This window comes from Vibrio hannami (assembly GCF_029589055.1).
In the GTDB taxonomy this organism is placed as follows: Bacteria; Pseudomonadota; Gammaproteobacteria; order Enterobacterales; family Vibrionaceae; genus Vibrio; species Vibrio hannami.
Genome location: NZ_JARQZP010000003.1, coordinates 1,498,123 through 1,728,808, shown reverse-complemented (window position 1 = coordinate 1,728,808; position 230,686 = coordinate 1,498,123). Strand labels below are relative to the sequence as shown.

Here is a 230,686-nt window from a genome sequence, read left to right as displayed (position 1 = left end):
CATCCCTGACGTACCTACTCTGAAAGAGCAAGGTGTTGACGTTCAAAGTGGTACATGGCGTGGTATCGGAGCTCCGAAGAACACTCCAGATGCAGTTATCGAAACTCTGGGCAAAGCGTTCGACGAAGCGATGGCTACAACAGAGTTCAAAGAGTTCATGCAGAAAGGTGCGATGACTATCCACCCAATGAATGCTGAAGAGTTCACTAACTTTGTGAAGCAAGATACTAAAACGCTTGGTGAGCTAATCAACAACTAAGTTTTACTGTTCCACTCTTCATAAAGGGGGCAATACGCCCCCTTTATGAAATAATTTTATTCAGGCAATTATATGAAAGAGCGCAATATATTATTTCCTGTGCTTATGGTAATAATCAGCATTCTTGCTCTTATTTCAATAAGCCAGTTTGACAACCCTAGGTTTCAGGATGCCAGCGTAGACGCTAAATTCTTCCCTACGGTTGTTTCATGCATCATTATTGTTATTTCCGTACTACTTGCAGTACAAAGCAGACTGAAAAAAGAGTCCGATAACATCACACCGATCTTTTCCAGGCTTTCTATTTTTGGTGTTGGTTTCCTTTTGGCCTACGCCGTACTTATTAGCTTTATCGGCTACTTGCCAGCTTCTCTTATCGCATTTACTGCATACCTTGCTGTATTCAAAATTAAGAAGCCTTCTTACTACGCCATTGCCTGGACATTTGTCGTCGGCATTTACTACCTGTTCAGTGAAGTATTTATTATTTCGCTTCCTACTGGCTCGCTATTTTAAGGTGGATTTATGTTAGAACATTTAATCGCCGGCCTTTCGACTACATTTAGTTTTGCCGTTCTACCGGTTCTCTTCTTTGGTGTTTTGGGCGGCATAATTCTCGGCGCACTGCCGGGATTAACAGCTACTATGGGGGTAGCGATACTTCTTCCATTTACCTTTGGCATGGATTCAACGCCAGCACTGGTAATGCTGATCGGTGTATACATCGGTGGTATTTACGGTGGCTCTATCGCCGCGATACTGCTAAAAACGCCCGGCACGCCTGCTTCAGCTGCGACCGTTCTTGATGGATACTCGCTATCGAAAAAAGGGCAAGCTGCACGAGCTTTAAGTATCTCTGCCGTTGCATCTTTTGTGGGCGGTACAATCAGTACAATTGTTTTAATCGCAGTTGCTCCACTGCTAGCTAACTTCGCACTAAGATTTAATGCGCCAGAATATTTTGCCCTTGCTCTTTTTGGCCTGACTATTATCGCCAGTGTTTCAGCGCAAAACATTCTTAAAGGACTTCTTGCTGGTGCGATTGGTCTATTGATTTCTACCGTTGGCCTAGACCCTATCAGTAGTGTGCCACGATTCACTTACGGCATTATGGATCTCTACAGTGGGGTTAACGTAATCCCTGTTCTGATCGGTTTATTTGCTCTGTCTGAATCCCTGAATCAAATTGAAAAAGTGCTGTCTGGTAAAAAAGTGGTCATGCCAAAGTTTGACCATAGCCTGATGAGCAAAAAGGACCTCAAAGAGATGCTTCCAACCGCAGTTAAGAGTGGTTTAATGGGTACCTCTATCGGTTCTGTTCCTGGTGCTGGTGCGGATATCTCGGCTTTTGTTTGTTACAACGAAGCAAAGCGCTCTTCAAAGAACCCGGATGAGTTTGGTAAAGGCTCTGTTCGTGGCCTGAGTGCTGCAGAAGCTGGTAACAACGGTGTAACTGGTGGGGCTTTGGTTCCTCTTCTTACTCTTGGTGTTCCGGGTGACGCAGTAGCAGCCGTACTTCTTGGTGCTTTGATTGTGCAAGGCCTGACTCCGGGACCTCTTCTGTTTACCCAGAGCCCTGATGTGGTATACGGCGTATTCAGCTCCATGCTTGTTGGTAACATCATCATGTTGATTATTGGCCTTATAGGTATCCGCTTCTTCTGTCGAATCATTGAAGTACCAAAAATCCTGATGATCCCAATCATCATCTTCCTGTCGATTATTGGTGCTTACGCTATCAACAACTCGCTATTTGATGTTGGTGTTGCAATCTCGTTTGGCGTTCTTGGTTTTGCGCTTAGTAAGATGGATATTCCTTCCTCTCCTATTCTGCTCGCCATCATTCTTGGTCCAATGGCAGAAACCAACCTGCGTAAAGCTTTGCTGATGTACGACAACAGCTGGTCTTTCCTATACGAGAGACCAATTGCGCTTGCGTTTATCTTGTTAGCTGTGTTCTCTGTCTACTCAACGATGAAGATGAAGAAAAAGTTAGGACCACAACCTGATACTGAACAGACAAACTAGATAACTCCGTTAGGGCGACATTGATACCCTCCAATGTCGCCCTCTTTTTTTAGGAAGACCAATGAAGATTGCCATCGGTAGCGACCATTCCGGATTTACTCTCAAGCAATACATCTATGAACATCTAGGATCTCAGAGACACAATGTCTTTGATACTGGAACCAATGATCAAGCCAGAACCCATTCGGCGCTGTACGCAACTGCGGTATGTTCTATGGTCAACACAGGTGAAGCTGACCTCGGAATTCTGATTTGTGGTACAGGCGTTGGGATGTCGATCTGTGCCAATAAGATAAATGGGATTCGCGCGGTACTAGGGGCGGATATTTACACTGTAAAACAGTCAAAAGAGCACAATAACACCAATGTATTAACCCTCGGAGCGTTAACCACCAGTCCAGAGAAAGCAGTTGAGTTGGTAGAGATCTGGCTTAACTCATCCTTTGATGAAACAGATATCAGAAAATATCGGCTTCAATTGATTGAAGAGATAGAGAAAAAGCAGCGCTAGATTAAAGTTAGGTGAGCATATTAGCTCGTAAACAGATAGATCAGAGTCATTGTCAGCGCGGCAATTGTCAGTGTTTTCACTCCGCTAATAAACCATGTTTCTCCGGAAACCCGGCCAAGAAACACACCAAACATAAATATAATTAGGATAGCGACAAGCACGGCCACCTGTAAGGGTGGAAGAAATAAATCCACTCCCTGATTGGCTAGCCATAATGGCGAGATGATCAGCAGCGAAATAATAAGTGGAGCAGAGCCGTTGACTAGCGCGATAAAAATAGGCACCCAGCGCGCTGCTTCAGCGTGAGCACCTTCATCCAGCTTAGTGAGCATTGCGTCCTGAAGGTTACTTAGAGCCAAACGAAGCTCTGCCTGTTCACTCACATACGCGCTACTGGTGCCACTTACCGCTAACGCGATGGTTGCCCCCATACAGGCGTTAATTATCACGTCTAGATTCGCGGGAGAACTGAACAGGAAGCCAATGATGATCCCTAGCATGGTAAGTGCGCCATCGAAACCGTTGACCACAAAGTATCGCCGCATAATCCCTTGGGAATTGGTGATCTGCAGATAGAAGCTGATATGATGAATAGGTTTCAGCAATTTAACTCCTTCGATATCGGTCACTTACCAAAGAGAATTAATCACGGACACTGTTTTTTTCATTTTGCACTTCGACTACATCTACACTGTGCAACGAACTGCTCATTTGCGTGATCATTGCCTGGATCGCATCGAAATCAAGGTCGTAACCTTCTATCGATACTTCAACGGTTTCAGTATCCTGGTCGACTTCAAGTACAGATAACCTCACGGAGTAATCTTCACCAACCTCTGCAAGTCTGGTACAGAATTCCAGAGCAGAAGGCTGATGGGGTTTAAGCACATCCAAAACTAAATGTTTAACTAACACCATGTTACATCCCCTTGTTTATCTGTATCCGAAGCCTACATATAAGCGAGAACCTAATTATAAGTATAGTGGAGTCACGTCTATTTAAGTGCCCACTTAGCAACGATCTCTTCTGCGCGTTTAAGCAGTTCAGCGCTCGCTGATGATTGTAGGAATGCTGCATTGTCCTGAACTTGCTCTACCGTATGAGCACCGGCAATAACTGGCCCCACTTCTTCCTGAGCAACCAGCCAATGAATAGCAAGATGAGCTAACGGCACACCCGCCTCTTTCGCCAGCATTTTTAACTCTTCAGTACAGTTAAAGTAAGGTTCGAAGTTTTCTCCGTTTAGCTTAGGATTATTAAAGCGATCGTCATTTTCATCCCAATTTCCCGAACGCTTAAATGTACCTGTCAGTAGCCCCTGCATAAGTGGAGAGTATGGCAGGTATTTCATATCGAACTCTTTACAGAAAGGCAGAGCCTCATCGCGGGCACGGTATTGCAATGGAATGTTGTGGTAATGGTCTGGATTCTGTTCAAGTAGATTGTACAAACCCTGGAAGGTAGCAACTTCGACCCCTTTCATCATCTCACGTGTCATTTCCAGAGAGTAATTCGATACACCAACATGACGAATTTTGCCTTGCTGCTTCAGCTCGGCTAACGCTTCCGCTGTTTCTGAAATTGGAGTATTTGGATCAGGCCAGTGAATTTGGTACAAATCGATATAGTCAGTCTGTAGGCGAGATAGCGAATCTTCAACTTCTTTGAAAATACTTTCTCTACTCGCGTCGTTACGTGTCTTTTTACGCTCATCCTGAGACCAGGGAAGGCCAAACTTTGTCGCGATAATGATTTCTTCTCGCTTTTCCCCTTTCAAAGCTTGACCCAATACCGTTTCAGCATGGCCTTTACCATATACTGGAGCCACATCGAAGAAGTTAATACCAGATTCGATAGCGGCTTTGATTGCACGCTCAGACTCTTTGTCTGAAATATTGTTCCAGGTGCCACCGATAGCCCAACAACCAAAGCCAACCGCAGATGCGTTAAGATTTTTTATTTGTTTGTATTTCATTATGTCATTTCCGTTTTTCTTTAACTTTAAAACAGACACAACATCCCCACTACTCAGCCATTTACATAGTTTGCCATAAGTCACATACTGCTCTATAGCGACCAGTTAAACGCTGTTTGTTGTTCAGATAGAGTCCACAATCTGGTGGTCACATCTTTATCCAAAACAAATGGCTCCAGCTTACATTCACCAACTGGGCCACCAAAGTTCATCATTCCTGTCGGGCCATAGTAAGCGCGTTCTTCAAGGTTATCTTCTGTTGCGCACATAACTTCCGGGTAAGCACCTTTTTCTGCCGTTTGAGCAAGCCCTATTTTCACCATAATTGACCAGGTCAATCGCGTTGCCAAGCTGGCACTTTCGCGGATGAGTGATGTATTTGATGCCCCCGGGTGACAAACAAAGACTTTGACGTTTTGATTGGCTGCTTTGATTTTATCCTGCAACTCATAGGCAAACATCATTTGAGCAAGTTTGCTTTGGCTGTATACCTTGTTTGGATGGTAGTTTTTGTCCCAGTTCATGTCGTCAAATTGCATGGTTCTTAGCCCCATTTTGTGCCCCTCACTCGAGACAACCACAATACGTCCTTTTGATTGTTCAAGGCGCTCGAACAGCAAACTGCACAACAAGAAATGGCCATAATGATTAACACCCAACTGGCTTTCAAATCCATCTACCGTGAACTCTTGTTTAGCTACCTGAGCGATGGCGCCATTACACATAAGTGCATCAATTTGGGGAACCTTTTCCAATACTTCTCTAGCGGCTTTACGTATAGAAGCAAGTTCAGCGAGATCCATCTGTACAAAACTAACATTTGCCTGATTTCCGAACTCTGCTTTCAGTTTTGCGATAGCCGTTTCTGATTTACCCGGATTGCGATTCAGCATCACTACCTTAGCGCCTTTGGACAACAGAATACGTGTAGCCTGAAACCCAGCACCAGTATTGGCTCCTGTAATAACATAGGTTTTACCAACCAATGAATCGATATGATCCGGTGTCCAGCCATCGGGGCCAAATTGATTTTTACTGTTCATCGCATAATTTCCTGAGATTTAGAGCACTTCGTTGTGAATAAATATAACTCTCAGACTCGCCCATAAATAGGCGAAATAATCTCTAAAACATGCCTATTTGTATCACCAAATTGAACTTCGTATCTTTTGATGCTACGTTTGCTGTATGTATCATCCAACTTTTGGGTCTGTATGAGCAAAGAACTAATAAAGCAGCTTATTGAGAGCAGAGTCAGTACAGACGGCATGGTCGAGACTGGAATCAAAGGCGTGAAACTCTTCCGGGAAACCCGGTCAATCCGATGCACACCTGCGGTATACGAACCCTGTGTCGTAGCCATAGTCAGCGGCGCAAAAGAGGCAATACTCGATGGAAAAAGATACGTCTATGACAGCAGCCAATATATGTGCTGCTCTATGTCGATGCCCGTTGAAGCTGGAGCGCCTACAGCAACCCCCGAGGATCCTTTGCTAGGCGTGTATGTCTCTTTAGATACAAAAGTGATGACTGAACTTGCTATTGAGATGGAGAGTACCGTAGGTGCGATTCACAAACCTCAAAGTGGCCCTCTCCCACCAGGATTTGCTCTCTCAGAGTGGGACGACACATTCACAGACGCACTTTTTCGACTGTTGAAGTTAGGCGATAACCTTGCTGATACCTCAGTTCTTGGCGATGGTCGGCTTCGTGAGCTTTATTACTCTGTCTTAAAAGGCAAAGCAGGTAACTCTGCAAGACGGGCATTTGGTGTAGGCAATGAAATTGCCAGAGCCATCGACTATTTGTCTTCCAATCTGCATAAAACCGTCACCATCGAAGATATGGCCTCACAAGTGGGCATGAGCCGGGCAGTGCTTCATCGCAAGTTCAAGCAAGCGACGATGATGTCACCTATTCAGTTTGTAAAGTCTATGCGCCTGAACACCGCAGCTATGAAGCTTGCCGGTGGAATGAACGTAAGTACAGCAGCGTTGGAGGTCGGCTACGAAAGCTCATCTCAATTTAGTCGAGAATTCAAGCGGATGTATGGTCAATCACCCAAACAATGGACTCAATCCATGCCTCTGTCTGAAGGAGAGATAACTAAACTGACCGACCAGTTCTATTATTAGAGATACAAATAGGCATGTTTTAAAGAGGATACGGCATGTTCAGTATTTAACCAGATAGATATAGTTGTCTACCAAATAACAATACCTGTTTATACCACTATGTCTGCTAAAACATTAATACTATCGCTGGGAGCCTTCATGCTTGTTCCAACCCCATTAAACGCTAATGATTTAAACCCGAGTTCGCGTACTGCGGATGAGGTTGTAAAGGATTTGGAAGGAAATACATATCAGACAGTAAAAATCGGCAAACAGGTATGGCTTGCAGAAAATCTCCGGAGTACAAAGTTTCAGGACGGTTCAAAGATCAACTCTGCGTTTATTCCGGATGATAAAGAAGAAAACCTCTTAAAATACGGCAGACTGTACGACTGGCACGATGTTTCAGATGAAAGAAACATTTGCCCCGAAGGATGGAGGGTAGCAACCGATGAAGATTGGAAAGAGCTAGAACGCTCCATCGGTATGTCGGAAGAAGAACTGCATCAAAAAGGCTGGCGTGGCGGTGACCAGGATTTAGGAGTTCAACTTAAAGAAGCGCAATCCAATGGTCTGTTTAAGAAATTCGATCCGTCACAAATAAACAAGCACAATTTCTACGCAAGACCGGCTGGCGTGAAATGGAACGGTTTCTACATCACTCAGGGCGCATACACCGAGTTTTGGACCAGCAGTAGCGCGACGGATAAGAGTGCCATTATCAGAACACTGGCGTACTCCTGGTGGAATGCACACAAAGGCGAGATTCGACGCGCCACCAGCTCGAAGGATTATATGTTCTCGGTTAGGTGTGTGAAGATTTAGGCTGGACAAAAGATTATTCAACAAGGAAGGTAACCAATAGATAAACGAACCATGGTCTACAATTGTTAGTAATATCAGCATTTGGTACTGCACCATGTTAAGACAATTATTGGTTCGTTCTTTACTCCTACTACAATTCCCTTTAGTTAGCCATGCATCTAATGAGTTACATGTATCGCTTCTGCTAATTAATGCTACTCAGAGGAATGCCTACCACGATGCTATTGATGATTTTTCCCGTAAAAATCCTGATATTGAGGTATTCGTAAAAGATTTTGAATCGGAGTACTACAAGGCAAACGTTAAAAGCTGGCTAGTATCTGAACGGCATAGCGACGTAATGTATTGGTTTAGTGGTCAGCGACTTAAGGAGTTTATTTCTAAAGGGTGGGTCAAAGAATTAGACTCATTATGGGAAGGCTCGGGGTGGAGTAATCAGTTCACGTTGGGTGCTGAATCAAGTGTCACTTTCGCCGGACGCAAGTACGCCTTACCTGTTCATTATTATCCTTGGGCAATTTATTACAAAAAGTCTCTCTTTCAACGATTGAGCATTGACCCGCCTACGAGCTGGAAAACATTCTTGGAAGCATGCGAAAAACTTCAACAAAACAATATCACGCCATTGATTCTGGGAGCAAATACAAATGGACGCTTTCAATCTGGTTCGAGTATCTTAACTTAAGGTTAAATGGATTGAAGTTCCACCAAGAGCTACTGAGCGGCACTGCTAGTTATAAAGATCCACGTGTTATCAACGTTTTCGAACATTGGCGGATATTGGTTGATAAGGGTTATTTTCTAGATGGTCATGAACATTTAACCTGGAGGGATGTTGTTCCATATCTATACCGAGATAAAGGAGGGATGACCCTGCTAGGTAGCTTTTGGACATCTGATATTCCATCTTCATTCTACGATGATATTGGTATGGTTAGCTTTCCTGTCATTGACAGTCAAATTCCTGTATATGAACAGGCACCGACAGATGTATTTATGATCCCAAGTAATGTGAGAAATGAATCTGGTGCTCAAAGGTTTTTACAATATTTGGCACTGCCCGAGGTTCAGACGAAGTTAAGCAACGCCTTTGGCATGTTGGCTCCTAACCCGATTAATGTAGATTCGGATGATCATCTATTAAATAAGAGCTATCAGATCTTAGACGAAGCAGCTGGGCTTTCTCAATTTTATGATCGCGATAACCCTGAGCCTATTTCTACTGAAGGTATGAATGAGTTTGCGAGGTTTGTTGACGATCCAAACCAATTATCAGAAGTTTTAGATGAGCTTGAAAGGCTGCGGGCTATTAGTTTTAAATAGCATTCACTATAAAAATATCAGCTGCATTAATCATACAATATTAGTATATTCCCACCAGCCCTTTTTAAAGCCGAGGGTTACCTAGCAACTGACGTTTTAGTGGATGAATTGTTCACAACTTATATAGCCAACTGTTTGAATAACAGTTGGCTTTTTTTTAACTAGCACACTTTCTTTTCGTCTTAACGGTGTACATCGCGTTATCAGCTTTTACGAGCAATGCTTCCACATCAGTATCGTGATCAGGATAAATACTATAGCCAATGCTAACACCTACATGGAGGTTCTCACCTGCGATATCAAAGCCAGGCTCCATCGCCAGGTTTATCTTATTGGTAGTCGCGTGTATGTCATCTTCACTTTGAACACAAGCCAGCAAAACAACAAACTCATCACCACCGTAACGAGCCACGATATCACTTTGCCTTAAAACACCTGATATCCTGTTTGCTACTGATATCAGAATCTGATCACCGGCGCGGTGACCAAACCTGTCGTTCACGGGCTTAAAGTTGTTCAGATCAATAAACAATACTCCAAACCGACACGCAGTCTTATCTGCTAAATCTGCAGCTAACTTGAGCTTCTCGATAAGCATTCTTCGGTTGGGTAGCCCAGTCAGACTATCATGATTTGCTAGCCTTAATATCTCCTGATTCTCTTCTTCTAACTGGATGCTCTTCACACGGTAGGTTTCGGCTAGCTTCTGGTTCTTTTCTAGCTCATTCTCAAAAGCTAGGCTTTGCAATCTAAGCTCCGTTTGGTTTAGGTTATACGCTTTCTCTGACTCGATATACATTTTGAGGTAAGAGAGCGCAGCTTCGTATTTTTTTGACTGCTCATAAAGCTCACTTAACTTCTTGTAGGCCCTGATTTTGAATGTACCAATATCATTTTTTTCAGATATGGATTTAACCTGGAAAAAAAAACCATGAGCACTATCATTTTGCTTCATTGTCATCGCAAGGCAGCCAAGTTCATATGCATGTTCAGCCTGGATTTTTTTGTTTCCCAACTCTGTGGAGATAGTCAATCCTTTAGAAAAGGAAGATTCTGCTTTATCGAAAGAACCTCTCGATTTGTGAAGAAGCCCTTCTGTAACCAGTAATTCTGAGAAAAAATGAAGATCATTCTTTTTCTCAGCAGTTTCTATTGCTCGCATAAGCTGTAACTCAGCTCGATCCAAGTCGCCATGTTCTATGTGATAAAGGGAGAGGCATTTTGAAGCGGTATAGTAACCAGTATCATTGAGTTGAGGGATTTTGAGCGCTTCTGTAAAAAAGTCATAGGCAAGTTCTATTCTGCCCATACCTTCATAAAGAAGGCCCAAGTTGGCCAAAACAGAAGCTTCTCTTTCTTTTTCACCTCTCTCTCGAGACTTCTCAAGAGAAGCTGTAAAGTATGGGAGCGCATTGTCAAAGTTCCCCATGTCCAGATGAAGAACACCCAGGCTGTTTACTGCTCGAAGATAACCATACTCATCGCCAATACTCAGGTACTGTGCCGGTAAGTTATTCAAATAATTAAATGCATCTTTGAACTCACAACGCCAAAGGTGATACCAGGCGATATTAAAGTCGGCATCCAGTTCACCTTTTTTATAGGCACCATTGATCGCAAGCGTACGAGCTTCTTTCGCTAACTCTAATGCTGCTTGCATATTCTGAGCTAGAAGACTGAAAAACTCGTCGCTTTTCTTATCTACTTGCAACTGTATATTGTTAAAATCATCTCTACCTGAACGTTTCACAAATATACGCACCAACACGAAAATTATCGACTCACAATATCTTAAAATCGCTATTTAGCGCAATCAGAAGCAAGTATTATATTCTTTAAAGTTCGATATCAAACAACGCCATAAGTTATTTGGTAAACAACTCCGCAGGAATTTTCAGAATCGCTTTTTTCACATCCACATCTTTCTCTACAGAGCAAAGCGGGCGGTGAATCTGGTTTGGATAGAACAATGCAAAATCACCCGGGTTAAGGAACACGTACTGCTCGTTTTTAACTTCTTCTAAAAACATTACATCGTTTTCTAGCTCTGCGATTTCAGCTATCTCGCCACTTAAAACGTTTGAATAACCTAGCTTCTCTTCACCTTCCAGCAAAATCTGGATATCAACATAGTGCTTATGAATCTCAGGTTTTCTTACTTCAGCAGCTTCTGTTCTGCCATTAACTACCATTGCGAATACGCCATCTTCGCCGAACTCATATTTGCCATCAGGCTTTTTAGATGATTCTAGTGCGAATGCGATCCATTGGGAGATACGCTCGTCTGCAAAAGGGATAAGGTTTAGTTGCTCAACATTTCCAAATAACATGTGGGTTCCTTTTTATTTCTGTTTTAATAAATAGACAAATAAAAAGGGCTCCGAACCTATGCCCGAAGCCCCTGAAATTACTCGTTTACCATCACCCGATTAAAGTTCGATAGTAACGGTTTCGCCATCAACGCTTAGTAGCAGCGTGTTGCCTTCGATCTTGTGAGACACTTCAACCTGCTCACCTTCGTTCTTATTAGGAACTAGCAACGTCAGGATGTTGTGTTCTTTTTTCGCACCAAACTCAACTTCTACGTGACGGTGGATCTCTAGATCCTTATACTCGTATGGGTCAACTTCACCGAAGCCTTCAACGTTCTTCACAGACAGGATGTTGTCTTGAGACTCGTTGATGAATTGAACGCTTAGGTTCGCTTTCTCACCACGGATTGCGAAAGATTTCTCAGCCACTTCGTTAGCGAAAGTAGTGTGCATTAGCCAGGTCATGTCTTTCTCTTCAGAAAGCGTTGCCTTGTCTTGCATTACGAATACTTTGCCCTGAACGAACCAGATCTTACGTTTGTAAGACTCGATTTCTGGTACGAAGTACTTGTAAGAAGCCGTTGCATCACCTTCAACCATCTTCACGTCAGACTCAGTGTCGTAGTCAGAGATTGTGCCGCCCGCTTCGATACAGTAGCGATCCTGGTGGTTCTCGTAGCCAGTGTTCTTGTTCTCGCCGTACTGACCTTTGCCACCGAATAGAGGCAGGTTCTTTGAGAACGTTTGACGACGCCACTTAGTGTGCATGTCTACACCGAAGCCACCGTAGTAGCCAGTGATTGCCGCTAGTGTTTCACCAAATGCGTGTAGCGTAAATGCGTTCTGGTCACCGTGTGAGTGAGAGATAGAACCAAATGGTGAACACTTAAATACCATATGGATGTGGTTATCACGCTCAGTCATCTTGTTGTGGAACGCCGCCCAACCAGTGATTGGGAACACTTTCAGTAGAGGGTCGTTCGACGGAGCTTGCTCTTCTGGTGCATCCCAAAGGATGTTGAAGCGAAGATCGTCGTAGCCGAAGTCCCACCAGCCGAAGTTGTAGAATTTAGTGTGCGCTTCAGTATCACGACCTTTTAGCTGGTTGTAGTACCAAACGTACTCAGGCTTCTGGTTAACACCTGCGTAGTGCTTGATGTTGTAAGCCAGTTTAAGACCTGGGAAGTCACCGATTGAAGACTGGTCACAGAAGCTCGCACGCTTAGAGTGAACAGGCATACAGTACAGTGGGAAATCACCCGTGTTTTCGTAGAAAGTCTTGTTGAACATGTCTACGCCACAGTACGCTTTCAACAGGTCGAATGCTTCGCCCAGGAATGCTGTTTGGGTATTCCAGTAGTCAGGGCCTTCAGCCCAACCGCCGTCTTCACCGCCCCATGGTGGGTAGTGTACTGCGTAATATTCTAGTGCGTATGCAATGTACTCACCTGCTTTCGGGTGGTCATGGTATAACGCAATACAAGTAGGAATGATTGCAGAAGAGATAGAACGAACACCGTGGCTGTTTAGTGGGTTGTTCAGTAGATCAACCGTTACTTTCAGGTGGTGCATGATCTCGTCCAGACGCTCAATTAGTGCATCTTGAACTTGCTGGCGCTCTTCATCTGTGAAGTAAGCGTGTAGCCAATCGTAACCCCAGGCCATTGCAGCGATTACACGGAATGCGGCTTCATCGTTGTAACCACGGGAAGTTACACCTTCTGGATCGTAAGTAGAAAGCTGTAGCGTCCAGGCTTTTGCCTTTGCAATTAGCTCTTCGTCTTCTTTAACGATACCAGCGATTGCAAGGTTACGCGTTGCGTTAAGAGCCATCTGGCAATCAACGTACATTTGACGCCAGTAAGGGCGCCATAGAGAAGCTTTACCTACCGTCTCTTCTGGGTATGGTTGTGGTTCTGCGTATGGTTCAACATCCAAAAACTTCTTAGTCGAGTTATTGAAGAAATCATCGAACATGCAGTGTGATTCGTCAGCCTTAACCGCCGCTTTAAACGCTTCTAGATCAGCAGCCTGAACAAGCAAACGAGGACGTGCTTCACTCAAGTTGTCTAGGAATGAAAGGTCGAAGTCACGCTTCTGTAGTTCGATTGGTAGTAGATCTACCAGGTTGCCTGCTGAAGTGTCATTTTCCAGCTTCATCTTCCTGATGGCATCAAGAGATTTTTGGTTGCTCATGATAACTCTCTTCTTCTTTACAAAGGATTTCTTTCTTAATGCTATTATAATACAAATAATGACATCTTATCTATGAACTCTGTCAAAAAAGCCAGCAGGAATCTCCCTGCTGGCTTTAACTAGAATCCATTCAATTTTAATTCGCTTTATTACGCGTGCTCAGCCTTGCATTCGGTTAGCTGCTCTTTGAAAAGGCCTCTTTCGACGCCAATTTTTTTGTCTGCCACAAGAAGCAGAGATATAGCGGAAATGTTAGCTATGATAATAGAACCAAAGATTACGTTAACCGCCATCTCTGTTGTCGGGATAAGAAAAGCGCATAGCACCATCAAGAAACTTAGGATCATTAATCCTTCAAGGATAAAAAGTGTACCCTTTTTAAGACTAGCTGTTTGTGTATTCATAATTTTCCTCACATCATTAACGTTGGTTACGTTATCAAATAACTTTTATCTCTTCATTTAATAATACAATTATACAAGTAGGTTGAATTCAGAAATGTGAGATGGATCGTCTCCCAAAATTACTGACATAAGCCTGACAATTCAGAGTGCAGCAATCTATTTTTCACACAAATAATAAAGCCTCTTTCAAGGGTAGAGAAAGAGGCTTTGGAGTAGTACTAGATATATATCTATTAGAAGCTGTAAGTAATACCTACACGGCTTCGTAGCTGACGGTTATCATCACCACTTGAAGAGACGTTACCGAACTCAACATATGGACGCCAAGCCCAGTCAGCTTCTTTATAGCCGATCTTCAGGTTGTAATCCCAACCATGGTCTGTACTGCTATTTTCGTACCAGTCACCAAGGAAATTCGTTAGGTTGTCTTCATAGTTTGCTTCGAAACCAAACTGGAAGTTATCCCAGTTGTAGTCTAGGTTAGCAGTAAACTTCGAGCGATCGATGTCATCTTTACCAGAATCACTGTTAAAATTACGGAACTCATGACGGTAACGAAGTTTCGCGGTAATGCCGCTGTCAAATTTGTACTGAGCACGAATCTGTGGCTTGTAGGTAACAGAGTCACCACCAAAGGTTACCGGCATACTAGGGATAAGTGTAAACTGTTCATTGATATTAAAACGGTAACCGTACTCAAATTCATTGTCACCAGCTTCCCACTCGGAGAAAGGCTTGCCTTTTTGTTTCGCTTCTACACCAAAGTAGTGGTTACCCACACTACTGCCGATTTTTACACGACTCGCATAGTCTTCTGTGTCATGTTTGTATTCTTGACGGAAGTCTAAAGATGCAGCAGAAACGCTGCTTGCTGCTACAGCTACAAGAGCTGCCAGGATTGTTTTTTTCATCATATTCTATGTTCGCATTTAAATTTATATTGATTTATAGCCAGGCTCTATTTCTGGCCTGTTTGACAATAACGCCAACCATCGTTGTCATACAATAATAATAAATTGATTAAGGATCTGATTCTGTGAACAAGATCGAAATGTACTTTTCCTGACATAACTCTGACATTAACAAATTAAATCTACATCAAATCAATACGTTATGTAATTTCAAAAAATAGTAGCAAAGGGAGATGCACACCTTCTTGTATGACTTATAAACATTACCAGTGTGAGTCCAGTTGGTAGAAAGTTGACTGTGTAGTCTTCACAAGCACATGCAGCCACTACAACCGTTATACACATGTCTTTTTTCATATGATTGGTTTTTTTGAGGCAAAAAAAAGCAAGCAGTCTCCTGCTTGCTTTTTATCAGATTTTTAGAATATTAAGATGTGCTTTCAGCTGTTTCTGCGTCAGAAGCGCCTTCAATACTCTTGTCAACAGCTTTCATTAGTAGCAGACCTACACCACCAACAATTGCACCACAAAGAATGAAGATGAAGCGACCAAACATTGGGTTAGGTAGCAGACACATCAGGGCAATACCAAGGCCAGCAACCGCAATCAATTTACCAAGCATTTGACGCTGTTTGTTGTCCAACTTCTTCTGAGCAATAGACTCCGCTACAAGTGGAGTGTCCAGGTTCTCGAAGAACTTATCTACGTTCTTCTGACGCTCTTCAGAAAGAGGCTTGTAGAACAGTGTAGACAGTAGGAAGAAACCACCCGTTAGAGAGATATGACCAATCAGACCAATCGCTACTTTAATGTCAGACCATTCACGACCTGTTAGCTCGTTCAGACCAAACCAGGATTCAACCATATCCGCATTGATAACGAAACCTACGACATAAGATACACCCGCACCAACTACTAGCGTACCCCAACCAGCCCAGTCTGGAGTCTTCTTGATGAAGAAACCAAGGAATGCAGGAATGGTCATTGGGAAGCCGATTAGAGCACCAACGTACATCATGGTATCGAACAGGCTCAGACCTTTTAACGAGTTGATGAACATCGCAACAAGGATGATTAGTACACCAAATACAGTCGAAGTAATCTTAGATACGAATACTAGTTCTTTCTCAGAAGCTTCGTGCTTACGGATTATCGGCTCGTAGAAGTTCTTAACGAATATACCTGAGTTACGGTTAAGACCTGAGTCCATAGAAGACATTGTTGCTGCAAACATCGCCGCTACTAGCAAGCCAACCATACCTGCTGGCATGTACTCTTGTACAAAGTACAAGTAAGCGAAGTCTGCTGCTTTCTTACCAGACTCTGGGTACGCTGCAAACAGATCCACACCTTGACCAGCTACGTACCAAGAAGGCATGAACCAAATCATTGGACCTAATGTCATCAAGAAGCAAGCAAGAAGCGCTGCTTTCTTCGCGTTCTTAGAGTCTTTAGCCGCAAGGTAACGGTAAGAGTTAAGCATGTTGTTAGTAATAGAGAACTGCTTAACAAAGATAAAGAATGCCCAAATACCGAAAATGCTTAGGTAGTTAAGGTTGTTACCAGAAACAAACGACGCGCCATCTTGTACAGGGAAGTTGTTAACGATTTCTCCAACACCACCACCTTGAACGATAGCAAACACCGCACAAGTTACCGTTACCGCCATGATGATAACCATCTGCATAAAGTCAGATGCAATTACCGCCCATGAACCACCCGTTACTGACATGCCCAGTACTACAAGCCCGGTCACTATAATCGTGGTGTTCATATCAAAACCAAAGATACCTGAAGCAATGATTGCCAAAGCGTTTAGCCATACACCCGCAGATACAATAGAGTTTGGCATGCTCGACCAGGTAAATACCTGCTCGTTCGTAGAACCAAAACGCATACGGATTGCTTCAATTACGGTAACAACACGCAGCTGACGGAACTTAGGAGCGAAATACGCATAGTTCATGAAGTAACCGAATGCGTTAGCAAGGAAGATTACCGCTACCGCGAAACCATCGTTATAGGCTTTACCAGCGGCACCTGTGAACGTCCACGCTGAAAACTGTGTCATAAAGGCTGTTGCGCCAACCATCCACCAAAGCATGCTACCGCCGCCTCGGAAGTAGTCACTGGTTGTATTTGTAAATGTGCGGAACATCCATCCTATCGCTATTAGGAATAGGAAGTAGACCAGCACTATAAGTGTATTTAGATCCATTATCTTAACCTTTTCGTCAAACAAACTATTTGTGTCGAAGTTAACTATACATCTCAATATGCACATTTGTAGTACAATATGCCAATTGCGTGATTAAGATCTACTAAATGAAATCAATTCGTCATACAAATATGATGCGTGTGATGTTTTTACCATTCCCCATACTAACAGTGCCAGCATTCATTCACAAGCCAAATGAAACATAGAAATGTACATCTTGTTAACACGTGCAACCAGCTGAATTGCTTTGATGAAATAACGATCAAACAAAAATATCGGTACATCAATCAAGGTTATTATAATACAATTAATGATATACGCGGAGGTGTCCTTGTTTTCTACAAATTCTTTCTTTAAGCGCAATCTATCTATTGCCTGGCCTCTGGCCATTAACGCACTTTTAATGCAATCCATGTTAATGATAGACACTTTTCTGGTTTCACCGCTGGGAGAAGAATCTGTTGCTGCAATGGGGATAGCATCTGCTATCGTCGCATTTTTTCTGGGGATTCAAATGGCATTGGCCAACGGTACGCAAATGATCCTGAGCCGTGCCTACGGCTCAGGCAACACGAATGCCGTTAGTAACAATTTTTTCGGCGGGTTAACCATCAGCCTTACATCGGCTTCTGTGTTCTGGCTTTTTTTGGTGATGGCTGACAATTATGTAATTTCTTACCTAACTGATTCCGCTACTTTGCATTCAAAGGTTCACGAGTACTTAAATATCTCTGTCTACCTGATCGTTTTCACGGCAATAACTCAAACCATTACTGCACTGTTTAACGGTTTTGCCAAAACTAGAATCCCACTTAAGGGTTACCTGATTGAGTTGCCACTAAACTGCGTTGTTTCTTACTTTTATATCTATATCTTGAATATGGGAGTAAGTGGTGCGGCCTTGGGTAGTCTCACCGCCATTATTGTCCGAACTCTATATCTGACTTTTTGTCTTAAAAAAGACAAAGGCATCACCTTAACGTTGCCAGAAAATCAAACTGCTTTCAGGAAATCTATCCGAAAGCACTTCTCAGAGATCTTTCCTTTTGCAGCTAATATCACCATCCTGGCTATCGGGATAACTGCTTATCAGTTAATGTTTTCACAGCTAAGCATAAACGAGTATGTAGCGATTACGCTGCTATTCCCGTGGATTAAGGTCGGAACACAGATGATTGTCGCCTGGTCACATGGAGCCGCTATTCTGATTAGCCAGGACATCGGCTCTGGCCGAGTGGATAGATTAGAAGGAAATGTAAACAAGAGTATTGATGTTGCTGTCATAATCTCAGTTTTTGCGTGTGTGTTATTCTTAGTACTTCACTTTGCTTTCCCTCATATATATTCCAACCTAGCGTCAGAAACTTATACCGCAATCGCTGTAATAGCGCCTCTTTATATCTTCTTGCCGTTAGTTAGAGGCTATAACACTGTACATGGAAACATCCTTCGTGCCGTGGGTAAAACCAAAGATGTCTTCAAAATCAACTTCATTGGGCAGTGGGTGATTTCTTTACCTCTACTGGCTATGATTATTTTCTATTTTGATGGCTCAATCTTCTGGGCTTTTGCGATACAACCGTTCGAGGAATGTATTAAGGCACTACCATTTCGCCACTTAGCTCGTAAAACAGTAAAAGAGTTTGGCGAAGAACAAGCGAATGCTCTCAACTATTAGCTGCGAAGCTATCCGATAAGGCGGTAGAAGGAAATTATGCTAGAAGGGATCTGCTAGAAGGGAACAACGATCCCGGTTTATCCCGGCTAAAGTTCGATGGTAATTATAAAAGGATGAGGTAACTGATCGTGTGATGGGTATTATTTTGAGAAAGGAAAACCTTACTACAGCGTGCCCCCACAGCAAAACGCCATAGTAAGGTTAAAATCGAAATTACTTCTTAAGATCAGCGAAGTAATCGAAGATTACTGGTACGTCGTTTTGACCCATACCAGCATCAACAGCAGCTTGTAGGCTCTGAGAAGTACCTTGCGCAATTAGAGACTCAGTACCTAGCTCTTCACAAAGTGCAAGGAAGTAACCAAGGTCTTTGTTTGCGTTTGCAACAGAGAAACCTAGCTTCTCTTCACCGTCTACAGCGTAGAACTTACAGAACTGCATAAACGGAGAGTTAGAAGGACCAGCAGACATGATGTCAAATAGTTGCTGACCATCAACACCAGCTTGCTTAGCTACCGCGAATGCCTGAGACATAGTCGCAACAGTTGTCATACCCATGAAGTTGTTCACTAGCTTAGTTACGTGACCTGAACCTAGAGCACCCAGGTGGAATACGTTTTCGCCCTGCTCGTCTAGTACAGGTTTAACTTTGTTGAAAGTTTCGATGTCACCAGCAGCCATGATGTTTAATAGACCATCTTTAGCGTGTGCCGGAGTACGACCTAGAGGCGCATCGATCATACCAGCGCCTTTCTCTGCCAGAGCTGCACCAATCTTCTTAGTAGAAGCAGGGATAGAAGTACCGAAGTCGATTAGTGTAGCGCCATCTTTGATACCCGCAAGGATACCTTCTTCACCGTATACTATCTTCTCAACAACTTCTGAAGTTGTTAGACATAGCATTACGATGTCTGAGTTTTCTGCTAGCTCTTTTGCTGTAGCAGGAGCTTTTGCACCACGTTCAACGCATTTTGCAACTGCATCAGCGTTTAGGTCCATTACGTTTAGCTCGTAGCCACGGTTTTGAAGGTTCTCAACCATGTTGCCACCCATAAGGCCAAGGCCGATGAAACCAATTACTGGTTTAGTCATTGTAAAATCCTCTAACGTCATATTGTATTACTATATGCCGGGTAGAATATACTTATATGCCTGATAACGCAATCCGGAAGAGAGATCTATTTACTGTGAAGTTCAAGTAATGTGATCAATCACTGAAATCCTCTCATATATAGGACGACACACTGAATGCATCGCGATAAAAAGCCGAGCCTAATATTTTAGGCTCGGCTTTTCACAGTAGTACTTTGGTATCAAAGCTTACGTTTAACTTCACAGTTTGCAACTCTAATTGTAGTACAATTACTCAGGTGCATATGCAGGCTAATCAACTAACTCCCGATATATACTTTCTCATTATTTGCTTCTCTTGCTCAGAAACGAACGACGCTTCCACAGCATTGAGACTCAGCTGCGTCAACTCTTCATCGGATATATCAAAAGCTTCAGCCACTGCCAGAAAATTATCGACCATATAACCACCGAAATAGGCAGGATCATCAGAATTTATCGTGACACACAGACCTTTTCTCAGTAACCCGACAATATTGTGTTGCTTCATATCTTCAAATACTTTGAGTTTAGTATTAGAAAGAGGACAAACGGTAAGAGGAACACGCTCCTCAGCTAATCGCTGCACGAGATTCTCGTCCTCAACACAACGAACACCATGATCAATTCTATCTACCCCTAGAATATCCAGCGCATCAACAATGTTTTGTGCCGGACCCTCTTCCCCTGCATGGGCCACCAGCTTAAATCCAGCCTCTTGTGCTTTTTTAAACACTCGCGCAAACTTTTCCGGTGGGTTCCCCTGTTCAGAAGAATCCAAACCAATGCCAATAATCTTATCTTTGAACAGTATCGCTTGCTCCAACGTTTCAAAAGCTTGTTCTTCACTCAGGTGGCGAAGAAAACACATAATCAACCGGCTGGTTATCCCTAATTCAGCTTTTGCTTTCTCTAGTGCTTTGTATATGCCACCACATGCTATGTCAAAGCTGATATCACGTTCTGTATGGGTTTGCGGATCAAAGAAAATCTCTGTATGGATAACATTATCTTCTTTGCATCGAAGAAGGTAAGCCCAGGTCAGGTCAAAGAAATCCTGTTCATGAATTAGAACATTCGCCCCCTGATAGTAGATGTCTAAAAATGACTGTAGATTTGTAAACTGGTAAGCATCCCTAACTTCTTCTGGTGTTTTGAACGGGATTTCTATTTGGTTTCTTGATGCTAGCTCAAACATCAGTTCAGGCTCTAAACTCCCTTCTATGTGAAGGTGAAGTTCCACTTTAGGAAGTTGGCGTATGAAGTTAACTTTCTCGGGTGTGATCGCTCGCATTGTACAAGTCCTTTATTGTTATGATTATTAAAGCGTAATTTAACAATAGAACTTGTACAAATTATTAAATATTGAAAGCGGCAAATAGATAATCATTGACTGATATCGTGTGCTAATGAGTAAAAGGAGTACAACCGGCGTTCCTCATTCAAAAAATAGCGTTCGATCTGTACCAATAATAGCTCTGCGCAGGCAACTGCGTCTGTCAGAGCATCATGAGCAGAGTATTCTGGTAATCCGTATCGGTTTCTTACTGAACCAAGCCGATAATCAGTCACTGCAGCTGCACCTCTTAGCCGTGCAAAGCTTTTTTCTATTGCCAATGTATCTAACCAGACAATAGGCAATGACGGCAGTTGGTATTTCTCCTGAACGAATTTATCCAGGAAGGCTTTCTCCACCACGCAGCCATGCGCTACCACAACTTTGCCCTGCATATGATGCAACAACAGGGACAACGCATCATCTAAAGAGATCCCGGATTTGAGCTGATCTGGCGTAATATGGTTAATGACCACCGATTCATCATTAATTCCCGTAGCATCGCTTATATACAAATGCTGACAAGATTCAAGATCGATCATTAAATCGTTGACCTCAACCCAGCCAATACTCAGAATCTGATCCTGATCTGAATCTAACCCCGTTGTTTCAATATCAAGTACCAGCAGTGAAGCTGATTCCAGAGTGATATCTCTGTCGGAAAAATCATAACTAAGGCACTGTTGTATCTGAGGAGGCAGATTGCGCTTTAAATAACTATTCTTATGCCTTAGTAAGCGAGACAACGGATGAAAATACTTGATCATAAGTCCCCTTAAACACCAGAAAAACGGAGCTTGACAGCATCCTGAAGGTTATCGATGATTCTGAACGCATCTTTCAGGTGTTTTCTCTCGAAGCTGCCAAAATGATTCGGCTGAATATCGTTATTTGGCTCTTCACCATTTTTAAGTGCCCATAGCTGATGCTTCAATCTAAGCTGGGATATAAACTGATAGGTTCCAATGATATCTTTATAATACTCGTCGCTTATCAAGCCCTTCTCATTCGCCTTCTTAAAGCGATCTTCTGTCCCATTTTCAGAGAGCTCTTTGCTAGCAAGGCCGTAGATTCGAGCGAGATCAATGATTGGGTTTAGAGCGTGCCTTTTAACATTTAGTGTTTTCTTATCCTTACCGCTTTTTTCCAACACAATATTATTGAATATGCTTAGAGGAGCGCTGACAGAGGTCGCTTCACGAACAAGTATGCCAAGAAATTCCCTGCTCTCTTCTATGTAGTGACGCATCGTTTCCTGAAGTTCTTTAACATACTGCTGGTTGCCATAAACAGTACGAATCTCCAGAAATACAGTGATATTAAGAAGCCTTTCATACTCGGGGTTACAGAACCATTTCTTGTAATACTGCTTCCAGGTCGAAATAGGTTGGCACCACTTATCTACTGCAGCCATATAATTGCCGGTACAAAGTGGGTAGCCACACGTATGCAAAGCATTAACGACATAGGCACCAAAATGGCGGAAATATATCCTGTCACTCGCAGTAGCATCGTCCGATAGAATCAATGCGTTGTCCTGATCAGACAGCAAATGCACTTCGTTTCTGGCATGAGAACCCGCCACCATCCAGGTGAACTCACATGGAGGAGCCCCAAACTTATCGATTGCTATCTCTAATATGCGCTTTGTGTAGGCATCATAGATAAGGCTCATTACCTTACCGATATTATCTATAGCAACTTTACCTTCCACCAGCGCTTCAAATATAGCCTGGCGCTCTAACGCGAGTTGTGCCAAACCCTCGATGCTTCTAGCGTAATTGATTTTTTCGATAAGGAAGATAGCCTGAATACGGTTGTTTCTGACTAAGTGCGTTGTCGTAATTAAGCCTTTAACAACGCCATCTTCAACAACAGGAATGTTTCGGATGTTGTTTTGCATCATCAAAGATGCCGCCTGCAACACCAGATCATCGGGTTTCACCGTCAATGGATTCGGTGTCATCACCGTAGCAATTGGGCTATCAGTATCAACATCCTTTGCTATGACCCTTTTGGTCATATCTTTGTCTGTCATCAGACCGACAATTTGATCATCTTCCATGATCACCGCACAGGAAGAGCGTTGCATCATGCTCATTTCCAGAGCTACCTGCTTGATCGACATGCTGGATTCAACAACGGCGACCCTATCCGATGCTACTTCAGATACTTTTTTAACAAACAATCCTTTTTCTTTGTCAGACCAAACTACATCAAGTGCTGACTGTATTCTCTTTTGTGCCTGTGAAGCGAAGTGTTCGGCGTACTCTGGATGTTCCTCCATCAACCTGGTAATGGCTGAATGCGGGATCTGATAAAGGATTGAGTTTTCTATTGCAACCGCTCGGTATTTTTTTCTCAGATAGATCTTCGATCGACCCTATAAACGAAAAGCCAAAGATGTCCTCAGGGCCAAGCCTTGCGCGTAGCACGCCATCTGGTTTTCTTTGTTCGATGGCACCGGTTCGAATAACATAGAGAAACTTATCCTCCTGCTCACATGGATCAATTATGGATCCAGATGCTTTGTAAGATATTTTAATGGTTCTGGATAGCTCTCTAAGCAGTGGCTGAGGCAGTTTATCGAAAGGATCGATTGAAGAAATGAACTGGATAATGTTGGGTAATAAAGTTTCGGACATATTTTTCCCCTAAAAAAACCAATGCCTTAGCATTGGTTTTATTCATTTAGCTATCGCTAAAACTACGTACGCTGATAAAGCAAACTATTAAGCAACTTCTTCCGGTAGTCGGTGCTTAGTTGCCTGAAGATGGCAAGCAGACGCATCACGAGCTTTATCCGCATCGCCAGCCATAATCGCGTTATAGATATCCTGATGCTCTTTAATACAGGTACTTCCCTCTTCCGAAGAGTAGCGAATAAAATTAACGAACATAGAAGTCAGAATATTACCGAATGGTAAGTAAAAGTCGTTACCTGTTGCAGAGAAGATTAATCTGTGGAATTTGATGTCAATTTTTGTCCATGCATCAGAGTCAAACTCTTCTGCGTTAGCCACTTCAGCCATCTGCTGGAAAACACTAGACAGTTCCATCCTTTGTTCAGCAGTGGCATTTCGCGCAGCCAATGCACAAGCTTCCGGCTCAATCGCTCTTCTTAAACCTAGGAATCGAATACAAAACTCATCGATATCCATCAAACCTTCCATCCACTCAATCAACTGAGAATCAAGGAAGTTCCAGTTAGCGCGTTCAACAACCTTTGTACCAATCTTAGGGCGAGATTCCAGAAGCCCCTTAGAGGTAAGAAGTTTAACCGCTTCACGCAGCGCTGTACGGCTGACGCCAAACTGCTCGCATAATGCCATCTCACCAGGAATGACACTACCCTCGGGTAGATCACCTGACAATATACTTCTGGCTATCTCTCTCGCTACCTGCACATGCAGGCTACGTTTCGATCCAGAAATCGCTCCGAAACTATTCAATGTATCGCTCCTACTATAATCATTATTATAAATATACTCTATTTGCCGGAAACTATCTTATTTCATAGTAACAATAATACAAGTGGTAGCTCCGCAAACGGTATAAATTAAATCTATTATCTAACCAAAGACTTTTTTGGAACGGCTACAGTACTTAAGAAAGTGTGAATCCCGCCCCAAAAGACATTAATGTCGGAACACTAACATAATATTGTAATATTTTTTGCGTTTTTACTCACACTTTCATTCTTCGGACAGATTCTCTAAAATCCCGCCAAATTTCATTTCTGACAGGTAGTAAAGTGAATAAGAACATAGCAACTAACCTCATTGCGTTGGCAGTACTCGCCATTGGTTACCAAACTTCTAACAACATCGTTTTGTATGCAGGACTCTTTGCGTTTTCAGGCGCAGTAACAAACTCACTAGCAATTCACATGCTATTCGAAAAAGTACCAGGACTATATGGCTCCGGTGTAATTCCTGCCCGCTTTGAAGAGTTCAAGGCGGCGATTAAGAACCTGATGATGAATCAGTTCTTTACCAACGAGAACATTGACAAGTTTCTGAGCAATGAAATGTCTGGCAGTGTGAAGTTAGAACTCGAACCAGTTATCAGCAAAATCGACTTTGAGCCAACATTCGACTCATTGGTTGAGGTTATTGCAAACTCATCTTTCGGTGGAATGCTAGCCATGTTTGGTGGAACAGACGCACTCCAGCCTCTAAAAGAACCATTTGTTCAAAAGATGAAGGAGTCTGTGGTTGAGATCAGCCAGAGCGGTAATGTTAAAGAGGCACTAAAAGAGCAGATGGAACAACCTCAGATGATGGGTGAAATTCAGGAAAATATCGAAAATATTATCGACCAACGCCTCAATGAACTTACTCCCAAGCTGGTTAAGCAAATGGTTCAGGATATGATCAAACAGCATCTTGGTTGGCTTATTGTGTGGGGCGGCGTATTTGGTGGCTTGATTGGCGTGGTTTCAGCTTTGATTTCTCAGTAGCTCTAGCATAGTAACAAAAAGCAGCACCGTTATACTCAAGTGACCTCAAGATACAGAACTCAGATCTACATCTTGAGGTTACTTGAGTATATGAGTGTTTAATCACACACCTCGCTATAGATTCCACTAAACTGTTCTTTACGCTTACGATGCTGAAGGAACAACAATGAAGCTTAGGAACCTTGGATTAGTCGCAGGTATATGCCTGGTAACGAGTGCTGCTTTTGCCAGTGATAACACCGCTAATAAATATAGTAATTTCACCCCAGAACAACTTCTAAACCTACCGCACGAGGAACTAAACTCAGAAGTTCCGACAAATTACACGCAGGCGGCACAGCTCGCTACCTCCCCATTTGGTGAAATCACATTTACCATGAACCTGAACACTCTTATGTATCCGGCTACAACGGATTTACAAGCCGCTGTAAAACAGTTTCAGATGGATTTAGATACAGAACCAACAGGGGTACTAACGATATCTGAAATAGAAACTTTGGGTTACAGAGCTTCTATGCAAAAACTGAGTCGTGTATTCTTCCCGAGCGAATTTTCCAGTAGTAAAAGTGATGTCTCTGCCCATATCAAGGGAACGGTAATGCTCCAGAATGATACTATTGCCTGGCCGGTTAATTATACGGAAATCAACTGCTACAAAGCCCAGAACTTCTGTTCACTTGGACAGATTTACCTTGTAATTCCAGACGAAGATTCATATTCCCAAAACTATCAGGTGGGCAAGTCAAAACCTGATTTCTTCACAATTACCGAATGGAAAGAGAATCAAATTATTGCAATTCCCGATTCAGGGGATAACTCAGATGATTGCGTGGCTGTAACTCTGGAACTGAATTTCAGCACACAAGAGTTTTATCTTCTGACTAAAAATGGGAATGGAGAGTGTGCACCGACCTTTGAAAAGCCGCAGATAGCTCAGGTTGTAGATGGCACTGCTATATATGATGCTGAGTTTACTAAGGTGAGTGACAAAGCCTTTAGTTTTCTATCCAGCCAATTTCAGGAAACCGTTAATAACATTGTAAAGGAGAGTAACTAACCCGCGGAACTAAAACGTAGGGTTCAAACGGTTATCGTTAATAAGTGTTACTTATTAACGATATAAAATACAATTATTACCATTTATAAACCAACTCAATAAAATTACCTGAGAAATTTCAGAAAAGGGAATGACTGAAAAACCAATATATTCAATCACTTTCAGGTAATAGACATGAACAAAAAAACTCTTTTAGCGCTAGCAATTGCAAGTTCTGTTGCTCTTGCTGGCTGCTCTTCATCTAACGATGCTGGTGGAAGCGACCATGATAATGACCACGTTGTTGACCGCCCGGTACCAGACCTGCCAGTAGACCGCCCTGAACCAGTAGACCCTGATTATGGATTCACTCCTGAAGATAGTGTTCCTGATCGCCCAGAACCGGATTTCGGTGATACACCTGACTGGGGGAATGTAATAGGCGACATCCATGTAGATGCTGACGGAGTGATCAGGTTTGAAGGTAATGAGTACCAAATCGTTGGTTATAGCGATATGGACCGTGAGTTCACTATCGTCAACTCTGATGGTGAAACTCTCTATGCCCGTATGCTTGATGACGGACGAGTTGGTGTAATCTATAACGGTCAAACCTTCTTTTTTAACGGTACTCGTTTTGCATTTACACCAGATTATGACTTCGGCGTAGGCACGGATCTAGATTACATTTCAAAAGATGATATCACCAATATCCTAAACCTACAGAAAGAACAAATTAAGCTCCTTAACCAGGATGAGTTGGTTGGAGAGTATCTAAAGTATGCATCAGGGATCCACTATAACCAGGAAAAAATGGAACAGGCTGCATACGATGTCGTGAGCCATTATCTCCTGTCTGACGATCAACTTGATGATCAGCATAAGCTTGGTCTGCTAGCGTTCTCGTTCAACGGAAACGTATCAATTGCGCACTCCATCGTCGTAGATGCGCTTAAGCACATTGATAACACTGCTACTGAAGCAGAGAAACAGAAGTTACTGAACTACGTTAATGGTCAGCTAAATACTAGTCACGAATCTGTGCAGCAACTTTACGAAGGTGTGCTACAAACATGGCCGAGATCTGCTTGACCGTATGGGAGTAGATGGAAAAGAAGGAAACCGCTATACCCTCGCCCTAATCAGGAACATTCAGCGTCATGGCTGGAATCATGTAAAAGGCAAGCTTGAAGAGCATATCCAGAACAACCCTCGCCCAATGATGATGAACACACCTCAACACAATGTTGATCAAAATCGTGTTCGCAGCACTATCCGCAACCGCGTGTCTCAATAATCACTAAATCATAGGCTCGGTTAGCCGAGCCCCTTTTCCAAATGAAAAAATTACTTATTTCTATACTAGGGCTATTGCCAGCTTTCGCTAATGCTGGACTAAGCTTCAGCTACTCAGAAGAAGTGATTGAGTTGGGATACTCTGTAGATATTAAGGATAATTCGTACCTGTATGTAGGTGCAGACACTTCGAACTGGTTTGCGGTCGGATATGGTTATTCACACCTGTTCGAGTCTTATACCAGAGTTGCTGGATATTACGAATTTGCACAGTGGGACAACATACTGCTTGGAGATTTTGGTGTAAAAACTAAAAGCAATCTGCTCGATTTATCTATATCGCAGTTTTTTATGAACTCAAGCGTCAAGCTTGGGGGAAAGTATGAGCTTATTGATGACAGTGGTTGGGAGTTTGAAGCCGGAGATAAGCGTTCCATCTATACCGGATATAGTTACTACTTCGATAAATGGTATTTGAGCTCAACTTATACTCATTCACTAAGAACGTTTAGTGACGAGCTTTGGGGGGATAGTGACAGCGACTTCCGCTCTAATGAGGTTGAACTAACGGTTGGTGTTGGAAATATCTGGAAAATGTCCCCTTATCTAAAAACGACAGCGTATAAGTCTCAAGGGCAAGAAACACATTATAGCTGGAGTTTAGGTGGTAGTTTTACGTGGTAATCAACTAAAAGTAATTGCCAGCAAAAGTACCAAGACTAGGTGGTTGGCATCACCAGCTCAAACGCATTTTCTGCTACCACTTCTCCGTTGATCTGCAACTCAACTTTATGTACACCCGGGTAATAAACACGAGTCGTAATAGGCTTGATGGTGTGTTTCTTTTTGAAAGAGAGAGTTTTGCCAGGTTTAAGATCAACGACTTTCCACTTAAAGACTTTCTCCGAAGTGGTGCCATTGGCTTTTTGATGATGAACGATATAGTCAACCATCAGAGGCTGAGTGTTACCTGAATCAGAGGTAATGCTCGCTGTTAACTCAATGGCACCACCAAAAATAAGCTGAGTATCAGATAGCATCAGAGTACAAGAAGATAGCTCTGCGCCATCGTAACCAAGTGCTTTTAACGCGCCTTTATGACCCGATTTAATCAACGTACGACAGGCATGACGAACTAGCTTTTGCCTTTCTTTACTAGCCTTAACCAACCAGTTTTCGGCTATCTCTGTCACCAGTTCGGGATGATCTTTGCTGATATCATTCAGGTTATTGGCAACTGAGCGGCGAACATACTCGCTCGGATCGTCTTTTAATTTTTCGAGAATTGGCAATATCGGCAGAGGATCCTGAACAAACTTTTGGAGTTTCATTCCCCAGGGTAGTCTTGGCCTTGTACCCTCACTGGCTAACCTGCGAACATGTTCGTTTTCATCATTCGCCCAATCATGCACATATGTAAGGGTTTCTTGCGTCTGCTCATCCAGAAACGGACGAATAGCAAACTCGGAGCTAAAGCGTTTAGTCATCTCTTTTAAGAGCTGCATCGAAAGGCCAAACTGCTCTTTACCGTTACGAGCAACATAATCTGCAAGTGGCATAATGACCCAGCCAGCCAACCCCTCTTTTGTGATTCCGCTTTCTATCGCGCTATCATCGAGCTCTTTTCCCAGTGACTCTAACAATATACTTCCTGACTGCTTAAAATCATTGGGAAGAAATACTTTCAGCTGAGTACATATCAAATCGCTACGCTGCTTTAGCTCAAGGGACTCAAGACTAGCATTAACAGTATTGATAAATCCCTTTTTATCGAAGCTGCGATCAACACGATGCAAACGATTAGCCATATCGCAAACTAGTTTAGGGTTGAGTACATTTTTAAAAGGTTCTGCCATCGATCGTTACCTGCAACTTCGATTTTACACTGTAAACCAAGAACTGGAGTTTAAGCTAGATTTGTTCCGGATTAATACCAAAGCTGGTTTTGTGCTCCTGTATCACCACTTCGCTTCGGGTTTGAATCACGCCGGGTAAACTGCCAAGCTTTACCGACATAAACGCTTGATACGCTTTCATATCCTTAACCCTGACTTTGATCATGGCATCAAAGTCACCTGATAGTGAGTAACACTCTTCTATTTCCGGCATTAAATCGACTTCTTTTGCAAACTTATCAAAAACAGAAAAGCTGGATTGATCAAGGCGGATATGGATAAAAACCTGTACATCCAGCCCGAGTTTCTCTGCATTGAGTTCTGCGTGATACCCCTTGATAAAGCCTTCTTTTTCTAGGCGCTTAACTCTGTCTGAACATGGGGATGTGGTGAGGTGAACTTGCTTAGCAAGCTCTACCATTGAAATTCTTCCTTTGGAATGTAGGACTCTTAATATTTCCAGATCTGTCCTGTCTAGTGTACCTGCCATAAATCGCGCTATATCCGTATATCGTACAGCAAACTTACGCGACAGAATGGAGCTTGTAAACAGCATTAGCACTCTAAATATGTTGCCCCTGAAAAAGCAACTCCTGCGGCTTTATACCTGAAATTAGCTGATTTGTACGCCGATATGGTTAGATTGAGTCATAGCCGTGTCTGAAGAATCAACCATAAAGTTTTGACAGTTACATGTTCGGCAATAGTGTTGGGGTTCCATTTTGTAGTAGTGCTTACCTGTGACTATCTGTCCAAAAAAATCAGTGCATTTTTTTGTAAAGGAGACAGTCTCTTCTACGTTGCGGCGCATAACAGATTTGTGATGAGTTATCTGTTTGCACGTCTGGCAATATAGCTCAGGCATTTTTGGGAACCTCGTCAATAATTCTGGGTAAAAAGTTAAAGAATGAGCCTGATAATAATGTAAATAATCCATGCGTTTGCGTGCATTGAGCAAAAAAGAGACAAGAAAACGAAAAAAAATCAGAAAACTTAATCTTCATCACAAAAAATAAGCCCCTGGTCAAACCAGAGGCTTAGTGATTACTTTATCGTCAAAACTAACTGTTTTTATTACTCAAGTTCTACAAGCTTGCGCTCAAACTCTTCGTGCTGATCCAAAACCTCTTTTTCTGGAGAACCAGAAACAAGGCTTACTGCTACGATTGCGATAGTAGAGAAGATAATACCCGGTACAATCTCGTACACATCGAACCAGCCGCCTGACAATTGCTTCCAGATAACGATAGTTACACCACCAACCAGAATACCCGCAAGCGCACCATTACGATTCATTTTAGGCCAGTACAAGCTCAGTATCATTGCAGGACCAAACGCCGCACCAAAGCCAGCCCAGGCGTAAGATACAAGTCCCAGTACCGAGCTTTCAGGGTTTGCAGCCAGTACCGCAGCAATAACAGATAGCACAACTACACCAATACGACCTACTTGAACAACCTGCTCAGAAGAAGCCTCTTTGTTGATCAACTGCTTGTAGAAATCTTCTGCCAGCGCAGATGAAGAAACCAGTAGCTGAGAATCCGCTGTACTCATAATAGCCGCCAGGATCGCAGCCAGAAGAATACCGGCGATAACCGGGTGGAACATGGCATTAACCAGAACCATAAAGATCTTCTCACCATCCGCTAAACCTTCAGAAGCACCATTGGTGATGTATACCAGGCCAACAACACCCACCAACATCGCACCTAGCATACTGATACCCGACCAAATAACAGCGATACGACGGGCAGTTGTCAGATCTTTATTAGTACGTGATGCCTTGAAACGAGCAAGGATATGAGGCTGACCAAAGTAACCAAGCCCCCATGCAGCAAGAGATATAATGGCGATTGCAGAAAGAGGCTCACCTTTTGAATCATTCCATAGAGTTAATAGCTCTGGATTAATGGTTTCAAGATCGGTAACCAACTGACCAAATCCGCCTTCCATCGCGGCAATTGGCACAATCAGTAGCGCTGCCGCCATCAACAGACCCTGAACAAGGTCAGTCCAGGAAACCGCTAAGAATCCACCGAATAGGGTATAAGATACAACACACACTGTACCGATAATCAACGCAGTGGTGTAATCAAGCCCAAATACTGTTTCAAACAATTTACCACCTGCTACTAAACCAGAGCTGGTATAGAACAGGAAGAAAAGGAGAATGAAAAAGGCTGAAATTGTCTGAATCAGTTTAGAGTTATCGGCAAAGCGACGAGACAGGAACTCAGGCACAGTCAGAGCATTCGTCGTGATACTGTAAGTTCTTAAACGTTTCGCACTCAATGCCCAGTTTGCCCACGTACCCAATAATAGGCCACCAGCTAACCAAAACGCTTCGATACCCGCAGCATATGCGTAACCCGGAAGCCCAAGAAGAAGCCAACCACTCATATCAGATGCGCCAGCGGAAAGCGCTGCCGGCCATGGCCCTAAAGATCGGCCACCCAAAAAGTAATCACTTGAGCTGGACGTTCTTTTGTAAGCAACGTAACCAATCACAAGCATCATAATCAAATAAGCAACAAAGGTTGCTGTAATAGCAAAGCTATTTACACTCATTAAAATTTTCCTCTATTTTTTATTCTTCCGTGCCCCCTCAAACCGAGGGGGAGAGCAAGAAAAGGTGAGATAAATGCACCGGTAGAATTAGTTTCCGCCTAACTCCAGCAACGATGCGTTACCGCCCACCGCGGTAATATTGATGGTGCGAGTTCGCTCTGTAACAAAGCGAAGCACCAGATTAGGATCCTGAGACATTTGTAGCGCTTCAGGATCCGTTTCAGACACAAGCGCCACGATGGCACCTGAACGAGTCGCAAGCTGCTTATTAACTTCCTGTTCAGCTTGCTTATTTCCCACCAATGCTGCAGCTCTGATATCCATTTGCAGCAGGCGCTTATAGCTATCATATGGACATAGCTGGATCAGATTGGCAGGTAATTTAGATGCATCGATAGCAGTGCTGAAAGAACGATTAAGCTCATCACTGTCGCTGCATAGAATGACACTATTCCCGGCACTTAATATTGCACCTAATAGAGCTCCGATAGTTTGAAAGACAGCTTTCTGGTTTTGAGAGTCAGCAGACTCCACAATCAATAGTGCAACTCCACGGCCAGAAAGATAAAGCTCGTTAGTTTCACCTGTAGGTCCGGGCATCAGGCTCACTTCAGCACAACGAGGCAGAGCGTGTGCCAACTGATAGCGAAACCCTTGATTGGTATTCTCTGGTAGCATTTCGGCGAATGCATATAAGTGCTCGCTGACAAAATCTGACTCAGAAAGATTCCAGGTTTTACCCGCGATCACCGCATCAGAAAAACACGTGACTAAATGACTCATAACACCTCTCCTTGCGCGTAAACCGTTTTGGTAAATCGGAATAAATAATTCGGGCCGCCCGCTTTTGGACCGGTACCGGATAGCCCTTGACCACCAAATGGCTGCACGCCAACAACAGCACCAACCTGATCCCGGTTGATATAGCAGTTACCCACCTGAGCGGTTTTTTCAATCCAGCGGTAAGTTGTCTCATTCCGGCTGTGCACACCCATCGTCAGGCCAAATCCCGTGTTATTGATGTCTTCAATCACCTTAGAGAGATTCTTAGCCTTGTAACGAACGATATGCAGAATTGGCCCGAACTGTTCTTCTGTCAGGCAAGAGATATCATCGATTTCAATTGCAGTAGGCTCGACAAAATCACCCTGAGAGCACTCATCTCCAAGAGATAGCTGTTTAACCAGCTTCTGACTCTTCGTCATCGCATTGATATGGGCCAGTAGCTTCTGTTTCGCGGCTTTATCTATCACCGGGCCAACATCCGTTTTATGCAAGTAAGGAGTACCAACACTCAGCTCTTCCATAGCACCCTGGATCAGTGTAATAACTCGATCTGCAATATCTTCCTGCACAAACAGAACACGCAGCGCTGAACATCTCTGCCCTGCAGAAGCAAAAGCAGAGCGAAGTACATCTCTCACAACCTGTTCAGGCAATGCTGTACTATCAACGATCATCGCATTCTGCCCGCCAGTCTCAGCGATTAACGGAACAGGTTCGTTTTCTCTCTCAGCGAGCGTTGCGTTGATCTTTTGCGCAGTGCCTGTCGAGCCAGTAAAAGCAACACCTGCGACACTAGGATGAGAAGTCAGCGCCGCACCAATATCAACCCCTTTACCAGGTAGTAGTTGCGCAACCCCATCCGGGAATCCCGCTTTCTTGATTAGCTCAAATGCTTTTGCTGCAATCAGACAAGTTTGCTCTGCTGGTTTAGCAATCACGGTATTTCCGGCTATTAATGCAGCAGAGATCTGCCCCAAAAAAATAGCCAGCGGGAAGTTCCAGGGGCTAATACAGACAAAGACCCCTCGTCCCTTTTGACTGACACTTAATACTTGATCATTCAGACCAGAGACGGTTTGGGGCGTAAATACATGATCCTGTTTTGCGTAAAAGCGGCAAAAATCGATCGCCTCCCGTACTTCATCGATACTGTCATGTATGGTTTTTCCGGCTTCGTGGTGACATAAAGCCACTAGTTCTGCCAGATTCTCCTGCAGAAGATCCGCGAGGTTATTTAGACAAACCGCTCTTTCAGCAACTGGGATCCGGTTCCAGGCTGTAAATTTATTCTCTGCAATCGCAAATGCTTCGGAAACATGATCAAGGGTGGCGTAACCCACTCTTCCGACCGTTTTACTCCGATCATACGGAGCAGTGATCACTTCAGAAGCATCTTCATCCTTGATCATCGTTCCGGAAATGGCAGTTCCGTTGATCACCGGACTAGCGAACCAGGTGCTATTTAAGTAAGCGTTCACTTCCTTTTCAAAAGGCTCTAGTTCACTATCTATATCAACATTAACTCCAGCAGAGTTCAGGCGTTCAGAGAAGATAGCAGGTGGTAAAGGAATCTTATCGTTGTGCAACGTATCCATCGAAAGCAGCGCATCGACCGGATGTTGAGTTAAAGACTCAATTGGGCATCGGGCATCGACTAAACGATGAACAAACGAACTGTTGGCCCCATTTTCTAACAGCCTTCTAACCAGATAAGGCAATAGATCTTTATGGTTTCCAACTGGTGCATAGATACGCACATCGCAACGGTAGGCCTCACGGACATGGTTGTATAGCGACTCACCCATACCATGCAGGCGCTGGAATTCGAATTCATTATGAGCAGCCATTACCGAAATGGCAGTAACCGTTTGAGCATTGTGACTGGCAAATTGAGGATAGATATTACCCCTTACATGCTCACTAAGAAGGAATCTTGCACATGCTAAATAAGAAACATCTGTCGCCTCTTTGCGGGTAAATACCGAGTATCTTTCGTAACCAGACTGCTGAGCCCATTTTATTTCACTATCCCAGTAAGCGCCTTTCACCAGACGCACGGGGATTAAATCGCCCTGCTCTTTTGCCAGTGTTGTAAGCCATGTAAGAACTGGTAATGCTCGCTTGGAATAAGTTTGTACAACAAGGCCAAACTTACCCCATCCTTTTGATGTTTCACTACGATACAGCTTTTCGAATAATCTTAGCGATAGCTCAAGCCTGTCCATCTCTTCGGCATCGATGGTAATAGCAACATCTAACTCTCGAGCCTTTTTAATCAGGTTCTGTATTGTGCCATAGAGCTCTGTCATCACTCGCTCTTCGCAGGCTACTTCATAACGCGGATGCAGAGCAGAAAGCTTAATAGAAACAGAAGCACTTGATTGAAGCGAAGAAGCTCCAATCGACTCAATAGCAGACAGGTAATCACGGAAGTATTTATCCGCATCGGCTGTCGTTAATGCCGCTTCTCCTAGCATATCGTAAGAGTGTCTATAGCCGCTCTCGGTATTTTTTTTACCGTTATCCTGCGCTTCTTTAATGGTTCTGCCCAGTACAAACTGGTGGCCCATGATCTTCATTGCCTGATGCATCGCCTGACGAATCACCGGCTCAGACATCTTATTTACCAGCCTATTAACGGCTTTTGCAGGAGACTGGTTTTTCTCATCCGCCAGACCGACAACTTTACCGGTAAGCATCAGCCCCCAGGTGGAAGCATTAACAAAAACCGAATCAGAGTTCTGTAGGTGAGACTTCCAGTCTGCGACACTTAACTTATCCCTGATTAATGCATCTGCAGTATGGCTATCTGGTATTCTCATCAGGGCTTCAGCCAGACACATAAGCAAGATGCCTTCCTGGGTATCAAGGCTGTATTCGAGCAACAGCGCGTCTATCATCTGAATAGAGTTTTTGTCTGCCCGAATAGTTTCAATAAGCGATGCAGTTTTTTGTTCTATTACCTTTTTCTCAGTATCCGTTGGTGTTGCCAGGGGTAATAATTCTTCAAGCCAACTTGTTTCATCCACCATATACAATGGCGAGATCAACGCCCAAAGTTGTTGAAGCGGTTGCTCCGTAAACTCTGGATTCAACACGTTAGTCGCTTTAAACATGTGATCTCCTTATTCACCTTCATCTTTGAAGGATTGTGTACATGGTGAGCAGTGTATTTTGCTGATGTCGACAATAGTTGTCAAAAACTCCGCAATTTTTGTCAAAAAGCCGTTTTTATAACAATATATAAACAATCTCACAAACTTATATAAACCATTTTGGTGCATTTTTCCGGACAAATGCGTTATGTAAATGCAGCAAAGTGACATTTGGCCTCAGCATCAGAGAAATAAGCTCCGTTACGGAAGCATGATCAAGAGAACTGTTTTTTGTATTGAGAGGGAGATAAACCCGTTAAACGGGAAAAAGTGTGGGTAAATGCACTTTGATTAGAGAAGCCACTAAGCTCTGCAATATGAGCGAGATTAAACGCACCCTGTTCTATCAGGGATTTGGCAAGATCGACTCTTTTATTTAACACATACTGGTGTGGTGTCATTCCAGTTTGTTGCTTAAACAACAGATGAAACTGACTTTCTCCTAAAAAAACACTACCCGCCAATTGGGTAACGGATATTTTTCGGCTGAGGTGGCTTTCAATATATTGATCAATCACATCCATATCCAGCCGTTGTGGCATTACAGAAAGCTGTAGCCCAGACGTATGTCTGCAAATCAACGCCATCACCGTATCATTACAGGCTCGGCTTAGTATCTGATCCTCTGGACTAGCTTGCATTTCCAGTACCAGCATATGAATAAGTTGCCGGATCTGGGAATCCAACTGGAAGTAGATATCAGAGCGTGACAGCTCATTGATACGTTCTAGAAAAGAAGCGTGGATGTCGAGCCTGGAATGTAAATTGAGAACCAGAATGTCTGACCTTCCAACAACGCCGCCGAAAGCATGATCAAGGCCAGCGGTAACGACACACCCTTGTCCCGGGCCTATATAGTTACCTACTCCGCTTACATCAAACTCTGCTTTACCGTTTAAACCAATCACCACCTGAGCATAGTCGTGATCATGACAATCCATATAGGAGGGTAATGTCACTATCTCAGCAGGTTTGGGAAGTGGTATCTCGATATCTTTCATGCACTAACTATAGCAGGCCTGTTTTCTGGTCAAATACTCAAGTACTCTCAAGTCGCGCTAGTGTACTTCCCTGCCTTTAGCGTAGTCAAAGATTAGCTAAAATATGCAGGTATCTTTGCGATTGGCATTACCGGAACAATGATCAAGTGCACATTAATTACGGTCAATGCTTGCTCAATTTTTTATATAGACAAAGATAACGTTGAATAACTATTGTAAATAGCTCAAAAAATGAGATATTTTTTTATATCTGTAAGACAAAGGTGTTATGCTCTTGTCGTTATGAAAAAATAGAGTGATGGCTGTATTAGTATGGACTATTTATACGGTTATCAAATAAGCTCACGGGAATATTCCTCCATGGATTAACGGAGGGATTGATGTTTTGAAATGTAATTTGTAATTGCAGGAACCTATGATCACACGCCGTATCCCAGCGCTCCTACTCGCGCTAACACCTTTTTGGTCAGCGGTATCAATTGCAGCAGATGATGTACAGCAAGTAGATCCTGTTGTCGCTATTGACGGTAAACTAGACCAAAAGAAAGCAGACATAGACGCTGTTAACAAAGAGTTTGAAGAAGAGTCAACAAATCTGAAGCGCCTGAAAAACGAAGGGGACACCCTTAAGCGTGAAGGCTCAGATCTGCAGGCAAAAAGAAATCGAAGTAAATCCGCTCTGGATAAGCAATATTCTCGTCTTCTGGATGATCCTGATACCGACTTAACCAGTTTCCAGAAAGAGTACCAGCAAGCCTGGGCTTCAGTGAAAGAAAATCAATCTCTGTTGCTAAACAACAGCCAGGAAATCACTGAAAGTGAAATGCGCCTTTCTCAGATCAAACAGAAAAAAGCACGCTTCACTAATGAGTATGAAAACCTGAAAGAATCTCGAATCGAGGCTCGTGTTAAACGTCTGGCTGCTGAACTGCGTGAAAGTGATGTTCTTGAAACAAGCTACACAACAACTTGTTCGACAACAATGACACTTGGTGAGTGTGCGAATCAGGGCAAATACCTGACTAAGCAAAAAGCCGTTAAGACATTCAAAGCGAAGCTGCTTGATAGCCTTACTGAATCTAACGTTGCGAAGCAAAATCTGGATGGTGTTCAACTAAACATCCACGTTCAGGAAAGCCAGCTTATCAAGAGCGGGTTCTCTGGCAACAACTCTTACGCGACTCAGATGCAAGCTCAGTTGCAGGCAAAACCTGAAGCGACAGCAGCATGTAAACTGCTAAACGTTGAATCACGTTACTGCTTGAAGGGTCAATCTAAGAGCTCTTCAAACAAAGATAAGCAGTGGGCAAACGTAACGGTTCGTTCTGATCAGTACAACGATTCTGTAACCATCAACGGTGTAAAATATGGCAGCACTCCGGTCGAGCTAGTTTTACCAGCAGGCAGACACCAGGTAACTGTGTCGAAAGAAGGTTATGAGACATATAACCGTGTGATTACAATTAATGGCAACGACACGGTATGGGTGAAGCTACTACCAAGTAAAAAGAGTTAACCCATGATTATTTAAGGTAAAAATCGTTTGAATATATGCCTTAACTCACAATCCTGATCTTAAAACACCATTTTGTCTATTATCAATTAACGATAATTTCTGACAAAATGGTGTTTTCGTATAGAATGGTCAGATTGCCCGATTAATCAATTAAGTAGTATTAAAACGATGCGACAAGGTTTACATGGATTACTGTTGGCGCTTTCGCCCTGTTTATTCACTGCAGGTGCATTAGCCGCAGAAGAACCAACGACAGTGGTGAGCATAGAAAGTGCGCTATTTTCTAAGCAAACAGAGATGGATGAATCATCTAAAAAGGTATCCGCTAAGAAAGCGGAAATCAGAGCTGCCCAGGACGAGCAGTCACTTTTGGAGAAACAAGCCGCTCATCTGGATAAGAAGCTAGAAGAAACAAAAACTGCATTAGATAGAGACTATGGCCGCCTAGTCGATGAGCCTCTATTCGACCTTCGCCCCAGTCAGGGCGCTTATCAGGACGCTTGGGCAAGCGTTAAACAGAATCAACAAGAACGTCTTACCAAAGAGCAAGAGATTCAAGAGTTCTATGCTGAGTTGAGCTTAATTGAAGCTGAGCAGAAAAAACTTAAATCCGATGTAGAAGCTCTGGAAGAAGACCGGGTTCGAGCGAGAGTTGAACGACTTCGCTCAGAACTAAAACCTCAGATGACCCTTCCAGTTAGCTTTACCAATGTATGTAGCGAAGACATGACATTAGCCGCATGTAATGAGCAAACTAAGAACCTTGGCCTGCAAAAAGCGGTGAACCAGTTCCAGAACAAGCTTGTTGAAGAGACAACAGAATCCAAAATTGTTAATCGAAACCTTTCTTCTACCACTCTTAACATTCATGTTGTCGGGCAAAAGATGACAAAATCTGGCTTCTACGACGGCTTGCGTTACCGAACCATTATGGACGTTAGCATGGAAGCAAGGCCTGCTAAGAACGTGCCATGTAAGCTACTTAACGTGGAATCTAAATACTGTTTTGATCAGGGCGAGGCTCCATCAGACAGCTTACAGCAGAAAGAAGTTCAGTGGGTAACTCTAACAGTACGTTCAAACCAGTATCAGGATAATGTTGCTATTGATGGTGTGAATTACGGCAATACCCCTGTGGATATCATGCTGCCTGTAGGCTCTCATATGATCACAGTAGAGAAAGAGGGCTATCGTTCTTTCCATCAGGAACTAAAGATCAACTCAGATCATAACCTTCGAGCAGTTCTAAGAGAGAAAGAAAACCTCCCTCATTCTGGACGGATTTTCGCAGATGCTCTGGCAAACAAAATGAAAGCGCCGGAAATGGTGGTGATTGGTTCTGGCCAGTACTTGATTGGTGAAAATGGTTCAACTCAGGTAAACATCAACAAAGCATTTGCACTTTCTTCAACGCCTATTACCGTCGGTCAGTTTGAACGTTTTGTTAACGCAACAAACTATCAAACCGATGCAGAGCTTAAGAAGATTTGCATTACCGTTGAAGACTCGCAAATTATACCAATTACAGACAGCTACTGGAGAAACCCTGGATTTAAGCAATCGGCAGACTCTCCAGCAGTATGTATCAGTCAGGCTGATGCTCATGCATATGCCCGATGGCTAACCCGACAAACCGGCTATAAATATCGCCTACCAAGCGAAACGGAGTGGGAAGTTGCTGCAAGAGCAGGTACCAAAACAGCCTACTGGTGGGGTAACTCATTTGGCGCAGGTCAGGCCAACACTGGTTGGGGCGGCACTAAGTGGTCTAACGTCAGCACATCTCCGGTAAGAACATTCGCCCCTAATAGCTTCGGTCTGTACGACATGGTTGGTAACGTTTGGGAATGGATCGACGATAAGCGTGGTGTAACTAAAGGTGGCGCATGGAGCTTCTCTCCAAACCAGGCTTCTGCGCATAGCCGACTATTTGTAGCTCCAAATACTTCTGCAAACTATGTTGGTTTTAGAATCCTAAGGGAGCTATAAAATCAGCTAATGAACAAATAGAAACGCACTGCCTAAGTTATATAGTAAGCAGTGCGTTTTTTGTTTTAAGGCGCTAAGCGATCAACAGACCACTTTTCGTCAGACTCTTTGGTATATACGAATCTGTCGTGAAGTCGGTGCTCGCCACCCTGCCAGAACTCAATCGCCTCAGGACGCACCCGGAAACCACCCCAGAACGTCGGTACAGGGATTTCCCCCTTAGCAAACTTCTGCTTTAGCTCAAGAAACTTACCTTCCAGCATTCCTCTGGTGGAGATACGGCTACTCTGCTTACTCGCCCATGCCGCCAGCTGGCTCTCTTTAGGACGTGAAGTAAAGTACTTAATATTCTCTGCAGCAGATAGCTTTTCAGCCACACCGTTTATATGCACCTGGCGTTCAATTGAGTGCCACGGAAAATGAAGACTGATGTTTGGGTTCTCCCCCAACTCTATGGCTTTACGGCTGCCAAGGTTGGTATAAAAAACAAAACCCTGATGATCGACGTTTTTAAGCAGGACAATTCTCTGTGACGGCTGCCCTTGTGCGTTTACAGTTGCCACAGTCATTGCTGTCGGATCAGGCAAATTGGCATCTACAGCCTGTTTTAGCCAGGCATTAAATTGCTCAATCGGATCTTCATTTAAGTCTTTCCGGCGAAGCCCACCACGGGTGTATTCCCGTCGAATATCAGCAAGTTCCATGTTCTGCTCCTCAAAATTTTTGTTGATTGTGCGCTGATATCCGGATGAAAACAAGGCGTTATATGGAAACAGTCACCACGCATGTATAACTAACTGAGAAATTTAGTAAATTTTTTGGTACCTTAACATTTGCAAAATCTAAGAATAAAATGGACACCATTGCCGCATCGAATGATTGGGATGATTGATGAGCAAAAGAAAGTATCAGAAACTTGATGAAGCAGAGTTGGATTATTTAGACGATAAAACCGCCGCTCTGCTCCTCAAAACACCAAAGAACGCCCGTATTTTATTATGGGTAATGGTGTTATTTTTTGCCTTTGCTGTCGGTTGGGCTTCCTGGGCTCAGATAGATAAGGTTACCGTAGGCGAAGGAAAAATTATTCCATCATCACAGCTTCAGGTGGTACAAAACCTGGAAGGCGGCCTTGTTAAGCAGATTCTTGTACGTGAAGGTCAGGAAGTGGAAGAAGGCCAGCAACTTATTCTGATCGACGATACCCGCTTCCGTTCTGATTTCAGAGAGCGCGCACAACAGGTTCTGAACCTGACAGCCAGCGTACTTCAGCTATCAGCTTCTATCACCAGTGTCGTGATTAACGAAGATGTAGCGGACCGTGAGTGGCAAAACAGCGTTCAGCTCAATTTCAATAAGTTAGCTTTCCCGCCTCAGTTTGAAGAATCCAATCCTAAGCTTGTTCTGCGCCAGAAAGCGGAATACCGACAAGACCTTGAAAACTTAGACAATCAGCTTTCAGTACTCGATCAGCAAGTAAAACAGAAACAACAGGATCTGGTAGAGCTTAGAGCCAGAGCTGAAAACCTGAGACAAAGTTATAACTTTGCTCGAAGAGAGTTAGAAATCACCGAACCACTAGCGCTTGAAGGTGTGGTTCCTAAGATTGAGCTACTAAAACTCGAAAGACAAGTTAATGATACTCGTCGCGAGATGACATCAACAGAGCTGAAAATTCCTACTCTGGCTTCCGCTATCAAAGAAGCAAAATTAAGCCGCATTGATGCAGCACTTAAGTTCCGTTCAGAGCAACAAGAAAAGCTTAATCAGGCTCAGGATCAACTCTCTGCATTGACCGAATCGACAGTCGGCCTGGAAGACAGAGTTAACCGAACCATTGTTCTTTCTCCGGTTAAAGGAACCATCAAAAAACTGCATATCAATACCGTTGGCGGTGTTATTCAGCCAGGTATGGATATCGTTGAAATAGTACCCTCAGAAGATACATTGCTGGTGGAAGCGCAAATCGCTCCAAAAGATATCGCCTTTCTTCGGCCGGGCTTACCCGCTATTGTAAAGTTCAGTGCTTATGATTTTACCCGATATGGCGGCATGGATGGTCAGCTGGAACATATTAGTGCCGATACCATTCAGGATGAAGAAGGGAACAGTTTCTATCTGGTACGAGTCAGAACAGATCAAACCAAATTCGGTGGTAACGAAGAACTCCCTATCATTCCGGGGATGACCGCTTCAGTGGATATCATTACCGGAAAAAGAACCGTACTGGATTACATACTAAAACCAATTATATCTGCTCAGAAAACAGCATTAAGGGAATAAAGAACGACAATGTTAAAGCCTGTTAAGACAGCAAAGCATAAGTTTAAGCGTTGGTTAATACCTGCGCTGCTGTCTGTTACCTCCCTTACTGCGACCGCACTAAATCCGGAAGAACAGCGCTGGGTTGAAGCGGTAACTCTTACGTATGGAGAAAGAGCGGGCAAACGAGTGGAAACCTGGCGTTCAAAATTATCTCACCTCAGTGATGAGGCGGAGAAAATTAAGCTAAGAGAAGTAAACAAGTTTTTTAACCAGCTCTATTTTGTGAATGACATCGATCTCTGGGGAAAGAATGACTACTGGGCTACCCCATTAGAGTTTCTGGGAGCCAACGCCGGGGACTGTGAAGACTTTACCATAGCGAAGTACTTCTCACTGCTTGAACTTGGCGTATCAGATACAAAATTGAGGCTGGTCTACGTAAAGGCGCTGGAACTGAACCAGTTCCACATGGTTCTCGCCTACTACGAAAAACCGAGCTCAGTCCCGGTGATTTTAGACAATATCAATCCCGTTATTAAACCAGCGACACAGCGAAGAGATTTATTACCGATATACAGCTTTAACGGTAAAAACCTGTGGCTGATGAAAGAGAAGGCAAGCGGTACACTGGCAGGAAAATCTTCCCGCCTTAGCCTTTGGAACGAATTACGCTCCCGCAGAGATGCGGTCAAGCTAAATAAACCAATAAGAAACTATGGTGAGTAAGCACAATGACACTATATAGACAACTCGTCACTGGTATGTTGGCAGTTTTTATCATACTCATTGGCGCCGTATTTGCTATCGAGTTCAACACCACTCGGAACTTTTTAGTTCAGCAACAGCGCTCTGAAATGAACAACACCATCAATACAGTGGGGCTTGCTTTGGCACCCTACCTTGAACAGGACGACAGAGTCGCCGTTGAGTCTGTAATTAACGCTCTGTTCGATGGTAGCTCATACTCTGTGGTAAAACTGAGCTTTCTTGACTCGAATGAAGAGATCATCCGAAGTTATAAAGTCGTCGCTCATGGTGTCCCTGATTGGTTTATCAACCTAAACCTGCTGGAAAAACTCCATGACCGCCGCGTTGTCACCAGCGGCTGGTTACAACTAGCCGAAGTTGAAATTATCAGCCATCCTGGTGACGCTTATGAACAGCTCTGGAAAGCGATGGTTAAGCTATCAACTGCCTTTTTCGCCATTTTTATTATTGGCTTACTCGCTATTGCTTTCCTTCTTAGCAGGGCTCTTCAACCGTTGCGTCAAATTACTGAGAAAATGAAAGAGATCGCTGAGAATAAATTCGGCAAACCTCTTGATAGACCTGTGACCAAAGATCTTGTTGCTGTGGTCGATGGTATCAACGTTATGTCTCAGCAGGTAGAGAAGAGCTTCAAAGCTCAGGCTCGTGAAGCGCAGCAACTACGAGAGCGAGCGTATATGGATCCTGTGTCGCAGTTAGGCAACCGCTCATTCTTTATGGCTCAACTGAATCAGTGGTTAACGGAGTCAACCAAAGGCGGTATTGCCCTGCTTCAGGCACAATTCATCAAAGAAACTTATGATGAATCAGGCTACGAAGCGGGTGACAACCTAGTTCGGGAGCTCGCTGACAACTTAAAACTAACAACATCTCTGGATACCGTTACTATCGCCCGTATTAAAACCGATGAATTTGCCTTTATTCTACCGGGGCTAAACGAAGACGAACTGAAAGAAGTAGGCACAAATATCGTAAGCAGCGTAAGAAACGTTAAGCCGGATCCTACTGGCATGAGCCCAGAGAATGCGTTCCTTGGCCTGGTCTACAACGAGTCAACAAAAGCAACAACGGATGTTCTTGCACAGGTTGATAATGCCGTGACTAAAGCTCGCTCAGAACCAGAACTTGAATTTGGTTTGATCACAGAAAAATCTCAACAACTGGCGCTTGGTAAGCAGCAATGGCGCTCACTTGTTGAAGAAGCTCTGGTTAATAACGCGGTACAATTTAAATTCCAGACTGCTGAAACCAAAGACAAGTCTATGTTCCACAAAGAAGTGTTCTCTGCCATAGAGATGAACGGGCAACGCTACTCAGCAAACCAGTATCTTTTCGCTCTGGAGCAACTCAACGTAGGCTACCTGTTTGATGAATATGTTGTCGCACAAATGATTGCTCGTCTGGCAACAGGAGAAATCAGCGAACCATTAGCGATCAACCTGACCGTAAGTAGTGTCACAGAGCCTAGCTTTATTCGCTGGCTAACCAAAGAACTTAGCAGACATAAAGACATCGCTCACCTGCTGCACTTTGAGATTCCGGAAATCTGCTTTACCAACCATCAGCATCACACCGCTCTGCTTTGTCATGCTATCAGAACATCTGGTGCAGAATTTGGTGTTGATAATTATGGTCGAAACTTCCACTCATTGGATTACATCAACGAATTCAGACCTAAGTATGTGAAACTCGATTATCTGTATACGCATCAGATCGAAGACGAAAAACAACGTTATACACTAACGTCTATTTCTCGTACTGCCCACGACCTTGGCATTACAACCATTGCATCAAGGGTAGAAACTCAGACTCAGCTGGAATTCTTGTCGGAGCACTATATCGAAGCATTCCAGGGCTTTATCGTCGGAAATAATAAAGGTTAAGTTGGATGCGCGATCCATTATTAAATTCACTCGTATACGTTAGCCGTTACTATGGCCTATCTAACTCGCCAGAAGCACTGGTGAGTGGCTTGCCATTATCTGATGGCTGCTTAACCCCTTTTCTTTTTCCACGCTCAGCTGAACGAGCTGGCCTGGTAGCAAAAGAGAACCGAACCCCCCTTTCAGATATTTCAGATCTGGTTCTTCCTGTTGTTTTGTTGCTGAAGGATGGGGATGCTTGTGTACTGGTCAGTGTCAACGAAAGCACACAAGAAGCAGAAGTAGTAACGATAGATTCGCACCTTATTCCGATCGCGATCCCGCTGGAAGAGCTGGAACAACAGTATACTGGTCGCTACTTTCTGGTAAAAAAACAGTTCAGATATGATGAGCGTTCACCCGAGATCCTTAAAACGCGTGATGGTCACTGGTTCTGGAGCACGATTTTCGAATCAAAGCATATCTATCGTGACGTTCTGATAGCATCACTTCTGGTAAACATATTTGCCATTGCGGCCCCGATGTTCACCCGTCTGGTGTATGACAAGGTCGTTCCTAACCTTGCGTTTGAAACCTTATGGGTACTTGCATCCGGTATTTTCGTCGTCTTTATATTCGACCTGATATTAAAACTACTGAGAAGCTACTTTATTGATGTAGCAGGCAAAAAATCTGACATTCTTATCTCTTCCAAACTGTTCAGCAAAGTGATGGGGATTAGGATGGAGAGCAAGCCTCCTTCCGTTGGGGCATTCGCAAGACACCTGCAGGAGTTCGAATCGATAAGAGAGTTCTTTACCTCTGCCACCATTAGTGCATTGATAGACTTACCGTTTGCTCTGATGTTCCTTATTATCATCTGGCTGTTAGCTGGCAACCTCGTGATAATCCCAATCGTAGGTGTGGTGATATTGATCATCCATTCACTGCTCATTCAAGGACCATTAAGAAAAAGCATTGAAGAAGGTTCACGCCTTGCTTCTCAGAAATACGCTAACTTAATTGAAAGCCTTGCCGGGCTCGAGTCTGTAAAGCTGTTTGGTGCTCAAAGCCAGTTCCAGTACCGCTGGGAAGAAGCGGTTACCCATATGTCGAACTGGGGCATCAAGAGCCGTAGAATTACCGACTCGATTCAGAACATGGCTGGCTTTGTTCAGCAATCATCCAACGTTGGCATGATTATCCTTGGTGTTTATCTGATCGCAGAAGGAGAGCTGACTATGGGTGGCTTGATTGCTGCCACCATGCTCAGTGGGCGTGCAATCGGACCTCTGGTTCAGCTGTCACTACTTTCTACCCGTTATAATCAGGCAAAATCTTCAATGACCATTATTAATCAGGTAATGGAAATGCCGGACGAACAGGAAGAAGGCAAGCGTTATATCCACCGACCTATTATTCAGGGCAAAATCGAGTTGGATAAAGTGACCTTCCACTACCCCGATTCGCCTGTTGCCGCAGTCAGGGATCTTAGCCTGACCATCAATCCGGGCGAGAAAGTAGCCATTATCGGCCGAATTGGTTCAGGTAAAACGACTCTGGAGAGGCTCATAATGGGCTTGTATAAGCCTACAGAGGGTTATGTACGTATAGATGACACCGACATCAACCAACTTCATCATGTCGACGTACGGCGTAATATAGGCTGTGTACCGCAAGATAGTGTACTGTTCTTTGGCTCTATCAGAGATAATATTACTCTGGGCCAAACGTTGGTGGATGACCGCGAAGTACTGGATGCTGCAAACCGTGCGGGTGTTACTGCATTTACACAGCAAGATCCGGCAGGCCTTGAACGTCAGGTAGGAGAAGGTGGTACGCTGCTATCAGGTGGTCAGAGACAGGCTGTTGCCATCGCCAGGGCAATGCTCGGCAGGCCACCAGTTTTGTTGCTGGATGAGCCTACCAGTGCGATGGATAACCGTTCGGAGATGCTTATTAAGCACCAGTTGAATCAGATGAAAAGCGATGAGACCCTAATTCTGATCACTCATAAAACGACTATGTTAGACGTTGTAGACAGAGTGATCGTAATGGAAAGAGGCACTGTCATCGCGGATGGTCCAAAAGAACAAGTCTTGTCAGACTTGAAGCAAGGTAAAGTACGAGCAGCCTCTTAAGGCTGCTTGCTCAATATAAAGTTGCCACCTTTTTCATCGGTTATGGCATCTCCGGCACCATCGATAAGAAGCAGCCGATTTTCTTGCACCCAGAACGTCATGTCTTCAATGGTGATATTGGTTCCAGAGTTACTCCATATCACCGCCCCTTCTTCCATTACAGCAATCCCCATCTTACCAATATAGGTGCGGCTCATCATATAGGAACCATCTTTGTTTAGTTCCAGATAAAGCTTAGTTCCTTCGCAGTCAGTACATGGAACCTGCCCACGGTATGTGCCAAACCAGTCCAGAGAGTTACGTGCATTATGCGCAGCATCCATCATTACTGGAGCCTCTGACTGACTAGTACTCTCTGTAGATTGGCACCCCGCAAGAGCCAAACAACCGACTAAAACAACTGATACAAGTTTTCTCATAAGTTATTACCTGTTTATAATCGTTATATAAACGTATAACCTGAATGCCATTCTTACCAGAAAAAAGCTCAATTATTCAATAAGTAATGAACTAGGATTCAACTATTTGTACTTGGCTGAAGTGATAAATTCACCAAAGGTTTCACACCAAACAATGACACTGTTGTAGGCTGATGTGTTGATACCTTCAGGAACATCCACCACAAAGTTATCGAAAGTTTTAATATCCCCGATACGAACCATTGAGTGTTTCAGTCGGTTAAAGTCACTTTCTGTTTCCACAAATTCCGGCGATAAATAGAGTTTGTAGTCAGGACCCGGAGCAAGCTCTCCCATAAAAGTAACTACTTGCTCACCGATAGAAACCGTACCCTCGCCCCAATGAAAGGTATCACTGTCTTGTAAGTCTTTTCGGAAGGTAGCTTTATATAACGCTTGTGAAGAAGCGGTTTTGACCTCCGCTTCACTCGGTGCTGGTGGAGCAATAAGAATTGGTAGTGCATAAATTCCAGCACCAAATCCGAATGCACCTACCGCTAAATGCGTTGCAACAAGTATCCCTAATGTTGTTTTTTTCATTTCCATTCCAACCAATAATTATGAGTTGATATCGGTATTATCCTTCTGTTTTGTATGCTTGAAAAGTCCGTCCAGTAGATCCGTTGGCATTGGAAATAGTATTGTTGAATTCTTCTCTCCGGCGATTTCTGTCAGCGTTTGTAGATAACGGAGCAATATCGAGTTTGGCTCTGTTCCTAACTTTGCTGCCGCCTCAACCAGTTTATCTGACGCTTCCATTTCTCCCGATGCATGTATCACTTTCGCCCTTCGTGCACGCTCAGCCTCTGCCTGTTGCGCTATGGCTCTGATCATGCTCTCGTTAAGGTCAACATGTTTGATCTCTACGTTAGAAACCTTAATTCCCCAGCCATCCGTTCTGGCATCAAGAATCGATTGAATATCATCATTAAGCATCTCTCGATTTGCCAGCATCTCATCTAACTCATGCTGACCTAGTACTGACCTTAAGGTTGTCTGGGCAAGTTGCGACGTTGCCTGGAAGTAATCTTCCACATTGATAATGGCTTTTTGTGCATCAACAACTCTGAAATAGATAACCGCATTTACTCTGACAGAAACGTTATCCCGACTAATAACATCCTGACTGGGAACATCCATCACCACGGTTCGCAGATCGACTCGCACCATCTGTTGAATAACGGGAATCACGATGATTAACCCCGGACCTTTTACCTCCTGAAAGCGCCCCAAAAAAAGATGACTCCTCTTTCGTACTCACGCAGCACATGAAACATGCTGTATGCAATCAGGACAATCAAAATTACGACTAGAGTGGGCGTAAACATTCCACTAGCAATCACTATTTCCATCATCGCTTTTATCCTTTTCAGCTTTCTTTACAATCAGTGTCAAACCCTCGACTCGCTCAACCTGTATCAGGTCATCCTTGTAAAGCCGTTGATCACACCTTGCTGCCCAACGTTCTCCCCGAACAAATACATAGCCTTTATGTTGATTGCCTTTGGCGACATGCCCGGTAACCCCAATCAACGATTCTGCACCGCTGACCCGCTCTTTGTGCCTTATTGTCCAGAGCCTTCTGAATACAAAAATAATGAATGCGGATGAAATAGCGGCAATAACATAAATAATCCAGAGTGAAACCTGCAACTCCGGTAATTCGCTGTCTATCAAAAACAGTGATCCCAGAATAAACGCAACAATTCCACCAAAGCCGAGTAAGCCAAAACTAGGTATCATGGATTCAGCCAACAACAATGCAAGCCCTACTATAATCAACCCAAGTCCAACATAGTTGACTGGTAGTAGTTGAAATGCGTACATCGCGATAAGAAGTGAAATTGCTCCAATAATTCCCGCAATACCAAAGCCCGGGCTATAAAACTCCAGAAGCAGTCCATATACACCTATCAACATCAAAATATAAGCGACATTCGGATTTGTAATGGTCGCCAGAAACTGGTCTCGCCAATCTGGCTTAATTTCTATTAGTTCAACACCGCTGAGATCCAGCGTGACTTGTTTCTCCCCTAGCAGGACAGATCTTCCATTGGCTTTATTTATCAGGTTTTTCGTATCTGCAGCTATTACATCAATAACATTAAGCTCCAGCGCTTCATCTGCCGATAGAGTAGCAGCTTCTCTTACCGCTTTTTCCGCCCATTCAACGTTCCGCCCTCTCAATTTAGCTAAAGAACGAATATACGCGACAGAGTCATTCAGGATTTTTTTCTCCATCGCCGTTGGTTCATTGCTCTTGCTTTCGTTGGAATTCTTATCATCACTTGTTCCCCCTATTTGCACAGGCGTTGCTGCACCCAGCGTCGTCGCCGGAGCCATCGCCGCTACATGGCAGGCATATAGGATATAAGTACCCGCGCTGGCAGCACGTGCACCTGAGGGGTGTACCAGGCATAACACAGGAATATTGGAAGCAAGAATTTGCTGATTGATATCTCTCAGGCTAGTAACTAATCCGCCAGGAGTATCTAGAGTAATAATGATCGCAGGAATATTGGGGTTCTGATTGGATTTCTCTATCTCTTTTATGACGTAACCACCTACAGCGGGGCCAATTGCTCCACTAATGGATAGTACAGGAACCGTCCTTAAGGCGTTCGCGTCATCATTTTCTTGAGTGTCCGCTATGGACGGGCTGAGTATGCAGGTAAGACAAACTAAGATAAATCTTAGTAGCCAGCTTCGCATTAGACTTTCCCTCTTGAGACATACTAAAAGTGTAGTCTAAATCTCGCAGGACTATCTAACGGGGTAAGAATGAAGATTACAGCTCTTCTTCGTCTTGTTCTGCGCCTTCAACCATAAGGCTGCAGTGAATTGTGTATTGGTCAAAAGAAAACTTAGCCGCATTATGTTCGCGTTTAGTAATGACAACTTCATCACCATATTGCACAGTCACGCGGGTATAGACTTTCTCTTTCACTTCAACTGTATTTACCTCAAGTAAACGCTCAAGTTCAGATTCAGCCCATTCTCTCTTGGCTTTTGCCTTAGTCAGCAACTCGTCATTTTTTGCTTTTAGGGCTTCGATTTTTTCTAGCTCCTGGGGATCTCGTTCTGATTTGGGAAGTTTCTTAAACTCCATCTCTTTACGAATGGCATCCATAGTGCTGTTCTGAATCGTGGTGTAGCGCTCTTTTAGCTCATTTAATCCTTGCTTGTATTTATTAAATCGCACAAATGGCTGAATAAATGTAGCAGTATCACCCTCTACGCCTAAGTTAGCGCATACGACTTTTCCACCGACTTTAGAAAGACCACCACTCAATGTGCCCTTTTTCTCGGTAGAATCTAGTACTGTTAGATTTCCGGTACACATAACGGTGTTGTTCATACTGTGTAGTTCGAGTTCTATATCTCCCATCGCCTGCAAAAAAGCGAACTGAGCATATTTGCTTTTAATATTGCTGTTGGTTTTAACTACACAGGCTTTGTCTTCACCATCATCCACCGCATGACCAATTATGCCTTTTCCAACGATAATATCTTCCTGAGCCTGGACATCGGCCGACTCGATAAAACCGCCAACGGTAATAGAACCTGTTGCTCTAACAATCATGCCTGGTTCAATATTTCCCGAAACAACGATACTGCCTTTGAACTTAACGTGCCCCGTAGATACGTCGATGTTTTTTAGATTTAGAGCAGGGTCAACTTCTACACTTGTTTTCTTGATGATTGGCATGCCCGAAATAGAGGCACGAAGTAGATTAGGATTTGATTTATCGATCTCGGTCCCTTTACCAGCCTTTAACGCGGCGTCTTTTCCAGCGGTAGGCTTAAGTATAGAACCTAGAACCGTAAAACCCGGCTTACCTTTTGTGGCAGGGATTCTTTTGAGAACTTCCTGGCCAGCTTGTACCGTTACTAGCTCTCCCAGATCTCTCATGTCTACCTGATCCGTTTTATTATCAGTAGACTGGGGCTTTAACACCCTCTCTGTAGCATCATCGACTAGTGGAATAAAGCGCGCATCTTTACCATGTTTAGCGTCCTCGCCAACCGCTACCGGCTGAGTAAACTCCTCTCCCGGGCTCAGTTCGCTGCTTACAGCAAGAACTTTTTTCAGTGCAAGTTTATTTATTCCCTTTACAACCTTAGCTTCTGATAGAGCGTGCAGGATTTCAGGACCACTAAGTCCACGCCCTCCATAAGCACCGGTCACGAGAATGGATGCAAGTAGGTCGTGATTCTCTAGAACAACTTTAGCGGTAGCATTCGTTCTTGATGCTACAACTATCCCTTCGAAAGCAGCTTTTTTGGTCTCTCGCGCAGCGGCAACAAACCGATTAACGGCGTCTTCATCATAAAAAAAGTCTTTAGCTCCCAACTCTTCAAGTACACGGTCTAAACCCGAGGCACTAAACGTAGGGCCCACCTCATCGTTGGTAGGTAGCTGAGCTATAACACTACTTTGATCTTCAGATAGTCGAGTAAGTTCGTTCCACATAGTATTGCTAATCCGTATATCGCTGCACAAACAGTCTATCCAATAAATGATACTTTTTGTTGATATTTTGCTTAAAAACAAGCCATACATCACTCATTAGATTTACAGTGTAAATTTGTAGTGTCGATTTACACTGTAAACTACGAACCTAACCAACGGGAATCTCTAATTATTTCACTTTACACTGTAAATTTAGGCATAAAGCGATTTCATTTTTAAGTTGTTGTTCTACATGTTTTCGGCCAGTTAAGCCAAAACTTGAGGCTACTTGTTGCCAACCTGCTCTCTGAAGAACTTTCGCAACAATAATCGCCGGAATAGAATGTTCACTTGAAATAGCATATTGGTTCACTGCTTTGTACAGTTCCCAAAAAACACTTTCATAGCTTACAGCACCGAAACAATAATTCTGTATCAACCGAAAGTTGATGCTTTGAGTATAGGTTAAGTTTGTCCTGGCTCCTGATAAAATAATTCCAAGTAACTCTGAATCTGTATTGGCAAATGTTTCGGGAAGCAGTGATATTAATTGTTCTGAAAAATGCTGAGTTACTGAGTCAAACCAATCGGATTTACAATCCTTTTGAACCATCAAAATAGAGTGAGTACCACTGGCAGGATCGCGCTTCGCACCAAGACGAACCGGCAGAAAACCAGCATCAAGCCAGAATCGATACAGTTCAGAAGTAACACCAAAACTAGTCGCTAGATAATCAAAATCTAGTTCAGCTAAATTATTTAGACTGGCAAGCGCTTTTGAACCTAACCCCAGCCTTTGAGCATCAGGATGAATGGCAATACGCATGACTCTGAGACATCGCTCCGACGCAGCTTTCTCTATACCAAATTGCGTCGCCAAAGTTGAAGCTATCATGTGCCCTTTCGGTCGGCGTTTTCCGGATACCACATCAGCGACAAGCTTTTCTTCCATTCCTCCTTCAAGTTGAACTAACAGGCATCCAACTAAAACACCTTGAATCTCGATATTAATGAGATTAGTAGACTCATCTTCCAAAAGCTGAATCAGATCATTTGGTGATGTCTGGTAATGGGCCGCAACTAATAAAGCGAAGCTACTCTGTGCCATTTTTCGATCTTGTGATAATCGAACCTTAGAAATCAGCTTCAGCTTTAGGCCTTCTTCAGCAGACAGAATATTCGCAGGCAAGGCCTCTGCTTCGGCATTCAGAAGAAACGTATCAAATAGCCACTGTTCTAGAGGATCGTGTTTAGCCCAGCGAATTGGCGTCTTCAGTTCGCATAAGTTCCAGCCCGAACGATGCGTATTAAGCCACTCTGAAAACTTAAGAGTAAATCCTCTTCCGCACCCCTCGTATCCATGTACTGTTGTTGAAAAAACAACTCGGTGATAAGACTCTGTAATCGCAATCAGCATAGGGAGTGGGATCGCTGAAGCTTCATCGACAAGCAAGAGATCGCAAACAGGTTTCGTCTGAAGCAATTCATCAGGAGAAATAAAACTTAAGCTAGAATCCTCGTGCTCAACCAGGCTATTGTTCTTGACTGACGCTTCAGGCAGTAGCCGTTTCGCGTGTTCAAAAAGTGGTTCGACCGACTTCCTGGCAGGTGCTGTTACCAAAATCCTCGCAGTTTTGTCCCGCAGCATTTTTGCAGCCGCGATCCCTAACGCGCTGCTTTTTCCCCTCCCCTATCAGCAGTCATTACAAGCGGCCTCTTTCGATGACCACTTAAAACATGCTGTATATGCTCAACAGCGTAGTTCTGCTCTGAATAATCCGGCAAGGCTTGCTCGTTTGAATACGGATAATTATCAGAAACAAGCTCTCCCTGTTTGACATGCACAAGCGTGCTAAAAGCGTCCCGAAGCCACGGGGTACTACTGCTCGCCCCTTTTTGGTCTAAAAATAAAAATAGAATGCCACCACCGACAAGGCAACCAGTCGAAGCAGTAAAACTATTAGCATCAAAGCCATCTTGATCATCGTAAATCAATACTTGCCTTTCACCTCCAAGCAGCTGATGACCCTGTTTATAGCTAAGTAACTCTATTGAAGGGTACGCATTACCACCCAGCTTTGTCGCATTTGTTATACCTGCTCGTGACAAATACTGACCAATGAGCTCAAGCTTCCATTCATCACTCCCCTCTAAAATAATGGCAACTCTGTGCCTAGAAAATTCTAGTTTGGAACGAAGTTGAAGAAGAAATTCGATTGGCTGTAGCATGATGATTACGTTGCTCTGGGTTTAAACGGAGTTATGGAATATTATCACAAGGTACAAAAAAAGCCGCTACTGCGGCTTTAAGTTAAAAAAGTTGAGCTTAAGAAAGCCTGGATTCGATAAAGTTTAGAATATCTTCCATCGTTGAATCATCGACCTTCTTAAGATTAATAGCAAGGTTGCTGCCTTTTCTGGTAAAACTAGCCCTACCTTTAACAAGATCTTTCTTGGCTGGAGCACTCTTCTTAGCCGGAGCAAACTCGCTAATCCATTGCTCGATATGTTCTGATACTTCTTTAGTTACTCGTGCAACACCTTGTGTTTCGCTATCCTGCCAGACGGCTTTTCCTTCCGTTCTACACTTTTCAAGAACAACGGCTCGACCTTCGTCTGATAGCTCACTGAAAAGCTTATGTAGCTTAACAATCGTAGGTCGACCAATATCAACAACGTTTGGATAAGCCTGAAGTAGTTCCAACGGCAGCGATGCTGCTTTCAAAGCGCCACTGACCAACGCTTCACTGCACTGAAACATTTTGGCCAATGCTTTTTGATCTTCCGCATCACCGGAATCAAGCTTCGCCTGCATCTCTTTGCCACGTTCGTACAGAGATAGGGGTTTATGCGCGTTAGCGACATCTGACAAAAACTTGGAATGTTCTGTGTTTATGTTTTCAGCAACATAAATAAGGAAGTCTTTTTGAGCCAGAATACAGGACATTCTTCGACGCGAACCGTCGAGAACTTCGATTTTCCCCTGTTCATTACGACGCCCTACTGCCGGATATTGCTGCCCTCTTTCTTTTAAGGTTACCAGAACATCAGACAATGCATGCTCGTTAAGAAACGACTGTTCACGAGCATTTTCTTCGAATACAAGAGTTTGTGATTCAATTTCGTTTGCAGGAATTTTTATCAGTTCAAACTCGACAATCTCCTGCCCTGCTACTGCAAGTTCAATAACTTGCGCCTTTTCTTTAGCGGCGGTTTGCGCTTCCTGAGGTGTTGTTGCGCGACGCTTGTTGGCTTTACCAAATAACTTTGCATTCAACTCAGAAGTTTTAATTGCTGCCATCTACCTTTACTCCTGATTTAGTGAAGACCAGTTGCTATGTAATACGCGTTCTAATTCTAGCGCACTTTTTTGTACACAATCCTGTGCATTTAGAAGAGTCTTCTTACCCCCTTCGAAATCACCGACTGTAAGATCAAATACGGTACTATACGTATCTGCACAGGTTTCAAAAGCCCGGCTTCTTGGGATAGTAGCCATCATTACCTGATCATTCAGAAGATAGTTCATTTCAGTCAGAACAGATACCTGCTTCTTATTGTCATCTTCAAACATCGTTGGCATAAGTCGAACAAACTCAAGCCCTTTCCAGTCGTCCGGGAACATTTCGTAAACGGTAGGCAAGTGCTGGAAGAAGTTTACTGTAGAAGCCCAATCAAGACGTTTGGCTGCACAAGGAATAAGAAGTGCATTTGAAGCGTACATTGCATTCCAAACCAAAGGATCAACGTGAGGACCGGTATCAATCATAATAATGTCAAAATCATCAGCGATCTTATCAATCAGCTTTTCCTTCAACAAACGAACAATATCAAGGGACTGATTTTCTGATAGGTCTTGCCACGCTTCTGCATTAAACATAGCATCTTCAGGGAATGCTGAAATAGTCTTTAGGTTTGGGTACTGAGTCGGTAACAATACGTTTTTCTTCAAAAACTCATTGTCTACATCCACACCTTCTGGAACGTTATCCAGCATAATATCGACTGCAGAATAGATATTATCATGATCCTCTGTACTGATTTGAGGATTCAAAAACAGACGCAAAGAGCCCTGAGGATCGAGGTCGATTAAACAAATGCGATACCTTTTATCCAGGTTGAGAGCCAAACAAGCCGCAAGGTGAACAGCTGTCATTGACTTACCAGTTCCCCCTTTTGGTTCTGAACATTGATAACCCAGGGCTTGTTATTTGAGTTAGGTTTACGCTCAGTGGAACTTAGCAACACCAGCTGCGTCCATCAGCATATGAGCTTCTTGTAACGAGATAGAATAATGGTTTGCATTATTCTTAGTGAATTGATGACCTTGAGCTTCCAATTTGCTAATCGCATCATCTAGCTTGCGACGCGTTAGCCCAGAACGGGTTTCCATCAACGCCTTTGACATTGGAGGAAAGTGATCATCACTACGCTCTTCCAAAACAATTTCGATACGATCGGCCTGAACCTGTTTCGTCATCTCAGCCAGCTGATATAAATTGTCTATCGTTTGTTCTCTTTTCATCTTTATTTCCGTTTTGAGACTCAATACAAATATTGTACAGCACTTAAAACATTAAACAATAAAAAGCTGAACATACAATATAGAGTAATATCACATATATATTTACCTCATGTATAAAAAAGCGTTCAATGATGATAAAAGCGACAGTTTTCGCTCAAAATTTACAACACAAAATCTAATGCTTTCATCTGTAAACTTCTTCAGATTTGAATTATTACAGTGTCACATATTTACAATGTAAATTACTAAACGTTACCGGAACTATGCTTATAGAAGGTTAAATTACGGGCAATGAAAGTTGGACTCTAGAACGAAGAGATTCTGGTTAAGAGTTTGTGTTTACATAGGAAAGATGATCAAGGGTGCTCCTTGATCATCTTTCCGTAGATTTTGTTGAAATAGGAAGCATGATCAAGGGAATAAATAGGTTGATATTTCATCAATGTCATAAATAACAAAAGATCCAAAGATCGGATCGATGATCAAGGTTAAATGGATACGGAAGCATGTAAATTCTTGCTGCAATTACGGTGGATGTCTTATGGAGTAAGGGGAAGGCTTCCTTTTCCTAGCAAAAGAGAACGATTTGATAAATTCGAACGACAGTTCTTGATACTTGATCATGCTTTCGTTCTTTAATGCTTACCCCACAACATCTGATTTTGCGTTGATTAAAACAATTGACGCTCGGAAAATAAACAAACAAGCGTATAGCGTTACATTTCTGCACCCTTGATCATTCTTTCGGGGAGGTTTTAGATATAAAAATTAATGGTTACATCCAAAGAGCACACTTCAGGTTGTGGATAACATGTGTTGACATGATGATCATTTTTCCGGAGATTTCATGATCAAGGTTTCAGGAGCTCTATGATCATTGATTCGAGAAAGTTTGATCATCGTTCTGGAACTATGTTGATCATCATTCCGCTAAAGCCTTGATCATGCTTCTGAATAACCAAAACACATTTCACCTACATATCAAACAGTTACAACCATTTTCTTTCACAGATCATTAGATCACTTAATCAATATAGATCAATATAAACAATAAGATCAGTTTAAAAAGAACAATAAATTTTCCTTTATTTATGATCTGTTTTTCTTTAGGCTTTCGGAACTATAGCAACATTACGGCTAACAATAATTGGATAGTGGATGAAATCAGAAGAAAAGGTACTGATCAAAGCACCTAGAAGTCATAAGGATGGACACCTTTTTGAAGTATCAGAAAGTGCAGTAGACTGGATAGAGCAGTATCAACATTTCAAAGGTGTAACTAAAAGCATATTAGAGCTTCTGAACTTAATTTCATTACGTGGATTTAGTAGCAAAGATGGTTTCGTTTCTACTACCGAACTGGTTGAAGCAACAGATCGTCATTTAACACGGGCAGCTATCCAACAAAGGTTACGTGCAGCAGTGAATGTTGGACTATTTTCTCAAATTCCAGTTAGATTTGAAGAAGGTTTAGCAGGCAAAACGATGTTGCATCGTTTTGTAAATCCGGCTCAGTTAGTCTCAGTTATGGGGGCTACAAGCCTGATGACAGAGTCAACAAAACAAACGGAAAAACAAAAACGTTCCAAAGCCCTTGCTCAAAACCAGGTAAATCGGCAACTACTGACAGAATATGGGCTGCAAACTCCACCAGCAATGAAGGATGAGTCAGAACAGTTTGTTGTATCTCCTGCAAATTGGGCAGGGATCATTGATCAGGCTCTTGCTCCACCCAGAACAAGAAAAAATTACCAGAAATCAATGGTATCTATCTCTGGATCCCGAGCGATAATTGAAACACGATCTTCTAAAAATATTATGACAGTTGATGATCTAATGACACTGTTTGCGTTGTTTACGCTAACCGTTCAGTACCATGATCATCATCAGGAAGACTATCAGATCAACGCGAAGCAAGTACCTAACAAGACACCGTTATACATCACTGACATCCTTTCTATGAGAGGAAAAAAGGATAGTGGCCCTGCTCGCGACTCGATCCGGGAAAGTATAGATCGGATCGAATTTACCGATTTTCAACTACATGAACTTACAGGGCAGTGGTTGAGTGAAAACATGCCCGAAGGGTTTAAAAGTGATCGCTTTCGGTTCTTGGCCCGAACCATCACAGCATCCGAAGAAGCACCTTCTGAAGACGCTGCCGGAGAGATCAGGATCAAACCAAACCTGTATATCCTGGTTTGGGAACCCTCGTTTTATGAAGAACTGCTGACCAAAGACTATTTTTTCCTTTTTCCACCGGAAATTCTGAAGCAGCATACGCTGGTATTCCAGTTGTATTCATACTTCCGTAGCCGTATGTCCAGAAGGCTAACGGATAGCATGTTATTAAGTGATTTAAACCAAAAGTTGGCAAGGAATATCGAGTGGAGACGTTTCTCTAATGAACTGATTAGGGAGCTTAAGAAGCTTTCTGAAGGCGAACTGAGTGAGGAGTACTTCGAAGTCAACTTGTGGGGTTATCATTTAAGCCTGACGTTGGAAGAGACTAAAGGAAAAACCAAAGACTATCGCGTTGATATTAAATGTGATGTTGAAGAAGTGCTTAGATACTCAAGAGCACGTACAACTAACGCTGGTAAGCGGAATATGGCCCCAACCCTACCGAATCCACTTAGAAATGAAATGCTGTCTAAGCAGAAGCTCGAAGAGTTATCGGAGATTATTGATGGTGAATTTGAACCTATACAACGAAAACAAAACTCTCCTAAAGGGCGTTTAGGTCGAAGAGTTAAACTTAGAAAGCACCTGGTAGAGATCAATGCAGATGAGTTGACGATCACCCTGTCTAAGTATACCTCTCCAGAGGCCCTAGAACGCAGCATAACGGCTCTTTCGGCTATGACTGGTCATCCACACGCATCTATTCAGAATGAGTGTCAGGAGCTTCTGGAGAAGCTTGACTGGCTGAGAGTGGGTGGAGAAGTTGTTACTTATGAAACTTTGAGTAAAACCATAGAGCTGTTTAACGTACAAGCTCAGAGTAAGCATCTGTCGATAGAAAAGTTGATTTCAGGCCTTGCTGTTCGGAAAAAGATCTGCAAACAGATCCATGAAGGTCATATAAGCGAAGAGGTTCTTAGAACTTTAGATGATGTAGCAAACGGAATCTAAACAAAATGCTGACATTTGCCTGACAATTGTTGGGTCATCTATAAATAAAATAAATACCGAATAGACAACCTTTTGTCCTTTCTAATGAAATTGATAGATTGGCTCATATTGTTAGATTCATATTGTTATGGATTATTTGGCGGAGTAACTTGTTACTTCGCCTTTTTTACCCAAATTTTCTTACACCCTTGATCATTCTTCCAGCAAGCTTGTGATGACTCCGTAATTTCCTATCGCGGATGTGCCCCTAATAATGGGCATCTTAAGCGATTTTCTTCTTGATCATGTTTCCGATAACGCCCCGGAAGCATGATCAAGTGTAATTGATGGACACCTTGATCATTTTTCCTGTGACGGATGAAGTTGTATCTACTATTGTTAACCTGGACATACTTTAGAAAGGGACGAGAACGCAAGAAATGAGATCTGAATCTTGTTGTTTTTTAGCCGCGTAATCTTTTAAGAATATAAGTGAAATTACGACAGTGCAAAGGCCCAATTGATAATTTTATAAGTCATTCCTCAGAAACAAATCCCAGCTCACATTCCTGATCGATTTTCCTTAACAAGGGGATTCCCGTTTGCTACATAAACCTTGTCCCTACATGGTTTTAATCGGAGGTGTATATGTCCATTAATTCTATTGACCATGATGAAATCACTAAAGTTGCATCGAACTGGGACTTCAAGGAAGAAGACTCCAAGCAATCAAGAAAACAGGTTAAATCCGCAGAAGCTCGCCGTCGGATCGAGATGTTGAGAGAAATTAAGGAAAGTGGATTAACGATGGAAGAGGCCGAAGAGTTAGGTCTGTTGCATCACTGATGATTGCTAAACAAAATGCACATTTATTAAGGGCGACATACTGTCGCCCTTAGTTTTTCTGTTCTTATCTTAGCTTTTCCTGCTCTTCGTTTTTCCAAATAGCGAGTATATGTTATATTGCTGCCCCAATTAAATGTGCATCCGGATACGTCAATGTCTATTAATCTTTCGTTATTGCCTCCAGAAGAAAAAAACAAAATAGAACTTGATAAGCAGGCTTCTTTTTTGGTTTGGAAGTTGAAGCAGGCAAAAGCGGGACCAGACGAGATTATTTCCGAGATGGATAAAATCAAAGATGAACACGAACGTTTGTGGTTCGAACAATCAATCGAAAAGTACAAGCGCGTGATGGGAGTAGGGTAATCGTTGAATTGCCCCCCTTATTTGTTAAAATCCGCCTGTTAAATTGAATCAGAGAGAACATCCCGATGGGAAGAAGTTTTGAAGTGCGCAAAGCCTCTATGGCGAAAACTCAAGGCGCAAAAATTAAAGTTTATTCTAAGTACGGTAAAGAAATTTACATGTCTGCCAAGAACGGTGGAGCCGATCCTGACTCAAACCTTTCTCTTAAGCACCTGATTGCAAAAGCTAAGAAAGATCAGGTTCCAGGCCACGTTATCGATAAAGCGATCGACAAAGCAACTGGTGGTGGCGGTGAAGATTACCAACCAGCTCGTTACGAAGGCTTTGGCCCTGGCGGCGCTAGCGTTATTGTTGACTGTCTGACGGATAACGGTAACCGTACATTCCAGGATGTTCGCCAGTGCTTTGTGAAAACTGGTGCTAAAATTGGTAGCCCAGGTGCAGTAGCGCATATGTTCGATCACCAGGCTGTGTTCCAGTTTAAAGGCGACGATGAAGAAGCGGTGCTGGAAGCGTTGATGATGCAGGATGTTGATGTATCTGATATCGAGCTTGAAGATGGTGTTATCACTGTATTTGCACCTCATACCGAGTTCTTTAAAGTAAAAACTGCATTGGGTGAAGAGTTTCCTGACCTGACCGTTGACGTAGAAGAGATTACATTCGTACCTCAGACAAACACACCAGTGACAGGTGAAGATGCAGAGAAGTTCCAGAAGTTCCTTGACCTTCTGGATGATTGCGATGATGTCCAGCAGGTTTACCATAACGCTGAGCTGTAATACTCGCTTAATATTGAGAGCCGGGCAAAGTTAGCCCGGTTTTTTATTGCTCAAATTAAATGTACACTAGTTAGTGTACTTATTATTTTGAGACTAATTTGTGAAATTATCTGTTTATCCTTTTGCTCTAATCTGCGTTGCAATGTCATTAGCGGCACAATCTTCTACTGAACTGGAAACGACGCAGGATACTGAAATACGGCATATCTTAAGCGTATTGGAACAATCAGATTGTCAGTTTATTCGTAATGGGAAACGATATAGTGGCGCCAAAGCTGCGGATCATCTTGCTGGCAAATACGATTATGCCAGGGATAAAATAGAATCAGCCGAGTCATTTATAGAAAATATTGCTTCAGCAAGTTATTTTTCCGGAAAGCCTTATCAGGTTGATTGTCCGGATGAGTCAGTTATAAACTCTGAACAGTGGCTAAAACAAGTGCTTAGCCAATACAGAAAGCAAAAAAATCATTAAGGAAGTGAGAGTGAAAATTAGTTTTGTTGGTTTAGGTGTAATGGGCTACCCGATGGCGGGTCATTTGCAGAAAGCTGGGTTTGAAGTAACGGTATACAACCGCACCACAGCAAAGGCTCGCAAATGGGCCGATGAGTTTGGTGGCAAGATGGCTGAAACTGTCCCCGAGTGCGTTCAGGAAGCCGATGTTGTACTTACTTGCGTAGGTAATGATGATGACGTTCGAAGCGTTACTACGAGCGATACAGGCGCTCTGAAGGCAATGAAAGCTGGCAGCATTCTTATTGATCATACAACGACATCTGCTGAGTTGGCTGAAGAGTTGTTGCTAGCCTGCGCAGACGACAATGTTCGTTTTATGGATGCTCCAGTATCCGGAGGTCAGGCTGGTGCTGAAAACGGTGTTTTGACTATTATGTGTGGTGGTGAGCAGTCTGATTTTGATGCGATGCAAAAGGTATTTGATGCTTACGGAAAATCATCGGTATTGATGGGCAAAGTAGGGCAGGGACAGCGAGCTAAAATGGTTAATCAGATCTGTATTGCAGGCGTGCTCTCTGGTTTGTCTGAAGGTTTGATCCTGGCTGAAAAAGCCGGGCTGGATGTGCCTACGGTGGTGGATTGCCTGAAAAATGGTGCAGCAGGATCCTGGCAAATGGAAAATCGCGCAGTAACCATGTCTGAAGATAAGTATGATTTTGGTTTTGCTATCGACTGGATGATAAAAGATCTAGGCTTCTGTCTTGATGAAGCTGAGCGTTTAGGTGTGAAGCTTCCTCTTACTGAGAAAACTGCAGGATCTTATAAAGAGCTTTCCGAGGAAGGGCTAGGGCGGATGGACACGTCCGTGTTAATGAAAGCTGTTCAAAAATCTTCAAAATGCTGATCAAAAAAGCCCGGATTGATTAATCCGGGCTCAGTTTTAAGTTGGCAATTCTTTCTAACAATCAGTATTTACACTGTAAAACGTTTAACCAGATCGTATAGCTCATTGGCTTTACCTGTGAGCTGCTGGCTCCCGGCTCGGTTCTCATTTGCCAAATCAGCAGATTGGCTGCTTTGATCCGAGATAGTCACAACACGTTGAGAGATATCCTGCCCAACCTGGTTTTGCTCTTCCGTCGCTGTTGCGATCAAAGAGTTCATATCCATTATCACTTTAATGGAGTCTTGTATCTTGTTCAGTGCCTGAGTCGCTGCATTGGCTTCGTCGACAGTCTTAACGCTTCGATTCTGGCTAACTTCCATTGTTTGAACTGCGTTGTCTGAAGCGGATTTCAACTGCTGGATCATCTCATGAATCTCAAGTGTACTTTCTTGAGTCCTGCTAGCCAGTTTTCTAACCTCATCTGCTACAACAGCAAATCCTCTGCCCTGTTCACCAGCACGGGCGGCCTCAATTGCGGCATTTAATGCCAGTAGGTTTGTCTGTTCGGCTATGTCTTCAATCACGGTTAGTGAGGAAGAAATATTCTGTACATCGGATTCAAGTTTGGAGATAACTTCATTTGCTTCTGCAACATCAGATGCCAGTTCCTGAACAGATTGTGCCGCTGCCATTACAATGCTCATTGCTTCGTCAGTGTTGTTTTCAGCTTCTGTCGCCGATTGCGCTGCCTGAACGGCATTACTGGAGATTTCTGTTGCTGTTGTCGTCATCTCCGTCATTGCCGTTGCAACTTGCTCTGTCTCGGATTTTTGACCATTAGCAAGCTCGTCAACCTGAGCTGCTCTGCCTGCCATCGCCTGGGTTTCAGAAACAACCTCTGAACTAACATTATTTACGCTTTTAACGATGGACTGCAGGCTGGCTACAAAGGTGTTGAAGTCGTTGCCTAGTTGCTTAAACTCTGCCACCTTGAAATCTTCCATCCTTGCTGTCAGATCAGCATCACCACTAGCAAATGATGAAATAGAAGCTTTGAACTTATTTAGCGGAGTCATAATACTCCGGTTCACGGCTACTGCAAAAATACCTACAGCAACTACAATTCCCAAAGTAACAGTTGTAATCGCCCAGAGACTTCCTTCCAAATCGGATTCAATATCTGCTTCCATGGCCAATACGGTTTCGTTTACATCATCAACGTAGAAACCTGTGCCGATAACCAGATCCCATTGAGGGAGATAGATGGAGTAACTCATCTTAGGTAAGGGCTCATCACTTCCAAGTTTCGGGAAATAATAGGTTGTAAATCCACCACCGCCTTTGGCTTGTTTGACGATGTCCTGAATGAGCAAAAAGCCATTTACATCCTTCAGGTTCCAGTAATTTTTACCTATACCACTATCGCTGGAGCCTAGAAGCACCCTCATGCCTTTGGTGTCATAGCCAAAAACATAACCGTCGGAACCAAACTTTATACGAGACAGTTCATCAATGACTTCTTCCTGCGTTGCATTCCGTTCTTTGTAAGTCTCAATCGCGGAGTCGACAATCTCCATATAGGATTTTAGTTCGGTCCTTTTTTGCTCCATTAGCTTATCGCCGACCTTCTCCATTTGAGAATGAGTAGTTTGATGCATTTCGCTATAAGTGAGATACATCATGCTTATTGATAGCAGTAGCAGAGGGACAACTGCCAAAATATATAGTCTTGATTTGATGGAAAGATTCATAAAAACATCCTAGTGTACAAAATCATCTAATTCCGAAGAGGGGAACCGTTTATTATTAATATCAATGCTATGGATATTATAGTATATCGTTTTGTTATCTTTGATCTTGTTCGTATATATAAAAAACCTTTCCCTATATATCGGTAAGTATAGGGAAAGGTTTAATGATAGATTTATTTTGTTTATAGACTACATCTTGATAACTTGATATTGATTCTTATTTCGTCTCATATAAACGAACGTCACGCTGAGGAAATGGAATTGAGATACCTTCCTGATCGAAGCGCATTTTTACGGTTTTAGTTACGTCCCAATACACTTCCCAATAATCCGCTGTGTTAACCCAGGGCCTTACGATAAAGTCGACAGACGATTCGTTTAAAGTCATAACCTTAATGGTTGGTTCTGGAGACTTAAGAACCTTGTTGTGTTGCTCCAATATGTTGGCAAGTACAGCTTCTGCTTTGTCGATATCGTCGCTGTAGCCGATACCGAATGTCATATCAACACGTCTTACTTTTTCCGCGGTAATATTTTTGATGGTATCTCCCCATATTTTGCTATTCGGAACAATAAATATTTGGTTATCAAAAGTACGAATGGTGGTATTTACCAGGCTCATATGACTAACCTTGCCTGATACTCCACCAGCTTCGACAAAGTCTTCTACATCAAATGGACGATAAATGAGGATCATCATGCCCGAAGCAAAATTAGATAGGGTATCCTGAAGTGCAAAACCAATAACGATACCTGCAACCCCTAAACCGGTAAGTAGAGGGCCAAGATTTAGTCCAACCTGAGCTAGTGCGATTAAGATCCCAAACAGCATTACGGCTTTGGCGGACATAGAGACAATGAAGTCCTGAACCAGGGTTGAAAGTTTTGACTGAGGCGAACGTACGATTCTGGTCATGATCTTTCTGACCAGGCCAGAAAGGTACTTAAACAACACGATGATCAGAATGAATATGATCACCTTTGAGATCGTACTACCCGCATTTTCTACAATCCACTGAGTGATATTTTCAAGCAGGTTATGACCAACAGCCATAAAGGCATCGGTGCTCACCATAGCATCGCTTAACTCACCGGTTGCGCTGAATGTGAGCTCGTTAAACTTCGCCGTGTCTAGTTGAGTGGCTTCCATCATAGGAATCATACTTCGCAGGTTGCTGCTAAATGTCAGGTTCATCCTTTGCTGCATTCGCAATCTGGAGTCGATGTTGTCTCTTTGTGCGGCTGGTGTTTTGCTTCTTTCACTTTGTAGTACTTCGGAAAGCTTCAGGCTTGATCCCAGAACAACGTATAAGTTGGAAGACACGCCATCCAGGTTTTTACTAAATGTACTTCTACTCTTTTCTTTGCTTTGACCAAGCTGTTCTTGCGCTTCGATCAGAGCTAACTCGATCTTGAATAGTCTGGTTCTGTAATCCATAGCATTGGATACGGTTACCCATTCTATAGGCTGATCTTCAATGCTGGTTGCTTCAAAATCTTTAAATAGCTGAGAGAGCGCTTTGGTAGCACTTGATTGCTGACGGTTAATCAGCTTCTCCTGCTTCATTAACAGCGCTACTGTTGCCTCTTTGCTCTCTTGAGCCTCGTCAGACTTTGCATAGTTGATTACAGCATTGCTACTTTCAGTAGTGAGAGATTCCAGCTGATGCATTAACATTGTCTGTGAAATACTTGATGTGACAGAGCTTTTTGATGCTTTAAGTTGTTCTATTTCTTTGGCAACAGAATCCGTATATTGAGTAAGTTTTTCTATTTCTGATGCCTGGAGAGGTAGGCTTAACAGTAGCAGGGAAAAAATCCCTGCTATGATGTTTTTAAATTTCATGGTTCACACCTGCTTGTTCTTGTTTATATTTGGCCATATGACGCAACGCCAAATTAAAGAATAGTCAAATATTTCATTTGTTTATTGAATATTCTTGAGAATGAGAGGTGGTATGCAAAGTTAGTGGTTAGTACGCTTTGATATTGTGTTTTCTGAGTGCTTTAGGGAGGATTTCGTCCAAAGAGTCGAGATCGGCCTCTTCTAACTGAATCAGATTAAAGTTGTGCTTCTCGTAAATGGCGAGCTTCTCCACCTTCGCTTTTTCAGGTGTGGGACCAGTATCGGTTCCCCAATACTGGATATAAACTTTCCCTGCTGGAAGATAAAAGTCGCTGTAGAACTCTTCTGCTATAGGCAGTTTTCTTTCGTAAGCGTGAACCAGCCCTGCCATATAGAGCCAGTTGTCGATCAACAACTCGCCTCTGGAACGCACATAATGGCCATCGGCTGTTCTGTGTTTTGCTTCGAACTTTTGTCGGAAACTTGAGAAGGATTTATCCGTAGAAAGAGTATCAGAATCTGTCCCCTGAAACTCTTTCACAGAGTTTGTCAGGTTACGGTTCTTTAATACCGTATCGTGCCAGATCGTGTACAAGCCAGAGTCATTTTTCCCTGATCTTTGTTCTCCTCCGGCCTTGAGCCCTAGTTGAGTGATATGCCAGCCATCTTCTTGTTTGTTGATCCACCCTAGTTCGCTAAGTAGCTGATTAATTCTTTTGGCGTTGAGCCCTAGTTGCTCGCCAAGTTGAGTAGCAGTAAACATTTTCCCTGCACTACTTGCGGTATCTATTAGCAGGTTTTCAGGCCAGACAACAAATGAGCCAAACTTGTGATGTTTTGCATACTCACCACCAAATTTCTCACCAATATCAGTAAGCACCCACTTATCCTCATGGCGAACTATGTAGCCAAACTTTGCAAGCTGGCTAAAAAGTTCTTTGGGATCGATGTTACGTAATTGGGCTAGTGCGGTAGTCGATATCTTATTTGTCATCTGTCTGTTATTTGTGTTCACACTAATAAAAATTGCTGGAAATGCATTATTTGATTACTTGAGTATAAATCATATAGATAGCGGTTTTTGACTAATTTGTCGAACCTAGTCAAAAAATGTGCAGAGTGGCTGTTTTATATTATTTGCAAAATTTATTTAAATCATGGGAATGGTTTTGTATTTAATGCCGAATACTGTTGGAGGTGGTCGTGAAAAAACTGTTTTGCCTACTCATCTTAATGTTTATTTCTACACTCTCTTATGCAACAGGGAAGCAACAAACATACATTAAAGATAAATTCGGTGAACTAAGAGGCGGGCCTTTGGAAATACCGTGCGCCTGCATCTTTGATAAAAACCGAAACCCAGGTATTAAATACCTGCCTCTCAATGGCTGGTTGTGGTACTGCGAAGGTTATGAGGAAGATGGTGACTGCAAGGGCGTTAAACGTAAAGAAAAAGCTGAGCCGATTGTATTTGAATAAAGCTCTTAGTCAGATATAGCATTACTGACTAAGAGCTCGAGCTCAACCATTCTTTAACTTGTTCGGCAGGTATTGCCTTGCTATAAAGGAACCCTTGCACCAACTCACAACCTAGCTCTGTTAGCTGTTTGGAGTGCTCTTGGTTTTCAACACCTTCTGCGATAACTTCTAAGTGCATGGCTTTGGCTAAGGCTACAATTGATCGGGTAATGATGTAGCTATCAACATCAGTATCGATATCTTTAACAAAGGAACGATCAATTTTGAGTTTATTGACGGGAAGTTGCTTGAGATAACCCAGAGAAGAGTAGCCAGTTCCAAAGTCATCAACAGAAACATGTACTCCTAGTCCCCGAAGCGCAGATAACTGAGTGATATTATCTTCAACATCACTCATTATGTAACTCTCTGTTAGCTCTAACTCCAGCTTATCCGCCGGTAACCCAGATTTTTGTAATGTGCTCTCGATTAGTTTCGCAAAGTTCTGCTGACGAATCTGAATACCAGAAATGTTTACCGCTATCCTGCCAAAATCAAGCCCTTGCTTTAGCCATTCGCTGCCTTGATGACAAACAGTTGTTAGTACCCAACTGCCTATTTCCCTGATCAACCCTTGTTGTTCTGCTACTGGAATAAACAAATCGGGAGAAATGTATCCAAGATCAGGATGTTTCCAGCGAAGCAATGCTTCGAGGCCAACACATTTTAAATCGGCTAATCTTACCTGAGGCTGGAAGAATACCTCAAGTTCATTACGGTGAAGGGCGCTTTGCATTGAGCTCTCCAGAGCAAGCTGGCGCTGTATTTGTTCCTCGTCTCCCTCGCTAAAGAAACAGAACTGATTGCGACCCTGTTGTTTTGCGCGATACATGGCTGTATCCGCTTTAGTTACCAAAGAATGAGGATCTTTGCCGTCCTGAGGAAATTGGCTCACTCCAATGCTGGCGGTAACATTCAAAGAGCGTTGTTCTATGATAAATGGCACTTGAAAGACTTCTTGTAATCTTGAGAGAGCACCAAGAACCTCAAAAGATTCATCAAGCGCTTCCATTATCAGTACAAACTCATCTCCGCTGACCCGCGCCACCATATCGTACTGACGCGTGCACTCTCTAAGCCGTTGAGCGACTGTTCGTAGTAACTCATCGCCGACGTTGTGGCCTAAGCTGTCGTTGACCAGTTTAAACCGATCCAGGTCGATAAATGCGACGTAAACACAATGTCCGAATCGGGTTGCCCTTTGCAGATATTGTTGCAATTGTTCATGAAATAACAGTCTGTTTGGTAGGTTGGTTAGTGGATCGTGGTGCGCAAGGTGTTCTAATCTTGCGGAAGCTTGTTTCTTATCGCTAATATCACGAAATACACCAATAACCCCTTCTATATGACCTTCCTTGTTATAAAAAGGGTAATATCTAACTTCTAAATCAATGATTTGGCCTTGTGGTGATACTAATTGCCTCTCATACTGAACGGTTTTTCCCTCCAGTGCTTTTTTAAAGTAGGGCTTATACTGCTGATAACTTTCATCTTTTAGTATTTCTTTTACTGTGTGCCCTAGTACCTCTTGTTTTGATTTACTCAGTAAATTCAAATAATGCTGGTTTGCGGCTAGGTAGTTCTCATTTTTATCAATAACGGCGAGCATGTCATTTGTCGAAGTAAATAGTTGGGCATATAGATTGAGCTGTCTTTCAGCACGAACTCTTTCGGTGATGTCATGAATAACACTAAAAAGCAGCTTTTTTCCGGCAAAAGTGACAGGGCTGGAGAATACTTCTACATCTCTTATTTCACCATTTTTGAGTTTATGCCGAAAAACAAAGTAGTTTCTCTGGAGTGATTTGGCTCTCTCCATCTCCTCATGCACTTCTTTTGTGGATAGCTGATTAATGCTACTGACCTTTAATTGGGTCAGCTTGTCTGCACTGTAACCGTAATACTTTATTGCTGCCCGGTTGGCCTGATTGATTCGGCCGCTTTCAGCGCAAATCAAAAGCATAGGAATACGAGAGTCTTGAAATAATGCGTGATAGGAATCTGTACTTTTGTTGTTATACATTGTTTACGCCCTAGCCGTTTATTTTTATGGGTAACTCAAATTATTATGAACAACGTGGTCTCGTCCTAAAGTATATGAAAAACATTGCATCCTAGGTGTTTTAGTTTTGAGTCAATAAATTAAATGGTGTGAATATTATGTGTTCGACGTAAAAACGAAGAGAGTAGGTTAGAACCTTTTACTATCAGGCTAAAAAAGGTGTATACATAACCTTATGTTCTCAAAAATGCAGAAAGCCTAATGACGCTTAAAGAAATTCTTCTGGTTCGTAATGTCCGCTACTACTTAATGTTTCGAAGTAGCTACTTTGCGCGTTTTTATTACCCGGTTTTCACACTACTGTATTTGGACTACGGCTTAACCTTATCTCAATTTGCTATGCTCAATGTGGTTTGGGCTGCGACCATTGTTCTTGCCGAGGTTCCGTCAGGAGCATTTGCCGATACGTTAGGACGCAAAAAACTCGTGGTCCTGTCTTCGATTGTCATGTTTATAGAAATCGCGATGATTGCTTTTGTGCCAACGGGGAACCCTACACTGGTTTTCATTGTATTTTTGATCAACCGAATATTAAGTGGTTTGGCAATGGCTCTAGCGAGTGGTGCTGATGAAGCGCTCGCTTATGACACTCTAAAAGAGCAGGGCAAGGAAGAGCTATGGCCGAGAGTATTGCAAATCCAGCTTCGTATCGCCTCAAGTGTTGGCATTTTCGTCACTTTGATAGGGGCTGCTATGTATGATGTTAACTTTATGACTAACGTATACTCCTTATTCGGGATGGCTGAACCAGAAAGCACAAAAGATATAATGCGTATCCCCGTCTATGCCACCTTACTCGTTGCTATGATTGCAATTTATTCAGCAACCAGTATGCGAGAAGGGAAGAAAACGGTACCCGAGCATAGCAGCCGGTTAGCGACAACAGTTGCAAGCATGAAGCTAACGTTAAATACCGGGAAGTGGGTGCTTTCTACTCCTTATGTTCTGTTTATTTTGCTTTATTACAGCTTATTCGAACATACATCGCGTATGTTTTTAACCATGAACAGCCAGTATTATCGAGCCATTGATATTCCTATTATTTATTTCGGCTTCATTGGAGCGGGGATCAGCTTGCTTCAAATACTGCTGGCGGGTCAGAGCCGTAAATTAGCGGAACGTATGGCTCCTAGGAGGTTTATTGCCATCATGGGACTGGCGACTATGGTGACTTACTATTGGATTAGCTTAGGGTGGTCGATCTATGGGGTGATACCAGCTCTGGTCCTAATTTTTATTATTATGACTATGAACATTTTCATCAGCTACCACCTTAATAAAAAGACCGATTCACACAATAGAGCAACCGTACTGAGCTTTAAGGGTTTGATGTTTAACCTCGGGTACGGCTTGATAGGTATTTTATATGCTTATTACTATAAGTTGCTGTCTCAGAACTACACGGAGCAACAGGTAGAGCAACACCTCGACTTTTTAGCTTCGCTCTCTTCATTTTTCTATTATTTTACGTTCTTGTTTGTTTCCATCAGCGTGGTTTTCTATTTTAAAGATCAAAAGAAGGCGATCTTTTAAAAAAAATAGAGCGCGGTTATTTATTCCAAATAAACCACGCTCCTATTTGCTGGTGGGGCTTAAAGCCATTGATTGTTGGTTTACACTGTAAACCTATCTACCAGATGATAGAGTTCATCTGCTTTACTGTTTAGGTTTTGGCTGCCGGCCCGGTTTTCCTGAGCTAAATCGGCAGACTTGTTGCTTTGCTCGGATATAACAACAATTCGTTCGGTTATCTCTTGTCCCACCTGAGATTGTTCTTCCGTTGCTGTAGCAATCAGGTCGCTCATATCCATGATGATTTTCACTGAGTTTTGAATATCTGTTAATGCAACCGTTGCTGCTTTTGCTTCCTCTACTGTTTGAGCGCTTTGAACCTGACTATGTTCCATAGAGCTAACGGCGCTGTCTGAGGCAGACTTCAGTTGTTCAATCATTTCATGAATTTCGAGCGTGCTATCCTGGGTTCGGGTCGCAAGATTACGAACTTCATCAGCAACGACAGCAAACCCTCGCCCTTGCTCACCTGCCCGGGCGGCTTCAATTGCGGCATTTAACGCTAAAAGGTTGGTTTGTTCGGCTATTTCCTGAATAACGCCAAGAGATGAGGATATGTTCTGAACGTCTTTTTCCAGGTCGGAGATAACTCTGCCTGCTTCTGCTACACCGGACGCCAGGCTTTCAACGGAATTTGCCGCATTGGTGACGATTTCCATTGCATGAGTGGTACTATTTTCTACATTTGTCGCTGCTTCTGCGGCTTGATTTGCGTTATTTGAGATTTCCTGAGCAGTAGAGGTCATCTCGTTCATTGCGGTTGCAACTTGCTCTGTTTCTTCTCGCTGTCCATTTGCTAACGAATCCACTTCTGATGCTCTGTCTGCCATGTCATTGGTTTCGGATACAACGTTAGTACTTACCTGAGAGACGCTGCCAATAATGTTCTGAAGATTTTCAACAAAGGCGTTAAAGTTTTTCCCTAGCCGGTTAAATTCAGGCAGGTTGAAGTCTTCTATTCTGGCTGTGAGATCGGCTTCGCCCTTTGAGAACTTTTCAACAGACTCGTCAAACAGGCTAAGTGGCTTTAGAATACTGCGGTTTATCAGGGTTGCGATACTCAGAACAAATAGAGTAATGACCAGAGTAATTAATGCAGTGTTAAGTACGCTTTGTTTCATCGAATCCAGTGATGCCTGATTCATAATAGCTAAGGATTCTTCTATATCATCAATATAAAAGCCCGTTCCTATAATCAGATCCCACTGAGGTTCATATATGGAATAGCTTAGTTTTGGTAATGGTTCCTCTCCCCCCGGTTTCGGGAAATAGTAGGTGGTATAGCCACCACCACTTTTGGCCTGCTTGACAATATCCTGAAGCAAAAGGAACCCGTTTACATCTTTTAAGTTCCAAAAGCTCTGCCCTAACCCCTTATCAGTATCCCCCTGAACTATCCGTATACCTTCGGAGCTATAGGCAAAGAGATAACCTGTTTCGCCATATTTAATCTTAGACAGAGTTTCCCTCACTTCATCCAGAGAGGCGTTTCTAGCTTTAAGAGGAATGAGTGAAGTTTTAACTATCTCCATATAGGAGCGAACTTCCTCTTTCTTCGAGTCCATCAATTTGGTTCTCGAAGCATCGATTTGTAACGTGTTTAATGTGTTCAACTCGTAACGGGTGAGCAGCAAAAGGCAAACAGAAATGAGTAAAACAGGCACTACGGCAAGTATAATTAGGCGAGCGCGAATCGTTAGGTTCATGGGTGCATCCTTCTAAAAGCGTAGGACAAAGTAAATAACGTTATAGCCCAGCCATTTTTATTATTATCTTTATCATTTAAGGATAGGTCATTACCCGGAGATTGGTAAAAAATGGCAAATATCCACACACCTAGCCATACTTAGAATGTGTTCAATGAAACGATAGGGAGCTTGTTATGAAAAATGACCTGGATCCTGGCAAAGTTTTAAGAGCCTACGAAATGATCATGGAGCGAGGCACTCCTACAGAGTTTGGTAAGATATATGAAGGTGTAGAAGCATTTTCTGATTACGATGGTTATAACGTTTTTATGCGTGGTAGTGGCGTAGAGCTGAAAGTTGGCTTCCACAATACTTATCATCTTGAATACGATCAGGAACACCTTCGCGATAGTTTTCTTAAAAAAGTAGAAGCACTTAATAAATAAGTGCTTCCGGAACTAATGCTTTAAGGCTTCTATCTAATAGAAAAGTTCGTAGTTAAGCATCAAATGTATGCCAATGCTGATAGCGTAACCAATCGCTATCACTGGCATCCATTTAAGGTGCCCGAAGAAGGTGTACTTGCCATGAGCCGCGCCCATTAGTGCTACACCTGCCGCTGAACCTATTGATAGCAAACTACCACCAACACCAGCCGTAAGGGTGACAAGCAACCAGTTACCCAACGACATCTCTGGGTTCATGGTTAATACCGCGAACATGACGGGGATGTTATCGACAATGGCGGATAAAATCCCCACCATTACGTTTGCCCAGATAGGATCCCACTGGTTATACATGATGTCAGAAACCAGCTCCAGGTAGCCAAGCAGGCTTAATCCGCCTACACACATGACCACGCCATAGAAGAACAGCAGGGTGTCCCATTCTGCGTGTGATACTCGTTTAAATACGTCGAAAGGAATAATAGAACCTAAGCGTTGTAATGCCGCTTCATCGTGGGCTGCAATCGCTTTAGCACGCTTTCTTGCTATAGAAGCAGGAAGCGTTTTACGTAAGAAGAAACCAAAGAATTGCAGGTAAGCAAGCCCCATCATCATGCCAATAACTGGCGGAAAGTGTAAGAAACCATGGAAACAGACCGCTGTAGCGATAGTAAGCAGGAATAGCCCTGCGATACGCTTACCTCCACGTTTCATCTCAACATATTCGTGTATGACCTCGGGCTTATCGTTCGGAATAAAGAACGACATGATTAAGCCAGGAACCAGATAGTTGATAACGGAAGGCAGAAATAGCGCTAAAAACTGCTGGAATTCTACAATACCCGCCTGCCAGACCATTAGCGTCGTGATATCTCCAAATGGACTGAATGCCCCTCCAGCGTTGGCAGCGACCACAATATTGATACAGGCAAGTCCTATAAATCTATCGTTGTTACCACCTACTTTAAGCACCACAGCACACATAAGAAGAGCGGTTGTCAGGTTATCGGCGATAGGGGATATAAAAAAAGATAAGATACCGGTTAACCAGAACAGGGTACGAAAGTCGAAGCCTTTACCGACCATCCAGGCTCGCAGGCAATCGAACAGCCGTCGTTCTTCCATTGCATTAATATAGGTCATGGCAACCAGGAGAAAGAGAAGCAACTCTGCGTACTCAAGCAGGTTGTGTTCAATAGCGGCCTGAGCAACTTCCGTTTGTCCGTGACTTTGATATACAAAGCCAATCATGATCCAGATAATGCCCGCACCTAATAACACGGGTTTTGATTTCTTTAGCTTAAGAAACTCTTCCCCCATTACCAAGGCGTAGGCTAAGACAAATACGACGATACAGGCATAGCCAACAGCAGATGTTGTCAGTCCTTCAATTCGTTCGCCAGAAGAGGCGAGATACGGTTGTGGGTAAAAGGCTAAACAGGAAAATAAAAAGGGTGCTTTTTATTGTCATGGATATTCTCTCGGCTCCTTTGCTAATTAAAGTTACCGAAAGTGTAGTCAATCAATTTACATTGAAGTGTGAGGAAGAGCTTAGTTGATTGAATTTTTTGATATTTATGATCCAGCGCGCGATTTTGCACGCTGGTTTGTTGTCAATTTTTCTTTTGAATACTTACACAGGTAAAACGCGGTTTCTTCCGAGGCTTTTAGCTTTGTAAAGCTGTTGATCTGCATTATCTATCAATGAGATAGGGCTTTCTCCCGGCTGATATTCAGCAACACCAAATGATGCTGAGATATTGCCAACAGATTCACCGGTACGTTTATCTTTTACGGCGATTTTCTCAATTGAGCGTCTAACCTGCTCTGCAAACTGTCTTGCTATACGTAGCGGTTTGTTTGGTACTAATAAAGCAAACTCTTCACCACCATATCGATATGCAGCGATGCCTTCACGACAGTTAATTTGAAGCCTTCGTGCAATAGCTTTGATCACCATGTCTCCGAACACATGGCCATACTGGTCGTTGAGATCTTTGAATCGATCTATATCGATAAGGATCAGGCAAAGAGGGTGTGATTCTTCCGAGTTGCATAAAGAAGCAATGTCTTTATCAAATGCTCCACGGTTAAGTAAGCTGGAAAGGCTATCGTAAAGTGCATCTTTTTGCACGGCTTCAAGCTGCTTTTTTAAGTTAGCGATTTCCTGGCTCGCGGTACTAAGCTGACTATTAAAGTATTGAGTTGAACTCCTGATTTCTCTTGATTCAGCAACAAAGTCTTTAAGTAAGCCCATCACCTCATCGAAGGTAATGCCCTCTTTATCTATGCTTTCCAGAGTATCAAAGCTTTTGTTGATCATATCCTGAAACGAGCTGGTGTCTTCCATCGTATCCTTCATCGACTGGAAGATCTCGTTAACAAGGATCTCAAGGTTTGATTTTAATTCGGTAACGTCTGATTCTGTTTGGCTGGCAATGTATTTCTTGTATAGAGACTCATTGTGGCTTGGCAAACATAAACCATACTCTTCAATGAGCTCATCAAGTTCTTCATTGAGGGCTGGTTGCGTTTGATCAACGTATGTATACCATAATGCATAGTTCGTCGGAGTCGTTGGCACCTGATTTTTTATCATTAGAGGAACTGCTTTTCTCAGGTTTTCCGTTGCCTTTTGAAATTCTTCTTTACTCATTGATGGCTAGACTTATTCATTTAAGGGGACGTTGTACATTAATGTTAGCGAATTTTTTTCAGAGTTTCCTATAGATAATCAAATAAAATCCATTTTTGCTATCTATTTTTTTAACTCAATCGATAACTAAAGGGCTATCTATACATATTTTGTGGCAGGGACACACATTTTATTTATAAGATAACGAGTTATCCAAACGATAGAGTATTAGACAATGAAAGCAGCACTAGAGCATTTAAAGCAATCCGACCCAGTTATGAAAGAGCTCATTGTTTCACTACCGTGCCCACAGGCCTGGAGTGAGAGGGAGCCATTTCACGCATTAGTTGAGTCGATTGTGCATCAACAGTTGTCTATCAAAGCAGCTGCGACTATCTGGTCCCGATTTGAATCTCTATTTCCTGAGAACAATCCAACTCCAGAGTTGTTGACAACCCTTTCAGAAGAAACATTAAGAAGTGCTGGCCTTTCAAGGCAAAAAGTGAAGTATGTCCATTCTGTTGCTGAGTTTGCTTTAACCGGAAGGCTTGAACGCGAATATCTTGATGGGTGCGACAACGAAACGGTAGTTTCTGAGTTAACGGAGATATATGGTGTGGGCCGTTGGACAGTGGAAATGTTTTTGATGTCTGCACTGGCCAGGCAGGATGTATTTGCCCCTGATGACCTGATAATTCAGCAGTCGATACAGGAGTTGTACGGCTATCAGGAATTAAAAGGACGCGTGTTGAAAAAAGCGCTGCTAGATGTGGCAAAGCCGTGGGCACCGTACCGGACCATTGCGTGCCGTTATCTGTGGGCTTGGAAAAACGCAAATATGTTCTCAGAATAAAAAAATCCGCCTTAAGCACTTTCTAGCGGAAGGCGGATTTATGTTAGCAACGTATAGGCTTATTCCGAAAATTTATCGGCATATCCCTTTGGTGGCGGTGTCCACTCTCTTTCGGCCATAGAGTGAATACCTCGCTTATCAGATCCCATCGCTTCGAGGATATGGGTCTCGAGTTGTATAAATAGCTTACGGTAGTTGTTATCGTAGCGCTCTTCCTCTGAGCCACCAGCCCACGCTTCGTAAAGAATGTCTGATTTGGCATCTTCCACATTTTTATAGGCCACCTTCTGCTGCTCAACATGGAATGGATGCATGCCCACTTCTTTCATGGTGTGAACACCAAGTTCGAGCGCTGTGTGATAGGTCTCTGACTCGATAATATCAGCACCTGAACGACGAAGCAGGTAACCATGCCCACGGTCAAATGCACGAGCAATCACTTTCACCTGAGGATAAGTGTGCTTCACATACTTAACTAGCTCTACACTTGCTTCCTGATCATCGATAGCAATAACCAGTGCAGCAGCATGTTCAATGCCTGCCGTATGCAGAAGGTCAGGTTTGGTCGCGTCGCCGTAGTATGTCTTGGTACCAAGTTGTCTTAATGCGTCCACCTGATCAGATTTATGATCAAGGACAACGGTTTTGATACCATTTGCTACCAGCATACGGTTGATTATCTGACCCACACGACCAACGCCTGCAACAATGACAGTACCGGTTTCATCAATATCATCTTGTTCACGATCATTGGAGGCTTTTTCAAATCTCGGCTTAATAACTTTATCAAACAGGATAAACAGAGCCGGTGTCAGGAACATCGATAACGCGACCACCAGAGAAAGTACTGAGGCTATTTCCGTTGGTAATACGTGGTTGGATACTGAGAACGAAAGCAGAACAAAGCCAAATTCACCAGCTTGAGCAAGGCTTAGAGTTAATAACCAGCGATCGCTTCCTTTGACTTTAAAGCTAACAGCAAGGATATACAGGACCATTGCTTTTAGGACAATAACGCCAAAGGTCAGTGATAAGATCAGTACCAGATCATTAGCCAGTACAGAGAAATCGATACCAGCACCAACGGTGATAAAGAATAGCCCCAGCAGCAAGCCCTTAAATGGATCGATATTCGATTCCAGTTCATGTCTGAACTCACTGTTTGCCAGTACCACACCTGCCAGGAATGTACCCAGCGCAGGAGACAGGCCTACCAGGCTCATTAAAGCCGCGATACCAATAACCAGCATAAGTGCAGTTGCAGTAAAGATTTCACGCAGGCCGGATTTCGCAACGAAACGGAACAGCGGACGGCTCAGGAAGTGCCCTCCAATTACTACTGCAGCGATAGAGACAACGATGACTAGTGCGTAAGCCCACCCAGGTAATCCAGCAACCAGGCTTAGATCTTCATGATGGTCTGCGGTGTGTGCCAGATTACTCGCTTGTTCCACAAGCTCGGGTAAGGCGAGCAGAGGAATAAATGCCAGCATAGGGATAACGGCAATATCCTGGAACAGAAGGATTGAGAATGCATTTTGAGCGCCATCGGTTCTGCTAAGGCCTTTTTCACTAAACGTCTGTAATACGATAGCGGTTGAAGAGAGTGAAAAAATTAAGCCGATCGTTAATGCCACCGTCCAGGTAAGACCGAAGAACAGGGCGATAGCCATAACTGCGGCTGCGGTACCTGCTACTTGTAATCCCCCCAATCCAACCAGTCTGTTACGCATAGACCAGAGCATTTTAGGCTCAAGCTCCAAACCAACCAAGAACAGCATCATGACGACACCAAATTCGGCAAAGTGCTGGATAGTTGTGGTTTCTTCACCCACCAGGCCAATTACCGGACCAATTACCACTCCTGCTATCAGATAACCAAGTACTGATCCCAGCCCCAGTCTTTTTGCTATTGGCACTGCGATTACAGCAGCGACCAAATAGATAAATGCCTGAAGAAATATACCCGTCATGCCACTTCTCCTTCGACAATTTTGTCCAGATTCTGGCTTAACTTATCCAGATCTTTTGCGCGCTCCAGATTGACCTTATCCTCGGCAAGAGCCACAAGAAGGCGCGTCCAGTTATCTACATGCAAAGCGATTCTTCCTTCCTCAAGCGCCGTTCTTGAGCCAAAAAGAGCAAAAGGTGATATGTAGTTCATGCCGGTCATTGTTGCCATCTGTTCGATTGGCTGCAGGAGCTCCTGGATGGTGTAGTGATTGTAGCCATCGGTATGATAAGCATCTTCCTTACCACCAGCAGAAAGCGCGCACATAAAGGTTTTTCCGTGCAGAGCCTTTCCGTCATGACCATAAGCAAAACCATACTCCAGAACTAAATCTTGCCATTCCTTTAAAATGGCAGGGGTGGAGTACCAGTAGAGCGGAAATTGGAAGATGATGATGTCATGCTCCAGCAATCTCTGTTGCTCTTTGGGAATGTTGATATTAAACGTCGGATATTCGGCGTATAAGTCTACGGCTGTAACACTATCAAGCTTTTCAGCAGCATCAAAAAGCGGGCTATTTACTTCTGATCTATGCTGAGATGGGTGTGCGAAAAGTAACAGGATCTTCTTTTGGGTCATGATTTTTACCTGAGCAGAATGGCATACAGATAAAGATAATCGCATATGAACAAAAAACCAGCTACCCTCATTTGCTTGAATCTTTTTTTATTTTTGCCAGAGAATCACGTCAGAAAAGCCTATTTTTCAATGTGCTATACTTTTAGAATTATAACTCTAAAAACATTGTGATAAAGAAAAGTATGGAAAAGGAAGTCCTTGTCAACACGGAAAGCAAACATGCGCTTGTGGTTGAAGGTGGTGCGATGCGCGGCATTTTCGCAGCAGGTGTGTTGGATCGTTTCATTGATGAAAAGTACCGGCCATTTGATTTCTGTATCGGTGTTTCTGCAGGCTCAACAAACCTTGCTGCGTGGCTGGCAAACCAGCGTGGCCGAACCAAAGAAGTGATTACTAACTATTCTTGTCGACCGGAGTTTATAAACTTTGTTCGTTTTGCCAAAGGTGGTCACTGGCTCGAGCTGGACTGGTTATGGGATGTTCTGTCTGAAGAGTATCCTCTAGATCTGGACGCTTTTGAGAGTCAGCCAATACCACTTTACATAGCAACCACTCTGGTAAGAACAGGGGAGGCTTGCTACATCACTGGTACTTCAGAAAACCTGGAGCTTGTCTTAAAAGCTTCTTGCTCTGTACCGATGGCTTATCGCGATTATCCTGTTTATGAAGGCGAGCCAATGACCGATGGTGGTGTAGCCGATTCTATTCCTGTGATTAAAGCTTATGAAATGGGGGCAAGAGAAATAACGGTAGTTCTATCTCAGATTCCGGGCTATAGGAAAAGTGCCCCTAAAGCTCCCTGGATGATTCGAAGATTACTGAAACGAACTCCAAGATTAGCCGATGCTATGATTAGGAGGGCGGTAAGTTATAACAAAGCGATCGATTTTATTGAGAACCCACCACAAGACTGCAAAATTAATGTTATTGCACCGGATACATCGTTTTCTGTTGGGCGCTTAACCACGGATCAGGAAAAATTGATTGCTGGCTATGATATGGGATTTAAGGTTGGGAGCGTTAGGTGATAACTGCTCCCTATAACCAATAGAACCATTTATACCAACAATACCTTTACGCCTTTGTCTTTTAATGCCTGAACAACCTTTTTATCTGCATCTTTACCCGTAATTACGGTATCAATATTGGTTGGTGTACAAAACAACATGCCAGTGCGCTGGCCTACTTTCGAGCTATCTACTACCACGACTAACTTATCGACCTGTTCCAACATGGTCTGCTCAGCCACAGCTGTTAGCATATCGGTTTTATAGAGACCTTGTTCAGTTAACCCTTTGCCACTGGTAAACATCCAGTGGCCCGCATAAGCACCAGATAATTCTGGAGTCGGGTTTAAGAAGATATTTTTAGATTTGTTGTACTGTCCGCCCGTAATAATCACGCTTTCATGGTCTTGTTCAATCAGGTAACTAGCTAAGGGAAAGTAGTTGGTAATGATTTTTACGTCCTGACCACAAAGCTCTTGCCCTAGCATAAACGCAGTAGAGCCGCAGTTGATAACCACGCTGTCTCCTTTATCGCAAAGCGCAGCTGCACGAACTGCAATTTTTGATTTTTCCTGGAAGAACGTGGTGTTATCCATATTTAATGGTGACCAGATAGGTGCTTTTTGGGTTTCGATTCTTTCTGCACCATTTCGTACTTTAATAAGTTTGCCTTGTTCGTCCAGCTTAGTCAGATCGCGCCTGGCGGTAGCCGGGGAGACGTTAAAGGTTTCAACTATTGTACCGACGCTGATGGAATGTCTTTCATCCAGTAGGGATAAGATGCCGTTGTGTCTTTGAGACTCGTTCATATTTTTATTTAACCGCGGTTGTTACAACACTTATTTGTCATCTCTTAAATCATACAGTCGAGGGTAGCTTTATCACCATATGATTATTTTATGACTAATTTTGATTTTATAACGATACTTAGTTACATGCTACATATCATTCTATTTAAAGAAGAAAAATATGATTTGAGTTATTTAATAATATAAGTTGATGTATTTTCTGGTAATTATAGACTTGTCTCAAGATTTTGTGTGAAAAGGTGATCCATGCATCGATTTCGACCTTCTAACTTATACAAACTTGATAAACATCAAAGGTGTCATAAATGTGCATTGATTGGCATCAGATGATTGTTAAGGTTAAGCCCCTTTGATTTTGGCGCACTTCATGAGGTAAAAATTGGAGTTTATCTACGACGCGTTTTACGTTTTTTATACTCAAGTGATGACCAAAGCGCCTTTGCTACTTGGTTTGGTTACACTGATCGGGTATTCGCTTCTGCGCCGGGATAAAACAACCATTGTAAAGGGAACCATCAAAACCATTGTTGGCTTTATGTTGGTTCAGGTAGGAGCAGGTACGCTGGTTAGTGGTTTCAAACCAATTATCGAAAAACTTTCGCTCTATCACGGCCTAACCGGAACAGTAATTGACCCATACACCGCCATGATCTCCACTATGGAAACCATGGGAGACAAATACTCATGGGTTGGTTATGCGGTGCTTCTCGCTCTGGCTATCAATATTGTACTGGTCTTATTGCGTCGTTACACCGGTATTCGTACCATCATGCTTACCGGCCATATAATGTTCCAGCAAGCGGGATTGATTGCCGTTTTTTACCTGATCCTCGGCGCATCCATGTGGGAGACCATTATCTATTCAGCGGTGATCATGGCGCTATATTGGGGTATATCTTCCAATATCATGTATAAGGCCACCGAAGAGGTCACTGGTGGAGCCGGGTTTTCTATTGGTCATCAGCAACAGTTCGCTTCCTGGATTGCGACTAAGATTGCACCAAAGCTGGGAGATAAAAACGACAACGTCGATCAAATAGAGCTTCCCCAATGGCTGCATATTTTCCACGATAGCATCGCTGCCACTGCAATTGTAATGACGGCATTCTTTGGCATCATCCTTCTCTCATTTGGGCTGGAGAATCTGCAAACAATGGCGGGTCAGACTCACTGGAGTATCTATATTCTGGAGACCGGCCTTAAGTTTGCGGTGGCTATTCAGATTATTGTTGCTGGTGTTCGTATGTTTGTGGCTGAACTCTCTGAGGCTTTCAAAGGTATCTCAGAACGAGTTATCCCTAATGCGGTTCCTGCAATTGATTGCGCTGCAATTTACGCATTCTCACCAAATGCTATGGTATTCGGCTTTGTCTGGGGGGCAATTGGCCAATTTACCGCTGTTCTAACCATGCTGGCTATCGATGCCCCAATCATGATCATTTCTGGCTTTATTCCGATGTTTTTTTCTAACGCCACCATAGGTGTATTCGCTAATCACTATGGTGGTTGGAAAGCGGTGATGAAAATCTGCTTTGTCATGGGAGTTATTGAGGTAGTAGGGTCTGCCTGGGCTATTCATCTAATTAATTTACATGGTGTCGAGTTTTCTGGCTGGATGGGTATGGCTGATTGGGCACTGGTGTTCCCGCCAATATTTGCTGGAATTACAGCGTCTAAAGCGTTTTTCTGGGTGCTGGTGCTGGCTTCAGGTATCTATATGTATTTTGCGTCAAAGCAGTTACGTGCAGAAGAAGACGGGACTGCTTCCCTTACCTCTGAAAAAAAGCTTACTACTGACAAAAAAGCTGAACAGTGTGTTCATCAGACGTTAGACATACGTGCTGAAGGTGAGCGAATTGAAGAATTAGAACCTGATGAATCAACCAATGTTCGTCCTGTGAGGCTGCTTGCTGTATGTGGAAATGGACAGGGCTCTTCAATGATGATGAAAATGAAGATCAGTAACTACCTGAAAAAGAAAGGTATACTGCATGAAATAGATTCGTGTGCGATCACTGATTATAAATCTAAAGTTGAGTTTATAGATATTATTGTGTCCTCAAAACATCTATCCGCAGAGATGGAAGTTGGGGACGGAAAGTATGTGTTGGGCGTGCAGAATATGCTGAATCCGAACTCATTCGGAACAGAGCTACTGAATCTAATAGAGAAAAGCGCCCATCATAGAAAAATTTAAGTTAAATATTAAAAACAAAAATAAGCGCTAGTTGGAGTAATTGCGATGGAATTTAAACAGTCCCTTATAGATAACCAGTCCATTTTGTTGGGGTTGGAAACAAATGATTGGCGTGAAGCCATCAAAGCCGGAACCGATATGCTGGAGGCCTCCGGTGCGGTAGAGCCTTCCTATTATGATGCGATTATCGAAAGCATCGAAAAAATGGGGCCTTATATCTGTATTGCTCCTGACTTTGCGATGCCACATGCTCGCCCGGAAGATGGTGTAAACCGTACTGCTTTTGCATTGGTTACACTTGCAAACCCAATTGATATCGAGGGTGAACAGGTGAAAGTGATGATAACGCTTGCAGGAAGCTCTTCCGATGAACACATGGAAGGCTTGATGCAAGTTACCCAGGTGCTTGACGATGAAGAGAGTGAGACTGGTGTGAATGTTGATAAGCTGCTTGAATGTAACACTAAAGAAGATATATATGCCGTGATTGATTTATCTTTGACTGATTCAGCATACTAATTCTCTCATTTTTTATCGGAAATACTTTCAAAAATGTCGGAAGTCGGTTAGTTTCCAGAAAATATCGTGAAACGTCCCTTTCCTTTGGAGTTATTTGAATTGGAAAAACATGAAGAAGTTTTGGTTTCTATCCGACAAATCATCCGTGCTATCGATCTGCACTCAAAAAAACTGAGTAAAGAAGCTGGATTGACCGGTCCACAGCTTATCCTGATGCGCTCAATACGAGAGTTGGGGCAAGTGACGATAAGGCAACTGTCCAGTCATACCAATATGAGTCCTGCAACCGCGACGACAATCTTAGATAGGTTGGAACGTAGTGGTTTGGTCGAAAGGATAAGAAGCACCACTGATAAAAGAAAGGTCCACGCAAATCTTACTGAGAAAGGGCGTGGCTTACTGGACTCTGCACCATTACCACTTCAGGAGAATTTCATTAAAAAGTTTCAGAGCCTGGAAGACTGGGAGCAGAGCTTACTGCTTTCTTCTGTCCAGCGCATTGCGAATATGATGAATGCAGAATCTTATGACGCAGCGCCTGTTCTTGAATTAGGAAGCATTACCGACCCTGCCGAAACATCTAAGTAAACGTTACTAAAAATTTATTGCTTAAGTGACCTCTAAAGCCCGTGATCGTAGTTGATCGCGGGCTTTTTTATTTTCGCTATTTAGTGATTTTTAAATTATTTGAGTAGTAATCATATAGCGTTTGAAAAGGTGAAGAATACACATAGATGGAATTACAGGTTGCTAAAAAAATGAGAGCTGAAGGCTATTTTGAGAGTGTAAAAACCCAATATTAGTCGCACATTTAGACGGTTGTTAGTGATGTGTTAAAAATGATGATTTTTTTAGCTATAACTCTAATAATTTGAGTTCTAACTATATCTTGTGTATTCTGAAAAAGAATCAAAGGAACATATAAGTAAATAAAGGACTTAATATGAAATGGAAATTGGCCACAGTTACATTACTTTCCAGCGTAGCAATGCAAGCACAGGCAAGTGAGTGTGGGGAAGTGACCATCGCGGATATGAACTGGAACTCTGCCAGTTTAATCGCCAATATCGACAAATTCATTCTGGAACATGGTTACGGCTGTGACGCTGAACTGGTTCCTGGTGATACCATGCCCACCGCTACATCAATGATCGAAAAAGGCCAGCCAGACATAGCACCTGAGCTTTGGACGAATGCGGTCAGCGACGCGTTGGAAACTGGTATCAAGGAAGGTCGTCTTATCAACGCTGGTTTCTCACTCGTAGATGGTGGTGAGGAAGGTTTCTGGGTACCGGCTTATCTTGTTGAAAAATATCCAGAGTTAAAAACGATTGAAGGTGTAAAAAAACACCCAGAGTTGTTTAAGCACCCAGAAGATCCAGACTCAGCAGGATTTTATGGTTGTCCTGCAGGCTGGAACTGCCAGATTTCAGGTGCAAACCTCTTTAAAGCCATGGGGCTAGGTGATGCAGGTTTCGACCTGATTGATCCGGGCTCTGCTGCTGGTTTATCAGGGTCTATCGCTAAAGCATATGAACGTCAGGAAGGTTGGTTTGGTTACTACTGGGCTCCTACTGCTATCCTGGGTAAATATGAGATGGTGAAAGTAGACTTTGGTAGTGGTGTTGACGAAGATGAGTTCCTTAATTGTACGACTCAGGAAGGTTGTGATAACCCAAAACCAACCATGTACCCACCTTCACCAGTTAGTACCGTAGCGGTAACCGAGTTTTCTAACTCTAATCCCGACGTAATCGAGTATTTATCCAAGCGTGGCTTTAAAAACGCGGATATGAACCGACTACTGGCTTGGATGGAGAATGAGCAAGCAGATGCGGAAGAAGCGATGTTCTACTTTATGGAGAATCACCCAGACATCTGGAAAGCCTGGCTCCCAGCATCTGTAGCTGAAAAGGTTGCTTCTGAACTATAAATAGCTGTGTACTTATCCGTACGCTTTATCATACAAAAGAGTAACTTGATACAAGTTACTCTTTACTTTTAAAGGACAAAACAAATGGCCGATAGTAGTTGGTTGACCGAATTTCCGGAGATGGATCGTTCAAGTTTACGTGCCATACGTAAAGCTCTGGATGGAGCCTATAAAGATTTCTCACGGGAGTATGGTGACTTTATTGAATCCTTATTTGATCCCCTTCTTTCTTTTCTTATCTGGTTTGAAAAACTTTTGTTGAGCACACCTTGGTGGTTGGTACTAATAGTTTTGACCGGGTTGGTGTACGTTGCGAGTAAATCTGCAAAACTGGCGATAGCTTGTGTTGTATCTATGCTTCTTATTGGGTACTTCGGCATGTGGGAAGACACCATGCGAACCTTAAGTATCATCACGGTATGTACCCTGCTTGCTATTGTATTGGGTATCCCTATTGGCATTGCTATGGCTCGTTCAAATAGAGTTCAGGCCGTGGTAACGCCAATGTTGGATATTATGCAGACCATGCCTGCGTTCGTGTATCTGATACCTGTCGTAATGCTTCTTGGTATTGGTAAAGTCCCAGGCTTGATTGCTGTTATTATCTATGCGATTCCTCCTGTTATTCGACTCACTAACCTTGGTATCCGATTAGTTGATAAAGAGGTTATGGAAGCGGCTACTGCGTTCGGTGCAAGTAAACGCCAAAGGCTGTTTGGTGTTCAATTGCCGCTAGCTATGCCAACCATAATGGCAGGTATCAACCAGACAATTATGATGGCGCTGTCAATGGTTGTTATTGCGTCGATGATCGGGGTTAAAGGACTTGGTCAGCCAGTGCTTAAATCGATCACTAACCAATATTTCACATTAGGACTTCTCAACGGTTTTGCGATTGTGGCATTAGCTATTTTGATCGACCGTGCTTCTCAGGCTTATGCGAAGCGTACTCAGGCACACTTGGGAGATCAGAAACATGACTAAACCGCTAATTAAAATCTCAGGCCTCTACAAAGTATTTGGTCCTAAACCTCAGGATGTTTTGCCATTGGTTAAGCAGGGGCTGAGTAAAGATGAAGTCCTTGCAAAAACAGGCCATACCGTTGGATTAAAAGACATCAACCTTGAAATCCATAAAGGCGAAATCTTTGTGATTATGGGCCTTTCTGGTTCTGGTAAGTCGACCATGATTCGTCACTTCAACCGACTCATCGACCCGACCGCTGGTCAGATTGATGTGGAGGGAACGGATGTGATGCAATACTCCATGACAGAATTGGAGCAGTTTCGCAGGCACAAAATGTCCATGGTATTCCAGCGCTTTGGGTTATTCCCCCACCGTAAGGTGATAGACAATGCGGCATATGGACTGGAAGTTCAGGGTATAACTAAAGAAGAAAGGCTGAAAAAAGCCAGCGAATGGCTAGATACGGTAGGCCTGAAAGGATATGAAGATCAATATCCTTCCCAGTTGTCGGGCGGTCAGCAACAGCGTGTCGGCTTGGCAAGAGCACTCTGTACGGATGCTGAGATCCTGTTGATGGATGAAGCCTTTTCTGCTCTCGATCCACTTATTCGAAGTGAGATGCAGGATCAGTTGATTGAACTTCAGGAAACTCTGCATAAGACCATTATCTTTATCACGCACGATCTTGACGAAGCATTACGTCTTGGTGATCGCATTGCTATTCTGAAAGACGGTGAATTAGTTCAGCAAGGGACACCTGATGAAATCCTGCTAAACCCAGCAACGGATTATGTTGAGGCATTTGTTAAGGATGTTAACCGTGCTCGCGCATTAACTGTTGAAACCGTGATGCAGAAGCCAGCTATGCGAATTACAGCCACAACCATTGCTGAAGCACTAAAACAGATGAAACGTACTGAGCATGACTATGGTTATCACGTTACTGAAGATGGCTATCAAGGGATTATTACTGAAGAGAGCCTCGAAGAAGCTTCTGGTGGCGATGTTTCAGAACCTATCCATGAAGATATTTATGAAGATGTTCCAACGGTTTCTCCTGATGTCGCTATTGAAGAAGTGCTAACCGACAGTATTTCCTCCGATTACTCGTTACCAGTTATCGATGAAGAGGGTGAGCTGAAAGGTGCGTTGGAAAGAGAGTCTGTTGCGGAAATATTCTCAGATAAATCAGAAAGCGCGGATTCTGAAGAAGAGAAAAAGGACAAAGACGAAAAAGAGCCGGTAAGTTAATAAAAGAATCTCTATATTTGGATACTGAATTATGCCCCTTAAGTTTATGAAAGCGATTGTAACCACTGGAAATGGTGGTTACGACAAGCTTGTATATAAAGATGTTCCCATTCCAGAGTTAAAGGCTGGGGAAGTGCTGGTTAAGGTCCTGGCTACCGGAATGAATAACACAGAAATCAACACTCGTTTGGGGTGGTATTCATCTTCGGTGACGGAGTCTACTAATAGTACTTCCGATGCCAGCGAAAAAGAGCCGACAGAAAAGGCAGATGGCGGCTGGAACGAAAGCACTCCATTTCCTTTTATTCAGGGCACTGACTGTTGTGGAGAAGTGGTTGATTTTGAAGATGATGGTGATGCTAAACTTCTAGGAAAGCGAGTATTGCTTCGCCCATGCAATAGTACTGATAATTATGAGTCTTATGAAAATATCTGGATGGGCTCTGATTACGACGGCGCTTTTGCCCAGTTTGTAAAAATCAGCGCCAGTGAAGCCTTTCCAATAGACTGTGATTGGAGTGATGCTGAACTAGGAACGATTCCATGTGCGTATGGTACCTCTGAAAATATGCTCCATCGAGCAGAGTTAACGCAAGGTGAGACGGTGCTGGTGGCTGGTGCTTCTGGAGGTGTCGGCTCAGCAACGGTGCAGCTAGCCAAGCGTAGAGGGGCTAAAGTTGTCGCTATTGCGGGTAAAGATAAACAGGCCGAGGTAGAAAAGCTAGGTGCCGATGTGCTTCTGGATCGTAATGATGATCTGGTTAAACTGCTCGGGGAAAAGTCTGTTGACCTAGTGGTTGATAACGTTGGTGGTGAAGCCTTCCCAGCTATGCTGAAAGTGCTAAAACGTGGCGGTCGTTTAGTTTCTTCAGGCGCAATTGCAGGGCCAGTGGTTGACCTGGATATGCGAGACATGTACCTGAAAGACATTCAGCTGATTGGTACTACAGCCTGGGATGAACCGGTATTTCAGAACCTAGTCTCCTACATTGAAAAAGGTGAGATTCAGCCCGCGCTTGCAAAGAGCTTCCCACTACAATCTATAGTAGAAGCCCAGAAAGAGTTTGTTCAGAAGAAGCATGTAGGTAAATTTGTACTGATCCCTGAGCATAACGAATAGCTTTATTAATTATGGGATATGCGCAGCTGCGTTTATCCCATATCTTTTATTAAGGGCTCTACAAATACAGCAATGTAGATTATCCAAATAATCAAAGTTACATGAAGAACGTCATTCTCAGAGAACCACTTTCCTTTCTGCCACAGCAATTGTGTGTAACCCGCATTCATGTATTTCTCGTATAACCACATTGTGAGTATCAATCCTGCCCAGGTACCGAGAAGGACTAAATCCAAACTCTCTTTTGAATCAAAATATCGCCAGCCATTTAAGCCTATAAAGAATAAAATGATGGGTGTACAGAAATGCACCATTAGCTCAAACGTTATTAATGACTTAACGGGCTTTATTGCTCCGAATAGGACGATTAATGAGTAGACAATAGAGATTAATATAGAAATTACGATAGAAGCGTATTGCCCTTGTTCGGGTAAGCAGGAGTAGGCGACCGCTACCAGCATTACATTCACACTTAACTGCTGGAAAATAAGATAGACCACTTCCCACCAGCTAGTCCAGGCGACGACAGAGCGATTTGCACACTTAAGTTGATACCCAAATGCCTGGTAACTGGTGCCTGCTATCAATGCTCCTAACCCCCACAACACCAATGATATGCCCCATAGAGCACGAGAAGTCTGGCTTTCCCAATAAGCGAGAAAATATATTCCTAAGACGGTTGTGAGCAGCCCCAACAGATAAACCCAAAAGGTCGAGCTGGGTTGGGTTATTAATATAGTCTTGCTAAAAAATTGGTACTCCTTACATGGTTGTTTTTCAAACCAGGTAACGGAATTTAGTTCAGGATCATCGTGGGGAATAGTCGACAGACGACTCCAAATAGCAATATGCCTTCGCTTTTGTTTGATTATATTCACTTGAGTCTGTCAACCTTTTGGGGATGATTTTTTGTTCGAGGTGAAACCATCATGCAAGGTATAGCGCAATATTTCTACATTTTAGATAAATGAAAATATCTATTGCCCACCTGCTGGTGAATCAATCATTTCTATTTACGGCAATTTTTGTCGAAAGCAGCACAACGCGGCTTGCTAAGTGACACGCTACCTTGAATAGGGAGCAGAAGCGTGCCAAATTTAAATACGGTAGGTAACAATAAAAATCCAATACAAAGGCTGTCAGGTCTGGATAAAACCTGCGAGAGGATAGTCAGATGGCACATAACACGATTAAAGGAAACTACGAAAAGCTAACGGAACGTCTCAATAAGTTTCCTCAGGGGGTTCCACCCAGCGAAACGCTTTTTAAGATTCTTAAAGTAATGTTTAGCGAGGAAGAAGCTCGTTTAGTTTCTCTGCTTCCCATCAAACCCTTCACCGTTGAAACCGCTGCCGCAGCCTGGGATCAGGATGTAGAAAAAACGGCTGAACAGTTGAATGCCCTGGCCTCTAGAGCACTATTGCTGGATCTTGAAGATGATAACGGGGCTCAAACTTATGTTCTTCCCCCTCCTATGGCTGGCTTTTTCGAATTCTCTTTGATGCGTACAGGTGGAGAGCTGGATCAAAAGGTATTGAGTGAACTATTTCATCAATATATCAATGTAGAAGATGAGTTTGTCACTCATTTGTTTGGTTCCGGAGAAACCTCACTGGGACGTGCTTTTGTAAACGAAAAAGCGCTTAGCGAGGACAATGCCATTCATGTTCTGGATTATGAACGTGCCAGCGAGGTGATTAAAACGGCTAGCCATATCGGTGTTGGAATGTGTTATTGCCGGCACAAGAAAGAGCACCTAGGTGAAGCGTGTGATGCGCCTATGGATATCTGTATGACCTTCAATAATACTGCAAGGTCGTTGGTTAAGTATGGTTACGCCCGACAGATCACTGAAGAGGAATGCCTTGACCTTTTAGATGAGGCATATAAACACAACCTGGTTCAATTTGGTGAAAATATCCAGAATAAAGTTAACTTCATCTGTAACTGTTGTAGCTGTTGCTGTGAAGCGTTGATAGCAGCCAGAAGAGTTGGTTCTACTCAGGCGATCCATACAACCAACTTCTTGCCAGTGATCGACTTTGACAACTGTAATGGTTGTGGCAAGTGCATTGATGTGTGCCCGGTAGATGCAATGACATTAAGCTCAAAACATGACCACAAGTATAAAAGAGCCAAGGTTGCTTTGCTTGATGAGGATGCTTGTCTGGGTTGTGGTGTTTGTGAGAGGGTGTGTAGTAAAGATGGCATCACCCTGAAATCGAGAGAAAAGCGTGTAATTACTCCTGTGGACTCTAATCACAAAGCCGTATTGATGGCGATAGAGCGTGGCACTCTGCACCACTTAATCTTTGATAATCAGGCGTACCTGAATCACAGGGTTATGGCTGCGATACTTGGAGTGATACTAAAACTGCCGCCGATCAAACAGGCGTTGGCCAGTGAGCAGTTTAAGTCTAAATATCTGGTTTCACTGCTTGAGCGATATAACAGCAAGAGTGATGAAGCAACAGTCGCTCACTAATGCTGAGTTCTAGATACTCCTAATGGGGCAGGGTAGCACCACTTCTCAAGGAGCGGTTACCTCGTTCTCTCCTCGTTCCCACGCTCTGCGTGGTAATGCCTATCGTAGTGGAAATGTCCACATAAGGCATTAAAAGTACAGGAAATAAGTTTGGTAAAAGTTTCTACTATCGATTGATAGCTTTGAATTTTGTATGCATTCCCACGGAGGACCATGGGAACAAGACTTCTTATCCCTAGTTGGGGTTAATGAAAATACCCAGCTACCGTCTGAACCGGCAAAAATCCATCTTCTTTTGTCAGCCACACCGCCACCGCATCTCTGTTTTCGGGTAGTGACCGCAAGTTAAATGTCCATTGTGATTGCGCCGCTTTCTGCTCTTTTCTCAGGACTACAAAGTCATGTTCTAGCTTTCTGCCCCGGTTCTCTCCAGCTTTAACCTCGGTTTCCTCATCCATTGCCAGTATCACGATATGGGCGATATAGCGTTGCTCGGAAGGGTAAGAAACTTCAAAACGGTTGCCCGATTGCTTCAGCGTCAACTTTTCCGCAGTTACCTGTTGCGATTTAGGTAAGTCGCTACGATAAAAATATCCACGCCACTCTCTTCCATCGACTATAAACCCGGGAGTGTAGACTGATGAGGATGCACCGAGACTTTGATAAATCCGCTGACGCTGAGAATAGGAAGGGTGAGCAAACTTATCGCTCCAGCCTAAGTAGTTCCAGTAATCAACAAGAAAGGCTAACGGAATCACCTCGGTCCACAGTTCCGATGCTGACTGAAATTGGCTAAGGTATTTGTCTGCTGGTGGGCAACTGGAACACCCTTCTGAGGTAAACAGTTCAATCAACTGTGCCGGTTTTCCTTCGTGCTGCCAAATTTGATCCGCTAGTGCGGGTTGCTGTAGCCCGAAGGTAATAAACATCGGTAATGCGGCGTGAAGTTTTGTCTTCATAGAGATATCCGTTTGATGCATTGTCTCTATTTAGACCCGCTTTCTACGGATTTCATTTCAAGGCAGAGCAGTCACTACTCCTGCTACTCAGTATGTATCCCGCATCAGAATAGGTATTTATGCAGCATTGCTTGTTGCTCGCCTGCAATATTAGCGACGTTCTCCGAACTCTCTATCATGGAGCCGAGCTGATGTTTGGTTTGTTCTCCCTGGCGGTTGATATGAGCGATACTCTCCTGAACGTTTGCTGTCGCTCGCTCTTGCTCCTCGGTTGCAACAGATACCTGCTCTACCCGAAGTCGAATATGGTTTACCGCGTGCTCAATATCAGTGAACGAAGTCATCACCTGCTGGTTAGATTTCATAGCACTTGCCATTTCCTGACGGCTTTCCTCTACAGATGCTTTTGAACTTTGGGCTGCTTCTACCAGTTCGGCCATCATTTCACGGATTTTCTCGGTTTGCTCACTCGTTCCGCTTGCCAGCTTGCGAACTTCATCAGCAACGACAGCAAAACCACGACCTTGTTCACCGGCTCTGGCTGCTTCAATCGCTGCGTTGAGTGCCAGTAGATTGGTACTTTCAGCTATACCGCGGATAACATCAACCATTTCGCTGATGCTAGATACTTTATGATCCAGTTCGTTCATCGTATTTTCGTTTACGGTCAACGTGTGATCCAGAGACTCAAGGTGATGTGTGTTTGCCTCTAGTACTTTGGTCCCTTTCTCTGCAAACTCAGTTGCAGACTGAGATTCAGTGTAAGATTCTGACGTTACCTGAGATATTTCATTAATCGAAGCCTGAAGTTGCTCAATGGCCGTCACCATCTCAGACAGGGAGTCATTTTGTTGAAGGAGTAGTTTGTCTGTCTGCTCCGCGGCGACATGGCTATTCCCGGCAGTGGTATACAAGGTTTCACAGTTTTCGGTTACTGTTTTCAACGAAAGACTCGTTGAGTCGATCACTTGATTTATTTGGGTTCCGATAACCCTTAGTTCGTAAGGACCTTTAACGTTAACCTGATCAGAAAAATCATGCTCAGTCAGGCGGCTAAGACGTTTCGTTATGCTCTTTAAGCCTCTATTGATCCAGTGGCGCAGATAAAGGCCTGAAATAAAGACGAAAACACTTAAAAACAGGCTACAGGCAATAACAGTAATAACGATGGAGCTCATCGACCGATTTACAATATTTTTGCTGTCGGATATCAGGCTTTCAGCCTTTTCCGAAATAGAGTTTAAGGTTGCTATTGTTTGTGTTGCTGTATCCGTAGCTTGTTGCAACAAAACTTCTTGTTCCTGAACTACCTCGAGTCGGTTTAGGATTACACCCAATACGCCAGTTTCAGAAAAGCCCTCTTTAACCATCTCATAGGGCGCAGTCAGGCTGGCAAACTCGTTTGTTTCCGGGTGCCATTCAATAAAATCATCGTAAGCAAGGTCAATACCTGCTTTGCGATTCTTCATCTCACGATACTGAACATATGCCTTATCCAGGTCGTTTTGCATCAACAGCACAAGGAAAGTGCTTTCCAGTTCGCTGGACTGAGACATAAACCGGTTGGCTGCATCTGACGCTTCAGGATTATCCTGAACAAGGAATGAAGCAATACGACCCATTTCCGGGCCAATAGAGCTCAGGCCATATCTGAAGGTTGGGATCATGTCATCCATCTGAATGCTTAACTCAATAGATTTATACTGAGCCCGAATAATAGACTGAGAAAGTTCCTGTATCTTAGCCATATTTTGACTTAACTGAGTTTGCTCCTCAGCAGAAATGGCTCTGTCAAAGTCGTCAGCAATTTGGAACAACTTTTGTGTGATAACGTTAGATTCATCTTTCAAGGTTTGGATAGTTGCTTCTGTGTTCTTGAGCATATCCGTTGATTTTGATTGCAAACCCTGGTTAAGGACTTTCACGTTTTCGAGTACGTTTTGGGTTAACTTTGCATTATCTATCGCTAGTGGCAACGCATGATCTGACAATGTACTAAATTCAAAGCCGATGTTGTCTACGCCCTTCTTACTGACTACAGCAAGGCCAATCACAGAAAGAATGATAGCCATAAAAATAGCAATCAACGCCTGCATTAAAGACAGCGATAAACGTGACTTATCGACATTAGTCATAACAATTCCTTATCGACCTAATACTTAACCTAGTAGAGCGATGGTGATGATAAGTCAGTATCGTGACAAATTTATTAAAGTGCATTTATTGTTATAACTAGTTGTTTATAAATGTATTATCGGGATTTATTTGAATTTATAACTTGGTTTTATTAAAATTTGATCTTTAAAACAAACACTTGGCAAGGCATCTCGGCAGCTCTTAGAGCCCTTTTCAATGCTGCGGGCTCTGCTTTGATTATTGATAAAAAATATAGGTTGTGAGGTGACTTAAGTATAGATAGGTCATTGTATATTGAGGTACTAAGTGATGGTGTAGAGAAATTTGTTCATTTCCTGACGTAAATCGGAGATCAGTTTTTGATCATTAACAACGGTGCTCTTCTGTTTTGAGATAACGGGATTGCCATGAATAAAACTATACTCAACTGTTGCTGGTTCACCGCATAGTAGCGGGGCCAAATGCGGTGTATGAACGGTTGCTACTCGAGGCTCATCAACTCGATACAAAACTAGGTCGGCTAAATACCCCACTTTAATTTGTCCGGTCTTGAACCCCAGCAAATCCGCTCCGTTTTTAGAACCCCAGTCTAATATTCTTCCTGGCTCGACGGAATCTGCACCATATAGTGCTCTTTGAAGTAACCAGCTAAGGTTGAGTTCCTGTAGCATTGAACCAGATTCTGCTGAGGCTGAGCCATCAACTCCTATCGTGACTTTCATGCCCAACTTGTCCATTTCGTGAGCAGAAGCGATACCACTGCCTAGCCTGCAATTTGAAGTTGGACAGTGCGCTATTCCAGTTTTGGTTTCAGCAAGTATCGACCTGGATTTTGCATCGGCTTTTACCAGATGGGCAAACCAAACATCTTCACCCAGCCAACCACATTGTTGGGCATACTCTACAGCGCTTACACCGTACTGAGCCTGCGCTTGTTGCTCATCAAATTCAACCTCTAGCAGGTGAGAGTGAAGTTTGAGCCTATTCGCTCTTGCATAGTCGGCAAACTCCTTTAGGTGTTCGGGTTCATTGGAGTGAATCAGGCTGGTTGGTGCCATGCAGACTTTCTTCATGCCAATAGAAGAATCTTGATGATGTCGCATACTCTTATCCATTCTGCTCATCACCATATCCGGTGTTTCGGGTGTGATGTGAAGGCTTTTCATCCCCTTGTGGCTTCCTGCTTTTGTCGCACTTCCCCTGCATAACATAAAGCGCATACCCATCTCTTCGACAGCCAACCAGAGTGCTTCTTCTAGCTCAGGTGTCGTGCTTGCATGGTAGAGATAATGGTGATCGGCACAAGTCGTTGCCCCTGATCTCTGTAGTTCGTATAAACCTAACTTAGCGGATAGGTACATCAACTTTGGCGGGATTTTGGGCCAGAAGCGATAAGGCACAGCGGCTAGCCAATCACCTAATCCTTTGTTTACCCCTTCAGGCACTCCTTTGAGAACTGATTGAGCTAGGTGATAGTGAGTATTTACAAACCCCGGATAGATAACACATTCAGTTGCATCTATCACCTCTTCGCCCTTAGGAGCCAGGTTGATGCCTATTTCACTGATAAATTCATTAGACGTTCTGATATCCACTGATTCGCTCTTATTAGATAAAAGAACTGCTGTGGCATTTTTGATCAAATAACTCATTCGTTGCTCCTGACGTTATTAGAGCAATGTCCCGGGGAGTCCCTAACCGCTTCTACTCTTTAATATTGTGTAGTTATTTCTAAGAGCAATAATTGAGCCATATAGTCGTTCTAGTCATATCTAGGTATAGTTCTATGTTCATTAGAAGATATGTAGAACAAGCGTGTTACATAAGCACAACATTTGTGCATCTTTGAACCAAGATGAAACAACAGGTACTATGTCGACTTTTGGTAGGTAACTCATGGAGTGCTGCTAGATATCTGGAATATATGGGTTGTAAACAAAATGTTTCTTTCTGGCACGGGGATTGCAATCTTGGATTAACAATAAGTTTGTTCAACAACAAATCACTATAAGAATAGAAAGTACAGTCAAAGAGTAGAAGCGATTATCGCGCCAGAATTGGCAGGTAGAGACATTGCTCGTTACAGCCGGAAAGGAAGTCAACTTGATGACATTCTCGGGTGGACGAATGTCAGCCTGCGCCTTTCCATCTAGTTAAACAGATATGAAAGGAATCAATAATGTTTAAAACTCTTAGCTCAACAGTATTACTAACAACGTTAAGTTTCTCTGTGCTAGCTGCGGACAAAGTTAAGTTTCAGCTAGATTGGCTACCAGGAGGAGACAAAGCCCCTGTTTACGTAGGTATTGATAAAGGAATTTTTGAAAAGTACGACCTTGATGTCACTATCAATCAGGGCAGGGGCTCTACAGAAGCCATCACAAAACTGGCTACTGGTATTTCGGATGTTGGAATTGCCGATATTTCAGCACTCATGGTTGCAAAAGCGAAAGATGGTGTACCAGTTTCTGCGGTTTACTCTATTTTTAGCCAGGCGCCTCATGCCTTTTTTGTTGTTGATAACGGCAAGATTAATTCGATTGCAGATATTAAAGGCAAGCGAGTAGCAACATCACCTTTCACTTCTTCAAATCTCTATCTTCCATTAGTACTAGAACAAAGTGGATTTTCTGAGGACGAAATTAAACTGATCAAAGCAGATCCGGGTGCACTAGGTCCAATGTTGGCAACAGAGAATACCGACGTATTGATTTCCTGGGTAACCAGTAAAGAGCGATTGATTAGCCAGGCGAAACAGGCTGGGAAAGAGCTAAAAGTCATGCCCTGGCATGAAGCGGGTCTTGAGCAATATGCGACTTCAGTTATCGCAAGTGATAAGTTTCTAGAAGAGCGTCCGGAAGTGGCGAAACGCTTTATCGAAGCTTATGCAGAGGCGGTTGAATACACCTGGGCTAACCCTGTTAAAAGTGCAGAGTCTATCAATAAAATGGTTCCTGAAGTGGATGTTAAGGTTGCAACTGACACTATCAACTCCATCTATGACCTTGTATACAACCCTATCAGTAAATCAACCAGTGTAGGTCAGTTCGACGCGAAACATTTAGCCTCTACCTGGAAATGGACTTCTTTGGCTCAGGGGATAGATGAAGCAAGTTTTAACCCTGAAGCAACACTCAACAGGGATTTCTTACCGGAGACAAAATAATGGCGAGTTTTGTTGAGTTTAAAGGGGTTTCGCATACCTATATTACCGACAAAGGCGCTGAAGTTCCGGCGCTGAGCGACGTGAATTTCAGTATCGAGAAGAATCAGTTCATTGCTGTGGTTGGCCCTTCCGGCTGCGGCAAATCAACGTTACTGAGGCTACTGTCGGGACTGATTCCAGCTACGGTAGGTGAAGTGTCTGTATTCGGTCATCAGATTACCGAGCCCAGAGACGACATAGGGATTGTATTTCAAAAGCCCACCTTACTGCCGTGGCTAAGTATACTGGATAACGTGTTGTTTCCTCTAAAGCACAAGTACAACTACGTTGGAAATAAAGATAAAGAGAAAGCAAAAGAGCTGATTAAGATGGTTGGGTTGCAGGATTTTCTGACCCAAAGGCCAGATGAGCTTTCTGGGGGCATGCAGCAGCGTATCGGCATCGCAAGGGCTTTGCTGCTTGATCCGGACATCTTGATCATGGATGAACCATTTTCTGCACTGGACGCGTTAACTCGTGAAGAAATGGGATTTGAACTTCAACGTATCTGGCAGGAAAAGCCAAAAACCGTTCTTTTCATTACTCACTCAATATCTGAAGCAGTCTTACTGGCGGATAAGGTTCTTATCATGAGCCAAAGGCCGGGAACCATAGCTGAAGAACTGGATATTGATCTTTCCCGACCAAGAAATATCGATACGATCCATGAGCCTAAATTTGCGGATTACACGACCCGTATTCGCAAGCATATTTACCAACCGCAGTTATCAGAAGTGGCTTCTGAACCTGAAACAACTGCGGGATTAAAAACAGTGGCATAGGTGAGAATATGAAGCATTTTTTTAAGCGTCATTTGCCAACTATAACGTTATTGTTGCTGATACCCTTCTGGGAATTAGTTTGCAAAGGCGCATCCATTCCCTCTTATATTCTTCCTGCTCCGTCAGATGTTTTTAACGCATTTGTTGGTGTTGATGGTGCCCGTTGGATAAAACACCTCTGGGCAACGCTCTATATAGCAATCTTGGGCTTTGTTATCTCTATAGCTGTGAGTATTCCAATTGCTATTTTAATGGTGCGCTCTGAATATTTGAATAAAACCATCTATCCATTATTGGTTGTGATTCAGTCGACCCCTGTTGTCGCGATTGCCCCGTTGTTAATCGTTATTCTGGGAACCGGCGATGCTCCGAGGTTAGCGATCACTTTCTTAATCACATTTTTCCCGCTGGTGGTTGCTGCTACTACCGGGATGCAAGCAACACCCAAGGAGTTGATAGAGCTTTCGCAATCTCTGCGTGCTAAACCGAGTCGAGAGATTTGGCAGATTCGGTTGCCTTATGCGATTCCTTACATATTTAGTGGACTTAAGGTAGCTATTACTCTTGCAATAATAGGCGCGGTAATTGCGGAGTTTGTAGCTGCGGAAGAAGGGCTTGGATACTTTATTCAGTTCTCTACCTCTTACTTTAAGATTCCTCAGGCATTCGCCTCCTTGTTTGTTTTATCCGTAATCAGTCTTGTTTTGTTCCACAGCATTAAACTGATTCAAAAAACATTTTTTAGCTGGAGTTTAGGCCGCTAAAAATAATAAAAGGAGTAGAAGCGGCAAATCGTAGATTGGCATTGCTCCATTAACTTGAGTTTCAAAATGGAGATTTTATGGCATACGCACTCGACGAACTTAACTTCGAATCAACCATTGGCAAGGTTGGACAAATCGATAATAGCCGAACCATTCCGGTTATCGATTTGTCTGATGCTGAAAGCCGAAGAGAAGAGATAACAGAGGCGCTTTGGAAAGCGGCGACTGAGGTGGGGTTCTTTCAATTGAAGAATCATTCGATACCCCTGGAAACCATCGACAAAGCGTTTGAACAATCTGAACAGTTTTTTGCTCTTAGTGAGTCTGATAAGCAATCGGTATCGTTACTTGAAGGACAAAATGCGGGTTGGGAGTACAAAGGGCAGGTCCGTCCTTCTACCGGTACTCCTGATCAAAAAGAGTCCTATCAAGTTACGCTGCCAAAAATGGAAGCGTTATGGCCAGACCGTACCCTACTAAAGGATTTTAAGACCGATATTCTGAATATGGAGTATAAGGCATGGCAGTTAGGAATGTTCATTCTCTCCTGTTTTTCAGAAAAACTAGGAATGGAAAAGGACTTTTTTACTAGCGCTCATAACAGGGAATCTAAACATTACCAATCTACACTCAGATTGCTGCATTACCTTCCACTTGATGAGGGCTATCTTCCTCAGGAGGGGATATGGAGAGCAGGAGCGCATACGGATTTCGACTGTTTGACTATGGTATTTCAGAGAGACGGGGAGGGTGGACTACAAGCGTGTCCGGGAAAAGATGCTCAGGGCGTTCAGCAATGGACAGATGTGGCACCAGAAAGAGGCATTATCACATGTAATATTGGTGATATGCTGATGCGGTGGAGCGATGACCAGCTAAAGTCTACGCTTCATAGAGTGAAAATGCCTGAACAACCAGGTAACCATAAAGCGCGTTATAGCATGGCGTTTTTCTGTCAGGCTAACAAAGATCAGGTTATCGAAGGGGCGAGAGGGAAATATGCTCCTATGACAGCAGAGGAGTACCTGCGCCATAGAATTGAAGCCAACTTTAGCGAATAAATGGCGCTTCCATAAGCCTCTGATACATGGGGGCTTATATCCGGTTCGATATTACCAAAGCTCAGGGTCCTCAAATGTACTGACGCAACTAGAATTGCCCAAATCGGCTCTAGCCCCTTTTTATTCAGCGATTATATTAACTCCTTTCTCAATCTTTCTAATAGAGCATCTATCGGATGATAAGCACATTTTGAACTAAACTTTGAATATTAGATATTTGGCTAATCATATGGTGGTCTAACCTGGTGCTAAAAACTTTCAACAACGAAAAAAGCGTTTTCATGCTCATACTTGCAGAGATAATGCTCTTGATCGTGTTAGTGATTGGCTCTGCTGTACTATTAAAAGAGCATACCGCCGCACAGAAACAGCTTGGTGAAGCAAACAAGTTGCGTTTTGAGTCCTATCTTCTGGCCGATCAGTTGAGACAAAGCTCGGATGACCTTACAAGGATGGTTCGCTCTTACGCCGTTTCTGAGAATCGAAAGTTTCAGCACTATTTTTGGGATATTCTTGCCATTCGTGACGGAAAGCTGGCACGCCCTGAACATTACGAAAGGGTCTACTGGGATTTTATGACTGTTGATAAGCCAGATCCTCCATTTCGTTCAGGAGAACAAATCTCTCTGGAGCAACTGATGCGCCGAGCTGGTTTTACTGATACTGAATTTCAATTGCTCGCGAAGGCGAAAAACAATTCAGATGATTTAGTCCTGCTTGAAGAGAAGGCGATGATGGCGATGGTTGGACAATTTCAGGGTGAAGATGGGCGGTTTTCGGTTCACGGTGAACCGGATCCTGAATTGGCTAGAAGCTTGTTATTTGGTGAGGTCTACCACCGGGCGAAAGTAGAGATCATGGCGCCAATTAATGAGTTCTTTAAAGAAATCGATATCCGAACTGCTACCAATGTGTCTGATGCTTTAATTCAGGTAATTCGTTACCAAAAACTGCTTGTCTTTGCTTTTCTGGCTCTGGTGGCGAATGGCTTTATGCTCTTCCTGACTACACTGAGATATCACGATGTTGTTATAGCCCGTTTTGAACGAACCAATAATGAACTCAAAGAGCTGAGCATTACAGATAGCTTAACCAATGTAGCTAACAGGCGTTCATTTGATCAGGTTTTGTCTCAGGAGTATGCGCGACATCGCCGCTCCAAAAGAAAGCTGTCGCTTATTCTGCTGGATATTGATTATTTCAAACAATACAACGACCTCTACGGACACGTTAAAGGGGATGAGTGTTTAAAACAGATCGCGAAGATTGTCTCCGAGTGCAACACTCGGCCCGGAGACGTTGTTGCCAGATATGGCGGGGAAGAGTTTGCCTGTGTATTGCCTGAAACAGGAAGAACAGGCTCCATTACCGTATCGCAAAGAATCCTGAAGAAGGTTCGTGAGGCAAGTATCATTCATGAGCAATCACCTAACGAGATAGTGACCGTTAGTATAGGTGTCGTATCGTCTTATTGTGTTGCTGATAAGCGCGCAGACGAGCTGGTAGAACAAGCCGATAAGCTTCTTTATCGGGCCAAGGAGTCAGGCAGAAACCGGGTTGAGTTTCTAAATGCAGATAAGGTGATTGGTCAGTCTGAGAGCAAGCTTATTCAGTTAGTCTGGCATGATAACTATTGCTGTGGGAACACCTTGATCGACACTCAGCATAGAGAGCTTTTTAATCTGGCGAACAAGCTAATGGAGGCCGGGTTATCTAGTGAAGAACCATCACCAGTATCTAACCTTTTGGTTGAGTTTTTAGAGGAGATGGATAGTCATTTCCAGGATGAAGAGAGACTTTTTAACGAGATCGATTTTCCGGGGAAAACCAAACACGCTGCTGAACACCAGGCCTTGCTTAAAAAGGGATACAAATTGGTTGAGAAGTACAATCGATCTGAAGTCACTGTCGATGAAGTATTTATGTTTATCTCTTCTGAGCTGGTTATTTCTCACATATTTAGCTCAGATCAGGAATATTTTCCGTTTATTCAAGAAGAGCGCAGCTGGACGTAGAAAAGGTGTCCGTGAATCACACAATTCATGTCAGTTGGGAGCGGTGCCTCGTAAACTGACGAATGCCGTTACCTATTTTCCAGTATTTTTTGGTTCTTGATGTCTTACTTTCTAACAACAGATTAGAAAACGCATCCTTCATCAGCGGTTTAGAGAAATAATACCCCTGAATAATATCGGCATCTTTTTGCTGCAAGAACGAGAACTCTTCTTTTGTTTCGACACCTTCGGCCACCACTTCCAGCCCTAAGCGTTGAGCCATCGCTATAATGGCAGATACGATAGCCTGGCCATCGCCTTCCTTATCAATGTCACTGATAAAACTTTTATCGATCTTAAGTTCATTTATTGGCAGGCCTTTCAGTGCGCTTAAGGATGAGTAACCCGTGCCAAAATCATCCAGCGAAATTCGAAGTCCATCTTGTTGTAGTTTCATTAGCTGATTAACCGTTTCGTTGCCTTGCATAATACTCGATTCAGTTACTTCGATAGTGAGGTGCTTAGGGCTTAGTTTATAGGTATCAAGATAGTCTAAAACAAGCTTATGAACGTCTACAGAAGCAAATTGAACATTCGACACATTGATAGAAACCCGAGGGACGTCAAACCCCGACATTTGCCATCGTGTAATTTGTAGGCATACCTCATTGAGTACCCATTGGCCTAGTTGAGTTATTAAGCCATTTTCTTCAGCAATGGGGATGAATACTTCAGGGCTAATCCACCCTTCCTGTGGGTGCTTCCAGCGTACAAGTGCTTCGCAACTTAATAGCTTACGTGTTTGTGCGCAATACTGAGGTTGGTAAGCAATAGAAAGTTTATTGTCATTTATCGCATCCTGTAGTAGCTCTCGCAATTCATGGACTCTAAGCGCTTTTCTTGCTGAATCTTCAGAAAAGAAGCGATAGGTATTTTTACCATTCATTTTTGCATCGTACATCGCTATGTCAGCACATTTAATAATATCTGAGGCGCTATTAATATTTTCATTGCTAAGTGCAATACCGATACTCGCTCCTATTTGAATTTTTTTATTGTCGATGATGATTGGATCTCTGAAAGAACTTAATATCCGTTCGACTACCGGAACCACATTAAGGCGTTCCTTAACTCCATAAAGAATAACAGTGAATTCGTCGCCACCTAGGCGTGCAACGTTATAGTCTACTCTCTCATTCTCCACGTAGCCGATTACATCCGCTCTGCGAAGAGTGTATCTCAGCCGTTTTGCTACTGTCACCAAGACCTCATCACCCATTTCATGGCCTTCAGTATCGTTAACGTGCTTAAATCCATCCAGGTCCATAAATAGCAGCGCAATATCGATCTCATGTTTACCACTATGGCTAAATTTTCGTTCTAGTTCTTCAGTAAGGTATAAGCGATTTGGCAACTGAGTTAGGCTATCTACATAGGCGATGTCTCTCATTTTTTGCTGTTGTCGTAATAATCCTTCGCCCATTTCCCTTATGGACTGTGCCAATGAACACAGCTCATCACCAGCATTGCGTCGGAAGCTCCAGTTTCGATTCCCATTCCCCATATTTCTTGCTGCTGATTGCAGATCCAGAATTGGAACAATGAGTTTTTTATGAAGATGCCAGTAAAGGGTTAAACCACAACTGGTCAGTACCAAAATGCCACTTACAATCATCCGGAGTGCAGTTGAAATAAGCGTTTCATTGAGCTCGGACTCGGGCCAGCCGATGGTGTAGTATAGGTTGCTGACAAGATGAGTGTGTCCTACAACATACTCACTATCGCTATTTCTAATACTTATAACTGGTTGCTCAAGGTTGGCACTCATCGCGTATTCGAGTGATGGCTTAATGATGCTTGGTTCTGAATATTTCCCCTCAGAAACAATTAGGTTTCCCCATTTATCATGTAGCGCAGTAAAGCCACTGCTTCCCAACTGATTGTCATGAATGAAGCTATGGATAAAGTTTAATACCACCTTTATCACCAGGTATCCCTTAAGAACACCCGGCGAATCCTTTGTTTTTTCTATCGTAAGATCCTGTTGGTACAATTTTCTCACCGATACCAGTACCCACTCACCTGTGTCCGAATCTTTCGTCGCTAATATCTCATGGTCATTAGGGGAGCTCGTGATTGCTTTATAGTATTCAGAGTATTGCTCTTCGTCTGTCTTGTTGAGATGGTCATCTTTATGCAGTGAAACTTCTTCATAACCATCGGGAGTGAGTAAAGATATTTCCACATACTCCGGATGAATACGCCTGAAGGAGGCGAATTCCTTTATCATCGTTTTATGCATAACATAGGCTCTTATTCCTGCATCTTCTGTTTTAAGATACCTATTTAAGATGATATTTTCGGAGAGCATTGCACTATCGGCTTTGACGCTGTCGATCTTTACCTCGAAAGCTGAGCGAGTTTGTGATACCGAATCTTGAATATACTCCTCGACTTTATTACTGATAAACTCCTGGTAAAACCATACTGAAGGCACGATAAGTACCACCATTTGAAGCAAAATGATGGGGATAATACTTAAGGTAATCTGTGTTCTTACTTTCATAGGCGGCTTATCCAACCTAAAGAAATGTTACTGCGCTTTCTTTAAGCGTATTAACTCATTTAATATCGAGTTGTGTTTACGTATCGTGTGCAAAGCAAGTGGCTGACTCAACTCCGATTTTTCAAGGCGTTGAACATCAGGATAAATCAATGGGTTCTGTAAAAAATCCGAAGGCAACAACTTTTCCGCTTCATGGTTTGGACTTGCACCGTAGACATACATCGCATTTGCTGCGGCCTGTTCAGCCCTATTAATAAAATCAATAAACTTATGCGCAAGGTCTGGATTTTTTGAGCCAGTAGATAAACAGATGAAATCGGCCCAAATAGCTCCCCCTTCTTTCGGTAATACATACTCTATTTGTGGTTGTACTTCCTTCAACATTAATGCATCACCGTTGTAGGTGACCAGTGCACTCACTTCTCCGGTAACCAGTTTGGATTTGTTCGCATCAACGACGACATGCGAATAGCTATCAATCATAGGAGCCTGTTTCAATAAAGCCTTACGAGCCTGTTCAAGTTGTGACTTATCGTTACTGTTCATTGAGTAACCAAGGTACTTTAATGCCGCTCCGACAAGCTCATCTGCGCTGATTGGCATCAAAATTTTTCCTTGTAGCTCTGGTACGGGTTCAAACAACTGGTTCCAGCTTTCTATCGGATCTTTTACTTTGTCTTTGCGATAGGCTATACCGGTTGTTCCCCAAAAATAGGGACTACACACTTGTTCTCTATCGGATAGGCCTGCTATATCAGGCAATGCCACATGTCTCAGGTTTGGAGCTTGAGAACTATCGAATTCTTGTATCCAGCCTAATTTTTTATAAAAAGGGGCGGCGATGGAATCGACCATCATCAGGTCATAACCAGAGGGACCATAGGTGGTCAAGATTTCTTCTCGATCGTCATCGGATTCAAAGTAAACGAAATTCACCTTGGCGTTATATTCACTCTCGAACTGAGCTACAACATCTTCATCGATATAGTCTCCCCAGGTTAGAAAAGTGAGTTGGGAAGTCGTGTTTGCAAAGCTAAAACCGGACATGAGTAGCGATGTTAGGATGAAGGTTCTCACGCTACCAATACTACGCTGAGCTGTTGAGACTAGAGTTACAATCCGATTGTTCATTTTACTTCCAGTAGCCAAATGTTAAATTAATGTAATTAAGTGATTCTTTATATATTCAGCGTAGGATAAATAAACAATGTTCACCAAAATATTTTTAATAACTCTTAATTGGTATTTTTGTTAATGTTATAAATTTCATAGAACTATATAGATAGAATTGTAGATAGCTGTTCATTGGTTATCCTACTCCAGATCGTTTAACACCAGAGGTAGCATGACTTTGTTCCTTCTGGCTGGTCATAAAAGCGGTGATAAATTTATATATATTTTGCATAACACTGTCGAAATAATACAAAAACAAAACATTTACATCTGATTTTATTTATCACTTACTACTTGATCTAGATACCAAACATACAACTTAATTATGAAATGTATTGAAGTTGAATTATATATAAATAATATAAACATCGTCAGGATGATGGTTGCACCATATAGTGTTCTAGGATGACAGGGGTTTAATTTGATGAGTGCAGTTTATAAAATTGAAACTTATAGCAAAGAATGTGCACAGGAAATATCGAGCTTTATAGCCGAGCGTGAAGGTGATTGCCTGGTCCACGGTTGGGCAATTATCACCGACTATTGCTTTAGCAGCCAACAATCTCTTGACTTACTGCCTTTGATATCCTCTATAACAGACAATATGAGTGAGTACGATCTTCATCGGTTTGATTTTATTACCAAGATAGTCGCGTAAAACAGTAATTTAAGGCTTACTATCCCTTCTGCGGTTGATCCAAATTTCTTAGGTCTAACACTTTAGTATTTCGTTATCTTGTTTGTATTGCAGTGACAGACTCCCCCGTACGAGAGCATGTTCATGGAACTCGTGATATTATTTGCGCTTATAATAAATGTAGTTAATATGTTTTTTTCTACTAAATATTGAGTAACAATTGCCAGGGATCGATATGCAAGTTTTTAGATATCTTAAAGCCGTTCTGATGTTTGCAATGGCTTTTCTAACACTCGCGGGGCAGGCTGTTGCTGCGTCTGATGCGAGTTATCCAGAGGGTTGGGAAGAGTGGCCTGTAGTTAAAGAGTCAATGAACCTTCCGGCGGATACGGTTTTACCCCCAGATACATCTCTATTTATTCAAGAATCTGTTCGTGCCTATGCGTGGATCAACGAAGGTAAAGGATCACCGCTGACAATTAGGGTTAACCCTGAAAAGCTCGAACAGTATAAAACACATGGTCCCTATTCTGATGGTCCTACTGTTGTAGCAGTATCAGAAGTCCAGGGGATTATATGGGTTACCGAGCACATCGGAGGCCTTGCGTTGTATGGAAGCTATGATCGCAAGGGTAACGACATTACTTCTATGCACCCTTCTCTAGAACCTAGTTTCTGTGAAAGTTGCCACACTACCTACAAAGACATCTGTATCAACGGAACCTGTGCTGAACCTGTGTTGAGCACTTATGATGATAAAAAAGAGTAAAAGTATTGAGTAGCCGATTTTTGGGCTGGTTAACGATAAACCAGATGTTGTTTATTTCGCATCTGGTTCTTGTGCTATCCATTATTTTTGGTATGTCCTATTCTCGGTATCAAAATGATTGGACGACAAAAGTTGAATATCTTGCTGATATGTCTGCAAGCCATATCGCTGCTTACAACACCTTTTTCTCCGGCTCAGTTGCGGGGCGAAACTACGCAAATTTGCTTATGCAATCGACACTGGATAGCCTTAAAGCGATTCCAAACCTAAAGTTTGCGGAAGTTTCCGGTACCAGTGATTATTCTAATCGCAGAGTTGAGGTCAGGTACTCGATAGAGAAAAGTAAAGGCTGGCGGTTGGATGTAACCGCACAGGAAGCTAAGCAACTGGCGGATAAACTGAATCAATTAGAAAGTTTGTTAGCAAAAACTCCAGCAACCAATACCGTTCATTTAAAAAAGCTTAATCACTTAATAAATAAAGTTAAAGTAGATTTAGAAGTAGTCAATGAAAACCTTCAGCTACAATCTCTTCCTATTCCTCAAGTTCCTGAAGTAATGAGAAACACGGATTATTTTTTAGATGAAGAAGCAAATTTACTTTTTGTCCACATAGAGTTGAGGAACGAAAATGGAGGGCATTTTTGGGCCGTTGTCGATGCGTCTGAGTTACAAGAAATAAAAAGGGAGCTATTAGCTAACGTATTGAAGGAAGCTATTATTGCGTTAATAGTGTCGTTTCTTCTTATCTATATCATCACATTCTGGCTGGTTAGCCCGCTAAAAGAGCTAGCGGCTTCGATGAAACAGGATATAGAGAAGATAGATCAATCACAGATTCCTGAGATAAAGCGCGCAGATGAAATTGGCGATTTAGCTCGCTCCTATTCAAGCTTGATTACTAAAATTAAAAACCAACTGCGTATTCTCCACAACCAAACAGAAACTGATTCTCTGACTGGTATCGGCTCTCGTTATAAATACCAAAGATATGGAGCGAAGTTGGTTCAAAGGAGCTTGACTAAAGGTGATCAAGTCTATGTATTGATATGCGATATCGATAACTTTAAGCGCTTTAATGACACTTATGGTCATACTGAAGGAGACAACGCTCTTACTGAAGTAGCGAACAGTATGATAAGTGTATTAGAGCCACATGAAATTGGTTGCCGGTTAGGTGGAGAAGAGTTCGTGTTCATACTGTCCGGTAAAGATGAAAGCAAGCTAAAGGCGAAAGTTGCAGCCATAAAGGCCGCTGTACAGAATCTCGATATTCCTCATAGCAGTAACCCCCCATACAACGTTGTCACTGTTTCTATTGGTGTTGCTCCAATAGCTTCAGCGCTGGAAAGAATCACCTCTGAACAATCCAATAATGGGCTTAGTAAGGCACTTAAGAAAGCAGATGAACAGCTTTATATCGGAAAAGAGTCAGGTAGAAACGTCATCATGTACTGCGATAAAGTGACGATAGATTAAGCCCCTTCAATGCAGAGGCTTAGCTTTAAATAACAGACCAGAACGGGAACTCTTGTTATTTGCGAAAATTGCGACCACGTGAAGATCGCGCTTTGTGGGAAGAGGCAGCCTTTGCTTGTGATTTCAATATTGAGTCAACGGTCAATTCCATAGGTTCTTTTGGTTTCAGTCCGTGAGGGAAGGTACGTGCGCGTGGAGGTAGTTCATACTCTTCGGCAGATGCGCGAGGCATACGCTTAAAGCGGTATAGGTAAAAATTTTCTAGCTTTTCTCTCGCCCAGTCGGTTTTCTTCAAATACTTCACGCTGCTTGCTACTGACGGCTTCGTATGGAAACAGTTAAAACGCATTGCCGTGTCTAAAATATCCCAACCATAGAAGTCCACGAGCTCCTGAATCATGGTTTCTAACTTAAGACCGTGTAATGGATTGTTTTTTTGTAGTTCGATTCTTTCTTCATCAGTCATCATAACGAGTACCTAAGTCTTTTGTGGGGTGGGGGATTCTAACAGAGTTAGTTGACTTACCCTATTAGTATCGTTGTGAATAACGAAAAAAGCCCCTGCAATGCAGAGGCTCAACTTTATATAACAGACGGGACGGGGTTGCTGTTATAGGAACGCTTTGTATGGTAGCTCTGGCTCATCTGTGTAGATGTCCTGGAAGCCACGGAAGTGCTGGTAGTGCATGCGTCCTTTATCGGTTGGGTAAGTGTACTTACCACCTACCTGCCAGAAGAACGGAGCGAAGTTGTACTGAAGACGATCTTTCTTCATGTTCCACAGCATTTCAATCTCACGAGGGTCGTTCTGGAAGTTAGCCCAGATATCGTGGTGGAAAGGCATCACTACTTCACAGTCCAGAGACTCAGCTGCACGTAGGATGTCAGAAGAAGTCATCTTATCAGTTACACCACGTGGGTTCTCACCGTAAGAAAGCAGAGCTACGTCGATCTTGTGGTCGTTACCGTGTTTCGCGTAGTAGTTAGAGTAGTGCGAGTCACCAGAATGGTACAGAGAACCACCTGTTGTTTCGATTAGGTAGTTAACCGCACGAAGATCCATACCATCAAGGATCTCTTTATCGTAAGAAGAAGTACCTTCAGGCAGAGTTACAAGAGCAGTACGGTCGAAAGAGTCTAGTACTTTGATTAGTGCGTCACCAACCTGAATTTCATCACCTACTTTAGCAACGATACAACGTTCTTCTGGTACACCCCAGCCAGTCCATAGGTCTACACAAGCTTGTGGACCGATGAATTTAACGTGGTCACCACAGTTCTGAAGAACAGCTGCTGCAACGTTTACGTCGATATGGTCAGCGTGGTCGTGAGAAGCCAGAACCGCATCAATTTCTTTGATGCCAAATGGGTCTAGTGGGAAGATTGCTGTACGAAGGTTTGGCTGTAGTTCACGAACGCCGCCCATACGCATCATCTGATGCTGGTTTTTCATGTAAGGGTTTGCCTGAGTTTTCTTACCAGTACCACACCAGAAGTCCATAGAGATGTTTGTGCCGCCTTCAGTTTTCAGCCAAACACCAGTACAACCCAGCCACCACATAGAGAAAGTATTTGGCTGAACCTCTGTTTTTTCAATTTCTTCGTTTAGCCACGTACCCCACTCAGGGAAAGTGCTCAGGATCCAGGATTCACGTGTGATTTCGTTTACTTTGCTCATGTCTATACCTATTAATTTATTTAAACCAGAATAACGTCGATGCCTTGTTCCCGAAGTCCCCTGACTACGTTCTCATCCGCATCTTTGCCTGTAATCACAATATCTATCTTGGTTGCCGGGCAGAACATCATTCCCGAACGTTGCCCTACCTTAGAGCTGTCTACCGCTACAACCAACTTACCTACCTGCTCCAACATCTGTTGCTCCACGACCGCTGTGAGCATATCTGTTTTATAAAGTCCCTGTTCGGTCAAGCCTTTACCACTGGTAAACATCCAGTGTCCAGCGTACGTTCGTGAGAACTCAGGTGTTGGATTTAAGAAGATATTTTTAGATTTGTTGTACTGTCCGCCGGTTATGATCACGAACTCATGATCCTGTTCGATCAAATAACTGGCTAATGGAAAGTAATTAGTAATGATTTTGATGTTTTCACCGCATAGCTCCTGACCAAGCATAAATGCGGTAGAGCCACAGTTGATTACTACACTGTCTCCCTTATCACATAGAGCTGCTGCCTTTTCAGCGATTGCCGTTTTTTGGCGATAGTTTTCCGTATTTTCAGCATTGAGCGGTGACCAGACCTTGCGGCTGAACTCTATCTTTTTCTGCGCCATTTCTAACCTTTTTAAGCTTTCCCATTTCATCCAGCTTGGTTAGATCTCTGCGTGCTGTTGCTGGAGAAACTTTAAAGGTTTCAGTAATAGTGCTTACCTGAATACTCTGCTTTTCATCCAGTAAAGAAAGAATGCTGTTATGTCGTTGTACTTCATTCATATCGCTACCAACTTTTATCATTACTAATCACTTTATGATTTATTGTGATTCTGTGTGATTCGTGATGATTCTATTACTCACAAGTAATCATGTCAAAGAACATGAGGTAAAAAGTTTGAACTAGATCCTTTATTATTTATAAGTGACTGTAATTAATGTATTTTTATTGTTTGGTGATTATTTTGTCAGATTTTTTTTGATCTAAATAGCATTTCAAATACGCAAATATGAGCACCATTGATCCAAATCAATTTAGTCACCGATGAGCATTGAATGATTGTTTGTGATTGTTATGTTTATGTCCGTGAGCAAATTACGTGAGTTAAGAGCACAGAAATCTGAACACTTAACTCTGTCCTACAGATAAAACATAAATAGAAGGGGTAAAAATATGGAGTTCCTATACGACGTATTCTATATTTTTTACAGTCAGGTAATGACAAAAGCACCGTTGCTACTTGGTTTAGTAACATGTATTGGTTACTGGCTACTGCGACGCGATCCAACCACAATCATCAAAGGTACAATCAAAACCATCGTTGGTTTCATGCTTGTACAAGTTGGTGCAGGTACTCTGGTTAAGGGATTCAAACCTGTTATCGAAAAACTTTCCGAATTCCACGGCCTGACCGGTTCGGTAATTGACCCGTACACAACAATGATGGCTACCATGGAAAACATGGGTGACATGTACTCATGGGTTGGTTATGCAGTACTTATCGCGCTTGGTATTAACATCCTGCTAGTACTATTCCGTCGCTTTACGGGTATTCGTACCATCATGCTTACTGGTCACATCATGTTCCAGCAGGCAGGTCTTGTAGCGGTGTTCTACTTCATTCTTGGCGCATCAATGTGGGAAACTATCCTTTACTCAGCTGTTCTTATGGCTCTGTACTGGGGTATTTCTTCTAACATCATGTTCAAGCCAACTGAAGAAGTTACTGGCGGAGCTGGTTTCTCTATCGGTCACCAGCAGCAGTTTGCATCATGGATCGCAACTAAAGTTGCTCCAAAACTAGGCGACAAAGAAGACAGCGTTGACCACATTGAACTACCTAAGTGGCTACACATTTTCCACTGATAGTATCGCTGCAACTGCAATCGTAATGACTCTGTTCTTCGGTGTTATCCTTCTATCGTTTGGTCTTGATAACCTTCAGGAAATGGCTGGCAAAACACACTGGACTATCTACATCCTTGAGACTGGTCTTAAATTTGCGGTAGCTATCCAGGTAATCGTTGCTGGTGTACGTATGTTCGTTGCTGAACTTTCAGAGGCATTTAAAGGTATCTCTGAGCGCGTTATCCCTAACGCAGTACTAGCGATCGACTGTGCGGCTATCTACGCGTTCTCTCCAAACGCAATGGTATTCGGTTTCATGTGGGGTGCAATCGGTCAGTTCCTTGCAGTAGGCTTGCTACTTCTTGCTGACTCACCAATCATGATTATCCCTGGATTCATCCCAATGTTCTTCTCGAACGCAACCATCGGTGTATTCGCGAACCACTTCGGTGGCTGGAAAGCAGTTATGAAGATCTGTTTCGTGATGGGTATTATCGAAGTAATTGGTTCTGCATGGGCTATCCAGCTAATCAGCAACCACGGTGTTGAGTTCAGCGGCTGGATGGGTATGGCTGACTGGGCACTGGTATTCCCACCAATCTTCGCTGGTCTTTCTGCTTCTAAAGCATTCTTCTGGATTCTGGTTGCACTAGCAGGCGTATACATGTTCTTCGCATCTAAGCAACTACGTGCTGAAGAAGATGCGCAAGCACAAGGCGGTGACCTTGAAGTTGAAGAGCCAGAAGTAGCTGCGGCAGTAGCACAAGCGGTTGAAGCAACAGACGGCGTTCGTCCTGTAAGCATCCTAGCGGTATGTGGTAACGGTCAGGGTTCATCAATGATGATGAAGATGAAGATCGGTAAATACCTTGAGAAGAAAGGTATCCCACACGTAATGGATTCATGTGCAGTATCTGACTACAAGTCAAAGCTGGCAAACACTGACATCATCGTTTCCTCTAAGCACCTTTCTGCTGAGATGGAAGTAGGTGAAGGCAAGTATGTACTAGGTGTACAGAACATGCTGAACCCCAACTCATTCGGCGATGAACTTATCGACCTAATCGACAAGAACTTCGCAGCACAAAGAGCATAAGACTGTTTCTTCTCAGAAATAGGTCCCTCTCAAAATAATAAGCACTACCCGGTTGCCAGACCTTCTCTGGCAACCACCCTCACTGGAGATATCACAATGGGTTTTAAACAATCACTAATCGACAACAACTCAATCAAGCTAAACGTAGAAGCAACTGAATGGCGTGACGCTATCAAAGTTGGTACTGACATGCTGATTGCATCTGGCGCGGTTGAGCCAAGCTACCACGAAGCGATCATCAACAGCATCGAAAAGCTAGGTCCGTACATCTGTATCGCTCCTGATTTCGCAATGCCACATGCGCGTCCTGAAGATGGTGTGAATCGTACAGCTTTCGCTCTGGTTACTCTTGCGAACCCAATTGATATCGAAGGCGAACAAGTAAAAGTAATGGTAACGCTGGCAGGCAGCTCTTCTGATGAGCATATGGAAGGCCTGATGGAAGTGACTCAGGTTCTGGATGACGAAGACAGCGAAACAGGTGTTGATGTTGAAAAGCTACTGGCTTGTAAAACCAACGAAGAAGTTTTTGCAGTAATCGATGAAGCACTGGCTGAACCAGCTTAATAGAGTAGGAAGATAATTATGTATCAGGAACTTAAACAACGCGTATTAGATGCCAATCTGCAATTACCAAAGTACGGTTTGGTGACATTTACCTGGGGTAATGTTTCTGAAATCGACCGTGAGCGTGGCGTGATTGCTATTAAACCATCGGGCGTTGAATACGACGACATGACCGTTGATGACATTGTAGTAGTTGATCTGGAAGGTAACCGCATTGAAGGTGAGATGAATCCATCCAGCGATACCGCAACACATATCGAGTTATACAAAGCTTATCCTGGCATTGGCGGGGTAGTACATACTCACTCACGTAACGCAACAACATGGGCGCAGGCTGGTCTGGATATTCCGGCACTGGGAACGACTCATGCAGATTATTTCTACGGTGACATCCCATGTACCCGTAACCTGACTAAAGATGAAATCGAAGGTGAGTACGAGAAAAATACTGGCTTTGTGATCATCGAAGAATTCAACAAGCGTGATTTAGACCCGAAAGCGGTACCGGGTGTTGTCGTAGCGGGACACGCTCCATTCTCATGGGGTAAGAATGCTAACGACGCAGTACACAACGCGGTGGTTCTGGAAGAAGTGGCTGTAATGGCACTTGGCACCAGAATGCTGAACAGCGGTATCAAAATCATGCAGGAGCTATCCGATAAGCACTACAACCGTAAACACGGTGCCAATGCATACTACGGACAGCGTTAAGAGGTAACGACATATGTATAAAGTTCTCGCTCTTGATTTGGATGGAACAGTTCTAAATAACGAACACGGCATTCACCCGGAAGTGAAAGCGGCGATTCGTGAGGCAAAAGAGAAGTGCCATGTGGTTTTGGTTACAGGGCGTCATCATACGGCGGCCAAACCCTATTACGAAGAGCTTGAACTCGATACCCCTGCTATCTGTTGTAACGGTACATATGTCTACGACTATCACAATCACAAGGTACTGGCGGAAAACGCCATCAGTAAGCCGAACGCTCAGCAGTTCTTAGCGCTTGCCAACGAATACAAAATGAAAGTGGTGCTTTATGTCACTCACTCCATGGTCTATTCGCGCAGTCAGCCAATTGACTATATGCACGCTCTGGAAGAGTGGGCGACAAGCTTTGAAGAGAGCCGCAAACCTGATATCCGCAAAATCGACTCCTTTGAAAAGGAGATTGAAGATGCGGAGTACATCTGGAAATTCGTTATCGAAGGTGAGCCAGATAGCATTGCTCAGATTGAAGATCTGGATTTTGTAAAACAGAACTTCTCTGGAGAGCGTTCCTGGTCAAATCGGGTCGATTTTGCCAACAGCGGAAATGCGAAAGGAATCCGACTGGCACAGTACCTTGAACAAAACGGTTATCAGCCTGAAGAGGTAATGGCTGTGGGTGATAACCATAACGATATATCAATGATCAAGTTAGCTGGCCTTGGCGTGGCAATGCAAAACGCCGATGAAAAAGTGAAGCAGGCCGCTGACCTGGTATGTGAAACAGACAACAACGAAGGTGGATTAGCCCGCCTTATCCGTGAGCAAATTATTAGAAGGTAAATACAATGACTAAACCAATGATCCAAATTGCACTTGACCAGACTGACCTTAAAACAGCGGTTGAAGTCGCTAACAACGTCGAAAGCTTTGTTGATGTAATTGAAGTAGGCACCATCCTGGCATTTGCTGAAGGTATGGAAGCAGTACGAGTACTTCGTAAAAACCACCCTGAACATGTTCTTGTATGTGATATGAAAACTACTGACGGCGGTGCAATCCTTGCTCGTCAGGCGTTTGAAGCGGGTTCTGACTGGATTACTGTTTCCGCTGCTGCACACATCGCAACTATCGAAGTGTGTAAGAAAGTGGCTGATGAGTTTAACGGTGAAATCCAGATCGAAATTTACGGTAACTGGACAATGGAAGACGCTAAAGCGTGGGTTGATCTAGGCATCAAACAGGCTATTTACCACCGTTCTCGTGATGCAGAACTTGCTGGTGTGGGCTGGACAGACGCAGACATCGAGAAGATGCGTGCGCTTTCTGAGCTGGGCCTAGAACTTTCAATCACTGGTGGCATCGTTCCTGAAGATCTGTACCTGTTTGAAGGTATCAAAGCGAAAACCTTTATCGCTGGTCGTGCACTTGCTGGTGAGAAAGGTAAAGAGACTGCTGAAGCACTACGCGAGCAGATCAACCGTTACTGGTAATCGGGTGACCTTATGTTTAAGAACTTAGAACGTCATCGTATGGGGCTTTACGAAAAAGCCCTGCCAAACGAGCTTTCCTGGGAAGAGAAGATCGCAAAGGCAAAAGCGTTGGGTTTTGATTTTCTTGAGATCTCTGTAGACGAATCAGACGAGCGTCGCGCTCGTCTGGACTGGAGTGATGAAGAAATTTATGGCCTGCGTCGTCTTTGTGAACAGTATGAATTGCCTCTGCAATCAATGTGTTTAAGTGCGCATCGCAAGTTCCCGTTTGGTTCTGCTGATCCGGCTATCCGTGAGCAAGCGGTTATCCATATGGAAAAAGCGATCACTCTGGCTTATAAGCTTGGCGTGAGAAACATTCAGCTTGCGGGCTACGATGTTTATTACGAGCCTGCGAATCAGGAAACGCATGAGCGCTTTATCGATGGTATGCGTTTCTGCGCAAAGCTGGCAGAGCGTGCAGGCATTATGCTTTCTGTCGAGATCATGGATACCGATTACCTGAACTCATTAAGCAAATTTGAAGTGCTGAATCGTGCTGTGAACTCTCCGTTTTTCACCGCTTATCCTGATGTGGGTAACATCAATGGCTGGAACTACGATACCTGTACAGAGTTGGCTTTGAGTGCGCCGCATATTACTCAGATCCACCTGAAAGACACTTATAAAGTGAAAGAAGGGTACAAAGGTCAGTTCCGTGATCTGGTGATTGGCGAAGGTGAAGTTGATTTCGATGCCATCTTCAAAACTATTAAAAAAACTGAACTTGTAGTGCCTATGGTGATTGAGATGTGGGCACAGGATGAAAAGTGGGAAGAGAACATTGTTACTGCCCAGAATCGCCTAAACATAGCGTGTATGGGAGCTGACTTACCCACTCTGTTTCCTGCATTGACTTAGATTTTAGGTTACAGGTTACAGGTTACAGGTTACAGATTAATCGAGTCCTAGACGTGAGGTCACCTATATTCAAATGAATATAAAGCATCCCCGTAGCTTATGATCTCGCTGCCTTTTCATTAAGGCTTCAGCGCAACTCTATTCCCAATAGAGTTGCGCTTTTTTTGTTATTGCGGCAGTTTACTTTAAAGCGATATTATAAAGGATTAATATAAAGCCCCTTTTTATAAGTAAAGAATTCGCTATGTCAGATGAAAAACTTGCACTCGAATGGATGCGTCAACAGGCTCAAAAAATAGATCCCTATCTTGAAGACCCATCATTTGATGATTGTGTTGAGCTGATTGGTCCAGCTTTTAAAAAGGGAAAAAACGTTGCTCAGCTAAGGTTTTTGCTGGGAGAGGCCGATCGCAGAGCTGGCGCTGCAGAGCGTAAACATGCCGCTTTAAAATACGCCAAAGAGAAAAGCCCGAATGCGGGGCAAATTCTTCGTCTGCAAAGTAAACTTCAGCGAGTTGAGCTGGCGCTGAAACTCGCGACCGGTGACAACAATATGACCATATCCCAGTTCTGTGCAGAATATGACGTAAGCAAGCGAGATGGCAGCACCGCGTGGCATGAAAAGCTGGTGCAGCAGAATAAGAACAAGTAATAGCTGGGGAAAGAGGTGGCTACTACTAAGAATTAACTTTGCTTAATGAAAGGCGAGTAGCTTGGTGAAGTTAACTTCAGGCGGCCTTCATCGTCAAAATCAGAGTCGGCGTTGAACATGATATCAGGTATGTCATACCACCCATCAATTACCTGCTTTTGTTTGGCTAAAATAGCTTTACAACGCAGCCCCAGCGCCTTTTTATCTTCTCCCTCAAAATAGCCATGAATACCATGGAATAGTACAGGTTGTTTGACGCTAAAACCGCAATAACGCAGTGAATAAGCAAGCGCCCAGAGATGCATATTTGTGTTGCCTTCTTTCCCATCCGGGCCGCTTTCTATCGCCGATGCACCTGTTGTTACGCAGAACAGAGTCTCTTTCCCCTTACAGAGGCCGGATTCAAAACGAGCATCGCTTCTATGTAATTCACCGTGAACAAAGCATCTCTCAATCCAGCCTTTTAATATTGCCGGGGGCCAAACCACCATAATGGGAAATGAAATATTACTCGGTCAGCGACATGTAGTTTTTCTACTTCAGTCGAGACATCACTTGGGAGAGTATTACAGCTCGCAGCTTCCAACTGAGCCTTCAAAGGGTCAAAGCCTTCTCTGCTTTTGCCATAATGTTCTGCACGTTCGCTGGGGTCAAATTTCATCGCATAAAGATCCGACCACAACACCTCGTCGGTGCAAGCGGCAGCAGAAGCGTTCGCCCATTGAGCATTGAACGAAGTCGTATTGGGGTGAGCCAGAACAATTAGCGTTGTCATGGTTTAAGTATAGGAGATGTAGGTCTGACGTAGCAAAAGTCGTTGGGTTATCAAACTGATGGATACAAAAAAGGAAGACAAGCTATTAACTTGCCTTCCATTGTAATGGTTGTTTAAGACGCAATTCCCAGAGGAGAGAAGATTACATATAGCGCCACAACGCCCATTAGAATAACCGCAGATGTTGCTTTTGCGTGTTTCCATTGTTCAAGCTGAACAACATTTCGTGCACGAGGCTGGTACGCTTCTTTTTGTGGAGAAATAGCTCCCACAATCACCATTAGAATAGCCGTCGCGACAAATAGCACGCCTGTCAGGTGTAGGAAGTGAATGTCGAACTCAAACACAAACATAGAAAGCGCATAACAAACCATGAAGAACACAATACCCATGTTCGCCGCTTTTTCCGGCACTTTCTTGGTTAGCAGACCAACAACAATCACGGTAAACATCGGAGCCATATAGAAGCTGTTTATCGTCTGGAAGTACTGGAAGAAGCCCTGAGGAACATAGTAGATGAACGGAGCAACAAAAATTGCACCTAAACCTACAATCGCACTGAATCGACGGCCCACATTCACAAGTTGCTCATCAGACGCTTCTGGGTTCATCAATGGTTTGTATACGTTCAGTGTAAACAGAGTCGAAGTACTGTGCAGAACGTTATTGAAAGAACTTAACACCGCACCAAAAAGAACGGCTGCAAAGAAACCCAACATTGGCGCAGGAAGAACCTCACGCACTAGCGCCGGATACGCAGCCTCACCAGACTCAAGGGAATCACCAAACATTGCAAACGCAATAATACCAGGTAGTAGCAGATAGAACGGACCAGCTAGTTTAACCAACCCAGCCCAAAGCACACCTTTTTGCCCTTCAGCAAGGTTTTTTGCACCTAATGCTCGCTGAATGATCGACTGGTTTGTACCCCAGTAGAACAGGTTAAGGATTAGCATACCGGTAAACATGGTTGTAAACGGAACAGGATCATCTTCACCACCGATGGCATTAAGCTTCTCTGGGTGTTCTGCCATTAGAGTTTGAAAACCAGCCACTGCGTTACCGTCGCCAATGGCACTTAAACCAAAGAAAGGAATAAGAATTACGCCACCAACAAGTAAGCCTACGCCGTTAAAAGTATCCGCATAAGTGATCGCTTTTAAGCCACCAAAAACCGCGTAAGATACACCGATAAGACCAAGGGCAAACACTACAACCCATAAGCTCCCCCAGTAGGATATGTCTAACGCTTCCGGGACGTTAAAAATACCACTAAGCGCAACCGAACCGGTATATAGAATTGGCGGAAGAAGGTTAAAGATATACCCGAACAAGAAAAGGAACGTACAGAACAGCATTGTGCCCTTACCGAACCTGTCCCCAATAAACTCGGGGATGGTAGTAAAGCCACCATTCAGGTATTTGGGTAGTAAATAAAGTGCAACAACAACAAGAGTAACGGCGGCACACACTTCCCACGCCATTGGTGTCATGTTCGCGGTATAGCTTTGCGCATTCAGACCCACTAACTGTTCTGTCGAAAGGTTGGTAAGAATAAGGGATGACGCAATGATGATTCCGCTCAAACCACGTCCCGCCAGGAAGTAGGATGTTGCGTCTTCTTGTTCTTTGTTTTTTCTCACCTTGAGCCATGATCCTATGGCAACCAGTGAGGTCAGACATGCAAACGAAATTGGTACTATCATTATTTACCTCGTTAATGATTTATTTTTTTCTAAGGGCTTATTCCTTGTGACAGCAAGCCCTTAGTCTATGTAGGGAAAGTTAAGTTGGATTTAAGATTCAGGCACTAGTTAGTTTTATTAACTGTGATGACCTTAATACCTTCCATGCGAATATTGGTTTCTACTGCTTCGGTTAGCTCTTCAAGTGGGAATTCATGAGTAACTAGCGATTCAATAGGCAATCCGATACGTTTAATTCCTTTCATGCACTCAATAGCATTCGGGTAATCTTCCGGGCTGTATGCCCACGAGCCAACAAGGGTGATTTCTTTATTACAAATATCGAAGTGTGGGTTAATGGAGGCTTCACCGTTATCGACGAAGAAGCCCACTTCACATAGACCTCCGCCACGTTCAACCAGTTTTAACGCCGTCGATGCCGCTGCCGGAACGCCGGTACACTGGAAAGCAAACTTAGCACCACGACCTTTTGTCAGTGATTCAACCTTATCTGCTAACGCTTCAGTCGAATCAAAATCCATGTAGTTGATGACTTCAGATGCACCAAGATTTTTTGCCAGTTTCAAACGAGACTCTTGCCCGTCCACCGCGATGATGTTCTGGATGCCAAGTGTTTTAAGTACTGCGATAACTGACAAGCCAATAGGACCCGCGCCTTGAATCAAAACGGTAGAAGCAAAGTTAAGTAACTGGGTAGTTTTTGCACGCTCAACCGCATGTACCGCAACCGCAACTGGTTCGATAAGAATGCGCTCTTTCAGGCTAAACTCTGAAACGTTGAAAAACGTCGAACCTGGCTTGAGTACTAGATATTCACCAAACCATCCATTGAAGCGGTTCTCTGGTTGATCTCCCATCAAGCCATAGCACCCCATGTTTTCACAAAGGTTTGTTCTTCCCGGAGTGTTTACACATGGGTCACATTCACCACATGGAATAATGCTGGTAATGATCTTGCTTCCTAGCTCTACCGCATTTCCAATGGAATCCTTGCTGATTTTAGGACCCATTTTTACGATTTCACCAGTGCCTTCGTGACCCAACACAATTGGCATTACGCCAAACGGGTCATTTCGATACTCATGGACATCAGTACCGCACACACCACATCCTTCGATGCGGACCAGTACTTCATCTTCCGCAATTTCCGGAAGATCGTACTGTTTAAATTCAAATGTTTTTAAATCGGTAAGTACCGCAACACTTGCTTTTTCTGGTATAGCAACAGACATTGATTACCTCTTAGACAAAGTTTACCCGCTCCCCTCCCCAAAACAGGGAGGGAATACAAATTCATTCAGTGCACCCACGCAATCCGCTAGGGTGCGAAATTAGGAAAATTTAAAGGGAGTTGACGGCTTTAAGTCGGTCTACAATCACCTTTTGTACCTGTGGGATAACCTCTTTCATAATGAAAGGAGGGTAGGCGGATGCGACGTCTTTCCCTATGTGAGCGTGAGTCTCACGCATATAGGTGGTATGAACGATCGTGCCGATATTGATTTTTGCGATACCCATGGTGATAGCTTTCTGGATATCTTCATCCGGGATACCTGTACCACCGTGCAGTACCAGTGGGTTTGGCACTGCATCATAAATCTGCTTTAGGCGCTCAAAGTGGATCTTTGGTGTTGTTGGAGTAAAGCCATGCGCTGTACCGATACCTACAGCTACGATATCAGGCCCCGCTTCTTCGCATAGTGCAACCACATCGGCAACCGACGCCAGATAGTCGTCTTCACTTTTTACAACCACATCACGTCCCATGATTTTGCCAATTTCGGCTTCGACGGTTACTCCAGCGCTACGGGCATACTCAACAACTTCGCGAGTCATCTGGATATTGGTTTTTAGGTCATGCTGTGAACCATCTATCATCACAGAATCGTAACCATCATCGATTGCCTGCTTACATAGGTCCACTGAAGTACTGTGGTCAAGGTGCAAGTAGATCTTGTTGTTTGCTTCTTTTTCGAACCCATCAATAATCTTGCGACAAAGGTACGTGCTGTTCAGCTCTGCTACTGGTGGATAAGTCATCGCCATTACTGGCAGGTTAAGCTCATTCGCGGCCAGTACCATCGCGCGAACATCGTAGATATCATTGATGTTGAAACCAGCAAGACAACGCTTTTCTTTGCGATACGTATTTAGCAGAGAAGTTAAATTAGTAGACATAATAAATTCCGTTTTTCTGGTGGTTAAAAATCAAGCTTTTTAGGTAGGCCACGACCCGTAGTCTTAGCTTCTGTAGCAGCTAGTTCTTCTACGCCAATCCAGTAGTTGAATTCGCGTAGGTCTTCAATCAGATGTCCACGAGCGACAATCCAGTGGTGGTCCATGCCGTGATTCATAATTGAACTGGCAATAGATTTAGAGCAGATACCTTTAGGAGCTACTTCTCCATAGCAACCGCGATAGCGCATTGGTGAATCGATGATGTCACCTTCAAACGCAAAGATGGTTGACGCATGAGGATATTGATACTTGGCTACAGTGATTGGTCCCAGCTCCTGCAAGAACTCAAACAGCATGCCGTAAGAAGTTTCAGGATCGTAGTTATCTAGAATGCTGTGGTTACGGATTTCCAGCTGCTTGCCTTCACGCATTAATTTGGTTGAGGTACCACCGCAGTGCCACATACCCACTTTGTTTTCCTGATGATTAACGAATGAGAAGTCCATTAGTGTAGGCAGACCTTCACTCATAGTGATCTCGTTGAACGCAACCATGGTTAACAGGGCACCCATATCCGATTCATCTGCCACCGGGATACCAAGGTCTTGCACCAGTGAACCCGCGCCGTCACCCGAAATGCCATAGTTATCGAATAGTTCTGGCCAGTTCTTCAGAGCGACACCGATATAGCCGTTTTCATTGGTGTAATCAGCGATAGCCAATGCCAATCGAACAGATTTTAAAAGCTCATCTTGCTTAACAAAGTTTTCTGCAATAGCTGGCGATGACAGCAAGCGATCAACAAGCGGTGCTAAAGTAGATTCTGGATATTTCTCTTCACCATGTGTCCAGATGGTGTGCATATCGACGCGGTCTACGCCTAAGCCGAAATGTTTTGATATCGACATCTCGTTAAGTTCACAATCGTAGAAGCCCGGTACTCGCATGCCGCCTACCATAAGGATTTTTGCATGCTTAAGGCGTGCTTTAGCAGAAACTGAACGAATGAAGCGTCCCAATGACTCAGTCAGGCTTGGTGCCCCTGGCTCTTCAAAGATCCAGGAATACTTTACTTCCATAGAAGAGAGGTTGTTTAACAGGAAGTTTTGACCACATAATCTGTTTGCTGTCAGGCTGCCACCAATAGTTTCTGTGTGAGACCAGCTAAGCATTGGTACATCGTGATCCGACAACCATTTCGCTAACGCTAGCGCTAGGTCGCCCTGGATATAAGAAGCCTGATATACCACTAGCGCTTTCATTCCTTTAGCGTAGTAGGTTTCAAGTAACTCTAAGATCTCTTCTTTAGTTTGAATTGGTTCTTCTTCAGCGAGAATAGAGTTGTATTCCGAGAATACGCTTGAGACATCGGCAATCGCTTGTTTGTAAGACAGTTTGGCTTTCGCCCAGTCAAAATGTAGTTCAAACCCGATACCGATAAAGCCTACTGGTACATCCTGGCGCGCTGCTTTTGGCGCGACGAGCTCACGCATTTCTTTTTCGATTAAGCCAACACGTTGTGTAAAATCAACTGTCATAATGATTTCCTGTTATTTGTAATTTTGGATAAAAGTTTCCACTTCATCTGGAGAAGGGAAGTAAGTACGACCGCCAAAATAGGTCGCAACTATTGCAGCAAATGCAGAGGCGAACTCCATTCTTCGTGCAAGTGGATAATCTTGTAATAAGGCGTATGAATAGGCGGCGTGGTAGGCATCCCCACAGCCAGTCGTGTCAACGACGGACACTTTGAAGCATGACTGGTGTACGATTACATCTCCTGACAGAGCCCAGCTACCATTGCTGCCGTCAGTGACTACCAGCTGAGCCTCAGTCATTTTTTGCAGTGCATGCAGCGTTTGCTCTGGATCTTCTTTACCAGAAATCGATTGAGCAGCTTCCAGCGGTAGAATGACGTGACTTCCAAGCTTCAGCATGTTTTTAAGCTGATTCAGGTCACCGGCTTCCATATCAACGACTGATGGGATACCGCGTTCTTTCGCCATTTCCAGTAGCGCTAGGTTGCCTTCGATATCGTAGCCATCTACGTAAACAAGGCGTACACCTTCAAACCACTCAGGGCGAATATCCATAGGTTGGAGTGCGCGGTATCCCTTGGTTGTATAGAAAACTGTGCGTTCACCTTCGGCATCTACTTCAACCAGTGCGGTAGCAGGAACTGACTTCACGTCAACTAACATAAGGCTGGTATCGACACCGCAGCGATTTAGTTCTGTACGAGCGATTTCGCTCTGAGCATTATTGCCAAGGAAACCAAGAAAAGCTGTTTTTAACCCTAGCGTTGCCATTCCGCTGGCACCATTGCCAGCAGGTGCACCGCCTTGAATAATGATATTATCTACTTCATGTTTGCGGCCCATTGTGTAGCTTTCTGGCAAGGTAACCAGAAGGTCCACAACGTTCAGGCCTGATACAATTACGTCAAATGACATGGAAGCACTCCGTATAATGATTTGTTCCGATGGCAAAAGACTAAAAGAAATATTGAGCGTTCGATAAATACTCAGTTTGACAGGGTGTGTACTATTTTTCCTTTGATTGGAGTTGTGGGGGATGTTTGTGGTAAAATTAGAACTTGATCAAGTTTTTTGAGAAAACAGAATGAAGCCAGTACTTGAACATGTACCCAGTAACAGTCACCAGTCTTTGTTCATAAAGCGTTACGAACAAAGCTGTTTTTCCTTTCCCTGGCACTACCATCCCCAATGGGAGTTGACTTACATAGTCGAAGGCTCTGGCATTGCCTATACCGATAGTGAAGTACGCCATTACATGCCCAACGAAATGGTCTTGACTGCTCCAAATGTCCATCACTGTTGGACAAGCAACTCGGTTAACAACAGCAATGTAAAGTCCATTTATGTGCAGTGGGATAACAATTTTTTAGGTGACAACTGGCTGGATAAAGCGGAGTTCGCGGCTATCAAAGCGATGTTTACTGCTTGCAGATCTGGAATGTTATTCTTAAATAGCGAAGAGTTAGGTGCCAAGCTGGTCGCTCTTGAAACGATGGAACCACTCAAAAAGTTGCTGGGTTTTGTTGAGTTGCTGCATGATCTTAGTAACCATCAGGATGTTACCAGCATCGGACAAGTCACGCTTACTTCAATGAGCTCTGCCGCAGATACACGCATTTCTGCCATTCTTGAATACGTGAATAGCAACTTTGAAAGAAAGATAACGGCAGATGAAATGGGAGCGCTCACTAATATGACTCCGGTATCATTTAGCAAGTATTTCACCCGCTCTTTTCACAAGCCTTTTACTCAGTTTCTGAATGAATATCGTATTAGTCAGGCCTGTAGCCTTTTGATTTCAAGCTCGCTTACCGTAGAACAGATAGCTTTTCGCTGCGGTTATCAGAATATGTCTTTTTTTCATCGCCAATTTAAACAGATCATGCAACAGACGCCGTTGGCTTTTCGGGAGATATACCAACTTTAATCGACTTTTAGCTGATTTCCTGAGTTCGCATTACATTGACATTGATGATTATTTGTACCAAACTTCGCCAAAACAGTGAGACATTCATCACCTTTTTGGGGTTACTTTATGACGCTTCTTCATCTTCAGCTTTTTTGGGGCGAAAGCCAGCAGACATTTTTAGGTCTGGATAGCCTGCCGACGCTCTCTCCGCGTCAGAAGTCAGAGCTAAAATCCTGGTGTGATGGAAGGCGAAAAATCCTTAAACATGAAGTGCATACACAGCCCTGGGCAAAAATCAGCAGTACAGGTGAGTCAACCGAGCTGATGTTGAAACCAAACGGGAAAGCTTATGAACGTGATATGTTCAGTTCTACCCGTTCAGAGGGGAAGTGGCATATTGATGATGGATTTCTATTTATCCTGCTAAAGAATGACGAGCAGATCACCGAATACCGGGTGATAGGTAATGCTATCAGTAATATCCACTCTGGATCTGAGTATGTGAATGGCAGACCTCATGGTCTTGTCAAACTGATGCAGGTTAAACCGAGATAAGACAATATTGTACGAATTTTAAAAGCCATGTTTCCTATCAGAAACATGGCTTTTTCTTTATGGAGTAGGATGAATAGTTTAGGTAAAGGCTAATTAATATAGTTCAGAGCTGTTCTGAGCTAGCGGCTGGGCAACCATGCATACATTCCATAAAAGAAATTAAGTTTCCTATAGGAAATATTTTTCTTGATAGAGATTTAGCTGATTAGTATAGTGGTTAAAACTTAATCTAAAGAAGATTAATTCAAGGAAAATGGAAATGGAACATTCATACGACAACTACGATTTAAAAGCATTCTTCAAAACTGACCTGCCGAATACGGATGGCGTTGTTTACTCCGCTATTCACTCTGAATTACAACGTCAAAACAATCAAATAGAGCTTATTGCTTCGGAGAATATTGTATCCAAAGCGGTAATGCAGGCTCAGGGTACATGCCTTACAAACAAGTACGCTGAAGGTTATCCGGGAAGACGTTACTACGGTGGTTGCGAACACGTCGATGCGGTAGAGCAGGTTGCCATAGAGCGTGCTAAGCATCTGTTCCGTTGTGAATACGCAAATGTTCAGCCCCATTCTGGCGCTCAGGCAAATGCGGCGGTGATGTTTGCTTTATTGCAACCGGGAGACACGATTCTGGGAATGTCTCTTGATGCTGGAGGCCACCTGACTCATGGTGCTCGCCCGGCTATGTCTGGAAAGTGGTTTAACGCTGTGCAGTATGGTGTTAAACGTGATTCATTTGAAATCGATTACGAGCAGGTGCGCGAGCTGGCTCATCAGCACAAGCCGAAGATGATCATCGCTGGTGGATCTGCAATCCCTCGCCAAATCGACTTTGCACAGTTTAGAACTATTGCAGATGAGGTCGATGCACTTCTCATGGTCGATATGGCTCATATTGCAGGGTTGGTTGCTACTGGCACCCATCCGAGCCCAATCCCATTTGCAGACGTTGTGACCACTACAACGCACAAAACACTACGAGGCCCTCGTGGCGGGATGATTCTTACCAACGATGTTGATACGCATAAGAAAATAAATTCAGCGGTTTTCCCGGGACTTCAGGGCGGGCCACTAATGCATGTTATCGCCGGTAAAGCTGTCGCGTTAGGGGAAGCATTAGAACCGGAATTTAGCGCTTATATTAAAAACGTCATTAACAATGCCAAGGTTCTAGCTGAAGTGTTACAGAAAAGAGGCTGCGACATCGTGACTGGCGGAACTGATACCCACTTGATGTTGGTCGATTTGAGGTCAAAAGGTCTTAAAGGAAATCAGGTTGAAGAATCGTTGGAAAGAGCGGGCATTACCTGTAATAAAAACGGGATTCCGTTTGATGCAGAAAAACCAATGGTGACTTCCGGTATTCGTTTAGGAACGCCAGCAGGAACCAGCCGAGGCTTTGGTGCTGAGGAGTTCGCTCAAATCGGTGAGTGGATAGGTGATGTTCTGGATGCACTAGCGACCAACCCAGAAGGATGCAATGAAGTGGAGCAACGAGTGAACCAGCAGGTTCGTGAGCTTTGTGAACGCTTTCCGTTGTATAGTTAGAAGGACTCCTATTTATAGACACCAGTACTTCTATGGAAATTCAACGTTATACGCCAGACAGAGCAGTCGAAATTGCGGACTTATTCCACCAATCTGTACATGCTATTGACTCTTCTTTTTACACGTCAGAACAAAAAGAGGTGTGGGCTCCAACACCACCAGATTATGCATTTTGGGAGCAACGACTACTCGATAAAAAACCAATTTTGGCTATTATTGATAACCAAGTTGCTGGTTTTATTGAGCTTGATCGTGATGGACATATAGACTGTGCATACACACATCCAAACTATCAAGGACAAGGAGTTGCTTCGACTCTTTATCAATATGTGCTCAAAATAGCTCGATCCAGGAGACTTTCACGTCTGTACGTTGAAGCATCATTGATAGCAATGCCGTTCTTTGAAAAAAGGGGCTTCGTGGTAGTCAAAAAAAATGAGTTACATCGACAAGGTCTAACTCTGATTAATTTTGACATGGAACTGCTTTTAGATAACTAAAATCTGCCCCATTGTTTGTTTCGGCCAATGCTACCTGTTACAACTAAATCTAATGTGAATCTGCTACAGGCGGGTAACTTTGGAGCTCAATATAGAAGCCCTATAAAAGTCAACACATAGCATCCACCTGTCAATTTGTATCCAATTTCTGTGAGTTTGTTTAGTGACGTCTCTAAGCGGACTCCCTAAACTAAATATATTCAAACAAAGGTACACAAGGTTGGACGGATGAGCCGTATCCACTTTAGCAACATCAGTGACTATTGTGCAGCACTTGGCAAAGAAGCACCTATACATCCGTTATTCAATATCTCTAAAGTTGAAGCAGGTGGTGTGAATTGCCTCAGCAGTGACTGTAGCGTCACGACGGATTTCTACGCAATAGCTCTAAAGAATGTCGTTTCAGGAAAACTGCTGTATGGCAAAACAGAGTTCGACTTTCAAAATGGAACCATGGTTTTTTTTGCACCGAATCAGGTTTTCGCTACCAATGGAATTAAGGTTGAGTCCGAGGGAAAGGTGATAATGTTTCATCGAGACTTTATCCGAGGGCATGAAATTGAAGGGATAATCAACAAGAGTTCATTCTTCGGTTATGCCGTTAACGAAGCCTTACACCTTTCGACTAAAGAAGAGTCTTTGGTTGAAAGTATCTTGGAAACAATCGAGCTTGAATGTAGCGGTCATTACGATGAATTTAGTCGAGATATTATCTTGTCTCAGATAACCACGCTGCTGAAATATGCAGATAGGTTTTATCGTCGCCAGTTCTTGTTGCGTCAAGAGTCTACGGGTTCTTTATACGATAAATTTATCGTAGGGCTGGACAAGCTATTGGCACAAAGTAACAGAGATGAGTTACCCAAGATCCAAGATGTCGCAGATGTTCTGAATATGACCAGCCGTTACTTAACGGACGGTTTACGAGCTGAAACAGGCAAATCAGCAAAAGAATGGATCCTCCTACACCTTATTGATCGAGCAAAGAGTCGTCTATTGGAGTCGGATGAGTCCGTTGCCACGATTGCTTACTCACTCGGTTTTGAGTACCCACAATATTTCGCTCGTCTGTTTAAAAAGAAAGTCGGCGTTACCCCCACAGATTATCGCAAGCTACACTAAGTATAAGGATATTAGAACATGTCAAAAGTTGCTGTTGTTACAGGTACATCTACAGGCCTTGGGATTAGCATTGCTATTCAGTTAGCAAAATCTGGCTATAACGTTTTTGCGACCATGCGAAACCTAGAAAAACGAGCCCAACTGGATGCAAAAGCAAAAGAGGCTGGAGTAGATATCAATGTCAGGCAACTAGATGTTGTTGATACAGGCAGCGTTGACCGTTGTATAGAAGAGATCCTTCAGCAAACAGGAAGAATTGATCTACTCGTCAATAATGCGGGGGCTGGGTTTGTGCGGACAACAGAGCAAGCCACAGAGGAAGAGATTCGCTGGGTAATGGACGTCAATTTCCACGGTGTAGTCCGCTGCATAAAAGCTGTGTTACCTCATATGAGAGAAAACCGAGCAGGACATATCATTAATGTATCCTCCGTTGGCGGGATGGTGGGACAGCCATTTAACGAGTTTTATTGTGCGGCAAAATTTGCTCTTGAGGGATATGTAGAGTCCGTTGCTACGTATATTACCCCTCACTTTGGTATTAATTTCACTAACCTTGAGCCAGGTGGAATAAAAACGGAGTTTGCGAATAACGTTTTAGCTCAGTTTCAACAAACAGGTGGTATGTTGGATGATGAATATCGCCCTATATTAGAGAAATATATTGGTGGTGCTCAAGAGCGCTCTGCCGATGGCAGCTACCAAGATGCTAATGAAGTCGCTAACGTTCTTGTAGAGATAGCATTGATGGAGGAGCCTCCCATCCGTTCTCAAACGTCTGATTGGTCAAGGAAATTTGTCTCTCTAAAAACTCAAGGAGACCCTACAGGTAAGCTCCAACAAACCCAAATTGCCTCTCAGTTACTGTAACTAGATAAATTTATGCTCTGTAAACGGACAAAGCCCTATGAAAATTCATAGGGCTTTGTTTTCTATGGTAATCGATTTTTATGCAGATAGTTAAAGAATGGCAATTTGTATCCATTTCTTGTCGATTTGTTTAACGATATCCCCATCTAAACTACATACACTAGTTTCGTACAAGTTAATAGTTGTGATGAGGGAAATATGTCCAAACTACTTTTAAAATCAATGGCCGCCGTTGCTTTAGCAGGAGTAACTGGCTCCGCAACAGCCAATCAAGCAGAGTCTTTTAAAGCTGCGGATATCGCAGCGGAGCACCTAGTTAAAGCACAATACTACCGCTGGTTCCAGCTGTATGAGCGTGAACTTACCAAACCTAGGATTGCTAACCAATTAGACATATTCACTGAAGATATCTACATAAAAAGTGTTGTAGGTGAGCGCACAGGTAAACCTGCCTATGTTGAAGCAATTGCACTATATGAAGGCTGGAAAAATGCTCACCATGTTAAAAGAATGAATATTACTCAGGTGGATGGTGGATATCGCCTGCAAGCGACTATCGACTACCAAGGGATTAAGCCCAATGGTGAGCTCAGTGCATATGAGGTAACTTACGATGCTAACCTAAGAAATGGTGCTGAGCGTTTGCCTAAATTCAGTAAGATTGTCATTACCCCTACTGTTGCTCAGGGCAACAGCTACAGCGATGCGTATCTAGATAACCGAGCCAAGTCACTAATGCACTACTGGCTAGGATTGATTGAGAAACTAGACGGTAATATCGAGCCCTTTAAAGAGATACTGGCCGATAAATTTGAGATCAATTTTCCTTCCACCAAGGTAGATAGTCTCGAAAAACTTGAAGCTTGGGCAAACGGTATTCCAACACATGTTGAGTTGAGCACTCACTATATTGAAAACCTTTCAGTTAAGCCGTTGGGTGACAATAGATTTCAGTTATACGTCGAATTTGACTGGTATGGGATAATGAAAGATGGCTCAAAAATGCGCTACCGAACCGCCCACAACTGGGAGGTCGTCGATCATATTAATAAGCGATTTGCCAAGATAGTGAAGATCGATGTGAAAGAATTGGAGCCGTTGAGGAAAGTCGATTAACTTACCTGCTGTACTGGGGGCAGATGAGATATTAGCAACATCTTATCTGCATTATCAATACTGGACACCATGCTAAGCGGCTTTCCATACCTGTAATTATCCATGATTTTCTAATTTAGAAAAGTCATTGACACCTTTTTGTCCATTTTCGAGTCATGTTCCCTCAGTAATGACAACAAATACTAACTCGTTATCTCTGTTGATTTAAATACAGGCGGCTTAGGCAGAGATCCTATTTCATTCAGCCCAACTAAGCCGTCTTTCGAACAATTAACTCACCAGTATAAAAGTGATACTGCATATCTGCTTTTAACTCGTTATCTATTCGTTGAAGAAGCTGGCTCACCGCTTCGTCAATGAGTCGAGCTAATGGTTGGCGGTAGCTGGTGAGTTGGAAGGTTGGCCAGGCTGCCATTGGAATGTCATCGACACCTATCACTGCGGGTGGACTCACTATTTCAGACTCACGCATACCTTCCAAGAGCCCTATTGCAATAATGTCATTGGCACAGAATACCGCTTCAATATCTTTGAGATGCTTACGAACGGTCTTTGTGGATTCTATACCTGATGAAAACGAGAAGGTTCCTGGAACATATAAGGGTGGCGTGGTGCCGTGGTGTAATAGGCGATCCCGAAAACCTTCCCACCTTTGTTCATTCACCATGCTGCCTTTATCACCTGCAAGGTATGCGGTTTTCTTGAGCCCCTTACTAATGAGGTAATCAGCAATCTGTTCTCCGGCGAGTCGGTTGTCGGTACAGAAACAACTGGCTTCGGTTCCATTTAAGTATTGGTTTATAAATGTCAGCTGTATCCCGTGATCCAAGCATTTCTCAAGCAGCCCGTTTTTTATTCGGCTTGTCGCGATAATCAAACCATCCACCTGATACTCAATTGCTTTGTTTACCGCAGTATCCATATTGTGGTTATCTGCCACACAAAGCACTGGCTGCCCCCCTTTTTCCTGAATGGTATAAGAGAGCTTACGAATCATCTCATCGTAGATAGGATTAGTTTCACTGTCGGTCACTATTGCAACAAGCCCAGAACGTTTCGAGGTTAAGCTGCGCGCCATCGCGTTTGGGGTATAGCCGAGCTTTTGTGCCCCTTCTACAACCAGTTTTCTTTTTTTATCCGAAATACTGGCATTGGGATTAAATGCTCTCGAGACCATTGATTGGGAAACACCCAGCATGCGAGCCACATCTGTAGAGGTAATCTTTCCTTGTCGCATTGTTATTCCGTTTTCTGTATGTCGTTGTTCTTTCTAAGTTCAAAGCAAGAGTAGTACCACAAGCCACTTTTATCTCTGAAGCACCACTTTATAACCCCCCGATTAAAAACAAATAGAGTCACAAACTAGTTCTCCTGCTCAAATATGCATCAATTCGGAACATCTTGCTTCTCGCTGGTGCAAGATGAATTTGAATTTTGCATACGTATGCAAAATTCAAATTCAGATATAAGCAAAAGTTGTTCAAATACCTCTGTAACTGATTGATATGTTGTAAATCATAGGTTTTTTAATGTGATCTAACCCTAAATTGGTATGTAACTTGCTCCAGTGCTTTTAAAGGAATTGCTGTTTTTTTGAATACGAATGCAAAAAGCGGCGAAAGATATCGATGAATAAATACGAATCGTAAAGGGAGCACACATGGCATCAATATTATTACGCAATATTGATAAGACCTGGGGTAGTACAAAAGTGATTGAAGATCTCAATCTGGAGATCAAAGACAAAGAGTTTCTGGTACTACTCGGGCCTTCAGGATGCGGTAAAACGACAACAATGCGAATGATCGCAGGTCTTGATACTCCAACGGAAGGAGATGTTGAGATTGATGGAAACCGAGTGAATGATACGCACCCGAGAGACAGGGATATCGCAATGGTGTTCCAGAACTACGGTCTATACCCACAAAAAACGGTTTATGGAAATATTGCGTTCCCACTGCAGATGAAGAAGATCGAGAAAGATGAGTTGCATGCTCGTGTGATTAAAGCCGCAAAAAGAGTCGAGCTGGACCACCTGCTAGAACGTAAACCTTCACAGCTTTCTGGTGGACAAAGACAAAGGGTCGCTCTGGCGCGAGCCATCGTACGTGAGCCGAGCCTGTTTCTGATGGATGAGCCTCTTTCTAACCTGGATGCCAAGTTACGTGTTTCCATGCGCGCACTTTTAAAGAATCTGCATCATGAGTTTCAACGCACCACGGTTTACGTTACTCACGATCAGATAGAAGCGATGACGTTAGCGGATAGGGTTGCGGTACTTTTCCAGGGCAAAATCCAGCAATTAGATACACCGAAGAACATTTACAACAACCCACGCAACCTGTTTGTCGCTGGCTTTATTGGTTCGCCTTCTATGAACTTTATCGAAGGCGCTGTAAAGCAAGGTTCCTTTAGCGCGCAGAACTGTAAAGTCTCCGGGTTGGGTACGGTTTCAAATGCAATGGTGACTCTGGGTATCCGCCCGGAAGATATTGAGGTGTGTCCGCTGGAAAGTGCAAACCTGACAGGTGAAGTCTACTCAATAGAGATGACAGGTGAATCAACCCTGATAACTCTGGAAGTTAAAGGCAATCTGGTTGTTGCACGAGCGGACAAAAACTTCGAAGCAGAGATTGGTGACCCTATCGGGTTTAAATTCAATCTGGAACATACCTATCTGTTTAACACCAAGTCAGAGCAAAGAATCGACTTTGATTTGGCTTCGGAACTTACTGAATTAACGGCTTAAGATTTAAGGGACTAAATGATGAAAAAGCAATTACTGGCATTGATGACAACTCTGGCATTAACTGGTGGAGCGGCCGCAAGTTGTGACCTCTCTGGTTACGAAGCAAAAGGGGAGTTATCGGTACTTTCAAACAGCTATCCGGTACTTAAGTACTTCTCCGATAAGATGGAAGAGTGTGAGTCTGACGCTCTAAAAGTAAATAATAAGCTAGTCAGTGGTAGTGCTGTTCAGGAGCAGGCACGAATTATCCTTTCTAGTCGCCGTGGTAACTCCCCTTACGATTTGATCCAGGTTTCGGCCAACAGTTTTCATGAGTTCCAGGCTAAAGAGCAATTACAACCAATCACTGATCTGGTGAAGAAGTTCTGGGATGAGTACGAGCTGAGTGATATTCCTCAGGAGGTTTGGGATCTTGCAACTGTGGATGGCGAAATCTATGCCGTACCACTTCAGATGAATATGCAGCAATTCTTTTACCGTCAAGACATTCTGGATAAGTACTCTTTAAGTGTGCCAACAACCTATTCCGATGTGGTTGCTAATGCGGAAAAACTTCAGCAAGTGGGCATCAAATACCCGATTTCTCAGGCGATGGGTAAAGGGTGGAACCTGGCGACTGAATTCACCAATATTTACCTGTCCCTGGGTGGTGAGTACTTTGATGAAAATGGCAAGCCGCTGTTTAACAGTGAAAAAGGGGTAGAAGCAGCTGAAATCCTGAAATCGTTACTGGGCTATATGTCTCCGAATGCGTTATCGATGTCGAATGACCTTGTGATGGTGAACTTCCAACAAGATAAAGCAGTAATGGGTAACGTTTGGGCTACTCGTGCAGCAGAGATGGACAATGCTGAAGTCTCTAAGGTGGTTGGCAAGATCCAGTATGCTGCTGCGCCGGCTGCAACAAGTGCCGTAACCGTGCCTTCAACCAGTATTTTTTGGGATGGCTACGTATTGCCAAAACGCGTTGAAGAAGACCGTGAACTTATCTTCAAAGTGCTAATGGAGATGTTGAAGAAAGAGTCGATGTTGGGCGCGAGTCATTTGGCATTTTTATCCCGTAGTTCGGCAAGCTCTGTAGAAGGTGAGAAATACCGCTATCTGGATGCGATGCGCGATATGGTTGCTAAGGGTGCTAAGGCATTTCCGACGCAGCCATACTATTCTCTTGCTCACAACGAGATTGGCAGCAAACTACCTGATGCACTTCGAGGTAAAAAAGATATCAAGCTAGTGCTGAATGATGCGGCCGAAGCTTACTACAAAGAAGCTCAGGCTCAAGGGTTCCTGGAGTAAGGCTTATGATGAAGTTACGTAGTTTTCTTACGTTCTCCGGGCCATCCATCATATCAATGGTGCTGCTGATGACAGCACCTTTGATCATGACGCTATATCTCTCAATGTATCGGTTCAACTTTAAGGGGAACTTGCGTTGGGTAGGGCTGGACAACTATATCGATATTCTCTCTGATCCGGAGTTCTGGTTAGCCTTTGAGTTTACCTTTGTTTACACCATCACAGTGACACTGAGCGTACTGGTATTTGGTTTTCTGATTGCATTGGCATTGAACCGGTTACAGGGAAAGATCCGCGCCTTCTTTATGGCAGCAACCCTGTTGCCGTTTGTAGTGACACCAGTGGTAGGCACGTTGATCTTTTCCTGGCTGTTTCAGGATTTTGGTTACCTGACTTACCTGCTGAATCTGATGGGCATTGAGATCTATTGGTTTAGCGACACTCTGGAATCGCGTACGCTGATCATTCTTTACGGTATCTGGCAGGTTACTCCATTTGCAGCGATTGTTTTCTTCGCAGGATTGCAGGCGATTCCTCAGGATACTTTAGAGTCTTCTCTTCTGGATGGTGCTCATAGCTGGGATCAGATTAAGCACGTCGTCGTTCCGGCGATACAGCCTCTAATCCTGTTCGTTTCCATGATCTGCATTATGGATGCTTACCGCCTGTTTGATGCGGTGGCGATTATGACTGGCGGGCTGAACAACACAGAAACCCTGATGTACTACAACTACCGCGTAGGTATTGTGCAAGATGCTGTTGCCAAGGGGAGTGCGGTTTCCGTTCTAACCATGATAGGGATCTTTATCTTCCTGATTCCATTTTTATACCTGACCTATAAAGAGCAGAAGGGGATTCGCCAATGATTGCACGACTGCTAAGGGAAAAAACGATTTTTGTATACGCTGCGCTGTTGGTCTGGCTGGTGTACTGTACCTTCCCATTTTTTTGGACCATCATGACCTCCATCAAGAATCCGGTGGATGCCTTTTCTACACCGCCGGTATGGAGCTTTGAGCCAACGGCGGCTAACTATGCGGCCCTTTGGTTGGACTTTGGTTTCAGCACCTTTTTGTGGAACTCAGTGATTGTTACTGCGGGAGTGGTGGTGATTTCGCTATCGATCGGATGTCTTGCTGGTTACGCACTGGCTCGCTATCCGGGTAAGCTGGGCTTCTGGCTGTTGATGGTGGCGTTGGTATTCCGTTCACTTCCACATACGGTATTTTTAATCCCATACTATGAGTTCACCCGTATGGTTGGGCTATATGATACTCATATCGTGCTCATCATGATTCTAGTGGCCATTAACCAACCATTCACTATCTGGATGATGCGTTCGTTCTTTATGAACATTCCAAAAGAGCTGGAAGAGTCAGCTATGATGGATGGTTGTAATCAGTTCCAGTCATTTATGAAAGCCATTGTTCCGGTGATGTGGCCGGGCATTATTACCACAGGATTGTTTACCTTCCTGTTGGCTTACAACGAGTTTTTGATCCCGCTAACCCTAACGGCGACTAACGCCTCGACTATGCCAGTGGCTATCTCCCAGTTTGGTGCTGATGACATCAAGTACTGGTCGATGAGCGCTGCAGGTGCTGTTTCTATTACGTTGCCAATTGTGGCGCTGATTGTGGTCTTCCAGAAACGCATTGTTTCAGGATTGGTCGCGGGCGCAGTGAAGGGATAATTTTTTACAGGAGTGATTATGAACCGCCCAGAACAAGCAATCTTAACTAAGGATAATGATCTGTCGAAAACCGATGAAACATTGGAGGTTATCGACTCTATGGTGGATGGTCTTAATGACCACGATATTGAGAATATGGGGCGCTTTTTTGCTGATTCTTTTCGTTGGATGGGTAATGCCGGGTGTGGCTTTAAGAATGGCCTGAAGGAGTTTCAGGAGCACTGGCAAAAACCATTTCAGGCTGCATTCTCAGACAAAATCTGCATAGATGAAGCGCGCCTGACTCAAGGGCAGTGGTGCGCGGCGTTTGGGCGTCAGGAAGCGATCCACTCAGGGCCATTTATGGGAATCGAGCCGACGGGCAAAAAGGTCATTATTCGCTATATGGACTTCTGGAAAGTGGTCGATGGCAAGATCGTCGATAACTATGTCACGGTCGATTTCCCAAGCATTATGATGCAACTCGGTGTGGATCCATTTGGTGGTCATGGTTGGGAAAATATGGACAGCGAAGCCGGGCCTTTGATGCATACCGAAGAGGTGATGAAATGAGTGTGCACAACGCGAACCGTGAACTAATAGGTCGCCTGAACGCTGCAATGTATGACTTTGAGCCGTTCGGTGTTCGGGCTTTGATAGAAGAGTTGTTTGCTCCGGAAGCTGTTGTTCATCTAGCGCATCCGTTTGAGACACTGTCTGGTGTCACTGCTTTGTGGGAAGACGTATATGCTCCTCTGATGAAAGCGATTCCAGATCTGGAAAAGCGTACTTATATCACCATGGCTGGCGATGCCAATGGTGCCGATTGGGTAGGCTGTGGCGGCTATTACACAGGCGGTTTTATGGAAGGCTGGCTGGACATTCCGCCAACCGGCCATCAGGTATCTATGCGCTTTCATGAGTTCTATCGTATCGAGAATGGTCGTATCACTGAGATGCAAGCGTTATGGGATATCCCTGAACTGATGATGCAAGCGAACGCCTGGCCAATGGCACCGAGCCTGGGTCGTGAATGGAACCCACCGGCTCCTGCAACCTGCGATGGCAACATTAGCGCTGATTACGACAGCGAGCTGGCTGAGCAGAGTCTGACCCTGGTGGAAGACATGCTTAACGGGTTGTCGCGATTTGCTGAAGGTGGTGTGGAAGCGATGGAGCTGGAAAAACGCTGGCATCCACGTTGTAGCTGGTATGGCCCATCGGGTATCGGTACCTGCCGTGGTATCAGTGGTTTCCGCAACTGGCATCAAATCCCGTTTCTAAAGGCGATGCCAAACAGAAGAACTATCGAAGATAACGGTTATCTGTTTGCAGACCAAAACTATGTCGCCTTTACAGGCTGGCCGGGCATGGCGATGACACTGTCCAATGATGGTTGGTTGGGTATTGCACCATCAGACAAAGAGCTCACGCTAAGAAGCTTAGATTTTTGGCGTTGTGAGAATGGAAAGATACGCGAGAACTGGGTGCTGGTGGACATTCTGCATGCCTACGCGCAGCTAGGTGTAGATGTTCTGGCAAGAATGCGTGAGCTAAATAAGGCCCGTTATCGCCAGTTTGAGAAGTAGGAAGGAAAGCAAACAATGATGAAAGGATTCGATGAAAAGTGGAAAGATTTTCCCGACTACATTCTTGGGATCACTAAGGAAATCTGGGAAGACAGACAACTGCATACACTGCATCGTTATTATGCTGATGAAGTGATAGTCAGAACTCCATTAACATTCGCGACAGGTAATGCTGGTGTGATTAACAGCACCATGGAAGTGCTGGCAGAGTTTCCAGACCGTACTTTGTTTGGTGAAGATGTTATCTGGTCGGGAGATGATGAAACGGGGCTTTACTCGTCACACAGGATTATTTCAACCGCAACCCATCGCGAAACTGGTAAGAAGGTGTTTTTCAGAATCATTGCTGATTGCCATGCCCTGAATAACCAGATTGATGATGAGTGGCTTATCCGAGACCACGGCGCAATTGCCAAACACCTGGGAATGACACCAAAAGAGCAGGCGGTCAAAATTATCGAAGAGGCTGGTGGTCCGGAGAGCTGTCCATTCCCTTTTACCCCTAAAGATGATGTTCAGGGGCCGTATGAAGGTGTTGGTAACGACAACGCATGGGGGCAGAAATATCAGTCGATTTTGCAGAGAATTATGAATGCGGAGTTTTCGGTTATTCCTCAAGAGTACGACAGAGCTTGCCTAGCGGAATATCCTAGCGGTGTTCAGGCGTGTTCACATGCTGAAATTGATGATTTCTGGATGCGTTTGAGGTCAGCTTTTCCTAACGCTGAGTTTAAAGTTCACCACAGGATTGGTCGGGATGATGACATGATGTCGCCACGTGCTGCAGTTCGCTGGTCATTAGAAGGCAAGCATGAAGGGTATGGGCATTTCGGAGCACCAACTGGGGCTCATGTCTACATCATGGGTGCATCGCATGCAGAGTTTGGGCCCTGGGGCTTGCGTCGAGAATATGTTCTATTCGACGAAGTTGCGGTTTGGAAGCAGATACTGCTTGGTTCATAACAGATGATTACAGATCCTTTATTTTATCTGACGGCAGTTCCTGCCGTCCTGATTTATGGCATAGGCAAAGGTGGGTTAGGCGGTGCACTTGGTATAATTGCAGTGCCTTTGATGGCGCTGACAACATCCCCGATAGAAGCTGCGGCGATTCTTCTGCCCTTACTGTTTTTTATGGATATCATTGCAATCTGGCATCACGCCAAGAACTGCGATTATCAGCAGCTGATGGTAATGCTTCCGCCTGCAGTTGTTGGGATAGCGATTGCTGGTTACTTTCTGAGTGTGACACCGGAATATGGTCTAGAGATTCTTATTGGTGTTCTTTCGATCCTATTCAGCCTTCAGTATGTGCTTTCCAACAAACCGAAAAAAGCGCCCGGTAAACGACAGGGCTATTTCTGGAGTTTACTGAGTGGATTCTCCAGCACCACTATTCATGCTGGGGGTGGGCCGATAAGTATTTACTTATTGCCTCAAGGGCTAGGTAAGATGCAGGTTATAGGCACGATGGCGGTGCTGTTTGGCTCAATGAACTTTTTTAAGCTGATTCCCTATATCTGGTTGGGTAAGATGAACATTACCAACCTGTCTACGTCATTAGCGCTTTTTCCTGTGGCTCCAGTTGGCGTCATGTTGGGTGTATGGATGCTAAACCGGGTAAGTCAAAAGAAACTTTATCAGCTTTGTTATTTTTTCCTTTTTATATCAGGCATTAAACTCCTATGGGACGGGGTGCAGGAGATGCCGGTGTTGTTCTGAATAACCATAGCTCTAATTGCTGGCTCAATTCACATACATCAGACTATTTTATTTATTAATTTCTACATATAGTTAAAAAATGTTCTATATTGACTATATATGGTACTCATAGGGAGCGTTCTGAGATAACGCTTCCAGAATCAGTGCCGTCATATGTAACCTTGTTTCAGTGGGAGAGGTACTTATGGTTAGAGAGTTCGATATCTGGTCTGCGTGCGATGGCGCTATTGCAGTGAGGGAAGTTCGCAAAATTGAAGTCTGTGACGCAGACGCCCCAACAGGATTTTGCACTTACGAAGGCAGGATCACCGCTAATAATAAGTCCGACGCATTAAATAAGTACACGGAAGAACACCCGTTATACCAACAGGCCAGCTAGTTCTAGGTTGAATTAGCTGGCGGTGTTCTACATTAATTTGTGAGTAGTAGCCCGATTTGCTATGAGTTAGGTGTGTCTGATAGGGATTACTCTCCATTTTCCGGTACATGGAGAGTGTTTAGGGTATGAGCTGATTCGTGTTTGTGGCTGGGCATCGAAAGCCATATCCACTTTGAAAGAGCGAGAGTCATTAGTATCACTACCACTAAAGCCGGGAATCCTCCGAGGTTAGACATCATCTTAATGCCGTCTACACCAGAGAAACCTGTCATGATCCAGGCGATACTTGCTATAAGAGCTCCCCATAACACCTTTAGCCTTCTTTTGGCGGGAAGGCTATCTTCCTCTGATACGCTTTTTCCTATACAAAGTTCAGAGATAGCCTCTGTGTTTGAATCTGCAGCTGTAACATAGGCCAGAAATACAACTCCTATAAAGAGAGTGACGAGAAAAGTTCCGCCAGGCAACTGTTCAAGCAGACCGTAAATAACCGCTCCGGGACCGCTTTCTTGCAAAATGTTCCAGAAGTATCCGTTCTGACTCTGATCTAATTCTAAAATTGTACCGGAGAATATTGCCATCCAGATTATGGAGAAGCTTGCCGGAACAAACCAGTTGATAATAATAAACTGTCGCACTGTATATCCGCGCGCTATTTTACCCAGGAAAAGAGCAACTACAGGAGCCCAAGCTAGCCAGTTAGCCCAGTAAAAAACCGTCCACCACTGGGGCCATTTATCATCTGACGAAAATGATAATGAAAGGCTGCGTGGTATGTAGTTTGTCATGTAATCGATGAATGCAATTGATGCACCTTCAACGATAGATGCAGTGGGCCCAAAAACAAAAGCCAGTATAGCAATCGCGACAAATACTAAAGTATTTACCGAAGAGAGTCGGGCAATTCCTTTTTGCAGACCAGAAACTGAAGAAGCAACGAAACAGATCATAATTGCAAAAATGACAACACCTAATAAAACGATATTATTGCCTATTCCTGTCACTTTACTTATTCCACTTGCTAGAACCAGCGCACCCGTACCCAGAGAGGAAGCCATACCAGCTACCAAAGCAAACATAGCAAGAGAATCTATTACTCCTCCAAAGTTAGCAGAAGCCTTTTTCCCTAATACTGGTTCAATGGCACTGCTTAGAGAGAAGTTCCCGTTGTTATTATAAAAAGCAAGTGCAAAAGCTAATGCTGGTACAGCATATATAGCAAATGGTGTGATTGACCAGTGCATGAACATGGTTGAGAGTGCAAAACGGGCACTTTCTGCTGATGCGGGCTCTAAGTTCAGAGAAACAGGAGGAGAATACAAATGATAGAGTGGCTCAGCTGTTCCCCAAAATAGCATTCCTGCTGCAGTTGTTGTACAGATCGTGATTGAGCCCCAACGCCATTTTGTCAGTAAAGGTTGAGCAGTTTCTCCTCCGAGACGCCATTTTCCTAGCGGGCTGATGAACACAACTAGCAGAGTCAATACCATTAATAGCGAGCCCCCGGAGAATAACCAGGAAAAATTATCGAGAATCCAGTTGTTAATGGCAGTAGTATATGAAAGAAATACATCTAGGTTAATAAAACTAGCACATACAGCAAATAACAAAATGACTAGTGGGGGAATAAAAACTTTTAGCCTAAGTGCTACTTTCATAATATTCCTCCTTTCTGTTAGGAGATGATATCAATATATAAAAACCGATACCGTTTTCTAAATCATATATTCAATAATTATTTAGATATAAATGGTTAGAGTATAAGATTGAACTTAATACTCTACACACTGAGCTTATTTGTTAAATTGGTGATACATTTCCCAAACGTTTTGATTGGTCGTAGATATAGCACTGGCACCAGCCGATATGGCTGTTTTTGCCGTATCTTCATCGCAGATTAAACCGCCAGAAATCAGAGGGATATTGATTGTAGGCAGTAGCCACTGCGTTACGGTAGGCATCACTCCTGGCATAATCTCGATGCAATCTGGATGACAATTAGATATCTGCTTAGGGATATTGTGATATGACTTAGAGTCGATGATAAATAGCCGAAGAATAGTATAAAAACCATGCTCACTTGCCGCTTTTAGCATTTGAGACTTGGTACTTATTATGCCATCTGCTTGTGTGACTATTTTTAGAAAATCGACAACAACCTCTTTATTAGATGCTCCTTCTAATAAATCAATGTGAATAAATGCAAATTTACGTTTTGCTTTTATCTTGTTTACTATTTGTCCAATGTTACAGATGTTACCGTATAAGATAAATATGATCTTACAATCGCTTTCTAATGCTTGCTCCAAGCTGCCGTTATCTATTACAGAAGCAATTATTTTGTTATTACGAAGTAATTCCCTGATACTCATTATGAATCCGGATTGAGAAAAAGACATGCTATTATTACACGTCTTTTTCATTCACTTTGTTAACTCAAACAGGTTTTTACTATTTCTACACTAAGCTGCTCTCTTCTTATTCGCACGAGCCTGAAGTAGATAGCAAGATATAATTCCAACAAACGTCATTGCAACTGTGTACCCGAAGTACATCTGGTAACCTGCCTGATGACTTTCTGCTGCATCCATCAAATATCCATTAATGAGTGGAATAAAAATGTCGGGGCAGTAACCAATTAGTGAAATAATACCAATAGCAAGCCCTAACTTAGCTTCAGGCACATCAAGGTGTTCAATAATTGCCCAGTAAAGGCCACGAATCGCATAGGTCAAAAGTCCAATAAACAGGATAAACGCGACACAAAGGCCAACAACTAGTCCCGCTCCCATTCCTGACAGAGGTGCAAAGATAAGTCCTAGCAGACCTAATGCACTACCAATTAATGCGAAGTTGAGCATTTTCACATTACCGAATTTGTCGCCTACAAATCCACCCCCAATACCACCTACAGGTCGCAACCATAGTTTTATGGTTGTAATTGTACCTGCCATTACGGCGGTAAAGCCCCAATCACCCTCTTGAAGATAAGCGGAGAAGCTATAGGTCGCCCAGAACAAGTGGTATCCAGCAGAGATGATTAGCGCAATTAACCATACTTCAGGCTGCTTAATAATAAACATGATGTCTGAAAGAAGGTTCTCGTTCTTTTCCTTTTTCTCGGTTGGCTTATGTGCATCTTTTGATTCATATCGAGTAGCATAAAGACTAATAGCACCAAGGATGAGACAAAGCCATGAGTACATATAGATAACGTTCACCAGAGCAGATACGACATTCTCATCGTTGTCACCAGCAGTTTGGGAGAAGATAAACAAGGCAATACTCGCCAATATGGCTTCTACTAGTCCTCGCCCACCGTCGTAGGTGCCGAAGAATCGCCCGGACTCGTTATCTCCTGATAAGATCTTGATACGCTTCATCACCGCACCCCAGAAAGTCAGGCCGGTTGTACAACCCCATGCACCAAAAATGATTAAAAGAGAACTGTATGACGGAAGAGTACTGTACCAAAGGCCCAACAATCCTGTACCCGCGAGTGAAATAGCGATCAGAAGCATGGGTTTCATTCTGTCTGCTAGCCACCCGCTAGGGAAATAAGTGAGGAAGAATAGCAGGCCAAGCATGGAGTATAATTCACCTAACTGGCCGTTAGTGATCTGAAAAGCTTCAAGCATCGTTGTTTGGTAGATCTGGCGCATATATAGCATCGGATAGATTGCACCACCTGCGATAACCAGCAGGAAAAGCTGCATATATCGGGCTTGTTTTGTAAGGGTTACCACTTCTTTTTCTGTCTCATTCGAGAGTGTTTGTTCCATAGCTACATCCTCATGTAAGCAAAGAGAATCCCTGGTCACAATTAGCAATTGTGTCCATAGTCCATTTTCGAGCTGTTTTTTACTGGCGGGGCAGAGCCCCAATGGTTAATCCACCAGTGGGCTCAGGTTTTCTAGTAAGGGGTCTAAATGATGTTGTATTTTTGAGTAAACTCCATCGTTGAGTTTGTTGTAGAAGTTGTGAGCATCAAGGTTTGGAGCAAAAACATCCTGAACATTAACCATGTGCTCAATTGCGTCTTCATAGCTGTCGAAGGCGTTAATTGCCATTGCTGCGTTGATAGCGCAGCCTACTGCAGCTGAACCTCGCATTTCGTTGCGTTGAGCGGGTACACCAAAGATGTCAGACAGTATCTGCATAAACAGATCGCTGTTTGCACCACCACCTGAAACGACCAGTCTCTGCGTTGGGTTACCAAGTTCATTTGCCATTTTGTCGACATGATTCTTAAGCGTAAATGCTAGTCCTTCAAGCAAAGAGCGATACATATGTGCCCTGGTATGACGGCTATCGAATCCTATCATTGCACCTTTGCGGAATTCTGCATGAGGTGGTGCAGCCCAGTCGTGAAGTGTAACCAGCCCTTCACTACCTGGTGGCACTCTTTCAGCTTCACGACCAAGTAGCTCTTCAATTTGAATATCTTTGTTTTCAGCTTCGGCCACCGCAGCTTCACCAAACTGATCCCGGAACCAACTTACTGTCCACATGCCGAGACGAACCCCCCAGCACTCGTATATATAGCGATTTGGGATGGACGCTTGAAATGGCCAGTAGTTCTGAGAATCTATTACATACTCCTGACCCTGAGTCAGGGCTGCGATATAGGTACCTAGTGATATCAGTACTGTTCCCTCATCGAGGGAACCGGCACCAAGGGCTTCAACCGCTTTATCGTGGGCGGTTGCGATAACCGGAAGCTCCAGAGGCAGGCCAAACTCTTCTGCCAGATCATCTCGCAGTTTTCCAAGCTCTTCGCCTGGCTTAACAACATTAAAGACCATATCACGGGTCAGATTACACTCTTTCCATTTTTCTGGGTCATCACTCCATTCCAGAGTCTCATTATCCATTGGCCACCAACCAATATAGTTGGCACAAGTATCCTTGAATTCCCCGGTTAACCTATGTGTTATATAGCCAGAGCTGGTGCTTACGTAGCGAACTTGTTTGTAGTCACGGCTAGGTTCATAAGCATAATTCAGTCGTTTATCCATCCAGCCGATAACAGGGTAGGCAAGTGTTCCATCTTCTTTTAAAACAGTTCGGCAGCAGCGAATAACACATAGCCCCATTGCAGCAATATCGTTAGGGTTTAACCCTTTGTACCTGAAGGCTTTCATTACTCGCTTAAAGGCGATTTTTAGCGAATCCCATAGATCATCGTCAGGGTGAATAGCGAGAAGTGGTGCTGGAACCTGAATTTTTTGTAGGCGCTCAACACCCTGGCAAATAATATGCCCATGCAAGTCAAATATAATTACTTTCGCGCTCTGAGTGCCAATGTCAACACTCATTAAATACTTATTATTCATTGTTATTCCTTATACTTAAAACGCAAAAACCAATGTTTAACTTCCAAGAAACGACGAAGAGAAGGAAGATAAAACTAATTTTCTTCAAGCACAAAAAAAGAGAAAAGCGATACTCTCCTTATTTAAAAGGAAAGTTACTTTTCTCTTTATCTCTACTAGTAACTAAATATATTTATATCATTTGTTTCTGGAATGAAACTGTGAAACAAGTCATGCAAACATACTAGAGTTAAAAAAACGTATGGTTTGATTTCGTTTTTGTGACATTAGAAACATTTATGTTCATTTCTGTTGCCTTTAAGTTCGCCATAGACTTGAGAATTGAGCGCTGATATTAGGGGTTTAGAATTAAGTTATTAATAATCAGCACCTTATGGTGGTATTGGGTGGCGTTTTAAATTTGTGTGAAAATGCTCACAGTTGTTAACGAAAATATCATGATATAACTAATAACAGTTACTTAAAGAGACGAAGAGAAAAGTAACTTCCCTTACGGGGGAAGTGCGCTTTTCTCTTTTTTTTTGCCTAAATTTCGGAGTGTATTCGGATGAACATAGAAGACTTTTCTTTAGACTTTTTCTCCCTTGAAGGAAAGAACGCCATTGTTACAGGTGGCAATAGTGGATTAGGGCAGGCTTTTGCTATGGCGCTTGCAAAAGCGGGAGCAAACATATTTATCGCGAGTTTCATTGATGATGAAGGTGAAACTCAGAAAACTCTAGAAAAAGAGGGGATTAAAACCTCGTTTTTGCAATGCGATCTAACGAAAGCAGGTACTCCAGCTCAGGTGGTTAACTCGTGTGTAGAGACATTCGGAAGCGTCGATATCTTGGTCAACAATGCGGGTATGTGCATCAACGAACCAGATGTAACCAAGTTCGACAGAAGCAAATGGGATCCAATGGTTGCCTTAAACCTCACCGCTGCTTTTGAGCTAAGCCATGAAGTTTCAAAAGTAATGATTCCTCAGAAGAGCGGCAAAATAATTAACATTTGCTCCATGTTCTCATTTCTTGGAGGGCAATGGTCTCCGGCATATTCCGCGACTAAGCATGGCATCGCCGGACTTACTAAGGCTTATTGTGATGAATTAGCGCAATTTGATATTCAGGTTAACGGTATCGCTCCTGGATATTACGCAACAGAAATTACGACAGCAACACGAGCAAACCCTGAATCGAATCAGCGTGTTTTAAATCATATTCCAGCAAACCGCTGGGGCCAGACTCAAGACTTAATGGGGGCAATGGTATTTTTAGCAAGTAAAGCTTCAAGCTATGTAAATGGACATGTTTTGGCAGTTGATGGCGGATATTTAATGAGATAGTAATAAATTTATTAATTGTCTGTCTTTTTTATTGTATAGGAAATTATAATGGCGTTATTAAGAGAAGAAATTGTAGATAAAGTATCGAATATTGTTGGTCCGGATAATGTAGTTACTGATGAAGAGGTATTAAAAGAAAATAGCCACGATCGGTATAGAAAGTTTGAAACCATAATGGGTTTGTACCGTTTGCCACTACCAGCTGCGGTGGTAAAAGTCAGGAGTTCGAAAGATGTTTCGGAACTATTGGCCTTCTGTAACGAAAACAAGGTCAATGTGGTACCTAGAACGGGTGGTACAGCAACCGAAGGTGGCCTGGAAACTATCGTTGAAAACTCAATAGTTATCGATGGTTCTGAAATGAACAAGATCATTGATATCAATGAGAAAGATATGATCGCAACTGTACAGTGTGGTACGCCTCTTCAAGTTCTGGAAGACGAAGCTCGTAAGTTAGGGCTTACAACGGCTCACTCTCCGCAATCTAAACCAATTGCTCATATGGGAGGGCTAGTAGCAACGCGAAGCATTGGCCAGTTTTCGACACTATATGGTGGTATTGAAGATATGCTGGTGGGTATTGAAGCTGTATTCCCTGATGGACATATCGCTAAAGTTAAAAATGTACCGCGTCGTGCTTGTGGCCCGGATATTCGCCACGTGGTCATGGGTAATGAAGGAGCGCTTTGCTTTATTACAGAAGTTTCGGTGAAGCTATTTAAGTATGTACCTGAAAACAATCAGTTCCGTAGTTACCGTTTGGATAGCATGAAAATGGGCTTTGAAATTCTACGTGAAGTCATGGTCAACGGATACCGACCTTCTATTGCACGCTTATATGATGCAGAAGATGGTACTCAGCATGGGTTTAATCAGTTTGCGCCTGACCAGTGTGTTCTAATTTTTATGGCCGAAGGTCCGAAACCGCTTGCAGATGCGACCGTTGCGGGTATTGACCAGATAATGGAAGGTTACAAAGAGTACTGCACGCCTGTAGATGGAAAGACAATTGAAACCTGGTTCGACAACCTTAACTGGGGACCGGATAAGATAGAAGCAGAACGTGAGTTCATTAAACAGCATCATCATATGGGCTTCACGACAGAAGTGTCTGGCAACTGGAGCATCATCAATGACATCTATGAGAATGCATTGAACCGTATCCGCGAGGAGTACCCACGTTTGGCTGATATTACTATGCTGGGCGGACACTCTTCTCACAGTTACCTTAACGGTACCAACGTTTACTTTGTATACGACTATAAAGTGAGAGATTGCGCTCCAGAAGATGAGTTAATGACTTACCATCAGGCAATTCATACTATTATTATTGAAGAAACACTAAAAGCAGGTGGTTCTATCGGTCACCACCATGGTATTGGTAAATACCGTGCTGATTGGACACTAGAAGAGCATACAAGTGCATACTACATGCTTGAAGGGCTGAAGAAGCAGTTCGACCCTAATGGCATTATGAATTACGGAACCATCTTCCCGGTTCCTGGATACCCCAAGTAATATGAAACAGCTAGTATGTTTCAAGTCGGTAGCTGATCTCGATCAGCTACCTTCTGCTTTCTGGCAGCAGCTCCATGCAGCCAATATAGATAATCTTTTACCCGTTCTAAACCTCTCTTTTTACGCCAAATCTTTAATCTCAAGGATGAAGCTGCATTAGAGCTGGCAATGAACTTCAAAGAGAAACTAGATGCCGCTGAGGTAGAGTCTACAGCGGTAACTATTGGAGATCAGACCAATCAGACTCTAATGAATCAATTGCTCGCTATTGGTTACGATGAGGTTGTTCGGCTGCTTCCCGAACAGATCATAGAGCTGAAATGGAGCAGCGAGTTAAAAGCCGGTTTGTTAGCTGATTACGTTACTCAAACTAGTCAGGATCTTGTGGTATTGGGTGAGTCAGATAGCGAAAGTGGATTAGGTGAGACTGGCTACTTCTAGCAGATATTTTGGGTTGGCCGTGTCTGAATAATGTTACGGAGTATTCTTTATCAGATTCTGGTGAGTTAGAAGTTAAATGTGACTATGGGCAGGGCTGTAAAGTCTATTCTGTCAAGCTGCCAGCAGTGTTACTAACTGGTGATAGTGCAGATAAAACCTGTTTAAGGCTACCGACTCTCTTGCAAAAACAGCAGGCCAAAAGCAAGGAGATAACAGTATTAAAGGTATCTGTACCAGATGATTCGTGTGTACCACGTTTAACGCTGACCTTGGCTGATACGCAGAGAAAAGGTGAAGTTATTTACGGAGAGGTGGAAACACAGGTAGAGCAACTTTGGAACAAATACTTGCAGCAAAGGTGGCCATCATGAAGATGCTTATTGTTACATCATCCAATTGTGAAATGTCTGAACGTCAGTTAAAGACTGTTACGGAGGTAGTACACGAGTCTGATGAAAATGTAGAAGTCAGTGTGTGTATGCTAAACAACAATCGGTCTGATCAGCTAGAAGGGCTGCTTCCAATAAACCTGGTTGTGGATGATACATACTCTATTGAGGTGGATCCGGTAACTGATGCTATGGGTCTTTCCGACTTTCTTGGTAAGCGTCTTCATCTGGATAACTTTGATTTAGTGGTTTTTGCTTGTGGTGTTTCGTCTGAGCAATTAGCAGTAAGAACCGCCCGTCGGCTTGATTGTAGTGTTGCATTAAAAACGCACTCCCTAAGTTGGAATTCCCAGTGTTGGTACATTGAAAGAAGTGCGTACGCCAACCAGATGGTGACCAGGCAAATACTGGAATGGGGACCGTTATGTGTAACTTTCGTATCAGGTGTAGACAACCATTATACAAAAGAATCAGCGGTATTCTCGTTCGCAGATAGTAAGATAGCAGATGATAGAGTGCGTTTACTTACTGAAAGTGCCAAGCCTGAACCTTCTCCTATACTGGCAGCAGAGAAGGTTCTGGTTTTAGGGCGAGGTGTTGGTGATGCAACAAGGTATCCGAGTTAAACTCGTTGGCAGAAGATCTTGGTATGAATGTTGGCGCTTCAAGAGCTGCAGTGACGAATGGCTGGTTTGATATGAGTCAGCAGATTGGGGTATCAGGTCACATACTCTCATCTAAGCTGGTTATTGTCGCTGGTGCTTCAGGTACAGGAGCGTTTCAATATGGGATTAAAGAAACGGATTTTATTGTTGCAATTAACAATGACCCCCAGTCTGAGATATTCAGAAATTCAGATGTTGGCATAGTTGGGGACCTTCATAAGGTTCTCCCCGCACTTCGAGACAAGATATTAGGAGGTGGTTAAGCCACCTCACTATTATTACTTGCTAAACATAACCCTGCGAGCCCAGATATCCTGAACCGGACGGTTGTTGTTGCCCATCATTTTGTTCAGTGCTTTTTCTTGTGTCGCAGAGATAGATTTGGTTTCGTTAAGCACAAACCAGCGAACACCTTCTGAACATGGTGGTGTGGTTAAAGAGCCATTAAAGCGGTAGTAGCTTTCATAAGATGGAAGCAAATCAGCAATATTAAAGGCTTCTTTCAGTGTCACAGTGTTACCTTCTTCAGGCAGATCTGCGCTTAGTTTAGCGATCTCTGCATTTTCGCTATTTACCTCAAACATTACCGCTACCACAGCAAGGTTGCCGTCTTTATCCGCGTGGACAAAGTGTGCTTCCAGAGGATATTGTTTGCTTTTGATAAGATTCTCAGACGGAGTATGGAAGTGGAATTGCTTCAATTCGAACTCATGTCCGTCTACGTTTAGAACATTGTGTCCTTCCACGATGGCCTGAAGAGTGTGGCCGTTGTTTTTAAGACCAGTTACCTTGCCCGAGTATGAGATTGAAAGATCCTGCATATCTCCGGCGACAGCATCAGTGATGTTTATTGGGCTCTGATTTCTGCCTAGGGCGCAGGTTTGAGAAATTTTTCCCCAATCTTCTGGGCCATTATGATCACCATAACCCCACTCAGAAGCTTGCGCTGTAAATGAAACTAAACCTGCCAATAACGTTGCTATAATTGTCTTATTCATGAATATCCCTACCTGGATGATAACTTTTTGTATTTGTTGGTTATATTTTCGGTAGGACATTAATGAATAAATATTCATGATTCAAGGTAATGTTATTGTTCAGATCTGCTGTGTGCTTTTTAACCAATAAACCCTGAGCAGCAAAACAGAATCAGTAATCCAGAAGTTTTCAGGCTTGTCGACCAGCTCAATGACTTTCTGTTCATAATAAACTCCTGTCTCATCTGTTGTAGGTATATAAATCAACTGTTATATACGTTGGTATCCCCGGTTTCGATCAGCCTTCTGAAAAGGTATAATTCGCGGCCTATTTCTTCACTAGGTTGTTACCCAATGTCCCTGTCCGCGAAATCCGTTATTGTTCTCGACTTTGAAACCACTGGTTTGTCACCCAATATGGGAGACAGAGCGATAGAAATAGGTGCGGTAAAGCTAGTGGATGGTGAAGTAACGGACACCTTCCAGCAGCTGATGAATCCCGGTTTCAGAGTAAGTAGTTTTATTGAAGGGTATACAGGGATTACCAATAACATGCTTCGTAATGCGCCTTCCTGTGAGGAGGTGATGACTGAGTTTGCCGGCTTTATAGGTGATAGCGCCTTAGTTGCTCATAATGCTTCTTTTGATAAACGATTTTTGGACGCGGAGTTGGATATGATTGGCGCATCATATTCTGGTCAGTTTGCCTGTTCTATGCTGATAGCGCGCCGACTTATTCAAGACTCGCCAACCCATAAACTCGGGGATTTAGTTCGATTTAAGCAGATAGAAAACGATGGTACTTTCCACCGGGCATTGGCTGACTCTGAAATGACCGCTAGGTTGTGGATGTTAATGGTTGAAGAACTAGAGCAGAAAGGCATAACAGACCCTACCTTTGAACTTATGCAAAAGATAAGTAAAACCGGCAAGCATGCGGTTGATAGTCTCTTAGCTAAACATATACTGTAGCGATATGAGCTATATTTCTATCGAACAAAACCAAAATCGAATTTAGGTCCCCTTTAATGAGAAACTTTAATCTTACTTCGGTTTTTTTTACCGCTTTGTCCTTCTTATTTGCATCATCAACAAATGCAGAAACTACTGAACTGTATGGTCAGGAAATAATGACTCATGTTGATAGTGAAGTTTCTGTGGATCTTGTGCGTTGGGAGAACAGAACCATAAGTATTAGTTTGCAAACAAACTGTTGGTTCGGTGACACATATACAACGGATGGAAAACCTCAGTGTGAAAGTTCCATGTTGTTTGATGCAAAAGATGATACTTCCGTTTTGAATGTTATGAAGGGGGGCGAACTAAGACCGATCCATATGGTTTACGATCCAGGGTTTGAAGAATTTGTTCAGGAAAAAGATTTTGTTATTACGCTAGAGATACCGGCTTTAAATAGTGGTTCCGACAATATCAATACTGAACTTGTGACTTACTCTTTGCCAAACTTTAACCAGGTACTTCATGACAGTAAAACTGTCGCACTTGAAGCCGCAGTCAGCCGTATCAATAAAGATAGAACAACACTTATCATTTCAGTGATTTTCCTATTGCTGCTTGCAGCATTTATTATCAGACAATTCATTAAGCGACAAAAAGTTTAACTTCTTTTATTACTTAACTCCCTGTATTCAGCAATTTATCGCTCTAGTACCACTTTGGTATTAGAGTGATTGCACTTCTACAGTGCGTTACGCCTCTATTGCGAACATGTTGTTAACTCGTACGTAACAAAACTCAATACAATTAACTGGTTTATATGGCTTTTTTGATATGGCACGGATATCGCTTAGAACGTAACGACAATCATTCTAAGGAGAGTAAAGATGTCATATATAGAACCACGCGAGTTTGTGACCAAGATGGTCGACGCAGGCGAGCAAAAAATCTTCATGTCCACCAAGGATACGTTAGTAAGGGCATTTATGGCGGGGGCTATTCTTGCTTTAGCCGCGTTCTTTGCCATTACTGTCATCGTGAAAACTGGAAGCCCTTTGGTTGGAGCCATATTATTCCCCGTTGGGTTTATCATGCTTTATCTGATGAAGTTTGATCTGCTTACTGGGGTATTCACTTTAGTGCCTTTGGCGGTTATCGATAAACGCCCGGGGTGTACACCGAATCAGCTTTTCAGAAACTGGGGTCTGGTATTTGTAGGTAACTTTGCAGGTGCACTAACCGTCGCATTTTTCGCTTCCTTTATTTTGACATACGGTTATAACACCGATGGTGGTGCACTGGCTGCCAAGGTGAGTACGATAGGTGAATCACGTACTCTTGGTTATCAGGAACACGGTGTATCTGGTTGGTTTACAATCTTTATTCGCGGGATGTTGTGTAACTGGATGGTATCCATGGGTGTTGTAGGAGCGATGATCTCAACCTCTGCGAGCAGTAAGATGATGGCGATGTGGATGCCAATTATGCTGTTCTTCTTTATGGGCTTTGAACACTCGATTGTAAATATGTTCCTGTTCCCATTCTCAATGATCATGGGCGGTGAGTTCACCGTAGTTGACTACTTTATCTGGAATGAAATCCCAACCGCTCTTGGTAACCTTGTAGGTGGATTTATGCTAGTGGGACTGCCGCTGTACTTAACTCACGTGCGTACTAATCCAGAGCGTAAACTGGATATGCCAAAAAGTGCGGTGAAGATGTAAAACTGTGCTTAAAGTGAAAATCGGACAGGCTTCAGTTTCCGGACTGAAGCCTGTAAATCAAGACTGTATTGGTGCATATATCCCCAATGATATTGGCTTGAGCACAAAAGGTGTCGCCGTTGCCATATCAGACGGCATTAGTACCAGTGCGGTGAGTCAGATAGCCAGTGAAACCGCCGTTAAGAGTTTTATCTCTGACTATTACGCCACATCGGAAGCCTGGTCGGTTAAAAACTCAGGTGTCAAAGTTCTAAAGGCCATTAACCATTGGCTCTATTCTCAGACCAAAAACAGCGAGTATCGGTTTGACTTCAATAAAGGGTATGTTTGTACTTTTAGTGCGCTTGTTGTTAAGTCGCGAACTGCTTATTTGTTCCATTGTGGTGATTCGAGAATATATCGGGTTTCAGGCAACGCTCTGGAGCAGCTTACTCATGATCATCGGCTTAAAATCGACGATAAAACCAGCTATCTGAGCCGGGCGCTCGGTATGGAAACGGAACTGAATCTGGATTACAAATCGTACGATGTTTCGGTGGGGGACATATTCCTGCTGGCAACGGACGGTATATTCGACTTTCTTTTCGACAGAGACATTGCTTTAGAAGCCAACTGTAGATCTATCGATCCTCAAGCGAGAACAGATCGGTTGATCAACATGGCGTTAGAAGCTGGCAGTGATGATAACCTCTCTTTGCAAATCGTTGAAATAGAGTCTCTTCCGGAAGCGAATCATCAGGAATTAATGCACTCTGCAAACCAGCTTCCACCCGCTCCGATATTAACCGCTGGCGATACAATTGATGATTTTGAGATATTGAGAGAGCTGTACATTAGTAGCCGTAGCCATGTTTTTTTAGCGCGAGATATCAAATCACAGGTGGACGTTGTACTGAAGACGCCCGCTGGGGAGAGCCGTACCAACGAAAAGCATGTAGAAACATTTTTGATGGAAGAGTGGATTGGAAAAAACTAAACAGCCCACACCTCATGAAGCCTTATATCTCTGGGTGTCAACCGAGTAGTATCTACACGGTGACCGAATTTATTGATGGTATAACCCTTTCTCAATGGATTAAAGACAACCCTACCCCCTCTTTAAGTAAAGTGAGAGAGATTGTCACTCAGATAGCAAAAGGGCTTCAGGCGATTCATCGACAGGAGATGGTTCATCAGGACTTGCGACCGGAAAACGTGATGATAGATGCTTCTGGAACGGTAAATATCATTGATTTTGGCGCGATGAGAGTTGCCGGTATCAGTGAAACTTACGCTGAGCCTCAGCAGATAATGGGTACGGCTCAGTACACTGCCCCTGAATATTTTATCGGGCAAGAAGGTTCTCACCGTTCAGATGTTTTTTCACTGGGAGTCATCACCTATCAATTATTAACTGGAAAGCTACCTTACGGTACTCAGGTGTCGACTGCGACAAGCGCTAAAGCTCAACAAAAGCTTATGTATGTCACCTCTACTTCAATCAATTCAAATATCCCAGCCTGGGTCGATTACGCTTTAAAACATGCCTTACATGTTGATCCTCGTAAACGCTATCAAGAGGTTTCTGAGTTTGTTTACGATTTAACTACGCCAAATCCTCATGCTGAAAAGAAAGCCTGGGTACCGATAGCCGATAGAAACCCGATACTGTTTTGGCAACGGGTTTCGTTGTGCCTGTTTGTCGCGCTTCTTGCCTCTATAGTTTTTTAACATTTCCAATACTTATATGTGCATAGAAATTAGCTATTGAAAGAATAGGTTTAATCGTTTTTACAGATTGATGTGCATAAACAATAATAAACCCAGGTCAACAAACAAACATCTCAAAAAAGGGGTACATCATGATTCAACTAGGACTTTCAGCAATGGATATTTTTTTGGTAGCAGCGCTAGCGTCGGTTTCTCTTCTGGCAGTAGTCGCAAATGGTTCAGCAAAATCTGAAAACAGAGTCACTTATATGAACAGTGGCTGGAAAGAGCAAGAAGGGAAAAGACAAAGTAACTTTATGTTTTAAGGATTTTCTGTTTTAAGGACTTTCCGTTTTAAGGAATAGTATGTTGTCGTCAATAACGAACACAAGTTAAAGGGCACATAGAGAGTACCTATGTGCCCTTTTGTTTATGTCGCTTCTCTCACTTTAAACTGTCCCATCACACGTTGGAGTTCTATAGCTAGCTGAGATAGTTCTTCACTCGCTCTGGCATTTAGCTCAGAACCCGATTGCACTTCAGTACTGGATTGGCTGATAGAGACCATACTTCGGTTGATCTCTTCCGCCGCAGCGGACTGCTGTTCACATATAGTGGCTATTTCAATGTTTTTTAGATTGAGTTCATCAATGGAATGGTTGATGGTTTCGAGAATGGTTTCACATTGAGATGCCTGCATTGCGCTGGATTCCACCATGGTACTGGTTTGTTCAATGGTACTGGTTGCGCTTGAAGTTTTCTCTTTTAACTGCTCTACAAATTGTTGAATCTCTGACGTAGCACTTTGAGTTTTGCCTGATAACTTCCGCACTTCATCTGCAACAACAGAGAATCCCCGGCCTTGTTCTCCGGCTCTTGCTGCTTCTATCGCTGCATTGAGTGCCAACAGGTTGGTTTGCTCCGCTATTTCATTGATATGTCCAACAAAATCAACAATCGCATTACTTTGTTCTCGCGCCGCAGCCACTTCATTGGAAGCCTGTTGAACCTGGTTTACCAGATCTTTTATGTTCTTCAGGTTGTCTGAAACAGCCTGGAGCCCTTTCGATACCTGCTGTTTAGTGCTTTCTGTCTCCAGAGCGGTTGTGCCAGTATGGTCAGCGATTTGTTGAATGGTTGTCGCCATTTCATGCATCGCAGTTGTGACCTGATCGGTATTTAAGTGTTGCTCGGTCACTCGCTCTTTTGTTTGCTCTGCTGTTGCTGCCATTTCGGTAGCGGCAGATGATATTTCCGCTGAAGAGTTGAGAACATGATAGATGGTGTCTTCCAGTTTTCTTGCCATGTTATGCATGCAATTCAGAAGGGATGCAATTTCATCTCTACCACTATTTGCCAGCGATACAGTAAAGTCACCTTCTGCCATTTGATTTGAAGCGTTAACGGCTTTTTTAAGTGGGCCAGTCATAGCCAGCACATACAGATAACTCAGTACTCCGCCAAGGATAAGGCTGACCAGACCAATCAGGCCCATACCGTTAATTGCGTCTACTTCATGTTCTTCGACTAACAGAAGCGCATGTTCAGTGAGTTTTTCTATACCTATTAGAAAGGATTCAAGATGATCAAGAAGCACTTGCTGTTTATCATGCAAGGTTGAAAGCATTTTTTGAGCGGATTGTATCTGGTCACTTTCAATATGTACTAAAAAGTCGTTGGTTAGGGTTTCGTATTCGAGGTGTTCATCTTCTATAGAGACCAGAAATCGCCGGAGAGTCTCTTCTTTTTGTCTGAGTTCTTCTGAAAGAGCATGAGTTAGCATCTGATCAAGAATCGATTTTGCTTCTGTGATTTGTTGATCAATAGACTTGTTCAGGTGTTCTATTTGAACTCGGAAATCATGAATGTTTGACAGTTTATCGTCTTTAAGTCCTGCTACCTGAATTGCTCTTTCCAATAGGAGAGCACCTTCAAATTGGCTTGAGGTTATTCCGGAAGTGAGTCCAGTTAAAGGTATATCTTCAGTGATGACTCCATGTAATTCGTGACCTATCTGTTTAAGCTTGAAATAACCATAACCAGCTATTCCTGCCATCATAATCAACAGAATACCAACCAAGGACAAGATCTTTGCCCTGATACTCAGTTTGCTAAGAATATCCATATATTTACCTGACGTTGTGATTTGTTTTTTTATAGTTTTAGTGATTTTTATATGCTGCATATATGCAACATAGTTAACTATAGAACAAAAATAGCGTCGGGTTGTTACTCAAACAGGAATATCGTTATCTTTAATCAAATAAATAGCCTGAAGTGTTATCAGGGGCTCAAGCTTTTTTCTTTAATGTCTTTCTTTCAATTAGCTTGGCAGGGATCATCAATTTTACCAGGCTTTGATCTTGCTCCTGAATCTGATTGACGACCATCTTCACGGACTCTCTTGCCATGCGCTCGAAATCTTGTTGGAAAGAAGTCAGCTGATAGCTGAGCCAGCTAGCCTGAGGAATATTGTCTAGCCCGATAACTTGTAAATCTTCAGGTATTGATAAGCCAAATTCTTGTCTTGCAATATCCATTACCGAGATAGCGATGATATCTGTCGCACACATGATGGAGTCGGGGCGTTCATTGGAAGCAAGAAGCTTGCGGATTTCGGATTGTGCTTTCTCGTAGGTGTAATTGGATTCTACATAAGAAGGTGCATAACCAAGTAACCTTTCACAAGCATCTGTATAGCCATTAACCCGCTCCTGATTTGTTAGAGTCGGAATTTCACCAGTGACATAAGCCAGGTGCTTGCCACCGCGTTCGATGAAGGCTTCTGCTGCTTGTTGCCCAATTGCGTAGTTGTCGCTAATGGCATAGCTGCATTTAGTGCCTTTTTCGACACGTGCGAACTGTACAATTGGAATATTAAACTCTTTGCACTCCTCATAGAGTGCAGTGTTGAACTGTGCTGATGCGGCTATTACACCATCCACTTTATACTGGAAAATATTGGGGATAGTGTGGTGTTTCTGGTCATCCAAAACCCAAGGGATCAATACCGCAGAGTACCCCATTCTTTGTAGCTCAGTGCTGATTAGCTGAAGTGTTTCCATATGGATTGGGTAATCGGCATCCGGGAAAACCAATCCAATGAGCTTTGATTCTTTGGTTGTCAGGCTTCGTGCAAATGCATTCGGTCGGTAATTCAGGGCTTTTGCCGCTTCCATTACTTTTTTCTGGTCTTCTCAGACGTTGAACTGCCGCTAATAAATACTCTGGAAACAGTAGATTGAGATACACCTGCAAGCTTAGCAACATCTTTGGAAGTCACACTGTTTGTTTTATCTGACATTTGGAACCACGAATACAATTGAACGATAGTTGCTATTATAACAGCAAAAACGAATACGTATTCATATGAATGAAAAGTTTAATTTATTAAATATCAGTTGTTTATGATTATGATTGGGTTTATGCACTAAATGGGGGGCTGAGCTGGCCTAGAATGCTAAACCAGCAGAGGTTTGGGCTTATCCAATAAATGCTATATAGCCTTGCAGAATGACCAAGTTTACAGCGTCAATAAAGAATGCCCCAACAATTGGAACAACCATAAATGCCTGAGGAGAAGGGCCATAACGGTTTACCAGTGAACCCATGTTCATCACGGCTGTAGGAGTTGCACCTAATCCAAACCCACAGTGTCCTCCTGCAATAACGGCAGCATCATAGTTTGAGCCCATTGCTTTAAAAGTTACACAATAGGAGAAAATGCCAAGAACCAAAGCCTGGATACATAGAATGAACATAAACGGCAGAGCAAGATCAAAGATATTCCAGAGTTTTAGGCTCATCAGAGCCATTGCCAGGAATAGTGACAGCGATACCGTTCCAAGGATATCTACGGTCTCTGCGTCTAACTTAGCAACTTTAGTTGCCTCAAGAAGATTGGTAATCACCACGCCAATCAAAAGTGCGTAGACAAAGTTAGGAATCATTAGCCAGCTTATATTGTAGCTACTTACCCAGCTCTCCAGGTGCGTCGCACCTGATACACAAATCAGAAGCACAAATAGTATTTCGATTACCTTTTTAGCGGTAACCTTATCTTCTTCATACTCGTTGTAGGTAATAAGCTCTGGGAAGCGCTGGTGGGCATCGTCTCCGGTACCGTATTCTGATTGAATATTGTTTTTTTCTATTAGCTTTCTGGCTACAGGGCTACCGATTACACCGCCGATAATCAGGCCAAAGGTTGCAGAGGCCATAGCAATTTCTAGCGTATTTTCAATGCCATAAACATCTGTGAATGTCTGGGCCCAGGCTGCTCCTGTTCCATGTCCGCCAGACAAGGTAATCGAACCTGCGATTAGCCCCATTACTGGCTCTAGCCCTAATAAAGAGGCTAATGACACACCAATACTATTCTGAACAATGATGTAGACCGAAGCGACACCAAGAAACAAGAATACCTTTGCCCCGCCTTTAGCTAGCTGAGTATAGTTTGCCGCCAAACCAACGGTTGAGAAGAACATCAACATCAAGGTTTCCTGCAAAGGCAGGTCAAATTCCAGCTCAACGTTGTTGAAGTGAAGAAGCGTAATTAGGGTTGCTATGATCAAGCCACCCACTATCGGTTCTGGCACGTTGTATCTTCGTAAAACAGGTAGTTTTTGGTTGATTAAATGTCCAAGAAAAAGGACAAAAATCGCGACCAGAAAGGATTCTATAGCACCAATTGACACGACAGTATTCATATTATTTCACAACTCCGATTTTTGCACGATGTAGCAGTGCAGAGAACGTCGATAAAAAAGAAAGCCGCGCATCTTACGAAAACTCGATACTGATTTGCAAACCAGGAGGGCTAGAATTTGCCAAATATTGACAGTGTCAATATTTGGTGGGTGAGCAAGACGGTGTACGGCCTGGAGTGTTGTTAATACATCATGTAGAACTGCGCTGAGTACCCATTATTCATCGCATCAACCATCTTTAACATTCTTGGTAAGGCATATTGGAAAAACATCTTATATCCCTGGCAAAGCACGTTTATCTTTCCCACGCCAGTGTCAGAAGTCAGGCGATACTTAGGACACCCCCCATTACACAAGGGTAAGAAGTCGCAATGGTGACAGGTTAAACTGAGATTTGATTGTTTATCTTCTGCAAACACACGTTGATGTGGTCCGGAAACCATTGTCTGTAAAGAGTGATCTACAGCGTTACCTAGCTTCCGGTCATTGTAATGGTAGTGATCGCAGCTAAATACACTTCCATCCTTTTCCATCATCAGTTGCTGACCACATATCTCACTGTGGTGGCACATTTGGCTAGGGTGCCCCATCAACATCATCAGGCAGTTCTCGAAGAACTGAACATGAACTTTTCCAATATCCTCTTTACACCACTCATCAAACACATCACATAGAAACTGGCCCCACTGCTCTCCATTCAACGACCAATCGTACTCAGAGCGCCTGTCGAGCTCGTGATCCAGACATGGTTGAAATTGCATATATGTACTGCCAGCTTCTTTTAGGAACTGATAAATCGTTGAGCCGTGTTTATAGGTACGATTGTTGATTACGGTTAGTGTGTTGAAATCGACCTCGTGTTCTTTCAATAGCGAAAGTCCGCGCATGGTTTTCTCGAAGCTAGAGTTTCCGTGCTGATCAATTCGGCTAATGTCATTTAACAGGTTTGGGCCATCGAGGCTGATGCCAACCATGACATTGTGTCGTTTAAAAAATTCAGCCCATCGAGTATTGATAAGCGTACCATTTGTCTGGAAGGTATTTACTACACGCTTCTCACCTGCCCACAGGTTTTGTTGAATAAAAGCGTATTCGTAGAACTCCCTACCTCGTAGCAATGGTTCACCACCGTGCCAGATAAAATCTACGGTGGGAGTATGTTCTGGTTGAGACATGATGTGATTCTTTATCGCAATTTCTAATGTCTCGAAATCCATTGGAGCGCCACAACCAGATTCATTTTTTAGGTAGTAGCAGTAGCTGCAATCAAGGTTACATGCAGACCCAACAGGTTTAAGCGTCAGGCTGAAAGGAAGTGTTTGTGTCATTGTTTGTCCGGTGAATTATTGAGTTTAAAGTACAATCCGAACAATCCTTGTATACGTCATGCTGTGAACAGCCGCATTGCTATCATTACATTGCCTGTTAGATGCAATGCGGCGTTTTGGTTTCGTTAATCTATGGTGTCATTCCCCATGCCGACACCGGTGCCTTTTTGGATTGGTGGATACTCTTTTAACGACTTTTGGTAATCGCCAATTGCCTGGTAGAAGTAAGGAAGCACCCAGGATTTCTGTTTCATCCAGTGATACCAACCTGTGGTGTCAGGAGAGCGCTCGTAAGGATCCGCCTTGATATTAACTAACACTCCAAACGGCCACTCTTTTGCTGGCTCAGTCCAGGTGGTCTTGGTTTTCAGGTGAACTTTCCATTCGTTGACACGAACCGCGTTCAGGCTGCTTTCGTTATAGAAAAAGAACTCGTTCCTGTTACTCTCTCCACCATTGGCCAACATGTCCATCTGGTTGTAGCCATCAAGGTGTGCGACACGTTTTCTGCCATCAACATCCTTGCCTTTAAGAAGTTGTTGTTTGATATTTGGTTCACCAGCTGCAGCCATCAGTGTCGGCAGCCAGTCTTCAGCAGACATCAAGCCGTCAACGTATGCGCCTTTAGGGAATTTCTCAGGCCAGCTCACTAGCATTGGTACTCGGAAACCGCCATCCCATGTGGTGCCTTTTTGTCCTCGGAAAGAAGCTGCACCACCATCAGGCCAGTGATCCGCGTTCACACCATTGTCAGAGGTAAACATAATAATGGTATTGTCTAGTTCCCCGAGTGCTTCTAGTTTGTCTAATAAAACGCCGATCTGGTCATCGAGCTCCATCATCGCGTCGTAGTAGACAGAGGTATTGCTCGAACCTGCATACTCATCACGAACATGAGTAATGGTGTGCATGCGAGAAGGGTTAAACCACATGAAATATGGCTGATCGTCATTCTCTTTTTCGTGCGTTTCCAGCCAATCTGTTGCGAAGTTTAGGAACTCTTCATCTATTTGCTTCATGCGCTCAACTCCAAGAGCGCCTTTGTCTGTGATCTTCTGTTTTCCAACTTCCCCAAATCTTGGGTCAACCGTGTCATCATGTTTGTCGGTAGCGACTGAGTGAATGACATTGCGCGGAATGCCGATGAAATTTGGATCTTTTGGAAACTCTGGCTGTTCAGGCATTTCCATCACGTTTAGGTGATAAAGAAACCCGTAATACTCTTCAAAGCCATTCACGGTAGGGAGGTGTGAGTTGTTATCCCCTAGGTGTGATTTACCGACATGTACGGTGGCGTAGCCTTTTTGCTTGAGTAGCTCTGCCAGTGTTGGGATTTCTTGTCGCATTCCAAGTTTAGAGCCAGGCTGACCTACCGAGGTTAAGCCTGTACGGAACGGATATTGACCCGTGATAAAAGCGGAACGTCCGGCAGTCGAACTTGATTGAGCGTAATAGTCACTGATCATGACACCCGATTGAGCAATTCGGTCGATGTTCGGGGTTTTGATTGCACCTAATCCTCTGTGATAGGCAGAGATATCCATTGGCGCAACGTCGTCCAGCATAATGGTGACGATGTTAGGTGCTTTTGCCAATGCAGAAATGGAAGTGAGCGATGCAGTGGCAGTGATAGACAGTGCAACCGCATTTTTTACAAAATTGTTAGGGCGTTTCATAGATTACTCTCCAGTTAAGGACAGGGAGATAGTAAAAGAATCGACGAACTAATGGGTTAATAGCGTTTATTAATATTTTTAATAGAGATGAGGAATGTGTTTAGATATACTTAATAAGCCAATCAATCAATAGGTGTATGCATTCATGACAAAGGATCTCAATTTACTTCGGCTTTTGGTCATTTTGAGTGAAGAGAAGCAGACGATTACCGCTGCCAGAAGGTTGAGTGTGAGCCAGCCTACAGTGAGTGTTATGCTGCGAAAACTGCGGGATCAGTTTAACGACCCACTTTTTGTTCGTGATAAAAACCAGCTGGAACCTACCGTAAGATGCCAGCAAATACTGCAAGGATTACCCGATATCCTTGATAGCCTGGATGCGCTTTATGTGAATGATGATTCCTGGGACATAAGTCAGGTGTCGGGAGAGGTTTCTCTTATTTTTTCGCCACCGTTGATGTCCACCATCGCAGCTCCATTGGTTAGCTTGTTAACTCAACACGCCGCTGATGTTACCGTTGACTGCTACCACTGGGGGTTCGATACATTGCGAGATATAGAACTGAAAAGAAAGTGTTGGGGCTTCAGTGCATTACCAATGGAGACTAACAAGAACATCCTTCAGAGAGAGCTGGGAAATGATGAGTTTGTGGTCGTGATGAGAAAAGAGCACCCACTTGCTAGCTCTGGGTTAGATGAGATTCTGAATTACCCTTTCTGTGTCAATCTTATCTATGGCGACTCGAGCAACTCGCGTAGTGAAAAAATCCTAAGAAAACTCAGCCTGGATATAAAAGTAAGTGTTCGCACCAGTGATGTGACGGTAATGCTCAATCTGGTAGAAAATAGTGATTACCTTGGTATTGTTTCCAAGTATCTGGTTAACAGTTTAGATGAGCGTTTTCGATATGTTGGCCTACCTTCCGAACTTCCAGAAGAAGCACACCACAGACCGTTGGCGCTGTTTACACATCAGCGAAACAGGCATGACCCTTTGACTCAATGGCTTTACCAACAAGTGGTATCTCTTATTTCATAAATTTCTTTGGAATCTGAAGTCTCTATTAAATATTTTAATAGAGACTATCCATTCTTTTCGATTCCGGTTGTGTTCGAGTCTTGATTACCATAGGTGGCCATAATCACCCGGTAACTCAAAAGGCGAACCATGAAAAAATCGATAGTGGCCGTATCTTTGCTAACGGCTTTAAGTAGCTACTCATTTGCTGATGTAAAACCATCTGCGGAGGAAGAATTAGCATACAATCTTGGTGTTCAGGCATTAATTTATGGTACTGGCCCATTAACAGTGGCGGCTGTAAGAGAGACTTCAACCTCTGTTGAAGTGCCTATGGATAATGCGATGGCTCCAATGAACCAGATGGGGAAGACAAGAGCATTATCTGGACCAAATACCAAAATTGTTCCAACTGTAAATAACGATACTCTGTACTCCCAGGCTCACTACGATCTGGACGAAACAGGGCCGGTTATCTTAGACATTCCTCGTACGGATGATCGTTACTATATCGTTCAACTGCTTGATGCCTATTCCGAGTCGATCGAAGATTTATACAGGGACAACACTGGTGAGTCTGGAGCTAAAGTGTTGTTGGTGAAGAGTGACTGGCAAGGTGAAATACCAAAAGGTGTTGATAAGGTTGTTCGATCTCGTACTGCAAATGTATGGCTGATTCATCGCACAGGTGTATCTGGAGAGAAAGATCTTCAAGATGCTCTTTACGTGCATGACCGCTTTATAAGCTATTCCGTTTCAGAAATTAATCGTTCACATGGTCCGCAAGAGTTAAAAGCATCGACAGGCGCAATTCCACCAATGGCAAAACTCCATGGGCTAGACTGGTTTGCTTTAATAGATAGAGAGCTTCGGAAAAATCCAATTCCTGAAGACGCTGCGATTGTAGATCAGTTTAAATATATCGGTATTGGAGGTGCTGCGCCTTTCAATCCAGATGCATTGTCAGAAGATCAGAAAAAGGGGTTGTTGCGTTCGTTAGAATCAGCGCAGAGCATTGTTCAGTATGCCGGCAGGAGTGTGGGTACCACAAACAATGGCTGGTCTATGATGTTTGAAGGTGGGCGATATGGTAACGATTATTTGAGCCGAGCTAGCATTAACCTTCGAGCGGCCGGATTGAATGTACCAGAACGAGCACTTTATCCAAATCGCTATACTGACTCTAAAGGTGAACAGCTATCTGGTGAGCATAACTACAAAATGGTGATGCCTGCCGATGCTCCGGCAGAAGCGTTCTGGTCGCTGACTATGTACGATGCTGAAAACCTGTTTATGGTTGAAAATGAGATCGACCGATACTCAATTTCGACCAACAGAAAAGAAGAACTGAAGTATGCAAGTAATGGTTCATTGCCTATCTGTATTCAAAATGAACGCCCTACAGACGAAGACTGTAACTGGTTACCTGCACCGAAAGACGACTTTTACCTACATATTCGTTTATACGAGCCAACAGAGGCGGTATTAGATAATAAATACCCAATGCCTCAGGTCGTAAAACAATAACCACACAGCAGCGGCAGTTATAGTACACAGACTGCCGCTTGTGCCCCCACACTATCTAAAATGGTCCAAATATGAAAACTCCCTTATTAAAGCTGTCAGCAATTAGTCTGGCTCTCTTTACCGCGCATACCTACGCTGCCGCAACATTGGTTTCCGAGATGAGCCACCTGAATGTAGGCACTGCTGGTGCTGGTAGTGCTGTACTTAGTGAAAGTGCCTCCGCAGCGTTTGCCAACCCAGCTGCGATGGCTTCATTTGAAGAACAGGCTGTTACTTTAAATCTGGCTACAATGGCATTAGACGTTACTTATGAAGACTACCGAAATGATACGCGTAGCAGCGGCAATGCTGGTGGAATACAGCCCTATGGTTCCCTTTATTACGTAGCGCCAGTATCTGAAAAAGCGGCATTTGGTATGGCGTTTACTTCCACTGGGGGCAGCTCACTAGAGTACGATCCTGGTTACGCTGGCTATGTGGGATTAAAAGATGTATCACTCACTTTAGTTCAGGTTAACCCTTCCGTTGGATATCAGTTGACAGAAAACTTGAATGTAGGGGCAGGCCTACAAGCTGAATATGCTAACTTGGAGCAAAGCTTTTTGGGTTCAACGGCGAATCTAAAAGGGGATTCAGTCGCACTGGGATATAATGTTGGCGCGACATATAAGCTTAATGATTCCAATGAACTCGGCCTGTCATACCGTTCTAAGCTAGAACATAACCTAGATGGGCAGGTACGTTTTGCTGAGTCTTATGATTCGAGTGTTAACCTGGTTAATGCAGCACGTTTAGAGCTATCAGGTTTGCATCAAATCAATGATCCATTGAGCCTGGTTTGGAGTGTGGGTCAGGAATATTGGAGCGAAAACGAAGCGACGACGATACAGTCTGGTGATATATCTATTGATAAATCCAGAGAGTTTGATGATGTATGGTTCGCGTCTGCCGGAATGAGATTTGATGTATCTAACAACCTTCGACTTGAAGCTGGAGTTGGTTACGTAAGCTCACCACAGGATGACCCAGATATGCAGTCAACCGACTTACCTGTTGATGAGCAGAGAAGATATAGCGCTGGTGCGACATACCGATGGAATAAATCAACGTCTATCAAGGGATACTACAGCTATGTCGATTACGGAAATCCAGTAATAACGTCTGGATTGATGTATGGTGAGTATCACAACCATAATCAGTTCTTCGGGATAGAAATTAATCACAGTTTCTAGTACAAAATACCGAATACGAAAAAGCGCGTTAACAAAGGTTATTTTATGAAAACAGTGTTATGTTTTGGTGATTCGAATACCTGGGGATACTCTCCAGACCTACCTCGCCGATACAATGCGGAAGAGCGATGGACTATGCTGCTTCAAGCCAAACTTGGGTCGAGTTTTCGTGTCATTGAAGAGGGATTAAATAGTAGAACCACTGTGTTTGAAGATCCTTTTGAACCAGGAAAGAAGGGGCTGGACTATTTACAACCATGCCTGGAGAGTCACCACCCGGATTTGGTGGTGCTTATGTTGGGTACAAATGACCTGAAGTCACGATTTAACGTGACTGCGAGCGATATTTCCAAAGGAGCGGCACGACTTGTTCAGGTTATTCAAAACTTTGAGCACTCGTTTATGCCCGAACCACCAAAAGTATTGCTGGTTTCACCTGCACATGTTTTGGAGGTTGATCCGTTGAAGGAAGGGTTTGATGGTGCAGAAGCTAAATCAAAGCAGCTAAGCCGCTACTATAAGTTGAGAGCCGAAGAACTTGGTTGTCACTTCCTGGATGCTGCAGAAGTTGTTCAACCATGCGCTCGGGAAGGTATCCATTGGCAAGTTGACCAGCATGTGAAGCTTTCTGATGTTTTGGCTGAGTTGATCCCGTCTATTACTTCAAGTTAGTTTGGGGCTTAGTGCCCCAACGTACTCTTCTCATTCAGCCCACTTTTCACAGTGATGAATAAAACTGTTTATTAGTGGGCTGCGATATTTTTCTTTATGAATAAGTAACCAGAATTGCCTTTCCATACTTACAGGTATATCTATTTTTTGAATGCGTTGCGCACTGATAGCCGCACTTGCAGCGAGTTTAGATATACAGCTTAACCCTAGTCCGGCAGAAACACTGTTTATAAGCGCTTCCGTCGTGTTAAGCCTAAAAGCTTCATGCCAGTTTTCGAGATGGGTAGCGACATGAGTTAAGAAAAACTCTCGGGTTCCTGACCCTGGCTCTCTTAAAATCCAGTTTTGATCTTCTAACTCATAAAGATTCCCCACCTTCTTCCCTGCCAGAGCATGATTGGTCGGGCAAATTACACACATTTCATCCTGAGAGAACGGGCTGGCTATTAAACCTGGGTGTAGTGCTTCACCTTCAATAAGTGCGATATCCAACTCGTAATCAACCAGTTTTTGGCAGATCTCTGCAGTATTAGAAATAAAAACATCTTGCTCCAGGTGACCAGTTTTGGCGCGATACTCACTTAGAATATAGGGTAGAAGCTGATTGCCTAAGGTGTCACTGGCACCGATGTTAAGTGTGCCAGAGAGTTCAGAGTTACCGCTGAACAGTTCACCAATATTCTGTGAGCGACTCACTATCTCATCAGCAAGAGGCAAAAGTTTACGTCCCTCTTGATTTAAAATAAGGCGATTGTTGACCCTGTCAAATAATGTATGCCCCAACTGCTTTTCAAGCTCAGATAAGGCCATGCTAACCGCCGCTTTAGATAAGAAAAGGTGCTCTGAAGCTTTGGTTAGAGTCTGGTGCTGAGTCACGCTAACAAACACATTCAGTTGCTTGAGAGTAATATTGTTCGCCATAACATCTACGTTTAGTTTTATTGAACGTAAGTAATAATATATTAGATATATTAGAACATTTGAAGAAGTTAGAATGGCGGCATAAATTAGAAGATGATCACGAGGTATCCATGATTTCCAACGCTAAAGCCAAATTGCAAAATGTCCCGACGCCAATGGGAGGGCTTGCTCTGGGGATTGCCAGCCTGGGATGGTGTTGGGAAAATTATGCAGACTTACATGGATATGGGCAGTGGATAGGAGCTGGTATTGCGTCAGTGTTGCTGATTATTTTGGCATTTAAGTTTTTGCTTCATAAGCAACTTTTATGGAAAGAATTGGCTCATCCCGTTGTAGGTAGTGTTGTTCCCACGTTCGCAATGGGCGTTATGGTTGTTTCAAATACGGTCGGTCAATTTTATCCCTTTGCAGGAGATTCGATATGGCTATTGGCGGTTGCGCTTCATGTCATTTTTCTGTTGAGTTTTATTTACCACCGTCTTGATGATTTGCATCTACATCAAATGGTACCGAGCTGGTTTGTTCCTCCAGTAGGGATTATTGTTGCTGGGGTATCGTACTCTGGGAATCCAGTTTTAGAGCCGGTAGCTGATGGTGCTTTGTATTTTGGTATGACAGCGTACGCCGTTATGTTGCCAATAATGATCTATCGATTCATGTTTTCTCAGCAAGTTCCAGATTCAGCAAAACCCACATTAGCTATACTGGCTGCGCCTGCAAGCCTGTCGATGGCTGGGTATTTAACAGTAATTTCAGAACCTTCACCATTGCTTCTGAGTCTGATGTTTGGCATTGCGGTACTGATGACGCTTATCATCTATTTGTCATTCTTTAAACTACTGCGTCTGCCTTTTAGCCCGGGTTACGCAGCATTTACGTTTCCGGTTGTTATTGGTTCAACGGCACTCTTTAAACTATCAAGCTGGATGGAAGGTATGGGGCTGAATTCCAGGTATATTAGCCAGATTGAATGGCTGGCGACAGTCGAGTTGATCGTGGCAACGGTGATCGTTCTGTATGTATCTTTGCGTTATATGAGCTTCTATAGATGGCAAGAAAGAAATGAGGCCTAACGAATAGGCCTCAGTAACAATTAGAAGTAGTAAGAAACACCTAGTTCAAATTTGTGGTCGTTATCTTTGACATCTAGCATAGAGTTTTTCATCTCAGCGTCAGTGCGTGTATATGTGTGTGAAGCTTCTACCCACCATTTACCGTCTGCTGAGATAGGTTGGCCGTAACCCGTTTTCACTTTAAATACATCTGCTTCTGCTTTGCTAGTTTTCTCACCATTTACTTTTGGCGTACTGTCCAGGTGCATGTACTGAGGCTGGAACACGACATATTGACCGGCATCACCAACTGACAGAGAACCAAATAGGTTTACCTGGTAGCCAGACAGATCGGCTTTTGTTTTACCATCGCTTGAATCGCCTTCAGCTTTACCTGTTACGTAAGCGACGTTAGGGAAAAGAGATAGGCTTTCCCAGGGTGTTTTAACCTTAGCGATGCCGCCAAGTGCAACAAGGTCAGACCCTACGCCGTTAGATTTTTCCCAGCCCTTCATGTAGTCAACAGAGAAACCCGCTTGTGGCATACCGTCTAAGTCAGTGTCCAAAACCTGAAAATAGCGCAGGCGAGAATTTTGGTCTTTCTTGTCAATGTCGTTATTTTTTGTTGCTGAACCGTGTTCTACAAGGCCCATAAATACATTGCCTTCAGAGTACTGACCAGCCAGACCAACCATACCCTTAACCGTACCATCGTTATCTACCGTACCGAATGCGAATGAGTTAACTTGTGTCAGGTCACTTGGATTTGGCGCGTTGTCTGCCGCAAATACAGGTGCTGTGAATGCTGTTACTGTCATTAGAGTTGCTAGTAGAGTCTTTTTCATAATTCGTTCCCAATTAGTTTCTGGAAGATTTTTAAATCATTCGTGATGTCTATGTGGGAAATGTTATTCACTTATGTGTTTCGAGGCAAAATGCACGTTCAATTGTGATTGATTGAAATGGAAAACGTAGGTTTTGGTGTTGAACTTTGTAGCTCCTGTTGGGACGATTTTTCTTCGCCAGTCGATGAAACGAAATTGATAATGATGTGTTAAATAAAAAGCAATATTGTGCAAAAAGAGCTCAATTATTTTCAATAAATCTCGTGTTGTGCCCGGTATATTTAAAACACTTCCCCGGTGCTTGATATTGTTTCAGTCAGCACTTTATTGATGTACGAATAAAACGGACTCGTGAGGTTTACTATGGTTAAGAAAGCTTTATTTACTGCAATCGCAGCTGCAACATTTGCTTCCAACGCATTTGCTGACACAGTTATAAGACATACAACGCTGAAAACGGACGTAGGCAATCTTGCAGCGAACGTTTACCTACCTGATGATGTAGTGAACCCACCGGTTGTCGTGGTGACGGGAGCGTGGACGACAGTAAAAGAGCAAATGCCAGCGACGTATGCAGAGCACCTGGCTGAGCAAGGGTATGCAGCAGTAACATTTGATTTTCGTGGTTGGGGTGAATCAGAAGACAAGCTGAAACAACTGGAAGATCCACAGCGTAAGATTGAAGATATCAAAGCAGTATTTGCATCACTGGATCAGGTAGATGGTATCGATGCATCTAAAGCTTATGGCCTGGGTGTATGTGCTTCATCCGGTTATATGCTAGACGCGGTACTGGGTAATGAAGATGTGGTTGCTGCCGCCGCTGTTGCTCCATGGCTGCATGATCGTTCAGTAGTGAATGCGGTATATGGTGGTGCAGAGTCTGTTGCTAACTTAATCCAGTCTGGTCTGCGCGCATTAACAAGCGATGAGCCACAAATCATTGAAGGTGCGAGTTTGACCAACCAAAACGCGCCTATGTACAACGTGCCGTACTACACAGAAAAAGATCGTGGACTTATTCCTGAGTGGGATAATGCATTCAACATCGGTTCATGGGCTGGTTGGCTGACTTACGATGCTCACGCAACAGCAGCTCAGCAAGATAAACCAATTCTACTGGTTGCTTCTGAATCAATGGCAATCCCAGCGGGCACACATGGCTACCTTGATAAAGCGGGTGATAACGTGGAAGCAGTATGGTTGGAAAACGTTTCTCAGTTTGATTTTTATGATGTAGAAAAAGATGTTCAGGCAGCAACTGATGCTGTAGTTGAGCACTTTGGCCGCAATCTTTAATTAATAACTCAGGTCACCTAAGATTAATACAGTCAGCCCTTGCCTCTAAGGGCTGGCTTCTTCATTACTGACATCCAAAGGAGTCTCATGTCCGGCACATGAACCATCTGGATTGGTATTGTCACACTCTCCTAACACCACAAAATGCACACCTCTTTTTTGCATAGCAACTAGGCCTTCTTTGATCGCAAATACGCCTTCAGGATGCTGAAACAATTTTTGTAACTGTTCGTCACCTAAAGTGAGTAATCGACTGACGCATAGATGTTGATGGTATTTAATGGGCATTGTTGAGTATTTAAATGATTCACAAACAAAAAGCGGTTGTTAATTAACCTTATCAAAGAATTTTAAACCGATATGTCAGGCTACTGTAAATAGTACTTTGGGATAAGCGGGTCAATGAGACCCGCTACCAGAGTTAAGAATCTGATTTTTTTACCTTGGTGAATGGTGTTGCTTTCCATTGGTCAGCTCTGACTGCCTTTCCTGGTGTGTACATTCTAAGAATTGAGTACCAGCCATCGTTTGGAATAGGAAGAAAGTTAGGGTTGTCTTCCTGACCTTCAGTGTCCGAACTCATATAGATGGTGTAGGTTCCGTCAGCGTTTGGTTTCAACGTACGATCACCTCGTGAGTGACGATTCAGGTCGTTGTGTTCCATCAATCTGGTTTCTGCGCTGTATGCCGTGTAAGACCAGAATCCGCCGTCGTTAATATCTGGAGCCTTAAACGTAACGGTGTAGTCATATTTGCTTCCATCTAAAGGCTCTCCTTCTGAGTCAAAAAAATCGCCTGCATACATGGTGTGCTCAGCCGGAAGTCCCCACTGACCCATAAGCGTCCCGTAGGCATGTTGATAGCTAGGTACTTTCGTCATTTGTTCTCGTGTACCGAGCACATCTCTGGAGTCATCGAATCCAGCATTTACAATACGCTCCAGCCCTTTTTTCTTACCTAACTCGATCAGGTCAAGCTCTTCAGGAACAAATAGCGTACCAGAAGGGTATCCAAGTTTTACGGCTTCAAACTGGGCTAATAACTCAGCGTCATGCTTATACATAGTCCCCTCTTCTAGAACGAAGTTAGTACGTTCTACCCAGTTTGTGAGCTTAGGATCTGGATAATGACGCACAACAGGTTCAGGGCCTTTTTGTCCAAGGAATTCTGATAGGGTTCTTATGTTCCATTGATCCATTAATTTCTGAGCTTGAGCTGAATCATCACCGCCAAGATCCATGATTCGTCCCATCATTTTTACAAGGGGATGCTCTACGTATATGACCTCGTCAACGCTCTCGGGAACTTCTCCCTCCCAGCCCTCAACAGCGTACATAAACATACCACCTTTAGATCCACGATCTGGCGAGCCAAATGCAGAGTCAGTAAAGTGTTGCATGTTCATTGTATGGAATAGCCAGTATCGGCCTTCATCATGATCGGGAATCGTCACAATTACCGGCTCAGCAGCAAGATCCATCCACCCCATCAAGTGCAGAGTATCGTTGTTGATTGAAGGGTGGGCTGTGTACGTATCGTCTGCAAGCTTCCTGATGTTCTGGAACTGGTTCAATGGATAATCAGCTTTAACGACGGTTTCGTAAAAATATTTGTATGCTTCATCAATGCTATAAGCGTATTCATAGGCAAGCTGAGCTAGAGACTCTTTGTCGCTTTCCGCCTGAGTTTGGGTCGCCATTTGCAATGGTACTGTTTGCTCGGTCTGGTTTTGGGCAATAGCGGGTGCACAAATTACAATACCAGACAGGACTAAAGACAATAATCGCTTGTTCATAAGTCGGGCCTTTTAGTTGGGAGTATGTTTACAGTTGATAGTTGAACTCAATTCGATGATCTCCATCGGAGAAACGGGTGTGCTCGCTCCAATTAGAGAAATAACGGACATTGAACCGAGGAGAAACCTGGTAAGAAACAGCGACTTCATGTGTAAAGGTACTTTCATGATTCTCGAAGCCGTGATCTTTGTATGTTTCGGAGCCGGAGAGTGTTTTCATCCACATGGGGTTGTAGTTAATCCAGACTTTGTCTGTGACCGCTACCTTGGTATAGGTTCCCGCTACAGCAAAGGTTCCCGGTACTGAATAACCGCTAACCTGATGGCCGTCATCTCCAACAACGTTATTACCAAAGGCAGCACCAGCACCTAGAAGTGGGAAGAAAATAATAGGACCGAACTTTGGTAATGCTTGAATGACGCTATAAGATGCCAGACCAAATTCACTATTGAGATCGTATTGAATATCGATTTGCGCACCACGACCATTTTTTAGATTCGCAGTGAAGTTTCTAAATCGCAATGAATCTATGCTGTCGTTTCGTTCTTCTTGATTTTCGTGCCAGCCAAGGGATTCACCAGCTATCCCTTTCAGTTCGATAAAATTCATACCAGCAGAATCTTCAACACCGGTGCTATAAGTTTTACCGATTTTAAGATTTAGTCCTTTGTTTGTTACTCCAGCGCCGACTTGTGTGTAGATAGCTAACGGATCGGACATATCTTGCACGTCGCTCTCTTCTGCAATCGCAGGGAGACTTAATGTCACCGGTATAAATAGCCAGCGAAGTGGTATTTGGGTATGAGTCATCTTTTTATCTTTATATTGAATTTAAGGTTCGACGCTTGCTTAACAGTGTTGCTAAGTGTTCCTGGACAATATAAAGAAAAAGGGAGATCAGATGTTCTATAGCCTCTATTAGGATAATTAATAGAGGGAGGTATTAAACAAATTTCACATTTTAGTGACTGACTATAGGCATATTTATCAATACATTGGTAAACTTTTGTATATTGATAACAAGACTTTGGATGATATGGATACGCGTTATCAAATTCTTCAACAGGACTAATATGAATCTGAACTTCATCAAACACTTTCTCCTAGTCTATGACTTTGGCAGCATCACTAAGGCTGCTGATCATATGGATATAACTCAACCCTCCATGAGCAGTGCCATAAAGAAATTTGAAGATAGTTACGGACAGCCCCTGTTTAACAAACACGGCAGGAGTATTGAACCGACTGAGGCGGCACACATGCTTGCAAGCCAGGTTCGACCAATTTTAGAACAGTTAAACACTGCACTAACCACTTCTCGCCGAATGATCGTAAGTGCGCCAGAAGTTGTATTACAGTCTATTCCAAACATGGATGAAGCCTTGTTGCTTGAGAGTCCGGCAATGGAATACGGTTCTTTGGACAAATTACGAACGGGTGAAATAGATATGATCGTAGATGATATTACGGTGTCTGATCATACTTTTGCTACGGAAAATATAGGCCAGCTCAACATAGCGTTTGCTTGCCGTAAAGACCATCCATTTATCGGGGAGTCGTTAAGCATAGAGCAGTTCCAAAAAGCACAACACGTTATGCTGCGCCTCAAAGACAAAAACGTTGGTGCTTTAGAGACGCGCACAGAAGAAAAAATAGAGCGTAATATCGTTCGAGAGGTGAGCGGACCTTCAAACCTTTTATATAGTGTTCGCAACTCTGATGCGATATGTATCGTCGCAGAAAGTATGTTCGGTTTAGCAACTGAGCTGGACTTAAAAATCTTACCATCCCCATTTCCACTTCGCCCCTATGAAATGAAGCTAATTTACCACCGAAAAAATGTCGCAAACAAAGCTCATATGCTTGTCAGGGAGCGAGTAAAAGATTCCCTTTGCCAAATGCTGGCTGATGCTCAATTACGAAGATTATAAGTATTTAGCGTATAAAGCCTCCTTTTTATCACATAGATAAAAACTATGTATTCCATAGATGTGAACCAATAGTTAGACAACTCTGCTCGCCCTATTATAAGTGCTATCGACACAGGCAATGGACCTGACAACTTGATGGCACGGAAGCCCAAATATCGTTACATCATTCGAATTAACAAAGGGTTTCACTATGAAAAAATCTATCCTTGCACTCTCTATAGTTGTTTCTTTTGGAGCAGCGGCACACTCACATAATACTTCTGAACGGTTTACTCATGGCGACCACGACCACTCATTTATAAAAACAGCGCTTCATCAAGGGGCGCTGTTTTAAGGAGTGAGTATGAAATTTATGACTATTCTTCCTCATCTCCTATTGGGGGCGACTGTGACTAGCCTGGCGTATGCCCAATCTACGGAAGTTCAAGATATGAGTGACCCACTAGCAGTATACTCTCAGGCAGGTTTAGGGTGGACTCAAAAAGGGATGAACTTAAAGCTAGGGCAGGCGTACGATACTGGCGATGAGAATACCATGGCCCAGCACATTCTAGAGCTAAAAGGGTGGGCAGGTTCATTAGGCACTAATGCAGATGCTGATGATTCATTGGACTCTCTTCGTTACCGACATTTCAATGTCGATATTACCAGCGGGCAAGGGGCGCAGATTGACCTTGATTGGAACTTTGATAAAGATATTGGTAGCGCCAGTTATTCGATTATTCAGGCTCTGCCAAAGTTTGGACGTGTCCAGCTATATCCTCTCGGAGGCCTAGGGGTAACGGTACAAGATGATCAGGGGTACACAGTACCGGCATCGTTCGGGTTGGTAGGAATGTACAGTAAAGTAGAGCTTACTGACAAAATCTGGATGAACTACAACCCCATGTACACCACTCAGTTAGGTGGGAATGATGATTTTGAGAATGCATTTGGTTTTCTTAACGAAGCATCTATAGGTTATCAATTCAACGCGAAACAAAATGTACGTGCCTTTTGGAATTGGGGGGAAACTAACACAGGTACGGACTTTCGAATAGAAATAAACATGCAGTTTTAAAATGCGCAACTCTATGAATATAGAGTTGCACCGAGGCTCATATGGTTTATCAGTTCCAGCTTCCGCTGCTTCCCCAGTGGTGCTAGGCAGTTTAGGTATTGATGAAATAAGATTTTAATTCTTTTGTTCAGTAGCCTCTCGACCTACGCCAATAATCTTTTCCTTAACCCAGTTAAAAAAGAGATCGTTAGTTAAGCCCGCAGTCCAACATACGGCGATGGGAAGGGGCTTTAACATCGGAAGTTCAACGCTCTGGTATAGGTGTTTATCCTCTACTTCATCAATAAACTTACTTGGGCCAATCAAAAATGCGTTTGTTGACTTAATGGTTTCTAATGCTAGCCAGAGTGTTGCTTCTTCGAGTAAAACAGTGCAGTCACGTACCAAGTCGTTGTAGATGGTTTGGTAAGCGTCAGATCCCCTGATTTGAACAATAGGGTAGTTGGGAATCATCTTTTCTAAAGAGTCGTAATTACTAAAAATAGGATGGTCTTTTCTGGCGATTAGTGCACTTGAAATTGTGCCTAGTGATTCCATCTCGTAATGTTGCAAATGATTTGGCAATCGACCTAAGGCAAAATTAATCTCACCAGAAATCAGTTTATAAATATTCTCTTCACTCCAATTTTGGCAAGTTATGGTGACATTTGGTGCTTGATTAGAAATTTCGTTAATTACACGCGTCATCCACTTGGGGCTACCATAATCAGAATGCATCACTGAAACGGATTGAGTCACTTCTGCTAGGTTCAAAGTTTCAGGTGACACAAGATCTAGAAACTGCTGACAGAGGAACTCAACTTGCGAATGAATGCGAGTGGCTTTAGGTGTGAGTATTTGTTGGTTGCCGACTCTAACTAAAAGTGGGTCATCAAACATTTCTCTTAACTTTGATAGCTGTTTACTTACAGCCGGTTGCGTAATAAACAACAATTCCGCACTTTTTGAAATATGCTTTTGTTCAAGAATAACCAGCAGGGTTTTCAGTAAGTTAAAATCAAACTCCCTTAGCTTAGATAAATCGCTATTCCTCATGGTTATCTCCTTTATAAAAACTAATCACTTCTAATTATATTCAACTGTTTTATATTTCCAAGCAGAAGATAAATCGACGATCACTTATTTTGGGGTTGAGAACCATGCAAAAAAGAAAAGTATTCGCAAGCGCACTCGCTGGCCTGATGTTGCCATCATTATCTGTTGCTGCTCAACAGCAACCAAATGTCGTTGTCATGATGGTGGACAATTTGGGTTTTGGTGAGCTTCAATCGTACGGAAGCACTCGCGGTGTCGCTACACCAAACTTAGATAAGCTGGCAGAAGAAGGGATTCGGTTAACGAATTTTAACGTTGAGCCACAATGTACACCTACACGCTCAGCGTTTATGACAGGCCGAAGGCCACTAAGAACCGCAACCACAGAAGTGGTATGGGGCATGGAGTATGGCATGGTGAATTGGGAAGTAACTATGGCAAACAAGTTTAAGGAAAAAGGCTACAACACAGCGATGTATGGCAAATGGCACCTAGGTGATACGGAAGGCAGAACACCTCTTGATCAAGGGTTCGATGATTTTTATGGGGTACTCAATACTTCTGATGAGTCAGTCTATTCATCGCAATTGCATTTTGAAGCTGAAGATGGTGTTGTTCCACAAATCCAAGATACCATCAATGGCAAAATTGAAGATGTGAAAGATTTTAACCTTGAGACTCGACGTACAATCGATGCTGAAATCACAGACCGAGCCATCACCTACATTAATGAGCAGTTAGAACAAGGTAGCCCATTTTTTACGTTCGTATCGTTTACTCAACCGCATCTACCCACCATACCGCACCCTGATTTTATTGGTGTAACGGGTAAAGGGGATTATGCCGATGTACTGCATGAGCTCGATTATCGTGCGGGCCAAATCATAGACACAATTACTGAAGCTGGAGCACGCGAAAATACACTAATAGTGTGGTTATCAGATAATGGTCCTGAGTGGCACTACCCACATCACGGTATTGCAGCACCATGGAGAGGTAATTACTTCACTGCACTTGAAGGCTCTATCCGTGTTCCATTTATCGCTTCAATGCCAGGTATTATTAAAGAAAAGAATGTCAGCAATGAAATTGTACATGTCGTGGATATTATGCCAACAATCGGAGACTTAGTGGGTTACGAGATGCCGACAGATCGCCACATCGATGGTATTAGCCAATGGGAGTTCATCAAAGGTGACATGGAGCAATCAAACCGTGATGGTTTCTATATTAGCAATGGTCAAATAATTCAGGCTTACAAATGGAATGATTGGAAACTACACTTCTACGAGCAGGACATCATGCCGGAAGCACCCGTTAAAAGACAGATTCCTGCGATTTATGATTTGTCGAGTGATCCACAGGAGATGTATGACCTGCGTGATGATGGAGTGAGGATTTTCCCAACAGTAATCAAGCGTAATGTGGCAGTGCAGCAAAGCTTAGCTTCTAGTTGTGACACTATCCCATTTCCAGCACCAAAGGGTTACGTTCCTGAGTGTAAAGGTGAAGACTTTAGTCACTACATACCAGATGGTTATCGTAAAGCAGAAAAATAGCCAGTCATTGAGTTAGTTGTTATGAAAAAGCAGGTTGAGTAAGTTTCCGCCTGCTTTATGAGAGGATATTTCTATGGAAGTTTCGAAATCAGTCCATGTAATGAGTAAGCCAACAGGTTCAGTTTGCAACTTGGATTGTGATTACTGTTTTTACCTAGAAAAAGACAAGCTTTATCCTGAAAGAAATGATAATTGGAAAATGGCAGATAAAACCTTAGAGGTTTATATCAAGCAGCATATTGAAGCTCAACACACCAACCAAGTTACTTTCGCATGGCAAGGTGGTGAGCCTTTGATGATGGGGGTTGGATTTTTTAAACGAGCGTTGCAACTACAAAAGAAATACGCAAATGGAAAATCTATCGAAAACACGCTGCAAACCAATGGATTACTGTTGAATGATGAGTGGTGCAAGCTTTTTAAAGAGAACAATTTTCTGATTGGAATCTCTATTGATGGTCCTGAACATCTACATGATAAATATCGAACAAACCGTTCTGGAAAGGGTTCATATCAAAAGGTGAAAAGCGCAATTGAAATGCTTCGTACTTATCAAATTGAATTTAATACGTTAACCGTAGTGGGCAGTCATAATGTGGATTACGCACTTGAAGTATATTCACATCTTAAATTACTTGGAAGCCAGTTCCATCAATATATTCCTTTGGTAGAGAGAAGCGCTGTTCAGCCTACGGCAGAAGGTATCTATTTAATTAGCCCTGAACACAACAGCCTTGCTCAAGTAACAGAATGGAGCGTTCCATCGCTTAAATTTGGACAATTTCTTGCGACGATATTTGAGTATTGGGTAAAGAAAGATGTAGGTCAGATATTCGTCCCTTATTTTGACAATACACTTGCGGGCTGGGCGGGCGAGCAAGGAAACATGTGTACTATGGCAGAGCGTTGCGGGAGTGCATTTGCTATGGAAGCCAATGGTGACGTTTATAATTGCGACCATTATGTTTACCCTGAATTTAAATTAGGGAATATTCATTCCACAAGCATCAATGAGATGAACTTTAGTACTCAAAACTACGAGTTTGGAATCAAGAAAAAAGAACTCAATAATAAGTGCAAACAGTGTCGCTATGTGAAACTGTGCCACGGTGGCTGTCCAAAGCAACGGTTTGTCTCGCAAGCGAATGATCTGCCCCATAACTATTTGTGTGAGGGCTATGAGCACTTTTTTAAGCAATCCGAAGCCAAAATGAAAGTGATGTGTGATTTATGGTTTCGTGGGCGCTCACCCGCGGAAGTGATGTTTATTTAAAATTGAAAATAGTTATCGCACCAGATTGAAGGGCTTGACAATATACGTAGAACTTATCCCGTCATGCTCCTTCGCTAATGACATCTTTGTTGCGTAATTTGTGTAGTGGTACATTGTGCGTAATTCGCCTTATCGATTTATCTCAGACTTCTAAGGACTACAGGAACTCAGTTTAACTGGCGGCTTTCAATAGTTACGAGGTTCAGAACTCCAGCAAAGCTTTCCCAATCAAATCGACCAGCTCAAGGATCTGAATTTGAGATTCTCGATGGTAAAGAGAGATGCCATCAACCTGCTGGTCAAGGGCGATATTAATATGGCTTATTTGATCGAGTGTAGAACTTTGATAGCTTACTGCCAGCACTTTAAGTCCCTTCCTCTTAGCGTTCTGAGCCATCTCTACAACGGCTTTTGTTTCGCCTGATTTGCTTACCAACAACACCGTCCCTGTATTTGCACAAGTTAATTGATGAATATCGGTGATCACAAGGTGAGGGATGTTTGCGAGTGATAAGAACCTTGAAAGGTAGTTAATACTGACAATCGAAGCTCCTCTGGAATACAGATAAACCACTGGTGAAGATTTCAGTGTTTTAGCGACATCCTTTATCCGTTGAGTATTGTCAGTGTTGGTATTCGCAACGTCTGCCGTTTTATTTAGATCTTCTGCAAGCCTGTATCTGAGCTCGGTATAGCTAGCATAGCCCATCTTTTTACACACCCGGTTGACCGATGTTGTTGTGGTCAATGCTTCGTTAGCGATTGTCTTTGCTGATATCTCTGGTAAATCACTGGCATGACTGATCAGAAACTCGTATATGTTGCGCTCTATGCCACGGAATGTATTCATCGATTCTACTAGTATTTAAAGTGGGTTTTGGGCATTCAAGGAATGACTAAATAAGCCCATCTATTACGCTTTAAAACGCAACTTAAATCTTTGATGCATGTCACATATGTATCGTGATACGTAAGTTGTACCATGAAACAGTACCGAGGGATAAATCACCTGAATATACTGTCGTCAGAACTAATAAACAGGTAGATTTCCATGACGAAGAAAAAACTGGTTGCTGTAACCGCCTGTCCTACAGGCATTGCACATACATTTATGGCTGCCAAAAAAATTCAGAGTTGGGCTGAACAGAACAACTATGAAGTTAAAGTAGAGACGCAAGGTAGTGATGGCGTGAAGAACCGCCTTACTGCTCAGGATATTGCTACTGCAGATGGCGTCGTACTGGCGATTGACGTTCCAATCATGGACATGGAACGTTTTGACAACGCCAATCCGGTAAAAGTGCGCACTCAGGAACTGATCAAAAACTTCAATGATCTATTGCCTACTGTGTTCAGCAGAGGTAAAGAAAAGTCAGATGCGTCAGAGAATATTGTGGAAGAGAAACGCTCTGCGTATCAGGTAGCCATCGGTCATATCATGACAGGTATCAGCTATATGCTTCCGGTGGTAGTACTGGGCGGATTGCTGATGGCTGTTGCCAAGATTACCGGTGAGTTCATTGATATCTCCGGAACGCCAATTCAGACCCTCGATAAGCTTGGTTTTATGACTATCAAGTTTATGTACCCAATATTTGCGGCGTATCTTGCTTACTCTATTGCCGGTAAACCTGCTCTGGTTCCTGCCTTTATTGGCGGAATAATGAGTGATGAGGTTTACAAGCGCTTCTTCGACCTTGAAGGCTGGGCTCCTTCCGGTTTCTTCGGTGCTATTGCGATAGGTTTCCTTGTCGGTTACCTCGTACGTTACCTGAATGACACCATTAAGGTTAAGCAAGAACTGACGACACTCAAGACGATGTTGCTAGTGCCTGCGGTAACGGGTGTAATTATGGTGCTGGCAATGGAGTATGTGATTAATCCATTCTTCGGTGCGGTAAACATCGCCATGATTAACCTGTTTACTGAAGCTGGTGATGCAGGTCGTGGTGTTTATTCTATGGTAATCGCGGCGGGCACAGCCTTTGACCTTGGTGGTCCAATTAATAAAGCGGCGGGTTCAGTAGCGCTTGGTTTAAACGGCATGGGCGATGGCTTTGACCTTATTGCTCGTGAGCTGGGTATTGTCATTCCACCTATTGGTGTTGGCCTCGCTGCATTCCTTGATGGTAAATTCCGTCGCCGTGTCTTTTCTCGTGAAGAGCAAACAATCGGTAAAACTTCTCTGATGCTTGGCATGATTGGTATCTCTGAAGGTGCAATTCCGTTCATCCTTAAGAACCCAAAGATGATTCCTATCATGATTCTTGGTTCTATCATCGGTACTCAGCTAGCAGTCGTACTTAACGTATACCAGAGCCTGCCACTTCCTGCGGTATGGGGTTGGTTCCTGTCATCGGATCCGGTGAGCTACACCATTTCGGTCCTTGTTGGTTCCGGGTTTATTGCAGCAGCACTTCTGCTGTGTACCAAGCCTGAATCAAGCAAAGCTTAACAACAAAAAGCCGGGCGAATTCCCCCGCCCGGCACTTCCTTCAAAATAGATTATTAAGAGAGCGTGCCATGACTAAGGTTCATGTAGTTCCGCATACTCACTGGGATCGTGAGTGGTATTTTACGCAACAAGACAGTGACGTCCTCGCAACTTACAACTTTACAAAAGTTATCGAAACACTAGAAAACGTTAAAGAATACAGCTGTTACCACCTGGATGGTCAGAGCTCGATAGTCGAGGACTATCTTAAGGTGTTGCCGCATATGCGTGAGCGTATGGCGAAATTGGTTTCTGAAAAGAAGCTGTTTATCGGCCCATGGTATACCCAGACAGATACATACAACGTCGCGGCAGAATCCATTATCCGCAACCTGAAATACGGTATGCATATCGCCGAAGAGCTGGGTCATAGTATGATGGTTGGTTATCTGCCGGATACCTTTGGTCATAACGCGCAGATGCCAACTATCTTCAAAGGTATGGGTATCGATAACATCGTATTCTGGCGCGGCGTGGACTACGATTCTCAGATCGAGAAATCGAACTTTTTCTGGCAGTCTGCTGGTGGTGACACCATCTACGCTTACAACCTAGTTCACGGTTATGGTGCGGCTAAGAACATCGTTCCTGATGATGCTCATCTTGATAAAAAAATCTTCCCGATGGTGGAGAAGATCAAACAATTGTCTGGCCTTGATGAGGTGTTGATTCCATCGGGTGGTGATCAGGTAAATATTGATCCACGCCTGCCTGAAACGCTTGCTATTGCTACTGAACGTTCAGCGGAAGATGTCTATTCAATCTCTTCAATGGAGAGCTTTGCTGAACACATGCGAAGCAACTCTGATGAATTTGAAACCTACGTTGGTGAATTCAAAGCACCTCGCTACACACGCATCCATAAGACCATTGGTTCGGTTCGCTACGATATTAAAAAACTGAACTTTGAAATTGAACAGTTCCTGTTGAAGAAGCTTGAAGTGGTAATCGCTATCGCTAAAGCTCAGGGTATAACGGTTCAGACGGAACTGGTTGATATCGCCTGGAAGAAGATCCTTGAATGTCACGCTCATGACAGCATGGGTGGTTGCAATAGTGATGCAACTAACGCTGACATTATGCATCGTCTTAAGCAGGCGGAAGAGATCTGTCATGGCCTGTTCAATCTGGTTATCAAAGAGCTTGCCGATAGTTATGAAGACAACAATGTGTTGCTGTTCAATGGCCAGATCAAACCGTATAGCGGCATTGCTAAAGTTACGTTATTCTCCAAATCTTTAGATGTCGTTCTGAAAGATAATGGTGCTGTTCTTCCAGCTGAAATTTTGAGTTACGAAGAACTGGATGGCGGAAAAGTCATCGAGGTAACAAAGGATGGAGAGAAAGAAGTACCAGTTCCTCCGTACTACCGAATTGAACTGAATGTAAGCGTTAACGATCTGCCTTCTATGGGATTCAAGGTGCTTGAAGTCACTGAGCTAGATCCTTCGGAGAGTGTAACTCCACGCCGTTTAGTAAAAGATTCAACTTTGCCAGTGATTCACAATGAAGATCTTCAAGTAGCGCTGGAAGAAGGTGAACTTTATCTGCACCACAAATCGAGCGGACGCCATATTGCTCAGCTGATTCGCTTTGAAGAGCAGGCAGATGATGGTGACTCTTATGACTTCTCACCATTAAGAGGCGATTCTCCGCTTTACTCTCAGAAGCTAGAGTGGACAGCGACGCGTCACGGCGAAACAGAACAGATTCTTTCTATCCGCGCTGAGCTGAACGTGCCTTTAGATTTGGATGAACGCAAACAAAACAAAGCATCTGGTACCGCAAGCTTTGATATCGACTTAACACTGACTAAAGGTCTGCCTCAGTTGAAGGTTGATGTTCGTACTATCAACCAGATTAAAGATCATCGTGTTCGGGTTATTCTGAACTCTGATATTACAACGGATACCTCGATTGCGACTCAGCCATTTGCCTTGATGGAGCGACCTGTTTCTGTAGATGTCACCGGTTGGAGAGACAAGTTCCGCGAGTGCCCGATTGATATTGAAACGACTGATGGCTCAGTAGCGATCAAAGATGCTGAGAAAGCGATGATCGTTCAGGGTAGGGGGCTAAAAGAGTTCCAGATTCTGAAAGGCGAATCGAGCGACCAGATTGCGATCACGCTGTTTAAATCCACTGGAGTTTTGGGTAAGGACGATCTGCATTGGCGTCCGGGACGTGCATCCGGCATCAATAACACTGTGGTTTATACGCCAGACGCGCAGCTTCAGTCGGAGATGACGTTTGCCTTCTCTATCGCGTTTGCAGATAACGCGGAACACAAAACGGTTCGTGAACTAGAGCAAGGTTATCTAAACCAGCCGTTCAGTTATCAGAAGCAGTCGTTAAACAGCTTTGAAAACCGACTTGAGCGTTTTCAGGTTAGCTTTGAGAAACGACAGGTGCAGCAGCAGTTTAGCTTGTTTGAACTTGATCAACCGCTAGAGCTTTCAAGTATCGGCCACTCTTTCTACAAAGAGAATGCAGTGATAGTGCGCCTGTTTAATACAACCAGCGAAGTAATAACTCTGGATGCATCGGCATTCTCGCACTTCCAAGAAGTAGAGGTTGTGAATTATCGGGAGTCAGCAGTAGATAGCGATGAACCGTTTGTTATCCGACCAAACAACAGCATCGATTTAAGGCTGACGACTAAGGCTAACTAAGCAACGGGTATGAAGATGATTAGTGACAAGATTTATAGCAAAGTTTCGTACCTGTATGGTGACGAGCAGGCTTCTGAAATTACCAGCTCAATTCTTGAGTTGATGACAAAGTGGCGAGGAAACTCGGCAAACTATTCTGATTGGGTAGATGAGCAGACGTCCTACCTAATCACCTATGGAGACAGCATTTCTGAATCAGGTGTGCAAACACTAGATACCTTGAAGTGTTTTGCTGATAAGTATCTTAAGAATTCTATTAGCAATATTCATATTTTGCCGATGTTCCCATACACATCGGATGATGGGTTCAGTGTTGTTGACTACCGCAAGGTGAATCCAGAGCTGGGTGACTGGAAAGAGCTGAACGCTCTTTCTGAGAACTTTGACCTGATGTACGACTGCGTGATCAACCATATCTCAAAGAGCAGTGACTGGTTCCAGCGTTATCTGGCTGGTGATGAGCAGTATCAGGACTACTTTATTGATGCCGATCCAAAGCAGGATTACTCAAGCGTGACCAGACCGCGAGCTCTGCCATTGTTAACGCCGTTTAAAAAGGCCAATGGCGATACGGCTCATGTGTGGACAACCTTCTCTGAAGATCAGATTGATATTAACTTTAAGAGTCCAAAAGTGCTTTTAGAGAGTATCGATATCCTTTTGATGTATGCCTTTAATGGCGGGCGTTCAATTCGTCTGGATGCGATTGGTTTTATCTGGAAAGCACTGAACTCAAGCTGTATTCACCTTGAGCAGGCGCATGAGATCATCAAGCTATGGCGATTGATTCTGGATGAGGTGGCTCCGGGAACACTTCTGATTACAGAAACCAATGTGCCGCATAAAGAGAATATCTCCTACTTTGGAAACGGCGATGAGGCTCATATGGTCTATCAGTTCCCGCTTCCGCCGCTTACACTGCATGCGTTCCTGAGTGGAAACAGCGACACTCTGACAGGTTGGGCTAAAGGCCTAACAAGGGAAGCGATGGCAAGCCTGAACGCAGGAAGAAAGACCACTTACTTTAACTTCCTTGCGAGCCATGACGGTATCGGTGTAAGACCGACGGAAGGTATTCTAAGTGATAACGATCGCTTGGATATGTGCCGCGAAGTTGAACGTAAAGGTGGCAGAGTTAACTACAAGAACAACGGCGATGGTACTCAGTCACCTTATGAGTTGAATATCAACTACCTGAGTGCGATTAGCGAGCCAGATGATAGTGCTGAGATTAAGGCGAAGAAGTTCCTGGCTGCACAGTCTATTTTGCTATCGTTTATCGGGGTGCCAGCCATCTATGTTCATAGTTTACTGGGAAGTGAAAACGATATTGATAGTATGGTTGAGTCAGGTATTAACCGACGCATTAATCGTGAAAAGCTGAAGTTTGATAGTCTTGAGGCAGAACTAGCGGAAGTTGGTTCGCTAAGACAGCGTGTATACAGCCAGATGATTGATCTTCTGGATATCCGCAAACAACAGAAAGCATTTTCGCCACAATCGTCACAACAGATACTGGAACTGGGAAGTAACCTGTTCGGGATGATAAGAGGTGACGGAGATAACGCAGTTCGTTACGTGGTGAATATTAGCGATAAACCGCAAACCGTTTCTCTATCTGCGTCCGGCCTGGATCTTGTTTCCGGTGAGAATCTAGAGAGTGAATTTACTTTAAGCCCATATAAGTTTGTTTGGTTAGTACAGGAATAAGGAGTCGAATATGAAACTTGCACAACTTACTTCAGAACAACTCATCCTAAAAGATGTTGTATTTGAGGATCGCCTTGAAGCGATAAATGTACTGGTCGACAAGCTTGAGCTGAGTGGAAAACTTACCGATAAGCAGATGTTTATTGATGCAGTGCTGAAACGCGAAGAAGAAGGCCCAACGTGTTTAGGAGAATATCTGGCTGTGCCGCACGGTAAGTCTGAAGCGGTTATTGAGCCTGTTTTCGCCTGCGCCTTTGTTAAAGAGGAGCTAACCTGGCAAGGCCTGGATGGTGATGAGCCAGTCAATATGATATTCCTGCTGGCAATTCCGCCAGCGCAAGCTGGCTCAACACATATGACATTACTCACCACGCTGACATCTTCGCTGGTGGATGATGATTTCCGCGAATCGTTACTGAATGCTGCAGATACTAAGGAAATTATGCGTCTGTTTGGGGCGGATGAGCCTGAAGAATCTAGTGAGCCCACTGAACAGCAAGTAGTACATCAGGAAGATGAAATGGCTCAGGATATCAGCCGTGTCGCTTACCCTGTAGTGTTGGGTGCTGGCCTTCTTGTTTCCGCGTTCTTGTTTATGCTTTTATAGTAGAGCGGTTTATTGTTAAACCTCACAATGTTGCGTTGTGAGGTTTAATTTTGAGTGGAGTTCGTAACCTGACGATAATAGCTATCGTCTTGTCTTTTCCATATTCAGCAAGGTTCTTTTTCGCTCTAACCCCCAGCGGTAGCCGCCTAGAGAACCATCACTTCGCAGAACTCGATGGCAAGGGATAAGAATCCCGATTGGATTTTTACCACAAGCGGTTCCAACTGCTCGAACTGCTTTCGGGTTCTCGATATGCTGTGCAACCTCGCCATAGCTCATCACTTCCCCTTCTTTGATACTTAAAAGAAATTGCCACACTTTGATTTGAAAAGCCGTTCCTCTGATATCAAGTGGCACATCGGGCTTTGGTGCCCCCTGACTGATATGCTTATCTAATGCCACCATCCAGATATCCAGCTCAGGTGCGTTCTGTGCTTCTGAAAGTATAAGCTGAGCTTCAGGGAACTCATTAGCCAGAAGAGTGAACAGGGATTGTTTGTCGTCTCCAAACTGTACTGAGCATACCCCTTTATCGGTTGCCGCCATTATCATGTGGCCCAGCGCAGTTTCCCGACATGCGTAATAAATGGTTTCTCCTTTACCGCCAGCTCGGTACGCTTTCGGCGTCATACCTATATTTCGGCTCGCCTCACCATATACCCGGCTAATTGAACCATAACCTGATGAATAAATAGCGTCTGTCACCCCTTCTCCCTCTTTTAACGAACGCTTGAACTTTCCCATACGCACTGCATCCTGATAATGCTTAGGCGATACACCAAACATTTCTTTAAAAGAACGTTGTAACCGGGAAGGCGAAAGGCCAGCGATCTCGCCCAACTGAGCAAGTGTCATTTTGTGTTCGGCATGACTTTCGATATAGCGAGCTAGATCAATGAGTTTCCGACTACGTTGACTTGGTCTCGTTGGATTGCAGCGCTTACAGGGACGAAACCCTGCTTGCATTGCGGTTTTGATGTCAGAGAAAAACCTCAGATTTTCCGGGTTTGCTTCTTTGGTCGAGCAGGAAGGCAAACAAAATACGCCAGTGGTGATAACGCCATAGTAAAACTGTCCGTCAAAGGCGCTATCTCTTTGAGCTACCGCAATTCTCATTTTATTTTCAGTAAGTGTTGGCATATTTACGCTCGGTGTTTAACGGGTTTATATATGATCTCATCACCCGTTATCTCACCATACTAAGCTTGATGATGCCATCCGATTCTTGCCGGTTACTATTCCTTTTAAACCCTATTTTTTCCTCAATATAAAGTATTGATATGTGAAATCTTTAGCTGCGGATTTCTCATAAATACTAATCTCTCGTTTGATATCAATGATCGCTTGAGAGTCTTGCATGATTGGTTCTAGCTCTTTTACTCTCTCTGCTAGTGGTAGCCAGTAGTTTTGCCAGGCATCGACACCTAGTGAGAACTGAGAAATTAGCTCATAACCTGCTTTTGCAAACTGCGCCTCTCTTGTCGAAATGGTTTGGATATCTGGGTAGTCAGAAAGCCAGAACTGCTCTACTTCTGGATCTGGTGTCTCAGTTAGCCATACAAGGTCACTGACAATAAGAATACCGCTATCCTTAATGAGTGGTTTCCATTCTTTGAGCGCCTTTTCCATACCCATAATGTAGACACAGCCTTCAGCCCATAGCGCATCGAAGCTTTGCGGTTCAAATGGAAGTGAAGTCATTGAAGCGTTAACGGGTGTCACCCTATGACTTAGCTCTCGGTGAGAAAGTTTTTGCTTTAGTCGCTCAATGGCTGAAGGTTCATTATCGACAGCAGTGATCTGCGTCTCTGTTTGCTCGGCAAGCAGTGTGGTTGATGTGCCTTTACCACAGCCAATTTCTAGTAGTGTCTGGGTATTTTCTGGTAGCTGTGAAATCGCTTTTAAAGTTCCTGCTTCGTTACCTGGCCCCCAGCGCTCAAGTGTCTCGAATACAGTCATAAAGTCTTGCATGTATTTGTCATGTTCATTCATATCTTTAGATAACCATTTAATTCTTAGTGCTTCTTTTTCGTCAAATCCTTGCTGGCTAAGCCAGTTAAGGTGCTCTTCTGGGGCGCTTTCACTCATAACGCTGTGCATCTCTCTTTGTGAGCGCTCACCAAGTAAACCGAGCAATAGGTCTCGAGCCTGTATTTTTTGTGCAATCTCTTCATTCAACTGCACCAGGCGATCAGAGAGCACACTTTTATCTAACTTGGCATCCAGGCAGGTTTGGCACTCTTTTAAGGTTAAGCCCGCACTCTGCAATTGCTGAATCAAGAACAAGCGCTGCATATCTCGTTCGCTGTATTGGCGATAGCCGTTACTCAATCGCTTACCCTGAATTAGCCCTAGTTTTTCGTAATAGAGTAAGGTGGTGCGAGATATCCCGGCCTTCGCCGCCAGTTCTGAAATGAAATACATATTGAACAAGCCCTTAAAATTGCTCAGATGGTTAAAGCATAAAGTGTAAAGCTATAGACAGGTCAAGGCCAACAGACCCTATCCCTAACATCCAAAAATAGTTCAAAAGCACTAAAAAAGTGCAAGCATTTGAGTTTGTACGAAGAGGTGATTTTTATTTTTTATATAAATCAATGATTTAGGTTTTTCGTGTTTTTGGCACACTATTGGCTTTATATAGAGTGATACATTCTCGTTCTACTTTCGTTAGGCATTTGGCGCCTTTGGCATTTATGGCAAAGGCGCATTTTTTTGCCATTTTTTCAGGAAAGTGAATGTAAAAAGCCCTTCCAACGAGAAGGGCTTGGGGATAAACGTCAAAGGGGGGACGTAATTAAAGAGACGGATTCATGATCTGTTGAGTTCTTTCGAATACATCCAGACCTTGCTGTTTTAGCCAGTAAGGGATATCGATAAGCACCCAGTTTTCACTTAGCTTGTCACCTTCACGGCAGTAAACATCCACAACCTGCATATCTGCACGGATTTCACCACCAGGCAAGCCAAGGAAGCCACCAATTGGCGTGTTCGATAGGTTTGGCCATCCGAAGAAACAAGCGAAGTTGCCTTCTGCGAAACGACATACGTGGCCGTTAAACTTCTTGTCTTTAAGGTTGTTACGGAACGGTAGCTGGTGCTGCTGTTGGTAACGTGGGATAGTGTAAGAAGCACCGATGCCGCATGGTCCGTACCAGATCATGTCCTTCTTCCAGGTCTTCTCCAGTACTTCGGGAGGACAACCCATCGCGCCACTTTCGTTTAGCGCGGTAAGATCGTCAACCATACGGTTCACAAGAGCCAGTGTTTCAACACCTTCTTGTTCTGGTGCATCTTCAAATAGCAGACCATCGTGAGTACGAGGACCAGGATATACAAAGAACTGACCAGTTGAAGGAGCAAGAGGATAACAACCTGCCTGGCTCATTACGCCCAGAAGATCCAGGAACAGACCTGTCTTAGTAATTTTGCCATTTTCTACACAAGTAAACTCTGCATAGCGGATGTTCATCATCTTGCCTGTTGCGCGAATACCTAGCCAATCTGCGTCGAAAAGACCCATGAAGTGGCCCATGCTCATTACCCACTGTTCGCCACTAATTTCATTAGTGCCACCGATGAAGATATCCTGACGACGCTGCATGCTAGTCATTGATTTCATCAGAGGAGCCCAGAAAGTTTCAGCTGCTGCTTCTGCTCCCTGCTGCTCGCGGAACGGGTAAACACCACGCCATAGGTAGTCTTCACTAGTACGTTCCTTCAGTACATTTGCAACGGTTTCTGGTGTTGCATTTTCCATCGCATCAAAATATTCACGAACGATGCGTTTGGTTTCCTGGTACTTACTCATTTTTTAATATCCTGATTTCAGATTTAGGTTTTGTTATCCGGCCTGCTTTCACAGGCCGTTAGCACTGACGTTTTGTAATTATTTAAATTTAGTTAGCTACAGGCTCAGTCTTCTGTTCGGACTTTTTTGCAAATATGCCTGTTTTCAAAGTTTCAGGTAGTGATAGCCAAATCAGACCTGCGATGATCCATACGATAGGTGAGCCCCACATCGCTGTAGTAAGGTCGGTACGGTCTTTGATAAATACCAACACCATTGGTGCCCACATACCGATAATACGACCACCGTGGAATAGCGCTGCACCGAAGCTTCTTAGGTGAGAAGGGAACAGCTCTGAGAAGTAACCACCCCATACAGCACTTGAAGAAAGACCAAAGTTATAGATAAGGCCAAGGATTGCCAGCATGTTGATGCTGCCGATCATTACATCACTTGGTGCTACGAAGAAGATAGCCGCCATTACACCCGCTAGGATAAAGCCGAATGCGTTAACTTTACGTCCGTATTTATCTGCAATAGCACCCCAGGTCCATGCGCCGAATAAGCTACCAAACGCAGAGATAGAGAAGATAATACCTACTGTGGCACCGTCAAACTGGCGCACTTCTTTCAGATAAGTGGTTACGAACCCACCGAAGAACTGGTAGCCGTAGAAGTTAAGACCAGCAAGTAGAAGACAGGTTAATGTCAGACGGCGGTATGGGCCTGAAAGCATTTCACCCCAAGAGCCTTTCTTCGCTGGCGCATTTTCTGTTGCCTGGTTTTCTTCTTCTCCGTACGCGATATATTTCTTATCACTTGGAAGAATGAATACCATTACAGCAGCGGCAACTAGCGGCGGAATACCACCAACCCACATAATACTCTGCCATGGAGCGTCGATGCTGGAGATAAATGCTGCATACGCACCCATTACCATTAGAGCAACAGAGAACATACTTGATGCAAAAGCAGTCAATTTACCACGAACGCTTGGTTTGAACAGGCCGATCATTGTCGATACCGCTACAGTGAAGTAACCACCAAGAGATATACCGATGATTAAACGCATCAGAGCCCATGTTGTGTAATCAGTAAACATCATGTTGATGATGGTTGCGCCACCATTCAAAGCCGTGATTGCGATAAGAGTGGGTTTTTTACCAAAGTTTGTTGCAAACCACGCGCAGCTCAGAGCACCGATAAGCGCACCAACCGACTGCCAGGTATAGAATTGAGCGGTGTCCGCTAGGCTAATGCCTTCATAGGCTTCAACGATGTAAGGACGAACGTAATCGATAATTACAAAGTTGTAGCAGTAAAAAAAGTACCCAACAAGAATAGCAAGGTAAGCTGCGATTCTCTGTATCAATGGAACTTCGTTCATGTGTTTTTTAGTCATGAGCGATAAATCCTCTATTATTCCGTTAGCGATAAAGTGTTGTTCAACCAAACAGCGAATAATTGTCTTGCTGTTTGTGTCTGTGTGACCGAAGTCCTGCTTGTTCGGTGTATTTTTATACTAAACGTGATCGGTGAAGATAAACCGTGATCAATGTCAATTTCAAAATGAATGCGTACCCATTTTGTTTATATGCGTGACGTAGATCTCAATTGAATGGTGAATTATATAATCTGGCTGATTATGTTGATGATTGTCACATAAAATGACGGGTTACTATCATGAGGCCTGATTAAAAGGTAACCTAATTGACCAATGGAAGGACGTTTAAGTTATCAATAAAAAGCATTTCAAATAAATATGGTTACGTATTCAAGTTTTGTTGTCATGGGGCTTTACCTGCTTACTACGCTGTTTATCAGTTATCGGGTAAACCGAAAAAGTAAAGCTCGCGGGGACTTTTCAACCGGAAACAGGCAGTTCGGTTGGTTTACTGCTGGTATCTCTATTCTGGCAACGTACATAAGTACGATGACATTTTTGGGTATGCCCGGGTGGATTTATTCTACCGGGATGCAGGCGTTATCCATTCATCTAAACTATCCGATCGTCATTTTCTTTGCTGTGGTGTTTTTTATACCGGTGTTTTACAAGCTAGGGCTTACCTCGATATACGAGTATCTCGAAATGCGCTTTGGCATTGTCGCACGCACGATCAATTCAGTTGTATTCATCCTGGTTCAGTGTATTTCCGCTGGGATTATTCTATATGGCGTATCTCTGATAATGGTGCAGGTATTACCGGTGACGGTAAAAGAAGCGATCATCTACATATCCCTGTTTACGGCGCTTTATACCTATGCCGGGGGGATATCAACGGTCATCTGGACAGATATGCTGCAGTCTGTGGTGTTATTTGTAGGGTGCGCAGCGATATTTTATATCTTGCTTGGGGGAATTGACGGAAACTCCATTGCTGCAAGTCTTCCTCAGATTCAGGAAAAAATGGCGATCGTTAACCTGGACGTTACGCTGCAAAAAGATACAACACTATTCGCTGGTGTGTTTGCTGTTGCTTTCCTGCACCTGAGTGTTTACGGCTCAAATCAGCTGATTATCCAAAGAACGTTGGCAACCAGGAACGTTAAAAATGCGCAAAAGTCCATGCTACTGGTTGGTTACAGCGCCTTCGTTATTTATCTATTTTTCAGTGTGATAGGTATCCTACTGTTTGTGTTTTATCAAGGTCAGGAGTTCACTAACAGCAACAACATCATTCTGGATTTTGTATTCAATCATACTAATCCGATAGTCATCGGCTTAATTATATCTGCTATTGCTGCCGCAGCGATGTCTACCCTCGATTCAACCTACAACTCTATAGCGACAGTGGCGACTTTCGACATCTATAAACGTTTTCTGAATGATAGCGCTGCAAGTGCACATTATGACGGTGTTGCGAGAAAGCTGAGCCTTGTTGCGGCGGGTATAGTGATTGTTCCGGCGCTGTTATCCATATCGAATGAATCTGTACTTAAATCCGTAGCCAGTATGACATCCATTTTTGTGGGAATTCGTTTGGGTTCGTTTGTACTGGGGCTTGCGTTTGAGAAGGCCAACGAGAAAGGAATTATCATCGGTAGCCTATTGAGTATTGTTGCTATCTATATTTGCCGTACTGAAGGTGTGTCCTGGCCCTGGTTCGCACCAATCGGGACAGTAGTATTTGTTGTGTCAGGTTTAATTACTAGTCTTTTATGGGGAAAAAATAGCGAAAGTCAGTTAAAATTTATAGATACGCAGAAAGATTTATATTGTAAACCTGACATGAGTCAGCTGATGCTTCTGGTGTTCGCTGCTCTTACTGTTGTTTCCTGTTTTTTTATTCCGGATTGGCTACTATCAGCCTTGTCTTAGTGAGTTATTAGCATGTTATCGATTTTTGATATCTATAAAATTGGTGTTGGACCTTCCAGCTCCCATACAAATGGCCCAATGATCGCGGGTTATCAATTTGCTGAAAAAATAAAACCGTTTCTGGATACGGTTGTTAAAGTACAAGTTGATCTTTATGGTTCGCTGTCTTTGACCGGTCGTGGGCACCATACGGATAGAGCAACAGTTCTTGGATTGATGGGGAACCGCCCGGACTGCATTGATATTCCTTCTGCTAATAAGCTGATGCGCGACTCGTTTTCTGAAAGTTGTCTAATGTTGTGTGGAGAGAAGAAAATCAGCTTCGACAGACAAGCAGATATTATTTTTCATACAGACAACTTGCCGATGCATGAAAATGGTATGAGTATTTCTGCGTTTGGTACAGACGGTGAAATGCTCGACAAAGAGGTTTATTACTCGATTGGCGGTGGATTTATCGCTACCGAAGACGAGCTGAAAAATCCAAATGGCCAGAAACAAACAGAGTTGGAATTTCCATATCACTCCGCAGAGGAACTACTGAAACAGGCTGAAGAGAATGGTTATTGTCTTGGTGGTTTAATTCTCCGTAATGAGTTGGCTTTTCATACCAATGAAGAAATCGACAGAAAGGCAGAACAAATCTGGAATATTATGTCGAACTGCGTTGACCGAGGGTTGGAAACCGAAGGCATTCTTGATGGTGGCCTGAATGTAACCCGCCGTGCTCCAGCATTATTGAAAAAGCTGGAAGCGAATCAGGGGCTAACCGCTGACCCTATGGAAATCCTTGATTGGGTTAATGCCTTTGCCTTTGCTGTTAGTGAAGAAAATGCAGCAGGTGGGCAAGTGGTAACTTCGCCTACCAATGGTGCAGCTGGTGTGATTCCTGCGGTGCTAATGTATTACCACCGCTTTATTCGAGAGCTCGACCTTAAGCAGATTAAGGACTTCCTAGCCGTTTCTGGTGCTATTGGTGTTCTTTATAAAATGAATGCATCGATTTCCGGCGCTGAAGTTGGCTGTCAGGGTGAAGTCGGAGTGTCATCTTCTATGGCCGCGGCTGGCTTAACGGCACTACGGGGCGGCAGCAATGAACAGATCTGTATTGCTGCTGAAATTGCAATGGAGCACTCTTTGGGAATGACTTGTGACCCAATTGGTGGTCTGGTTCAGGTTCCTTGTATTGAACGAAACGCGATGGGCGCAATGAAGGCGATAAATGCTTCTCGTATGGCGTTGAAACGCACGAGTAAATGTCTGATATCTCTCGATAAGGTTATCGATACCATGTACCGAACCGGTAAAGATATGAATAAGAAATACCGTGAGACATCACTAGGCGGGTTGGCAGAGACAATCCACCTCGCGCCTCCTTGTGAATAAAGACGACCTAGTCTCTAACTTAGTTGATTAAAATGGCAGTAACATGACCTAAATGTTGCTGCCAAAAGTGATATTTCTCTAATACATTCAATACATAAGCCTCTCCTTATACTATTTTCAAAATGAATATTGACTAAAAGTTTATATTTATTCATTATCCGATTTTTATTCTACTTATTGATTTTATTACTTTTTAAGAGCCCCTTATTATGTCATTTGGATTTAGAACGCGACTAAATATGTCGATGTTGTTGATTCTGGCGATTGCACTTATCGTCGCTTCAACTCTTAGCTATCAATCGAAGAAAAGGTTGATTGACAATGGAGTTACCACACTTGGTGAAACAACACTGAGTTATGAATCCCAGGCAATTCAGACCTGGTTAGAGCAGCACTTTCGCAGTCTTCATAGCGCTAAAGAGAGGCTGGAGCGAGACCCATCGGATGGTGAAATTAACGAGCTGCTGTTATTGCTTAACGATAGCCTTGAGTTTATGAATGTGGCCTATGCATCTAATGGTAAGCCGACGATTTTGAGTTCAAATGGTGAGATCAAACTGTATCCCTTATCTGCTTTTGACCCAACGTCGAGGCCCTGGTATCAGGGAGCGGTGAACTCCAATGATATTTATATCACTGAAATCTATGAAGATACCGAGACTAAGAAACAGGTGATCAGTTTGTCCGTTGCTGTAAGACAAGGTGGCAAACAAACCGGTGTTTTACTTGGGGATCTAAGCTTAGATACTGTACTGAAAAAAGTTGAGCAGATAGATTTTAATGGTGGTCGTGCATTACTTCTGGATCAAAACCTGAAAGTACTGGCAAGTTACAATTCTCAACAGGTTGGCTCTACTTTAAGAGAGTTCTCTAGTGAGCTTTCTGAGCTTCAAAATGCGATGAGCAATCAGGATAGTGGTGTTGTTTACTACTCCCTTGAGGGCAGTCACCGTGTTGGTTACTTCAAACAGGTTAGCTTAAACCGTGATCAAAGTTTTACATTATTGATTATGGTAGATGAAGACAATCTTTATTCTGCGCTACGTGAAGAGACGTCTAACACAATTCTATTTGCGGTAATCGCTGTAGTTCTTGGTGGACTGGTGATGCTCGTGGTGATGCGGAAACTTTATCAGCCAATAGATCGTCTAAAGGCGATTGTGGGTGACTTAGCATCTGGCGATGCTGATCTTACACAAAGATTGCCAGTTAACGGCAAAGATGACCTTGCATTTATCTCTTCATCTATCAACGAATTTATCTCGAATATTCAAGAACTGGTTGTTCAGATAACTACAGCTTCAAAAGAAATTGAGTCAGGCTTGAATCAGGCAGAAGCTGTGGCACAGAACAACAGAGATATTTTGCTAAGCCATCAGAGCGAAACAGAGCAAGTTGCTTCTGCGGTAACAGAGATGAGCTCAACGGCAGAATCTGTTGCAGAAGGTGCTCAGCAAGGCGCAGGTCTGGCTCACGATCTGAGTGATCTGGCAAACCAGTCACACGAGGCTATCTCAAGTACTTCTTCCGACATGTCTGGTCTTGCGGGTGAGCTGGATAGTGCATCTCATCAAGCAGTCAATATGAATGAAGAAGCGCAGCAGATCACTCGCGTACTGGATGTTATTCAGTCTATTTCTGAGCAAACTAACCTGCTGGCATTGAATGCCGCAATTGAAGCTGCTCGAGCAGGTGAGGCGGGTAGAGGCTTTGCTGTCGTTGCAGATGAAGTTCGCGCTCTGGCAGCACGCACGCAAGAGAGCACTCAAGAGATCAGTGATATGCTTGATAGCTTGAATAACGGTTCTGGCCAGGTTGTCGAAATGATGGACAATACCAGGTCTAATTTTGATAGTACGGTATCGACGACACAGAATGCTCTGGAGTCGATCAGTGAAATCACCAACCATATTATTGGCCTGGAAGATTCTAACTCTAATATCGCAACGGCAGCAGAGCAGCAACGTACCGTTACTGAAGAAGTGAGCGTTAATATCAACCGGATTAAGGAAATCGCAGAACAGTTAGCCGCAAGTGGGCAAGAGGTACTTGCAGCTACGGAGCAGGTTTCACGCTCTAACGGTTCGCTAACCGGACTGATATCCCGATTTAAGGTATAAGCCGGTTTAACGCTTAACGTTAATAGTACCCAACAATTGAAGAAATAGCGGGCCCAGTTTGTTCAACAGACTGGGCCCTTTTTCTATCCCGTGACCGAATTCTAAAGTTCACCGTAAGATCGATTTTTTCGTTTGACTTACACGTGTACGCTGATATCTTGGCGTACAAGTGTAAGCCGAATAAAAGAAACTGACTTATGGACTCTGCCAATAATACAAAGCCGCCATTAATATGGCTAAATATCATTATATTTGCTGCAAGCCTTGGGCTGGCCGTTATTGTTACGCCTGTATATGGATTTGCTTATGGATATGGTTGGGAGCACCTAATCTGGCTTTTAGTCGCTTTTAGTTTCACAAACCTTTCCATTACCGCTGGCTATCATCGTTTGTGGAGCCATAAGGCTTATGAAGCGCATGTTGTATTAAGGGTGCTTTACGCGCTGGGAGGAGCTTTTGCGCTACAAAATAGTGCTCTTCACTGGTCTTCTGATCATCGTATGCATCACAAGTTTGTTGATGACAACGAGAAAGATCCTTATTCAGCCAAAAGGGGATTCTGGTTTTCGCATATAGGTTGGATGATTCGTGATTACAACGGTTCAAAGCATAACGACTACAAGAATTGCCGAGATCTAAAAAGAGATAAAGTGGTGATGTGGCAACACAAACATTATGTATCGCTCGCTTTAGCTACCAATATTCTGATTCCGTTGGGTTTGGGAGTTTTGCATGGAGACATTCTCGGAATGTTTCTGATTGTAGGTGCTCTTCGTCTTACACTGAGTCATCACAGTACCTTCTTTATTAATTCTTTGGCGCATATCTGGGGTAGCCAGACGTTCACGGACAAAAATACTGCCCGTGATAACGGAATCCTTGCCTTCTTCACCTTTGGTGAGGGATACCATAACTTCCACCATATCTTTGAAAACGATTATCGGAACGGTATTCATTGGTGGGATTACGATCCGACTAAATGGTTGATAAAAGCCGGTAGTTGGGTTGGTTTAACGAGCAAGCTAAGAAAAACCCCGAGCATTAAGATTGAACGAGCTAAGGCATCTATGCTGATGCGTAAGGCTCAGGAAAAAATTCAAAGCCGTGCCGGATCTTCTAAGGTGTTGTCTCTACTGCAAAAAGACTTCGATTCATTTGTGCATGTTTTGGAAGAATATTATGAAGTGAAGAGACAACTACTTGGAAGTAAGAAAGGCGACATAGTGAAAAAATATGAGCACTCGGTGCTTAAGGTGAGATATCAGCAAGCGAAACTGAATCTTGAAAAGCAAAGGCAGATTTGGCAGCGTTCACTTAGACGATATTCATATAACTAATTAACTTCACCCTCTCTGCCTGTCAGAATCTAAGTAATGATGTATTTAGGTCTGGCAGGCTGTCTATATTGGTATGCCCTGAAATGAGTTGGACTAATGCCTGGTTAATTTTAGTTTGTACGCATTTGCTCTACTAGACGTTATAAGTGTTTACCAGATAAAGATGCTCCTCAAATCCAGCTTTGACGAATTACAAATTATGGTTTAATTTTAATGAAACCAGTTGATTCACTCACGACACGTGAACACTAGTATTAATAGTCTAAGTAACCAAGTAGGTAGAAGACTAGGGGTAGCTCCCATTACCAGTTGATGAGACCTCAAAAGAGCCATTGTGAATCCTAATTGAAGTTATCCCTCCAAAGGGAGACTTCGCTGACTGTCTTGTGCTAAAAAGACACTCAGCATGTAATTAGGATATTACTATGCCTTTAAAAACACTCCACACTTCTTCTGAAGCAAAAAAACACTATAAAAGTATCTCTTACGAAACCCTATTAGCAAGCTGGCTATTACAAGATGGCTGGGAAGTATTTATGCCCATGATCGATCATGGTATGAAGACAGATGTACTCATTTCTGATGGGAGCAAATTCTACCGTATTCAAGTAAAGTCTGTAGAGTGCTTTGATGAAAACACCATTGTTACTGACCAATGGCAGGATGCTCAGATTGATTATGTAATATATTTCTCAAGGTGTGCTAATTGGGGCTACATTGCTCCGCCCTTTAAGGGAAAGAGGAGAGTTAATCACATCGAGCATGTTAGGTTTCACCAACACCCCAAAAACTTTCTCAAAGCTTTTGGCCGGGCTTAATAAACACTACTCAGGATGAATCATCGTGAACAGTTAGTCAGTAACATATTACTGACTAACTTTGTTCTCACAGCAACATCATTGTTTAGTGTTCACAAGAGCAAGCAAGGACTTGGTGACTAGGAAATGCCCCTTTATTGCTTAGAGTAAAAACTCCCTACTTGTTCACACCTAGGGAAACTTAACTATCCGGAGCAAACTAAGACTTGAATAATTATGTTCCTTTAAGGCTCAATTCATCTTTGCTGCTATTCTTATCTAGGCCTTTTCGTAAACTAGAAGGAGGTTCCTATGTCAACGAAACAAGGCCATTCAACGGGACAGAAAAAACCCTTTAAACTGGAAGATATCTGGCGCATCCGCACACGGTTAGAACTCGAAGGTAACATTCGGGAGTTGGCACTGCTTAATCTAGCCATTGACTGCAAATTGCGATCTTGCGACTTGCTGAGGATGAAAGTAAGAGACATATCAAGCGGAGGTGTGCTTCAAAGTCGAGTGCTATTCAGGCAGAGCAAAACGGGGCGTGATGTTCAGTTTGAGATCACTTCCAGAACAGCACAGTCCATCACACAATGGCTTGTTGTTAGTGGCTTAACAGCTTCTGATTACTTATTCCCAAGCCCTAGGAAAGAAGGTAAACCAATAAGCTACAGCTATTATGCCAAAACGATTCGAAAGTGGGCAAAAGCACTAGGATATGACGAATCGATGTATGGTACACACTCCATGCGGCGTACCAAAGCGACGTTAATTTATGCTAGGACAAAGAACATCCGAGCAGTCCAGCTTTTGCTGGGGCATGTAAAGCTTGATAACACCATTCGTTACTTAGGCGTTGAAATTGAAGATGCTCTTCACATTTCAGAAAATATAGAGTCATGATGTACCTACCGTGTTGAAAATAAGCGAGATTTTATATCGTTCTTGCTTTGATTCTTATCCAATATCTTTCCGAAGTTAAAATACAAAAAGCCGAACATTGCTACAGTTCGGTTTCCGCAGTGTACGAAAAAACCAACAAGAAACCTGAACTGAATCGACTATCCTCCTGTAGTAACTGGTGGTGTGATTCATAGTCGTGTTCATTGTAAACAAAGTAAAATGGGGAGATGTTCAATTTGAAATAACCTATAGAACAACGCAGTCTATACACAATAGCTTGTTGGCAGTGACATAGAAAACGAATTCCCACGCGAAATAAATGGACGTAGCTATTCTCACGATAATTTATTAATTATGCGGCGAATTACGAGATTGCCTTGGTAAGCGTTTGTATTTTTTCTTGCAACTTAAGCTTGAGCAGCTCTCTTTGGATTTTCTGTTTTTATTTAATGGTTTACGACCGACTTTGGCTTTTATTGGATTGTGATATTTACCCCAAAGTTGCCGAGGTGTTAGTGGGATCAACTGAAGCTCAAGACATGCGTTTGATAGCGCTTGGTAGTCATCGATTAAAGCTTGTTCTGCTCGGGTAAGTTCGATAGGAAGAGGGAGTTTGGGCCTTCCCGGACTTTTAGCTCTGTGTAGTGGAAAAAGCACACCTATTCGTTTATCGACTATAAAGTTGAGGGCTTTTCTTAGAAATGGTCGGTATCCTAGCACGATATCCAGATTATTGGGTTCTAGACATTGTGTAATACGGTATTTTTCTTTGGGGAAAATTTTTACTGTGTCGTCCCTAACATGAGCAATATTTTCCTGAAAGAGTGTGACAATATCTGTCAGCTCAGGGCGTTTTATGATCATGGTTTTTGTATTGTCTGTTGGGTTAATGATGTTTACCTGAGTAGTGCGAGAACAATAATGCTCAACGCTCGAACAGTAAGGTGTAAACATGGTGTAACTCAGTTTGGCTCAACTCTCTTTCAATATTGGCTGGGCTTACCGAGTGGTGATTCAGCCGAGAAAAGATAATAGGTAGTGATAGCACAACAATGAAAACGACTAAAATGGCAACATGGTTATTGAGCATCGCTGAATGTGCCTTGTTGTTAATAAAGAGAGTAGCTTGATATAAAATCTACTCTCTTTGGGCTGTTAATTAGAAGAACCACTTCATGCCGATTTCGACACGCAGCTCAGGGTCATTGTTTATTTCAGTGCCGTCAGGCAAAACAACATCGGCTGAGCCGTATTCAAAACGAGTCATCAGCCATTGAGTACGATCTGAGCGAGTTGGTGCACTAACAAAGAAGTTTAGCTTGCTTGATTCCATCGATACCACATCACCTTCTGCTTTGAAGTATTCGGGTGAAAACTGAATAAAACTGCCAGAATCGCCAATTTCTTGAGTAAGGAACATATTCAACATGTACCCTTCGGCACTTTCGCCAAATACCTGGCCTGTTGTGTATGCAATATTAGGGAAAACTTTCGCCCCGAACGTGTAAGCAGGGTTAATCAGACCAATCACACCTGCTGAGAACAAAGTAGTATCTTTTAAACCAGAATCTTTAGCCGTACCCGCTTCGCCGTTTTGGTGGATCAAATCTGTTGAGAAGCCGATACGAGGCAACAGAGAGTTATCTAGTGCATGGACTTGAAAATACTGTGCGCGACCTTTCTGATAATCGGTTCCAAGCTTATGTTTGCCATCAATTTTTGCATCATCGTTGCCAAATGTACCTTCTGCAAAGCCAGCAAACTGAATGTCTTCTGACCATGCGCCTGTCATCATTCCAGACATTCGTACGTCCGCATCGGAATCTAGGAAAACGGCGGCTTGAGTATAAACGCGCGTTAGATCAGAAGGGTTAATGACTTCACTCTCTTGCTCTTGTTCCGAAGCAATGGCAGCGCCGGAAATTGCCAAGAGTAACGCAGTGGTAAGCGTTGCTTTTTTCATTGTTTTACCTTGTATCAATACTTGTCAAACATCCCTTCTGTGAGTGGAGGCGCGTCCCTGCATAGTTTTTTATTGGTTCTTGGAGATAGTACGAACTGCACAAAGTAACGATTGAACATCGTTTTACGTTACGAATATCAGTAGTACTGAAACCATGACTATTTAACCAATCCGACCTGTGTTTAGCTTTGCATTTTAGGTCAGTCGGTTAGCTTGCTAGGACAATGAATCAAATGTTGATTTAGGTCACCCTTTGCAAAAAAACTCAGTTGCCGCTATAGAGGTAGTGAGGTGAGTAGAGAAACGGGTGTAGGTGATTACCGACAAAAGGCTGGTGGTAAATTACTGTGGTATAAGAAAAGACAAAATGCCGACTGAGTAGGTCGGCATTTTGATTCACACTAAATATGGATGAGCATGTCTATTAAAACAATCCAAAGCAAAGCGAATTTCGTCTCTATTATTGCTGGTTAAGCCAAAAAACAGACAAACACCTCGCATATAATTGCGCGTCGCTTCGTTCAAGGTAAGTTGTCGGAGAAGGCCTTGCTGGACTAAAGGTTCTGCTAACGAACAGGATAAGGCTATCCAACCGCCTTGAGTGAGTAAAGCAGTGGCAAGGCTGAGTGAACTTATTTTTTCAATTGTGTTTGAGACGCGAAAGCAGCCCAAGTCGCCTTCTCTCGTTTGGGACAGTTCGTACTGCGTTTCGAGCCTTAGTTGCTCAATCGACACGATATCTTGTTCGGCGAAAGGAGAATCTGGGCTCACATAGGCACCAAGAGCCAAGTTACCAATATAGTGCGTGTCAATTCGAGCTTGCGTTCTTGGCGAGTCTTCGGTGGCCATGATTGCTATATGGCATTCGCTCTTTTCAAGGCAATCATAAGCGTACTCTCTTGACGCGTAGGTGACGTAAATGGCTAGTTGAGGAAAATGCTGTTTAATCTCGATAATGGCAGAACTCAGCCAGGCAGTTGGGATCTGGTCATCATGCATGACGATCAGTTTTTCTAATGGCTCATCGAGCAAGGAGAAAGCGGTGAGTTCAAAATCTTTGGCTTGTTTACTTAAGTTGGTTGCCCGAGAGATGAGCTGGTGGGCGGCATCGGTTGGCTTTGCTTTTCGTCCTTCAATTTGGAACAGCGCTACTCCGACAATATCTTCTAAGGTCACGACTTGCTCCCTTATCGTACTACGTTCCTTATGTACCGCACGCGCAGCAGCGCTGTATGAGCCGTGTTGATAAACCAGAGCAAACGCATGAATCTGTTCAATGGAGATCATGGAGTCACCTTATAGTCTTAGATATGAATAAGATACTGGCTTATGGTGAGGTTGTCATGATCGCAAGTCATTCTTGTTGGTTAAAATCGTTGTTCGTGTCGTTGTAGATTTTGTAGGTGCTCAACAGCCCTGTCTGAAGTGAGGTACTCTGATGGGGTATCTGAGAGCGGTAAAGGTGGAGTTAATGAAAGAGGGTCCTAAAAAGCTCGATTATGCAGGCTTTTTAGGACCCTGAGATTATTAGTTCGCGGAACTCACTATTGCTTGTGTGATATCGCCATACAAGCCGTCAGTATTAATACTGAAGTCTAATGATTTTCCGGAGTCTTGTATTTGCTTAACGTTGTATGTGAACTGAGAAGCCGTATCACCCCATTGGTATCTAACCATTGTCTCACCTGATTGCAAATGCTCAGTGACAGTGTATTCAGTCGCATAGCCTGCCATAATACCGTTTAACGGTCGGTTTGGTGCATCATGAGGTATCTTAAAAGGAACCGCATCGAGTTTTACGACACCGTTACGTACGCTAGTTGGCTCTTTTAAGTGACTTGCAAAATAGGTTGCATGAATAAAGCGGTCTTCAGCGTTAATGTTCCCGCCTGTCATTAGTCGGGTTTGACTGTTTTGTGAGCTTTTGTCTCCCCATCCGCGCTGAGATCTTTCAATGTTGGTTAAATGCACTTCGAAATCTGGTTGGTTGGTCATTACATTATATTCTGAGCCATGCCAAATTCTTGCTTTACCATCGCGGAATTCAACAATGGCACTGTCTCCGCTCACATCTTGGAAGCTGTAATGAAGCGTAATATCAGTGGGTACTCCAGGTACTGATTCAGACACAGCTGGGGAGGCTTCAACAAATTTTACAACATCTGCAACGTTAGCAAACTGAGATAAGATATGCGTAAGGTAGGTAGCTACGCCAATATCATCGGACGAGCTTGCTTTTGCCGCATCCATATTGTCATCAAATAATGTATTTCCACTAAGACCTTCACTGTTTGCGCCATTAGTAATCATGCCATAAGTAGTAATTCCAGTTACGTCATACTTTGATGTATGAGAGCGTTCGAACTCAAGATGTCCATTGTATTCTGAGCCACGTGGAATGTTTCTTAGTGTGGGAGAGGTTGCTTCCAACCAGTCCATGGTTCTAGTAACAAATGTTCCATGCTCTGCAGTGTCCCAAACTACACGTGTACAAGCGGAAGCGGTTGCGGTAGTTCCAGTGGCGAGCACCGCACAAATTGCTGCATTTAATACTTTTGATTTCATTCTAATTACCTTACTTGTTTCTCGTTACGGCGATATTCTATGTTAGAGATAGAGGTTCATTAAAATGCATTATGAACGTCATTTTCGTTCATTAGCTCAAAGAGTCTTGGTAGTGTGTTTTTGCGATGGATTTAACTAAGTCCGCGACAGGGCTGTCCTCTAAATCCATAGAGTAGAACATTGATAGTCCTAACTTAGCACTGTTGCTTAGCTCGGCAATTTCAATTTCATAGAGCTCCCCACGCTGAACGTATGGTTCGGCAAGCTCTCTATGTGTTACTATCCAGCCGGCATACTTAACCATTTCAAACAACATGTCATTGTTACTGACGACATGTATTTGAGAGGAGACGATAAAAAGGTCTGGAGAAAAATTAATCAGATCCGCTGACGCATACTGTTTTTCGAGCGAGAGGTCACCAAAGCTCAAATTCTGGATATGCCTCAGCTTACTTTTTCGCCCGACATAGACACCTAATTTTCCATATCCGATATGCGAATAACTTATAGCTTTGGGTGGTAGGTGGCTGGCATTTAGATGAGGCATGAATGCTATGCCATTCATCTTGTCTTGCAATGCTAGGAATGCATCGTCCCTATCCGTGTGCGACCATGTAGTTTTTAGTTGAGGATATGTTCGAGAAAGCTCTTGTTCGATTTTTAGAGCTAAAACGTTAGACAAGCCGGAGTCATGGTATATCGTTAATGTCAGCGGCTCGCCTCCTTCTACGTATCTGAAAGCACTATGAAGTTTATCGGAACTATTTACAAGATGCCTAGCATGAGCATATAAATGTATCGCGTTCTTAGTGGGCTTCACTCGCTTCCCCTCGATGAAGAATAGATCAACTTCGTAAGTATCCTCCAACGCTTTTACTTGCTCGCGAATCGTTGTCCGGTCTTTGCCAATTTTTTTTGCAGCGAGACTATAGCTCTCTTCCTCGTAGGCAGCACAAAAAGAACTCAGCAGTTCATAAGAAAACATATCCCCTCTCCAGTAAATTGAACGTCAACATCGTTCATTATGCTTTTTAATAGTCGAGAGAGATTAAACAGAGTTATGTTAGCTTGATCTATGTCACTCTATTTCTTTGCCACCTTTCGGCGTTTACACCAATATTTCAGTATCAATCTGTTTAAGACGGCTTGTACAATGCGTAATTTCGGAAATCAAACACAGTGACAATTGTTGGTATAAAAATATGGGCCCAAGTTTTTGTAAACTGTATTTCACTAGCATTATTTTTTACCTCTTTGCATATGTGATCTCCTATATAGTGTTGCTGGTTAAACCAAAAAAGCCTAAACACTTCCGCTTAGGCTTTGGTCTTATCCCGACAAATTTATCTGCTTACTTTGCGTTATCTAGCTGCTCTGCAACTTTGCGGAAGTATGCCGGAGCTTTAATCTCACCGTAAGGTGGCACATAAGGCGTTGCTCCGAAGTAAACCGCTGCAAAGTCACGCGCTGGGTCTACATAGATACCTTGGCCTGTATTGCCATGTTTGTACATAGCACCATCTTCAAAAATGAAGTCGAATTGGTAAGCGCCTTTAACGGGCTTTTCTGCAAACAGGCCTATTGCTTGGTTTTCTTTATTACCACCAATAAATGCGTCTGCACTACCGGCTGAGCGAATGCGCTCAAGTAGCGTTGAGGTGACTACCTGCTCGTGTGCGACCTTATTCCAGCTTGGCGTATACATGGTTGCGTACTTAGCGAAATCTTCTAATGTAGAAGAGATAATGGCTAAGTTTAGTGGCGTGCCGTCAGGCGATAGGTGAACTTGTAGTGGCATACGCGCGCCTAGTTTGCCCCAAATGCGCTCTTCAACAACGTCAGTCCAACGCATGTTGGTGGCGTTTTGAATCACTTGACCTAGCACGTGAGTGTTAAGCGAAGAGTAACGGAAACGCTCACCTGGTTTTTCGTTTTCCAATGGCTGTACATCTTTCAGTACGTCAAGCCATGTTTCTCCCGTTTCGCAGCGTTCAGTGGTGCCAAGTACAGAGCTGATGAAGCGCACGAATACGCCTTCTGGGTCTAGAATAGAACGGTTGCTTTCTTCGTGATCAAGACCCGCGGTATGGTTAACTAAGTCAAGAATAGTGACTTTGTCCCATGCTGTGCCTTTTAGCTCAGGTACGTATTGGGTGGTTGAAGCGTTCATGTCTAACTGACCTTCTTCAGCCAGTATCGAAGTGATAAGGCCTGTTAACGTCTTGGATGCAGACATCCAGATATGTGAATCGGTTGGTTTCATACCTGGGTATGCTTCGTAAACGACTTCACCTTTGTGGATCATCATGACGCCTTGGTGACGGAATGTAGGATGAACGAAGTAGTCATCCATCTTCAGTTCACCTTCGCTGTCAGTCATGACGGTAATGTTACCGATTTCGTTGTTGATATTACGTGCCAACACTTTTTGTTCAGATGCTGGGTTTACCATATCCGTGCGCATAAAAGTGCTCCAATTAGTCAAGTAGTAAAGCGTATGATCTCCGCCCATCTGAGCGTGGAAGCTTTCGAAGCTGTCATACGCACCTTGAACAAAATCGAGTTCAAAAGGTTGTTTTGCAGCAGTTACAGGCAAAGTAACCGTTGCGCCGGGTGCACTTAGATATTTGGCTAGAGGGTGGTCTGCAGGTACAGTTGCCTTTACAGAAGCAGAGGCAAGAGCAAAGGTTAAAGTGGTTAAGGCAAATTTTTTCATAATTTCCCCCTTTGGGAAGTTGTATTAAAGGAACAGGATGTTTGTTTCGTTGATGATAATAGCGTGAATTGTGAAACAAAAAATTCAATTATGTAGTGCCTAACCCTACAAAATAGCCTGGACAAAAAAAGAGCTCTGGGTAGGACAGAGCTCTTTGGCTTAGGCTAATTTTCGCTTTCGTTATTCGACACGTTCAATGATGGTCGCGATACCTTGACCCATACCAATACACATGGTGGCAAGACCGTAGCGACCGCCACGTTGTTCCATGATATTGATGAGTGAACCTACTATACGCGCCCCAGAACACCCTAGTGGGTGACCGAGAGAAATTGCGCCGCCATGCAGATTAACTTTGTCTTCGCGCTGCTCCCATAAGCCAAGGCCTTTCAAGCAAGGAATTGCTTGAGCTGCGAACGCTTCATTGACTTCAGCAAAATCGATTTGGTCTATATCTAAATCTGCTTTCTTAAGCGCTTTTTGTGTTGCAGGGACAGGACCGTACCCCATGATCGCTGCCGGTACACCAGCATTTGTCGTCGCTATGACACGCGCTCTTGCATTTAAGCCTAGTTCGATAGCTTTCTCTTCGCTCATCACCAACAAGCAAGATGCGCCATCAGATAGTGCCGATGAGGTACCCGCCGTCACTGTGCCGCGCGGGTCAAACACAGGGCGAAGCGTCGAGAGTGATTCTACTGTAGTTTCAGGTCGAATTACTTCATCGTGCTGGACTAGAATTGGTAAGCCAGCAGCATCATGGCCCATAGTTGGGACAATCTCGTTATCAAAGCGACCTTCAAGGGTTGCTTGATGAGCAAGACGATGGGACCGAGCGCCTAGCTCATCTTGTTCTTCACGAGATACTTTATGCATCTTACCAAGGGCTTCTGCTGTCAGCCCCATCATGGCTGACGCTTGCGCCATATTGCGGTTATATGGGTTCATGCTGATGCCTTTTGTCATCGGCACGTGGCCCATGTGTTCGACACCACCGACAAGTACCACATCTGAATCACCGGCTTTAATTGCACGCGTTGCCATGTGCAATGCATCCATCGATGAACCACACAGTCTGTTGACGGTGGTCGCCGGTACGGTTTCCGGAAGGCCTGCTTGCAGGGCAGCAACGCGAGCCAGGTTAGCACCCTGCTCTTCAGTTTGTTGTACACAACCCCAAATGACGTCGTCGATCAGTGTCGCATCAAGGTTCGATTGACGCTCAATCATGCTTTTCATTAGGTGTGCAGACAGATCGTCAGCGCGTACGTGGCGAAAAACACCATTCTTTGATTTACCCATAGGAGTACGGATAGCATCAACAATCACTACATTTTTCATTTAAAATCTCCTAATTAGGCGTAAAAACTTTGGTTGTTATTAGCACGTTCAATCAGACCTTGAGGTATCTCGTATAGTGAACCCAGTGCTTCGTATTTCTGCGCGAGTTCTACTAAGTTATCGAGACCAAGGCTGTCCATGTAGTAGAAAATACCGCCGCGGAATGGTGGGAAGCCTGTGCCATAAACAAAGGCGATATCACCCTCTTGAGGCGAACTAATGATGCCTTCATCTAGACAGCGAATCGCTTCAAACATCATTGGTAACATCATACGCATGGTCACTTCTTCCTCACTGAATACCTCAGGAGTATCGCATTCGCTATCAAGTAGTGCTTGGGTATCAATGCTCAGTGAAGGCTGTAAACGACCTTTACGATCTTTAGTGTAGCTGTAGAATCCATGTTCAGATTTTTGACCGAGTTGGCCACGCCCGCATAACATTTCGATGAGATTGACTTGAGGTTTACATAAACGAGAAGGGAAAGCTTTATCCATCACATCCATACAGTGTTTAGCCGTATCAAGACCGATCACATCTGCAAGATGCGCAGGACCCATCGGCCAGCCAAAACCTTTGCTCATCACTTTGTCTGCTTGCGCGATACTGCCACCATCAACCAGCAGTTGGTTGAATGCTAGGAAGTAAGGGGTTAAACAACGGTTTACCAAGAAGCCAGCACAATCATTGACCACAACAGGCACTTTGCCTAATTGGAGAACGTAGTTGACGGCTTTGGCTATAGTCTCCGTTGACGTCTTTTCACCACGAATCACTTCGACTAGCGGCATACGGTGTACAGGGTTGAAGAAGTGGATACCACAGAAGTTTTCCGGCCTTTTCAGTGCCTGAGCTAGCCCACCGATCATCAGAGTTGACGTGTTTGATGCGATGATGGCGTTCGGAGCCGTCTCTTCGAGTTGAGCCAGTACTTTCTCTTTCACCATTGGGTTTTCAACTACCGCTTCGATGATCAGGTCGTTGTCTGCCAGAGTCGCGTCGTGCAGTGTTGGCACGATGCGATTTAGTACATTACCCATCTCGCGTGGAGTTTTCTTCTTACGCTCAACCTGCTTAGCCAGAAGGTTGTTCGCTTCCGACAGACCAAGGTCAAGACCTTGCTTATTGATGTCTTTCATCACCACATCAATGCCACGGTCGGCACTAACATAGGCAATACCACCACCCATAATGCCCGCGCCTATCACGCCGACTTGCGCTGTTTTGCTTGCTTCAGATTGTGCCGCGTGTTTTTTGGCTGCCGCTTTTACCGCCATATCGCTCAAGAAAACGTTCACTAGCGCGTCGGCTACTCCGCTTTCAGCACAAGCGACGATGCCTTTTGCTTCAACTTTCAGAGCTTCATCTCGAGTGCAACGTGCCGCGTTGAATATGGTATCGAGAATAATACCTGGAGCTGGGTAGTGAGGACCTGCCGCTTTTGCCACCATGCCTCGAGCGACATTGATGGACATCCCAAGCTCTAGATCGCTCACTGGAAGTGGTTGACGCTTTTCTTCTTTGCGCGCTTGCCAGTTCAGTTCACCACGCTGTGCACGCTCGATTACACGCAGCGCTTGCTCAACTGGGCTTTCTTGGTTTGGATCAATGATGCCATCAACCACGTGGTCGATTAATGCTTTTTCTGCTGACAAGTTCTTGCCCGTTGTTAGCCAACCCAGAGCAGTATCAACGCCAACAATACGTGGTAGACGCGTTACGCCACCCCAACCAGGCATAATGCCAAGTTTCACTTCTGGTAAACTGATTTTTGCGTCTGTTGTTGCTAAACGGTAGTCAGCAAGTAGAGACAGCTCAACACCGCCACCCGCCGCTACGCCATTGATGACCGCGACTTTCGGGCAGTGTAAATCTTCAATTCTGTTGTAAATAGAGTGAACCCATTCTAGGAAAGGTGTAATCGCCGCTTCCCCATCTTTAAATAGCTCACGGAAGGCTTTTACATCAGCACCTGCACTGAACAACTTCTTTCCAGAACGAATGATTAATCCTTTTGGCTTATTTTCTTCAAGAAGAGTAATACACGCTTCAAGTTCTGTTAGTGCAGCATTACGCAGCGTATTCACCGGATCTTTTTCAGCATTGAAGACTAGCTCAACCGCTTGATTGTCGCCCAGTGTGTTTAGGGTAAAAAAACGACCTTTGTACATAATATGGGCTCCTTATTTAGCCAAACCAAGTTTTGTTGCTTGCTCTAGAAGCTCATCTCTAAACTCTGGGTGAGCAATGTTGATCAGGGCTTTCACGCGCTGTGGTGTGGTTAAACCACGTAGATCGGCTGCGCCGTACTCAGTGACGACAACTTGTGTGTCGTTGCGAGGCGTGGTGATTGGTGTTCCTGTTGGCAGTGCGATACGAATGTTTGATTCAAGATCTTCTTTACCATCACGTGTTGAAGATAGGGCCAGAATGCTCACGCCGCCTTTTGACATGCCCGCTGCGCGAACAAAGTCAAGCTGACCGCCAGAGCCAGAAATCTGAGAGAAGCCCACACCTTCAGAAGCCACCTGGCCAACCACATCAACCATCACACAGGTGTTGATTGATACGAAGTCGTCGTTTTTGGCCACTTCATAAGCGTCGACCACGTCAGCCATGTCACCCATTTCAATCGCTTCGTTGTTGTGCAGAAAGTCCATGACTTCTTGAGGGCCTGCCGCGAACGCTGTGATGATCTTGTTCGGTTTGTAGTTTTTCTTCTTACCACTAACCGCTCCTGCTTTACACATTTCCATTAGAGATTCGGTAAACATTTCAGTATGGATACCCAAGTCTTTTCGGTCACGGAGCGCCATACCCATGGCGTTTGAAATAGTGCCAATACCAATTTGTACCGTCATGCCATCTTTGATATATGGGCTAACGTGCTGTGCGATTTGTTGTTCAAGTTCACTTGGCTCACCTGCTTTTGGCATTGCGATGCAGTGGTGGCCTTCGACAACAAAATCTGCGTAGTCAATATGTACAAGGTTGTCTTTGTTGCCAATGAATGGCTGTTGGTCGTTAACGACAAAAATAACTTTTTTCGCGTATTTCAGTGCTTCTTTGCTGCCAACACCGCCACACGCGCCTAGGCTTACGTTACCGTCAGCATTTGGTGGTGTCACCTCAATGATGACTGTGTTTGGTTTAAGTGTTGCAAACGTTTGTTTGAAGTTTGAGAAGTGGAAGTTCATCACTTCAATGTTGCCGCCGTGTTGGCATTTGCGCTCAAGCGGGCCCATGAATAAGCTGATGTGTTTAAAATTCTTTTTGTACTGAGGCTTTAGGAACTCGTAAGGGTAGGTCATAAGACCAGTGTATAGCTTACAGCCAGTGGAACTGAGTTAGATGTTTGTCTAGCTCTTGAAGGAAGATGACCGGCATTGACAACAAACCGCCAGCCCAAATTTTATCACCTGATTCAATTTTACCTACTGCCGATTCCAATGAGATGATTTTCTCGGCGAATTGATTTTTCCAGTCAGTCATAGTGACGCTCTCTGTTCTGCATGCAGGGAAGATGAGCATCTATTTTTCAACCATAAAAAATAACTCTGCTCTTTGCCCTATGCGATATTATGTAGGGAAGAAAGTCCGTTTCACTGCATACAGCTTACTCTGTTGATGAAGGTCAATATTTGGCATTTTGAGACAGATAATATGCAGGTTAAGACAGAGTTTACCTTTGCGCATTTCGTCACAAAATTGGGCATTTACATAGTATGAAAAATCGAAAATCCGTTTTTGAAGGGGTACTTTCAGTGCACTCGGGATGGCTGAAGCTGTTAGCGCCGGTATGTACTCCAGCCGCTATTGAGGCAGTTCGGTACAGAGAAGATCAGCGAGCAAATGTACAAGACTTGAGATCGGCACTCTATCAAACCTATGAACAAGACAGGCGCCCACTGCTGATGACGCAAATTGCACAGAATATAGATCCGTTGACCTTTGGCAGCTTTTCAACCGCTTTATGGACCGCCAAGGATCTCGACAGTTTACTGCGATTCTTGCAAGAGTTTGTGATGGTATTGAGCGCCCCAGTAAGGTTGGTGTACAAACATGATCACAGCGGAAACGCCGAGTTGTGGGTGTTGGATACCGAGTCATTGGGTAATGATTCACGAGTAAGCTATCTTGGTATCACTCTCTTTATCGCAGTGATCATTAAAATTATCCATAAGGCGATGAACAATACACCAGTAACACTCGATGTTTGCCTTATTGACCATCGTTATAGTGAAGAAGAGAATGTTCAGTTGGAGGCTGAGATGAATTGTAAAATCATCGCGGGTTCTCCGGTTCGTAAGCTTCGTATACCCAAGCGTTACCTACATATACCTTTAGTTCAACGTGACAAAGAGCTTCATTTCGCGTGTGTTAATTTAGTCCGTGAAGAAGCAGATAGGCTAAAAAAAGACGATTTAATTTTGCGTATTTACCATTTCCTTAATACGCAAACCAATCTTGAAGCGATTAATGGTAACGCCACTGCGGATGCACTAAATATGAATCTTCGCACCTTGAACCGTCACCTTGCGCTGCAAAACACCAGCTATCGAGGTGTTGTTGAGAAATATAAGCTAGAAAAAGCCTTGCATTTGCTCGATGCAGGAAAAGTAAACATGACCGAAATTGCCTATCAACTTGGGTTTTCTGATTTGAGCACATTTTCACGTGCGTTTAAACGTTGGACAGGCCAGTCCCCTATGGCAGTAAGGCAAAATCACGGACCTGAGCCAAAGTGAATTTGATATCAATCAAAAACACGAAAGATGACTTGTATGGTTAATGAGATGTCCCATTTAGCCAAGTAATTGACCTTGGTGGTTGTTTTAATACTCGCAGACTTTGTCACTGGTAATTACGGTGACATACCAATAATGTGGAGTGTTATATGTTAAAAAAACAACACAAAATCCTTTTTGAACCGATGCAGATTGGTTCATTAAAACTGAAAAACCGTTACTCGATGGCGCCAATGGGCACATTGGGTTGTGTCGATGGCGACGGTGCATACAACCAGCGTGGTGTTGAATATTACGTAGCGCGCGCTCGTGGCGGCGTTGGCTTGATCATTACCGGCGTACAAATGGTCGAAAACGAATTGGAACAGTTTCCAATGCCTTCTCTTCCGTGTCCTACCAACCACCCAACTGCCTACATTCGTAGTGCCAAAGAGATGACTGAGCGCGTTCACACTTATGGTGCGAAGATTTTTGCTCAGTTGACTGCAGGTTGGGGACGCTCTTGTATCCCAGGTTTTACCCCAGGAGACAAATCCATTGCACCTTCTGATGCGCCAAACCGTTTTGATCCTTCTATTCAGCATAGAGAGCTAACCACTGACGAAGTGAAATACTTTATCGGCAAGTTTGTTGAATCGGCTGCGATTGCACAAAAAGCAGGCTTTGATGGGGTAGAAATTCATGCGGTGCATGAAGGCTACTTGCTTGATCAGTTTACGATGGAATTCTTTAACCAACGTACCGATCAGTACGGCGGTAGTTTTGAAAACCGCTACCGTTTCGCTGTAGAAATCGTAAAAGGCATAAAAGCGATTTGTGGTGATGATTTCCCAGTATCACTGCGTTACTCAGTCAAAGGCAATATGAAAGGCTTTGGTCAAGGTATTCTTCCGGGTGAAGTGGCAGATGAAGTGGGCCGCGATATGGAAGAGGGCCTGAAAGCGGCCAAGTACCTTCAAGATGCCGGCTTTGATGCGTTGAATGTCGATGCTGGGACCTACGATTCATGGTACTGGAACCATCCGCCTAACTACTTCGAACCGGGCATGTACAAGCCTTACTGTAAGGCAGTGTCAGAGGTTGTCGATGTACCCGTACTCATGTCTGGTCGTATGGAGAACCCTGATTTAGCAGCACATGCAGTCGAAAATGGCATTTCTGATGGTATTTCACTTGGTCGCCCACTGCTGGCTGACCCAGATACAGTTAACAAGATTCGCCGTGGTCGTTTTGAAGAGGTGCGACCGTGTCTCTCGTGTCATTTAGGCTGTTTAGGCCGTATGGCAGAAGTGGGTAACTTGTCGTGTGCTGTAAACCCAAGTTGTGGCCGTGAAGAAGAGTTTCGCTTAGCGCCAACCCATCGTAGCCAGAACGTCGTGGTTGTCGGTGGCGGTGTCGCTGGGATGGAAGCAGCACGTATTGCGTCAGAGCGTGGCCATAAAGTAACGCTACTTGAGAAATCTCAGCAACTTGGGGGTAACGTTATCCCGGGTAGCCAGCCTCCGTTTAAACACGATGATAAACTATTGATTGAATGGTTTGCTGGTGAAATGGAGCGCAAGAACGTGGACGTGCGTTTCGATACTACGGCAGATAAAGAGACCATTGAATCATTCAATCCAGACAGCGTGATCTTTGCTACCGGCTCTCGTCCTGTGAAGCCAAAATGGTTATCAGGCCAAGATAAGCCACATGTTATCGTTGCAGAAGACATGTTGATGAATCCAGATAAGATCACAGGAGACAAAGTCACTGTGATTGGTGGTGGTTTAGTTGGTGCTGAGGCAGCATTGTGGATGGCGCAACAGGGTAAAGTCGTGACTTTAATTGAAGCCAGTGATGACATCATCGGTGGTCCTCACGGTACTTGTTTTGCTAACTACCAAATGCTGAAAGAACTACTGGTTAAAGAGCAAGTGAGCGTATTGACCTCTACTTTGCTGCAAGCCATCACTGATACTGGTGTTCTGGTTCAGCGAGATCAAAGAGACATGGAAATCTTGTCGGATCATTTCGTCTTAGCTTTGGGTTACCAAGCAGAGGATCACCTTCATGAAGCACTCGCCAATCAGCTTGATGTCGAAAACGTCTTTAACATTGGTGATAGCCAGAAAGCGCGTACAATCATGGCCGCTATTTGGGATGGTTTTGAAGTCGCGAGAACACTTTAGTTAGTCAAAGAAGCAGCAAAAAAAGCTGCTTCTTTTTCTAGTAAGCATTATTTATTGGTTGGTCAAAATGCATACATCTATCTAGGTTCCTTGTTTACAGCCGTTTTTGCATAAATAGAAGTTAGAAGAACTTGCTCTATGGTTTTTAAATTTGCTAAAAAGCTCACTTGAATTTAGGTAATGAATAAATAACTAATAAAGCACATCACTAGCTATGCGAATACCTTAAACAGCGTTAGTAAGTTTTGATTGGCTGCTCATTCTGTATAATTACTCTAAACAACTTTTGTCCAAAAGAGATTTAGAGAACCTCAGCACAACCCTTCCATCAAATATTCTCTTTACTCACTATCCGGTTGCGCCCTTCTTCCTTAGCTTGATACAACAACTTATCGCATGCGTGCACCAGGCTATCAGGAACCGTGTTTGCGTCGCAGTAAACCGTTGATATGCCGATGCTTGCAGTAACATGTTTTGCTACAGGTGAGCTCTTGTGTTCAATATTAAGCAGGTTTATTTGTTCCAATATCTTTTTTGCAATTTCTGTTGCTTGAGCGAAGTTTACGTTTGGAAGAAGACACGAAAACTCTTCGCCTCCATATCTGGCTGCGGTATGTTTTTCATCGCTGACAACACTTTTGAGTACTTCAGCTATTCCTCTCAGACAACTGTCACCGGCAACGTGTCCGTATGTGTCGTTATAAGGTTTAAAGTAATCGACATCCAACATAAGAATCGAGAGCGGGGTGGAGCTACCACTTAGCCTTTCACATTCATGTTGTAGCTTTTCATCAAATCGACGACGGTTCGACAACCCGGTTAACGAATCCAGCCTGACGAGTGTTGCTAGCTCTTTATTTACAGACTCGATCTCCCTAGTTGAAGTGTCTACCAGCCTGTGTAGAACGCGCATCGTTCGGAACTGGCGCGACTGTTCATCGACCAACTCCGGGTGCTCGGATTCTATAGGTACGCGATCCAGTTTTTCCTTTGACTCGGTAAGAGAAAGAATGGTCATGGTTTGGCTAAAGAAATGGGGCTTCTGGTTAAGTACGTAATATTCGCCATAGCAGAAAAAGCCAGCAGAAGGTGCAATACCCGAGACTGCTGACAGATCTACTGCAATATCAGTCCCTAGGATCCACTTTCTGGAAACGCATGAGTAGACAAAAAGTGCCTGAGGAGCCTGCTTTGCCACTTTGTTGTAGGTTTCTCTGGCTCCCAAAGCCAGTAATCCGGCATGGCAAAAGCCAAATCGAAGTTGTTCGCCTACATGGAAGTCATGAATATACTCAAAGGAGCCATCGTCGTGCATGCCAATGGCATGGATAGCCATAGTAGTGCCGTCTTTCTCAATAATAAATGGAAAATCTGCGGCTGAGAGAGGTAGGTTGTCAGCCACTTCCTGACCTAAGTAGTGGCAATATATTTCGTAAGGTGTCTGGTGGTTGATTCCATATACTCTGGAGTTGTCTACCTTGGTGATAGTGAGCTTTTTACCGATAGGCACCCAGCTAAGGTTGTACGCATTTGATGCTGAGATATGCTCGCCTATAAGTGCAGCTGCAGCGACCCCTTGTTCTGTAATCCCTTTCTCTGTGAAGACGAATGTCGTTTCACCATGACCATTGTCACCGGCCTGGCCTCCAGCGATTAGTGTGTCTGGAATTTCGTTATGAATTGCATTCAGTAGCGCCTGACCCTTGATGGTTTTTTTCTTTGAGTCCACATCCAAAAACTATCGCGACTCTGGTCTCATCGTTTTTTAAACCCAGGCCAATCTCCTTGCCTGCGGCTGATAAGTCGTCATTCTGGAAGGTGATTGCTGTGGTAACGCGTGTGTGTTCAAAAATGGTGGTATTGATAACAATCTCTTCTTCAAGGGACTGACCATCAACAATTTCACCTCCTGTGCTGGTACCGACGATCGATACACCGGGAAGTCTTTGTTGGATCTCATCGATGAGAGTAAGAATTCTGGATTGCTCCAGAACACCACTAAATACCTGAATAAGAATATGTTCAGTAGGATTACCCGCAGCTTTTATTTCTAGCTCTTCCAGGTCAAAACTACTTTTATAGCGGATGCTAAAACTTGAGATCACCACTAACTCCCTGCAACACATATTGATTAATATAAATATTAATACAATAAATGGATGGAGGGGTTATTGATGTCAAAAAATGATAAAAGCCGACAGAGAAATTACTCTTTGAGTAGCTCAATGCAAACCTGATTTCGGCCATTTGCTTTCGCGCGGTATAATGCTTTATCCGCTCGATAGAAGGTACGTTGTGTGTTTTCGCCTTCTTTATGCAGGGTGACACCAATACTCACGGTTAACCCACGCTCGCCCAGAATCTCTTTCCAGCCAAACTGGTAGATACGTTCACGGTATTGTTCTGCGTAGTATTCCGCCCTTTCGATAGTGGCGTTCTCCATGATGACCAGAAACTCTTCGCCACCGAAGCGTACACAAGATGCGCCCTTAAAGCTGAAATGTTCTTTGAGCTCTTTTGATACATTGACGATGGCTTTATCGCCCACCAGGTGGCTAAGCTCATCGTTGATCGATTTAAAGTGGTCGATATCAACAACCAGAAAAGCAAATGGTGTCTCATGAAGCAGCAGGTCTTTGAGTTTAACTTCCAACCAGCGACGGTTGTGCAGTGTGGTAAGGGGATCGGTGAAAACGTCTTTTTGCAGCTTGGCAAACTGATCCTTCTGGCTTTCAGTCGTTTCTTTCAGCTCTTTGTTTTCCTGCTCTGACATAATCAGTTTTAGCTGCAGTTCAAAGCGGGTTAGCCTTCTTAACTGAGAAGAGCCAAGGTCGCTAATAGGGATACTCTTAATGAGATCATTGGTAACACGGTAGCTCTTTTTCTCGAAACTTAACGCTTCTTTGAAGTCACCTCGCTTACCCAGAACATGACTGACAGAGTCATAAAGTTGCTGGAGCAGTACCGGAGAGGAAGATTCTTCGATACGTTTCTTAGTACGATTTAGAACGACTTCAGCATAATCGTTCTTAGCAATCTCGCTCAGGCTTCTTACCATTTCGAGCCGAAGCATATTCGAAAGCCAGGATGCGTTACTTCCATCGATAGAATAGTGCGCTTTCGCCAGTGTTTTCAGAGCGTTGGTGTATTTTTTCTGACGACGGTAAATCTTCGATTGATACAGAATTATTTGCCCTGCCAATACCTTGTCACTGACAAGAATGCTTAACTCTTCACATTCTCTAAGCAGGTTGTTTGCCGCAGAAACACGCCCAAGAGAGATAAGGCATGAAACCATATCCAGTTTATAGCGAAGTCGAAGCGCTCGGCTATCGATAGCATGATCTATACCGTCGATTTTCTGATAATAACGTAGCGCTCGCGCATGATCACCATAGGCATCACAGAGATTACCCATGCCGAGCACTGCAATGGCATAGTCATCGATATGGCTGTATTCCACAGCTAAAGATGACAGATCGACAAACTCTTTTAGTGCTTCAGCATAAGCGCCACTTTCTATCAGCCTCATACTCAGGCTGTTTTTGATGGTAATTATCTCGTCAACTTCATCTGGTAATGTAAGCAGGTTAAGGGCACTTCTAAGCTCATCAATACTCTCTTTGTGCTGATGGAGCTGAGTTCGATATTCCGCACTAATCAGGTAACAGAATGCTTTTTCTGTTTGTGACGATGCAATATGTTGTCTTATATGATCCCAGAAAACGATGGCCTCTTCACCACTGACTGAAGAGGGATCAAGACCTGCTTCTGAAACCTTGTTAAGTAGTCTATCCATCTTCTTTGTCCGTCAGTCTGTTTTCCTGGTCTTCTAGCTGATCAAGCGTGAACGGGAAGGAGAGAATATCGTGTAGAGATATTTTCGGAAGATCTCCAACGAGGCCACGGCGCTGCCAGGGGTAATCAGCGATCATGCGTTGCAAATAAACATGAACGGCTTCTGCTTTGTCTCCCTTTTCGGCAATAAGCAGACCGATACGATTTTCGCTAATGCGTGATAAGAGGTCGTTCCGGTTGCAGATACATTGAGTCAGCTCCATGCATACTTCAAGGAACGCAGAGTTTTCATGGCTAATAAGCAATACCGCGTGTGTTGCTGCTTTTAACTCACTTTTGAACAGAACAAGCTGTTCCCACCAGTAGGTTTCGGATACAAGGTTAGAGTAACCTCGTTCGCCATGATTGAACTCTACATGCCTGCGTATTCGGTTAATCAGCTTTCTTGCTCGTTGATCAAGTTGACGCTTAGAGCTTCTGGCTTTGTCCATGCCAAGTTTTGATGTCTGTTCTTTCATCATTTGCATGGAGTGCTTGCGGTATTTCCTGAATGCAATCAGAGCTCGTTCGTAATCGTGTTGCCTCTCTGCGACAATCGATTGTTGAAAACAGATCTGAGACAGAAGCTCACCATGGTCGAAGTTATTCGCAGATTCTTCTGCACTGGTTAAGAACTCGGTGGCACTATCGAAGTTCTGCTTGATCATTTCCAGGCGGGCTTTACTGATGAAAGTATGAGTTTTCATCCAAAGCAGATCATGTTTGATTGCTATTTCATAAGCCTTGGTTGTTGCTATCTCGGCATCTTTGATACGTTCCAGGCCCAGTAGCGCCAGGCCTCTGAAGTCCCATATTTCTGCGCGCCAGGATGGGTCTGGATGGTGCTTCAGAACTTCTTCTGCTTCATCAAGCACAGAAAGCATTTCGGTATAGTCGTTAAGGTGGTAATGATCCTGCGCCAGCAAAATTCTGGCTTTACCTTCCAGCCAGTCCACTCTGGCATTGTTGGCAACCTGAACGGCTAATTCATGGGTAGACAGTGCAAGTTTGTGTTCTTCGGTGATGCGCCAGACATTTCCTAAACCAATTAAGCACTCTATTTCTATTTCGGTCTCTCCGACCAGAGCCGCCTGTTCAAGAGCATTGATCCAGAATTGTTGAGCCGAGTAATACTTTGCTTGTCCCCAAAAATTCAGGGCGTGAATATGAAGAATCTCAGGAAGGTAAAGATCGGTATCAAGCCGGTTAAGTCGATTCAGAGCTTCTTTGATGTGCTTGCTGCCGGAGGCGTAGTCCATCAATTTCCAACAGCATTTGGAAATGATGATACATGCCTGAATCCCGCCTTCCGGGAAAAGCACCTGATCGGAACGCAGTAAACACTGGGAAGCCAGATTCAGCACAGCTTCCGGTTCTGATTCTATCCTGTCGTTGAGCTGATCCAGCTCATTTGCAAGTTGAACGTGGGCTTTATCCAAGGCTAAGTCCATGAGATTTGATAAATTACAACTTATTCATTATATGGCTAGTTAAGCTTAGCGCACTAATTATAATTGTTTTAATCGCATGTTGAGTCGAAAAATCCGTTTGCGCTCACATCTGGAACACCATTTGACCCATGAATATTAGGAAAGAAGTTGTTTTAATGTCATCGGCTTTTCTGTTAAACCAAGGCGTTGAGCTGGTGTTAGCTGCTCTTTGTCCTGATAACAGAGGTTGTGCCAGGCGCGGAAAATGTCGAGCATAGGTAAAATTCCGCCCGGGCGAAGCTTTCTTCTCGGTTCGTTTATAAAGCTATCGAAAAGAAGCTGAAAACGATCCTGATAGAACTTGGTATGTTGAACCGTTGCTTTTTCCAGCCACTGCTTCGGTTCTGTGTTTTCTCCTGCGAGGTAACAAATACCTTTAGAGCCGCCAGATTGTTTTGAGATAGCCCAGCGATCTCGCCACCACCCCATATGAACGATATCTACTTTCCCAGCCTGTATTTCGTTGTCCCAGCCTCCATCTTCTTCCACGTACATCAGGTCGACAGTCTGATCTTTAATTTTTGGCAAGAAGACGGTTAATGCTGCAGAACGAAGTACAGGATCCTGTGGCATATAGATGGAAACTTGTTTTCCTTCTCTGCACATATCAAGCAGGTGCATGTAATGGGCGTAAGAGGTGTATGGGGCGCGAATAACCGCTCCCTTCGACGGATAATTAAATTGTGTCATATTACCCATAGGGTCTTCGACATTACCACGAGCCAGAATGATTTGATATTTCTGGTCAATACGCTCTCGGAGATCAATTGACTGCATCGTCATAGAAAGATTTGTTTCCGCTAGGTATCGACGGGAAACGAATCTGGCTGGCGTTTCATAAGGATTGTGATCAACCGTTCCAACAGGCTCTTCGTCCGCAGAGTAATTAATGTGCTGAGACAGAATGTAACCGGACTCTGCTTCGCCTGTTGCAAACCACAACACGCCATTATCACTATGTGGCTGCAGTGGCATAAAGCTAGATGCAAAGTGATAATGTTCTTCGTGGGTTACCCACCTCGCATCATACATCGCAAGTTTACGACGGCATCTGCTGGCAATATGGTCAACATGGTCGTAGAAGGTCTTCGGGTTGATTTCCAGCTTACGGCAAATCTCCCTTACCGAGTATCCGGTAAAAAGAAGCGCAAGCAGGTTTTCCTGAAACTGTATTTTCTGGTTTGCACCGGACCATTTATCAACAAAAGTCGACTGACACTTTTTACAACGGTAACGTTGGCGGTCACCACTATATCCAAAGGCATGATAAAGGTTTTTATGAGTATGTACGGAAAGGCTGAAGTTTTCGCACTCTTGATTTCGGCATGCAGGAAGACCGTCGCTATGGACGTGCCTTAGCCTTTGAAGTTCGTTTAAAACTTCTTGATTATTGAGTAAAGGGGGAAAGCACCACACTCACGACAAACCATCGTTGGACGCTTCGGGTTTACGTGCTGCAAAACATACCGTTCTGCATCACTCAATCCAAAGTTGTCACACGCCAATGTTTTACAAAAGTTGAGTTGTAAACCGTCAGCGTCCCTCGGAAGTTTGCCAATTGACACGATCGCCCCCTGGGAAGATTGCGTGCTGCCAGCTCATGCTGGCAGCACTTAAATTATAAGTTAATTGCTGTTTCCAGAGAGACTTTCATCATGTCGTTGAAAGACTTCTGGCGATCTTCAGAGCTTAGTTTCTCACCACGGATGATGTGGTCAGATACAGTTAGAATAGTCAGTGCTTTTGCACCAAGGTCGGCGGCAACACCGTAGATACCTGCTGCTTCCATGTCGACACCAAGGATGCCCAGCTTCTCCATTTTTTCGAAGATGTCTGCTTCAGGAGTGTAGAACAGATCCGCAGAGAAAACGTTACCCACTTTTACAGGTACTTCTTGAATGCGCGCTTGTTTCACCGCTTCTTCCAGCAGACCGAAGTCAGCGATAGCAGCAAAGTCATGGTTGTTAAAGCGAATGCGGTTTACTTTTGAGTCAGTAGATGCACCCATACCGATAACAACATCCATCAGGTTTACATCGTCACGCACAGCGCCACAGCTACCAACACGAATGACATTTTTAACGCCGTACTCAGCAATCAGTTCATGAACATAGATACAGCAAGAAGGGATACCCATGCCGTGACCCATTACGGATACTTTTTTACCTTTATAAGTACCAGTGAAGCCGAACATATTACGAACGTCACATACCTGCTTTACATCTTCCAGAAAGTTATCAGCGATGTATTTTGCGCGTAGTGGATCGCCTGGCATCAGAACAGTTTCTGCAAAATCACCAGGTTGTGCGTTGATATGAGGGGTTGCCATTGCGGTTTCTCCAGTCTTAGATAAAGCTAATTGATAATTTTAAAGGAACAGATAACTAATTATGTTGAAATTTGCTCTTCTTTGTTGAGGTAATAATAGCCGTGTATTTGCTAGCTCTATGAGAGTTTCATCACAATTTGATGCTAGATTACTCACTGATTAATTCTTGATAACCAATTTTGTTTAAACGGAGAAAGCAATCGATTTGCTTGTTGTATTGATCATTGGTGCCTTTATTTCTGCATAAATGTATACAAAAAAATATTTTGTATAGGTTTAATTCAGATGCTATATTTTTTGTACAAGCATTAGTTTTGTATAAGAATGAGGATTCCAGTAATGAAAGATCAAATTAAGATTGGTATCAGTGCATGTGTACTTGGTCAAAAGGTTCGATTTGATTCTGGACATAAAGAGAGTCGCTTTGTTACTCAGGAATTGGCGGATTATTTCTCCTTTGTTCCTGTTTGCCCTGAGGTTGGTATCGGACTACCTGTACCAAGGCCAACCATTCGTTTGATATCTGATGATGAGCGAGTTGCACTGGTAGAAACCAAAGACACATCAAAAGACTACACATCAGATATGATTAGCTATTCTAAGGACAAAGTTGCTCAGTTAAACAATGAGCAACTTTGCGGGTACATTGTCTGTGCTAAGTCTCCTACCTGTGGTATGGAAAGAGTGAAAATTTATAAGAAAAATCGTGCTGACAAAAATGGCGTTGGCCTGTTTACTCGTGAACTGATGAACAAGATGCCCTGGCTGCCTGTTGAAGAGGATGGCAGGCTGAATGACCCTTATCTGAAAGAGAACTTTGTTACGCGAATTTACTGCCTTAATGATTTCTATCAGTCGGTAGGAGAAGAGCCAACAGCAGGGAAGATAATCGCATTTCATTCCAGATATAAACTTACATTGATGGCACATCACCCTCAGTCTTATAAGACCCTTGGTCAACTAGTCGCTAACGTAAGTAAGTATTCACTTGAAGAGTTTTATCAACAATATCGTTTAGGGTTGATGGAGGCGATGAGGCATCGTGCAAGTCGAAAAAATAACACCAATGTCTTGATGCATATTCAAGGGTATTTTAAGAAAAAGATCTCTAAGGAAGAGAGGCAAGAACTGGCAACCATTATTCAGGATTATCGTAAAGGTGTGCTCCCTATCCTTGCTCCAATTACCCTTATTAAGCATTATTTGAATCGTTATCCTAATAACTATCTGGGACAACAAAACTACCTGGAACCTTACCCACAGGATTTACGATTGCGTTATGCCTTGTAGAAGGATCAGAGAACGATAAATGAAGTTATATGCAATAAGAGAAGTATCTGAAATCACCGGAATTAAACCGGTGACATTGCGTGCCTGGCAACGCAGATATGGCTTGATTCAGCCGGAAAGAACGGAGTCAGGTCACCGCCTGTATACCGAGGCAAACATTGAAAAAATAAAGTTGATTCAGAGTTGGTTGGTGAAAGGGGTTTCTATCGGCAAGATAAAAGGCCTTATCGATAGCGATACCGACATCAACGACGAGTCCGATGTTGAGATGTTATCTGAGGTAGATGGGTTAATGTCTGCGCTGGCAACATTGAACAAAAGTAAAGCGGAAAGCCTGATCACTATGGTGATGAAGGAGTACCCTTTGGACATAGTTAAGGCTCAGTTTTTCTATCCGGTATTAGAAAGGATAGAACGCGTAAAAGCTTCTCAGCGCTCGCTGCAAAAAGCACTTTTGCAGTCTCTGATGATAAGTAAAGCGACCAGCATTATTGAGGCAGAAAATCGTGCATTTAAGAAAGGCAAAGCCTTAATGGTTAACCTTGATAATGTGGGGAGTTTACCTGCATGGTTCTCTGCCCTGGAACTGAGTGATAACGGTTACAATATTACCTTTTTAGATGGTGTTGATGAGCTTTCCGGTTTGGCTGAGATAGTGAACAAGTCAAAACTTGATTTGGTTTATATCTACTCAAATAGAGGGCTGCCTGCAAAGCTAGCCGAAGGAGTCAGGTTATTGGAAGAGCAGCTTACGGTCGAGCTTCAAGTGTCTGAATTGATCCAAAAGATGCGGTTTGCGTAAGGAAGGTATATGCAACTGGTCTGGTTACGCAGGGATCTACGGGTAATTGATAACACAGCCCTGATCAATGCTATTAATATGCATGATTCGGTTGCCGTTATTTTTGTCGCGACACCAGACCAGTGGCGCAAGCACAAGCAATCGCCCATCCAGTCTGATCTTATCTTTCGCCGACTCGCTGAACTGAAGAAATCCCTAGATGATCTGAATATTCCTCTTTTATACAGTGAGCAGAATTCTTACCGTGATTCCGTCAAACGGGTTGTTCGTCTTGCATCAAGCTATACAACCGAATCTGTAGCCATACATATCAATCGTGAGTACGAACTTAACGAGAAGCGACGTGATGAACTTCTGTCAGAAATGGCGCAGTCGAAAGGGATTGAAGTTAAGCGCTATGATGACAGGTGCTTTCTACCTCCTGGTTCGGTCTTAAATGGTAAACAAGAAATGTTTAAGGTGTTTACGCCGTTTAAGAAAAAATGGATGGAGATTTATTCTAGAACCCCTTTTTATGTCCAAAGGCCAGTAATGGTTGGTGATTCTGTAAAACTAGACAGTAAGGCGATCAGCTCTCAGGTAGATGAAATTGTTGAGTTTGATGAATCGGTGAACTTTTCCTATCCGAGAAAACAGAGTGTTGACTACCCGGTCTCGGATGATGCCATTTCTGCGAGATTGCAACAATTTTGTACTTATAAGCTAAGTGATTATCACCAGAATAGGGATTTTCCAGCGCTGGCAGCAACTAGTGTTGTGTCACCTTATCTCGCTATCGGTGCACTATCTGTAAGGCAGTGCATGGCTGCAATATCCGGACTGTCTGGAAGCCGGACTCAGGGTGAAACTCGCTGGTTGGATGAATTGATATGGCGTGAGTTTTATATCCACTTGAGTGATAGTTTTTCAGCACTGAGTAAGGGAGAACCATTCCATTCATGGGGAAAGCGAGTTCAGTGGCAAAGTAATCCCGTCTACTTTGAAGCATGGTGCAGTGGGCAAACAGGTTACCCTATCGTTGATGCGGCGATGAGACAGCTCAGCAGGACAGGCTGGATGCACAATCGATTGAGAATGATTGTCGCCAGTTTCCTGACCAAAGATATGCTGGTGGATTGGCGGTTGGGTGAAGACTACTTTATGTCACACCTGATAGATGGAGATTACGCATCCAACAATGGGGGTTGGCAGTGGTGCGCATCCACCGGGTGTGACGGGCAACCTTATTTTCGGATCTTCAATCCGATAACACAGAGCGAAAAATTTGATGCTCAAGGAGAATTCATTCGCCAATGGGTGCCTGAGTTAGCCAATGTTCCTGACAAGTATATTCACAAGCCCTGGCAATGGATTAGTTTTGACTCACTCAATTATCCTGCGCCGATAGTTGATCATAAGGTACAAAGAGAGATAGCCTTAAGCCTATATAAAGCTGCAAAGGAACCATTTTGATGAATTTATGCCGCATCATCGCGCTTACTTCACTGTTATTTAGCTCGATTTCGTTAGCTGCTAGCTATCCGCTACCTATGGATGGCAGTCATATGGTTGGTAGACTTCAGAATCATGTGGTCTC

196 protein-coding genes and 8 pseudogenes (2 of these 204 running past the window's edge) are annotated in these 230,686 nt (G+C 43.5%); 109 read left to right on the top strand and 95 right to left on the bottom strand.

Annotated features, from left to right (window positions below):
• The 4 genes from P7F88_RS09485 to rpiB form a co-directional block, all read left to right on the top strand.
• A protein-coding gene (locus P7F88_RS09485) for a tripartite tricarboxylate transporter substrate binding protein (protein ID WP_277824049.1) crosses the window boundary here: on the top strand, window positions 1-259 show its 3' end. It extends 671 nt beyond the left edge of the window; the window shows 259 of its 930 coding nt (coding positions 672-930); the start codon falls outside the window, past its left edge; it ends in the stop codon at window positions 257-259.
• Window positions 260-331: 72 nt separating this feature from the next.
• Window positions 332-775 carry a tripartite tricarboxylate transporter TctB family protein gene (locus P7F88_RS09480; protein WP_277824047.1) on the top strand — a complete coding sequence of 148 codons (444 nt, stop codon included), beginning with the start codon at window positions 332-334 and terminating at the stop codon, window positions 773-775.
• Between the two features lie 9 nt (window positions 776-784).
• Window positions 785-2,287, top strand: a complete 1,503-nt coding sequence (locus tag P7F88_RS09475) for a tripartite tricarboxylate transporter permease (protein WP_277824045.1) — start codon at window positions 785-787, stop codon at window positions 2,285-2,287.
• A gap of 61 nt (window positions 2,288-2,348) precedes the next feature.
• Window positions 2,349-2,798: a ribose 5-phosphate isomerase B gene (gene rpiB / locus P7F88_RS09470; RefSeq protein ID WP_277824043.1), complete on the top strand. Its 450-nt coding sequence runs from the start codon at window positions 2,349-2,351 to the stop codon at window positions 2,796-2,798.
• A 20-nt stretch (window positions 2,799-2,818) separates the two neighbouring features.
• Here the strand turns inward: rpiB and P7F88_RS09465 are convergent, their stop codons facing one another.
• From P7F88_RS09465 to P7F88_RS09450, 4 genes are all read right to left on the bottom strand, one after another.
• Window positions 2,819-3,403, bottom strand: coding sequence for a VIT1/CCC1 transporter family protein (locus P7F88_RS09465; protein ID WP_277824041.1), 585 nt, complete (start codon window positions 3,401-3,403; stop codon window positions 2,819-2,821).
• Between the two features lie 37 nt (window positions 3,404-3,440).
• Complete coding sequence (locus P7F88_RS09460) at window positions 3,441-3,716, bottom strand: DUF211 domain-containing protein (protein ID WP_277824039.1); 276 nt, start codon at window positions 3,714-3,716, stop codon at window positions 3,441-3,443.
• A 77-nt stretch (window positions 3,717-3,793) separates the two neighbouring features.
• Window positions 3,794-4,774 (bottom strand): aldo/keto reductase, encoded by a 981-nt coding sequence (locus tag P7F88_RS09455; RefSeq protein ID WP_277824037.1) that lies wholly within the window; start codon window positions 4,772-4,774, stop codon window positions 3,794-3,796.
• 92 nt (window positions 4,775-4,866) lie between these two features.
• A complete protein-coding gene (locus P7F88_RS09450; RefSeq protein WP_277824035.1) occupies window positions 4,867-5,817 on the bottom strand; it encodes an SDR family oxidoreductase in 951 nt (316 codons plus the stop codon).
• Between the two features lie 171 nt (window positions 5,818-5,988).
• On the opposite strand from P7F88_RS09450, the gene P7F88_RS09445 reads away from it, so the two are divergent.
• From P7F88_RS09445 to P7F88_RS09430, 4 genes are all read left to right on the top strand, one after another.
• Complete coding sequence (locus tag P7F88_RS09445; protein ID WP_277824033.1) at window positions 5,989-6,909, top strand: AraC family transcriptional regulator; 921 nt, start codon at window positions 5,989-5,991, stop codon at window positions 6,907-6,909.
• A gap of 138 nt (window positions 6,910-7,047) precedes the next feature.
• A complete protein-coding gene (locus P7F88_RS09440; RefSeq protein ID WP_277824031.1) occupies window positions 7,048-7,713 on the top strand; it encodes a fibrobacter succinogenes major paralogous domain-containing protein in 666 nt (221 codons plus the stop codon).
• 94 nt (window positions 7,714-7,807) lie between these two features.
• On the top strand, window positions 7,808-8,398 hold the full coding sequence (locus tag P7F88_RS09435; protein WP_277824029.1) for an ABC transporter substrate-binding protein: 591 nt from the start codon (window positions 7,808-7,810) through the stop codon (window positions 8,396-8,398).
• An 11-nt stretch (window positions 8,399-8,409) separates the two neighbouring features.
• A complete protein-coding gene (locus P7F88_RS09430) occupies window positions 8,410-9,036 on the top strand; it encodes an extracellular solute-binding protein (RefSeq protein ID WP_277824027.1) in 627 nt (208 codons plus the stop codon).
• Between the two features lie 157 nt (window positions 9,037-9,193).
• On the opposite strand, the gene P7F88_RS09425 is transcribed toward P7F88_RS09430, so the two are convergent.
• From P7F88_RS09425 to P7F88_RS09400, 6 genes are all read right to left on the bottom strand, one after another.
• Complete coding sequence (locus P7F88_RS09425; RefSeq protein ID WP_277824025.1) at window positions 9,194-10,786, bottom strand: GGDEF domain-containing protein; 1,593 nt, start codon at window positions 10,784-10,786, stop codon at window positions 9,194-9,196.
• Window positions 10,787-10,901: 115 nt separating this feature from the next.
• Complete coding sequence (locus P7F88_RS09420) at window positions 10,902-11,366, bottom strand: NanQ anomerase/TabA/YiaL family protein (RefSeq protein WP_277824023.1); 465 nt, start codon at window positions 11,364-11,366, stop codon at window positions 10,902-10,904.
• Window positions 11,367-11,465: 99 nt separating this feature from the next.
• Complete coding sequence (locus P7F88_RS09415) at window positions 11,466-13,544, bottom strand: DUF4962 domain-containing protein (protein ID WP_277824021.1); 2,079 nt, start codon at window positions 13,542-13,544, stop codon at window positions 11,466-11,468.
• A gap of 149 nt (window positions 13,545-13,693) precedes the next feature.
• A complete protein-coding gene (locus tag P7F88_RS09410) occupies window positions 13,694-13,948 on the bottom strand; it encodes a hypothetical protein (RefSeq protein ID WP_277824019.1) in 255 nt (84 codons plus the stop codon).
• A gap of 233 nt (window positions 13,949-14,181) precedes the next feature.
• Complete coding sequence (locus P7F88_RS09405) at window positions 14,182-14,862, bottom strand: oligogalacturonate-specific porin KdgM family protein (protein ID WP_277824017.1); 681 nt, start codon at window positions 14,860-14,862, stop codon at window positions 14,182-14,184.
• Between the two features lie 424 nt (window positions 14,863-15,286).
• Window positions 15,287-17,077: a sodium:solute symporter family protein gene (locus P7F88_RS09400; RefSeq protein WP_277824015.1), complete on the bottom strand. Its 1,791-nt coding sequence runs from the start codon at window positions 17,075-17,077 to the stop codon at window positions 15,287-15,289.
• A 325-nt stretch (window positions 17,078-17,402) separates the two neighbouring features.
• Between P7F88_RS09400 and P7F88_RS09395 the strand changes: the two genes are divergently transcribed.
• Window positions 17,403-18,755: an MATE family efflux transporter gene (locus tag P7F88_RS09395; protein ID WP_277824013.1), complete on the top strand. Its 1,353-nt coding sequence runs from the start codon at window positions 17,403-17,405 to the stop codon at window positions 18,753-18,755.
• A 213-nt stretch (window positions 18,756-18,968) separates the two neighbouring features.
• Here the strand turns inward: P7F88_RS09395 and P7F88_RS09390 are convergent, their stop codons facing one another.
• From P7F88_RS09390 to P7F88_RS09370, 5 genes and pseudogenes are all read right to left on the bottom strand, one after another.
• Entirely contained in the window at window positions 18,969-19,847 is an 879-nt protein-coding gene (locus P7F88_RS09390; protein ID WP_277824010.1) for an NAD(P)-dependent oxidoreductase, read from the bottom strand.
• A gap of 295 nt (window positions 19,848-20,142) precedes the next feature.
• Window positions 20,143-21,159 carry an adenosine deaminase gene (locus P7F88_RS09385; RefSeq protein WP_277824008.1) on the bottom strand — a complete coding sequence of 339 codons (1,017 nt, stop codon included), beginning with the start codon at window positions 21,157-21,159 and terminating at the stop codon, window positions 20,143-20,145.
• 92 nt (window positions 21,160-21,251) lie between these two features.
• Window positions 21,252-21,968 (bottom strand): exonuclease domain-containing protein, encoded by a 717-nt coding sequence (locus P7F88_RS09380; protein ID WP_277824006.1) that lies wholly within the window; start codon window positions 21,966-21,968, stop codon window positions 21,252-21,254.
• Window positions 21,969-21,976: 8 nt separating this feature from the next.
• A pseudogene (locus P7F88_RS09375) lies at window positions 21,977-23,846 on the bottom strand (DUF294 nucleotidyltransferase-like domain-containing protein).
• A gap of 87 nt (window positions 23,847-23,933) precedes the next feature.
• Entirely contained in the window at window positions 23,934-24,653 is a 720-nt protein-coding gene (locus tag P7F88_RS09370) for a FadR/GntR family transcriptional regulator (RefSeq protein ID WP_277824004.1), read from the bottom strand.
• A 302-nt stretch (window positions 24,654-24,955) separates the two neighbouring features.
• On the opposite strand from P7F88_RS09370, the gene P7F88_RS09365 reads away from it, so the two are divergent.
• The 5 genes from P7F88_RS09365 to P7F88_RS09345 all read left to right on the top strand — a co-directional run bounded on the left by P7F88_RS09365 (window position 24,956) and on the right by P7F88_RS09345 (window position 28,679).
• Window positions 24,956-25,663: a DUF445 domain-containing protein gene (locus tag P7F88_RS09365; protein ID WP_277824002.1), complete on the top strand. Its 708-nt coding sequence runs from the start codon at window positions 24,956-24,958 to the stop codon at window positions 25,661-25,663.
• A gap of 166 nt (window positions 25,664-25,829) precedes the next feature.
• The gene (locus P7F88_RS09360) at window positions 25,830-26,720 is read left to right on the top strand and encodes a hypothetical protein (protein ID WP_277824000.1); all 891 of its coding nucleotides are present in this window, start codon (window positions 25,830-25,832) and stop codon (window positions 26,718-26,720) included.
• 174 nt (window positions 26,721-26,894) lie between these two features.
• Window positions 26,895-27,791, top strand: a complete 897-nt coding sequence (locus P7F88_RS09355; RefSeq protein ID WP_277823998.1) for a hypothetical protein — start codon at window positions 26,895-26,897, stop codon at window positions 27,789-27,791.
• A gap of 4 nt (window positions 27,792-27,795) precedes the next feature.
• Window positions 27,796-27,996, top strand: coding sequence for a hypothetical protein (locus P7F88_RS09350; RefSeq protein ID WP_277823996.1), 201 nt, complete (start codon window positions 27,796-27,798; stop codon window positions 27,994-27,996).
• A gap of 41 nt (window positions 27,997-28,037) precedes the next feature.
• The gene (locus P7F88_RS09345) at window positions 28,038-28,679 is read left to right on the top strand and encodes a hypothetical protein (protein ID WP_277823994.1); all 642 of its coding nucleotides are present in this window, start codon (window positions 28,038-28,040) and stop codon (window positions 28,677-28,679) included.
• 35 nt (window positions 28,680-28,714) lie between these two features.
• Here P7F88_RS09345 and P7F88_RS09340 read toward each other — a convergent pair whose 3' ends face one another.
• The 6 genes from P7F88_RS09340 to P7F88_RS09315 form a co-directional block, all read right to left on the bottom strand.
• The gene (locus P7F88_RS09340; protein WP_277823992.1) at window positions 28,715-29,851 is read right to left on the bottom strand and encodes a DNA alkylation repair protein; all 1,137 of its coding nucleotides are present in this window, start codon (window positions 29,849-29,851) and stop codon (window positions 28,715-28,717) included.
• Window positions 29,852-29,906: 55 nt separating this feature from the next.
• Complete coding sequence (locus P7F88_RS09335; protein WP_277824591.1) at window positions 29,907-30,380, bottom strand: Lrp/AsnC family transcriptional regulator; 474 nt, start codon at window positions 30,378-30,380, stop codon at window positions 29,907-29,909.
• 584 nt (window positions 30,381-30,964) lie between these two features.
• A complete protein-coding gene (gene putP, locus P7F88_RS09330) occupies window positions 30,965-32,458 on the bottom strand; it encodes a sodium/proline symporter PutP (RefSeq protein WP_277823990.1) in 1,494 nt (497 codons plus the stop codon).
• Window positions 32,459-32,545: 87 nt separating this feature from the next.
• Window positions 32,546-33,241, bottom strand: a complete 696-nt coding sequence (locus P7F88_RS09325; RefSeq protein WP_277823988.1) for a 1-pyrroline-5-carboxylate dehydrogenase — start codon at window positions 33,239-33,241, stop codon at window positions 32,546-32,548.
• On the bottom strand, window positions 33,238-36,360 hold the full coding sequence (gene putA / locus P7F88_RS09320; RefSeq protein WP_277823986.1) for a bifunctional proline dehydrogenase/L-glutamate gamma-semialdehyde dehydrogenase PutA: 3,123 nt from the start codon (window positions 36,358-36,360) through the stop codon (window positions 33,238-33,240). Before putA ends, P7F88_RS09325 begins: the two co-directional genes overlap by 4 nt.
• A 254-nt stretch (window positions 36,361-36,614) precedes the next feature.
• Window positions 36,615-37,400, bottom strand: coding sequence for an AraC family transcriptional regulator (locus tag P7F88_RS09315; protein WP_277823984.1), 786 nt, complete (start codon window positions 37,398-37,400; stop codon window positions 36,615-36,617).
• Between the two features lie 415 nt (window positions 37,401-37,815).
• Here P7F88_RS09315 and P7F88_RS09310 point away from each other — a divergent pair, with 415 nt between their 5' ends.
• Both P7F88_RS09310 and P7F88_RS09305 read left to right on the top strand, forming a co-directional pair.
• Window positions 37,816-38,916 (top strand): PEGA domain-containing protein, encoded by a 1,101-nt coding sequence (locus P7F88_RS09310; protein ID WP_277823982.1) that lies wholly within the window; start codon window positions 37,816-37,818, stop codon window positions 38,914-38,916.
• Between the two features lie 168 nt (window positions 38,917-39,084).
• Complete coding sequence (locus P7F88_RS09305) at window positions 39,085-40,905, top strand: SUMF1/EgtB/PvdO family nonheme iron enzyme (protein ID WP_277823980.1); 1,821 nt, start codon at window positions 39,085-39,087, stop codon at window positions 40,903-40,905.
• A 65-nt stretch (window positions 40,906-40,970) separates the two neighbouring features.
• Here the strand turns inward: P7F88_RS09305 and pdxH are convergent, their stop codons facing one another.
• Window positions 40,971-41,609: a pyridoxamine 5'-phosphate oxidase gene (gene pdxH, locus P7F88_RS09300; protein WP_277823978.1), complete on the bottom strand. Its 639-nt coding sequence runs from the start codon at window positions 41,607-41,609 to the stop codon at window positions 40,971-40,973.
• A gap of 187 nt (window positions 41,610-41,796) precedes the next feature.
• On the opposite strand from pdxH, the gene P7F88_RS09295 reads away from it, so the two are divergent.
• From P7F88_RS09295 to P7F88_RS09280, 4 genes are read left to right on the top strand one after another with little or no spacing between them, the layout of a single operon-like run.
• On the top strand, window positions 41,797-43,188 hold the full coding sequence (locus tag P7F88_RS09295; protein WP_277823976.1) for an HlyD family type I secretion periplasmic adaptor subunit: 1,392 nt from the start codon (window positions 41,797-41,799) through the stop codon (window positions 43,186-43,188).
• 9 nt (window positions 43,189-43,197) lie between these two features.
• The gene (locus P7F88_RS09290; protein WP_277823974.1) at window positions 43,198-43,896 is read left to right on the top strand and encodes a transglutaminase-like cysteine peptidase; all 699 of its coding nucleotides are present in this window, start codon (window positions 43,198-43,200) and stop codon (window positions 43,894-43,896) included.
• A gap of 5 nt (window positions 43,897-43,901) precedes the next feature.
• Window positions 43,902-45,821: a bifunctional diguanylate cyclase/phosphodiesterase gene (locus P7F88_RS09285; RefSeq protein WP_277823972.1), complete on the top strand. Its 1,920-nt coding sequence runs from the start codon at window positions 43,902-43,904 to the stop codon at window positions 45,819-45,821.
• Window positions 45,822-45,826: 5 nt separating this feature from the next.
• Window positions 45,827-47,941 carry a type I secretion system permease/ATPase gene (locus P7F88_RS09280; RefSeq protein WP_277823970.1) on the top strand — a complete coding sequence of 705 codons (2,115 nt, stop codon included), beginning with the start codon at window positions 45,827-45,829 and terminating at the stop codon, window positions 47,939-47,941.
• On the opposite strand, the gene P7F88_RS09275 is transcribed toward P7F88_RS09280, so the two are convergent.
• The 9 genes and pseudogenes from P7F88_RS09275 to P7F88_RS09235 all read right to left on the bottom strand — a co-directional run bounded on the left by P7F88_RS09275 (window position 47,938) and on the right by P7F88_RS09235 (window position 57,377).
• A complete protein-coding gene (locus tag P7F88_RS09275; protein WP_277823968.1) occupies window positions 47,938-48,360 on the bottom strand; it encodes a copper resistance protein NlpE in 423 nt (140 codons plus the stop codon). The two genes, P7F88_RS09280 and P7F88_RS09275, sit on opposite strands and share 4 nt — an antisense overlap.
• A gap of 102 nt (window positions 48,361-48,462) precedes the next feature.
• The gene (locus P7F88_RS09270) at window positions 48,463-48,939 is read right to left on the bottom strand and encodes a DM13 domain-containing protein (protein WP_277823966.1); all 477 of its coding nucleotides are present in this window, start codon (window positions 48,937-48,939) and stop codon (window positions 48,463-48,465) included.
• A gap of 18 nt (window positions 48,940-48,957) precedes the next feature.
• Window positions 48,958-49,727, bottom strand: a pseudogene (locus P7F88_RS09265) (slipin family protein).
• 4 nt (window positions 49,728-49,731) lie between these two features.
• On the bottom strand, window positions 49,732-51,111 hold the full coding sequence (locus tag P7F88_RS09260; protein WP_277823964.1) for an NfeD family protein: 1,380 nt from the start codon (window positions 51,109-51,111) through the stop codon (window positions 49,732-49,734).
• A gap of 76 nt (window positions 51,112-51,187) precedes the next feature.
• The gene (locus P7F88_RS09255) at window positions 51,188-52,873 is read right to left on the bottom strand and encodes a DUF342 domain-containing protein (RefSeq protein ID WP_277823962.1); all 1,686 of its coding nucleotides are present in this window, start codon (window positions 52,871-52,873) and stop codon (window positions 51,188-51,190) included.
• Between the two features lie 169 nt (window positions 52,874-53,042).
• Window positions 53,043-54,500 carry a GNAT family N-acetyltransferase gene (locus P7F88_RS09250; RefSeq protein WP_277823960.1) on the bottom strand — a complete coding sequence of 486 codons (1,458 nt, stop codon included), beginning with the start codon at window positions 54,498-54,500 and terminating at the stop codon, window positions 53,043-53,045.
• Between the two features lie 17 nt (window positions 54,501-54,517).
• Window positions 54,518-55,081, bottom strand: a complete 564-nt coding sequence (locus P7F88_RS09245; RefSeq protein WP_277823958.1) for a tRNA(Met) cytidine acetyltransferase TmcA domain-containing protein — start codon at window positions 55,079-55,081, stop codon at window positions 54,518-54,520.
• Window positions 55,082-55,178: 97 nt separating this feature from the next.
• Window positions 55,179-56,153, bottom strand: coding sequence for a ParB/RepB/Spo0J family partition protein (locus tag P7F88_RS09240; protein WP_277823956.1), 975 nt, complete (start codon window positions 56,151-56,153; stop codon window positions 55,179-55,181).
• Between the two features lie 6 nt (window positions 56,154-56,159).
• A pseudogene (locus tag P7F88_RS09235) lies at window positions 56,160-57,377 on the bottom strand (ParA family protein).
• A 1,158-nt stretch (window positions 57,378-58,535) separates the two neighbouring features.
• Here P7F88_RS09235 and P7F88_RS09230 point away from each other — a divergent pair.
• The 6 genes from P7F88_RS09230 to P7F88_RS09205 all read left to right on the top strand — a co-directional run bounded on the left by P7F88_RS09230 (window position 58,536) and on the right by P7F88_RS09205 (window position 63,843).
• Window positions 58,536-60,512, top strand: coding sequence for a replication initiator protein RctB domain-containing protein (locus P7F88_RS09230; protein WP_277823954.1), 1,977 nt, complete (start codon window positions 58,536-58,538; stop codon window positions 60,510-60,512).
• A gap of 627 nt (window positions 60,513-61,139) precedes the next feature.
• Entirely contained in the window at window positions 61,140-61,337 is a 198-nt protein-coding gene (locus tag P7F88_RS09225) for a PA3496 family putative envelope integrity protein (protein WP_277823952.1), read from the top strand.
• 153 nt (window positions 61,338-61,490) lie between these two features.
• Entirely contained in the window at window positions 61,491-61,700 is a 210-nt protein-coding gene (locus P7F88_RS09220; protein ID WP_277823950.1) for a DUF3283 family protein, read from the top strand.
• A 65-nt stretch (window positions 61,701-61,765) separates the two neighbouring features.
• Entirely contained in the window at window positions 61,766-62,482 is a 717-nt protein-coding gene (locus P7F88_RS09215; protein ID WP_277823948.1) for a YebC/PmpR family DNA-binding transcriptional regulator, read from the top strand.
• Between the two features lie 100 nt (window positions 62,483-62,582).
• Window positions 62,583-62,957 (top strand): DUF5329 domain-containing protein, encoded by a 375-nt coding sequence (locus tag P7F88_RS09210; protein ID WP_277823946.1) that lies wholly within the window; start codon window positions 62,583-62,585, stop codon window positions 62,955-62,957.
• A 10-nt stretch (window positions 62,958-62,967) separates the two neighbouring features.
• A complete protein-coding gene (locus tag P7F88_RS09205) occupies window positions 62,968-63,843 on the top strand; it encodes an NAD(P)-dependent oxidoreductase (RefSeq protein WP_277823944.1) in 876 nt (291 codons plus the stop codon).
• Between the two features lie 68 nt (window positions 63,844-63,911).
• Here P7F88_RS09205 and P7F88_RS09200 read toward each other — a convergent pair whose 3' ends face one another.
• The 3 genes from P7F88_RS09200 to P7F88_RS09190 all read right to left on the bottom strand — a co-directional run bounded on the left by P7F88_RS09200 (window position 63,912) and on the right by P7F88_RS09190 (window position 68,416).
• Window positions 63,912-65,576 carry a methyl-accepting chemotaxis protein gene (locus P7F88_RS09200; protein ID WP_277823942.1) on the bottom strand — a complete coding sequence of 555 codons (1,665 nt, stop codon included), beginning with the start codon at window positions 65,574-65,576 and terminating at the stop codon, window positions 63,912-63,914.
• A 217-nt stretch (window positions 65,577-65,793) separates the two neighbouring features.
• The gene (locus P7F88_RS09195) at window positions 65,794-67,422 is read right to left on the bottom strand and encodes a mechanosensitive ion channel family protein (protein ID WP_277823940.1); all 1,629 of its coding nucleotides are present in this window, start codon (window positions 67,420-67,422) and stop codon (window positions 65,794-65,796) included.
• A 127-nt stretch (window positions 67,423-67,549) separates the two neighbouring features.
• On the bottom strand, window positions 67,550-68,416 hold the full coding sequence (locus P7F88_RS09190; protein ID WP_277823938.1) for a glycerol kinase: 867 nt from the start codon (window positions 68,414-68,416) through the stop codon (window positions 67,550-67,552).
• 209 nt (window positions 68,417-68,625) lie between these two features.
• Here P7F88_RS09190 and P7F88_RS09185 point away from each other — a divergent pair, with 209 nt between their 5' ends.
• Window positions 68,626-68,901 carry a hypothetical protein gene (locus P7F88_RS09185; protein WP_277823936.1) on the top strand — a complete coding sequence of 92 codons (276 nt, stop codon included), beginning with the start codon at window positions 68,626-68,628 and terminating at the stop codon, window positions 68,899-68,901.
• A gap of 28 nt (window positions 68,902-68,929) precedes the next feature.
• Here the strand turns inward: P7F88_RS09185 and P7F88_RS09180 are convergent, their stop codons facing one another.
• Window positions 68,930-70,963, bottom strand: a complete 2,034-nt coding sequence (locus P7F88_RS09180) for a sensor domain-containing protein (RefSeq protein WP_277823934.1) — start codon at window positions 70,961-70,963, stop codon at window positions 68,930-68,932.
• 240 nt (window positions 70,964-71,203) lie between these two features.
• Here P7F88_RS09180 and P7F88_RS09175 point away from each other — a divergent pair, with 240 nt between their 5' ends.
• Window positions 71,204-72,535: an MFS transporter gene (locus P7F88_RS09175; RefSeq protein ID WP_277823932.1), complete on the top strand. Its 1,332-nt coding sequence runs from the start codon at window positions 71,204-71,206 to the stop codon at window positions 72,533-72,535.
• Between the two features lie 80 nt (window positions 72,536-72,615).
• Here the strand turns inward: P7F88_RS09175 and P7F88_RS09170 are convergent, their stop codons facing one another.
• A complete protein-coding gene (locus tag P7F88_RS09170; protein ID WP_277823930.1) occupies window positions 72,616-74,280 on the bottom strand; it encodes a methyl-accepting chemotaxis protein in 1,665 nt (554 codons plus the stop codon).
• A gap of 176 nt (window positions 74,281-74,456) precedes the next feature.
• Between P7F88_RS09170 and P7F88_RS09165 the strand changes: the two genes are divergently transcribed.
• Window positions 74,457-74,708 carry a DUF3081 domain-containing protein gene (locus P7F88_RS09165; protein ID WP_277823928.1) on the top strand — a complete coding sequence of 84 codons (252 nt, stop codon included), beginning with the start codon at window positions 74,457-74,459 and terminating at the stop codon, window positions 74,706-74,708.
• A 33-nt stretch (window positions 74,709-74,741) separates the two neighbouring features.
• Here the strand turns inward: P7F88_RS09165 and nhaD are convergent.
• A pseudogene (gene nhaD / locus P7F88_RS09160) lies at window positions 74,742-76,179 on the bottom strand (sodium:proton antiporter NhaD).
• 162 nt (window positions 76,180-76,341) lie between these two features.
• Entirely contained in the window at window positions 76,342-77,364 is a 1,023-nt protein-coding gene (locus tag P7F88_RS09155) for a GGDEF domain-containing protein (RefSeq protein WP_277823924.1), read from the bottom strand.
• Between the two features lie 214 nt (window positions 77,365-77,578).
• Here P7F88_RS09155 and P7F88_RS09150 point away from each other — a divergent pair, with 214 nt between their 5' ends.
• Window positions 77,579-78,196, top strand: a complete 618-nt coding sequence (locus P7F88_RS09150) for a DNA-3-methyladenine glycosylase family protein (protein WP_277823922.1) — start codon at window positions 77,579-77,581, stop codon at window positions 78,194-78,196.
• 59 nt (window positions 78,197-78,255) lie between these two features.
• Here P7F88_RS09150 and P7F88_RS09145 read toward each other — a convergent pair whose 3' ends face one another.
• Together P7F88_RS09145 and P7F88_RS09140 are read right to left on the bottom strand one after the other, a co-directional pair.
• Window positions 78,256-80,169 carry a monovalent cation:proton antiporter-2 (CPA2) family protein gene (locus P7F88_RS09145; RefSeq protein ID WP_277823920.1) on the bottom strand — a complete coding sequence of 638 codons (1,914 nt, stop codon included), beginning with the start codon at window positions 80,167-80,169 and terminating at the stop codon, window positions 78,256-78,258.
• Window positions 80,166-80,786, bottom strand: a complete 621-nt coding sequence (locus P7F88_RS09140; RefSeq protein WP_277823918.1) for an NAD(P)H-dependent oxidoreductase — start codon at window positions 80,784-80,786, stop codon at window positions 80,166-80,168. The genes P7F88_RS09145 and P7F88_RS09140 overlap by 4 nt, the downstream gene beginning before the upstream one ends.
• A gap of 182 nt (window positions 80,787-80,968) precedes the next feature.
• Between P7F88_RS09140 and P7F88_RS09135 the strand changes: the two genes are divergently transcribed.
• The gene (locus P7F88_RS09135; RefSeq protein ID WP_277823916.1) at window positions 80,969-81,814 is read left to right on the top strand and encodes a patatin-like phospholipase family protein; all 846 of its coding nucleotides are present in this window, start codon (window positions 80,969-80,971) and stop codon (window positions 81,812-81,814) included.
• Between the two features lie 29 nt (window positions 81,815-81,843).
• Here P7F88_RS09135 and ulaR (P7F88_RS09130) read toward each other — a convergent pair whose 3' ends face one another.
• The gene (gene ulaR, locus P7F88_RS09130; RefSeq protein ID WP_277823914.1) at window positions 81,844-82,602 is read right to left on the bottom strand and encodes an HTH-type transcriptional regulator UlaR; all 759 of its coding nucleotides are present in this window, start codon (window positions 82,600-82,602) and stop codon (window positions 81,844-81,846) included.
• 379 nt (window positions 82,603-82,981) lie between these two features.
• Here ulaR (P7F88_RS09130) and P7F88_RS09125 point away from each other — a divergent pair, with 379 nt between their 5' ends.
• The 7 genes from P7F88_RS09125 to P7F88_RS09095 all read left to right on the top strand — a co-directional run bounded on the left by P7F88_RS09125 (window position 82,982) and on the right by P7F88_RS09095 (window position 90,589).
• Window positions 82,982-84,799, top strand: coding sequence for a PTS ascorbate-specific subunit IIBC (locus tag P7F88_RS09125; protein ID WP_277823912.1), 1,818 nt, complete (start codon window positions 82,982-82,984; stop codon window positions 84,797-84,799).
• A gap of 45 nt (window positions 84,800-84,844) precedes the next feature.
• Window positions 84,845-85,318, top strand: a complete 474-nt coding sequence (locus tag P7F88_RS09120; protein ID WP_277823910.1) for a PTS sugar transporter subunit IIA — start codon at window positions 84,845-84,847, stop codon at window positions 85,316-85,318.
• Between the two features lie 99 nt (window positions 85,319-85,417).
• Complete coding sequence (locus P7F88_RS09115) at window positions 85,418-85,906, top strand: MarR family winged helix-turn-helix transcriptional regulator (RefSeq protein WP_277823908.1); 489 nt, start codon at window positions 85,418-85,420, stop codon at window positions 85,904-85,906.
• 355 nt (window positions 85,907-86,261) lie between these two features.
• On the top strand, window positions 86,262-87,251 hold the full coding sequence (locus P7F88_RS09110; RefSeq protein WP_277823906.1) for an ABC transporter substrate-binding protein: 990 nt from the start codon (window positions 86,262-86,264) through the stop codon (window positions 87,249-87,251).
• A gap of 84 nt (window positions 87,252-87,335) precedes the next feature.
• Window positions 87,336-88,235: an ABC transporter permease gene (locus P7F88_RS09105; RefSeq protein WP_277823904.1), complete on the top strand. Its 900-nt coding sequence runs from the start codon at window positions 87,336-87,338 to the stop codon at window positions 88,233-88,235.
• The gene (locus P7F88_RS09100; RefSeq protein ID WP_277823902.1) at window positions 88,228-89,469 is read left to right on the top strand and encodes a quaternary amine ABC transporter ATP-binding protein; all 1,242 of its coding nucleotides are present in this window, start codon (window positions 88,228-88,230) and stop codon (window positions 89,467-89,469) included. The genes P7F88_RS09105 and P7F88_RS09100 overlap by 8 nt, the downstream gene beginning before the upstream one ends.
• Window positions 89,470-89,500: 31 nt before the next feature.
• Entirely contained in the window at window positions 89,501-90,589 is a 1,089-nt protein-coding gene (locus P7F88_RS09095; RefSeq protein ID WP_277823900.1) for an alcohol dehydrogenase family protein, read from the top strand.
• Window positions 90,590-90,621: 32 nt separating this feature from the next.
• On the opposite strand, the gene P7F88_RS09090 is transcribed toward P7F88_RS09095, so the two are convergent.
• The gene (locus P7F88_RS09090) at window positions 90,622-91,284 is read right to left on the bottom strand and encodes a hypothetical protein (protein ID WP_277823898.1); all 663 of its coding nucleotides are present in this window, start codon (window positions 91,282-91,284) and stop codon (window positions 90,622-90,624) included.
• A 479-nt stretch (window positions 91,285-91,763) separates the two neighbouring features.
• Here P7F88_RS09090 and P7F88_RS09085 point away from each other — a divergent pair, with 479 nt between their 5' ends.
• A complete protein-coding gene (locus tag P7F88_RS09085; protein WP_277823896.1) occupies window positions 91,764-93,074 on the top strand; it encodes a 4Fe-4S dicluster domain-containing protein in 1,311 nt (436 codons plus the stop codon).
• A 245-nt stretch (window positions 93,075-93,319) separates the two neighbouring features.
• Here P7F88_RS09085 and P7F88_RS09080 read toward each other — a convergent pair whose 3' ends face one another.
• The 3 genes from P7F88_RS09080 to P7F88_RS09070 all read right to left on the bottom strand — a co-directional run bounded on the left by P7F88_RS09080 (window position 93,320) and on the right by P7F88_RS09070 (window position 97,821).
• Window positions 93,320-94,003, bottom strand: coding sequence for a DUF1223 domain-containing protein (locus P7F88_RS09080; RefSeq protein WP_277824589.1), 684 nt, complete (start codon window positions 94,001-94,003; stop codon window positions 93,320-93,322).
• 134 nt (window positions 94,004-94,137) lie between these two features.
• Entirely contained in the window at window positions 94,138-96,168 is a 2,031-nt protein-coding gene (locus tag P7F88_RS09075; protein ID WP_277823894.1) for a methyl-accepting chemotaxis protein, read from the bottom strand.
• A 303-nt stretch (window positions 96,169-96,471) separates the two neighbouring features.
• Window positions 96,472-97,821: an amidohydrolase family protein gene (locus P7F88_RS09070; RefSeq protein ID WP_277823892.1), complete on the bottom strand. Its 1,350-nt coding sequence runs from the start codon at window positions 97,819-97,821 to the stop codon at window positions 96,472-96,474.
• 527 nt (window positions 97,822-98,348) lie between these two features.
• Here P7F88_RS09070 and P7F88_RS09065 point away from each other — a divergent pair.
• The 5 genes from P7F88_RS09065 (at window position 98,349) to P7F88_RS09045 (ending at window position 103,996) form a co-directional block, all read left to right on the top strand.
• Window positions 98,349-99,335, top strand: coding sequence for an ABC transporter substrate-binding protein (locus P7F88_RS09065; RefSeq protein WP_277823890.1), 987 nt, complete (start codon window positions 98,349-98,351; stop codon window positions 99,333-99,335).
• Window positions 99,335-100,156 carry an ABC transporter ATP-binding protein gene (locus P7F88_RS09060; protein ID WP_277823888.1) on the top strand — a complete coding sequence of 274 codons (822 nt, stop codon included), beginning with the start codon at window positions 99,335-99,337 and terminating at the stop codon, window positions 100,154-100,156. The genes P7F88_RS09065 and P7F88_RS09060 overlap by 1 nt, the downstream gene beginning before the upstream one ends.
• An 8-nt stretch (window positions 100,157-100,164) precedes the next feature.
• Window positions 100,165-100,920, top strand: a complete 756-nt coding sequence (locus P7F88_RS09055) for an ABC transporter permease (RefSeq protein WP_277823886.1) — start codon at window positions 100,165-100,167, stop codon at window positions 100,918-100,920.
• A gap of 77 nt (window positions 100,921-100,997) precedes the next feature.
• A complete protein-coding gene (locus P7F88_RS09050; RefSeq protein WP_277823884.1) occupies window positions 100,998-101,981 on the top strand; it encodes an isopenicillin N synthase family dioxygenase in 984 nt (327 codons plus the stop codon).
• A gap of 281 nt (window positions 101,982-102,262) precedes the next feature.
• Window positions 102,263-103,996, top strand: coding sequence for a diguanylate cyclase (locus P7F88_RS09045; protein ID WP_277823882.1), 1,734 nt, complete (start codon window positions 102,263-102,265; stop codon window positions 103,994-103,996).
• A gap of 25 nt (window positions 103,997-104,021) precedes the next feature.
• Here P7F88_RS09045 and P7F88_RS09040 read toward each other — a convergent pair whose 3' ends face one another.
• On the bottom strand, window positions 104,022-106,541 hold the full coding sequence (locus P7F88_RS09040) for a bifunctional diguanylate cyclase/phosphodiesterase (protein ID WP_277823880.1): 2,520 nt from the start codon (window positions 106,539-106,541) through the stop codon (window positions 104,022-104,024).
• Between the two features lie 27 nt (window positions 106,542-106,568).
• On the bottom strand, window positions 106,569-107,672 hold the full coding sequence (locus P7F88_RS09035) for an ABC transporter substrate-binding protein (RefSeq protein WP_277823878.1): 1,104 nt from the start codon (window positions 107,670-107,672) through the stop codon (window positions 106,569-106,571).
• A 466-nt stretch (window positions 107,673-108,138) separates the two neighbouring features.
• On the opposite strand from P7F88_RS09035, the gene P7F88_RS09030 reads away from it, so the two are divergent.
• The 3 genes from P7F88_RS09030 (at window position 108,139) to P7F88_RS09020 (ending at window position 110,598) form a co-directional block, all read left to right on the top strand.
• Window positions 108,139-108,372, top strand: coding sequence for a hypothetical protein (locus tag P7F88_RS09030; RefSeq protein ID WP_277823877.1), 234 nt, complete (start codon window positions 108,139-108,141; stop codon window positions 108,370-108,372).
• Between the two features lie 247 nt (window positions 108,373-108,619).
• Window positions 108,620-109,120: a hypothetical protein gene (locus tag P7F88_RS09025; RefSeq protein ID WP_277824587.1), complete on the top strand. Its 501-nt coding sequence runs from the start codon at window positions 108,620-108,622 to the stop codon at window positions 109,118-109,120.
• A 5-nt stretch (window positions 109,121-109,125) separates the two neighbouring features.
• Window positions 109,126-110,598: a diguanylate cyclase domain-containing protein gene (locus P7F88_RS09020; RefSeq protein WP_277823875.1), complete on the top strand. Its 1,473-nt coding sequence runs from the start codon at window positions 109,126-109,128 to the stop codon at window positions 110,596-110,598.
• Window positions 110,599-110,653: 55 nt separating this feature from the next.
• Here the strand turns inward: P7F88_RS09020 and P7F88_RS09015 are convergent, their stop codons facing one another.
• From P7F88_RS09015 to ulaR (P7F88_RS09005), 3 genes and pseudogenes are all read right to left on the bottom strand, one after another.
• A complete protein-coding gene (locus tag P7F88_RS09015; protein ID WP_277823873.1) occupies window positions 110,654-111,067 on the bottom strand; it encodes a VF530 family protein in 414 nt (137 codons plus the stop codon).
• Window positions 111,068-111,208: 141 nt separating this feature from the next.
• On the bottom strand, window positions 111,209-112,276 hold the full coding sequence (gene ulaG / locus P7F88_RS09010) for an L-ascorbate 6-phosphate lactonase (protein ID WP_277823872.1): 1,068 nt from the start codon (window positions 112,274-112,276) through the stop codon (window positions 111,209-111,211).
• A gap of 20 nt (window positions 112,277-112,296) precedes the next feature.
• Window positions 112,297-113,053 (bottom strand): annotated as a pseudogene (gene ulaR, locus P7F88_RS09005) (HTH-type transcriptional regulator UlaR).
• 391 nt (window positions 113,054-113,444) lie between these two features.
• On the opposite strand from ulaR (P7F88_RS09005), the pseudogene P7F88_RS09000 reads away from it, so the two are divergent.
• The 7 genes and pseudogenes from P7F88_RS09000 (at window position 113,445) to P7F88_RS08970 (ending at window position 119,533) form a co-directional block, all read left to right on the top strand.
• Window positions 113,445-115,215: pseudogene (locus tag P7F88_RS09000) on the top strand (PTS ascorbate-specific subunit IIBC).
• 96 nt (window positions 115,216-115,311) lie between these two features.
• Entirely contained in the window at window positions 115,312-115,782 is a 471-nt protein-coding gene (locus P7F88_RS08995) for a PTS sugar transporter subunit IIA (protein WP_277823870.1), read from the top strand.
• 18 nt (window positions 115,783-115,800) lie between these two features.
• Complete coding sequence (locus P7F88_RS08990) at window positions 115,801-116,493, top strand: L-ribulose-5-phosphate 4-epimerase (protein ID WP_277823868.1); 693 nt, start codon at window positions 115,801-115,803, stop codon at window positions 116,491-116,493.
• 13 nt (window positions 116,494-116,506) lie between these two features.
• Window positions 116,507-117,331, top strand: a complete 825-nt coding sequence (locus tag P7F88_RS08985) for a Cof-type HAD-IIB family hydrolase (protein WP_277823866.1) — start codon at window positions 116,507-116,509, stop codon at window positions 117,329-117,331.
• A 5-nt stretch (window positions 117,332-117,336) separates the two neighbouring features.
• Window positions 117,337-117,981 (top strand): 3-keto-L-gulonate-6-phosphate decarboxylase UlaD, encoded by a 645-nt coding sequence (locus P7F88_RS08980; RefSeq protein WP_277823864.1) that lies wholly within the window; start codon window positions 117,337-117,339, stop codon window positions 117,979-117,981.
• A 12-nt stretch (window positions 117,982-117,993) separates the two neighbouring features.
• Window positions 117,994-118,881 carry an L-ribulose-5-phosphate 3-epimerase gene (locus P7F88_RS08975; protein WP_277823862.1) on the top strand — a complete coding sequence of 296 codons (888 nt, stop codon included), beginning with the start codon at window positions 117,994-117,996 and terminating at the stop codon, window positions 118,879-118,881.
• Between the two features lie 244 nt (window positions 118,882-119,125).
• Window positions 119,126-119,533 (top strand): hypothetical protein, encoded by a 408-nt coding sequence (locus tag P7F88_RS08970; protein WP_277823860.1) that lies wholly within the window; start codon window positions 119,126-119,128, stop codon window positions 119,531-119,533.
• Between the two features lie 32 nt (window positions 119,534-119,565).
• On the opposite strand, the pseudogene P7F88_RS08965 reads toward P7F88_RS08970, so the two are convergent.
• From P7F88_RS08965 to P7F88_RS08940, 6 genes and pseudogenes are all read right to left on the bottom strand, one after another.
• Window positions 119,566-120,308: pseudogene (locus tag P7F88_RS08965) on the bottom strand (NAD(P)H-dependent oxidoreductase).
• Between the two features lie 113 nt (window positions 120,309-120,421).
• Entirely contained in the window at window positions 120,422-122,014 is a 1,593-nt protein-coding gene (locus P7F88_RS08960) for a solute:sodium symporter family transporter (RefSeq protein WP_277823858.1), read from the bottom strand.
• Between the two features lie 104 nt (window positions 122,015-122,118).
• A complete protein-coding gene (locus P7F88_RS08955; RefSeq protein ID WP_277823856.1) occupies window positions 122,119-123,246 on the bottom strand; it encodes a zinc-dependent alcohol dehydrogenase in 1,128 nt (375 codons plus the stop codon).
• A 109-nt stretch (window positions 123,247-123,355) separates the two neighbouring features.
• A complete protein-coding gene (locus P7F88_RS08950; protein WP_277823854.1) occupies window positions 123,356-124,192 on the bottom strand; it encodes a class II fructose-bisphosphate aldolase in 837 nt (278 codons plus the stop codon).
• Between the two features lie 23 nt (window positions 124,193-124,215).
• Entirely contained in the window at window positions 124,216-125,730 is a 1,515-nt protein-coding gene (locus tag P7F88_RS08945; RefSeq protein ID WP_277823852.1) for an L-fucose/L-arabinose isomerase family protein, read from the bottom strand.
• Window positions 125,731-125,742: 12 nt separating this feature from the next.
• Complete coding sequence (locus P7F88_RS08940) at window positions 125,743-126,645, bottom strand: carbohydrate kinase family protein (RefSeq protein WP_277823850.1); 903 nt, start codon at window positions 126,643-126,645, stop codon at window positions 125,743-125,745.
• A gap of 169 nt (window positions 126,646-126,814) precedes the next feature.
• On the opposite strand from P7F88_RS08940, the gene P7F88_RS08935 reads away from it, so the two are divergent.
• The 7 genes from P7F88_RS08935 (at window position 126,815) to P7F88_RS08905 (ending at window position 133,357) form a co-directional block, all read left to right on the top strand.
• The gene (locus tag P7F88_RS08935; RefSeq protein ID WP_277823848.1) at window positions 126,815-127,657 is read left to right on the top strand and encodes an AraC family transcriptional regulator; all 843 of its coding nucleotides are present in this window, start codon (window positions 126,815-126,817) and stop codon (window positions 127,655-127,657) included.
• 108 nt (window positions 127,658-127,765) lie between these two features.
• Window positions 127,766-128,194: a hypothetical protein gene (locus tag P7F88_RS08930; RefSeq protein WP_277823846.1), complete on the top strand. Its 429-nt coding sequence runs from the start codon at window positions 127,766-127,768 to the stop codon at window positions 128,192-128,194.
• Between the two features lie 259 nt (window positions 128,195-128,453).
• Window positions 128,454-129,749 carry a serine hydroxymethyltransferase gene (locus P7F88_RS08925; RefSeq protein ID WP_277823844.1) on the top strand — a complete coding sequence of 432 codons (1,296 nt, stop codon included), beginning with the start codon at window positions 128,454-128,456 and terminating at the stop codon, window positions 129,747-129,749.
• Window positions 129,750-129,781: 32 nt separating this feature from the next.
• A complete protein-coding gene (locus P7F88_RS08920; RefSeq protein WP_277823842.1) occupies window positions 129,782-130,249 on the top strand; it encodes a GNAT family N-acetyltransferase in 468 nt (155 codons plus the stop codon).
• A 228-nt stretch (window positions 130,250-130,477) separates the two neighbouring features.
• Complete coding sequence (locus P7F88_RS08915; RefSeq protein ID WP_277823840.1) at window positions 130,478-131,371, top strand: helix-turn-helix domain-containing protein; 894 nt, start codon at window positions 130,478-130,480, stop codon at window positions 131,369-131,371.
• Between the two features lie 18 nt (window positions 131,372-131,389).
• Window positions 131,390-132,241 carry an SDR family oxidoreductase gene (locus P7F88_RS08910; RefSeq protein WP_277823838.1) on the top strand — a complete coding sequence of 284 codons (852 nt, stop codon included), beginning with the start codon at window positions 131,390-131,392 and terminating at the stop codon, window positions 132,239-132,241.
• Between the two features lie 198 nt (window positions 132,242-132,439).
• Window positions 132,440-133,357, top strand: a complete 918-nt coding sequence (locus tag P7F88_RS08905; RefSeq protein ID WP_277823836.1) for a hypothetical protein — start codon at window positions 132,440-132,442, stop codon at window positions 133,355-133,357.
• Between the two features lie 250 nt (window positions 133,358-133,607).
• On the opposite strand, the gene P7F88_RS08900 is transcribed toward P7F88_RS08905, so the two are convergent.
• Window positions 133,608-134,594 (bottom strand): LacI family DNA-binding transcriptional regulator, encoded by a 987-nt coding sequence (locus P7F88_RS08900; RefSeq protein WP_277823834.1) that lies wholly within the window; start codon window positions 134,592-134,594, stop codon window positions 133,608-133,610.
• Between the two features lie 423 nt (window positions 134,595-135,017).
• Between P7F88_RS08900 and P7F88_RS08895 the strand changes: the two genes are divergently transcribed.
• The 9 genes from P7F88_RS08895 to P7F88_RS08855 all read left to right on the top strand — a co-directional run bounded on the left by P7F88_RS08895 (window position 135,018) and on the right by P7F88_RS08855 (window position 142,764).
• Window positions 135,018-136,106 (top strand): ABC transporter ATP-binding protein, encoded by a 1,089-nt coding sequence (locus P7F88_RS08895; RefSeq protein ID WP_277823832.1) that lies wholly within the window; start codon window positions 135,018-135,020, stop codon window positions 136,104-136,106.
• 15 nt (window positions 136,107-136,121) lie between these two features.
• On the top strand, window positions 136,122-137,402 hold the full coding sequence (locus tag P7F88_RS08890) for an ABC transporter substrate-binding protein (protein ID WP_277823830.1): 1,281 nt from the start codon (window positions 136,122-136,124) through the stop codon (window positions 137,400-137,402).
• 5 nt (window positions 137,403-137,407) lie between these two features.
• Window positions 137,408-138,268 carry a carbohydrate ABC transporter permease gene (locus P7F88_RS08885; protein WP_277823828.1) on the top strand — a complete coding sequence of 287 codons (861 nt, stop codon included), beginning with the start codon at window positions 137,408-137,410 and terminating at the stop codon, window positions 138,266-138,268.
• Entirely contained in the window at window positions 138,265-139,095 is an 831-nt protein-coding gene (locus P7F88_RS08880; protein WP_277823826.1) for a carbohydrate ABC transporter permease, read from the top strand. The genes P7F88_RS08885 and P7F88_RS08880 overlap by 4 nt, the downstream gene beginning before the upstream one ends.
• A gap of 18 nt (window positions 139,096-139,113) precedes the next feature.
• Window positions 139,114-139,647, top strand: coding sequence for an ester cyclase (locus P7F88_RS08875; RefSeq protein WP_277823824.1), 534 nt, complete (start codon window positions 139,114-139,116; stop codon window positions 139,645-139,647).
• Window positions 139,644-140,663, top strand: a complete 1,020-nt coding sequence (locus P7F88_RS08870; RefSeq protein WP_277823821.1) for an ester cyclase — start codon at window positions 139,644-139,646, stop codon at window positions 140,661-140,663. Before P7F88_RS08875 ends, P7F88_RS08870 begins: the two co-directional genes overlap by 4 nt.
• 18 nt (window positions 140,664-140,681) lie before the next feature.
• Window positions 140,682-141,626, top strand: a complete 945-nt coding sequence (locus P7F88_RS08865; protein ID WP_277824585.1) for a nuclear transport factor 2 family protein — start codon at window positions 140,682-140,684, stop codon at window positions 141,624-141,626.
• 3 nt (window positions 141,627-141,629) lie between these two features.
• Window positions 141,630-142,385: a sulfite exporter TauE/SafE family protein gene (locus P7F88_RS08860; protein ID WP_277823819.1), complete on the top strand. Its 756-nt coding sequence runs from the start codon at window positions 141,630-141,632 to the stop codon at window positions 142,383-142,385.
• A gap of 184 nt (window positions 142,386-142,569) precedes the next feature.
• Complete coding sequence (locus P7F88_RS08855) at window positions 142,570-142,764, top strand: hypothetical protein (RefSeq protein ID WP_277823817.1); 195 nt, start codon at window positions 142,570-142,572, stop codon at window positions 142,762-142,764.
• Between the two features lie 86 nt (window positions 142,765-142,850).
• On the opposite strand, the gene P7F88_RS08850 is transcribed toward P7F88_RS08855, so the two are convergent.
• The 4 genes from P7F88_RS08850 to P7F88_RS08835 all read right to left on the bottom strand — a co-directional run bounded on the left by P7F88_RS08850 (window position 142,851) and on the right by P7F88_RS08835 (window position 148,100).
• Window positions 142,851-144,422, bottom strand: coding sequence for a BCCT family transporter (locus P7F88_RS08850; RefSeq protein ID WP_277823815.1), 1,572 nt, complete (start codon window positions 144,420-144,422; stop codon window positions 142,851-142,853).
• 135 nt (window positions 144,423-144,557) lie between these two features.
• Window positions 144,558-145,136 carry a glycerol-3-phosphate responsive antiterminator gene (locus tag P7F88_RS08845; RefSeq protein WP_277823813.1) on the bottom strand — a complete coding sequence of 193 codons (579 nt, stop codon included), beginning with the start codon at window positions 145,134-145,136 and terminating at the stop codon, window positions 144,558-144,560.
• 90 nt (window positions 145,137-145,226) lie between these two features.
• Window positions 145,227-146,546 carry an MFS transporter gene (locus P7F88_RS08840; RefSeq protein WP_277823811.1) on the bottom strand — a complete coding sequence of 440 codons (1,320 nt, stop codon included), beginning with the start codon at window positions 146,544-146,546 and terminating at the stop codon, window positions 145,227-145,229.
• A 105-nt stretch (window positions 146,547-146,651) separates the two neighbouring features.
• Window positions 146,652-148,100, bottom strand: coding sequence for an FGGY-family carbohydrate kinase (locus P7F88_RS08835; RefSeq protein WP_277823809.1), 1,449 nt, complete (start codon window positions 148,098-148,100; stop codon window positions 146,652-146,654).
• A gap of 547 nt (window positions 148,101-148,647) precedes the next feature.
• Here P7F88_RS08835 and P7F88_RS08830 point away from each other — a divergent pair.
• From P7F88_RS08830 to P7F88_RS08805, 6 genes are all read left to right on the top strand, one after another.
• A complete protein-coding gene (locus P7F88_RS08830; RefSeq protein ID WP_277823807.1) occupies window positions 148,648-149,427 on the top strand; it encodes an SDR family oxidoreductase in 780 nt (259 codons plus the stop codon).
• Window positions 149,428-149,475: 48 nt separating this feature from the next.
• Window positions 149,476-150,945 (top strand): FAD-binding oxidoreductase, encoded by a 1,470-nt coding sequence (locus P7F88_RS08825; protein ID WP_277823805.1) that lies wholly within the window; start codon window positions 149,476-149,478, stop codon window positions 150,943-150,945.
• Window positions 150,946-151,113: 168 nt separating this feature from the next.
• Window positions 151,114-151,386, top strand: coding sequence for a hypothetical protein (locus P7F88_RS08820; protein WP_338405550.1), 273 nt, complete (start codon window positions 151,114-151,116; stop codon window positions 151,384-151,386).
• Between the two features lie 8 nt (window positions 151,387-151,394).
• On the top strand, window positions 151,395-151,757 hold the full coding sequence (locus P7F88_RS08815; protein ID WP_277823803.1) for a hypothetical protein: 363 nt from the start codon (window positions 151,395-151,397) through the stop codon (window positions 151,755-151,757).
• Window positions 151,754-152,401, top strand: a complete 648-nt coding sequence (locus tag P7F88_RS08810; RefSeq protein WP_277823801.1) for a hypothetical protein — start codon at window positions 151,754-151,756, stop codon at window positions 152,399-152,401. Before P7F88_RS08815 ends, P7F88_RS08810 begins: the two co-directional genes overlap by 4 nt.
• Before the next feature lie 5 nt (window positions 152,402-152,406).
• Window positions 152,407-152,703, top strand: coding sequence for an FAD-binding protein (locus tag P7F88_RS08805; protein ID WP_277823799.1), 297 nt, complete (start codon window positions 152,407-152,409; stop codon window positions 152,701-152,703).
• A gap of 15 nt (window positions 152,704-152,718) precedes the next feature.
• Here P7F88_RS08805 and P7F88_RS08800 read toward each other — a convergent pair whose 3' ends face one another.
• Window positions 152,719-153,438, bottom strand: coding sequence for a carbonic anhydrase (locus tag P7F88_RS08800; RefSeq protein WP_277823797.1), 720 nt, complete (start codon window positions 153,436-153,438; stop codon window positions 152,719-152,721).
• A 333-nt stretch (window positions 153,439-153,771) separates the two neighbouring features.
• Here P7F88_RS08800 and P7F88_RS08795 point away from each other — a divergent pair, with 333 nt between their 5' ends.
• The 6 genes from P7F88_RS08795 to P7F88_RS08770 all read left to right on the top strand — a co-directional run bounded on the left by P7F88_RS08795 (window position 153,772) and on the right by P7F88_RS08770 (window position 158,113).
• The gene (locus P7F88_RS08795) at window positions 153,772-154,389 is read left to right on the top strand and encodes a 3'-5' exonuclease (RefSeq protein ID WP_277823795.1); all 618 of its coding nucleotides are present in this window, start codon (window positions 153,772-153,774) and stop codon (window positions 154,387-154,389) included.
• Window positions 154,390-154,445: 56 nt separating this feature from the next.
• The gene (locus P7F88_RS08790) at window positions 154,446-155,039 is read left to right on the top strand and encodes a hypothetical protein (protein ID WP_277823793.1); all 594 of its coding nucleotides are present in this window, start codon (window positions 154,446-154,448) and stop codon (window positions 155,037-155,039) included.
• Between the two features lie 222 nt (window positions 155,040-155,261).
• On the top strand, window positions 155,262-156,098 hold the full coding sequence (locus P7F88_RS08785; RefSeq protein ID WP_277823791.1) for a formate/nitrite transporter family protein: 837 nt from the start codon (window positions 155,262-155,264) through the stop codon (window positions 156,096-156,098).
• A 4-nt stretch (window positions 156,099-156,102) separates the two neighbouring features.
• Window positions 156,103-157,074: a PP2C family protein-serine/threonine phosphatase gene (locus tag P7F88_RS08780; protein ID WP_277823789.1), complete on the top strand. Its 972-nt coding sequence runs from the start codon at window positions 156,103-156,105 to the stop codon at window positions 157,072-157,074.
• The gene (locus P7F88_RS08775) at window positions 157,056-157,808 is read left to right on the top strand and encodes a serine/threonine protein kinase (RefSeq protein ID WP_277823787.1); all 753 of its coding nucleotides are present in this window, start codon (window positions 157,056-157,058) and stop codon (window positions 157,806-157,808) included. The genes P7F88_RS08780 and P7F88_RS08775 overlap by 19 nt, the downstream gene beginning before the upstream one ends.
• Before the next feature lie 131 nt (window positions 157,809-157,939).
• Complete coding sequence (locus tag P7F88_RS08770; protein WP_277823785.1) at window positions 157,940-158,113, top strand: hypothetical protein; 174 nt, start codon at window positions 157,940-157,942, stop codon at window positions 158,111-158,113.
• 104 nt (window positions 158,114-158,217) lie between these two features.
• Here the strand turns inward: P7F88_RS08770 and P7F88_RS08765 are convergent, their stop codons facing one another.
• The 6 genes from P7F88_RS08765 to P7F88_RS08745 all read right to left on the bottom strand — a co-directional run bounded on the left by P7F88_RS08765 (window position 158,218) and on the right by P7F88_RS08745 (window position 165,500).
• Window positions 158,218-159,912: a methyl-accepting chemotaxis protein gene (locus P7F88_RS08765; RefSeq protein WP_277823783.1), complete on the bottom strand. Its 1,695-nt coding sequence runs from the start codon at window positions 159,910-159,912 to the stop codon at window positions 158,218-158,220.
• Window positions 159,913-160,078: 166 nt separating this feature from the next.
• Window positions 160,079-160,852, bottom strand: a complete 774-nt coding sequence (locus P7F88_RS08760) for a substrate-binding domain-containing protein (RefSeq protein ID WP_422127816.1) — start codon at window positions 160,850-160,852, stop codon at window positions 160,079-160,081.
• A 113-nt stretch (window positions 160,853-160,965) separates the two neighbouring features.
• The gene (locus P7F88_RS25800) at window positions 160,966-161,091 is read right to left on the bottom strand and encodes a LacI family DNA-binding transcriptional regulator (RefSeq protein WP_422127686.1); all 126 of its coding nucleotides are present in this window, start codon (window positions 161,089-161,091) and stop codon (window positions 160,966-160,968) included.
• A 178-nt stretch (window positions 161,092-161,269) separates the two neighbouring features.
• Window positions 161,270-162,496 carry a sodium/glutamate symporter gene (gene gltS / locus P7F88_RS08755; RefSeq protein WP_277823781.1) on the bottom strand — a complete coding sequence of 409 codons (1,227 nt, stop codon included), beginning with the start codon at window positions 162,494-162,496 and terminating at the stop codon, window positions 161,270-161,272.
• Window positions 162,497-162,678: 182 nt separating this feature from the next.
• Window positions 162,679-163,824, bottom strand: coding sequence for an anaerobic sulfatase maturase (locus P7F88_RS08750; protein ID WP_277823779.1), 1,146 nt, complete (start codon window positions 163,822-163,824; stop codon window positions 162,679-162,681).
• Window positions 163,825-163,949: 125 nt separating this feature from the next.
• A complete protein-coding gene (locus tag P7F88_RS08745; RefSeq protein ID WP_277823777.1) occupies window positions 163,950-165,500 on the bottom strand; it encodes a sulfatase-like hydrolase/transferase in 1,551 nt (516 codons plus the stop codon).
• Between the two features lie 145 nt (window positions 165,501-165,645).
• On the opposite strand from P7F88_RS08745, the gene P7F88_RS08740 reads away from it, so the two are divergent.
• The 4 genes from P7F88_RS08740 (at window position 165,646) to P7F88_RS08725 (ending at window position 169,949) form a co-directional block, all read left to right on the top strand.
• Entirely contained in the window at window positions 165,646-166,539 is an 894-nt protein-coding gene (locus P7F88_RS08740) for a LysR family transcriptional regulator (RefSeq protein WP_277823775.1), read from the top strand.
• A 129-nt stretch (window positions 166,540-166,668) separates the two neighbouring features.
• On the top strand, window positions 166,669-168,045 hold the full coding sequence (locus P7F88_RS08735; protein WP_277823773.1) for a DUF1254 domain-containing protein: 1,377 nt from the start codon (window positions 166,669-166,671) through the stop codon (window positions 168,043-168,045).
• Between the two features lie 71 nt (window positions 168,046-168,116).
• Window positions 168,117-169,277: an OmpP1/FadL family transporter gene (locus P7F88_RS08730; RefSeq protein WP_277823771.1), complete on the top strand. Its 1,161-nt coding sequence runs from the start codon at window positions 168,117-168,119 to the stop codon at window positions 169,275-169,277.
• Window positions 169,278-169,322: 45 nt separating this feature from the next.
• Window positions 169,323-169,949, top strand: coding sequence for an SGNH/GDSL hydrolase family protein (locus P7F88_RS08725; RefSeq protein ID WP_277823769.1), 627 nt, complete (start codon window positions 169,323-169,325; stop codon window positions 169,947-169,949).
• 30 nt (window positions 169,950-169,979) lie between these two features.
• On the opposite strand, the gene P7F88_RS08720 is transcribed toward P7F88_RS08725, so the two are convergent.
• Window positions 169,980-170,870 (bottom strand): LysR family transcriptional regulator, encoded by an 891-nt coding sequence (locus P7F88_RS08720; RefSeq protein ID WP_277823767.1) that lies wholly within the window; start codon window positions 170,868-170,870, stop codon window positions 169,980-169,982.
• A gap of 110 nt (window positions 170,871-170,980) precedes the next feature.
• On the opposite strand from P7F88_RS08720, the gene P7F88_RS08715 reads away from it, so the two are divergent.
• Window positions 170,981-171,943: a TDT family transporter gene (locus P7F88_RS08715; protein WP_277823766.1), complete on the top strand. Its 963-nt coding sequence runs from the start codon at window positions 170,981-170,983 to the stop codon at window positions 171,941-171,943.
• Window positions 171,944-171,963: 20 nt separating this feature from the next.
• On the opposite strand, the gene P7F88_RS08710 is transcribed toward P7F88_RS08715, so the two are convergent.
• Window positions 171,964-172,767 carry a hypothetical protein gene (locus P7F88_RS08710; RefSeq protein ID WP_277823764.1) on the bottom strand — a complete coding sequence of 268 codons (804 nt, stop codon included), beginning with the start codon at window positions 172,765-172,767 and terminating at the stop codon, window positions 171,964-171,966.
• Between the two features lie 363 nt (window positions 172,768-173,130).
• Here P7F88_RS08710 and P7F88_RS08705 point away from each other — a divergent pair, with 363 nt between their 5' ends.
• Entirely contained in the window at window positions 173,131-174,066 is a 936-nt protein-coding gene (locus tag P7F88_RS08705) for an alpha/beta hydrolase (protein ID WP_277823762.1), read from the top strand.
• Window positions 174,067-174,111: 45 nt separating this feature from the next.
• On the opposite strand, the gene P7F88_RS08700 is transcribed toward P7F88_RS08705, so the two are convergent.
• From P7F88_RS08700 to P7F88_RS08690, 3 genes are all read right to left on the bottom strand, one after another.
• The gene (locus P7F88_RS08700) at window positions 174,112-174,354 is read right to left on the bottom strand and encodes a hypothetical protein (protein WP_277823760.1); all 243 of its coding nucleotides are present in this window, start codon (window positions 174,352-174,354) and stop codon (window positions 174,112-174,114) included.
• Between the two features lie 133 nt (window positions 174,355-174,487).
• Window positions 174,488-175,765 (bottom strand): DUF1254 domain-containing protein, encoded by a 1,278-nt coding sequence (locus tag P7F88_RS08695; protein WP_422127814.1) that lies wholly within the window; start codon window positions 175,763-175,765, stop codon window positions 174,488-174,490.
• Window positions 175,766-175,889: 124 nt separating this feature from the next.
• Entirely contained in the window at window positions 175,890-176,672 is a 783-nt protein-coding gene (locus tag P7F88_RS08690) for a hypothetical protein (RefSeq protein WP_277823756.1), read from the bottom strand.
• Between the two features lie 263 nt (window positions 176,673-176,935).
• On the opposite strand from P7F88_RS08690, the gene P7F88_RS08685 reads away from it, so the two are divergent.
• The 3 genes from P7F88_RS08685 (at window position 176,936) to P7F88_RS08675 (ending at window position 178,853) form a co-directional block, all read left to right on the top strand.
• Window positions 176,936-177,793, top strand: a complete 858-nt coding sequence (locus tag P7F88_RS08685) for a LysR family transcriptional regulator (RefSeq protein ID WP_277823754.1) — start codon at window positions 176,936-176,938, stop codon at window positions 177,791-177,793.
• A gap of 190 nt (window positions 177,794-177,983) precedes the next feature.
• The gene (locus P7F88_RS08680) at window positions 177,984-178,127 is read left to right on the top strand and encodes a hypothetical protein (protein WP_277823752.1); all 144 of its coding nucleotides are present in this window, start codon (window positions 177,984-177,986) and stop codon (window positions 178,125-178,127) included.
• Between the two features lie 18 nt (window positions 178,128-178,145).
• Window positions 178,146-178,853 (top strand): hypothetical protein, encoded by a 708-nt coding sequence (locus P7F88_RS08675; protein WP_422127812.1) that lies wholly within the window; start codon window positions 178,146-178,148, stop codon window positions 178,851-178,853.
• A 114-nt stretch (window positions 178,854-178,967) separates the two neighbouring features.
• On the opposite strand, the gene P7F88_RS08670 is transcribed toward P7F88_RS08675, so the two are convergent.
• Complete coding sequence (locus P7F88_RS08670; protein ID WP_277823748.1) at window positions 178,968-179,888, bottom strand: LysR family transcriptional regulator; 921 nt, start codon at window positions 179,886-179,888, stop codon at window positions 178,968-178,970.
• Window positions 179,889-179,992: 104 nt separating this feature from the next.
• On the opposite strand from P7F88_RS08670, the gene P7F88_RS08665 reads away from it, so the two are divergent.
• Together P7F88_RS08665 and P7F88_RS08660 are read left to right on the top strand one after the other, a co-directional pair.
• On the top strand, window positions 179,993-181,447 hold the full coding sequence (locus tag P7F88_RS08665; RefSeq protein ID WP_277823746.1) for a sulfatase-like hydrolase/transferase: 1,455 nt from the start codon (window positions 179,993-179,995) through the stop codon (window positions 181,445-181,447).
• A 73-nt stretch (window positions 181,448-181,520) separates the two neighbouring features.
• Window positions 181,521-182,720, top strand: coding sequence for an anaerobic sulfatase maturase (locus P7F88_RS08660; protein ID WP_277823744.1), 1,200 nt, complete (start codon window positions 181,521-181,523; stop codon window positions 182,718-182,720).
• A gap of 202 nt (window positions 182,721-182,922) precedes the next feature.
• On the opposite strand, the gene P7F88_RS08655 is transcribed toward P7F88_RS08660, so the two are convergent.
• On the bottom strand, window positions 182,923-183,570 hold the full coding sequence (locus P7F88_RS08655) for a MurR/RpiR family transcriptional regulator (protein ID WP_277823742.1): 648 nt from the start codon (window positions 183,568-183,570) through the stop codon (window positions 182,923-182,925).
• Window positions 183,571-183,771: 201 nt separating this feature from the next.
• Between P7F88_RS08655 and P7F88_RS08650 the strand changes: the two genes are divergently transcribed.
• From P7F88_RS08650 to P7F88_RS08635, 4 genes are all read left to right on the top strand, one after another.
• Window positions 183,772-185,175 carry a PTS fructose transporter subunit IIC gene (locus P7F88_RS08650; RefSeq protein WP_277823740.1) on the top strand — a complete coding sequence of 468 codons (1,404 nt, stop codon included), beginning with the start codon at window positions 183,772-183,774 and terminating at the stop codon, window positions 185,173-185,175.
• Window positions 185,176-185,243: 68 nt separating this feature from the next.
• Window positions 185,244-187,886 carry a glycoside hydrolase family 38 N-terminal domain-containing protein gene (locus tag P7F88_RS08645; RefSeq protein ID WP_277823737.1) on the top strand — a complete coding sequence of 881 codons (2,643 nt, stop codon included), beginning with the start codon at window positions 185,244-185,246 and terminating at the stop codon, window positions 187,884-187,886.
• Between the two features lie 15 nt (window positions 187,887-187,901).
• Window positions 187,902-189,596 carry an alpha-amylase family glycosyl hydrolase gene (locus tag P7F88_RS08640; RefSeq protein ID WP_277824581.1) on the top strand — a complete coding sequence of 565 codons (1,695 nt, stop codon included), beginning with the start codon at window positions 187,902-187,904 and terminating at the stop codon, window positions 189,594-189,596.
• 10 nt (window positions 189,597-189,606) lie between these two features.
• The gene (locus P7F88_RS08635) at window positions 189,607-190,203 is read left to right on the top strand and encodes a fructose PTS transporter subunit IIA (protein ID WP_277823735.1); all 597 of its coding nucleotides are present in this window, start codon (window positions 189,607-189,609) and stop codon (window positions 190,201-190,203) included.
• An 81-nt stretch (window positions 190,204-190,284) separates the two neighbouring features.
• On the opposite strand, the gene P7F88_RS08630 is transcribed toward P7F88_RS08635, so the two are convergent.
• The 4 genes from P7F88_RS08630 to P7F88_RS08615 form a co-directional block, all read right to left on the bottom strand.
• A complete protein-coding gene (locus tag P7F88_RS08630; protein WP_277823733.1) occupies window positions 190,285-191,319 on the bottom strand; it encodes a bifunctional transcriptional activator/DNA repair enzyme AdaA in 1,035 nt (344 codons plus the stop codon).
• A 135-nt stretch (window positions 191,320-191,454) separates the two neighbouring features.
• Window positions 191,455-192,627: a MerR family transcriptional regulator gene (locus P7F88_RS08625; RefSeq protein WP_277823731.1), complete on the bottom strand. Its 1,173-nt coding sequence runs from the start codon at window positions 192,625-192,627 to the stop codon at window positions 191,455-191,457.
• Window positions 192,628-193,000: 373 nt separating this feature from the next.
• Entirely contained in the window at window positions 193,001-194,014 is a 1,014-nt protein-coding gene (locus P7F88_RS08620) for a nuclear transport factor 2 family protein (protein WP_277823729.1), read from the bottom strand.
• A gap of 88 nt (window positions 194,015-194,102) precedes the next feature.
• The gene (locus tag P7F88_RS08615; protein ID WP_277823726.1) at window positions 194,103-195,395 is read right to left on the bottom strand and encodes an MFS transporter; all 1,293 of its coding nucleotides are present in this window, start codon (window positions 195,393-195,395) and stop codon (window positions 194,103-194,105) included.
• Between the two features lie 360 nt (window positions 195,396-195,755).
• On the opposite strand from P7F88_RS08615, the gene P7F88_RS08610 reads away from it, so the two are divergent.
• The 6 genes from P7F88_RS08610 to P7F88_RS08585 all read left to right on the top strand — a co-directional run bounded on the left by P7F88_RS08610 (window position 195,756) and on the right by P7F88_RS08585 (window position 203,858).
• Window positions 195,756-197,312 (top strand): sodium:solute symporter family transporter, encoded by a 1,557-nt coding sequence (locus tag P7F88_RS08610; RefSeq protein WP_277823724.1) that lies wholly within the window; start codon window positions 195,756-195,758, stop codon window positions 197,310-197,312.
• Between the two features lie 12 nt (window positions 197,313-197,324).
• On the top strand, window positions 197,325-198,698 hold the full coding sequence (locus tag P7F88_RS08605) for an L-serine ammonia-lyase (RefSeq protein WP_277823722.1): 1,374 nt from the start codon (window positions 197,325-197,327) through the stop codon (window positions 198,696-198,698).
• Window positions 198,699-198,907: 209 nt separating this feature from the next.
• Entirely contained in the window at window positions 198,908-200,818 is a 1,911-nt protein-coding gene (locus tag P7F88_RS08600; protein WP_277823720.1) for a methyl-accepting chemotaxis protein, read from the top strand.
• 197 nt (window positions 200,819-201,015) lie between these two features.
• Window positions 201,016-202,155: an acyl-CoA desaturase gene (locus P7F88_RS08595; RefSeq protein ID WP_277823718.1), complete on the top strand. Its 1,140-nt coding sequence runs from the start codon at window positions 201,016-201,018 to the stop codon at window positions 202,153-202,155.
• Between the two features lie 425 nt (window positions 202,156-202,580).
• Window positions 202,581-202,973: a hypothetical protein gene (locus P7F88_RS08590; RefSeq protein WP_277823717.1), complete on the top strand. Its 393-nt coding sequence runs from the start codon at window positions 202,581-202,583 to the stop codon at window positions 202,971-202,973.
• 291 nt (window positions 202,974-203,264) lie between these two features.
• Window positions 203,265-203,858, top strand: coding sequence for a tyrosine-type recombinase/integrase (locus tag P7F88_RS08585; protein ID WP_277823716.1), 594 nt, complete (start codon window positions 203,265-203,267; stop codon window positions 203,856-203,858).
• A gap of 348 nt (window positions 203,859-204,206) precedes the next feature.
• Here the strand turns inward: P7F88_RS08585 and P7F88_RS08580 are convergent, their stop codons facing one another.
• The 10 genes from P7F88_RS08580 to P7F88_RS08535 form a co-directional block, all read right to left on the bottom strand.
• Window positions 204,207-204,812, bottom strand: a complete 606-nt coding sequence (locus P7F88_RS08580) for a hypothetical protein (protein ID WP_277823715.1) — start codon at window positions 204,810-204,812, stop codon at window positions 204,207-204,209.
• Between the two features lie 205 nt (window positions 204,813-205,017).
• Window positions 205,018-205,821: a hypothetical protein gene (locus P7F88_RS08575; RefSeq protein ID WP_277823714.1), complete on the bottom strand. Its 804-nt coding sequence runs from the start codon at window positions 205,819-205,821 to the stop codon at window positions 205,018-205,020.
• A 396-nt stretch (window positions 205,822-206,217) separates the two neighbouring features.
• Complete coding sequence (locus tag P7F88_RS08570; protein WP_277823713.1) at window positions 206,218-207,108, bottom strand: LysR family transcriptional regulator; 891 nt, start codon at window positions 207,106-207,108, stop codon at window positions 206,218-206,220.
• Between the two features lie 240 nt (window positions 207,109-207,348).
• The gene (locus P7F88_RS08565) at window positions 207,349-208,386 is read right to left on the bottom strand and encodes a linear amide C-N hydrolase (protein WP_277823711.1); all 1,038 of its coding nucleotides are present in this window, start codon (window positions 208,384-208,386) and stop codon (window positions 207,349-207,351) included.
• A gap of 91 nt (window positions 208,387-208,477) precedes the next feature.
• Complete coding sequence (locus tag P7F88_RS08560; RefSeq protein WP_277823709.1) at window positions 208,478-209,371, bottom strand: LysR family transcriptional regulator; 894 nt, start codon at window positions 209,369-209,371, stop codon at window positions 208,478-208,480.
• A 366-nt stretch (window positions 209,372-209,737) separates the two neighbouring features.
• Window positions 209,738-211,102, bottom strand: coding sequence for a serine hydrolase domain-containing protein (locus P7F88_RS08555; RefSeq protein ID WP_277823707.1), 1,365 nt, complete (start codon window positions 211,100-211,102; stop codon window positions 209,738-209,740).
• 180 nt (window positions 211,103-211,282) lie between these two features.
• Window positions 211,283-212,443 (bottom strand): acetyl-CoA C-acyltransferase FadA, encoded by a 1,161-nt coding sequence (fadA, locus tag P7F88_RS08550; protein ID WP_277823705.1) that lies wholly within the window; start codon window positions 212,441-212,443, stop codon window positions 211,283-211,285.
• Between the two features lie 14 nt (window positions 212,444-212,457).
• Window positions 212,458-214,614, bottom strand: coding sequence for a fatty acid oxidation complex subunit alpha FadB (gene fadB / locus P7F88_RS08545; protein WP_277823703.1), 2,157 nt, complete (start codon window positions 214,612-214,614; stop codon window positions 212,458-212,460).
• 12 nt (window positions 214,615-214,626) lie between these two features.
• Complete coding sequence (locus tag P7F88_RS08540; RefSeq protein ID WP_277823701.1) at window positions 214,627-215,754, bottom strand: acetyl-CoA hydrolase/transferase family protein; 1,128 nt, start codon at window positions 215,752-215,754, stop codon at window positions 214,627-214,629.
• A 16-nt stretch (window positions 215,755-215,770) separates the two neighbouring features.
• Window positions 215,771-215,935, bottom strand: coding sequence for a hypothetical protein (locus P7F88_RS08535; protein ID WP_277823699.1), 165 nt, complete (start codon window positions 215,933-215,935; stop codon window positions 215,771-215,773).
• A 233-nt stretch (window positions 215,936-216,168) separates the two neighbouring features.
• Between P7F88_RS08535 and P7F88_RS08530 the strand changes: the two genes are divergently transcribed.
• Complete coding sequence (locus P7F88_RS08530; RefSeq protein ID WP_277823697.1) at window positions 216,169-217,191, top strand: helix-turn-helix domain-containing protein; 1,023 nt, start codon at window positions 216,169-216,171, stop codon at window positions 217,189-217,191.
• 149 nt (window positions 217,192-217,340) lie between these two features.
• The gene (locus P7F88_RS08525) at window positions 217,341-219,362 is read left to right on the top strand and encodes an oxidoreductase (protein WP_277823696.1); all 2,022 of its coding nucleotides are present in this window, start codon (window positions 217,341-217,343) and stop codon (window positions 219,360-219,362) included.
• Between the two features lie 328 nt (window positions 219,363-219,690).
• On the opposite strand, the gene P7F88_RS08520 is transcribed toward P7F88_RS08525, so the two are convergent.
• The 6 genes and pseudogenes from P7F88_RS08520 to deoD all read right to left on the bottom strand — a co-directional run bounded on the left by P7F88_RS08520 (window position 219,691) and on the right by deoD (window position 227,018).
• On the bottom strand, window positions 219,691-221,091 hold the full coding sequence (locus P7F88_RS08520; protein ID WP_277823694.1) for a sensor domain-containing diguanylate cyclase: 1,401 nt from the start codon (window positions 221,089-221,091) through the stop codon (window positions 219,691-219,693).
• The gene (locus P7F88_RS08515; protein WP_277823692.1) at window positions 221,036-221,467 is read right to left on the bottom strand and encodes an FIST N-terminal domain-containing protein; all 432 of its coding nucleotides are present in this window, start codon (window positions 221,465-221,467) and stop codon (window positions 221,036-221,038) included. The genes P7F88_RS08520 and P7F88_RS08515 overlap by 56 nt, the downstream gene beginning before the upstream one ends.
• A 101-nt stretch (window positions 221,468-221,568) precedes the next feature.
• Window positions 221,569-223,161, bottom strand: coding sequence for a diguanylate cyclase (locus P7F88_RS08510; RefSeq protein WP_277823690.1), 1,593 nt, complete (start codon window positions 223,159-223,161; stop codon window positions 221,569-221,571).
• The gene (locus P7F88_RS08505) at window positions 223,154-224,638 is read right to left on the bottom strand and encodes a tetratricopeptide repeat protein (RefSeq protein ID WP_277823688.1); all 1,485 of its coding nucleotides are present in this window, start codon (window positions 224,636-224,638) and stop codon (window positions 223,154-223,156) included. The genes P7F88_RS08510 and P7F88_RS08505 overlap by 8 nt, the downstream gene beginning before the upstream one ends.
• 147 nt (window positions 224,639-224,785) lie before the next feature.
• Window positions 224,786-226,254, bottom strand: a pseudogene (locus P7F88_RS08500) (transposase).
• 53 nt (window positions 226,255-226,307) lie between these two features.
• Window positions 226,308-227,018 carry a purine-nucleoside phosphorylase gene (deoD, locus tag P7F88_RS08495; RefSeq protein WP_277823686.1) on the bottom strand — a complete coding sequence of 237 codons (711 nt, stop codon included), beginning with the start codon at window positions 227,016-227,018 and terminating at the stop codon, window positions 226,308-226,310.
• Between the two features lie 339 nt (window positions 227,019-227,357).
• Here deoD and P7F88_RS08490 point away from each other — a divergent pair, with 339 nt between their 5' ends.
• The 4 genes in view from P7F88_RS08490 to P7F88_RS08475 are tightly spaced (at most 19 nt apart) and all read left to right on the top strand, a layout consistent with a single transcriptional unit that may run on beyond the window.
• Entirely contained in the window at window positions 227,358-228,308 is a 951-nt protein-coding gene (locus P7F88_RS08490) for a YbgA family protein (RefSeq protein WP_277823684.1), read from the top strand.
• 19 nt (window positions 228,309-228,327) lie between these two features.
• Entirely contained in the window at window positions 228,328-229,110 is a 783-nt protein-coding gene (locus tag P7F88_RS08485; RefSeq protein WP_277823682.1) for a MerR family transcriptional regulator, read from the top strand.
• Between the two features lie 9 nt (window positions 229,111-229,119).
• Entirely contained in the window at window positions 229,120-230,562 is a 1,443-nt protein-coding gene (gene phrB, locus P7F88_RS08480; protein ID WP_277823680.1) for a deoxyribodipyrimidine photo-lyase, read from the top strand.
• Window positions 230,562-230,686: the beginning of a L,D-transpeptidase family protein gene (locus P7F88_RS08475; protein ID WP_277823678.1), read on the top strand. Its footprint extends 781 nt past the window's final position; the window shows 125 of its 906 coding nt (coding positions 1-125); it begins with the start codon at window positions 230,562-230,564; the stop codon falls past the right edge of the window. Before phrB ends, P7F88_RS08475 begins: the two co-directional genes overlap by 1 nt.

What these genes read in the sequence shown, in the direction of transcription:
- P7F88_RS08995 (WP_277823870.1), top strand. Translation starts at nt 115,312, where the DNA reads ATGGGTTTTAAACAATCACTAATCGACAACAACTCAATCAAGCTAAAC.
- P7F88_RS08955 (WP_277823856.1), bottom strand. Translation starts at nt 123,246, where the DNA reads ATGTCTGTTGCTATACCAGAAAAAGCAAGTGTTGCGGTACTTACCGAT.
- P7F88_RS08670 (WP_277823748.1), bottom strand. Translation starts at nt 179,888, where the DNA reads ATGAGGAATAGCGATTTATCTAAGCTAAGGGAGTTTGATTTTAACTTA.
- P7F88_RS09190 (WP_277823938.1), bottom strand. Translation starts at nt 68,416, where the DNA reads ATGACAAATAAGATATCGACTACCGCACTAGCCCAATTACGTAACATC.
- P7F88_RS09035 (WP_277823878.1), bottom strand. Translation starts at nt 107,672, where the DNA reads ATGAACAATCGGATTGTAACTCTAGTCTCAACAGCTCAGCGTAGTATT.
- P7F88_RS09095 (WP_277823900.1), top strand. Translation starts at nt 89,501, where the DNA reads ATGCCCCTTAAGTTTATGAAAGCGATTGTAACCACTGGAAATGGTGGT.
- P7F88_RS08645 (WP_277823737.1), top strand. Translation starts at nt 185,244, where the DNA reads ATGACTAAGGTTCATGTAGTTCCGCATACTCACTGGGATCGTGAGTGG.
- P7F88_RS08970 (WP_277823860.1), top strand. Translation starts at nt 119,126, where the DNA reads ATGTCAGATGAAAAACTTGCACTCGAATGGATGCGTCAACAGGCTCAA.
- P7F88_RS09415 (WP_277824021.1), bottom strand. Translation starts at nt 13,544, where the DNA reads ATGAGCAACCAAAAATCTCTTGATGCCATCAGGAAGATGAAGCTGGAA.
- phrB (WP_277823680.1), top strand. Translation starts at nt 229,120, where the DNA reads ATGCAACTGGTCTGGTTACGCAGGGATCTACGGGTAATTGATAACACA.
- P7F88_RS09270 (WP_277823966.1), bottom strand. Translation starts at nt 48,939, where the DNA reads ATGAAAAAAACAACATTAGGGATACTTGTTGCAACGCATTTAGCGGTA.
- P7F88_RS08710 (WP_277823764.1), bottom strand. Translation starts at nt 172,767, where the DNA reads ATGAAAAAGACTCTACTAGCAACTCTAATGACAGTAACAGCATTCACA.
- P7F88_RS08640 (WP_277824581.1), top strand. Translation starts at nt 187,902, where the DNA reads ATGATTAGTGACAAGATTTATAGCAAAGTTTCGTACCTGTATGGTGAC.
- P7F88_RS09445 (WP_277824033.1), top strand. Translation starts at nt 5,989, where the DNA reads ATGAGCAAAGAACTAATAAAGCAGCTTATTGAGAGCAGAGTCAGTACA.
- P7F88_RS09335 (WP_277824591.1), bottom strand. Translation starts at nt 30,380, where the DNA reads ATGGCAGGTACACTAGACAGGACAGATCTGGAAATATTAAGAGTCCTA.
- P7F88_RS09230 (WP_277823954.1), top strand. Translation starts at nt 58,536, where the DNA reads ATGAAATCAGAAGAAAAGGTACTGATCAAAGCACCTAGAAGTCATAAG.
- P7F88_RS09475 (WP_277824045.1), top strand. Translation starts at nt 785, where the DNA reads ATGTTAGAACATTTAATCGCCGGCCTTTCGACTACATTTAGTTTTGCC.
- P7F88_RS08870 (WP_277823821.1), top strand. Translation starts at nt 139,644, where the DNA reads ATGAGTGTGCACAACGCGAACCGTGAACTAATAGGTCGCCTGAACGCT.
- P7F88_RS08895 (WP_277823832.1), top strand. Translation starts at nt 135,018, where the DNA reads ATGGCATCAATATTATTACGCAATATTGATAAGACCTGGGGTAGTACA.
- P7F88_RS08960 (WP_277823858.1), bottom strand. Translation starts at nt 122,014, where the DNA reads ATGATAGTACCAATTTCGTTTGCATGTCTGACCTCACTGGTTGCCATA.
- P7F88_RS08700 (WP_277823760.1), bottom strand. Translation starts at nt 174,354, where the DNA reads ATGCCCATTAAATACCATCAACATCTATGCGTCAGTCGATTACTCACT.
- P7F88_RS08950 (WP_277823854.1), bottom strand. Translation starts at nt 124,192, where the DNA reads ATGTCTACTAATTTAACTTCTCTGCTAAATACGTATCGCAAAGAAAAG.
- P7F88_RS08730 (WP_277823771.1), top strand. Translation starts at nt 168,117, where the DNA reads ATGAAAACTCCCTTATTAAAGCTGTCAGCAATTAGTCTGGCTCTCTTT.
- P7F88_RS08575 (WP_277823714.1), bottom strand. Translation starts at nt 205,821, where the DNA reads ATGAAAAAAGCAACGCTTACCACTGCGTTACTCTTGGCAATTTCCGGC.
- P7F88_RS09040 (WP_277823880.1), bottom strand. Translation starts at nt 106,541, where the DNA reads ATGAAAGTAAGAACACAGATTACCTTAAGTATTATCCCCATCATTTTG.
- P7F88_RS09100 (WP_277823902.1), top strand. Translation starts at nt 88,228, where the DNA reads ATGACTAAACCGCTAATTAAAATCTCAGGCCTCTACAAAGTATTTGGT.
- P7F88_RS08720 (WP_277823767.1), bottom strand. Translation starts at nt 170,870, where the DNA reads ATGGCGAACAATATTACTCTCAAGCAACTGAATGTGTTTGTTAGCGTG.
- P7F88_RS09315 (WP_277823984.1), bottom strand. Translation starts at nt 37,400, where the DNA reads ATGAAAGATATCGAGATACCACTTCCCAAACCTGCTGAGATAGTGACA.
- P7F88_RS08935 (WP_277823848.1), top strand. Translation starts at nt 126,815, where the DNA reads ATGAAGCCAGTACTTGAACATGTACCCAGTAACAGTCACCAGTCTTTG.
- P7F88_RS09240 (WP_277823956.1), bottom strand. Translation starts at nt 56,153, where the DNA reads ATGGCAGCAATTAAAACTTCTGAGTTGAATGCAAAGTTATTTGGTAAA.
- P7F88_RS08975 (WP_277823862.1), top strand. Translation starts at nt 117,994, where the DNA reads ATGTTTAAGAACTTAGAACGTCATCGTATGGGGCTTTACGAAAAAGCC.
- P7F88_RS08540 (WP_277823701.1), bottom strand. Translation starts at nt 215,754, where the DNA reads ATGACCTACCCTTACGAGTTCCTAAAGCCTCAGTACAAAAAGAATTTT.
- P7F88_RS08800 (WP_277823797.1), bottom strand. Translation starts at nt 153,438, where the DNA reads ATGAATAAGACAATTATAGCAACGTTATTGGCAGGTTTAGTTTCATTT.
- P7F88_RS08860 (WP_277823819.1), top strand. Translation starts at nt 141,630, where the DNA reads ATGATTACAGATCCTTTATTTTATCTGACGGCAGTTCCTGCCGTCCTG.
- P7F88_RS08820 (WP_338405550.1), top strand. Translation starts at nt 151,114, where the DNA reads ATGAACTTCAAAGAGAAACTAGATGCCGCTGAGGTAGAGTCTACAGCG.
- P7F88_RS08565 (WP_277823711.1), bottom strand. Translation starts at nt 208,386, where the DNA reads ATGAAATCAAAAGTATTAAATGCAGCAATTTGTGCGGTGCTCGCCACT.
- P7F88_RS09355 (WP_277823998.1), top strand. Translation starts at nt 26,895, where the DNA reads ATGAACAAAAAAACTCTTTTAGCGCTAGCAATTGCAAGTTCTGTTGCT.
- fadA (WP_277823705.1), bottom strand. Translation starts at nt 212,443, where the DNA reads ATGAAAAATGTAGTGATTGTTGATGCTATCCGTACTCCTATGGGTAAA.
- P7F88_RS09260 (WP_277823964.1), bottom strand. Translation starts at nt 51,111, where the DNA reads ATGCGAAGCTGGCTACTAAGATTTATCTTAGTTTGTCTTACCTGCATA.
- P7F88_RS09350 (WP_277823996.1), top strand. Translation starts at nt 27,796, where the DNA reads ATGGGAGTAGATGGAAAAGAAGGAAACCGCTATACCCTCGCCCTAATC.
- P7F88_RS08845 (WP_277823813.1), bottom strand. Translation starts at nt 145,136, where the DNA reads ATGAGTATCAGGGAATTACTTCGTAATAACAAAATAATTGCTTCTGTA.
- P7F88_RS08925 (WP_277823844.1), top strand. Translation starts at nt 128,454, where the DNA reads ATGGAACATTCATACGACAACTACGATTTAAAAGCATTCTTCAAAACT.
- P7F88_RS08680 (WP_277823752.1), top strand. Translation starts at nt 177,984, where the DNA reads ATGAAAAAATCTATCCTTGCACTCTCTATAGTTGTTTCTTTTGGAGCA.
- P7F88_RS09180 (WP_277823934.1), bottom strand. Translation starts at nt 70,963, where the DNA reads ATGTATAACAACAAAAGTACAGATTCCTATCACGCATTATTTCAAGAC.
- P7F88_RS09105 (WP_277823904.1), top strand. Translation starts at nt 87,336, where the DNA reads ATGGCCGATAGTAGTTGGTTGACCGAATTTCCGGAGATGGATCGTTCA.
- P7F88_RS08945 (WP_277823852.1), bottom strand. Translation starts at nt 125,730, where the DNA reads ATGACAGTTGATTTTACACAACGTGTTGGCTTAATCGAAAAAGAAATG.
- P7F88_RS08655 (WP_277823742.1), bottom strand. Translation starts at nt 183,570, where the DNA reads ATGAATACATTCCGTGGCATAGAGCGCAACATATACGAGTTTCTGATC.
- P7F88_RS09255 (WP_277823962.1), bottom strand. Translation starts at nt 52,873, where the DNA reads ATGTGGAACGAACTTACTCGACTATCTGAAGATCAAAGTAGTGTTATA.
- P7F88_RS08635 (WP_277823735.1), top strand. Translation starts at nt 189,607, where the DNA reads ATGAAACTTGCACAACTTACTTCAGAACAACTCATCCTAAAAGATGTT.
- P7F88_RS08785 (WP_277823791.1), top strand. Translation starts at nt 155,262, where the DNA reads ATGTCATATATAGAACCACGCGAGTTTGTGACCAAGATGGTCGACGCA.
- P7F88_RS09380 (WP_277824006.1), bottom strand. Translation starts at nt 21,968, where the DNA reads ATGATCAAGTATTTTCATCCGTTGTCTCGCTTACTAAGGCATAAGAAT.
- P7F88_RS08910 (WP_277823838.1), top strand. Translation starts at nt 131,390, where the DNA reads ATGTCAAAAGTTGCTGTTGTTACAGGTACATCTACAGGCCTTGGGATT.
- P7F88_RS09120 (WP_277823910.1), top strand. Translation starts at nt 84,845, where the DNA reads ATGGAATTTAAACAGTCCCTTATAGATAACCAGTCCATTTTGTTGGGG.
- P7F88_RS09460 (WP_277824039.1), bottom strand. Translation starts at nt 3,716, where the DNA reads ATGGTGTTAGTTAAACATTTAGTTTTGGATGTGCTTAAACCCCATCAG.
- P7F88_RS09480 (WP_277824047.1), top strand. Translation starts at nt 332, where the DNA reads ATGAAAGAGCGCAATATATTATTTCCTGTGCTTATGGTAATAATCAGC.
- P7F88_RS09070 (WP_277823892.1), bottom strand. Translation starts at nt 97,821, where the DNA reads ATGAGTTATTTGATCAAAAATGCCACAGCAGTTCTTTTATCTAATAAG.
- ulaG (WP_277823872.1), bottom strand. Translation starts at nt 112,276, where the DNA reads ATGAGCAAAGTAAACGAAATCACACGTGAATCCTGGATCCTGAGCACT.
- P7F88_RS08760 (WP_422127816.1), bottom strand. Translation starts at nt 160,852, where the DNA reads ATGGAAACACTTCAGCTAATCAGCACTGAGCTACAAAGAATGGGGTAC.
- P7F88_RS08835 (WP_277823809.1), bottom strand. Translation starts at nt 148,100, where the DNA reads ATGAATAATAAGTATTTAATGAGTGTTGACATTGGCACTCAGAGCGCG.
- P7F88_RS08580 (WP_277823715.1), bottom strand. Translation starts at nt 204,812, where the DNA reads ATGTTTACACCTTACTGTTCGAGCGTTGAGCATTATTGTTCTCGCACT.
- P7F88_RS09295 (WP_277823976.1), top strand. Translation starts at nt 41,797, where the DNA reads ATGAGCAAAAGAAAGTATCAGAAACTTGATGAAGCAGAGTTGGATTAT.
- P7F88_RS09135 (WP_277823916.1), top strand. Translation starts at nt 80,969, where the DNA reads ATGGAAAAGGAAGTCCTTGTCAACACGGAAAGCAAACATGCGCTTGTG.
- P7F88_RS09080 (WP_277824589.1), bottom strand. Translation starts at nt 94,003, where the DNA reads ATGTTTATTACCTTCGGGCTACAGCAACCCGCACTAGCGGATCAAATT.
- P7F88_RS09195 (WP_277823940.1), bottom strand. Translation starts at nt 67,422, where the DNA reads ATGAAATTTAAAAACATCATAGCAGGGATTTTTTCCCTGCTACTGTTA.
- P7F88_RS09290 (WP_277823974.1), top strand. Translation starts at nt 43,198, where the DNA reads ATGTTAAAGCCTGTTAAGACAGCAAAGCATAAGTTTAAGCGTTGGTTA.
- P7F88_RS08990 (WP_277823868.1), top strand. Translation starts at nt 115,801, where the DNA reads ATGTATCAGGAACTTAAACAACGCGTATTAGATGCCAATCTGCAATTA.
- P7F88_RS08600 (WP_277823720.1), top strand. Translation starts at nt 198,908, where the DNA reads ATGTCATTTGGATTTAGAACGCGACTAAATATGTCGATGTTGTTGATT.
- P7F88_RS08530 (WP_277823697.1), top strand. Translation starts at nt 216,169, where the DNA reads ATGAAAAATCGAAAATCCGTTTTTGAAGGGGTACTTTCAGTGCACTCG.
- deoD (WP_277823686.1), bottom strand. Translation starts at nt 227,018, where the DNA reads ATGGCAACCCCTCATATCAACGCACAACCTGGTGATTTTGCAGAAACT.
- P7F88_RS09390 (WP_277824010.1), bottom strand. Translation starts at nt 19,847, where the DNA reads ATGACTAAACCAGTAATTGGTTTCATCGGCCTTGGCCTTATGGGTGGC.
- P7F88_RS08620 (WP_277823729.1), bottom strand. Translation starts at nt 194,014, where the DNA reads ATGAGTAAGTACCAGGAAACCAAACGCATCGTTCGTGAATATTTTGAT.
- P7F88_RS09345 (WP_277823994.1), top strand. Translation starts at nt 28,038, where the DNA reads ATGAAAAAATTACTTATTTCTATACTAGGGCTATTGCCAGCTTTCGCT.
- P7F88_RS09245 (WP_277823958.1), bottom strand. Translation starts at nt 55,081, where the DNA reads ATGCTACAGCCAATCGAATTTCTTCTTCAACTTCGTTCCAAACTAGAA.
- P7F88_RS08745 (WP_277823777.1), bottom strand. Translation starts at nt 165,500, where the DNA reads ATGAAACGCCCTAACAATTTTGTAAAAAATGCGGTTGCACTGTCTATC.
- P7F88_RS08595 (WP_277823718.1), top strand. Translation starts at nt 201,016, where the DNA reads ATGGACTCTGCCAATAATACAAAGCCGCCATTAATATGGCTAAATATC.
- P7F88_RS09165 (WP_277823928.1), top strand. Translation starts at nt 74,457, where the DNA reads ATGAAAAATGACCTGGATCCTGGCAAAGTTTTAAGAGCCTACGAAATG.
- P7F88_RS09275 (WP_277823968.1), bottom strand. Translation starts at nt 48,360, where the DNA reads ATGAGAAAACTTGTATCAGTTGTTTTAGTCGGTTGTTTGGCTCTTGCG.
- P7F88_RS08795 (WP_277823795.1), top strand. Translation starts at nt 153,772, where the DNA reads ATGTCCCTGTCCGCGAAATCCGTTATTGTTCTCGACTTTGAAACCACT.
- P7F88_RS09360 (WP_277824000.1), top strand. Translation starts at nt 25,830, where the DNA reads ATGAAGCTTAGGAACCTTGGATTAGTCGCAGGTATATGCCTGGTAACG.
- P7F88_RS09325 (WP_277823988.1), bottom strand. Translation starts at nt 33,241, where the DNA reads ATGAGTCATTTAGTCACGTGTTTTTCTGATGCGGTGATCGCGGGTAAA.
- P7F88_RS08665 (WP_277823746.1), top strand. Translation starts at nt 179,993, where the DNA reads ATGCAAAAAAGAAAAGTATTCGCAAGCGCACTCGCTGGCCTGATGTTG.
- P7F88_RS09305 (WP_277823980.1), top strand. Translation starts at nt 39,085, where the DNA reads ATGCGACAAGGTTTACATGGATTACTGTTGGCGCTTTCGCCCTGTTTA.
- P7F88_RS09385 (WP_277824008.1), bottom strand. Translation starts at nt 21,159, where the DNA reads ATGCGAGCGATCACACCCGAGAAAGTTAACTTCATACGCCAACTTCCT.
- P7F88_RS08875 (WP_277823824.1), top strand. Translation starts at nt 139,114, where the DNA reads ATGAACCGCCCAGAACAAGCAATCTTAACTAAGGATAATGATCTGTCG.
- P7F88_RS08930 (WP_277823846.1), top strand. Translation starts at nt 127,766, where the DNA reads ATGACGCTTCTTCATCTTCAGCTTTTTTGGGGCGAAAGCCAGCAGACA.
- P7F88_RS08880 (WP_277823826.1), top strand. Translation starts at nt 138,265, where the DNA reads ATGATTGCACGACTGCTAAGGGAAAAAACGATTTTTGTATACGCTGCG.
- P7F88_RS08735 (WP_277823773.1), top strand. Translation starts at nt 166,669, where the DNA reads ATGAAAAAATCGATAGTGGCCGTATCTTTGCTAACGGCTTTAAGTAGC.
- P7F88_RS08560 (WP_277823709.1), bottom strand. Translation starts at nt 209,371, where the DNA reads ATGTTTTCTTATGAACTGCTGAGTTCTTTTTGTGCTGCCTACGAGGAA.
- P7F88_RS09060 (WP_277823888.1), top strand. Translation starts at nt 99,335, where the DNA reads ATGGCGAGTTTTGTTGAGTTTAAAGGGGTTTCGCATACCTATATTACC.
- P7F88_RS08525 (WP_277823696.1), top strand. Translation starts at nt 217,341, where the DNA reads ATGTTAAAAAAACAACACAAAATCCTTTTTGAACCGATGCAGATTGGT.
- P7F88_RS09050 (WP_277823884.1), top strand. Translation starts at nt 100,998, where the DNA reads ATGGCATACGCACTCGACGAACTTAACTTCGAATCAACCATTGGCAAG.
- P7F88_RS08705 (WP_277823762.1), top strand. Translation starts at nt 173,131, where the DNA reads ATGGTTAAGAAAGCTTTATTTACTGCAATCGCAGCTGCAACATTTGCT.
- P7F88_RS08535 (WP_277823699.1), bottom strand. Translation starts at nt 215,935, where the DNA reads ATGACTGACTGGAAAAATCAATTCGCCGAGAAAATCATCTCATTGGAA.
- P7F88_RS09110 (WP_277823906.1), top strand. Translation starts at nt 86,262, where the DNA reads ATGAAATGGAAATTGGCCACAGTTACATTACTTTCCAGCGTAGCAATG.
- P7F88_RS08695 (WP_422127814.1), bottom strand. Translation starts at nt 175,765, where the DNA reads ATGGCGACCCAAACTCAGGCGGAAAGCGACAAAGAGTCTCTAGCTCAG.
- P7F88_RS08865 (WP_277824585.1), top strand. Translation starts at nt 140,682, where the DNA reads ATGAAAGGATTCGATGAAAAGTGGAAAGATTTTCCCGACTACATTCTT.
- P7F88_RS09410 (WP_277824019.1), bottom strand. Translation starts at nt 13,948, where the DNA reads ATGAATACACAAACAGCTAGTCTTAAAAAGGGTACACTTTTTATCCTT.
- P7F88_RS09405 (WP_277824017.1), bottom strand. Translation starts at nt 14,862, where the DNA reads ATGATGAAAAAAACAATCCTGGCAGCTCTTGTAGCTGTAGCAGCAAGC.
- P7F88_RS09145 (WP_277823920.1), bottom strand. Translation starts at nt 80,169, where the DNA reads ATGACGGGTATATTTCTTCAGGCATTTATCTATTTGGTCGCTGCTGTA.
- P7F88_RS09055 (WP_277823886.1), top strand. Translation starts at nt 100,165, where the DNA reads ATGAAGCATTTTTTTAAGCGTCATTTGCCAACTATAACGTTATTGTTG.
- P7F88_RS08715 (WP_277823766.1), top strand. Translation starts at nt 170,981, where the DNA reads ATGATTTCCAACGCTAAAGCCAAATTGCAAAATGTCCCGACGCCAATG.
- P7F88_RS09150 (WP_277823922.1), top strand. Translation starts at nt 77,579, where the DNA reads ATGAAAGCAGCACTAGAGCATTTAAAGCAATCCGACCCAGTTATGAAA.
- P7F88_RS08725 (WP_277823769.1), top strand. Translation starts at nt 169,323, where the DNA reads ATGAAAACAGTGTTATGTTTTGGTGATTCGAATACCTGGGGATACTCT.
- P7F88_RS08610 (WP_277823724.1), top strand. Translation starts at nt 195,756, where the DNA reads ATGGTTACGTATTCAAGTTTTGTTGTCATGGGGCTTTACCTGCTTACT.
- P7F88_RS09175 (WP_277823932.1), top strand. Translation starts at nt 71,204, where the DNA reads ATGACGCTTAAAGAAATTCTTCTGGTTCGTAATGTCCGCTACTACTTA.
- P7F88_RS08915 (WP_277823840.1), top strand. Translation starts at nt 130,478, where the DNA reads ATGAGCCGTATCCACTTTAGCAACATCAGTGACTATTGTGCAGCACTT.
- P7F88_RS08830 (WP_277823807.1), top strand. Translation starts at nt 148,648, where the DNA reads ATGAACATAGAAGACTTTTCTTTAGACTTTTTCTCCCTTGAAGGAAAG.
- P7F88_RS08490 (WP_277823684.1), top strand. Translation starts at nt 227,358, where the DNA reads ATGAAAGATCAAATTAAGATTGGTATCAGTGCATGTGTACTTGGTCAA.
- P7F88_RS08985 (WP_277823866.1), top strand. Translation starts at nt 116,507, where the DNA reads ATGTATAAAGTTCTCGCTCTTGATTTGGATGGAACAGTTCTAAATAAC.
- P7F88_RS09065 (WP_277823890.1), top strand. Translation starts at nt 98,349, where the DNA reads ATGTTTAAAACTCTTAGCTCAACAGTATTACTAACAACGTTAAGTTTC.
- P7F88_RS08905 (WP_277823836.1), top strand. Translation starts at nt 132,440, where the DNA reads ATGTCCAAACTACTTTTAAAATCAATGGCCGCCGTTGCTTTAGCAGGA.
- P7F88_RS08625 (WP_277823731.1), bottom strand. Translation starts at nt 192,627, where the DNA reads ATGTATTTCATTTCAGAACTGGCGGCGAAGGCCGGGATATCTCGCACC.
- pdxH (WP_277823978.1), bottom strand. Translation starts at nt 41,609, where the DNA reads ATGGAACTTGCTGATATTCGACGGGAATACACCCGTGGTGGGCTTCGC.
- fadB (WP_277823703.1), bottom strand. Translation starts at nt 214,614, where the DNA reads ATGTACAAAGGTCGTTTTTTTACCCTAAACACACTGGGCGACAATCAA.
- P7F88_RS08510 (WP_277823690.1), bottom strand. Translation starts at nt 223,161, where the DNA reads ATGGATAGACTACTTAACAAGGTTTCAGAAGCAGGTCTTGATCCCTCT.
- P7F88_RS09220 (WP_277823950.1), top strand. Translation starts at nt 61,491, where the DNA reads ATGTCTATTAATCTTTCGTTATTGCCTCCAGAAGAAAAAAACAAAATA.
- P7F88_RS09400 (WP_277824015.1), bottom strand. Translation starts at nt 17,077, where the DNA reads ATGGATCTAAATACACTTATAGTGCTGGTCTACTTCCTATTCCTAATA.
- P7F88_RS09015 (WP_277823873.1), bottom strand. Translation starts at nt 111,067, where the DNA reads ATGATGACTGATGAAGAAAGAATCGAACTACAAAAAAACAATCCATTA.
- P7F88_RS09030 (WP_277823877.1), top strand. Translation starts at nt 108,139, where the DNA reads ATGAGTGCAGTTTATAAAATTGAAACTTATAGCAAAGAATGTGCACAG.
- P7F88_RS09215 (WP_277823948.1), top strand. Translation starts at nt 61,766, where the DNA reads ATGGGAAGAAGTTTTGAAGTGCGCAAAGCCTCTATGGCGAAAACTCAA.
- P7F88_RS08920 (WP_277823842.1), top strand. Translation starts at nt 129,782, where the DNA reads ATGGAAATTCAACGTTATACGCCAGACAGAGCAGTCGAAATTGCGGAC.
- P7F88_RS09025 (WP_277824587.1), top strand. Translation starts at nt 108,620, where the DNA reads ATGTTTGCAATGGCTTTTCTAACACTCGCGGGGCAGGCTGTTGCTGCG.
- P7F88_RS08890 (WP_277823830.1), top strand. Translation starts at nt 136,122, where the DNA reads ATGATGAAAAAGCAATTACTGGCATTGATGACAACTCTGGCATTAACT.
- P7F88_RS08810 (WP_277823801.1), top strand. Translation starts at nt 151,754, where the DNA reads ATGAAGATGCTTATTGTTACATCATCCAATTGTGAAATGTCTGAACGT.
- P7F88_RS09280 (WP_277823970.1), top strand. Translation starts at nt 45,827, where the DNA reads ATGCGCGATCCATTATTAAATTCACTCGTATACGTTAGCCGTTACTAT.
- P7F88_RS09340 (WP_277823992.1), bottom strand. Translation starts at nt 29,851, where the DNA reads ATGGCAGAACCTTTTAAAAATGTACTCAACCCTAAACTAGTTTGCGAT.
- P7F88_RS09140 (WP_277823918.1), bottom strand. Translation starts at nt 80,786, where the DNA reads ATGACCCAAAAGAAGATCCTGTTACTTTTCGCACACCCATCTCAGCAT.
- P7F88_RS09250 (WP_277823960.1), bottom strand. Translation starts at nt 54,500, where the DNA reads ATGCTGCGGGACAAAACTGCGAGGATTTTGGTAACAGCACCTGCCAGG.
- P7F88_RS08740 (WP_277823775.1), top strand. Translation starts at nt 165,646, where the DNA reads ATGACAAAGGATCTCAATTTACTTCGGCTTTTGGTCATTTTGAGTGAA.
- P7F88_RS08605 (WP_277823722.1), top strand. Translation starts at nt 197,325, where the DNA reads ATGTTATCGATTTTTGATATCTATAAAATTGGTGTTGGACCTTCCAGC.
- P7F88_RS08900 (WP_277823834.1), bottom strand. Translation starts at nt 134,594, where the DNA reads ATGCGACAAGGAAAGATTACCTCTACAGATGTGGCTCGCATGCTGGGT.
- P7F88_RS08840 (WP_277823811.1), bottom strand. Translation starts at nt 146,546, where the DNA reads ATGGAACAAACACTCTCGAATGAGACAGAAAAAGAAGTGGTAACCCTT.
- P7F88_RS09285 (WP_277823972.1), top strand. Translation starts at nt 43,902, where the DNA reads ATGACACTATATAGACAACTCGTCACTGGTATGTTGGCAGTTTTTATC.
- P7F88_RS08940 (WP_277823850.1), bottom strand. Translation starts at nt 126,645, where the DNA reads ATGTCATTTGACGTAATTGTATCAGGCCTGAACGTTGTGGACCTTCTG.
- P7F88_RS08685 (WP_277823754.1), top strand. Translation starts at nt 176,936, where the DNA reads ATGAATCTGAACTTCATCAAACACTTTCTCCTAGTCTATGACTTTGGC.
- P7F88_RS08590 (WP_277823717.1), top strand. Translation starts at nt 202,581, where the DNA reads ATGCCTTTAAAAACACTCCACACTTCTTCTGAAGCAAAAAAACACTAT.
- P7F88_RS09450 (WP_277824035.1), bottom strand. Translation starts at nt 5,817, where the DNA reads ATGAACAGTAAAAATCAATTTGGCCCCGATGGCTGGACACCGGATCAT.
- P7F88_RS08825 (WP_277823805.1), top strand. Translation starts at nt 149,476, where the DNA reads ATGGCGTTATTAAGAGAAGAAATTGTAGATAAAGTATCGAATATTGTT.
- P7F88_RS09155 (WP_277823924.1), bottom strand. Translation starts at nt 77,364, where the DNA reads ATGAGTAAAGAAGAATTTCAAAAGGCAACGGAAAACCTGAGAAAAGCA.
- gltS (WP_277823781.1), bottom strand. Translation starts at nt 162,496, where the DNA reads ATGAATACTGTCGTGTCAATTGGTGCTATAGAATCCTTTCTGGTCGCG.
- P7F88_RS08885 (WP_277823828.1), top strand. Translation starts at nt 137,408, where the DNA reads ATGATGAAGTTACGTAGTTTTCTTACGTTCTCCGGGCCATCCATCATA.
- P7F88_RS09045 (WP_277823882.1), top strand. Translation starts at nt 102,263, where the DNA reads ATGCTCATACTTGCAGAGATAATGCTCTTGATCGTGTTAGTGATTGGC.
- P7F88_RS09435 (WP_277824029.1), top strand. Translation starts at nt 7,808, where the DNA reads ATGTTAAGACAATTATTGGTTCGTTCTTTACTCCTACTACAATTCCCT.
- P7F88_RS09310 (WP_277823982.1), top strand. Translation starts at nt 37,816, where the DNA reads ATGATCACACGCCGTATCCCAGCGCTCCTACTCGCGCTAACACCTTTT.
- P7F88_RS25800 (WP_422127686.1), bottom strand. Translation starts at nt 161,091, where the DNA reads ATGTCAGATAAAACAAACAGTGTGACTTCCAAAGATGTTGCTAAGCTT.
- P7F88_RS08585 (WP_277823716.1), top strand. Translation starts at nt 203,265, where the DNA reads ATGTCAACGAAACAAGGCCATTCAACGGGACAGAAAAAACCCTTTAAA.
- P7F88_RS09225 (WP_277823952.1), top strand. Translation starts at nt 61,140, where the DNA reads ATGTCCATTAATTCTATTGACCATGATGAAATCACTAAAGTTGCATCG.
- P7F88_RS08615 (WP_277823726.1), bottom strand. Translation starts at nt 195,395, where the DNA reads ATGACTAAAAAACACATGAACGAAGTTCCATTGATACAGAGAATCGCA.
- P7F88_RS09085 (WP_277823896.1), top strand. Translation starts at nt 91,764, where the DNA reads ATGGCACATAACACGATTAAAGGAAACTACGAAAAGCTAACGGAACGT.
- P7F88_RS08660 (WP_277823744.1), top strand. Translation starts at nt 181,521, where the DNA reads ATGGAAGTTTCGAAATCAGTCCATGTAATGAGTAAGCCAACAGGTTCA.
- P7F88_RS08750 (WP_277823779.1), bottom strand. Translation starts at nt 163,824, where the DNA reads ATGACACAAACACTTCCTTTCAGCCTGACGCTTAAACCTGTTGGGTCT.
- P7F88_RS08650 (WP_277823740.1), top strand. Translation starts at nt 183,772, where the DNA reads ATGACGAAGAAAAAACTGGTTGCTGTAACCGCCTGTCCTACAGGCATT.
- P7F88_RS08980 (WP_277823864.1), top strand. Translation starts at nt 117,337, where the DNA reads ATGACTAAACCAATGATCCAAATTGCACTTGACCAGACTGACCTTAAA.
- P7F88_RS08555 (WP_277823707.1), bottom strand. Translation starts at nt 211,102, where the DNA reads ATGAAAAAATTTGCCTTAACCACTTTAACCTTTGCTCTTGCCTCTGCT.
- rpiB (WP_277824043.1), top strand. Translation starts at nt 2,349, where the DNA reads ATGAAGATTGCCATCGGTAGCGACCATTCCGGATTTACTCTCAAGCAA.
- putP (WP_277823990.1), bottom strand. Translation starts at nt 32,458, where the DNA reads ATGAGTGTAAATAGCTTTGCTATTACAGCAACCTTTGTTGCTTATTTG.
- P7F88_RS08790 (WP_277823793.1), top strand. Translation starts at nt 154,446, where the DNA reads ATGAGAAACTTTAATCTTACTTCGGTTTTTTTTACCGCTTTGTCCTTC.
- P7F88_RS09075 (WP_277823894.1), bottom strand. Translation starts at nt 96,168, where the DNA reads ATGACTAATGTCGATAAGTCACGTTTATCGCTGTCTTTAATGCAGGCG.
- P7F88_RS08690 (WP_277823756.1), bottom strand. Translation starts at nt 176,672, where the DNA reads ATGACTCATACCCAAATACCACTTCGCTGGCTATTTATACCGGTGACA.
- P7F88_RS08770 (WP_277823785.1), top strand. Translation starts at nt 157,940, where the DNA reads ATGATTCAACTAGGACTTTCAGCAATGGATATTTTTTTGGTAGCAGCG.
- P7F88_RS08630 (WP_277823733.1), bottom strand. Translation starts at nt 191,319, where the DNA reads ATGAGAATTGCGGTAGCTCAAAGAGATAGCGCCTTTGACGGACAGTTT.
- P7F88_RS09200 (WP_277823942.1), bottom strand. Translation starts at nt 65,576, where the DNA reads ATGAATCTTTCCATCAAATCAAGACTATATATTTTGGCAGTTGTCCCT.
- putA (WP_277823986.1), bottom strand. Translation starts at nt 36,360, where the DNA reads ATGTTTAAAGCGACTAACGTGTTGAATCCAGAGTTTACGGAGCAACCG.
- P7F88_RS08765 (WP_277823783.1), bottom strand. Translation starts at nt 159,912, where the DNA reads ATGGATATTCTTAGCAAACTGAGTATCAGGGCAAAGATCTTGTCCTTG.
- P7F88_RS09455 (WP_277824037.1), bottom strand. Translation starts at nt 4,774, where the DNA reads ATGAAATACAAACAAATAAAAAATCTTAACGCATCTGCGGTTGGCTTT.
- P7F88_RS09170 (WP_277823930.1), bottom strand. Translation starts at nt 74,280, where the DNA reads ATGAACCTAACGATTCGCGCTCGCCTAATTATACTTGCCGTAGTGCCT.
- P7F88_RS08570 (WP_277823713.1), bottom strand. Translation starts at nt 207,108, where the DNA reads ATGATCTCCATTGAACAGATTCATGCGTTTGCTCTGGTTTATCAACAC.
- P7F88_RS08675 (WP_422127812.1), top strand. Translation starts at nt 178,146, where the DNA reads ATGACTATTCTTCCTCATCTCCTATTGGGGGCGACTGTGACTAGCCTG.
- ulaR (WP_277823914.1), bottom strand. Translation starts at nt 82,602, where the DNA reads ATGAACGAGTCTCAAAGACACAACGGCATCTTATCCCTACTGGATGAA.
- P7F88_RS08850 (WP_277823815.1), bottom strand. Translation starts at nt 144,422, where the DNA reads ATGAAAGTAGCACTTAGGCTAAAAGTTTTTATTCCCCCACTAGTCATT.
- P7F88_RS08485 (WP_277823682.1), top strand. Translation starts at nt 228,328, where the DNA reads ATGAAGTTATATGCAATAAGAGAAGTATCTGAAATCACCGGAATTAAA.
- P7F88_RS08855 (WP_277823817.1), top strand. Translation starts at nt 142,570, where the DNA reads ATGGTTAGAGAGTTCGATATCTGGTCTGCGTGCGATGGCGCTATTGCA.
- P7F88_RS09440 (WP_277824031.1), top strand. Translation starts at nt 7,048, where the DNA reads ATGCTTGTTCCAACCCCATTAAACGCTAATGATTTAAACCCGAGTTCG.
- P7F88_RS09420 (WP_277824023.1), bottom strand. Translation starts at nt 11,366, where the DNA reads ATGTTATTTGGAAATGTTGAGCAACTAAACCTTATCCCTTTTGCAGAC.